The organism is Rhodococcus sp. ACPA4 (assembly GCF_002300185.1).
Taxonomy (GTDB): domain Bacteria; phylum Actinomycetota; class Actinomycetes; order Mycobacteriales; family Mycobacteriaceae; genus Rhodococcus_F; species Rhodococcus_F globerula.
This window is the reverse complement of the sequence record NZ_NSDY01000001.1, coordinates 864,228-1,094,913: the sequence shown is the minus strand read 5'-3', so window position 1 is coordinate 1,094,913 and position 230,686 is coordinate 864,228. Positions and strand designations below refer to the sequence as shown.

Here is a 230,686-nt window from a genome sequence, read left to right as displayed (position 1 = left end):
CCTCGGAAACGGTGCGCAGCGCGTCGACGTCGAGACCGGAGTCGGTCTCGTCGAGGATCGCGATCTTCGGCTTGAGCATGCCCAACTGAAGGATCTCGTGGCGCTTCTTCTCGCCGCCGGAGAAACCTTCGTTCACGGAACGCTCGATGAACGCGGGATCGATCTCGAGCTCGTTGAGAGCTTCCTTCACTTCCTTGACCCAGTGGCGAAGCTTGGGGGCTTCGCCGCGCACTGCGGTAGCTGCGGTGCGCAGGAAGTTGGACATGGAGACGCCGGGAACCTCGACGGGGTACTGCATCGCCAGGAACAGGCCGGCGCGAGCGCGCTCGTCGACGCTCATCTCGAGGACGTTCTCACCGTTGAGGGTGATGGAACCGGAAGTGACCTGGTACTTCGGGTGACCTGCGATGGCGTACGACAGCGTCGACTTGCCCGAGCCGTTGGGGCCCATGATCGCGTGCGTCTCACCGGAGCGGACCGTCAGGTCGACACCTTTGAGGATCTGGATGGGCTCGGCGTTGGCGTCGCTGTTGGCAACCTCGACGTGCAGGTCACGAACCTCGAGGACCGAGGTGGCCGGTGTGGTGCTGTTGTCACTGGTAGACATGAAATTCCTTCAAGATGAGAAGTATGAGGGCGGTCAGGAGCCGACTGCTGCGAGTTCGGCTTCGACTGCGGCTTCGAGGCGATCGCGCACCTCGGGAACAGCGATCTTGTTGATGATCTCGTGGAAGAACCCACGCACGACCAGACGGCGTGCCTGATCCTCCGGGATGCCGCGAGCGCGCAGGTAGAACAACTGCTCGTCGTCGAAACGACCTGTAGCGCTGGCGTGTCCGGCTCCGACGATCTCGCCGGTCTCGATCTCGAGGTTCGGCACCGAGTCGGCGCGTGCACCATCGGTGAGGACGAGGTTGCGGTTGAGTTCGAAGGTGTCGGTTCCCTCGGCTGCCGCACGAATCAGAACGTCGCCGATCCACACGGTGTGCGCATCAGGCTTGCTCGAATTCGGATCGCCCTGGAGTGCGCCCTTGTAGACCACGTTGGACTTGCAGTTGGGCTGGCTGTGATCCACGAGCAGACGCTGTTCCAAGTGCTGTCCGTCGTCAGCGAAGTACACACCGAGCAGTTCGGCGTCGCCACCTGGTCCGTCGTACTTCACCGTTGCCGAGAGACGAACGAGGTCGCCGCCAAGGCTGATCGCCGTGTGGCGAAGAACTGCATCGCGGCTGAGGCGAGCGTGATGCGACGTGACGTGCACGGCATCCTCGGCCCAATCCTGAACTGCGACGACGGTCAGGTGCGCACTGTCGCCGAGTACGAATTCGACGTTCTCCGCGAAGGTTCCGCTGCCGCGCTGATCGAGGACAACGGTCGCCTTCGCGAACTGAGCCAGACGAATCTGGGTGTGACCGTAGGCAACTGTGTCGGCGCCTGCGCCTGTCATCGTGACGACGACGGGCTTCTCGACCTCGATCTCGGCTCCGATCGAAATGACCGTCGCTGACTCGAAGCTCGAGTATGCCTGCGCTGCAATGCGATCGGCAGGGACGCCGGCCTTGCCGAGGCGCTCGTCGTCGCGGCCGACAGTCTCGACGGTGACATCGCTACCGGCCTCGACGTCGACCGTGATCTGAGCGTTGGCAACGGCACTGCCGTCGTGCAATCCGCGCAGACGACGCAGCGGGGTGAACCGCCAGATCTCGTCACGTCCGCCGGGAACCTCGAATGCATTGACGTCGAACGAGGAGAACTGCTCACCCTTGTTCGTGATGGGTGAGCCTGTGGCTGCACCCTTTACAGGAGCGGTCGGGTTCTCCCCGACTACAGCTCCGATGACACCGGTCTCTGGCGTGGTCACTAACCCACAGCCCCTTCCATCTGAAGTTCGATAAGGCGGTTGAGCTCGAGCGCGTACTCCATCGGGAGTTCCTTCGCGATGGGCTCGACGAATCCACGGACGATGGTGGCCATGGCCTCGTCCTCGGTCAGACCACGGCTCATCAGGTAGAAGAGCTGATCGTCGCTGACCTTGGAAACAGTGGCCTCGTGGCCCATCGTGACGTCGTCCTCGCGGATGTCGACGTACGGGTAAGTGTCGCTGCGGCTGATCTGGTCGACAAGCAGAGCGTCACACTTGACGGTCGACTTGGAACCGTGGGCACCCTTGTTGACCTGCACCAGACCGCGGTACGACGCGCGTCCACCGCCACGGGCGACGGACTTGCTGATGATGGTGGACGACGTGTGCGGAGCCAGGTGGAGCATCTTGGCGCCGGTGTCCTGGTGCTGTCCCTCGCCCGAGAATGCGACGGAGAGAACTTCACCGCGGGCGTACTCGCCCATCAGCCATACGGCCGGGTACTTCATGGTGACCTTGGAACCGATGTTGCCGTCGATCCACTCCATGGATCCGCCGGCTTCGACCTTGGTGCGCTTGGTGACCAGGTTGTAGACGTTGTTGGACCAGTTCTGGATGGTTGTGTAGCGGCAGTGGCCGCCCTTCTTCACGATGATCTCGACAACTGCCGAGTGCAGTGAATCGGACTTGTAGATCGGCGCGGTGCAACCTTCGACGTAGTGCACGGAGGCATTCTCGTCGACGATGATCAGGGTGCGCTCGAACTGACCCATGTTCTCGGTGTTGATGCGGAAGTACGCCTGCAGCGGGATGTCCACGTGGACTCCCGGCGGAACGTAGATGAACGAGCCACCGGACCACACCGCGGTGTTCAGCGCGGAGAACTTGTTGTCGCCGGCCGGGATGACCGATCCGAAGTACTCCTTGAACAGCTCCGGGTGCTGCTTGAGACCGGTGTCGGTGTCGAGGAAGATGACGCCCTGCTGCTCGAGATCCTCACGGATCGAGTGGTAGACGACCTCGGACTCGTACTGAGCGGCAACACCGGCAACGAGGCGCTGCTTCTCCGCCTCGGGGATGCCGAGCTTGTCGTACGTGTTCTTGATGTCCTCGGGCAGGTCTTCCCACGACTCGGCCTGCTTCTCGCTGGACCGGACGAAGTACTTGATGTTGTCGAAGTGGATACCTTCGAGGTCGCTGCCCCAGTTCGGCATCGGCTTCTTGTCGAAGGTGCGCAGAGCCTTGAGGCGGATGTCGAGCATCCACTCCGGCTCGCTCTTCTTCGCGGAAATATCCCGCACGACAGCCTCGGAGAGTCCGCGCTGTGCGCTGGCTCCGGCTACGTCGGAATCGGACCAGCCGTAGCCGTAGTGACCGAGGGAAGCGATGGCCTCTTCCTGCGAGAGCGGCTCGGTGCCTGCAGCTGCAGTGGTAGTCGCCTGGTCTGATGTGACGGTCATGCGAGCTCCTTCCGGAGTCTTGTTACTTGACGGCTGCTCCGCCGCGACGAGGGCTGAATTCGACGCGAGGAACATTTCTGACTGTGAAGAACTAGCGAAAAACTTTGGGAACTAGCGGATCGGGAGGTTTCATCTACTCCCGTTCGATACGAGGGGAACGTGTGTCGTGCAGGCGCAGTCACCGTTCGCGATGGTGGCCAAACGCTGAACGTGCGTGCCGAGCAGTTGCCGGAACGCTTCCTGTTCCGCGTCACACAGTTCCGGAAACTCCTCTGCCACATGGGAAACCGGGCAGTGGTGCTGGCAGATCTGCACGCCGTTACCCACCGGCCTGGTCGACGCGGCAAATCCGACGGCGCTGAAAGCGTCGGCGATGGCATCTGCCGTCTCCGCAACGGCGCCGAGGTCGGCGGGATCTGCCGGTTCGACATCTCCCACAATTGCCTGGACCCGCCGCTTGGCGAATTCCTCGATCGCGGCGTCTCCACCGATTTCGCGGAGTTGGCGCATTGCTGCCCCGGCAAGATCGTCGTACGCGTGACCGAGACGCCCACGTCCAGTGGCGGTGATCTGAAATTGCTTGGCCGGACGCCCGCGTCCACGCTGACGGAGCGACGACGCGGATGCGGCGCGGGCTTCACCGGACTCGATCAACGCGTCGAGGTGACGCCTGACACCGGCCGCACTCAAACCGAGTCGCGTGCCGATTTCGGAGGCTGTAATGGGCCCTTCTTCGAGGAGCAGTTTGACCACCGCTGCCCGAGTCTGGCCTTCGACACCCACCGCTACCGGCATTACGACAGGACTCTGCGAGGCAGCTGCAGTGGACTGACCTGCAGCTTCCTTGCTTTGAGTGCGAGTCGCATTTCTTTTCACAACACAAGTGTGACGGAATTCTTTTCGCAGGTCTACTAAGGGCAACCTGCATTACATTTGGGAATAGGCGGACTGCCCGCATTGTTCACAGTTGTCCGAGCCCTGCGCACGAGCCGCTAGGCTTCCTGGGTGCCGCAGACCCCCACGCAGAAGACGACCGCGCAGTCGACCCGCGCGATCCTGCTGGACAAGCCGAAACAACTTGTCCTCTCCACCCTCGGTGTCCGGCCGTTCGGATCCAAGCCCCGGCAATCCGTGATGGCGACGCTGCACGGCGACGAGGACGAGCGCCCCGGCCTGAACGAGAAGGAGACCGCTCAGCTTCGCGGAATCAGGCGTTTCGGCGCCACAGGCACCGTGTTGATGGCGGTTGGCGCACTCGGTGCGGGTGCGCAGCCTGTACTCCAGAATCCGACGGCCGGACTACGGGTGCTGAGTCTCCCCGGACGAATGCCGACTGTCTCGTTGACGATGACAATGACCGGAACTGTTCTGGTTGTCCTGGCGTGGCTCATGTTGGGCCGATTTGCCGTCGGTGATCTGCGAACTCGCGCCGGCGCGCCGCGCCGCATGAGCAGATCACAACTGGACCGCACGCTGTTGCTGTGGATTTTGCCGCTGACCGTCGCACCGCCGATGTTCAGTCGCGATGTGTATTCGTACCTGGCGCAGAGTGAGATCGCGGCACGCGGACTCGATCCGTATCTCATCGGCCCCAAAGCCGCGCTCGGCGTCGATCACGTGCTCACCAGAACTGTTCCGACGATCTGGCGTGACACCCCGGCACCGTACGGACCGTTCTTTCTGTGGCTTGGACGCGGCATCAGTTCGCTGACCGGCGACAACATCGTTGCCGGAATCTTCCTCCATCGCCTGCTCGTTCTGGTGGGCGTTGCGTTGATCGTGTGGGCACTGCCCCGCTTGGCCAAGCGGTGCGGTGTCTCCGCGGTCAGCTCCCTGTGGCTCGGCGCCGCCAATCCCCTCCTGCTGTTCCATCTGGTTGCCGGCATTCACAACGAAGCCCTGATGCTCGGTCTCATGCTCGCCGGAATCGAGGTGGCGCTGCGCGCGGTCGAAGGCGCCGGCCCGATCCGAGGTCGCTCGCTTGCTCTGTTGATAGCCGGCTCCGGCCTGATCGCGTTATCGGCGACCGTAAAGATCCCGTCCCTGCTTGCACTCGGTTTTGTCGGAATGGCGTTGGCCCGCCGGTGGGGCGGAACCTGGAAGTCCTTCTTCTCGGCGGCGCTGCTGCTCGCCGGCGTGACCGTTGTCGTGATCGGCGTCATCAGCGTCGCCAGTGGCTTGGGTATGGGTTGGATCAACACGCTCAACACCGCGACAGCCGTGCGAAGCTGGATGTCGATACCCACGCTTCTTGGCGTCGGGACCGGATTGGCCGGAGTGCTTCTCGGACTCGGCGACCACACGACGGCGATTCTCACCATCACCCGCCCGATCGCATATCTGGTCGCAGTGCTGATCACGGCCAGAATGATGGTCTCCGTCTACATGGGACGCCTCCATCCCGTCGGCGGGCTCGGAATCGCCCTCGGCGCGATCGTGCTGCTCTTCCCGGTTGTGCAACCGTGGTACCTGCTCTGGGCGATACTCCCGCTCGCAGCCTGGGCAACCGCTCCGATATTCCGCGTCCCTGCCGTGGTGTTCACGTCGATCGTGAGCGTCATGCTCATGTCGAACGGCGCCGAATACCTGCCGTTCATGATCGTCCAAGCGGTCGTCGCGACGATCATCACCGCTTTCGCGTTGATCTACCTCACCCGGAATTCCCTGCCCTGGCGTAGCGAGAAACCAGTAGCGGAAATCACGAAAACCAGACCAGTGGACGAAGGCAACTCTGCCGGGGCTTACGCTGATTCTCCGTGACCTCGAGTGCAACAAGATCGTCGACGCCTGCCGTGCGGATAGAAGGCGTCGTCAAATCGTTTGACGGTGTTCGTGCCGTCGACGGTATCGATCTCACCGTTGAAACCGCGCAGGTCGTTGCCCTTCTCGGCCCCAACGGCGCTGGTAAGACCACTACGGTCGAGATGTGTGAAGGCTTTGTCACCCCTGATTCCGGAACGGTCCGAGTACTCGGACTGGACCCGATCGCCGATTCCGGTGAAGTTCGTTCGCGGATCGGCGTCATGCTCCAAGGCGGCGGCGCGTACCCCGGCTCCAAAGCCGGCGAAATGCTCGACCTCGTGGCCTCGTACTCCGCTGATCCTCTCGATCCCACCTGGCTTCTGTCCAAGCTCGGATTGACCGACGCACGGCGAACTCCGTATCGACGGTTGTCCGGTGGCCAGCAACAACGCCTGTCGTTGGCCTGTGCACTGGTGAGCCGACCGGAACTTGTCTTCCTCGACGAACCGACTGCAGGCCTCGACGCCCAGGCCCGTCTCCTCGTGTGGGAGTTGATCGATGCATTGCGCCGCGACGGTGTCAGCATTCTCCTGACCACTCACCTCATGGACGAAGCTGAAGCACTGGCCGACGAACTGGTCATCATCGACCACGGCCGCATCGTCGCATCGGGCACTCCCGCCGAAGTCACCAGCAAGGGAGCCGAGGGTCAATTGCGACTGACCACGATGTCCGGACTGAGTGTCGATTCACTTGCACTGTCCCTCGCCGGGGAATTCCGAGTGAGCGAAGCCAATCCGGGGACATACTTGATCGAAGGCTCGATCGAACCGTCGACGGTGGCGACGGTGGCGACATGGTGTGCCGAACAAAATGTCCTGATCAATGACATTCGCGTCGATCAACGTAGTTTGGAAGACGTCTTCCTCGAATTGACGGGTCGTGATCTGCGGGGATGACGGGAAACAAGGTCGTGAACAAAGCCGTGTCGAATAGCCAGAACAATGCTTCGGCGAACAGCGCCCGGGACCGACGGTTGGCTGACAATCGCTTCGAGCCCGGTACGTTCTCCCCCGATCCTCGCCCCAACTCTGCGGCGAAGATGATGGCGGCTCAGACCAAGCTCGAATTGACGTTGTTGCTGCGCAACGGCGAGCAGTTACTGCTGACGATGCTGATTCCCATCACGCTGCTGATCGGACTGTCCCTCCTGCCCCTGGGCGATCTGGGGGATTCAAGGGTCAGCAAAGTATTGCCCGGCGTCATGATGGTGGCGGTGATGTCCACCGGATTCACCGGGCAGGCAATCGCAGTGGGCTTCGACCGCCGATACGGCGCACTCAAACGTCTTGGCGCTACACCACTTCCGCGGTGGGGAATCATCGCAGGCAAGAGCGCAGCCGTCATCATCGTCGTGGCATTGCAATCGGTCATACTCGGCCTGATCTCCCTCGCACTTGGTTGGCGCCCGACGCCGACGGAACTGGCGATCGGCGCGGTGGTCATCGCGCTGGGAACCGTTACCTTCACCGCACTCGGACTGCTCCTCGGCGGCACATTGCGTGCGGAAATCGTTCTGGCACTTGCCAATGTCCTGTGGTTTGTGATGGCAGGCATCGGCAGTGTCGGACTGATCAGCGAAGACATCCCCGCCGCCCTGCACACCTTGGTACGCCTGGTTCCGTCCGGCGCCTTGGCCCATGCACTCGACTCGGCCCTCGCGTCCTCGATGGACTGGTTCTCGATCGTCGTGCTGCTCGTCTGGGCTGTGATCGGCGGAGCCTGCGCCGCACGGTGGTTCAAATTCACGTGAGCATTTCGCGGAAGGCACTCCGGATAGCCGGCGCAACCAGTGCGCTGATGCTACTTGCTGCCGTTCCGTCAACCGCGTCGTTGCCGACTGCGGGCCCGCTGGCACCGGCCAATCCCTACCTCGGTCCGGTCGGCACAGCAACGATGCACGGCGACGCCGGTTCGTCCGACGTCACTCCCCTCCCAGGGCCGGGCATCGAACCTCACGAGGTCACCGCGTTTCCTCTGATGTCGGCGTGCCCGACAATCTTGCAAGGTTCCGACGGCCTGATCGTCTCTCTGTGCACCACGATGCTCGGTCAGATCCCGACCATTCACCTCATCGATCCCAAGGCCGAGGCGTCACCGTTCGGCCGATCCGTCGCGCAGTTGCCCCTGGCGAAGGGCAGCCTGCTCGGTGGCGTCTACGCATACCTCGACCACGAGAACCGACTGGTTGCCGTCGACGGCAATCGCCAACTCGTTCGCATCGCGCATGCTCAGAACCCCGACGGAACCTGGCGTCTGGAACTCTCCGAGGTCATCGACCTCTCTGGCGCCGTCGCGGCCGACGACAATGTCACCGGGCTGGCACCGGACTGGACCGGCAATGTCTGGTTCGCGACCGGCCACGGAACCGTCGGCGTTGTCGGCACCGATCGGATCGCTCATACGATCGACCTTCCCGAAGGCGAACAGGTTCAGAACAGTATTTCGACCTCGCCTACGGGAACGGCCGTCGCCACCACTCATGCGCTGTACCAACTGAGCCGCAAGGGCGACGATATTGCCGTCGATTGGCGTCAGCCTTACGACCGCGGCCCCGCAAGGAACCCTGGCCAGTTGAGTTGGGGAACAGGATCGACACCCACGTACTTCGGGCCGTCGACGGGCAGTGATTTTGTCACGATCGTCGACAACGCTCACCCGACCGTCAGCGTCCGGGTCTATCGGTCAGATACGGGTGCTGAAGTGTGCTCCCAACCCGTCCTGACCGCAGCCGGCAAGGACGGCTCACCGAGCGGCAGCGAGAACTCCCCCATTGCGATCGGCCACTCCATCTACGTAGCCGGCACCTACGGGTATCCGTATCCGACCACACCGGAAGGCGCCGGTCCTGCGGTTCCAGCCACCGCACCATTCAACGGCGGAATGACTCGGGTCGACATCGATCCGGTTGGCTGTCATGTTGTGTGGGACAACACGATTCGAAGCTCCGCAGTCCCGCATCTATCCACGGCTGACGACAACATCTACACAGTGACGCGCGACGGCTCAGCCGACACGACGCCACTCGACGGTTACTCCTTTGCCGTCATCGACTCGAAGGACGGAACGCAGATCGGGTCCACCACGATGCCCGCCACCGCGGTGCACGACACCCTGCAGATGTCGGCCCTCATCACCGCGTCCGGCGAGTACTTCCAGGGAACGATCTCCGGAATTGTGCGCGTTCGCGCGTACTGACTCAGGACACCGAAGACCCCTCCGCCGCGCTCGACACCTATCCCATTCACATCAGCAGGATTGAGCGCGTCGGCTTTGACAGCAGTTTCAAACCGGCTGGGATGCGAACGCGTCGGGCCGGTGGGCAATCACTGCACATGCATTTGTTCGTGTGCCAGGCTCAGACCATGGTCTGGTATCAGAGATTCATGCCGCCCGACGCCAAAGAGTTGGGTGCAATCGCACACGGTCCGATGCTGTTGGCCCAAGTGGAAGGCGTGACTGTGGGACTACGGTCGATTGTGGCCTACACATCGGGGCTTGAACTCGCAGTTGTCGTGGTAGCGAAAGGCGTTCACGCTGACGCGCTACGACGTCAATACGCAGCGCCGGCGATCACCGATCCTGAAACCGGCCGACGCCGACCCGGCGAGACGCATGGGAGACCTTTACGGTTGAGAGCTCTCGAGGACTCGGTGCTTCAACCCATTCGGCACAGAGATGGCCAGGGATACGAGAACTCCGAGATGCAGCAGCGCGAGTACCTATTTGAGCTGACGCCATTGCCTGACACAGAGGATCTACCCCTCCTCGCAGAGTGGCCAGAGATCGGTCTCGGACCTGTCACTACTCACCTGAAGCTGCCTCCACCCGCCGTACTGGCGGCAGCGATCATTCCACTGCCGTAGTCCCTGAGAGACCGGCGATTCGACCTGCTCCTCGACTGTCACAGGTCGGCGATGATCGAGATCCTCAGATCCGCCGCATCACCGAAACAACTTTGCCCAATATGGTTGCGTGGTCGCCGTCCATGACCTGGTATGCCGAGTTGCGGGGCTCGAGGTAGACGTGGCCGTTACGGCGTCGGAGCACCTTCACCGTGGCCTCACCGTCGATCATCGCGGCCACTATCTCGCCCGAATGGGCCTCGTCCTGACGGCGCACCACCACAACATCGCCATCGCAGATCGCGGCGTCCACCATCGACTCACCGCGCACTCGCAGCCCGAACACAGTTCCGGAGCCGACAAGTTCGCGCGGGAGTTCCAATACCTCGTCAGTGTGTTCTTCGGCGAGAATCGGTGCACCGGCCGCGATATCGCCGACCACCGGCACCTCGACACTGTTGTTCGACGAACCCCCCTTGATTCCGACCAGGAAGGGCCGGACGTCCAGTTGCCGAGCCATCGCCGTGCCCCGGCGGAGGAATCCCTTTTCCTCGAGGCTCTTGAGGTGTTTGGATACCGACGACGTCGACCGCAGACCTACCGCGTCCCCGATTTGCCGGGTGCTCGGCGTGGATCCGTTTGTGGTCACCCAGTCCCGAATTGTGGCGAGAATCTGCTGCTGGCGGAGCGGGAGGGTGGAGGCGTCGAGGCCACCGAACATGTCGAGTTCGTCGTAATGCGTCACTCGGAGAATCGTAGTGAGGGGTGCCGACAGTCTTCTGCAGTAGGGCGGGCTGCCCCGACGACAGGGGGCAGACGCGGAGCGGGCTGCCCCAACGACAGGGGGCAGACGCGGAGCGGGCTGCCCCAACGACACGCTGTAGTTGTTGGGGAACTACCATCGTTGGCGTGGTGAATCGTGTGTATGCCGGATTTTTGAGCTTGGTGGATCGCCTGCCTCTCCCCTCGCTGAAGACGCAGAAGATCATCGCGTTCATCGTGATCTTGACCCAGGGCGGTATTGCTGTCACAGGTGCGGTTGTGCGTGTGACTGCGTCGGGGCTGGGTTGCCCGACCTGGCCGCAGTGCTTCCCGGGCAGTTTTGTTCCGGTCGGCCATGGTGAGGTCGCGATCATCCATCAGGTTGTGGAGTTCGGAAACCGGCTGCTGACCTTTGTGGTTGTGATTGTCGCGGCTGCGATCGTCCTGGCTGTGACGCGTGCGCGTCGTCGCCGCGAGGTTCTGGTGTACGCGTGGATGATTCCGCTCGGCACGGTCATTCAGGCGATCATCGGCGGAATTACCGTCCTCACAGGGTTGCTGTGGTGGACGGTTGCTATTCACCTGGTTGCGTCGATGCTGATGGTGTGGATCGCGACGGTTATGTACGCGAAGATCGCCGAACCTGATGACGCAACCACGCTGATCGTGATGCCGAAGCCGCTGCGCTGGCTCGCGGCACTGAGTGGTGTGGCTCTTGCCGGAGTTCTGGTCGCGGGAACGCTCGTGACGGGTGCCGGCCCGCATGCCGGCGACAAGAGTCTTGACCGGACGGTTCCCCGCCTCGAAGTCGAGATCGTCACCCTGGTTCATCTGCATTCACAACTACTGGTCGGCTATCTGGCCTTGGTCGTCGGTTTGACGTTCGGCCTTTATGCGGTCGGAACATCCGCTGCCGTAAAGAAGCGCCTGCATGTTCTGCTGGTCCTGATTGTTGCCCAGGCGCTGATCGGCGTTGTTCAGTACTTCACCGATGTACCGCAGATCCTCGTGATCCTGCATGTCGCGGGTGCCGGTCTGTGCACGGCAGCAACGGCGGCGGTGTGGGCAGCCGGAAAGGTCAGACAAGACGTTCCGGCAGCATCCGCAGTAGCGGCCTGAAACCACCTGGCGGTCAGCGAACCATCCGCTCCCTTGCGGTGTCGCGTCGCTTCCCCACCGGCACGGACGTAGTGGCCTCAGCCAACCCCATGACGGGCATGTTCACGTAGACCGATTCGTGCTGCCCGCTTCCGACGCGGTATGTCTCGTGATAGACGCCCACATCGCCACTCTTGCCGACGCGCCGGTTGAATGCCCTCCAGGCCGGCAAATGTGGATCGTTCGGGTTCTTCGCGAACGCTTCGAGGTCGTCGAAGCTTCGCCAGTACTGGATCACGGTAATCGTGCGCCCACCCCAGGACATTCGTGCCCCGAGCATCCCCTTGTCCGGCGATCGCTGCAGTTCTCGAAGCATTCGAGGCATCGCAACAAACGCGCCGAACCACTTGTGGATCTTCCAGAGCTTGTTGAATCTCATGCCGATGATGAAAACCACAAACTGGCCGTCGACGTCCGCGGTATATCGGCCGTTCTGAACTTGATGTCGATTCATGAGAACCCTTCCATCGCAGCTTCATGTTGCCCATTACGGATAGTGACACTATCTATAATGGATAGTGCTACTATCCAAACGTGAAGTCAAGGGCAAATCTGTGAGGATCTCCGAGCTCAGCGCCCGAAGCGGAGTATCAATCGCTTCGATCAAGTACTACCTGCGTGAGGGCCTGCTCACCAGCGGTCAACAATCAGCCACCAATCAGGCCGACTACGGCGAGTACCACGCGAAGCGACTACGACTGATTCGTTCCCTGATCGACATCGGTGGTCTGTCGATATCGAAAGTTCGAGCCACGTTGGCTGCGATGGAAGACGAAACAGCCCCGATGCACGACGCATTCGGGGCGGTGATGCACGGACTCGACGAAATTCCGACCGGCGACCTGTCCGCCGATGTCATGGCGGCGTACGACGAGGTGCAGGTGTGGCTGAGGCACAGGAATTGGAAAATCGAGGATGACGCTCCAGCGGCGTACCGACTCGCGGAACTCGTCGCGACTCTGCGCCGGTTCGGCTTCCCGGCAGCGGTATCGGATTTCGACAATTCCGCGGACTTCGTCGAGAGAACAGCCGAAGCCGAAGTTCACTACGCTCGATCCATGCCGGATCGCACCGCTGCCGTCGAGACCATGCTCATCGGGACGGTGATCTACGAGCGAGCTCTAGTCGAAGTGCGGCGGCTTGCGCTCGAAGCTGCCAGTTTCCGACTTGATGAAACCAACTAGATAGACCAATTGCGGCGAAGTTCCTGCCATCAACTGCCGGAATTCGCCGCAATCAGTTTGTTCAGGCGCCGTTGCGGGCCTTCGGGAAGCGCGTCTGGTGGGCAACCCACCCGGCCATCTTCTTGAAGTGGCCGTCGGCCGGCGTGACGATGCTGGTCAGTTCACGTTCCCACTCGGCAACGGTGACGTTGTCGAAGGACGCGACGACGGCATTTGCCGTAGCAAGATCCTTGACCACCTGGTCACCGAGAATGCCGTCGGCACCCACGAGAGTGATGCGCACTCCAACAACGCCGACGGGCTGAATGACGGCGCTTGCGGTGCCGCCATGTTCGGCGACGAACTTGGTGATCGCTTTGACCGTCGACTTCGGAAGTTCCGGCGCGGTCGCGGACGGTGTGGCGTCCGACTTCTCGGTATCGGTGCTCATAGCTCGACAATACTGGTCGGTAGTCCGGCCGCAACATGAGGCATGGCCTGAGTTGACGCGACCTCAGGTGTAGAACAGACAAGATGCGAGCCATCTATGTTTCCGAGACCGGCGGACCAGACGTTCTCACGCTGTCCGAACAACCCGAGCCCACGATCGGTGCACACGATCTCCGTGTCCGCACTGAAGCCATCGGCATCAACTTCATCGACACGTACTTCCGAATGGGCATGTATGCACGCGATCTCCCCTACATCCCCGGCGACGAGGGAACCGGGATCGTCGAGGCAGTCGGCTCCGAGGTAACGGAGTTCACTGTCGGCGAGCGGGTGGCATGGGCGGCAGCAACCGCAAGCTACGCCGAAAAGGTGGCTGTCGCGTCCACTGTTGCAGTAAAAGTTCCCGACGGTGTCTCTGCGCCGGTTGCCGCGTCAGCACTCCTGCAAGGCATGACCGCGCATTACCTCTCCAAGTCCACGTACCCGATCCAGCCGGGTGACACGGTGCTTGTGCACGCCGGTGCCGGCGGCGTCGGATTGATCCTCACGCAGATGGCAGTGAGTCTCGGCGCCAAGGTCATCACAACGGTGTCGTCAGATGCCAAAGAGCAACTGTCCCGCGAGGCCGGTGCGTCGGAGGTTTTGCGATACGAGGACGACATCGCGGCCCGGGTACGTGAGTTGACCGGCGGTGAAGGTGTCGCTGTGGCCTACGACGGAGTGGGTGCAACGACGTTCGATGCAAGCCTGGCGTCGGTACGAATCCGCGGGACCGTCGCGTTGTTCGGGGCCGCAAGTGGCGCTGTGCCGCCGGTTGATCCGCAGCGGCTCAACAGCTCAGGTTCACTGTTCCTGACACGGCCGACGTTGGCTCATTACATTCGCACGCCGGAGGAGTTGCGGTGGCGGGCCGGCGACGTCTTCGACGCCATCGCTGCGGGCACCTTGAAGATTCGGGTGGGTGCGCAGTATCCGCTGGCAGATGCTGCCCAGGCTCATCGTGATCTGGAAGGCCGGGCAACTACGGGATCAATCGTGCTGATTCCGTAGGTTCGTGGCTGCAGGCGGTCAGCTGAACATTTCGCTGATCGTCTGCAGTCCCAGCACCGAGTCGATGGCTAGGCCCACGAACAACACGGACAGGTAGTTGTTGGACTGCAAGAACAGCTTGAGGGGCTTGACCTCTGCGCCGCCGCGGACTCCGCGGTACAGCTGGTGAGCGAGGAGCAGGAACCAGGCACCGGCCAGCAGAGCAACGATCGCGTAGACGAGACCGGCTGCGGGAACGAGAATCAGGCTGGTGACAACCATTGCCCAGCTGTAGAACAGGATCTGCTTGGTGACGTGCTCTTCGGTGGCGATGACCGGGAGCATCGGGACGCCGGCAGCCTTGTAGTCCTCTTTGTAACGCATCGCGAGAGCCCACGTGTGGGGCGGCGTCCAGAAGAAGATGATCAGGAACAGAACGAACGGTTCCCAGCTGAGCGAACCGGTAACAGCGGCCCAACCGACCAAGACGGGCATGCAGCCTGCGGCGCCGCCCCAGACGACGTTCTGCCACGTACGACGCTTGAGCACCATGGTGTAGATCAGGACGTAGAACGCGATGGTGATGACAACGAGGACACCAGCCAGCAGGTTGGCGCGCCACCACAGCCACGCGAACGACGCCAGTCCGAGCGCAAGACCGAAGACCAGCGCGTTGCGCGTCGGGACGGCTTCTCGGGCCAGCGGGCGCTTGGCAGTGCGCTTCATGACCTTGTCGATATCCGCGTCGACGACGCAGTTGAGGGAGTTCGCGCTCGCGGCGCCCATCCATCCACCGAACAAGGTGCTCAGCACCAACCACAGGTCGACATTTCCGCGATCAGCCATGAGCATCGCCGGAATTGTTGCCACCAGGAGCAATTCGATGACTCGCGGCTTCGTGAGCGCGATGTAAGCCAGAACCTTCCCCATTGCGCGACCCAGAACGGTGTTCTGATTGGTCGCCCGCGGGGCTGCTCCGGGGCTGCCGAAGCCATGTCCGCTCGGCTGTTGCCCTGTCCGCACGTTCTCTCCTTGCACCACGCGTTACCGCACTATCTCTTCACGACACACTGCTGACACTTTTCTGGACTATCGCATTTGCTACTACGGACGATGGTAGACCGCGGTCATCGTGGAACCGAATCGACCCGGACAGCCAGGACCATTAGGCTAGGTGACGCAGCGGAGGGACACCTCTCCCTCGCAATCCACGTACACAATGTCAGGAGACATCTGCCAGTGTCGATCACAGACGAGATCCACGTCCTCACACAGCCAGTCCACCCCTCGGACTGGACCGACCTGGACACGAAGGCTGTCGATACCGCCCGCGTGCTCGCCGCCGATGCGGTTCAGAAGGTCGGCAACGGCCACCCCGGAACCGCAATGAGCTTGGCGCCGTTGGCATATACCTTGTTCCAGCGTGTCATGCGCCACGATCCGTCGGATGCGGAATGGGTAGGGCGCGACCGCTTCGTCCTCTCCTGTGGCCACTCTTCTCTGACGCTGTACACGCAGCTCTACCTCTCGGGTTACGGCCTCGAACTGGCAGACCTCGAAGCTCTCCGCACGTGGGGTGCCCTCACACCGGGTCACCCGGAGTTCGGTCACACTGTCGGCGTCGAGATGACGACGGGTCCGCTGGGTCAGGGCCTCGCGTCCGCAGTCGGCATGGCAATGGCTGCTCGTCGTGAGCGTGGATTGTTCGATCCGGAAACCCCGGTCGGCTCCTCCCCCTTCGACCATCACATCTACGTGATCGCGTCCGACGGTGACATCGAGGAAGGCGTCACGTCCGAGGCGTCGTCGCTTGCGGGTGTCCAGGAACTGGGCAACCTCATCGTCTTCTACGACGACAACAAGATCTCCATCGAGCACGACACTACGATCGCTCTCGGCGAAGACGTCGGCAAGCGCTATGAGGCATACGGCTGGCACGTTCAGCATGTCGAGGGTGGCGAGAACGTCTCTGGCATTCTCGACGCAGTCGCTGCGGCCAAGGCCGTCGTCGATCGCCCGTCGATCATTCTTCTTCGCACGATCATCGGTTTCCCGGCTCCGAAGAAGATGAACACCGGCGACGTTCACGGCTCCGCTCTCGGTGCCGACGAAGTTGCAGCGGTCAAGGAAGCTCTCGGCTTCGATCCGGCCAAGTCGTTCGACGTCGACGCCGACGCATTGGCTCACGCCCGTGAGGTCGTCTCCCGCGGAGCCGACGCGCACAAGGCGTGGCAGGTCGAGTTCGACGCTTGGGCGTCGCGTGAGTCCGAGCGCAAGGAACTGTTCGACCGCTTGTTCGCCGGTGAGTTCCCCGCCGGTTGGGCCGACGCTCTCCCGACGTACGAGCCCGACGCCAAGGGCGTCGCAACTCGTAAGGCTTCCGGTTCGGCGCTCAACGCGCTCGGCCCGATCCTGCCCGAGCTGTGGGGCGGCTCCGCCGACCTCGCCGGCAGCAACAACACCACCATCAAGGGTGCAGACTCCTTCGGTCCGTACTCCATCTCCACCAACGACTGGAACGCAAAGCCGTACGGCCGCACGCTCCACTTCGGTATCCGTGAGCACGCGATGGGCTCGATTCTCAACGGCATCGCATTGCACGGCCCGACCCGCCCCTATGGCGGAACGTTCATGGTGTTCTCCGACTACATGCGTCCGGCTGTTCGACTCGCCGCTCTCATGAAGACGGCTGTCACCTACGTGTGGACCCACGACTCCATCGGACTCGGCGAAGACGGCCCGACGCACCAGCCGGTCGAGCACCTTGCTGCTCTGCGCGCCATCCCGAACCTGTCCGTTGTCCGTCCGGGTGACGCCAACGAGACGTCGTTTGCCTGGCAGGCAGCCCTCGAGCACAAGACGGGCCCGACCGCTCTGGCACTTACCCGCCAGGACGTCCCGGTTCTCGAAGGCACCAAGGAAAAGGCAGCTGAGGGCGTCAAGCGCGGTGCATACGTGCTCGCCGATGCCGCCAACGGTGCTCCCGAGGTCATTCTGCTGGCCACCGGTTCCGAACTGCACCTCGCCACCGAGGCTCGCGAAACCCTCGAAGCTCAGGGCGTCGCAACGCGTGTTGTGTCGGTTCCGTGCCTCGACTGGTTCCTCGAGCAGGATCAGGCATACCGCGACGAGGTCATTCCTCCGGCCGTGCGTGCCCGCGTATCCGTCGAAGCCGGTATCGCAATGCCGTGGTGGCGCATTCTCGGCGACGCCGGCCAGGCCGTCTCGCTCGAGCATTACGGCGCTTCCGCCGATTACAAGACTTTGTTCCGGGAGTTCGGCATCACCGCCGACGCGACTGTCGAAGCCGCGCAGCGCTCCCTCGCCGCTGTGAAGGGATGATCTCGATGACACAGAATGTGAACACCGAAAAGCTATCCGCCGCAGGCGTTTCCATCTGGCTTGACGATCTTTCGCGAGATCGCATCCAGTCCGGAAACCTGCAGAACCTGATCGACACCAAGTCCATCGTGGGTGTCACCACCAACCCGTCGATCTTCCAGGCAGCCCTGTCCAAGGGTTCGGACTACGACGCGCAGGTCCGCGAGTTGGCCCAGCGCGGCGCCGATGTCGACGCCACCATCACGGCGGTCACCACCGACGACGTGCGCGCAGCGTGCGACATCCTGGCTCCGCAGTTCGAGGCGTCGAACGGCGTCGACGGCCGCGTGTCCATCGAGGTTGATCCTCGCCTGGCACACGACACCGACGCGACTGTCGCGCAGGCCATCGAGCTGCACAAGATCGTCGATCGCCCGAACGTCCTCATCAAGATCCCCGCGACGCTGGCCGGCATTCCCGCCATCGCCAAGGTGATCGGTGAAGGCATCAGCGTCAACGTCACGTTGATTTTCTCGGTCGAGCGCTACGAAGCCGTCATGGGTGCGTACCTCGACGGTCTGGAGACCGCGAAGGCTGCGGGCCGCGACATCTCGTCCATCGAGTCGGTGGCGTCGTTCTTCGTTTCCCGCGTGGATTCCGAGATCGACAACCGCCTCACGGCGATCGGCACGCCGGAGGCTCTCGAGCTTCGCGGCAAGGCTGCACTCGCAAATGCTCGTCTGGCATACAACGCATACCAGCAGGTCTTCGAGGTGCAGCCGCGCTTCCAGGGACTCCTGGCTGACGGCGCCAAGGCCCAGCGTCCGCTGTGGGCGTCGACGGGCGTGAAGAACCCTGACTACCCGGACACGCTCTACGTCACGGAGTTGGTTGCACCCAACACGGTCAACACCATGCCGGAGAAGACGCTCGACGCACTTGCCGACCACGGTGAGATCACGGGCGACACCGTCTCGGGCACCGCCCAGGAGTCGCAGGCAGTGTTCGATCAGCTCGCAGCCGTCGGCATCGATCTCGCGGACGTGTTCAATGTCCTCGAGACCGAGGGTGTCGACAAGTTCGAGGTGTCGTGGAACGAGTTGCTCGACGCGACTGCCGAGCAGCTCCGCGCAGCAACCCAGAAGAGCTGAGCCTGTGAGCGATTCCGCGGCGGCATCAGATTGGGTCAACCCCCTCAGAGACAGCACGGACAAACGTCTTCCGCATATTGCCGGGCCTTGTGCCCTGGTGATTTTCGGGGTCACCGGTGACTTGGCGCGGCGCAAGCTGATGCCGGCCATCTACGACCTAGCCAACCGAGGGCTGCTGCCGCCCGGATTCGCTCTGGTCGGGTTCGCCCGGCGCGACTGGACTGACGCAGACTTCGCACAGGTAGTTCTGGACGCGGTCAAGGACGGTGCTCGCACCAAGTTCCGGCAGAGCGTGTGGGAGCGGCTGGCGGACGGCATCCGATTCGTCAAGGGCAACTTCGACGATTCCGAGGGCTTCACGAACCTGGCCGACACTTTGGCCACACTCGACACCGAGCGGGGAATCGGTGGAAATCACGGCTTCTACCTCGCGATCCCGCCGGATGATTTCCCGCAGGTTCTCGAGCAGTTGTCGTCGTCCGGGCTTGCCCAGGCAGAAGAAGGCCAGTGGCGACGCGTTGTCATCGAGAAGCCGTTCGGTCACGATCTCGAAAGTGCTCGTGAACTGAACGCTGTGGTCAACAAGGTGTTCCCCGAGGACACGGTCTTCCGTATCGACCACTACCTCGGCAAGGAAACGGTTCAGAACATCCTGGCTCTGCGTTTCGCGAACCAGCTGTTCGATCCGATCTGGAACGCGCACTACGTCGACCACGTTCAGATCACGATGGCCGAGGACATCGGTCTCGGTGGCCGCGCCGGATACTACGACGGGATCGGCGCCGCTCGCGACGTCATCCAGAACCACCTGTTGCAACTGCTGGCGTTCACCGCGATGGAAGAGCCCATCAGCTTCGAGCCGCTCAACCTGCAAGCCGAGAAGATCAAGGTCCTCTCCGCCACCAGGCTCGCCGAACCTCTCGACGAGACCACCGCCCGTGGCCAGTACACGGGCGGCTGGCAGGGTGGTCTCCCGGTTGTCGGGCTTCTCGAAGAGGACGGCTTCGCGGCTGATTCCATCACCGAGACGTATGCGGCCATCACGCTCGAGGTCGACACTCGACGTTGGGCCGGTGTGCCGTTCTATCTGCGCACCGGTAAGCGTCTGGGACGCAGGGTCACGGAGATCGCCGTGGTCTTCAAGCGGGCGCCGCACCTGCCGTTCGACAAGACCATGACCGATGATCTCGGCCAGAACGCATTGGTCATCCGGGTGCAGCCCGATGAAGGCGTCACCATGCGCTTCGGATCGAAGGTTCCGGGATCGAGCATGGAAGTGCGCGATGTCAACATGGACTTCTCGTACGGCCAGGCCTTCACCGAGTCTTCACCCGAAGCGTACGAGCGACTCATCCTCGATGTGCTGCTCGGCGAGCCCTCACTGTTCCCGGTGAACGCTGAAGTCGAATTGTCTTGGGAGATACTCGATCCCGTCCTCGAACATTGGGCTGCCGGCGGCAAACCGGACCCGTACGAGGCCGGTACCTGGGGACCGGAATCCGCCGACGAAATGTTGAACCGCACCGGACGCGAATGGAGGCGACCCTAGTGATTCTCGATTTGCCGTCAACCACCACGGTCCAGGTCAGCAAGAAACTGGTCGAGGTACGCAAGACCGGCGGCGCTGTCACGTTGGGTCGTGTGTTGACTCTTGTTGTCTGCACCCGCGACACCGGCAACGCCGAAGAAGCGATCGAGGCAGCCAACGAAGCAAGCCGCGAGCACCCGTGTCGCGTCATCGTGCTGCTGCGCGGCGACGAGCAAAGCGAACCACGCCTCGACGCTCAGATCCGCGTCGGCGGCGACGCCGGCGCCTCGGAAGTTGTGGTGCTACGTCTCTACGGTCCGCTGGCGGATCACGAGAGCAGTGTTGTCATCCCGTTCCTGCTCCCGGACACACCGGTAGTCGCGTGGTGGCCGCTCGAGGCTCCCGCGATTCCGGCCAAGGATCCGGTGGGCAAGCTCGCCGTCCGTCGTATCACCGACGCCACCGGCGCACCTGATCCGACGGCGACTATCAAGGGGCGACTCGCGTCGTACACCGCCGGAGACACCGATCTGGCGTGGAGCCGCGTCACGTACTGGCGCGCGCTGCTGGCGTCGGCACTCGATCTGCCGCCACACGAAAACGTCACATCTGCTGTGGTGTCCGGCCTGAAAACCGAACCCGCACTGGACATTCTGGCTGGCTGGTTGGCTGCGAAGACCGGAGTTCCGGTATACCGCCGCACCGGCGCACTGAATGTCGAGTTGAAGCTCGAGACGCGCAGCATCTCCATCAGCCGCCCGCAGGAGGGCACAACTGCAACGCTGATCCGGACGGGTCAGCCGGATGCACTTGTGTCCCTTGGTCGCCGGGAGACACGCGATTGCCTCGCCGAGGAACTACGTCGACTCGATCCTGACGAAATCTACGAAGAGGCACTGGCCGGCCTCGAGAAGGTGACATATGAGTGATGTTGTCGTAGAAAAGTTTTCGGACGCGGGCCAGTTGGTCGATGCGGCCGCCGCACGTTTGGTAGACACCATCGTCGAGGCTCAGAAGACTCGCGGCGTTGCGTCCATCGTTCTGACCGGCGGCGGAACCGGCATCGCACTGCTCGAAAAGTTGCGCAAAACTCCTGGTGATATCGACTGGGCGCAGATCGACCTGTACTGGGGCGACGAGCGTTTCCTCCCGGCCGGCGATCCGGAGCGTAACGAGGTTCAAGCGCGCGAGGCGCTACTCGATCATGTTCCGGTCGATCCGGATCGGGTACATCCGATGGCTGCGTCCGACGGCATCTACGAAGGCGATCCAGACGGCGCGGCAACAGCCTACGAGCAGTTGCTGGGCGCGCAGGCGCACGGCAAGCAGGTCCCCACATTCGACGTGCACCTGCTTGGCATGGGCGGCGAAGGACACATCAACTCTCTGTTCCCGCACACCGACGCGGTTCGTGAAGAGTCTCGTTTTGTGGTCGCGGTGACGGACTCCCCCAAGCCCCCGCCGGTCCGCATCACTCTGACTTTGCCCGCCGTTCAGCGCGCGAAGGAAGTGTGGCTGCTCATTTCCGGCGCAGCAAAGGCTGAAGCTGTTGCTGCTGCCGTTGGCGGCGCTGCAGCGGTCGACTGGCCATGTGCCGGCGCCACAGGATTGGTTGCCACCCGGTGGTTCCTCGATTCGGACGCTGCCTCGCAGTTGCCCTGATCTCAGATTCACTCCGGCCGGGAGTCGTCTTCGGGCGACTCCCGTGCCGGTGGAACTTCTGTGGCCACTCCCCCACGACGGCTGCTACGCACAATTGCTAGCCTGCTCGAATTTCTTCGTGCCACAACCGAACTCATCGGCGTGACACCGTTTCTCCACTCGGCACTCTGCCCGACACAACGATTCATGTTCCCCCCGGTCCATGTTCTTGAGCACTCATGAATTTTGACGCGCCCAGAGCGCTTTCGGTTCCTCCTGTGTTTCGAGGCCTTGAACGTGGCAGCGCCGGCGAGCAGAATCGGACAATGGCGTGGACACCTCAACGTGATGCCCTACGCGGGCGTGTAGCTGTTGTTGCCGGGGCAACGCGGGGCGCTGGACGCGGAATCGCCGCAGCATTAGGCGAGGCGGGCGCCACGGTTATCTGCACTGGTCGGAGCACGTCCACCGGCATCCTTCAGTCGGACTACCCGCGGAGCGAAACCATCGAGGAGACCGCCGCTCTGGTCACCGAATTGGGTGGCGTCGGAGTACCGATTGCCGTCGATCACCTCAAGAGCACTCGAGTTGCTGATCTCGCTGAGCAACTACGCACCGACTACGGACATATCGACGTCTTGGTCAACGACATCTGGGGCGCAGAGTTACTCAAGGGTGGACCGGCGGAGTGGAACACTCCGGTATGGGAACACGATCTGGACAAAGGCTTTCACATCTTGCGCCTGGCGATCGACACCCACATCACCACGTCGCATCATCTGCTGCCGCTCATGATCGATCGGCCAGGTGGACTGGTTGTCGAAATAACCGATGGCACTACCGAATACAACGCCTCGAACTATCGCATCTCAGTGTTCTACGACTTGGCAAAAGTGTCGGTGAACAGGCTCGCATATTCGCAGGGCCATGAACTTGGCCCGTTCGGATGTTCCGCCGTTGCCATTACTCCGGGTTTCCTGCGATCGGAGATGATGCTCGATAATTTTGGTGTCACAGAATCGAATTGGCGCGACGCACTACTGCCGAATCGGGATGGGCCGACTGCGCCACCTGATTTTGCTCATTCCGAGTCGCCGAGATTTGTCGGACGCGCAGTGGCCGCCCTTGCCGCTGATCCGAATCGTGCCCGATGGAATCAGCGATCTGTCAGTTCGGGTGAACTCGGAGCAGAGTACGGGTTCGCCGACATAGATGGTTCGAGGCCCAACTTCTGGCAGCCGAAGCCGGACTAATCGACGGCACGATGGTCGTCGCGCTTGTCCTCGACCTCACGCAATGACCACCCTTGAACAAAGCGCTTCGCGTTGACCAAATATGCACGAAGGTGGGTAGTCAATCTCGAGATTTCCCAAGGTTCCAGATTCGCCATACCTAATGGTCTCATTTCAGAACGCGTGGGTAGATCGGGGGCCTGACCCATCACTCCGGTTTGATGAACCGAGCTTCGACCGTCGGCGGAACTGGGATGAGGTGGACAATCCGTTCAGTGACCGGCAGCTCCCGGATGGCAGTGATCGCCTCCCACTTAAACGCGCCACACTCATTTGTCGGCAGGTCCGGAGCGAGCAGTCCCAGGCCTTGATCGTCGACGAGCCACACAATCGGAGGTGTCGGCTGGTCCACAAAGCAGGTGCGCATTTCCGGCGGTGTATCTGATGGAAGCCGGTAGCCGGCAATAACGGCGCCCATATCGCCCTCACGTCGTTCCTCGACCCACGACACTGAGTGCTCTACGACGCCAGCGCTCCAGTCACCCTCACAAGTGACCACTCGGACGGGCACAAAATCGGCCGGGATAGGTCGCGGTTCGGGTACCGGAGCAACCGTCTGCGGTAGGTCGGAGAATCCGAGAAGATTGCCGGCCAGGCAGGTTGGTTCCACCAGGCCAGGCACATTCACTCGCGACGTCGGTGGCGCAACGTCGTCCGCGTTGTTGCTCGGCGCACCACATCCCACTAACAAGGCGACGGTCGCAACGCCCAGCAATTCCCGTGAACACCGCATAAGGCACCATACTGCTCAATCGATTGTCGATTGCACAGTCGACAACGCTCGGTGACGATATGTTCGACACGTGACCACAGAAAGCCCCGAGACGATCGACCAGTACATCGCGTCCTTCCCGATCGATGTGCAACCTGTGCTCGAGAGCGTCCGTCAGACCATCCACAAAGCAGTTCCCGGCGCCGGCGAAACCATCAGCTACCAGATGCCGACCTTCACGGTCGACGGCAAAAGTCTGGTGCATTTTGCCGGATGGAAACACCACATTTCGATGTATCCACTCCCCGAGGGCGACGCCGAATTCGAGAAGGCAATCGACCCGTATCGATCAGCCAAAGCGACGGCGAAGTTTCCGTTGAACAAGCCGATCCCGCTCGACCTCGTCGCGAGGATTACCGAATTGCTCGCGGCCAGACACTAACCCGGTTTTCCGAAGGCTTCCAACATCCGCGCGCGAATTGTGCATCCGCGCGGTTGATCAACCGCGCGGATGCACAATCCCCCTGCGGCAGTGGCGGTATCGAAGGTTCAGCCCGCCGGAAGCCTTGTTGCATCCAAGGCGTTAGGCCGTCTATCGGACAGTCGCGATTCCGGCCAGGATGAGATCGATGCCGGCAAGAAATTGGTCGCGGTCGTCGTGATCACGCAACTGCGGTGTCACCTGACGTAAGAACGGGTACTCGGCTGAGTCGAGTTGTTCCCACCCTGAGGTGATTGTCGCGAGGAAGGCCGATCGATCCGTCTCGCGTGCGTGAAGGCGGGCCCCTGCGGCATACTGTCCGGCCAGGCCGAGGACATAGTTCACGAGTGCGGAAGCGCAGTCGAACTGCGCGGATTCGGGAACTCCGAGTTCTTGGAGTTGCCGGCCAACGCCTTCGAATATCTGCAGCACCGCGGACTGCCACGGCTCACGAGAGAGCTGGGTGCCGACCCACGGGTGTGCGTCGATCGCGTCGAAGACCTCGAGAACCGTAGTGCGGATGGTTTCCCGCGGCGTCGCCCCTGGGACGACGCCGGTCATAACACGTGTGATGACGTCGGTGGTCGTCGCTGCAAGCAGTTCGTTCTTGTTTGCAACGTGCCAGTAGATTGCGCCACTTCCGGTTGCCAGGCGAGACGCCAACGCGCGAAATGTCAGCGCGCCCTCGCCCTCGCTGTCGAGGATCTCGATCGCGGCCTCGACGATTCGCTCTTTCGACAGTGCATCCGTGCGTCGTTCGTTCCGCTGCGACGTTGTGTCCATCTGTCCATCTTGACATATCTGGAACACTGTTCCAAGATCGACAATGGAACAACGTTCCAATCTCATTGAAAGGAATTAAAACCATGACAACTCCAGTCACGATCATCGGAGCCGGACTCGGCGGCCTCACCCTCGCGCGTGTCCTCCACGTTCACGGCATCGCTGCAACGATCTACGAGTCGGAGCCCTCTGCCGAAGCCCGCACGCAGGGAGGTCAGCTCGACATCCACGAAAACAACGGGCAACTCGCGCTCGCGGCGGCCGGTCTCACCGACCAGTTCCGCGCGATCATCCACGAAGGTGGCGCGGCTTCACGGATACTCGACCAACACGGCACCGTGCTCCTCGACGAACCGGACGACGGCACCGGTGGACGGCCCGAGGTGCTTCGCGGGGATCTTCGCGAGATCCTGCTCGACTCACTACCTGACGGGACCATTGAGTGGGGACGGAAAGTGTCCAGTGCCGTTTCCCTCGGCGACGGCCGGCACGAACTCACCTTCGACGACGGCACAACCGTCACTACCGGCCTTCTCGTGGGCGCCGACGGCGCGTGGTCGAAGATTCGACCTCTACTCTCCGACGCCACACCCGAGTACGTGGGCACCGTATTCATCGAGACATACCTGCACGATGTTGACGAGCGACACCCCGCGACAGCCGACATAGTCGGCGGCGGCGCTCTGTATGCGCTCGCCCCAGGTAAGGGAATCACCGCGCACCGCGAGTCCGGCGGCGTCATTCACACGTACGTTCAACTGAACCGGCCCGCCGAGTGGATTGCGAGCATCGATTTCACCGACACCGCCACATCGATTGCTCGAGTCGCGGCCGAATTCGACGGGTGGGCACCAGAACTCACCGCGCTCATCACCGCGGGCGAAACCGCGCTGATCTCGCGTCCGATCCACGCTCTCCCAAATGATCACCGGTGGGACCACGTTCCGGGGGTGACGCTCCTCGGTGACGCGGCGCACCTGATGGCGCCGTCCGGCGAGGGAGCGAACTTGGCAATGTACGACGGCGCCGAACTCGGGAAGGCGATTGCAGCGCATCCAGACAATCTCGAAGAGGCACTTGCCGACTACGAAGCGGCGATGTTCTCCCGCAGCCAATCGGAAGCGGCGGACGCAGACGTGATCCTGGGACTCTGCCTTGGCGACCGCGCTCCGCTCTCACTCGTCGAGTTCTTCACCGCCCCACAGCCTGCGCATTCGTAACGCTTATCGGTCGTCGCATGTCACGCTTGTGAGACATATCCGTACCGGGTACGCGATATCGACATCGAGGGATGGTCACATGACATACGACAAAGCACTGGCAGACCGGATCCGCGATGCACTCGTGAGCGAGGACGACGTCAGTGAGGTGAAAATGTTCGGCGGCCTGAGTTACATGGTCAACGGACAATTGGCGGTCGCAGCGAACTCTAACGGCAACCTCTTGATCCGCTGCGCGCCGGAACGCGTCGACGAACTGCTGCTACACAAGGGCGCACACTGGCCTGACATGCGCGGAAAGCCGATGAGCAAAGGTTGGGTCGAGGTCGATCGCACTGGCACCAGTTCAACCGTGGAGTTCAACGCCTGGATCAAGGAAGCCCTGGATTTCGCGCACTCACAGTAGCCTCACACCTCTAATTGAACACGTTCAACTATGCCGCGTAGACTCAGTTTTGAACACGTTCAAAACTAGGAGACGTCATGAGTAGTCGCGGAACTGAGACGCGGGAAAAGCTTGTGGATACCGCCTTGCGACTCTTCCGCGACGAGGGCTTCCAGTCGACAACCATGCGCCGGATCGCAAGCGAGGCAGGCGTCTCTCTCGGAAATACCTACTACTACTTCGCCAGCAAGGACGAACTTGTCCATGAGCTGTATCTAGTCGTCCAGCGCGATCACCGCGATCGGGCGCTTCCACTGTTGCGCCAGGGCGGCTCACTCGCGGAGAACCTGAAGACAGTTCTGCATTCCGGACTCGATGTCATGACGCCCTATCACGACTTCGGCGGATCATTCCTGCAGAGTGCGTTACCTACCACCTCGCGATCCAGCCCGTTTTCGGTCGAGTCCACCGATGCCCGAGCAATGGCGATCGATCTGATGCGCGAGGCTCTGACTGCCTCCCACCAGCGGACACCGCCCTCATTGGAGAAACAGCTCCCCACACTTCTGTGGCTCACCTATATGGGTGTGACTCTGCACTGGGTCACCGATTCGTCGCCCGGACAAGCACGTACGCGTGCATTGGTCGACGGTCTCGCCCCAGTTGTCGCGAAAACCGTCAAGCTCGCCCGCCTACCAGTGGCCAGGAGCTTGGTCGGTGACGTCGCGAAATTGATGGCCAAAGTCACTGCGCGAGAAGAGGAGACCGTGCGATGAGCACCATGAATTGCGTCGTCATTTGCGGAGCGTCGGGCTATATCGGGCAGTACCTTCGTCGCTCGCTCGAAGCCAGTGGGATCAATGTTCGGACGATCGGGCGGAGCGACTCGAGTGATGCCACTTGGTCCGACAGACAAGGCGTCGTCGACGTTCTGGATGGAGCGGATCTGGTTGTCAATCTCGCCGGACGCTCGGTGAGCTGCCGCTACAACAAGCGCAACGCCGATGAGATCTTTTCCTCACGGGTGGAAACCACGGCGCAGCTTGGTCGCGCACTGGCCCGCACACCACAGCCGCCATCACTCTGGATAAATGCCAGCACCGGCACAATCTATCGAGACGCTCGTGATCGGCCGATGAACGAGAGGACCGGCGAGCTGGGAACAGGATTCTCGGTGGCTGTCGCGCGAGCTTGGGAGCAAGAGCTGTTCGAGGCACCGACAACCGTTCGCAAGGTGGCGCTTCGGATGTCGATCGTGCTCGGCGCCGGCGGCGGGGCGATTAATCCGTTCATCAATCTGGCCCGCGTCGGCTTCGGCGGAAGAATGGGCGACGGTCGGCAGATGTTCAGTTGGGTTCACGTCGACGACTTAGTTCGTTCCATCACCCACGTCTACGAGCACCACGCCATCTCCGGTCCGGTCAATGTCGCCTCGCCCGTTGCGGTGACCAACGACGTGTTGATGCGTGAGATGCGTGCATCCCTGGGTCGAGCGCGCGGGTTGCCGACGCCCGGCTGGATGCTGGAGTTCGGCGCACGCGTAATACACACCGAAGCCGAGCTAGTGCTCAAGAGCCGCTGGGTGGACCCGGGCGTGCTCGCCGATACCGGCTTCCAGTTCACGTTTCCGACGCTGAACTCGGCGCTGCACCAAATAGTTCAGGAGACTCCGCGAGGCTTGCTTCCCGTTGCTTTGGGCTGACAGTCCGGGCCAGGTCTGCACTCACGTTCAATTGAATATTGTCGAATCGGTCACAACACAGAGGGCGGTCCCTAGACTCCGAAGAAGCTAGACATGAGCAACAACGTTGTTAGAGAGAGTCGGTCCACCCAGTGACTATTCGGGTAAGTCAGCCGTATGAGCAGCAGCCGTTCGGGATTTCACCCCGGGTACCTCAAATGCCGATGCCTGCTCATTTCAGGCCGAATCTGATCGCAGCAGCGCTCTCGTGTGTCGGCATCATCATCGGCAGCATCGGTCCGTGGACGTCGTTCCTCGCGCTGGGTAGTTCCGGTATCGGCGAATGCGGCGTGATCACCCTGATCCTCGGGATCGGTGCAGCTTTCGCATTGACTCCGCTTCTTTCGAGGGGCGTCACACCGCAGGTGAAGAACCACTGCATTGGCCCCTTGGCGGGAATCGCAGTCTTGATCGTTGCCGTCGGCAACGCCGCCTGCATACTCCAACGCGGCACCGAGATCGCCGGAAAGATCATTGGACCGTCAGTGGGATGGGGGCTCTGGCTGGTCGTGATCTCCGCGCTAGTCCTGTCCATTACGTCATCGACGCTCGCGCAACTGATCAGAGCGCAGGCCACCACTTAGACCGTCGAGATTACGAGCGGCGTTTCAACCTGACGTTCCCGGCAACCGACCACGGAGCATCGGCGGCGTCATGAACGGACGTTGCGTTGACGCGCGGAATCTGCGCCGATCAAGAGTGTTATTACGGCAAGTACCCCGAAGCCCGCCGTCAGTGTCGCGACGGCTGCCACGCCCGCGACGATCAGCGGGCCGCCCGCGTCGCCGAGTTCACGTCCCAGTTCGGCCGCACCCATGGTTTGACCCATTCGCTCCTCGGGCGTCGATGCAGCAAGCGCGGCAAACCCCAGCGGTGTGATGATGCCGGTGCCAATGCCAACAGCAACTGCCGCGGCGAGAATCCCGACCAGTCCCGGAATCATGGCAAGCGCCAGACCGGCGGCGGTGACAACCAATCCCCATGCCACACCTCGTTCGACGGTGATTTTTCCCGCGTCGAGTGCTCGCCCTGCTCGCGGTTGCGCAAATGCCGCACACAACGCCAGTACTGACACGGCCGCACCTGTTGCTATCGGTCCAAGTCCGGCATCAACGCCGGCAACCGGGAGAAACCCCACACCGACCGACAGTGCGGCAGTGGCCGCCGCAAGAGCTGCGGTGGGACCGAGGAACTGACGATCACTCAGGCGACGAGCCAAATCAACCACGGTTTGCCTGGCCCGAGGTAGCGGCAGAAGCGCAGGTACCACGACCTTGGCCCAGATCGCGACAACCAGCGCGAGGACGGCCATGACTGCAAACAGGAGTGTGAGACCACCGATCCACACGATCACACCGCCCAGCAACGGGCCGAGGGTATAGCCGAGACTTTTGTAGAACCCGTAGGTTCCGAAAGCACTGCCGTGCTTGCCTTTTCGGGTCAATCGAGCCACCGAAGAACTTGCAGCGGGCGAGAATGCCGATGCTGCCGCACCTTGGCCGAGCCGCGCCAACCACAACCAATCCGTATCCGCGACAACAACAAACAGCAACGATGCTGCGGCAAACGCGACGAGCCCGCCGAGCAGGACCGGCTTGGCACCGATCCGATCTGCCAGCGTGCCGAACACAGGTTTGAGCAGGACTTCGGCGCCGTCGTACAGGGCCAGCAGTAGACCGAGATAGAGCAGCGAATTCGCCAGATCGTCGAGATCGAACACGAGGTTCGCCGCAACGGCATGGGCTCCGAATGCAGTCGTGAACCCGGCCGCGTACAGCGGCCACATCTGCCATCGCGCGCCTTCGACCTGGGCTTTGTTGTCACTCATGTGAGATCACCGTCGTCAATGCCTTCAGGAGAGTGCAGTGCGTTGATTACTCGCTCCGAGTAGTCCTCGAACCGCAGGGTGCACTGCTGGAGCGCCGCCGTTGCGCTTTCCGCATTCCTCGCGCCGAATACGTCGCGCGCCTTCAAATCTCGATGCCAGCGACGCAGCCTGTCCAGGCTCTGCTCTTCTTCCTCGAGTTCTGCGAGTGTAAATTTCTGGATCCGGATCTCCTTGTCGAGCTCGGCCTCGTATTTCGCACAGTCCGACAGGAATTCGGTCCAGTCTTCCTCGCGGGCCGCGGTGAACATCGCGGCGAATCGCGAGTTGTCTTCCTCGCTCGCACCCGTTGCGTTGAGGAAGACAATTTCACCGGACGCGCGGTCGACAAGTTCTTTCGCACGGTCGACGCCTGCCGCGAATGCCGGAACGTTCGGCACAGCCCAGGTGCCTTGCCCGATCGACAACGCACCCACTTTGCGCAGTTCTCGCCACACGGCAACACGGTGACGCGTCGGCTCGGCAGCAATCTTGATCAGGATTATCCGCCAACTCACGGATGACTCGGAATTCACACTGGAGAATGTATCACCCGTTACATCTCAAAGTGTGAAGCTCGTTTCCGTCCGCATCGCTCACTTACCTTCATCTGGGCTGCCAACACTGCTCTGAGTGGGTCTGTTTCGGTTCCGCCAGGATCGAATTGCAAAGACGGTCGACCCGACAACACCGACAACCCGGACCGACACCACTGTGAAGTACCACCGGTCGAGCCGTTCATTTTCGTACCATCAGGAGGTGCCTTGATGATCCGATTCCGCCTTACGGACTCGCAACCAGTTGGAAGATCTGGACGCCATGGCTGGTTCCCCTTGTGGAATGGTGGAATGCGGAGTGGTGGAACACCTGGCACTGACTCGCGGCGATCAATCAACGCACCAAAGCTAAAGTCCCAAAAGCTAAAGTCAATGTATGACAAGGCTTTCGGTAGCAAAGCGGCTGAGCATAGCGGCGCTGTTCACAACGGGCCTGGCTGGATGCGGCGCTCCCTCCGAACCATCACCGGAGAAGGTTGAAATCGGCACCGCCTACAGCTACACGATGTACACCCACTGCGGTGCGCGAGAGGCCAAGTTCGCCGGCGAATACTGGGAAGCGGTCAACACCGATGCTCGGCAAAATAACTCGCCCTCCGGTTGGGACGACCCGTACCAGAAGGGCACTATGACCCGGTTATCCGAAACCGCAGCTGTTTTCGAGGCTGACGGGAGAGAGAAGCGCTATCTATTACGACCGGGCGCCACAACTTTCCAACAAGTCTGCTCCTGATCGCACTCACGCAGCGCCGCGACGACGCATGGAGAATCCCGTATGCCCCCACGCCTAGGTTGGATCGGCGATTCGTTGCCCGATAGCGCGACATGGCTCGCGCCCTACCCGTACCCCGACGCAGGACCGACGGGTCACTGGCTAGCCGACCGCTACCCGCATGTTCTGCGAATCCTGCACCCGGCCTATATCCATGACGACGGCGAGCCGCGAGCGGTGACATGGTCCCAGGTCGCCACTGCCGTGGGCGCAGAGATGATTGTCGGGACGCAGTTTTCCGAGATCGTCGGAGCGTGGTTTCCCAATAGTGTCGGACGCCCGGATCCGTGCGCGACAATCGAGGGCATCTTCGACACTGAACCGGAAATGGGGTCACTGCCGCCAGAGCTGATCGATGTCGTCTACGACCACTTCGACGACGTGCAATCGGGACTGTTCTGGGATGGGTGGGGCGAGTTCCTCGACGAACCGATCCGCGGTTGTGCTCGCGTCTCGGATGGCCTGCAGGGGTGGAACTACCAGGTAGTCACGACAACCCGGTCCCCCGCACAACGCGCCACACGGACGCGCACCCCGAACTTTTGGTGGCCCGCGGACCAATCCTGGTGCGGCGCAACCGGGATCGACGACATGGACACGCTTGTCGTGTCCGCCGACCTCGCCCGGCTCGAATCCGTCCACGCGAACCCAGGTCTCGAAACACAGTTGTATTCACGCTGACAAAAACACTCACCATTGCATCTGCCAACCACGGTGGCGCACAGTGAAGTAGTGGAGAATTCACAGCATCGACACGCGGCACATCCGGAACGCACACCGGCTTACGGCGTCGTGATGATCATCGTGGCTCTGGCTGCGGCGATTGCCGTCAGTTTTGCCGGCCCGACATGGTTGCGAATTGCGGTGTACGTCTTGGCAGGTGCCGCGATTGCAGTCGGGTTCGTTTTTACGCTGCGAGACTACTCGAACTGAACTGCTCCCCGAATGTCAGAACTGAACTCGTCAGTCCGAGATTCGGGGAGCAGTTCACGCAGAACGATGGCTGCTATGCGGCGCTGCCCATGCTCGCTGAGTCGAAGCTGCCGAGCCCGGTGCTACCGAGACCGCTGCTCCCGACACCGCCCAGTGCGAGCGCATTGCTGCTGCCTGCGCTGAAAAGCTGGACAATTATGTTGATCACGACGGGGTCACCGGTGAGCGGAATTGTAGGCACAGGAAGACCTGCTTTCTGTTTCGCGGGTGGATACGAATGTGCGTGGGAGACAGTGAGGTCTGTCAAAGTCCGCCGACACTACTGAATTCAATGCTTCCGGCACTGCCGAACGAGACGATCGGGCCGGCACTTCCGAAACCGAGTGCGCTGGCAAGAGAGCCGAAGTCGATGACCAGGCTGCCCTGGGTGTACGGCGAGTTGATCACGATGATTCCTGTCTGCGACGTTACGGTGCGAGCGGGTAGATCGATCAGGGCACGGGCGTCGTGGGATCTTCGCCGCCGCCCGGGAGCGGAGCGTTATTGGTGAAGAGAAAGCTGCTGCCCGCGTTGAACATCTGCAGGACGGTGTTCATGACGACGGCCAAAGCGCCGGTCGTTGGTGAGGCGATCATGTATTACTCCTGGCCTAAGCGGGGTGGCGGTGTGGTCACCCCCTCAGATCGTGGGGGCGAGAAACGTGCCCCTGTGCGAAGGATCTCGCACAGGGGCACGAAATGCGTCCCTAGGCGACGCCGCCGCCGTTCGTCGAGCCAGTTCCGGTGCTGCCTGCGTTGAACAGCTGCAGGATCGTGTCGAAGAAGGCACCGAGGAGGGCGTTTTCCTGGCCGTTGATCATGTCTTTCCCCTTTTTCGTTACTGGTCTGCGCGGTGATTCGCGCCACATTTTTATATCCCGGTTGTCTACTGAAAAGTGGGGTCCAGCCATCAAAAGTGGGTTGTTACCAGTGAGTTATGTGAGGTTTCACAATTTCACTGGACGGATGTCCACGTCGGTGCTGACAAAGGTCAGTGCGATCATCGCCGCACGCAGTTTAAGCAGCTCAGAGGGCAAAGTCGGGTCCAATCCGGTGAGGTGTGCAATGCGCTTGATCCGGTTGTCGACAGTGTTCGTGTGCAGGCCCAACGCTGACGCGGTGCGCTGCCGGTGCTGGTCGTTCGACAAGTGCACGGACAGCGTCTGCAACAGTTCAGGGTTGCTGTCGAGCGGCCTGAGTAGGCCGATCAGGCTGTCGCGCGCCGGGCCGATCCGGGTCAATTGATACTCGAGCGCGAGGTCCTCCATCCGGTATGACTGCGCCGGCAGCCCGAGCCTCCGGACGAGGTGGACCAACTCGCGGGTGGTCGCCTGGGCCGCTGGGAGATCCTCGAGTGCGGCATTCTCGCCGACCGCCGTGATCTGCACCCCGATCTTGGCCGTCGCCTGACGCACAACTTGGCACACCAACCCCCAGTGTGGTGTGCCCTCGATGAGGACCAGGCCGCGTTGCGGCGCCGGGGCTTCGAGCAACTTGGCTCCGAAGTGGGCAGCGACCTTGGCTTGTGCCGCGGCGAGATCACGGTATGCCTGCAGGCGCTGATGCGCGCCGTCCCTGGCCCCCGGCCGGGGTTTCGGTAGGTTCACGAGGAGCCGCAGAACGAGATAGCGGGGTGCGAGCTCGATACCCAACTGCAACGCAAGATCAGTGGGATCGTCTCCATCCAACATGGCTTTGACGAGGGCGCCGGCGGAGCTCCCCTCGAGCTGGGCGCCGGCAGGGATCGCCGCCAGATAGCTGACCGAGATGAATGAATGAAGGCGCTGCGCGACTGTGAACAGGAGGTGGTTGAGCTCCTTGAGGTTGGCAGAGTCCTCGACGCCCGCTCTGCTGAGGATAAGGTTCCGAATGACGCTGATGGCCTCGTCTGTTACGGCAAGGATGGCACTGAGGGGGACGCCCTGGCGGGCCTGCCGGACGGTCAGGGTGTGAATACTGTCCAGGTCGCGGTCGGTCGGCAGCTTCCTGTGGTCCATGAGTTGGATCGCCAGTTGCAACCCCTGCGCGGTCACCGCAACCAAATCCTCCTGAACGGATTCCAGGTTGAGGGTTTTGAAGGTTGCGTTGGCGCGGGAGAAGTTCTTCACAAGTTCGGCCGCCAGCGGGACGAAGTCGCGGACCGCAGTGGAGGCGGGTTCGCCTCCGAGCATCAGCGGCCCCGAGGTATTCAACAGCGCAGTGGACATCGTAGACAAGCCTCCTCGAGACAAGAGTGTCGCGCGGCGCGATGGCCGGCGGCTCGACGCGTCAGGGAATGAGAAACCCGCCGCGGTGCCCGAATTGAGGACTTTAGCCGCTTGCGTCTGCCGTTCCCGATTACGTCAGGCGATGTGATGTCTACCACATGAACGGTCGTCCAATTGTCAAATGAGACAATTTGGATTTCTGGTCGGTCGGCATGACATGGTCACGCCGACCGACTACACCGGAGGCTCCCGGCGTGGGCAAAATGACCGCTATTTAGCCGCTGTTCCGCAGCGCCGTAGCCAGGCCGTTCATCGTCAGCTGAATACCGCGCCGGACCTGGTCACTCTCGTCACCTGATCGATATCGCCTGATCAACTCGACCTGCAAGTGATTGAGCGGTTCGAGATACGGGAAACGGTTGTGGACGGAACGTTCCAGGCCTGAATTATCAGCAAACAAATCGTCGTAGCCGGTGATCTCCTTGTACATCCGAACGGTTCGCGCATGCTCGTCGGTGATCATGCCGAAGACTCGATCACGCAGTTCTACGTCGGGAACCAATTCCGCGTAGCGGGCCGCCAAGCCCATGTCGGATTTCGACATCACCATCGCCATGTTCGAGAGCACCGTCCGGAAGAACGGCCACTTCTCGTACAAACGCGTCAGCGTCGCCAAACGCTCCGGTTTGCCGTCGATCCATCGTTCGAATGCCGCGCCTGTGCCGTACCAGCCTGGCAGCATGACACGTGACTGACTCCAGGACAACACCCACGGAATCGCACGCAGATCGGAGATCGCCTTGGTCTGCTTACGCGAGGCGGGTCGGCTACCGATGTTGAGTGCCCCGATTTCTGCAACCGGCGTCGACGCCTCGAAGTACTGGACGAATCCCGGTGTGTCATGGACCAATTCGCTGTACGCGGTACGCGCCAGGGCAGCAAGCTCATCCAGAACGGTGTACGCCGCCTCGGCGTCGCTTCCGAGCCCTTCGACGTCGAGCAACGTCGACTCCAACGTCGCAGCGATGAGCGTCTCGAGGTTGCGATGAGCCAACCGCGGCTCGGCGTATTTCGCTGCGATCACCTCACCCTGCTCGGTGATCCTCAGCGAACCTTCGACAGCTCCGGGAGGTTGCGCAAGAATTGCCTCGTAGCTGGGTCCACCACCACGCCCGACGGTTCCGCCGCGACCGTGGAAGAGCCGCAACCGGATTCCACTCTTCCGTGCGGCGTCGACCAGATCGAGTTCTGCGCGGTACAGCGCCCAATTGGCAGCCAGGTAGCCACCGTCCTTGTTGGAATCGGAGTACCCGAGCATCACTTCCTGGCTGTTGCCCCGGGACGTCACGATGGCTCGGTAAATCGGAATGTCGAGCGTGGCAAGCAATGTTGCCGCGCCGCCCTGCAAGTCCTCGATCGTCTCGAACAGCGGAACAATGCCGATGGGGCATGACGGCTCACCACCAACACCCGGATCGAGAACTCCCACCTCCTTGAGCAGGACCGCGGCCTCGAGCATGTCGCTCACGGAGCTGCACATGCTGATGATGTAGTTGGGAACAGCACCGGCGCCCAGAACTCGAACTGCCTTGGCACCGGCGTGCATGATCGCCAGTTCCTTGGTCGTCAGTTCGGAGAACTCCGCATCCGGCGACGTCAACGGCCGACGGGTGGTCAGTTCCGCCGAGAGCAGGTCCACTTTTTCCGATTCCGACAACGACGCATAGTCCGGGTGAACACCCGACCAGGCCAACAACTCGGCAACGACGCTCTCATGAACTTCGGAGTTCTGCCGCATGTCCAGACCCGAGAGGTGAAACCCGAACACCTCCACGGCTTCTCGCAAACGTTCGAGGCGATCATCGGCTATCACCGCGTCACCGTTGCGGCGCAGTGACGTGTCGATGACAGCTAGATCGTGCTGAAGTTGCGCGGGTTCGCGGTATGCCTCCAGCCCGGAGTCGCCGCCGTGCGCGGGCATCTCCCCCAAGATGGAAAGTCCTGTGGCGGTGAGGCGTCCACGGATTCCTCGGATTGCGCGACGGTAGGGTTCGTCCGCCCGGAACACCGAATCGTCACCCGAGGTCGATGCCAGAAGATCCAATTCCGGTGTCACCGTGACCAACCGCGCCGACATCGACAGCTCGCGCTCTAGATGTTCGAGTTCGGCGAGGTGATGCTCGATTGCCGTGGCCGCCGCTCGGGTCGTCGCGCGATGCACGATCTCCCCCGTCACATAGGGGTTTCCGTCGCGGTCACCGCCGATCCAGGAACCCGGACGCAAGATCGGCTCACGCAGGAGGTCTGCGTCGGGCCACCGGCTTCGAAGCGCCTTGCGCACTTCGGCGTTGATTTTGGGAATGACTTCGAACAGGGCTGCGTCGTAGTAACGCAATCCGACTTCGATCTCGTCCTGGATTCGTAGACGCGAGAGCCGGATCAGCGCGGTCTGCCAAAGAGTAAGAATCTGCCGACGCAAGTCCAGGTCGACGTCCGCGGTTTCCCCGACGCTCAACGCCGTGCGTTCGCGGTAGCGCATCAATTCGGTGATGCGAGACTGTGTCTCGAAGACTGTCCGTCGACGCGTTTCCGTCGGATGAGCTGTGATGACCGGTGAGACAAGGGCGCCGCGCAGTGCATCTTCGACAGTCGCGGAGTTGATGTCCGCACCGTCGAGTTTGCGGTAGGTAGCGGCCAGTGTGCTGTCACGCGGTGGTTCGCCGGCATTGATGTGAATGGCGCGCCGACGCTCACGGTGGATGTCCTCAGCCAGATTGGCGAGCAAGGCGAAGTGGCTGAACGCACGGATCACCGGGATAGCGTCTGCGGTGCTGACTCCAGCGAACAACGACACCAGTTCGGCGCGGTCAATTTCGGAACGGCGTACTCGGAACGATTCCACCCGGGCGCGTTCAACAAGATCGAATACGGTGTCGCCGGCCTGTTCGCGAACAATCTGCCCCAGGATCCCGCCGAGAAGCCGCATGTCCTCACGCAGTGGCTCGGTGGCCTCGCGTGGTGTTTCACGATGCTGATTCGAGACGAATTCGGTCATCGTTCAATTATCAACGGAAACGCAGAACCCCGCTCGATGGCGGGGTTCTGTGTGAAATACGTGATGGGAGGCGATCAGGCGAACTTGATCTCCAGGCCGATGCCGACGATCGAAATGACCCAGATCAGAGCGGTGAAAACAGTCAATCTGTCGAGGTTCTTCTCGACCACTGTCGATCCGGACAGGCTGGACTGGACACCGCCGCCGAACAGGCTCGACAGCCCGCCGCCCTTGGCCCGATGCAGCAGCACCAGCAGAATCAAGAGCAAGCTGGTGATGACCAGCAGGATATCCAAGAACAGTTCCATGTCTGTCTACGGCCACCAATCCAATAGGGACAACTACAACCGATAACACCATACAGGCGATCACAGCTAACCCGACCACATACCCGTGCGACAGGTTGTCTCGTTCGGTGGTACCGATCACAACGCCGAGTTTCCGGCCCGCTAGTTTCGAAGTGACGCGACGTTACCTTCGGAAGGCTTGTTCTGATGCACACCGACACCACTGGTCCCACAACACACGAGAGCACTCCGCGTCTCGCTTCCGTCCACAACTTCCGAGATGTCGCCGGAAACGGATACTCGACATCAAGCGGGACCACCATGCGGCGCGGTGTCTTCTACCGTGCCAACGTCCTCATCCCCACCGGGGCGGATCTGGCTGTTGTCGAATCGTTGGGCCTGACCGCCGTCTACGACGTTCGCTCCGAGGCCGAGGCTTCGGAAACCCCGGACACCATTCTCTCGGCAGCCAAGTACACACACATCCCGATCCTTCCGGGAACAATTCAGAACTCGGCTCTGGCAATCCGCACCGTCGACTCTGCGCAGGATTTCATGCGCGAACTCAATCGCAGTTTTGTGACCGACGACGCGACCCGCGCCGGGTTCTCCCAATTGCTTACCGCGCTCGCGACAACACCGGGACCCCAGTTGTTCCATTGCACCGCCGGAAAGGATCGCACGGGTTGGGCAGCAGCGTTGCTGCAGACTCTCGCAGGGGTTCCGCAGGAGACCATCGTCGACGATTATCTGCTCACCAACACCTACTCCGCGGCTTACGTCGACGCGGCTGCCGAGCGTATTGCTCAAACGGCTGCGATCGGTCGGGCCGACGTGGTCCGTGTCATGTTGACCGTCGAGGAGAGTTACCTCGGTGCAGCCTTCGAGCAGGTGGGCGCCAGCTACTCGTCAATTGAGAACTATCTGCACGACGGACTCGGCCTCACCGCCGACACCATCGACGCACTCGGCTCAAAACTGGTTGCCTGAGAATGCAAAAACAGTGGGCGCGTAACCATTTCGGTTACGCGCCCACTGTTCTTTTCAGATCACATGCTAGCTAGGCAGTGGCCCGCCCGCTGCAATCGCAGACAACGTGGCAAACTCGTCCGCCTTGAGTGACGCGCCGCCGACAAGAGCGCCGTCGACGTCGGCCTGGCCGACGATCTCTCCGACATTCTTGGCGCTGACGCTGCCGCCGTACAGGACTCGTACGCCTGCAGCCACGTCAGCGTCGGCGAGTTCGGCGACCGTGCCGCGAACCGCTGCGCACACTTCCTGAGCGTCCTCAGCAGAAGCGACTCGACCGGTGCCGATTGCCCAGACAGGCTCGTACGCGATGACGATCTTGGAGATCTCCTCCGCGCTCAAGCCGGCCAGAGAACCCTTGAGCTGCTCCACGTTGTAGGCGACGTGGTTGCCTGCTTCGCGAATCTCGAGGCCCTCACCGATGCACACAATCGGTGTGAGGTCGTTCTTCAAGGCAGCCTTGGTCTTGGCGAGGACAAGCTCGTTGGTCTCACCGTGCAGGGTGCGACGCTCCGAGTGTCCGACCACGACGTAGGTGCATCCGAGCTTGGCCAGCATGGAGCCGCTGATCTCGCCGGTGAATGCACCGCTGTCCTGAGCGGAGACGTCCTGCGCGCCGTACGTGAGCAGGAGCTTGTCGCCCTCGATCAGCGTCTGGACGCTACGGATGTCGGTGAACGGCGGGATAACCGTGACGTCCACTTTGTCGAAGTACTTCGCAGGCAAGGAGAACGCGATCTTCTGCACCAGGGCGATAGCCTCGAGGTGGTTCAGATTCATCTTCCAGTTGCCGGCGATCAACGGCTTACGTGCCATGTCGGATCAGCCTTCCAGTACTGCGATGCCGGGAAGCTCTTTACCCTCGAGGTATTCGAGGGAAGCGCCGCCGCCGGTGGAAATGTGCGAGAAGCCTTCGTCCGGGATTCCGAGCTGGCGGACAGCCGCAGCAGAGTCGCCGCCGCCGACGACGCTGAACGCGCCCTTGGCGGTTGCTTCGACGATTGCCTCCGCAACACCGCGGGTGCCGGCTTCGAACTTCGGGAACTCGAACACGCCCATCGGGCCGTTCCAGAACACCGTCTTGGCTCCGGTCAGGATCGCGGCAAAGCGCTTGACCGACTCCGGTCCGATGTCCAGACCCATCCAGCCGTCGGGAATCTTGTCGAACGGAACGATCTTCGACTCGGCATCAGCCGAGAAGGAGTCCGCGACAACAACATCCTGAGGGATGTGGATGACGTCCGCGTACCGGTCGAGGAGGCTCTTGCAGGTCTCGATCATGGACTCTTCGCACAGCGAATTGCCAACGGACACACCCTGAGCCGCGAGGAACGTGTAGAACATTCCGCCGCCGATCACCAGTGTGTCGACCTTGGGTGCCAGTGCCTCGATGACGGCCAGCTTGTCCGAGACCTTGGAGCCACCGAGCACCACTGCGTACGGACGCGCCGCGTCCTGCGTGAGCTTGGCGAGCACCTCGACCTCGGCGCCGACGAGGTAACCCGCGTAGTGCGGGAGCAGCTTCGCGACGTCGAAGACCGACGCCTGCTTGCGGTGAACAACACCGAATCCGTCGGAGACGAATGCGCCGTCATCACCGACCAGCTCGACGAGAGCTTTGGCGAGCTTGACCCGCTCGGCTTCGTCCTTGCTGGTCTCGCGAGGGTCGAAACGGATGTTCTCGAGCATCAGGACGTCACCGTCGGTGAGTCCTTCGGAACGAGCCAGCGCGTCCTGTCCCACGACGTCACCGGCGAGTTGCACGTTGCGACCGAGGATTTCGGCCAACTTCGCGGCAACCGGTGCGAGGGAGAACTTGGGATCGGGCTGACCGTCGGGGCGCCCGAGGTGCGCGGTCACGATGACCTTCGCTCCACCCTCGGCAAGTGCCCGCAAGGTGGGAGCGGACGCGACGATGCGGCCCGGGTCCGTGATTTCTCCGCCATCCAACGGGACGTTGAGGTCGGAACGCACCAGTACGGTGCGCCCCTCGACCCCAGCGTCCAGCAGATCCTTCAGCGTCTGAACTGCCACTGTTATCGAAACTCCGCTCAGAGTGACTTGGCGACGAGGCCGATGAGGTCGGCGAGGCGGTTGGAGTAGCCCCACTCGTTGTCGTACCAGGAAACGATCTTGACCTGGTCGTCGATGACCTTCGTCAGACCCGAGTCGAAGATCGACGAGTGCGGGTCGGTGACGATGTCCGACGAGACGATCGGTGCGTCGGTGTACTTGAGGATGCCCTTGAGGGGGCCCTCGGCTGCAGCCTTCATCGCGGCGTTGATCTCGTCAGCGGTAGCCGACTTCTTCAGGTTCGCGGTGAGGTCGGTGACCGAACCCGTGGGGATCGGCACGCGCAGTGCGTAACCGTCGAGCTTGCCGAGCAGCTGCGGGAGAACCAGGCCGATTGCCTTGGCAGCGCCCGTGCCGGTCGGAACGATGTTGAGAGCGGCTGCGCGGGCGCGACGGAGGTCGCTGTGCGGCGCATCCTGAAGGTTCTGATCCTGCGTGTACGCGTGGATCGTGGTCATCAGACCCTTGACGATGCCGAACTCGTCATCGAGGACCTTGGCGATGGGGCCGAGGCAGTTTGTGGTGCACGAGGCGTTGGAGATGATGTTCTGGCTGCCGTCGTACTTGTCGTCGTTGACGCCCATGACGATGGTGATGTCTTCACCCTTGGCCGGAGCCGAGATGATGACCTTCTTCGCGCCGGCTTCGAGGTGTCCCTTGGCCTTTGCTGCGTCGGTGAAGATGCCGGTGGACTCGACGACGACGTCGACGCCCAGCTCGCCCCAGGGAAGCTCGTTCAACGGGCCGCGGTGTGCGAGGGCCTTGATGCGCTGATCGCCGACGACGATCGTGTCGTCACCGTCGAGCGACACGTCGTACGGCAAGCGGCCGAGGATGGAGTCGTACTTCAGCAGGTGAGCGAGCGTCGCGTTGTCAGTCAGGTCGTTGACTGCCACGATCTCGATATCGGTGGTTCCGAGCGCCTTCTGCGCATCCACCGCCCTGAAGAAGTTACGTCCGATACGGCCGAAACCGTTTACGCCAACCCGGACAGTCACAATTCGCTCCTTTGACCATGATTCTGGTGTGCAACTTGACCCACGCAGTTCCGAATCCGTGTGTGCACGACGCGGACGTGGGGTTCATCGGTCGATGTGACCCTTACCCTAATGTGCTTGGCTCCAGAGTGCGCAGCCCACCCTGAAGACCCCGCCGGCGAGGGACCATCATCCCTCTTCGAGTAGCTCCGAGTTGACTGCGGATTCAGTGTCCGGAATGCCGGTTTCCTTCGCCTTGCGATCGGCCATCGACAGCAGACGCCGGATACGCCCCGCGACAGCGTCCTTCGTCATCGGCGGGTCAGCGAGCTGTCCCAACTCCTCGAGCGACGCCTGGCGATGTTCGACGCGCAGGGCACCTGCGGCAGCCAAATGATCCGGAACATCCTCACCGAGGATTTCCAGGGCCCGCTCGACACGCGCGGCGGCCGCCACGGCAGCCCGAGCCGAGCGTCGCAGGTTGGCGTCGTCGAAGTTCGCGAGCCGGTTGGCCGTTGCCCGCACTTCGCGGCGCATCCGACGCTCTTCCCAGACGAGGCGAGTGTCCTGAGCGCCCATCCGGGTCAGGAGGTCACCGATCGCCTCACCGTCGCGGATCACGACGCGATCCGTTCCACGCACTTCGCGGGCCTTCGCCGAGATCCCCAGACGGCGAGCAGCACCGACCAGCGCGAGTGCCGCTTCGGGCCCGGGGCAGCTCACTTCGAGCGCCGAGGACCGGCCTGGTTCGGTCAGGGAACCGTGTGCGAGAAATGCTCCGCGCCAAGCTGCTTCGGCGTCACCGACGCTTCCGCCGACAACCTGAGCCGGCAGGCCGCGGACCGGCCGGCCACGCAGATCGAGCAGCCCGGTCTGGCGTGCGAGGGCTTCGCCTTCCTTGGCAACGCGCACGATGTAGCGGGCTGATTTTCGCAGCCCACCCGCGCTCAACACGTGAACGTCGGCGCTGTAGGTGAAGAGATCGAAGATCTCGCGGCGTAGCCGACGCGCGGTGGATCCCAGATCCACCTCGGCCTCGACGACAACCCGGCCACCGACGATGTGGAGTCCGCCGGCAAATCGGAGCAGTGCGGAGACCTCAGCCTTTCGGCAGCTGACCTGAGTCACCACTAACCGGCTCAGTTCGTCCTTGACCTCCGCTGTCATTGCCACGAAGTGTTCTCCCTCTGTTCTGCTGTTGGATGATCGGTGCCGGCCCCATTGGCCGGTTCGAGAGTGCCTGTCCGCCCGGTCAGTTGGGCGAGGGCCTCGGCGAGTTTCACCGGATCGTGGATATGCGCCGAACCCGCCGCGGTATCGGCGACGTCCGCATATCGGACTTCGGCGTGAAATTGTTGCGCTGCCCGCGCCAGATGTTCACGTTCCCGTCCCGGCGGAACCGACGCAGAATCGACGACGACGTAGTCAACCCGGAAATCGGGCACATGCTGGGAGAGTACGTGCAGGTGACGCTCTGCCGAGAATCCGGCCGTCTCCCCAGGTTCCGGAGCAAGATTGAGAACGAGCACCTTTCGGGCTTCGGTGGACGAGAGAGCATCGACCAATTCCGGGACGAGCACGTGTGGGATGACACTGGAAAACCACGAGCCAGGTCCGAGCACCACGAGGTCAGCTCGTCCGATGGCAGCCACCGCGTCGGGACTCGCGGGCGGATTTGCCGGCAACAGCCGCACGCGTCGCACCTTTCCCGGCGTGGTCGCCACTGCAACCTGACCGCGGATACACCGGCTGACGCGAGGGTCTTCTTCCAAACCCTGAACGTCGGCTTCGATGTCGAGCGCGATCGGCGACATGGGCAGCACCCGCCCGCGCACCCGCAACAGTCGCGCCATCTCGTCGAGCGCCTGAACCGGGTCGCCGAGCACCTCGGTGAGGCCGGCCAGAATCAGGTTGCCCACCGAATGCCCGGCCAACGCGCCGACACCACCGAAACGGTGCTGGATGGTGCGCGTCCAGTCCCTGACATCGGGTTCGTCGGCAGCCAACGCCGCCAGCGCCATCCGAAGGTCACCAGGCGGGATCACACCGAGTTCGGCGCGCAAGCGACCGGACGAGCCGCCGTCGTCTGCGACAGTGACCACGGCAGTCACGTCGAAGGTGAGTCGGCGAACAGCTTGCAGCGTCGCAAACAGTCCGTGACCACCACCGAGAGCGACGACCGCGGGCCCCCGAAGATCCTGCCCCGTCGAACCGCTCATTCGCGGCCCAGATCTCGGTGCACGATGCTGACCGCGATGTCGGCCTCACTGCCCAACTTGCGTGCAAGAGCCTCGGACATGGCCACACTTCGATGTTTCCCACCGGTGCAACCCACAGCAATTGTCATGTAGCGCTTTCCTTCTCGACGATATCCGGCGATCGTCAGGTCGAGCAGATGCAGATAGGTGTCGAGGTAGTCTTCGGCGCCGTCCTGAGACAGGACGTAATCGCGAACGCCGGCCTCCTGGCCGGTGTGATCGCGGAGTTCGGGAATCCAATGCGGATTGGGCAGGAAACGCACGTCGCACACGAGATCCGCGTCGATGGGCAAACCGTATTTGAACCCGAACGACTGCACGGTGACCTTCATGGTTCGGTTCGCCTCGACCCCGAAAGCCGTTTCGATCTTCTGCCGCAATTGATGTGCCTTGAGCGCAGACGTGTCGATCACCAAGTCGGCGGCAGCCTTGACCACGGCCAACTGCCGACGCTCCGCGGCGATACCTTCTGCGAGTGTGCCATCGACGCCCTCGTTCTGAAGCGGGTGGCTACGGCGAACCTGCTCGAACCGCCTGATCAGAACGTCGTCGGACGCCTCCAGATAGAGGACACGCGTGTGGATCGGCGCGGCTTCCAATTCCATGAGGACCGAGCCGAGATCACCGGTGAACAGTCGAGACCGCACGTCGATCACCACGGCAAGTCGGTCAACCGGTGGATCAGACGTCAGGCTCAATCCGACCATTCGCGAGATCAATTCGGGCGGTAGGTTGTCCGCTACATACCAGCCGAGGTCTTCGAGAACCTTGGCTGCAGTACTCAGTCCGGCGCCGGACAATCCCGTGACCAAGAGAAAGTCCATGGTTCGGCTGTCGTTTGCGCTGTCTGTGGTCACTCGGCACTCTGCCCCGTCGTCGATATGGATGGTTCGCTCGACACGGAGTCCGGTAACTGCCGAACCAGCTGATCCGACATTTCGAACTCCACGTCCTGTTTATCATCCCCTACCCCGCCCGGCAGCGCTTCCGCTCGGTTGACGGTCTGTGCAGGTTCCCCGCCCAAAGCGTCGAGTACGGCCCGCGCCGTAGCGGCACCGATGCCGGGGACCTCCATGATTTCCTCGACGGTCGCGGTCTTGAGTTTTGCCACGGAACCAAAATGGGACACGAGCGCGGTTCGCCGGGTCTCCCCCAGTCCCTTGACCGAATCGAGCACCGACGCCGTCATGCGACGCGAGCGCTTGCTGCGGTGGAAGGTGATGGCAAAGCGGTGCGCTTCGTCGCGGATTCGTTGCAGCAAGTACAGCGATTCACTGGTCCGAGGCAGGATCACCGGATCCTCCTCGTTAGGCACCCACACTTCTTCGAGTCGTTTCGCGAGTCCGACGACGGCTACGTCGGTGACACCGAGCTCGTCGAGCACGGCGGCGGCGGCATTGACCTGCGGCGCACCACCGTCAACCACAAACAGATTGGGCGGATAGGCAAAGCGTCGTGGTCGACCGGTCTGAGGATCGATCGCCGCTTCCGGCGCCAGGTCGCCGCCGTCCGCGTCCATACCTGCGGCCGAATTGGCCAGGATTCCGAGGTCACGGTTGTGTCGGAGGAACCGTCGACGCGTGATCTCGGCGATGCTCGCGACGTCGTCCGAGTGCCCGTCGCCTGCAGCTTCCTTGATCGCGTAATGGCGGTAATCGGATTTGCGGGGCAAGCCGTCCTCGAACACGACGAGCGAGGCAACCACGTCGGTGCCCTGAACGTGACTGATGTCGACACACTCGATTCGCAGCGGCGCCGAGTCCAGATCGAGGGCTTCCTGGATACCTTGAAGCGCAGCCGATCGTGACGTGAAATCTCCCGCTCGCTTGAGTTTGTGTTGCGCCAGAGCTTCTTTCGCGTTGCGCTGCACGGTTTCGGCGAGATCCTTCTTGTCGCCGCGCTGCGGAACTCGCAGCTGAACCTGAGAACCACGAAGGGTGCTGAGCCACACCTGGATCTCAGCGGCGTTGGGAGGAAGTACCGGAACCAGCACCTCGCGAGGAACGGCGCTCGAACCCGATTCCGGGTCGCTCCCCGGTTCGAGGGATGCCTGCTCGCCGTAGAACTGGGTCAGGAACTGCTCGACCAGAATCGGGAGGTCGGAGTCTGCGTCGAGAGCTGCCCAGTCGATGGCGTCACCGGCCTTCTCCACTACCCAGCCGCGTTGACCCCGCACCCGACCGCCGCGCACGTGGAATACCTGGACCGCGGCCTCGAGGTCATCAGTCGCAAACGCGACGAGGTCGGCATCGGTGCCGTCGCCGAGCACGACGGCCTGCTTTTCGAGCGCCTTGCGGAGGGCTCCGATATCGTCGCGTAGTCGCGCCGCGGTCTCGAAATCGAGGTCATCGGACGCCTGCTGCATTTTCTTCTCGAGGTCACGCACCAACTTGTCTGTGCGCCCGGCGAGGAAGTCGCAGAAGTCCTCGACGATCTGCCGGTGTTCCTGGGGGCTGACACGGCCCACACACGGCGCAGAGCATTTGTCGATGTACCCGAGCAGACACGGTCTGCCGATCTGGTTGTGGCGCTTGAACACTCCGGCGGAACACGTGCGGGCCGGGAACACCCGAAGTAATAGGTCGAGTGTTTCTCGGATGGCCCACGCGTGCGAGTACGGACCGAAGTACCTGACACCCTTGCGCCGTGGACCGCGGTAGACGAACAGCCGCGGAAACTCTTCGTTCAGCGTGACCGCAAGAACGGGATACGTCTTGTCGTCGCGATAGCGAACATTGAACCGTGGATCGAACTCCTTGATCCAGTTGTATTCGAGTTGTAGCGCTTCGACTTCGGTGCTGACGACCGTCCACTCGACGCTGCCGGCCGTGGTCACCATCTGCCTGGTGCGGGGATGAAGCGTCGTGACGTCCGCGAAGTACGAGTTCAGACGCGAACGAAGGCTCTTGGCCTTGCCGACGTAGATGACCCGACCATGCGGATCACGAAATTTGTAGACGCCAGGCGCCACCGGGATTGTTCCGGTGGCGGGGCGATAAGTCGAAGGATCCGGCACAGTTCCACGTTAGTCGTCGCCACCGACCGATTCGGAAACACGCAGGTGGTGTCCGACGAATCGGCCTGGCGAACGTCAGTTGCTTTCGTGTGCTGCCGGGGCGTAGCGGTCAGCGATTTCGCGCAGCTTCACGACGGCGTCCACCGCGTATTCGCGGTCGTTGGACTGGATCGCCATGACCGGCATGTACTCGTCGTCCGGCAGTTCGATCCTGGCCCACGCGGCACCGTCAGGGAACGACAGGCCTTCGAACAGATCCCACTCGACGATCTTCTCGCCGAGAATGTTGCGAACCGCGATACCCCGTTGACCCGCTCGCACCCGAGGGCGGGTGAGCAGCAGAACACCACCGGCGAGAACACAGCCGATCGTGGCCATCGCAAGCTGATCGGCCGCGCGGAAGTACACGCCGGTCGATCCGCTTCGCAGCGAGACTGCCAGAGTGACGTGGACGATGACCAGGAGAGCCGCAACCCCGATCGCGTATCGCGTCGACTTGCGCGGTTTCGCGATCAGTTCCCAGTTGTCGTCAGGTGTGCTCATCGAAACGAATCCTCAGTCCATGGCTGTCGTAGGTGGCGCAAGGTGACCGCCGTGTCCAATGCTGCGGCACAGGCCTGCGCACCCTTGTCCTCGACACTACCGGGCAAACCGGAACGATCCAGGGCCTGCTGTTCGGTATCGGTGGTCAGGACGCCGTTGCCGACCGGTGTGCTCTCGTCGAGCGAGACCCGCGTCAGACCAGCTGTCACCGCGTCACAGACGTACTCGAAATGCGGTGTACCACCGCGAATGACCACACCGAGCGCAACAACGGCATCGTGCGTCCTGGCCAACGCCTGTGCAACGACGGGCAGTTCGATGGCGCCGGCGACGCGGATCAACGTCACATCTTTGATCTGCGCCTCTGCGGCCACCCGCTGAGCACCCGCGATCAGCGCTTCGGAAATTGTCGCGTGCCACTGCCCCGCAACGATCGCCAGTTTCAAGTCCTTCGCTTCGGCGATAGCCAGCTGGGGCTGTCCCTCACCGCTCATACCGCACCGTCCTGCTTGACGGCTTCCTGAGCGGCTTCGTACTCGTCGAGTCCGATCAAATCGTGGCCCATCCGGTCGCGCTTGGTGCGCAGGTACGTGAGGTTCTCGGCGTTGGCACGCAGCGGCATCGGAACCCGGTCGGTTATCTGCAGTCCGTAACCGTCCAGGCCGACACGCTTGGCCGGGTTGTTGGTCAGCAGACGCATCGACGAGATGCCCAGATCTACGAGGATCTGCGCGCCGATGCCGTAGTCACGGGCGTCAGCGGGGAGCCCGAGTTCGAGATTGGCGTCGACCGTGTCTGAGCCGGCGTCCTGCAACTGGTAAGCCTGCAGCTTGTGCATCAGGCCGATTCCACGACCCTCGTGTCCGCGCATGTACAGAACGACGCCGCGGCCTTCCTGCGCCACCATGTCCAGTGCGGCATCGAGCTGCGGACCACAATCGCAGCGCAGTGAGCCGAACACGTCACCGGTCAGGCACTCGGAGTGCACGCGCACGAGAACATCGCTGCCGTCACCGTCGGGGCCGGCGATGTCGCCGCGCACCAGCGCAACGTGTTCGACCTCGTCGTAGATGCTGGTGTAGCCGACTGCGGTGAACTCACCGTGACGCGTCGGGATACGGGCTTCGGCAATGCGGACGACGTGCTTTTCGTGCTTACGACGCCACGCGATGAGATCGGCAATCGAGATCAACGCCAGGTTGTGCTCGTCGGCGAACACGCGCAACTCGTCCGTCTGAGCCATTGCGCCTTCGTCCTTCTGACTGACGATTTCGCAGATGACACCGGCGGGACGAAGATCAGCCATACGAGCCAAATCGACTGCGGCTTCGGTATGTCCGGGACGACGGAGAACTCCGCCTTCCTTCGCCCGCAAGGGGACGACGTGGCCGGGACGAGTGAAATCGTTGGCACCGGAGTTGGGGTCGGCGAGCAGACGCATGGTCGCAGCGCGATCCGACGCCGAGATACCGGTGCCGATTCCCTCACGGGCGTCGACGGTCACCGTGTATGCAGTGCCGTGCTTGTCCTGATTGGTGGCGTACATCGGGGGCAGGCCCAGACGGTCGCAGTCGTTTCCGTCGAGCGGAACACAGAGATAACCGGACGTGTACCGAACCATGAACGCCACCAGTTCAGGAGTGGCTTTCTCTGCGGCGAAGATCAGGTCGCCCTCGTTCTCACGATCCTCGTCGTCCACAACGACAACAGCTTTACCTGCAGCGATATCTGCTACTGCGCGCTCGATACTGTCGAACCTGGTCACGTGCTCGCACTCCAAAGTCTTGACTACTAGTCATCATCGAAAACAACGAGTACATCCGATGTGGATGCACCGACAACCCTACTGGCCAAGCCTACTGACCAACCCTGTTACCAACCCTACGACCGTCCGTCAAGACCCGATCGAGGCGGTCCTACCTACCGGCAGCGTGCAACCGTTCGACGTATTTCGCGATCACGTCGACCTCGAGATTGACCGGTGTGCCGATCGTCGCGGTTCCGAGTGTCGTCAACTCCAGCGTCGTCGGAATGAGCGAGATCTCGAAGTACTCGAACCCACGCTCACCTCCCAGCGCCGACACCGTCAGGGACACACCGTCCACGGTGATCGAACCCTTCTCCACGACGTACCGCGAGATGGACTCGGGCAGCGAAATCCGCACGATCTCCCAGTTCTCGGACGGCGAACGGGAGATGACGTGGCCGGTACCGTCGACGTGGCCCTGCACGAGATGTCCACCGAGACGGCTGTTGAGTGCTGCTGCGCGCTCGAGATTGACGCGGCTGCCGACAGCCAAGCTCGCGAGGCTCGAACGGTTCAGCGTCTCCTGCATGACGTCTGCAGTGAAGGAACCGTCGTCGAGTACGTCGACAACCGTGAGGCAGACGCCGTTCACCGCGATGGAATCACCGTGACCGGCGTCGGAGGTGACCAACGGTCCGCGCACCGTGAAGCGCGCGGCGTCGACCAGTTCTTCCTTGGCGACAACTTCGCCGAGTTCTTCAACAATTCCAGTGAACACGCGTGCCTACTCCTCGTTCCCCGGAGCGGAATTCTCCGGAACCAGACTCAACAAAATATCGGGGCCAATCGTTACCGCGGACTCCAAGTGGAACCGGCGAGCATCGGCGATGGTGTGTACTCCCGCGTCGACCAGCGCCGACGCTCCCCCGCCGAGCAGGATCGGAGCGATGTACGCCTCGATGACGTCGACATACCCTGCGGCCAGGAATGCACCCGCCAGGCGTGGTCCGCCTTCGAGCAGCACGTCCGTATATTCGGTGAGCGCCTCGACAACCTCGTCGATACTCTCCGTATTCAAGATCAGCGTCGGAGCCGCGTCGTCGAGAATCCTTGCAGTCGAGGGTATTTCACGCTTCCCGACTACCACGCGCACCGGCTGATGGGCCGCGAGGTCCCCCGTCGGCTGACGCGCGGTCAACCAGGGATCGTCTGCAAAGACCGTGCCGGTACCCACCACGATTGCGTCGACCTGCGCCCGCTGGGCATGTACGCGTGCTCGAGCAGCCGGACCCGTGATCCATTGACTCGTGCCGTCTTCGGCAGCGCTGCGGCCGTCGAGGCTCGCCGCGTACTTCCACGTGATGTGCGGACGGCCGGTGCGCTGCTTGTGCAGCCAGGCGCGCAGCGGACCCGCTTCGACCTCAGCCGCTCGTAGTCCGGACGTGACCGAGATTCCGGCGCGCATCAGCGTCGCTGCACCACCGGACGCTTCAGGATTGGGGTCGCCGACGGCATAAACCACGGCCGCCACACCGGCGTCGATCAACGCCTGTGAACACGGCCCGGTCCGCCCCTGATGGTTGCAAGGTTCGAGCGTGACCACCGCCGTGCCGCCGCGCGCTGCCCGGCCGGCTTCGGTAAGAGCCACGATCTCCGCATGCGGACCACCTGGGGGCTGAGTCATGCCCACGCCCGCAATGGTTCCGTCGGCGCCCAGAATGACGGCGCCCACGGGCGGGTTGGGGCTGGTGAACCCGCGTGCGGAATCAGCAGCAGTCAACGCGATCTGCATTGCGGCGTCGAGATCAGAACTCGACACCGGAACAGCCTTTGCCATGTCGGTGTTCTCAGACCGACAGCGTCAGGTGCGGCGACGCGGATGCGGCCTGCGCACGAAGCTTGCGCACAGCTTCTCCGGGGTCACTCGCGCCGTACACAGCGCTACCGGCGACAAAGCAATCGATGCCCGCTTCTGCGGCCTGTTCGATCGTGTCCGCGTTGATGCCGCCGTCGATCTCGACAAGCAGTTTCAGCTCGCCCGAGTCGACGAGCTTACGAATCGTGCGGGCCTTCTCGAGGACCTGCGGCATGAAGGACTGCCCACCGAAGCCTGGCTCGACGCTCATGATCAGCAACGTGTCGAAATCTTTGAGGATTTCGAGGTAAGGCTCGATGTCGGTTCCTGGCTTGATGCTCAGACCTGCTTTGGAACCGGCAGCGCGAATGTCGCGGGCAACCGAACGCGGATCATCGGTGGCTTCGGCGTGGAACGTGACGTTGTATGCACCGGCCTCGGCATACGGCGGCGCCCAGCGCTCGGGGTTGTCGATCATCAGATGGCAGTCGAGCGGAATATCCGTTGCCTTGAGCAGGCTTTCGACCACCGGAAGACCCAGTGTCAGATTCGGAACGAAATGCGCGTCCATCACGTCGACGTGAAGCCAATCAGAACCGGCAACGGCGGCCGCTTCGTCGGCGAGGCGTGCAAAATCGGCGGACAGAATGGACGGTGCAATCATCGGGGAAGCCACGTGCCCGAGTTTAGCCGTGGCGTCTGCGCCCCTGTGCACGCCCGTCGGTGCGGTCGAAAATCTGTCAGTGCTTGACTGCGGCGCGAAGCTTGCGCACCTTCGACGGAGCCTTGATCCGCCATGCGTCCTCGAGCATTTCCGCCAACTGATCCTCCTCGATCAGTTCGAGGTGCACCAGGATCGAACCGTGCCCGTGGTAGTGATCCGTCGTGAAGAACGGCGCTTCCCCACTGGCGAGCAGCGCCTCTTTCTCGTCCAGACCACACATCACGACCAATGCGCCCTCGGCTTCGGTTCGCAAGCGCGCAAATGTCTTGCCTGCCACCTTGAGTGCCGGGGTGTTGTACGACGTCGATTCCTCCACTGACGGAAGCGCCGAAGCGAGTACGACAACCTGTTCCCACGTAACCATGGAGGGAACCATACGACTCCGGGGGCCGGAAGTCACCTCCCCACCCCTGTGCGCCGTTTTGGTCGGTCCCGCTACCAAAACGGCGCACAGCTACCTACGCCAGTGGTTTACGCAATGCCGCCATGAACATTGCATCCGTGCCATGGCGGTGCGGCCACAATTGAACCGAATTGCCGTCGCCGACGTCCGGCACACCGGGCACCAGCTCCTTGGTGTCGAGTTCGACGACGCCATGACGGCGGACCGCATCGGCAACAACGGCCAGCGTTTCCGACAAGTGCGGCGAGCACGTGGAGTACAGCACCACACCACCGGGACGCACCAATTCGATTGCCGCGGCGAGCAATTCACGCTGCAACTTCACCAGCGGGGCGACATCCGACGGTTGGCGACGCCACCGCGCTTCCGGACGCCGACGCAACGCGCCCAGTCCGGTGCACGGCGCGTCGACGAGGATGCGGTCGTAGCCGGGTTCGAGGCCAGACTCGCGGCCGTCCGCCACGTGTACGTCGACGGGTAGCTCACGGGTGGTCTTGCGGATCAGTTCCGCGCGGTGGGCGACGGGCTCGACGGCGTCGAGGCGCCCACCGTCGATTCCTGCCAGTGCTCCGAGAAGCGCTGCTTTGCCGCCGGGACCAGCGCAGAGATCGAGCCAGCGGCCACCGTCGTCACCGTCGATCGGTGCGAGAGTCAGGGCGCGAGCAACCAGCTGGCTGCCTTCGTCCTGCACACCGGCCAAGCCCTGACGCACCGCATCGAGCTGGCCAGGATCGCCGCCGTCGAGATGCACGGCGTACGGCGAATACGGGCCGATCTCGCCGCCGGTGACCAGCGCCAGCTCTTCGGCCGAGATTTCGCCGGGTCGCGCAACGAGGTGCACGGCGGGGCGGGCGTCGTCGGCAATCAGGACGTCTTCGAGTTCACCGGCCGCAGCACCGAGCGAATCGGCGAAGACCTGTGCGATCCACACCGGGTGCGCGTGCTCGAACGCGAGGTGCCCGATCGGGTCCTTCGGCGCCAGCAGTTCCACCCACTCGTCCTGAGTGCGTTCGGACACCCGGCGCAGTACCGCGTTGACGAATCCTGCTCGCCCCTGGCCGGATTCAGCGCGCGCGAGGTCGACGGACGTTGCGACGGCAGCGTGCGGCGCGACGCGCGTGCGCAGCAGTTGGTAAGAACCCAACCGCAGCACGTCGAGAAGGTTGCCGTCGATTTCCTCGATCGGACGACCCGACGCGTGCACGATCACAGCGTCGAGCAACCCCTGCGCGCGGGCAGCGCCGTACGCCAGTTCTGTTGCCAAGGCAGCATCGCGGGAGTCGAGTTTGCGATCGCGTAGCAATCCGGGCAGAACCAAGTTTGCGTAAGCGTCGCGCTCACGGACCGCGCGCAGCACGTCGAGGGCTGCGAGACGCGGCTGATCGAGTCCAGCCGTCGGATCGGGCCGCTTGGCCTGCTTCGGCTTGTTGTTTCGCGACCCGTTCCGCTTGTCGCCGGGGCCTTGGGCCTGGCGGGCTGGTCGTCGTGATTCGGTCATGCTGCTCGTACCTCCGCGTCGAGTCGGGCACCGCGTGCCCAGTCCCCTGCCGACATCAATTTCTTGCCCGGGGGCTGTATCTGCCCGAGTCGCACCGCCGTCGTAGCGGTACCGATGTACAGACCGTCCTTACGTACTGCGATCTCGCCGACTGCCAGTACGTCGTCAGTCACGGTGACCGGTCCGAGCTTGACCCGCAGGTCACCGATCATCGTCCACGCGCCCGGCGCAGGCGTGACCGCCCGAATGTGGCGGTCAACGGCCGCAGCGGGACGATCCCAGCGCACCCGGGCCGCGTCGACGGTCACCTTCGGCGCGTACGAGACTCCGTCGTCGGATTGGGGAACCGCCGTGATTGCACCGGCTTCGATTCCGTCGAGCACTGATTCGAGCAGGCCGGCGCCACCTTCGGCCAGTCGCCCCAGGAGATCGCCGGCAGTGTCGGTGTCGCGGATGCGTTCGGTCATCACGCCGTACACCGGTCCGGTGTCCATGCCCGCTTCGAGGCGGAAGGCGCTGGCACCGGTGACCTCGTCACCGGCGCTGATCGCTGCCTGTACCGGCGCAGCACCACGCCACGCGGGAAGCAGTGAGAAGTGCAGGTTCACCCAACCGAACTTCGGGATGTCGAGTACGTTCTGCGGCAACAGATTTCCGTAAGCGACAACGGGCGCGCAGTCCGGCTCGTAGCTTTTCAGCTCGGCCGCGAATTCGGGATCTGACGCCTTGGCGGGAGTCAACACCGGAATGCCGTGTTCGTCCGCGAGCATGCCGATGGGTGACCGGGTGACTTTCCGTCCGCGACCGGCGACGGCGTCAGGACGCGTCACCACGGCAACGACCTCGTGATTGGCCGACTCGATGAGTCGACGCAAGGACGGGACGGCAGGTTCCGGCGTTCCGGCGAATACAACGCGCATGTCAGCCCTCCCTATTCTCAGGGCTGCAGAGACTGTGATCAGCTCGCTGGCCGCTCGAACGTGGTGGACTGCAAGTCACGAAAGCGCTCCCGGATTTTGTACGAATGGAACCCCCAGTCTAGGGAGTGCTGAGCCCAGCTTGTACCGCGCGGCATATCGGTCGTGACTGTCGGCAACTTCTGGGGTCGTAATCGATTGCAGAAGTCAGGAATTTGCGTCGATCACCACTTGCGGAATATCGGTGCCGAGCGGGACGGCCGTACACGGTGCGTGCCGCTCGGCATCGGGATCGAGCGAGGTGCGGATGATGTCGATCACGTAGGGGTCGTACGGCATCCGGAAGTGCCCGGTCAGGTTCTGCGGGCACAGGTCCTGCAGGACGATGTTCTCAGCGCCGGAATCTCGCAGCGCGATGTTGCTCGACGGCTGGATCACTTCGTCGACCTGCGAGCCGATGGTGGTGTATCGCACCCCTGGCACGGTGTCGCCGCCGTTGTTGAGACTGCGCAGCAGATCCGATCCCTCCATCTGCTCGCGCACGGCAACCGAGAAAGTGTCCTCGACAAATTCTTCGCCGCCGGGTATTGCCCGTACGAGTGGCACGAGCCCGAACATCACACCGCCGTACGTCGGCGAGGCCAGCCCGATCCAGTGGTCGACAAACTGCGAACCACCAAGTTTGTTGGTGTAGTACCGAGTTACCGTGGCGCCCTGCGAGTACCCGATGACGTCGACGCGATCAGCGCCCGTCCTCGATCTCACCTGATCGACAAAGGCACTGAATTCGCTTGCGCTCGAGACGATGTCGCCGACGCCGAAAGTGTCTTCCTCGGGATCCCCGCCGTAGTTGAGAACAAAAACGCAATAGCCATCGGCAGCGAGGGCCGGCGCCACAGCCGCCCAGTCGGTGTACGCCTGAGTGTCCGTTCCATGTGCAAGCAACACCGGACGTGGATGCTCGGCCGTGGGCCTGCAGTCGAAATTATTGGACCCGGCCGGCGCCGAATCGGGGTGAGTCTCTGCATATGCGGTTGCCGCGTGACGGCTTATCTGTGCCGGTCCGACGTGTGTGGGAACGCTCGCCCCGGACTGCGCGCCGGCAACACTTGGTAGCGCCACCAGACAGGCGCTAGCCAACACCAATCCTGCAATTCTTGTTCTACCCGACATAGTTCAGCACTCCCGCCCCGATCCCGATCCACACCAAGGCCAATCATAAGTGCAGACGAACACGCATCCCTAGCTGGTCACTGCCGGCTTCCGGATGAAGAACGAACCTGCCACCGCGATCAGGGATATGACGCCACCCCACATGAATGCGGTGTGGATACCCGATTGCTGAGCAGCGATGTCAGTCGCACCATCGGCGAGTTGGGAGGCGGCTGTGTTCGACATGATCGTGACGAACAACGCGGTTCCCGCCGCACCGGCCAACTGCTGACCGGTATTGAAAATCGCACTGCCGTGGGAATACAACTCCGACGGGACCGATCCGAGCGACGACGTCATCAGCGGAGTCATCACCAATGCCAGACCCACCATCAGCATCGAATGGATGCCGACAACCATCGGCAAGCCGGTCTCCGTGTCGAGGAGCGTCATCAGCCACAACGCGGCGCTGACCACGACGACACCGGGGATGACCAGCGGGCGCGGACCGACGCGGTCGAAGACCCGACCGACGAACGGTGCCAGAATGCCCATGAGCAAACCACCGGGGAGAAGCAACAAACCGGTCTTCAACGTGTCGAGGCCGAGCACATTCTGCAGGTACAACGGCAGCAGAATCAGCGCACCGAACAGGGCCATCATGCTGATCGCCAACATGGCCAATCCGATGCTGAACGTCGGCGTGAGGAATGGCCGCATGTCCAGGAGGGCGCGCCCGTCCTCTTGCCGCGACAACTGACGCAGAACAAACACGACCAGCGCCACGACACCGACAACCAGCGGTACCCACACCGGCACGCCGGATCCCTCGGCGGAATGTCCGAGACTACCGAGTCCGTAGACGATGCCACCGAATGCCAACGCGGACAATACAACCGACAACCCGTCGAACGGTGCTGCGCCGGTAGTGGTGAGGTTCTTGACCAACGCGGAGCCGATGGCAAACGCAACCAGGGCGATCGGCAACACAAGCCAGAACATCCAGCGCCAGTCCAGCGATCGCAGGATCACACCGGAGAGTGTCGGACCGATCGCCGGAGCGACGGCGATCACGATGGAGATGACGCCCATCATGGCGCCGCGCTTATGAGCGGGAACAACACGCAGGACCGTGGTCATGAGGAGTGGAAGCATGATGGCGGTACCACCGGCTTGGATCACTCGACCCGCCAGAAGAAGTTCGAATCCGGGTGCGGACGCCGCGAGGAGCGTGCCGACGCTGAAGAGCGTCATCGCTGCTGCGAATACTTGCCGGAGAGTGAATCGCTGGAACAGGTAGCCCGTCGTCGGAATCACGACGGCCATGGTCAGCATGAATCCAGTGGTCAGCCACTGTGCTGTGCTGGCGGTGATATCCAGGTCCACCATCAAACGTGGCAGTGCCACGCTCATGATCGTCTCGTTGAGGATCATCACGAACGCTGCGACGACCAGCACGGTGATCAACAATTTGCTACCGCGGTCGAGGTCAACCGATTCCGGTTGGGCTTCCGTCTCTTGAATATGCATGCGCTACTGAGAACTCTCTGGTCTTAGAAGACAAATCAACTTATTTAACTGACAATATCAATCATCTTGAGAGTCACTGTCAAGTTGATTTCGGCTGGTAAGTTGAGCCGCATGGAGGACTGCGGATGACCACACACGACAGCGTCAAGGTCCCCGCGGCAAAACGCGCTCCCGACCTGCGGGAACGCCGCCGCCAGGAAACTCGCCTCGAGATATCCCGGGCCGCTCTGGAACTTTTCGAACTCCACGGCTCGTCGGCGACGACGGTTGACGAAATCGCGCGCCGCGCCGGAGTCTCGCCCAGCACATTTTTTCGATGCTTCGCCACCAAGGAAGACTCGGCCCTCAGCGTCGAGGTCGAGTTCGAGACGGAAATCGTCGAATGGCTCGATGCGATCCCTGCCGACGACGTGACTCTGACAGGGATGCAGGAAATCTACGGGAACATCATCGAGAGACTGGAGGCCTCTCCTGACAGGCGAGATCGAATACTGCGAGTTCGACGCCTCCTCGCATCCGACCCCCATCTGTGCGCATCGTCATTTGCCACAGAATCCATGGCACTGATCCAACTGACGGACCGAGTTGCCATCAAACTTGGCGGCGAGAATGCCCGCCCTTACGCTCGACTACTCGTCGAAAGTGCCGCGATGACAACACGTATCGCGGTCGATACCTGGGCAGAACGCCTGGACAACGGCGCCGAGGCTGATCTGGCACAGATTTACCGGAGCACGTGCGAAGATCTGCGACGCGCCGCAGCGAGCTGATCGACAGCGAGATCAGGCAGACGAAGTCGGGGAATCGACAGCGCGGGCCGGTCCCATGTTGCGCGAGAACATGATCCCGACAAGAAGGACCAATCCTGAAACTGCGATGAACCAACCAGTCCGGTGCAGACCAGCGTCGTCGATCTGATGACCGGCCGTTACCTGCAACACCACAACCGCAAGATTCGCGCCGATGAACGCGACTGTGCGGTAAACGCCGATCGCAGCACCAACTTCGTCCACGGTTGTCACCGCATTGATCAGGCTTTGATTGCCGATGTTGTTGAAACCGTTCGGTATACCAAGTACCGCGGCAACAAGGAGAAGCACCAAGACCGGTGCAGTCGAGCTTTCGACCGAAGCGATCAACACCCCGCCGACCAGCAGCGCACACGTACCGACAAACAGAGTGCGACGGGCGCCGTACCGCCGGTATGTGCGAGACCCGATCATGGTGGCCACCACGCTGACCCCCGCGACGGGCAGCATCGTCAAGCCGGCCTCGATCGGGCTCATCCCCCGCGCGTACTGCAGCCATTGCGGAATTCCGAAAAAGACGCAGTAGAAGCACGTGTACGTGAGCAATGTCCGACCCAGAGTGGCACTGAGCGCGCGGTTACGTGCCAGGGCCTCGACATCCAGAAACGGCTCCGGAGCGCGGTGCTCCCACCAGACAAAGAGACCGAGTCCCGTCACCGCAACGGGAAGCAGCCACCACGTCGGGTTCCCCGGCAACGAAACCAGCAGCACCATCGTCGACGTGATCGTCACGAGGAACAATCCGATTCCGACCACATCGAGAGCATGGAGCGCTTCCCGAACCGACACTCGCCCACCGCCGGCAAAGCCCACGTCAGCACGCATAACCACAACAGCACTGAGCACTACGACGGGAAGATTCACCCACAGGATCGATTGCCACCCGAAAGCCCCCACAAGGAGACCACCGACAGTGGGACCAAGAGCTGCAACGGACTGACTGCAGACAACCAACGTTGCAATCGCTGTACGCGGCTGGCGCCCGTAGCGCTCGGAGTAGCTGCGGACCATGGTCATCGCGTTGGGCATGTGGGCTGAAATGCCGAATCCGAGGATCACGTACGCACCGATCAACCAACCGACATTCGGGGCAAGCATCCCGACGCACGATCCGATGGCGACCAGGGCTAAGCCTCCGAGAAATACCCGACGAGCGCCCAGCAATGCACCGAGCCGACCCATCATGGGGGCACCAACAGCGGTCGTGATGTACATCGCGGAGATGATCCAGGAAACGCCGCCGTTCGAACCGAACTGAGCGGCGATACCAACAATTGCCACGGCAATCATCGACGAATTCAGCGGTTGCAGAATGCTGCCGGTCGCTGCCGCACCACTCACCCGGAACGGAACAGGCAAGGCCTTGGTATCTGCCTGGTCCTCGACGGCGGTCATGCGCGCATCACTGACTCCTGCGCCGGTGTTGTATCGGTCGACTCAGCCGCACGCCGCAGCAAACGTCCTGCGAGATAAAGCAACTCACGTTCGACGTCGGTGAACTCCTCCGTCAGCACGGACGTAAGCCATTCACTACGGGCGGCGCGGTCCACGTCCAGGGTCCTACGGCCGATGTCCGTGATCGAGATCAAACTCGCGCGAGCATCATGTGGATCGACGGTGCGCGTCACCATCCCCTTCTCCTCGAGGAGAAGCACAGTACGCGCAATGGTTTGCGGGACTACCCGCTCCAAATCGGCAAGCGCACGCGCACTCATCGCGCCCACCCGATCCAGATGCGCAAGTGCCTGCAGTTGGGTTGGAGTCAACAAATGCCCGGAACTCTTCGTCCGAATCCTTCGACTGAACAGCGCCACGTCTTCCCGCAGCCGGTCGGCACGTTCGTCCATGCGATTCTCCCTAGTCTCATTAGCCAGGGTAGCTGCTTATTTCTTCTAAGGTCTTGGATGTGAGCTGTCTCTATCGAAATTTTTTCAACAGACTATCTGTCAAATTTTGTGTTCAACAGACTATCTGTCAAATTTTGTGAGGTGACATGACGTTGCGAGCCACCCCTATGGACTCCGGTACGCACCCATCCAATTGTGGATCAACAAAACCTGCCAACTCATGGCCTACGGAACCTGGAACCAATACGAGGTTGTACGTCAGCACCCGGGTTTCGCCGAACTAGCCGGATTGATCGGGCAAGACCACCATTCCACCGCAAAAGGTTTCGCAATCGCCGACGTCGATCTCGACGAACTTTGGCACGTTGTGCTGCGTTGTGCGATCGAAATCAACAGGTCCGACGCTTAAGACAGCAAACCCGGGAGACCACGCAGGGGCTCCCGGGATTGCGACTAAATATTCAGTTGGTAGACCTGCTTACAGCAGCTCCGAAAATTACAGCAGCTCGGAGATTTCCTCGGCGATCTGCTCGGGGGTGACCGTCGACTCGAACCGGCGAACTACCGCTCCGTCACGATCGACGAGGAACTTCGTGAAGTTCCACTTCACTTCGTCGGTACCGATCGCCTCGGGGCGCGTCTTGCTGACATGCTCGAACAGGAATCCGATTTCGGGCCCGAATTCACCGGGTGCCTCGCTGCGGAGGTGCTCGTACAGCGGGTCCGCGTTGTCGCCGTTGACCTCGATCTTTGCGTACACCGGGAAGGTGACGTTGTAGGTCGTGCTGCAGAACTCCTGGATCTCAGCGTCCTGGCCAGGCTCCTGATCTCCGAACTGATTGCTCGGGAATCCGATGACCCGAAGGCCGCGGTCCTTGTTCTCCCGGTACAGGGCATCGAGGCCCTCGTACTGCGGTGTGAATCCACACTTGCTTGCCACGTTGACGACCAACAGAAGGTTGCCCTTGTACTGGCTCAGATCCTCGGTGGATCCGTCGGCAGCCTTGACGGCAAAGTCGTGGACACTCATGAACTCTCCTGATTATCGAAGTGATTATATTGCTACCCAAGGTAGTTCATGCTTCGCCGGCGATAGTGACCGGACACACCAACACGAGTGCCGCACTCAACTGTCGGTATCGGTGGACCCGTCGTCGGCAAGAACGCGATACAACGCTCGACGCGCTTCGATCAGAACATCGGCAGCGGCCTTGACCTGCGCTGGTGTACCCACTGCGGCGACCTGACCGGCAGCACCCATCAGTTGCCCGATCAGCTCACGCAGATCCTGCTCGGGAGCGCCGACGCTGTCGCGAACCTCGTCCCACGGTGCACCGAGATCCGCCCGGTGCTGCTCGACGTACGCGGCACCTTCCTCGGTGAGTTTTGCAGTCTTCCGTCCGGCGACCTTGTCGATGATCACGAGGCCTTCGTCTTCGAGTTGCGACAGTGCGGGGTAGATCGATCCCGGACTCGGCTTCCACACTCCGCCACTGCGTTCGACGATCTGTTGAATCAGTTCGTAGCCGTGCATCGGTTCTTCGGCAATGAGGAGCAGAACAGCCGCGCGAACGTCACCTCGACGCCCGCGCCCGCCGCGTCCGCGCCCACGTCCGAAGTGCGCGCCGGGACCGAACCCTGGGCCAGGTCCGCCGTCGGGCCCGAACCGCCCTCGACGATGCCCGCGCCCACGGTCGCCGTCGGGAAAATGCCTGTCCATCTTTGCTACCCTTCGCCGATATCGCTGATAGTTCGACGATATATCGCACAGATCGAAGGTGCAATGTCTCGAGCAGTAAAGGTGCAATGTCTCGAGCAGTAAAGGTGCAATGTCTCGAGCAGTATCAGCCCACCGTCGAGCGCAGTCCGTCTGCGAGTTTTTCCAGTGCGTCGATCTCGCGGATCCCTGGATCCATCTCTGCCCCGGACAATGTGACGTAGTTGCGGTTCCGCACAGCAGTCATCTGCGCGGTCACCGGATTCGATTCGAGAAAGGCGATTTTTGTTTCCAACGAATCACCGTCTACTCGCCGACGGTGAAGGTCACCGAGCACCAACACATCCGGGTCGCGGTCGGCTACCGCCTCCCAACTCACTTCCGGCCAGTCGTCGGACAGATCCGCAAATACGTTGACTGCGCCTGCCTCGTCGGCAAGAAGACCTGGGGCCGAACAACATCCGGCCATGTACGGAGCCTCGAGTCCGGAGAACCAGAAAGCGAGCGTTCTTCCCAAACCGGCAACACCGGCCGCCGCTTCCGATAGCCGCGACTGCAGTTCGGCAATCAACTCTGCGCCACGATCCTGCACGTCGAAGATCGCCGCAAGCTCACGAATCTCCCGGTATAGCGTGTCGATGGTCAGAGTCGCCGTACGCGAGACGTTCTCCCCCTCCACGACGGCATCGGTACAGACAGACGGCGACTGATACGTGGGAATTCCCAGTTCCGCGAATCGGGAGCGTTCCGCGACAACGGCGGAGGTGAAGGTGTGGGCACTCGCCGACGTCACCAGATCGGGTTCGGTGTCGAGTACCACTTCGAGCGATGCGTCATTGTCGGCCAGTCTCGGCACCAGGTCGTTCTGGGCCGCGAGAGGAGCGAGAACAGGATCGAACCAGGTGGAGGTGCCTACCATCCGGTCGCCGAGACCGAGCGAGAGCAAGATCTCCGTCGCACTCTGGTACAGCGACACGGCTCGTTGCGGCGCCGAATCGAATGTCACTGACACACCACAATTTTCGAGTGTCAACGGGTAGCTTGTAGGGCCCGCTGCATCAGCAGCAACGGTAGTCGGGGTCCCGGCGTCCGGCGCAGAAGCGCTGGAGCACCCGGTCAGTAGTGCGGTGGTGCAGAGCAATCCGGTCGCGGCAGTGAGTGCGCGCGTCAGTGGTGCGGTGAGCACGGAAAGTCGTCCTTCGATCAGGGGCTCGGTCGCGGAACCCGACATGTGGCAATCGCCATCTTCGATGTGGTGCCGGACGAGTATTCGGACTCGTGGGAAATCCCATCGCCGTTGCGCGTCAGTTCCGGATTCTCACCGGTATTCCCTCGTCAGACAGTGGTCAGTATAGGCAGCACACATCCGCAATCATGCAAAGCGCCAGGCCAACCGAGAAAATTCTCAGCCGATTCGACGCGGGTCAATCTGAATACGCACGGGCCCGGAGGATTTTCTGGCGCTCCGAGCAGCGCGAGCATGAGCTAGAGCGTCAGCCAGTGCCCGGCCGTCCTTACGCGGCACCCGAATCAGCAGACGCTCGGGAGCTACGCCCGCCTCGTCCTCACCGGAATACGGAAGCCTCTCCCCCGCAGGCAATTCCACAGGCCCGAGGAGAACCGCGCTCGCAGGCAGATCGGCAGAAGCGACCAATTCAGTAATCGCGGCGCTACCACCGTCGATGGCCGCCAGATGGACGGCAGGCGGAAAGCCGACCTCGTCGCGTTCGTCGAACTGACTGCGGGCGTGCCCAACCGGATCCCACCGGACCAAAGCCTGAACTGTCGGGATTCCCGAATCCGCGACTACTACTACCTCGCCACCGTCGGACAGTGGAATCACCAAGGCTGCGGCAGACATCCAGCGCCGCAGAGTCTCTTCCTCGGTGCGAAGATCTGCGCGCCCGAGCAATGCCCACCCGTCGAGCAACAAAGCAGCACCATAGCCCCCGGTCATCACCGGTTCCGCGCCGACGGTCGAGACCACCAGCGCCGGGCCCTGGGCAACTTCCTTGACCACATCGCCGCCACCGGACAGCACAACCTTCACCCCGGGGAACGCGCGACCGAGTTCCTCAGCTGTTCGGCCCGCCCCGACCACAACGGCACGCAACGCCTTGGCTCCACACGCATGGCATCGGTAGGCCGCGTCGGCGACGCCGCACCAGCGGCACTCGGGAATTCCGGCACCGTCGGGACCTGCTGCAGATGGCAACGCCAACGGTCCGTTGCAACGACGGCACCGCGCCGGTGCCCGGCACTTCCCGCACGCGAGTGTCGGAACGTACCCGCGACGCGGCACCTGCACCAACACGCCACGGCCGTCGGCCAATGCTCGCCTGGCCGCGGCAAAAGCGATCGCCGGCAACCGTGCTGCCCTCGCACCGGGGTCGCGGGCCAACGCGTGATCACTATCCGCCAATGCGGTGATCTTGGGTGAGCAGTGCCTGACCACATCCCGAGCGGCGACCAAATCGTGGGCCCACCCCGAATCGACGAGCACCTGAGACTCCGCAGTTCGGGAGAAACCGCCGATCACCACGGCGCACCCGGCCACATGCGCGCGCAATACCGCGGATTCACGGGCGTGCGGGTAGGGCGAGCGGGGCTCGGACAGATTGTCGTCGCCGTCGTCCCACACGACAACAAGGCCGGTGTCCGGCGTGGGGGCAAAAACGGAGCTTCGGGTGCCGACGACGATGCGGGAACTTCCGCGAAGCGCCGCAAGCCACCGCCGATAGCGCATAGCCGGGCCAAGTCCCGCTGAAAGTCCTACTACCGCTTCAGGTCCGGATACTTTCTCGCAGGCGGCAAGAACTCGATCGAGATCGCGCTGATCCGGAACGACGATGACCGCACTCTTGCCTGCCGACGCCACCGAACCGGCGAGTTCCGCCAACCGCAACGGCCAATCCTCACCGGGCAATGCCTGCCACACCGCTCGCGGAGCACGCAGTTCGCGGACAGCGGTGACAAACGCGTCGCCGTACTGATAGAGGTGCCAGCCTCGTTCGTCCAACGTAGGCGCGGCGATCTCGCCGCTCGGTTCCCACGGCTCGCCTTCCACCTTGGCGTGACGCGGCGGAACGGCTAGTCGAAGCACGTCGGCCCGGGTGCCTGCATAGCGTTCGGCAACGCGGTCGACCAGTTGCGCTATCTCGACGGTGAGAACTCGCTCGGCCGAAATGACACGTTCGAGCCACCCGAATTTGCCCTGATGATCGCTGGTCGCCTCGCGGGAGACGATGAAACCGTCGACCAGACGACCAGCAAAGCGGATGCGCACCCGTACACCAGGTTGCGCATCCGCTTCGAGTTCACGGGGAACGAGGTAGTCGAACTCTCGGTCGAGGTGGGCGAGCGGGAGCATCGGGAGCACCCGGGCAACCGGATCAACCTCTGCCGCTACTCTTTCCGCGCCCACCCGCGCCCCGTCTGTACGTCAGTTATCAGAGACCTGCTGCGCTGCGCAGCTTGTCCGCACGATCCGTGCTCTCCCACGGGAGATCGATGTCGGTGCGTCCGAAGTGACCGTACGCCGCAGTCTGTGCGTAGATCGGACGAAGCAGATCGAGATCGCGGATGATCGCTCCGGGCCGCAAGTCGAATACCTCGGTGATGGCCTGCTGGATCCGAGCCGGGTCGGTCTTCTCGGTACCGAACGTCTCGACGAACAAGCCGACGGGAGCAGCCTTGCCGATCGCGTAGGCAACCTGAACTTCGATGCGATCGGCGAGGCCGGCCGCAACGGCGTTCTTGGCAACCCAGCGCATTGCGTATGCCGCACTGCGGTCGACCTTTGACGGGTCCTTGCCGGAGAATGCGCCGCCGCCGTGGCGAGCCATTCCGCCGTAGGTGTCGACAATGATCTTGCGTCCGGTCAGGCCGGCGTCACCCATCGGGCCACCGAGCACGAACTTGCCCGTCGGGTTGACGAGCAGACGCACGTCGGAGGTGTCCAGATCAATGACATTGATGTCTGCGAGCACCGAGTTGAGCACCTTCTCGCGAAGGTCAGGGGTCAGCAGGTTGTCGAGGTCGATGTCTGCGGCGTGCTGGGTGGAGATGACGACGGTGTCGAGACGAACCGGCTTGTCACCGTCGTACTCGATGGTGACCTGAGTCTTGCCGTCCGGACGCAGGTATGGCAAGACGCCGCTCTTGCGAACCTCGGTCAGACGACGCGACAAGCGATGAGCCATCGCGATGGGAAGCGGCATCAGTTCCGGCGTATCAGTGGTGGCGTAGCCGAACATCAGGCCCTGATCGCCGGCGCCCTGACGGTCGATCTCGTCGTCGAGAGTTCCGTCGACCCGAGCTTCGTGCGAATGATCAACGCCCTGAGCAATTTCCGGGGACTGCGCACCGATCGCGACGTTGACACCGCACGAGTTGCCGTCGAAGCCCTTGGCGGAGCTGTCGTACCCGATCTCGAGAACGGTGTCGCGGACGATCTTGGGGATGTCGGCGTATGCCGTGGTCGTGACCTCACCGGCGACGTGAACCTGGCCAGTGGTGACGAGTGTCTCCACGGCGACGCGGGCACGCGGATCCTGCGCGAGGATCGCGTCGAGGATGGAGTCGCTGATCGCGTCACAGATCTTGTCCGGGTGCCCCTCGGTGACGGACTCGCTGGTGAATAGCCGACTGCCGGACTTGCTCACAGATCTCCCTCTCGACGCCTTGAGTTCATGACTACAGCTTATTGAAATAACACGACCACCGTGTGGTGGCCGTTTTGTCGCTTATTCAGGGTGTAGCTGCGCCGACGATATCCGTTGAACGCTCGGCGCAACACCCTTACGCTCACCCGAAACGGGTGAGAAGCCCCTCACCCCTCTACGGGAATAACGTAATGAGCGCATCCAGCACGCGGCTGGCCATCAACGCTTTCGAACCGTGTTCCAGTGCCGCCTCGGATCCGTCGGAGCCGAGAAGCCAACCGTCGTTGTGATCAACTTCGAATGCCTTGCCCTCGCCGACTGCGTTGACCACAAGGAGATCGCAGCCCTTACGAGCAAGTTTCGAACGGGCGTAACTCAGGACGTCACCGTGTGCGTCACCGGTCTCAGCCGCAAATCCGACGATGACGGTGTCCGCGGCAAGGTCACCGGCCCGACGCGATTCGACGAGGCCGGCAAGGATGTCCGCGTTACGCGTCAGGGGGATCGAGTCGGGCTCGTTTGCGCCCTTCTTGATCTTGCTTCCCTCCACCGTGGTGGGCCGGAAATCGGCGACGGCAGCGGCCATGATGATGCCGTCCTGCCCGGGGGCATGCTTCTCGACGGCCAATCGAAGATCTTCGGCGGTCTTGATGTGGACGACGTCGACAGCTGCTGGATCCGCTAGATCGGCCGTGTATCCGGCGATCAGCGTGACCTGTGCACCTCGCTGCGCAGCCAGGCGAGCCAGGGCGTATCCCTGCTTGCCCGAACTGCGGTTGCCGAGGAAACGAACAGGATCGAGCGGTTCGCGGGTACCACCGGCGGTGACCAGAACTCGACGACCTTCGAGGTCACGAGGCAAAGCGTCGCTGCGCTCGAGGAGCAACGACGCGAGGCCCACGATCTCGTCGGGTTCGGGCAAGCGACCAGCACCGGTGTCCTTGCCGGTCAATCGTCCTGATGCCGGTTCGATCACGTGGACTCCGCGCGAACGCAGGGTCGCGACGTTGGACACCGTTGCGGGGTGTTCCCACATTTCGGTGTGCATCGCCGGAGCGAAGACGACGGGACAACGAGCGGTCAACAATGTTGCGGTCAACAGATCGTCAGCTCGGCCCATGACGGCACGTGCCATCAGATCGGCCGTAGCCGGCGCGATGACAACAAGGTCCGCTTCCTGCCCGAGTCGGACATGCGGCACCTGCGGTACATCGGCGAAGACACCGGTGTGCACCGGATTGCCGGAGAGCGCCTCGAAAGTTGCTCTGCCGACAAATTCCAGTGCGGACTCGGTGGGAATCACGCGAACGTGGTGACCACTCTCGGTGAAGCTGCGGATGATCGCGCACGCTTTGTACGCCGCGATACCCCCGCCGACACCCACAACGATGCGTTTACGCGCCGTACCGGAAGTTTCCGCTACTCCCCCGGTGCCCGAAACCGATTCGGGAGCGGCAGACGACGTGCTCACTCGCCTTCGGTGTGCTCGAGCAGATCAGCGTGGATTTCGCGCAGCGCGATGGAAAGCGGCTTTTCCTGCAGGCCCGGCTCGACGAGGGGGCCGACGTACTCGAGGATGCCGTCACCGAGCTGGTTGTAGTAATCGTTGATCTGGCGAGCACGCTTGGCCGAGTAGATGACCAGGGCGTACTTCGAGGAGGTGCGTTCGAGCAACTCGTCGATCGGCGGGTTGGTGATGCCGAGCGGAGTGTCGTAGGCAGGCAGAGCGCCCTGGCTTGCGGCGGACGCGGCTGAAGTGCTGCTCACTCTTGTGTCTCCTGAATTAGATCTTGAATGAAGGCCTACATGAATCGATTTTATGCACCTGGATGGATGAAAATCAGTTCCCAACCAACAAGGATACCAACTCATCGCAAGCACGGCTTACATCCTCGTTCACGATGACCGTGTCGAACTCGTCCTGGGCGGCCAATTCGACTCGCGCCGTCTCCAAGCGCCTCGCGACGACCTCGTCGGATTCGGTGCCTCGCCCGGTGAGTCGCTGGACGAGAACGTCCCAACTCGGCGGAGCCATGAACACCAGGAGAGCTTCGGGTTTTGCCTTGCGTACCGCACGGGCTCCGGCCAGATCGACCTCGACCAGTACGGGTCGTCCTGCTTCGAGAGCTTCTTCGACGGGAGCCGCTGGTGTGCCCGATCGCTGCAGTCCGCCGTGAATGTCGGCCCATTCGAGGAGCTCACCGGAATCGATCATCCGCTGAAACTCGTCGCGAGTGGTGAAGCGGTAGTCCTTGCCGTCCACCTCACCAGGGCGAGGATCGCGGGTCGTTGCCGACACGCTGAACATCAACTCGGGCAACCGAGTCCTCAGTTCGCGGACCACACTCGACTTACCGACAGCCGAGGGGCCGGCTAGTACAACCAGCCGACCCCTCCGCACTGCAGTCTTGCTCTCTGACACAGCCTCAGCACTCATAAGAAACTGTTTTCGCAGCGCTCATCACTACTGTTGCGCCAGTTTTTCTCACGGTTCGACTCAGACCTCGAAGTCGAACTTGGTGAGCAGAGCCCGACGCTGACGATCACCGAGGCCGCGGATGCGACGGGTCGGAGCGATCTCCAGCTCGGTCATGATCTCCTGAGCCTTGACCTTGCCCACCTTCGGCAAAGCCTCGAGCAGTGCAGAAACCTTCATCTTGCCCAAGATTTCGTTGTCTTCGGCGTCCTTGAGGACCTCTTTAAGGTCGGTGCCGCCACGCTTCAGGCGCTCCTTGAGCTCAGCCCTGGCCTTGCGGGCAGCAGCTGCCTTCTCCAAAGCAGCAGCGCGCTGCTCATCAGTCAACTGGGGAAGGGCCACGGTTCCTCCGTCTCGTCGTGTGCAAATTTTGTCTATTCCACTGGATAACCAGCAGCGATAGCGACCGTACTCACGCCTGGCGCGAATTGCTAACCCACCCCCCGCGGTCCGGTGCAGATCACGGTGGGTTATGCGCTCTGAAACGTATCTCGAAATCGATGTGCACGACAGCGCTATCTCGACCGAAACAAAACAACATGGACGTTAATATGATTGCGAAAACTATTGTAACACAGGGCTTTTCGGTAAATCTACCGAATAGCACCCAAGGTTGCCCCAGGCGTCGGCCGCACCGCCACCAAACGTGCCCGGTGCCACAGTCAAATTTTTCGACGCAATTCGACGCGTTTGCGCGTGTCGCGAGCGAAACTCACGCAGAAAGCGAAGATTTCGGATCGCCGGCGCTCGCGTCGGCACCGGCATTTCGGTCCGCACCCGGTACGACCAACGCTACGAGGACAGCAAACGCAACCCAGAGTAAAGAATTCTCCAAGACAAAGCCGACAACCGGGACGTCGAGGTCTGCGCCGACGCGCGGCAACCGGAACAGCACCACTGCTGCAGTCAGTGCAACGGCGGCCAACGACCAGGCGGGAATCGTGCTCCTCCCCCGCGGCGGCGTCAAGAGCACGCCAACGGCTGGCACCAGCCACACGAAATGATGGGTCCACGCGATAGGTGTCACTACAGCGGCAAGCAGCGCGACCACGGTAAACGCCGCCAGATCCCCGCGTAAGCGCTGTACACGCCGAGTCGCAAGAATCCCCAGCCCGGCAAGAACAACACACGCAGCCAGCCACACAGGCCCCACCATGGCGTCGGGAAGCACCCGCAGCGCCATTCCACGGAGCGACTGATTTCCGAAGACCGCCGGGTCTCCCACGGCGACGCGTCCCGACAGCGATGCGATGTCACCGAAGTAGTCGAGGCTCGCTCGTGGCAGTATCGCGAAACCTACGGCGGTTGCTCCCGCGAAACCCGCAGCGCCGCCCGCAAAGGCCTTCCACTTCCCGGTGATGACGTAGTAGCCGAGGTAGACGATGGGCACGAGTTTGACAGCTCCGGCTATGCCGACCAGGACGCCCTCGGGCAGCCACTTCGGCCGCGCGAGGACGTCGATCAGGCACAGGAACGTCAGAAACAGTCCAACCTGCCCGTACCCGAGGTGATCCGAAATCGGCGACGCAATCGTCCACAGAATCAGGAATCCCACATAGACCGACAGCGGTCGCTTACGTGTGAGCGGCACTCCCCGGTAGCTCAGTACGATGATCGCGGCCAGCATCAGAAGACTGATGAAACTCCACGTCCACTGCATGAAACCCCAGGTGCCGATCGCCACCGGGACGGCAACGACGGCGGCAAACGGTGGATACGTGAACGGCAATCGGGCGTTGAACGAGCCGTCGTAGAGGTTTGTGCCATCCAAGACGGCCTGCCCGGCCGTCCGGTACACCGCGAGGTCGTCGCCGTGTACACCGGTCAGAGCCTGAAACGCGGTGGCCAACAACCCACACACCACAACAAGCACCCCGACGCGCCACCAGCGACGCGTCCACAATCCGTCCAATCCACTCACCGCAGGACGGTACCACCGCGATCCGACACCACTGGATACGTCGTGATCGCTCACGGATCAGTTCGCCAACGCTGCTTCGATCTCGTCCCGATCACGCCTGGCGGCCTCGCGGAGCGCCGATATAGACGGTCCGTACTTGAGAACACCGCGCGACGAGTTCGGCAGGAGCAACTCCGTCGAACCGGCAAAGATCTCGGCCAGATCGGCGGCTGTCGCACCTTGAGCGCCGAGTCCCGGAGCCAGGATCGGACCGTTGAAGTCGGTCAGGTCCAAGCCGTGATCGCGAGTAGCGCCCACGACCAGTCCCACGGTGTCGCGGCCGTCTGCGTTGGCAGCAACGGCGTCGTCGACAATCGACTGCGCCACCGACACACCACCAGCAGAGGATTGCTGCAATCCGCCGCCCTCGGGGTTGGACGTGCGCGCGAGCACGAAGATTCCGCGCGCATTCTCGCGGGCAAGGTCCAAGGCCGGAGCCAAGGCTCCGAACCCGAGGTACGGCGACACCGTCACCGAATCCGAGGTCAGCGGCGATTCACCGAGCCACGCCTGTGCATACGCATCCATGGTGGAACCGATGTCGCCGCGCTTGGCGTCAGCCACGACGAGCGTCCCGGCGTCGCGAAGAGCCGCGATCGTGCGTTCGAGCACGGCGAATCCTGCGCTGCCGTACGCCTCGAAAAAAGCAACCTGCGGCTTCACGAGTGCAACTTCACCGGTGAACGCTTCGACGCAGATGTCCGCGAACTTCGCCAAGCCGTCAGCGGAGCGGGGCAAGCCCCACGCGTCGAGAAGAGCTGGATGCGGGTCGATGCCCACACACAGCCGCCCCCGGTCCGCAGTCGCGGACCGAAGGCGCTGACCCCAACTGAGGGTCACGACTGTGCGGACGGTTGACGCAGTCCGGCGTGCAGTTCCTGCAAGGAGTGAACGCCGATGTCGCCGCGCAGAACAGCTTCGATGCCCTGAACGGCAGCCGAAGCGCCCTGCACTGTCGTGATGCACGGAATGTTCGACGCCACAGCGGCACTGCGGATCTCGTAGCCGTCGACGCGTGGGCCGGAGTTGCCGTACGGGGTGTTGATGATCATGGCGACCTCACCGCTGCGGATCTGGTCGACGATGGTCACAGCACCCTCAGGCACCTCTTCACCGGACTGCTTGTACACGTTGGTGCACTCGATACCGTTGCGGCGCAAGACCTCTGCGGTGCCGTCTGTCGCGAGGATCGTGAAGCCCAGGTCCGCAAGACGCTTGACGGGGAAGATCAGCGAACGCTTGTCCTTGTTGGCAACCGAGACGAATACGGCGCCTTCGGTGGGCAGCGATCCGTAGGCAGCGGTCTGCGACTTGGCGAAGGCAGTGCCGAAGTCGAAGTCGATGCCCATGACCTCGCCGGTGGACTTCATTTCCGGGCTCAGCAGGGTGTCGACACCGGTTCCGTCGGCGCGGCGGAACCGGTTGAACGGCAGTACTGCTTCCTTGACCGCGATCGGTGCGCCGGCCGGGGTGTTTCCGCCGTCGCCCTCTGCAGGCAGGATTCCGCTGACCCGCAGTTCGGCGATCGATTCGCCGAGCATGACGCGAGCACAGGCCTTGGCCAACTGCACAGCCGTCGCCTTGGAGACGAACGGGACGGTGCGGCTGGCGCGCGGGTTCGCCTCGAGGACGTAGAGGATGTCGTCCTTGAGTGCGTACTGCACGTTGAGTAGGCCCTTGACGCCGATTCCCTTGGCCAGAGCCTCGGTGGAGCGGCGAACGTTCTCGAGGTCTGCACGGCCCAGCGTGATGGGCGGCAGCGCACATGCCGAGTCACCGGAGTGGATGCCGGCTTCCTCGATGTGCTCCATGACGCCCGCGAGGTACACCTCGGTGCCGTCGCAGAGAGCGTCGACGTCGATCTCGACCGCATCTTCGAGGAAGCGGTCGACCAGCACGGGGCGGTCGTCGGAGATTTCCGTGGCCCGGGAGATGTAGTTGGCGAGTGAAGCCTCGTCGTACACGATCTCCATGCCGCGTCCACCGAGCACGTACGACGGACGCACCAGCACCGGGTAGCCGATGCCTGCCGCGATGTCGCGGGCGCCGTCGAACGTGGTGGCTGTACCGAACTTCGGTGCGGGCAGACCGGCTTCGGTCAGCACTCGACCGAACTCGCCGCGATCCTCGGCGAGGTCGATGGCAGCGGGGCTGGTTCCGACGATCGGAACGCCTGCAGCTTCGAGGCGCTTGGCCAACCCGAGCGGGGTCTGGCCACCGAGCTGGACGATGACGCCGGCAACGGTGCCCGACTGTGCTTCGGCGCGGTAGACCTCGAACACGTCCTCGAACGTGAGCGGCTCGAAGTACAGGCGATCAGCGGTGTCGTAGTCCGTCGAGACGGTCTCGGGGTTGCAGTTGACCATGACGGTCTCGTAGCCGGCCTCGGACAGAGTCTGCGCAGCGTGGACACACGAGTAGTCGAACTCGATGCCCTGACCGATGCGGTTGGGGCCTGATCCGAGGATCAGGACCTTGGGACGCTCGGTCTGCGGGGCGACCTCGGACTCGGCGTTGGGGTCGAGTTCGTACGTCGAGTAGTGGTACGGCGTCTTGGCTTCGAACTCTGCGGCGCACGTGTCGACGGTCTTGTAGACCGGGCGTACACCGAGCTCGTCACGCAGAGCGCGAACACCGTCCTCGCCGCCGAGTTCGGGGCGCAGGGCCGCGATCTGACGATCCGAAAGACCGTGATACTTGGCCTGACGCAACGCAATTTCATCGAAAGTTTCTGCAACGCGCAGCTTTTCACCGAGTTCGTGGATCTGCTGGAACTGATCGAGGAACCACGGGTCGATCTTCGTGGCGTCGAAGAGCTGCTCGATGGTGGCGCCGAGGGCAAATGCCTTCTCGATGCCGTACATGCGGCCGTCCTGCGGAACGCTGATATCGGCAAGCAGAGCTTCGAGGCTCTCGGTTTCAACCTCGGGGCCCGTCCAGTAACCCGCACGCTTGGTCTCGAGCGAGCGCATGACCTTGCCGAATGCCTCGGTGAAGTTGCGGCCGATGCTCATTGCCTCACCCACCGACTTCATCGTGGTGGTCAGAGTTCCGTCGGCGCCGGGGAACTTCTCGAACGCAAAGCGAGGAGCCTTGACGACGACGTAGTCGAGCGTCGGCTCGAAGCAGGCCGGGGTTTCCTTGGTGATGTCGTTGACGATCTCGTCGAGCGTGTATCCGATGGCCAGCTTGGCGGCCATCTTCGCGATCGGGTACCCGGTCGCTTTCGATGCCAGTGCCGACGAACGGGAGACGCGCGGGTTCATCTCGATGACAACCAGGCGGCCGTCGGCCGGGTCCATCGCGAACTGGATGTTGCAGCCGCCGGTGTCGACGCCCACCTCACGCAGGATGTCGATGGAGAGGTCGCGCATTGCCTGGTACTCGCGGTCGGTCAGCGTCATCGCCGGGGCGACCGTGACGCTGTCGCCGGTGTGGACACCAACCGGGTCGACGTTCTCGATGGAGCAGACGATCACGACGTTGTCGCGACTGTCACGCATGAGTTCGAGTTCGTATTCCTTCCAACCGAGGATGGATTCCTCGATCAGGACGTTGGCGGTCGGCGACGCAGCCAGACCGCCGCCGGCGATCCGGTTGAGATCGTCGACGTTGTACGCCATACCGGAACCGAGGCCGCCCATGGTGAAGGACGGGCGCACGACAACCGGGTAGCCGAGTTCGGCAACCGTGGCGTGTACTTCGTCCATCGTGTAGCACACAGCCGACTTCGCGGATTCGCCGCCGACCTTGGCAACGATGTCCTTGAACTTCTGGCGATCCTCGCCGCGCTGGATGGCGTCGAAATCGGCACCGATCAGCTCGACGTCGTACTTCTCGAGGATGCCCTGCTCGTGCAGCGCCACAGCGGCGTTGAGAGCAGTCTGACCGCCGAGCGTCGCGAGGACGGCGTCGATCTTGTTGCCCTGCAACGCTTCCTTGGCGATGACCTTCTCGAGGAACTCGGCCGTGATCGGCTCGACGTAGGTAGCGTCGGCGAACTCGGGGTCCGTCATGATGGTGGCCGGGTTGGAGTTGACCAGGCTGACGCGCAGGCCCTCCTCCTGGAGGACGCGGCAAGCCTGGGTGCCCGAGTAGTCGAACTCGCAGGCCTGACCGATGACGATCGGACCGGAGCCGATTACCAGGATGTGCTTGAGATCTGTACGGCGTGGCATTAGTTCTTGACTCCGGTTTCTTTCCGTGCGGAGAGCAGGCTGGTGAAGCGGTCGAAGAGATACGCGGCGTCGTGCGGGCCGGCTGCGGCTTCCGGGTGGTACTGCACCGAGAAGGCCGAATCGTCGAGCAGGCGAACACCTTCGACGGCTCCGTCATTGGCGCAGGTGTGGCTGACCACGGCGCGACCGAACGGGGTGTCGAATTCCTGGCCGGCTTCACCTTCGAGTGCGAAGCCGTGGTTCTGAGCGGTGATCGCGATGCGACCCGTCTGATGCTCGATCACCGGGATGTTGATGCCGCGGTGGCCGAACTTCATCTTGTACGTGCTCAGGCCGAGTGCGCGGCCCAGGATCTGGTTGCCGAAGCAGATACCGAACAGCGGCAAGCCCTGTCCGATGACCTCTTTCGTCAGGTGCACTGCGCCGTCGGCGGTGGCCGGGTCGCCCGGGCCGTTGGAGAGGAACACACCGTCGGCCTTGAGGTCGAGGATCTGCTCGAGGCTCGCGTTGGACGGCAGTACGTGGACGCGAATGCCGCGCTCGGCGAACATGCGGGGGGTGTTCGTCTTGATACCGAGGTCGATGGCGGCAACCGTGTACAGCGCCTCGCCGCCCTTCGGCTCGACGATGTAGCCGCTGGTCGTGCTGACCTCACCGGCAAGATCGGCGCCGAGCATGGTGGGCTGATCTTGAACCCGTCGGACCAACTCGTCGTCGGCGGCGATGGCTTCACCGGAGAAGATTCCGGCCTTCATCGAACCGCGAGTACGCAGGTGACGCACCAGGGCGCGAGTGTCGATACCGGCGATGCCGACAATCGACTGCTCTTCGAGCTTGGCCTGCAGCGAACCCGTCGCGCGCCAGCTCGAAGTCACCCGAGAGGGGTCACGAACGACGTATCCGGCAACCCAGATCTTCGCGCCGGCGCTGTCCCCGGTCGGTCCCACGGACTCGTCGTCCTCGTCGTTCCAGCCGGTGTTGCCGATCTGCGGCGCAGTGGAGACCACGATCTGGCGGTGGTAGCTGGGATCGGTGAGCGTTTCCTGGTAGCCGGTCATGCCGGTGCTGAACACCGCTTCGCCCAGCGTCTGTCCAACCGCGCCGAAGGTGGTTCCGCGGAACACCCGTCCGTCTTCGAGGACCAGTACTGCGGGGCTGCTGTCAAAGCCGCTCATGCGTTCTTTCCGTTCTGCTCGATGTCGCCAGAGCTTGCGTCTTCATTGTTGTTCGTCTTGTTCGAAGCAGTAACCGGCTTGACCCAGTCCGGGTACACCATTTTGTCGTCGCCGCGCACGCCCGTGTCGATCTCGGTTCCGCTCGGCAACTCCCAACGGATGACCAGGACCCCGTCCTTGCTCATGACCTTGCCTGCGAGACCGCTCTCGGTGCGGATCGCGCGGATCGACTTCTCGGGGATCCAGATAGCGGACGCCCCGTCACGCTCGACCAGGATGCCGTTGGAGTAGCGACTGATCTCGCAGGTCGCCCGGAATCCGAGATCTCCGACCGCAATGCGGTCCTGCCAGCTGGGCGCGATGGTGCTACCGACGTACAAGCCGGTGGTCGGCATGACCAGCAATTCGCCCAACGTCGCCGGCACCGAGGGCAGCTCGCCGATCTTGTCTTTCTGTCGTCGGGCGCGGCCACGCCAGCCGATGAACATCAAACCGATCATCGCGGCCCAGAAGACCACCAGACCGACAATCCACAGAACTCTTTCCATCTCCATGACGCCTACTCCTTGCTGCTCAGCAGCCGCGGCGATCCGTCGTGTGCAGTAACGCGGCCACGTAACAGTGTGGTCGTGACCCGAGCAGGCAATGTCATCGACTCATACGGAGTGTTATTCGCGACACTCGCCAGTGCCTTGCCGTGCACGGTCCATTCTGCGGAGGGATCGATCAACGTCAGGTTGGCCGGCTCCCCTACCTCGATGGGGCGGCCCTGATCGTCGAGGCCGACAATCGCTGCGGGACGCTCACTCATGACGCGAGCAACGCCGCGCCAGTCGAGCAGTCCGGGCTCGACCATTGTTTGCACGATGATCGAGAGCGCCGTCTCGAGGCCGAGCATGCCGGGGCGCGCAGCGGCGAACTCGCAGCACTTGTCCTGCTCGGCGTGCGGAGCGTGATCGGTGGCCACGCAGTCGATGATGCCCTCGGCCAGGCCCTTGCGCAGGGCAGCAACATCGCTGGCCTCACGAAGTGGCGGGTTGACCTTGTTGATGGCGTCGTACGTCTCGAGACGCGAATCGTCGAGCAGCAGGTGGTGCGGGGTGACCTCGGCAGTGATCGAAATACCCTGTCCGCGAGCCCACTTGACGAGTTCGACGGTTCCCGCTGTCGACGCGTGGCAGATGTGGACCCGGGCGCCGGCGTCACGGGCAAGGAGTGCGTCGCGGGCAACGATGGACTCTTCCGCGGCGCGGGGCCAGCCGGCCAATCCGAGGCGAGCGGCCGTCGGGCCCTCGTGGGCAACTGCGCCGACCGTCAAACGCGGCTCTTCGGCGTGCTGCGCGATGAGAACGCCCAGCGAGCTGGAGTATTCGAGCGCGCGGCGCATGATCAGCGGGTTGTCGACGCAATGACCGTCGTCGGAGAACATCTTGACCTTGCCGACACCGGCGGCCATGGTTGCCATCTCGGCGAGCTGCTTGCCTTCGAGGCCGACAGTGACAGCTCCGACGGGATGGACGTCGACGAGGCCGACTTCCTGGCCACGTCGCCACACGTGATCGGTGATGACCACGGAATCGGCGACAGGGCTGGTGTTCGCCATCGCGAAGACTGCGGTGTATCCACCCAGAGCGGCTGCCGCAGAACCTGTTTCGATGGTTTCCGTGTCTTCACGACCGGGTTCACGCAGATGCGTGTGCAGGTCGACAAATCCGGGAAGCAGGATCTGACCACTGCCGTCGATCACCTCGGATGCGGTGGCCGGATCCAGGTTCACGCCGATCTCGAGAATGACTCCGTCGCCGACACGGACGTCGACGGCTTCCCCTTCTCCGTAGATCAGTACGCCGCGGAGCAGGACACTCACCGGTGATTCTCCGTTCTGATTGCTTGTCACATCGCACCGTCCTCTGAACCGACCAGAAGCCGGAACAAGACAGCCATACGCATGTGCACACCATTGGTAACCTGCTGCAGCACAGCAGCTTTGGGGGAATCTGCGACGGCCGAGGCAATTTCCATGCCGCGCAGCATCGGGCCGGGGTGCAGGACCACCGCGTGATCGGCCAGCATTCCGAGACGCTTCTCGGACAGGCCGTAATTGATCGAGTACTCGCGCTGCGACGGGAAGAATCCGCCGTTCATGCGTTCGGCCTGGACCCGCAGCATCAGGACTGCATCGAGTCCGGGCAGTTCCGCGTCGAGTGAATGCGAGACGGTGACCGGCCACGTGTGTGCGCCGATCGGCAGCAGCGTCGGCGGGGCAACGAGGACAACCTCGGCGCCGAGCATCGACAGAAGCAACGCGTTGGAACGCGCGACACGACTGTGCAGGATGTCGCCGACAATGGCGATCCGCTTGCCCTCGACGTCGCCGAGACGTTGACGCAAGGTCAGAGCGTCGAGCAACGCCTGCGTGGGATGTTCGTGAGTGCCGTCGCCGGCGTTGATGACCGCGGGGCCACCGTCCGATGCGGTGCCGGTCCACTGGGCGATCTGATGAGCTGCGCCCGACGCGGGGTGACGAACGATCAGAGCGTCGGCGCCGGCAGCACGCAGTGTCATCGCGGTATCGCGCAGCGATTCACCCTTCGACACCGACGAGCTGGATGCACTGACGTTGATGACGTCGGCGCTCATCCACTTACCGGCCACCTCGAAGGACACCCGGGTGCGGGTGGAGTTCTCGAAGAACACCGTCATCACTGTGCGGCCACGAAGTGTCGGGAGCTTGTGAACTTCACGGCCCAGGAGTGCCTGCTCGAAGCGTTCGGCCTCGTCGAGAAGTTCGATCGCGGACTCTCGGTTGAGGTCTGCGATGGAGAGAAGGTGCTTCACGCGCTCTTACCTCCGGAAATGACCACAGCGTCCCGGCCGTCGTGTTCCTGAAGGAGTACCTTGACGTCCTCGGACCTCGCGGTGGGAACGTTCTTGCCGACGTAATCGGCGCGCAGCGGGAGTTCGCGGTGGCCGCGGTCGACCAGGACCGCAAGCTGCACCGCACGCGGGCGTCCCAGGTCACGAAGAGCGTCCAAGGCGGAGCGGACGGTACGGCCGGAGAACAGGACGTCGTCGACGAGTACGACCAACGCGTTGTCGACGCCACCTTCGGGAACGGAGGTCCGTTCGAGGGGGCGGTGCGGCTTGGTGCGGAGATCGTCACGGTAGAGCGTGATGTCGAGAGATCCGATGGGTGTACGCACACCGGAGAATTCTTCGATCTTGTCGCGAAGACGTGTCGCGATGGTGGTGCCCCTGGTGGGAATACCGATGAGGACGACGCGGGGCGCAGTACCTTCTGGTCCGTCGAGTGCCGTTTTCTCGATGATCTCGTGCGCGATTCGCGCGACGGTCCGGCCCACATCCTGGGCGGACAGCAATTCGCGGGTCTCGGCGTCACTGGCCTGCGTTGTATCTGGACCTGCAAGATCGGATGGGCGAGACCCTTCGGGCACGCTCATACAGCGACCTCCTTCTCCGCCTCACTGGACGGATCGTTAAAGGATGTCTGACGGTTCCCCACCCTATCAGCCGACAGACCTGAAACCCGCCGCGCGAGCCGTCGTCATGACGGGTTGTGTGCAGACACACAACCTAAGCTCGCACGGCGGGCGGTAGTACTGAAATACGCGGAACGGTAGAGCTACTCGGTACCCGAATCGGTGTCCTGCGCGCGCTGCGAAGTCGCCGCAGCGGCTGAACGAACCTGCGGAGCTACGAGGACAACCTGGCCGAGGATTCCGTTGACGAATCCGGGCGAGTCGTCCGTCGACAACTGCTTTGCCAATTCGACGGCCTCGTCCACGGCAACAACCGGCGGGACGTCCGTCGCGTGGAAGAGCTCCCACACGGCAATACGCAGAATCGCGCGGTCGACTGCGGGCAGACGCTCGAGCGTCCAGTCCTGCAGGTGCGACGAGATGACCTGATCGATCCGGTCGAGGTTCTCCGCAACTCCGGACACCAAGGTGACCGTGTACGGGGCAACGGGAGCTACTGCGTCGTCCTTGACGGACAGATCGGAACGCTCCGACGCCAGTTCTACCGGGTCGAGGTCACGTGCCTCGGCTTCGAAAAGGAAGTCGACAGCACGCTTGCGCGCCTTGTGGCGCGCACCGAGTTTCTTATGAGTGCCGGACACTTTAGGAATTCACACGCCCGAGGTAGTTACCGTCACGCGAATCGACCTTGAGCTTGTCACCGGTGTTGATGAACAGCGGCACGTTGATCTCGGCACCGGTCTCGAGGGTGGCAGGCTTGGTGCCACCGGTGGAGCGGTCGCCCTGCAGGCCCGGATCGGTGTGCTGAACGACAAGCTCGACCGTGACCGGGAGCTCGACGAAAAGCGGGACGTCCTCGTGAGTCGCAACCTGAACGGCCATGTTCTCGAGAAGGAAACGCGACTGCTCGCCGACGACAGTTTCGCTGATCGGAATCTGGTCGTAGGTGTCGCCGTCCATGAAGATGTAGTCGCTACCGTCGTGGTACAGGTAGGTCATGTCGCGGCGGTCGACCGTGGCGGTCTCGACCTTCACACCGGCGTTGAACGTCTTGTCCACTACCTTGCCCGAGAGCACGTTCTTGAGCTTGGTACGCACGAAGGCAGGGCCCTTGCCGGGCTTGACATGCTGGAACTCGATAATCGTCCACAGCTGGCCTTCGATCTGCAGAACCAGACCGTTCTTGAAATCACTGGTGGAAGCCACTTGCTTCGCGTCTCCTAGGGGGTCGGGAAACCGTCTCAGATGACGGTAAGGTCTTTTGCGGTCAGTGTGAGCAGCTCTGGCCCCTGCTCACGAACAACGAGCGTGTCCTCGATCCGTACGCCTCCGCGCCCGGAGAAGTACACGCCCGGCTCGACGGTCACCGCCGCGCCGGAAAGAAGTGTACCGGTGCCGAGCTTCCCGATTCCGGGAGCTTCGTGGATTTCCAGCCCCACACCGTGTCCGAGGCCGTGCAGGAACAACTCGCCGTACCCTGCGTCGTCGATCACCGAGCGTGCCGCAGCGTCGACGGCGGCACATTCTGCACCGGGAACCAGGGCCGCGCAGCCGGCCGCTTGGGACTTGGCAACCAGTTCGTAGACGTCCCGTTGCCAATCGGAAACAGTCTCCAGTACGTAGGTGCGAGTCATATCGGAGTGATACCCGCCGACCTGGGCGCCGAAGTCCAATTTCACGAAGTCGCCAGACGCCAATACCGCACCGGTGGGTCGGTGATGCGGAATCGCGGAGTTCGATCCGGCTGCCACGATCGTCTCGAAGGAGATTCCGTCGGCGCCGTTCTCGAACATGAGGTTTTCCAGTTCGCGGCCCACCTCGCGTTCGGTGCGACCCGGCCGCACTCCCCCGCGAGTGATCAACTGCGCCAACGCATCATCGGCTGCCGCACACGCGGCACGCAACAATCCGATCTCGTGCTCGTCCTTGACCATCCGTAGTTTCTCGACAAGCCCGCTCACCGGTTCGAACCGGACGGACGGCGCCGACTCCGTCCAGGATCGGTGCTCGGCAAACGTCGCGACGTGCGCCTCGAAAGCCAGGACGTCGCCCGAGAAGGTTCCGATCAAATGCGCTGCGCTCGAACGATCGATTTCGGCCCGCAGATCCGGCACCTGCTCGGCAACTTGCGTGACGTAACGACCGTCCGTGCAGATTACTGTCGTATCCTCGTCGCCATCAGCACCTCGAGCGCTCACCACCAGCGCGGCGTTCGATCCGGTGAACCCCGTGAGGTAGCGGATGTTCAGAAGGTCTGTGACGAGAATCGCGTCGAGTTCGCGCTCAACCAGAAGCGTACGGAGGGCATCGCGGCGGGACCGATGATCAACTGACATGACTCGAACCTACCCGCTCGTCGCGGTCTCCCTCTCAATCCGAAACGCGCGGTTACAGCAATAATTGTGGGTTAGGCCACAAGTGGAATCTGTTCTAGTTAGGCTGTAGGTATGAACGCGTGGTTAGTACGTGGCCTCGGCATGGCCCTGATACATGTTGTGTTTCGCGCATTGCTCGGTATGGCGATCGCTCAGTGGCCACTCCAGGGCTCCACCCTGCGATGGCTCTCCCTGTTCATCGTCATCGCACTTGCTGCGATCTGGGGCGGAATCGACGGGATCCGTGATCGTCGCCAGTTCCCCGAGCCGGACGACGGTGCAGACCTCCTGATGCTGTGGCTCAAAGCCGCCGTTGTCGGTGGCTTCGTCGCCGGCGCAGCCAGCTGGCTCCTGAGCCTCGTCCCGGCCCTCGAACTGACCCAACAGGGTCTGTTCTTCGAAATCACCGCCGGTGCGGCCTTCACGATTCTGCTCATCTTCGTTCCCGCGATGGTCGCCGTTACCGTCGGCCGGTTCTTCACGAGCCGTGAGCAGCGCAAGCACGGCACGGCCCCGCAAACTCCGTCGCATGAGCGCCACCATGAACCTGTCCCCGTCAGCGAGGGCTACGACTCCCCCACAACCCAGCACGCGTACAGCGGCGCTGCCATGACGGTCGAGGAATCCGACGCCGACACAACCGTCTTTCCCGCCATCGACCTGGGCAAGCGCGAACAGTAGCGTCCACGACTGAGGGCTCCGAGGAAATCATCCTCGGAGCCCTCAGTCGTGTGTGGGTTTCTTGTGTCTACGTACTTCAACCGCGCTCGGCGAGGAACCTGATCGCCAGTGGGTATCCGGCAACACCCAATCCGACGATCACGCCGGCCGCGATAGGACTGAGGAGAGAATTGTGCCGAAACTCCTCGCGCGCATGAACATTCGAGATGTGAACCTCGACCAGACCGGCGGTGAGCTCGACGCACGCATCACGCAATACGACCGAGGTATGAGTCAATCCGCCGGCGTTGAGAATTACCGGTTCGCCGGCATCCGCCGCGTCGTGAATCCAGCCGAGCAGGTCGCCTTCGTGATCGCTCTGACGAACAACCACCTCGACGCCCAATTCCTTACCGGTCGCGACACACAGTTCGACCAGATCGTCGTGCGTGGTCGCGCCGTACACCTCCGGCTGACGCTTACCGAGGCGGCCGAGATTCGGTCCGTTGACGACGTTGATTTTCACAGGCGAACCGTTCCGCCGGATGCCCTGGGCGGGCGGGCAATAGCCGAGTACGCCGCAACCAGCAGCGACGGATCCGGGCCTTCGAGCCTGCCGGGCTTGGCCAAGCCGTCGAGAACAACGAACCGCAGCAGTCCGGCACGGTTCTTCTTGTCGGTCTGCATTCCGGCAAGCAACTGAGAAAAGGCATCGTCGTCGTACGACGTCGGGAGCCCCACCAATTCGAGGATCGACTTGTGCCGATCGGCTGTCGCGTCGTCGAGGCGCCCGGCCAGGCGACCCAATTCGGCAGCGAACACCAGGCCTACCGACACAGCGGCGCCGTGACGCCACTTGTACTGCTCACGACGCTCGATCGCGTGCGCCAGAGTGTGTCCGTAATTGAGGATTTCGCGCAGATCCGACTCGCGAAGATCGGCTGCGACAACCTTGGCCTTGACCTCGACGGAACGTCGAATCAGTTCGGGCAGAACAGTTCCCGACGGATCCAGTGCAGCCTTCGGGTCTGCCTCGATCAGGTCCAGGATGACAGGGTCGGAAATGAAGCCCGTCTTGATGACCTCTGCCAAACCGGCGACGATCTCGTTATGCGGCACCGTCTCGAGAGTCGCGAGATCGATGAACACCGCGCCCGGTTCGTGGAACGCACCGACGAGGTTCTTGCCGGCTTCGGTGTTGATGCCCGTCTTGCCGCCCACTGCCGCGTCGACCATCGCCAGCAATGTGGTCGGAACGTGCACAACCTTGACGCCGCGCATCCATGTTGCTGCCACAAAACCGGTGAGGTCTGTCGCGGCGCCGCCGCCGAGGCTCATGATCGCGTCGCTGCGGGTCAGGCCGATACGTCCCAACACGTCCCAGCAGAAGCCGGCCACAGCCAGATCCTTGCCGTCCTCGGCGTCCGGGATCTCGATGCGATGCGCGTCGATTCCCTTCTCCGCCAATGCGCCGCGCACGGCCTCAGCGGTTTCCGCGAGCGGTGGCTGATGGAAAATCGCGACGGTCCGCGTGCCCTCCAACTCGGCGACGATGTCGCCGAGCAGACCGCGCCCGATCACAACCGGGTAAGGACTTGCGGTCTTCACCTCTACAACTACGGGTTCGGTCACTGCTCCACTGCTCCGCTCCGGTTGATCATTTGTCTTCAAGTTTGGATACCAACTGCGCGACGACGCGCGACGGACTCCGACCGTCGGTGCGTATCCGGATGGTGGCGGCGCGCCGGTACAACGGACGCCGACGCCGCATCAATTCCTGATATTTCACCTTGGGATCGCCGCCCGCCAGAAGCGGTCGGTGATTGTTGGCACCTGTCCGGCGCAGCCCTTCGGCAACACTGATCTCGAGATAGATCACGGTGTGACCGTCGAGCAATGCGCGCGTGCGCTCCGACAAGATCGCACCGCCACCGAGCGAGACAATGCCGTCCGTGCTGGCCAACGCTTCCCGAACCACATCTTCCTCGATCTCACGAAAGCGTGGCTCGCCGTCGTGCGTGAAGATGTCGGGAATCGTCCGTCCGGTCGTCTTTTCGATCTCGGCGTCAGTGTCAACCAGGTCGAGTTCCAACGCCTGCGCGATACGACGGCCGATGGTCGACTTACCAGCGCCGGGTGGCCCGATAAGTACAGCTTTCGGTTTCATCGTGGCAGGACCTTCCGCTCGGACGCTCTCAGCGAGGCGGTCGGGCTGCGATACCGTCGGCGTAGCGCCGGTAGTTCGCTGTGGTCTCGGCAATGGAATCACCGCCGAACTTTTCGAGTGCGGCTTGAGCGACAACAAGCGCAACCATGGATTCCGCAACGACACCGGCAGCCGGAACCGCGCAGACGTCACTGCGCTGATGGATGGCAACTGCCTCTTCACCGCTTTCCATGTCGACCGTCGCCAATGCGCGCGGCACCGTTGAGATCGGCTTCATCGCGGCGCGAACCCGCAATGCCTCGCCGTTGGTCATGCCGCCTTCGATACCGCCTGCGCGGTTGGTGGAACGGACAATGCCGTCCGGGCCGGGGCGGATCTCGTCGTGAGCTTCGCTGCCGCGGCGACGCGCGGTCTCGAAACCGTCGCCAACCTCGACTCCCTTGATGGCCTGAATTCCCATGAGGGCAGCAGCAAGTCGCGCGTCGAGACGCTCGGCGCCGCTGACAAACGTTCCGATACCGACAGGCAGGCCGTGAATGACAACCTCGACGACGCCACCGAGGGTGTCGCCGTCCTTCTTAGCCGCTTCGATTTCGGCGATCATCGACTCTTCGGCGGCCTTGTCGAAAGCGCGGACCGGGCTCGCGTCGATCGCGTCCAGATCCTTGCCCTCAGGAACCGGTCCGACATAGGGCTCGGATGCACCGATGGAGATGACGTGCGAGACAACATCGACGCCGAACACCTGACGCAGGAAAGAGCGAGCCACGGTTCCGGCAGCAACACGGGCAGCGGTCTCACGAGCACTCGCACGCTCGAGAATGGGACGGGCGTCATTGAAGCCGTACTTGAGCATGCCGCTGTAATCGGCGTGGCCGGGACGCGGACGCGTCAACGGTGCATTACGGGCCTGATCGGCGAGCAGATCCGGATCGACCGGGTCGGCGGACATGATGGTTTCCCACTTCGGCCACTCGGTGTTGCCGATTTCGATGGCAACGGGGCCACCGAGCGTAAAGCCGTGGCGGACACCACCGATGATGGTGACCTTGTCGGCCTCGAACTTCATCCGCGCGCCACGGCCATAGCCGAGTCGACGACGGGCAAGTTCGGACGAGATGGCCTCAGAGGTCACTTCGACCCCCGCAACCATGCCCTCGAGCATCGCGACGAGGGCGGGACCATGGGATTCTCCAGCAGTTATCCAACGCAGCACGACGACTATCTTTCCACGTCGCGGACTGTGGTTGTGACAGTGGTCCTTCGACCTCTGCCCGATTGCTCGATGTCACACCGGAAGGGGCGTTGAGTGTGTGACGTCCTCCAAGTCTCCTCGAACGCAGTTGAAGGGTTGACGGCCCCTCCGACGGGTCGCCACGAACATCGGGTGCCAGCCCCATCCACCACGACACCTCGAACGTAAACGTAAAGGCACGGTCCCGGAACGTCCCCGCGGGGACGCCCTGAAATCCACAAGCGCATCCCGCGCGTATCGGCGCGGGTGATCGCTCAGATACCGCTTACTCCGTAGCGAAAGGTCAAAGCAACAAGGGTGGCTCCCGCCCGGTGATCCGGCGGTGATCCTCGTTCTCGGTGCCCGTGGGCCAAACTTGGAGAAGAAACCGCTCCTCGGTCGGAGGATCGCCGTCGTCTCGATGCTCACCCAAAGCATTTCCCCGGTTCACCTCGTGAGCGCGCACACGGTAAAAACCCGCGCCAGTCGGAGTAACCGATTCTTCAAAGGTGCCAGGCGATGAGGCCACAAAGGGGTAATAAGTGCCGGCCGCTGCGCGTGTATACGCGCTCAGTGCCCGGAACCCAATCTCTTCCACTGTTTCCCAGTTACCCGTTGCGAGATCGCGTGGCTCGCTATCGAGTACCTGAACTGTCAGATGGACCCTGCCACGCATGACGCCTGTGGTGACTGTGACGATGCCCGGGGCCGCGATGACCAGATCGAATCCTTCCGGGGAATCCGGCGGTGGCAGGTAGTCGTCGACGTCCTCGGCGGATGTGACATCCAACCCGACCGGTGGGTCATCGACTAAGCAGATCGATCGATACTCCGCCATGACCCAGCCGCTCATTTCATCCATCCGCCGAGAACTCCTCAACTGGGGTTGATGTCGACTGATCCTGTGAACGCGCGATATCAGGGACGGTACCCGTTTACATACGGTCCCGGAACGTCCCCGCGGGGACGTTCCGGGGAAACGCTGCACCTGTCCTTCCCACCTTCCGGCTAATTCAGACCCACAGCCGGATGCTCCAACCGCACCACAGAGGTCTACGGTTTCGCCAGACAAATGGCGTCCGATGGCCCAGCGGAACACATGAAGTCATCCTCCCCGACGCGGTACGGCTCTCACTTACTGCACCGGAGCAGTTTCCCCAACAGCTGGATCCGAGCCCAACTCGATGATGACCTCGTCGTCGAAGAACACGAGTTCTTGGACAAGCTCCTCGACCAACTCAGCACAGCCGACAATTAGGTCAGTAGTTGTCCTAGCTGCCTCGTAACGTGGTTTCCAGAAGCGACCAGGGCGCCCTCTACAGAAAAGAGCAGAAAATGGCCTCTGTGCAGAAAGAGATCGTTATCGATGCTGACCCTGCAGACGTGTGGGCGGTTATCAGCGACTTCGCTGACGGGCCCGTTCGGATGGCGCCGGGATTCGTGATCAACAGCAAACTCGAAGAGCCCGAAATCAGGATCGCCACTTTCGCAGACGGAACCGTCGTGCGTGAACGGCGCATCGCGCTCGACGACCAATCGCGCCGACTCGCCTACTCCGTCATCGGTGGCACCATGGCGCCGACACACGACAACGCGTCGATGCAAGTCTTCCCCCACAGCGACGGGCGCAGCCGATTCGTGTGGATCCACGACGTACAACCGGATGACCTCGCCACTGCGATGGGCGCCGCAATGGAACACGGCCTGGGCATCTTCAAACAGACAATGGAGGCCATCCGATAAGCCTCGAGTTCTCTTGTCCCACATCGAAGCACCTCACATCCCGATATCAACAGAAAGCGACATGTCGGACACGATCCGTCGATAGGCTCGGCTCGACAACTGAACAAGACAAGAGAGGTACTCCATGGGATCCCTTAACGACTGGCTACTCAACAGCGACAGCCCACTGGTGGGAATTGTCGGCGGCATCCTCCTGACGATCGCGATGCTCTCCGGCGGCTCGGGCATGTAATCCACCACCGCGCCCCGGAAATCCGAGGCGCGGTGACCGGGGTTGAAAGATCCCGTCACCCAATACCGGGTTCAGGGACCCCGCACGACGGTTCGAGGCTGAAACAGGCCGAAAAAGCATGACCAGAGCCACAAAAGCCATCGCTCTGTGTCGCACTTCACTTTCGTATCTCACCCATCGGGAAGTCGCATTCGACATTGTCCGATCGCTGATTATCTACGGCTCTCAGTGCAACTGCCCAGGCAGTGCCGCCTGTGAACTGCTGTGCCGTCTGCAAAAGGAGAACCTCGAAGTGAAGCCCAACAAGACCACGAAGCTGGTTGTGGCGCTTGCCGCCACCGCCGCTCTGGTGTCCGCCTGTTCCGGTGCTCGTGGCGACGACCCGTCAGCGACGTCGAACGGTGCATCCGTTGCGACGGCCGACGTTGCGTCGAAGAGTTCCGATGCCAAGTTCGGAACCCTTGCCTCGCCGTGCGGCGACGGAGATGCGAAGGGCGCGACAGATCAAGGTGTCAGCGACACCGAGATCAAGATCGGCTTCGGCGACGACCGCGGCTACGTGAAATCCCCAGGCCTCAACAAGGAGATGAGTGACGCCGTCAGCGCGCTCATCTCGTGGTGCAACGATCAGGGCGGCATCAACGGCCGCAAGGTTGTCGGCACCGACTACGACGCGGCGATGACGCAGGCCAACTCGGTCATGCAGGAAGCCTGCGCCAGCCAGTTCATGTTGGTCGGTCACGGATTTGCAATGGACCAGACAGCAGAGCAGACCCGTGTGGCCTGCAACATGGTTGCCGTTCCCGGATTCACGGTGTCACCGGACGCAACCAATGGTCCGATGTCATTCCAGGGTGTGCCGATGCCCGTCGACTACTCCAATGCGGCAGCATGGTTCCAGATGGCCGAGATGCACCCGGACCTGCTGAACGACTTCGACGTCGTCAACAGCACGATGCCGGCAATCATCAACTCCACCACCAAGACACGCGCGATGGCCGCGGCTGCGGGCTTCAAGCTCAAGGACTGCGGCGTGACCCTGAACTACGAGGGCGAATCCAGCTACGTGCCGTTTGCCGAGAAGTTCAAGGAATGTGGCGTCAAGGGTATCTGGACCTCGCGTTCGGCCAGCCCGGCCGAGCTGAACTTCGTCAAGTCTCTCGATCAGGTCGGTATGGACCCGATCTTCTTCGGTGAGGCCACCTGGTACGGCGAGGCTGTTTCGGCCTGGAACAAGGACACCGGACTGCTCGACAACCTGAACGCAGACATGATTTTCCAGATGCTCGAGAATGCCGACAAGGTTCCGGCTGTGAAGCAGTACTCCGACCTGGTATCCGCAGGTGGCGGCAAGACGGCACTCCTCGGTATGCAGGCTGCATCGTCGTTCCTGCTCTGGGCCACCGCGGCGGATGAGTGCGGCAGCGACCTGACGCGCCAGTGCATGGTCAACGAACTGTCGTCGATCCACGACTGGGACGGCGGCGGATTGCACGCTGTTACCGATCCGGGCAAGAACATGCCGGCTACCTGCGGCCTGATGACAGCGCTGAAGGGCGCCGAATACTCGCAGGTATTCCCGGCGACAGCCGGCGAATTCAAGTGCGACCCCAAGTACCTCATCGCCAACGACAAGAGCATCTGGGGCACCGATCTGGATGCCGATCGAATCTCCACGAAGTACCTCAACGCGAACGTGATCAAGCCGCAGGCCTAATTCGCAGGACGCCGGTGGCGCTCATCGAGTGCCACCGGCGGTCATATGTGACGATCGGCAAACGATCCGGCGCAGCACTGGCTGATCGACCATGTCAGCGGCTTCCTACAGGTAGCGTCCCCACGACGATCCGTCGTATTTGCCCGGATCGAGACCTGGGACGAAAGGTACGGAGTATGTCCACCCTTCGCGATGCACGGTTGACCGGTGACGAAGTCATCAATACCTCGTTCGGCACAATCGAACTCAAGCACACATTCCCGACCGACGCGTCCGCCGAATTACTCTTCGACCAACTAGATGTACAGCGCGCCGCCCAGGCCTATCTGTGGGCGCTTCCGCTCGTCGGGTTCGTCACCTGGCGCGACCGCGCAGCAAAAACGTTTGGCGCCAACAACTTCGGCGACTTCGTCGTGTACGAGACTTTACGGGAGAAGCGAGGGATCGTCACTGCAAACCTCACCACGCCGTACATCATCAATTTCAGCACTCTCGCTGACGGACCGGTTCTCATCGACTACCCCGCCGGCCCAACCGCGGGCGGCGTCCTGGACTTCTGGCAGCGACCAGTGGTCGATCTCGGCCTGACCGGGCCTGACCAAGGCAAGGGTGGCGGCTACGTCATCCTCGGCCCGAACGACGATGCCGCACCGTTCGAGGACTCCGGGCGATATGTGGCACGTTCGGCGACAGTCAATATCTTTATTGCGTTCCGGGTGCTCACCCAGGACGCGGACGTGATGGCCTCGTCAAAACGAGGCCTCGCTCTCGCGCGCGTCGGTTCCGCGCCCACACCCGTGAACTTCATCGAAGGGGTCGATACCGAATGGAGCGCAACACCATCGCGCGGCCTCGGCTATTGGGAGGACCTCGCGACGGTATTGGGTGAAGAACCTGTCCGAGAAGTCGACAAAGCCCTGATGGCGATGCTCGAGCCCCTGGGTATCGTCAAAGGCGAATCGTTTGCACCTGATGAGCGCCAGCAGCGGCTTCTCCTCGAGGGCGCCGCGCTCGGCGAGTTGCTGGTCCGCACCATGCAGGTCAACCCGCGGCACACGACCCCCTACTGGGCAGGAACGAGCTGGTACAAACTCATCGACTTCGAGATCGAACAGGAGACCGACACAATTCTGCAACTCGATCAGCGCGCCACACTGTTCTACGAGGCAGTCACGACCACCAAGGGCATGGTTCACCCAACTCCCGGTGTCGGGCAGGTCTACCTGACCTCGAAGCGGGACAGCGAGGGTCGCCTGGTGCGCGCCGACCGGACCTATCGCCTGCACGTGCCCGCCGACGTACCCGTCGCACAGTTCTGGTCTCTCACTCTCTACAGCGAGAACACACGTCGGCCGTATGAGAACGGCGGCAATGACATTCGCAGTGTCAGCCTGGACAGCCGGGACGAGATGTTGGACTTCAACGAAGATGGCAGCATCGACCTCTACATCGGTCCGTCGGCACCCGAAACAGCCGACAACAACTGGATGAAGACGGTTGCCGAGGACGGCTGGTTCGTCTACTTCCGCATGTACGCGGCCACCGAGCCCTTCTTCGACAAATCCTGGTCACTCCCAGACTTCGACGAAATCCGGTAACACTGTCGCCGCTCAGGAAGCGACCAGATCGTCGATCTGGTTGATCGCCAACGAGGCGCCTTCAACGACACCCATGTCAAGCACCTGCTGCAACGCCTCGGCGGACTCGTAGGTGCTCACGTAAGTCGCGCGCGTGCCACCGTCGTGCTCGGTGAAAGTGAAGACGTTCTTCGAAACCGGCAACTCGGGATTCTTGTTGAAATCCTCGTCGGCAAAGCCGTCGTCGAACGAGAAGCTCGTCGGTTCGTCGGTAGCCGTAATCTGCCAATATCCTGCATACTTCTCACCGTCCGGGCCTGTCATGAAGTAGGTCGTGCGACCTCCCGGCGCGAGGTTGTGCTCCACCACGGTCGCCGGGTAAGTCGGTGGGCCCCACACCTTCTCCAACTGGCGTGGGTCGGCGTAGACCTGCCAGATACGTTCCACCGGCGCGGCGAATTCCGCGACAATTGTCAGCGTTCGGGTGTCTATGTCCTGCTGGACGTCCGTCACAGGCATGGTTCAGCCCTCCTTGGGCGAGTCGAGTGCGATAAGTTCGTCAATACGTCCGATGCGGCCGCGCCACACTTGCTCCAACTCGGTGAGCATGGCCGCCACCGACCGCAACGCCGTCACGTCGCCGCTGGCGAGATGCTCTCGACCGCTGCGTCGCTTGGTGATGAGGCCGGCCTTCTCCAACACGGCGACATGCTTCTGCACCGCAGCGAAGCTCATGTCGTACTTCGCAGCGAGCGCAGAAACCGAGTGCTCCCCGGCCAGCACACGGCGCATGATGTCCCGCCGCGTCCGGTCTGACAGCGCACGGAACAGTGCGTCCGCGCGGTCCTCGTCATCTCCGTTCACACCACCAACGTACAACCAACTGGTTGTAGATGTCGACCCCTGGCCACGCCCATAGGCTCACCCGGGATTACCGTCAGGGCGCGACGATGCAACCGGGCCCGAACGGCACACCCGGGTTCACCGTCACCGTGTCGATCGGTCCACCTGCCGACGTCTGGTATGCCATCAGAGAATGCTCGCCAGGGGCAGTAGGAGTCCACAAAGTAAACGCATGACCGAGAATCACCGGAGATAGGTAATAGGGATTGATCGTGTCCCAGATAAGTTCCTGCGGAAAGAACGTCGACGCACGGTTGAAGTCGACAATGGAAACGCCAGGCTCCGAGGAAGCGGCCGTCTTCGCCACCACCAGGTACGTGCACCCGGCGCCATACGGGATTGTCGGGCCGCCACCGAGTCCAGGAACTACCGTGACGTCGACGACCTCGGCTGAAGCAGTCGGGGCAAACCACGCGGCGACCGCTGCGCAAACAACCACGGCAAGCGAGGAAACTCGGGTAGCACGGGAAGCCCTCATACCAAAAGGTCGGTTTAATGCGCCGGAGTGTTACTGCGCACCGAAGCCGACTCGCCCGCGAAGTCGTCGTGCGATGCACCACGTCACCACAATTCAAGGCGCGCAACTGAACTGGACTTCATCACATGGTCCGTCAAACCCTCGAGGTTGAGGGTCAGGCCGGAGCGTCGCGCGCGCGCTCAACGACCCAGGCAGCAATCTGAGCTCGTGAGGTAAAGCCGAGTTTGACGAGAATATGCTCGACATGCCCCTGAGCGGTTCGCTGCGAAATCACGAGTTGGGCGGCAATCGCCTTGTTGGTCAGCCCTTGGGCCACAAGGCGGGCAACCTGCCGTTCGCGTTTTGTCAGGACGGCGTCCACGGAGGTCGTTGCAACCGGCGACTGCTCTCGGAGGGCGTAAGCGACCGCGTCGCTGAAACTCAGAGCCCTCCCCTTGCGGTGATCCGTCTCGAACGCTCGCTTCCCCAGCGCACGACGGGCAAGCTGCTCACACTGCTCATGGTGAGCAAGGAGTTGGAGGTACAGGACGGTGGAGCTACCCACTGCCCGCCGCAACGACTCGGCGGCTCCCAATAGGACGGCAGCGCGCGCTGCTTCGCGCCGCTCGCTCGCGATCCACGCCAGTGCCTCGAGGTCAGCGGCAGCTATGAGCGGGTCATCAACCAGCCACGTCAGCCGAAGGCCCTGCTCCAAGAGCCGAGCGGCACGTGCGCCGTCGCCCTGTCGCCACACGGCGACTCCGGTTGCCCACAACGAGTACGACCGATACACAGATTCCCGACGCGACTCGGTTATCGCGAGCACCTGTTCATGGCAGGCCGTGGCCCAAGTCGCGTCGCCCTGCAATTCGAAGGTCCATCCCAGCGCCTGCAGGACCGCAATGCCTACTCGCGATACCTCGGCTCGAGCGTCGTACCACTCGCGGGCGTCGCTCAGCCGTGCTCGTGCCGTGGACAGATCACCGCCGTAGAGCGCCAGCATTCCGCCTGCCGCAGCGATGAGCGCGTCCGTCGCGGGGTCTGCTAGTTGTTCAGCCAACGCCAGTCCCTCGTCGACCAGCGCGTTCCCCACCGGCAAATCGCCTTGCATGCCGGCGAGCAGAGCATTGGCGTACAGGGCTCTGATTCGTTCCAGGGCCGGAACGCGCGACTGGTCAGCCAGCACGCGGTCGAGCCAGTGCCGTCCTTCACTGTGGCGACCGCGCGAAACCCAGAAAGGGAATAGGGCGACCGCAATTCGCACCTCGGCCACGATCCCGTCGTCACCAGATTCAGTCGCACTGAACTCCATTGCCTCACGCAGGTTCGGTTGCTCTCGGTCCAGTCGCTCGATCAGTTCCAACTGCCGCGGACCGATCCAGTCGGCCTCCGCATCCAGCACCATCTTCAGGTACCAGTCACGATGACGGCGCCGCAACGCCGTGTACTCATCGGCCGGCCCGATCTTCTCCCTACCGTAGGCACGTAACGTCTCGAGAATCCTGTACCTCACCACTTCCCCGACCTGCTCACGCGCAAGGATGGATTTGTCGATCAGGGAAGTCACTGTGTCGATCACTTCTGCCGAATCCCGATCTTCTGCGCAGATTTCTTGTACGGCGTCGAGTTCGAAGCTGCCCGCGAACACTGACAGGCGCGCCCACAGCCGTTGTTCCTGCGCGGTGCACAGCTCGTAACTCCAGTCGATCGACAGCCGCAACGTCTGCTGGCGTGGTGGCACACCGCGGGGACCGCGAGTCAGTAACGAGTACCGGTCGGTCAGCCGCTCCACAATCTGGTCGATCGACATTGCCCGCAGTCGTGCTGCCGCCAGCTCGATCGACAGTGGCAAGCCGTCGAGATGATGGCAGATCCTGGCCACCGCGACTCTATTGTCTTCGGTGAGTTCGAATCCCGGCACTGCTGCGGCCGCCCGATCCTCGAACAAGCTCACCGCATCGAAGCGGGCCATCGCCCGCAGGGAAGGATTGCCCTCCCAGGAAGGAACCGTCAACGGTGGAACCTGGAGCACCGATTCCCCGCCGATACTGAGCGGCTCGCGACTCGTGGCCAATATTCGTAGATCCGAGCAGGTGCGCAGCAACGTGCCGACCAGCGCGGCGGCCTCGTCGACCACCTGCTCGCAATTGTCCAGTACCAGTAGGAGATTCCGCGAGGCGAGAAACTCCACCAGTACGTCTTCGAGCGGGCGCGCAGACGGATTTCGTACTCCCAACGCGGTGGCCACCACGTCCACCAGCAACGACCCGTCGCGCAACTCGCCAAGCTCGACCAGACACATTCCATCACTGAATCCGCCGCGCATTTCCGCTGCCACGTGCAACGCGAGACGTGTCTTACCCACGCCGCCTATTCCGGTCAAGGTCAACAAACGCGAGACCGACAGCCTCGCCCTGGTCTCGATCAACTCACGGCGACGCCCGACGAAACTAGTGAGCTCGAGAGGTAACTCTCCGGTCGAACTCCGCACGGCCCGCCCCGCGTGGTTATGCGGTCGAGCCGACGAAAACTCTCCGCTGATCGAAGGTGCGTGAGGCGAATCCCCTTCTTGCCGTGGATGATCCGGTCCAGACAACAAAGCCATGTCGTCAACAGCAAAGCCCTTGGCGACCTGGACCTGTCGCAGTTCGTCGCCGAAACTCGCAGCAGATGCGGGGCGTTCTTGCGAATCGCGGGACATCGCCCGCTCGATGACCGCGCTCACGTCCTCATCGATGCCTTGCTCACGCAGATTCGGGACGGGCTCTGTGGTGATCCGAAGAAACTGCGCCACCACTTGCTCGCCGCTGCGACGTTCGAAAGCGGCATGACCGGTGACGGCGCAGAACAAGGTGGCGCCGAGACCGTAGATGTCGGAGGCAGCGCTCGGTGGGTCACCTCCGAGCACTTCGGGGGCAGTGAACGCCGGAGATCCGGTGACCGTGCCGGTGGTGGTCTTGAATCCTCCCGAGATGTGGGCGATGCCGAAGTCGGTGAGCGCCGGCTCGCCGTAATCGGTGAGCAGGATGTTTGCGGGTTTGACGTCGCGGTGGATGATGCCATGGCGGTGTGCGCTCTCGAGAGCACCGGCCATCTTCACGCCGAGGCGAAGCGCCTCGGCTGGTTCGAGCGGGCCATCGCGGCGAATTCGGGTTTCCAACGAGTCACGCGGGTGGTAGAGCATCACAATGTAGGGGCGATTTCTTTCGGTAACGCCCGCCTCCAGCACTCCCACGATGTTCGGGTGCCCCGTCAGGCGTCCCATCGCCCGCTGTTCACGAACGAAGCGCGCCTGCACTTCGTCATCGAGGTCGGCGGTGAGGACCTTCACGGCCACACTACGGTCGAGCGAGGACTGCACGCATCGGTAGACCACACCGAACCCGCCGCGCCCGATCTCCTGCGCCTCGTCGAATCCGGCCGCGCTCAACTCCTCGGTAATCGTCGGGACCGCGGCACGTTGAGCGGCACGTTGAGTCGCGAGCGGATCGGAGTCGGCCATCGGGTCGTCCATCTCACCACACCGCCCTCGCGACTTCGGTCAGGGAGAAGGCGCACGACGCTTGCACTCATCTCGAAATGACTTACCTAGGATATGCCCGACGGGCGCGACGATGTCCTATTGCTTACGGGCCTCACCTAGCAATCCAGCCACGTTCAAACGACACTCTCAGCTCGAAAGTCGGTGAAACCGAGGTCTTTGTTCACACCGTGCCGGACATTGTCGCCGTCGAATTGATATGTGTGAAAACCTTGGGCGTGGAGCATCCCGGCGCCGAGCGTGGCGTCGGCCAATCGGTCCATCAAGATGAAGCTGCCCATGTCCCGGTTCGCAGAGTGCGTGCAGCAGCGGACGTTTCGATTCACCGGCACCTCTGCCGGTTCGAGGACCCCCACCCGTCGCGGGCCTTCACGATCAGCGAGCTCGCGCAGCACCTCGGAAGTCGACCCGTTACGTGTCGACAGACCAGATCCCGATGATCCGAACTTCATGCTCCGGTCCCCTCAAAAACGCTGCAGGCGAACTGCTGCCGTACTTGCACCAGGCGTGGGTCACGAGCGATTCCAGCCGCGCGAGGAGAGCGCTGTAGTCAACCACGTAGGCGTGTGGTCCCATGTGGAACTCGAAGTCCGCCCGCATCAGAGTGATCAATGCCAATGACGGGAAGGAAGAAGTTGCGCGGGCCACCTGCCTGACTTGGTCAGGCGCGCCACTTCTTCATGGAAGATCTCTCCGATCTTGATCCCGAACCCGCGCGGCACTTTCAACTGTGCTGTTGCGGCCATGCCCAGCTTGTGACTCAGTGTCGGTTCACATATCGGCGCCCACCGCACTCGCCCGGCTTCGATCTCGATACCGCACGCAGATAGCGGTAGGACGCCGTAAGCAAGACCCGCTTCGATGAGATCCTTCGCGACTTGAAGTGAGTCGGTCGCAAATCGAGAGCTGAACTTAACGTCAAGCCGCAGAGCTGTGTTCTCGAGGGTATTGCCTATGCCAGTTCGAGAGCTGGGCAGTACCAGTGGAAAGCCCGCGAGTTCAGCGAACTTGATTGCACGATTCGGTTGTAAACCCGACGCCTGCCCACCGACGAGGACAAGATCCTCAACCAGAAGGTCGCTGTAGAACAGGCGCTCGTCCGGCACCGAATTGATAATCGCACTGTCGAGAGTATCTTTGAGCAACTCTTCGACAAGTTTGTCTGTAGGCGCAACTGTCACAAAGAAATTCACGTTCGGGAATGTCGCAGACAGGCTCCCCAGCAGTGGGGCGGCCAAGATGCCCGCAGCCGTCTCCGGCAGTCCGAGACGGTAGCCTCGCTCGACTCGTGCCAAGGGAGACCCGGCGTATTGGATCGCGAGTTCTAATTGGCGCAATGGTGCGGAAGTGCTCGCACGCAACCGTTCGCCCTCTTCGGTCAACTGCATCCCGCGAGCGGTCCGGACAAAGAGTGTCACACCGAGATCATCTTCGAGACGACGCACCTGACGGCTCAATGCCGGCTGAGCGATCCCGAGCACGCTCGCGGCACGAGTCATCGAGCCTTCGTCGGCGATACACAGAAAGTATTTGAGTCGATGCGTGTCCATGGTCGATCCAATTCTGCCAGCCATAGCAGTTTGATATGACTCAATGCCTGAAATCGGTATTGGCATTGAATGTGACTGCTGTCATAGCCTCGCTACAACGGAGTCCCAACGGAATGTATTCGGCTTCCACCACCGAAACGATGAGAGGAGACCTCAATGGAGGGACTGGAGCGGGACTGGTCCGATGTCATGGGTTTCGATCGGTTGCCCACCCATATTGTCGGGAAACGCGTGACCGAACTAATGGACCTGACCGGCAAGAAGGCGATTGTGATCGGCGCCGGTGGCGATGGTTTGGGTCAGGCCGTCGCAAATCGCCTTGCCGGACTCGGTGCAGATATCGCACTGGTCGGCCGGACTTTCGAGAAAGTGGAGCGGCGGGCGAAGGAGATCGAACAGCGATGGGGTGTGAACACCGTGCCGATCGCTGCTGACATGTCGGATTGGGATCAGGTTCATCGGGCGGTAAGGGATAGTCATGCCGCACTCGGCGGACTCGACATCATGGTCAACAACCCCGTCATGGTTGTTGCCGGCCCCTTCGAACAACATACGAAGGAAGATATCGACCACACGATGCTGGGCAGCCTGACAATGATGATGTATGGCGCGCACGCAGCGCTTGAATATCTGCTGCCGCAAGGATCGGGCAAGATCATCAACATCGGGGCCGTCGGAGGGCGAATGCAGCACCGCGGTCTGGTTGTCTACAACGCCGCTAAAGCCGGCGTGATCGGGTTTACCCGTAACCTCGCGCATGAAATGGCGCCTCGCGGTGTCAACGTGTTGGGTGTAGCTCCGGGCATCATGATCAAACCAGACATGAGGGAGTACCTCCTCGATCCTCAGAACGACAGGGAGCGCGCTGCACGTGGCGCCATCGTGGAGGCGATAGACAATTACGTGCAACTCGGCAGGGTAGGTCTGCCCGAGGAGATTGCCAACATGGTTGCGTACTTGGCTACGGAAGCTGCCGATTACATGTGCGGCCAGACCATTGATGTGGCCGGCGGGCAGTTCATGAACTGAGTCGCGCTCGTGCGGCCCCAAAGCCGGCATGCAAACCCTATCTCAAATTGATTGCACACCAACACTTTCGAATGAAATCATATCGCTGCCAGCGGTCTTCGCGGTGTTGATTCAAATGTCTCGAGCGGTTGACTCGACTCCGGACGCAGGTCCCGCATCAAGCGACAACTGTCGTCGGACCGTCACAACCCCATTCAACTGACAACTCAATGGAGAGGTCATTCATGTCTCTCATCAACGACATGCTGGACACCGCCGTTACACAAACCGGTCTCAACGATTTCGGTGACGACTCGTTCCGGGAAGGCCTCGACATCCTCCTCACCGCTCTCCGCGATGAAGCGAAGTTGAATGCCGTGGGTGAATCGTTCTTGCGCGACCGCATCATCTTGCACCTGACGCAGCGACTTCAGGTCGAGGACTGGTATCGGCGCCACCCAGAGATTGACGATGGTTCCATCAAAGCTCCACTGATTGGTATCGGCCTGCCTCGCACCGGATCAACAGCACTGTCGCTGCTGTTGGCTCAAGATCCCTCGGTGCGTTACATCAAGCGGTGGGAATCGTCACAACCGTGTCCACCTCCGTCAACGGTGCATGGGGTCGACCCGCGCATCCCGCCGGACCTGGGCGAGATGGTCGGTTCGAGGCATCATGTCCCCGTCGACACTCACGGGCCGATGGAGTGTCATGATCTGATGGCGCTGGACTTCAAGTCGCATATGTTCCATTCATTCGCTCAGATACCTTCCTATTCAACGTGGTTGATCGAAAAGGCAGACCTCACTCCGACATACGAGTATCAACGTCGAGTAATGAAGCTTCTTCAATGGGGCGAGCCGACCCGACATTGGCGGCTCAAATGTCCGTCGCACGTGATGTCACTCGAGCACCTCGATCGAGCTTTTCCCGATGCACGATACGTCATGACACATCGTGATCCGACCGATGTCATTCTCTCCGTGGCTGACCTGTTCGCCGACATCATCGCGGCGTTCACCGACGATGTCGACAAGCACTACATAGGCCAACTCAACGTCGAACATTTGTCACTGGGTATGGAACGAACATTGAAATTCCGCGCCGACGGTGCTGATGAACGGTTCTACGACATCGACTTTCGCGCCATGCAAGCCGATCCCATTGGTCAGGTCGAAGGCCTGTACGGATGGCTGAGAGAGCCGGTCAGCGCGCAGTTCGAAGATCAGATGCGTCAGTGGTGGACACGGGCCGCCGCTGAGCGTGAGCCCAGCATGCGCGCAGAACCGGCGGAATACGGGATCGATTTCGACCAGGTACGGCCACTGTTCACGCAGTACATGGACAGCGCCCACCGTTGGACCAATCGTCAAACCACTGAACAGTAAGGAAGATTGATGTCTGTAGATCTGACCGGCGGTATCGATCGCTCACGTGAGTACGTCTTTTCCGAACGCCCCGAGGATCCGGAGATGCGGGACTCGGTGAGTTTCTGGGTGCTCGACGATCGCGGCGAAGTTGGGCTGCCACGCATCGGGATCGAGGCCATCTCCAAGAACTGGGATGCGCACGACATCCAGGTCAATATTGCTTTTCCGGATGGACGAGTATTCCGGTTGCGCGAAACTGCCCCATCTGTGCCGGCCGCCGGTGTCGATGGACAGCCTACGGTGTTGGGCGCCGGTGGATTAGAGTTCCGCTGCCTCGAGCCGTTCGATACCTGGACGATGACATACGACGGGAAAGCAGTCCAGACCTCCTCTTCGGACCTGGTAGACGGCAACACGGATGGCCCACTGGTCAATGTCAGCTTCCACGTCGAAGCGAAAATGGCCGTTCCACCGTGGGTGCAGGGAGCGCTGCTCAGCGAGGCAAGTGCTCAGCTGACATCGTCGGTAGAAGGCGGCCTCATGGGCGGCCCCCGCTACGAACAGTTGTTCCGCGCTACCGGTCGCGTGGCAGTAGATGACGGCGAGGAGCACCGTTTCACCGGAACCGGTCTGCGGATCCGCCGCCAAGGCATCCGCAAGCTCGAGGGATTTTGGGGGCACTGCTGGCAGTCGGCAGTATTTCCCAGCGGTCGCGCGTTCGGCTACATCGCGTATCCGCCACGCGACGACGGACAACCCACTTTCAACGAAGGCTACATCTTCAATGGTGAAGGCAAACTGATCCCGGCGCGAGTCGTGCAGGCTCCGTGGCTGACTCGGTTGAGGCCGGCAGGCGAGGACGTCTCGCTTGTCCTCGAGACTGCTGACGAGACATTCAGCATCGAGGGCGAAACGATGTTCGGCGCACACGACGTTCATCACAACGACAAGACGTATTCGGCGCAAGGACTCCAAACCAATTTCCCGTCGGTACACCAGGCCGGGGTGCGCTACAGGTGGGACGGCGAGCAAGCCTACGGAATGCTCGAACGCTCCAACCCTCTGAACAAAATCTCCGTGGACTGACTCCGCGCCGCTGTCGAGCTCTGGTCGCCGAGATCTCGAATTTCACTCGGCTGAGCCACTGTCAGTGTGACCGCTGCCGGCCGTACCCGCTTCGAATAGTGCGACACCGCTGAATATATCGACGGTCAAGCGAAGGCCAAACTGCACCCTCTCACGCAAGCAACCCGGCGGTGACAGCGGCGAGGTCACTAGGCACTCGCCAGTGACCAGACGACTGCGCCACGAAAGACACTCTGTCCGTTACGTATACACGATCTCACCCATCTGTCTGGGAATACTCCACGAGAAGGCAAGCCCATATGAAACAACTGACACATCTCGAGCGCCTAGAGGCGGAAAGCATTCAGATATTCCGAGAGTCGGTGTCCGAGAGCGAAAATCCGGTGATGTTGTACTCGGTCGGCAAGGACAGCGCGGTGATGCTTCATCTGGCGATGAAAGCATTTCATCCCTCGAAACTGCCGTTTCCCTTGCTTCATGTCGATACAACCTGGAAGTTCCGGGCCATGTACAAGTTTCGCGACACGATCACAGAAAAGCTCGGCGTTGATCTGATCGTTTACAAGAACCCCGAGTGTGTCGAGAAGGGCATCAATCCGTTCGATCACGGCTCCGCCACTCACACCGACATGTGGAAAACGGAGGGGCTCAAGCAGGCGATCGACCTCCACGGCTTCGACCTGGCCTTCGGAGGTGCCCGCCGAGACGAAGAAAAGTCTCGCGCCAAGGAGCGAGTGTTCTCGATTCGCACTGCCCAACATCGGTGGGATCCGAAACAACAGCGCCCCGAACTGTGGAGTCTCTTCAACGCGCGCAAGGCGCCGGGTGAGAGTGTCCGGGTCTTCCCCTTATCGAACTGGACCGAACTGGACATCTGGCAGTACATCCACCGGGAAGACATTCCTATTGTCCCGCTGTACTTTTCATCTCCACATCCAGTCGTCGAGCGCGACGGAACACTCATCATGGTCGACGACGATCGAATGCCCCTGTCGCCGGGAGAGGTACCGGTGACCAAGAACGTCCGGTTCCGAACGCTCGGCTGTTACCCACTCACCGGTGCTGTCGAGAGCAACGCGTCGACGCTCACCGAAATCATTCAGGAAATGCTCCTTACAACGAGCTCGGAACGGCAAGGTCGTGTGATCGACCACGATGCGAGCGGATCCATGGAGCGTAAGAAGCAGGAAGGCTACTTCTGATGGCGCACTCAGTCAACGACCTTGTCGCAAACGGCATCGACACGTATCTCCAACTGCACGAGTCCAAAACGATGCTGCGGTTCATCACGTGCGGCAGCGTCGACGATGGCAAGAGCACACTCATCGGGCGGCTCCTGTACGACTCGAAACTTGTTTTCGCAGACCAACTTGCAGCCCTCGAGAACGACTCGAGGAAGGTGGGCACCCAGGGAGACGAACTCGACTTCGCGCTGCTGCTCGACGGGCTGACCGCCGAACGGGAACAAGGCATCACGATCGACGTCGCCTACCGTTATTTCTCGACCGAGCGCCGCAAATTTATCGTGGCCGACACTCCGGGTCACGAGCAGTACACCCGGAACATGGTGACCGGTGCATCGATGGCAGGCGTTGCCGTGATCCTCGTCGACGCGCGGAAAGGAATCCTGACCCAGACCCGACGGCACGGCTACCTCGTGTCGCTACTCGGCATACGAAATGTCGTTCTCGCGGTCAACAAGCTCGATCTCGTCGACTTCTCCCAAGAAGTATTCGACGATATCGAAACGCAGTACCGGGCCTTTGCGACGGAGGTCGGTCTCGACGACATCGTCTGCATTCCGATGTCCGCCCTGCGTGGTGACAACATCACGGAATGCAGCCCGAACACCCCCTGGTACTCGGGACCGTCCCTGATGGAACATCTCGAAACAGTCGAGATCGCCGATGACATTCAGACGCGCCCTTTCCGCCTACCCGTGCAGTGGGTCAACCGGCCTAATCTCGACTTTCGCGGTTTCGCCGGTCAGATAGTGGGCGGCACAGTGAATTCGGGCGATCGTATTCGCATCCTTCCCTCGGGCGCAGAAAGCACCGTCGCCCGGATTCACACAGCCGACGGCGACCTCGATCAAGCGGTCGCAGGCCAATCCGTCACTATTGTTCTCGCCGACGAAGTCGACGTGAGCAGGGGCGACGTAATAGCTGCAGCCTCGTCTCCACCAGCCGTGTCGGATCAGTTCGAGTGTCACCTCGTCTGGATGAGCGAGGAGCCGATGCTTCCCGGCCGGCAATACCTGATGAAGATCGGGACCCGTACCGTCGGCGCGAGTGCAGCTCAGCCCAAGTACAAGGTCAATGTCAACACTCTCGAGCAGACAGCTACACGCACTCTCGAACTGAACGAGATCGGAGTGTGCAATCTCAACCTCGACCGACAGATTCCATTCGACCCGTACACCGAGAACCGGGAAATGGGTGGCTTCATCCTGATCGATCGTTTCACCAACGCGACAGTGGCAGCAGGGATGCTCCACTTCGCGCTGAGGCGAGCCGACAACGTCCACTGGCAGGCCGTCGAGGTGAATCAGCAGGCCCGTGCTCGACTGAAAGGCCAACGCGCGGCGCTTGTCTGGTTCACCGGCTTGTCCGGTGCAGGAAAGTCGACCATCGCCAACCTTGTGGAACAGCGACTATTCGACCTCGGCTTTCACACGTATCTCCTCGACGGTGACAACGTCAGGCACGGACTGAACAAAGATCTCGGTTTCACCGATGCCGACCGTGTGGAGAACATCCGCCGCATCGCGGAAGTCTCCCGGTTGATGGTCGATGCTGGAACCATCGTCCTGGCGTCGTTTATCTCTCCCTTCCACGCGGAACGTCAGTTGGCACGTGATCTGATCGGCGATGGCGATTTCGTCGAGGTCCACGTTGACGCGTCTCTCGAGGTGGTGGAGGCCCGAGACCGAAAGGGACTGTACGCGAAGGCAAGGCGGGGCGAACTGTTGCACTTCACCGGGATCGACTCACCGTACGAACCGCCTGAGGCACCGGATATTCGACTTGACGCAAGTGGCGATATCTCAGCCGAGGCATCGGCTGAGCTCGTAGTTGCCCATCTGCGCGCGGCGGGCATCCTTGCACCGGAAATGGATGTGTGAACTTTCATGGACGATCACACACTCGCCGCAACGCTGGCTGCAGAAGCCGGCGAATTGTTGCTCGAGATCCGCGCCGAAGGTGGCGCGGTGGGAGACAAACGAGCCAACGAACTCCTGCTTCGCAGGTTGGCGGAACTGCGTCCTGATGACGCAGTGCTGTCAGAAGAAAGCGCGGACAATCCGATTCGACTCGAACGTGATCGCGTCTGGATCATCGACCCCCTCGACGGAACACGGGAATACGGCGAGCCCCCACGAAGCGACTGGGCGGTGCATGTCGCGCTCGCCGTCAACGGGAGGGCATCGGTCGGAGCCGTGGCACTGCCCGGGGCTGATCTTGTGTTGCACACAGGAGATCCGCGCGGTGTTCCGCCCGCACGGACGCGGCCACTGCGCCTTGCGGTCTCCCGGACCCGCCCGCCGGCATGTGTCGATCACCTCGCCGAGCACTTGGGCTCGACCCTGGTTCCGATGGGTTCGGCCGGAGCCAAGGCGATGGCGGTGCTGCGGGGCGAGGTGGACATCTACGCGCACTCCGGCGGTCAGTACGAGTGGGACTCCTGCGCACCGGCCGCCGTCGCCGCAGCATCGGGCTTGCACGTCTCTCGACTCGACGGCGCACCGTTGCGGTACAACATGCCCGATCCTTACCTGCCGGACTTGCTTATCTGCCGTGCAGAAGTGGCCGAGATGGTACTCGAAGTGCTACGTAGTCAAACGATTTCAGACGTCCGACCATAATCTGGCGCATACCAGCTTGCCATTCGAGGGCTCCCGAGGTTCACCAACAGATGTCAGAGGCAATGATGGCTCGATCCAGATCCTTCCTGACCGCAACAGTCGCTGCGACCATTTCCGCCACGCTCATCCTGAGTGGATGTAGTGGCTCAGCCTCCGATACCGGTGACCGGAACGCAACCACTGCTGGCGAGCCGGTGCTCGGTGGCATCGCTCGCATCTTGCAACCGGCTGAGCCTCGGTCGCTCGATCCGGCGGCACTGACCAACAGTTGGGCACACCAGCCCGTGATCGGCAATGCCCTGTACGGGACACTGATGATCAACGACACCGTCACCCTCGAGATCGAATACACGATGGCCACGGACTTCTCCACCACCGACGACGGAACCAATTTTGTCTTGACGCTGCAACCAGGCTTGACGTTCACTGACGGCAACCCGCTCGACGCCGCAGCGGTCAAGTTCAATTGGGACCGCCTACGCGACCCTGCCCTGGGATCGACCTCGATCCGCCAGGCCGCACAGGTCACCTCGACCGAGGTCGTCGATGCAACCACACTGAAGGTCGCGCTTGTGTCCGCCAATCCGAACTTCGCCCAGGGGCTGATCAACACCGGCATGAACTGGATCGCCTCCCCGACCGCCTGACAGAAGGGACAAGGCGAGTTCGACAAGGCACCGATCGGTGCGGGCCCGTTCACCCTGGCCAAGTGGACCCGCCAGGACACGATCGAACTCGAGAAGAACCCGCGGTACTGGGATGTGCCGAAGCCTTATCTCGACGGCATCACGATTCGAATGCCGGCCGATAGTACTCAACGGGTCAACACGATCACGACCGACGGTGCGGACCTGTCTTCGGAAGCTAGTTGGATGACCTTGTCCAAGGCCGAGGAGGCGGGGTTCTCGACCGAGGTCGTGCCGACTGGGGGTGGACAGTTCATAGCAATGAATATTCGCCGGGCGCCTATCAACGACGAACGGGCCCGTCAGGCAGTCGTTCTGGCTGCCGACACCGACGCTCTCAACTCGTCCGTCTATAGCGGCAAAGGCCAAATCGCACAGACACTGTTCCCTGAGTCCTCACCGTTTTACACGGACATCTCGTTGCACACTCAAAACAAGGAGAAGGCACAGAAACTGTTCGACGAGTTGGCCGCGGAAGGTAAGCCGGTCACTTTCACCTTTCTGTCCTACCCGACCACGGAGAGCAAGTCGCTCGGCGAGAGCCTGCAGGCGCAGCTGAGCGCATTCAAGAACGTTCAGGTCCAGGTCGAGGTCGCGGACTATGCCGCCGTCACAGCACGAGCAGGTTCTCGCGACTTCGACACGATGATCTCGACCGCCGTCATCGCTGACCCTGACTACGCATTGTGGACCGCATTCCACGGCCTGTCCCCCGGTAACTTCACCGGCATCAACGACCCGGAACTCAATGCCGCACTTGACGCCGGTCGCACCAGTACGACAGTAGAAGGACGCAAGACAGCGTACGAAACCGTGCAGGATCGACTCGTCGCTCTGACTCCGGTCCTGTGGACCATCCGACCCGCACCTTCGGTCATGGCGGGCAAGAACCTGCGTGGTATCGAGATGTACGCCTTGGGTTCACCACTGCCCGAGGAGCTTTGGTTGCAGAAATAGCCAACCATCGGCCACCGCATGACTGACGTTCTTGTTCCCAACGCAGCACACATGCACTCCGATTGGCACTACACCGCGATAAACGGTCTGTACGCGTCGTGTTCATCGACGACATCACGAGCCTTGACGGCCTGGAACCCTACCTCGGGTTCGGCGAGTCGCAATCGACGCGGACTTGGCCAACCGACGACCGAGATGCCGAATGCGGTCGACACGCACCGGCTGCTCGGAGCCGGTGATACTGAGAGAGAGCAGAACTCGGCCGATCGGATCGAAGATCGGTGCGGCAAGGGCTTTGAATGCAATCTCATCCGAGTCCGACAGCTCATCGAACGAGATGAGAACCTCGTCGACCTTCTGGAGCATCTCGGCGAGGTTCTGCTCCGCATCGTTGTCCGTCGGCTCACTCCGCAGCCGTTGAAATGCACCAGTCACGTCCGGAGAGGGTATCGCGGGCATGACGCTGAAGCCCCGTGTGCGCACCTCCAGGAGGAAGCTGCGGTAGCGCTCGGAACGGTCGGGAGTGACGTCGCCGCGTTCGAGCCACGCAGAGACGTCGTCGTCCCAGGCCACGAACACGGCGCCGATCGGTGCGAGCAGCGGTGAGCGGTCGCCGACGTAGGCGATGCTCGAGGTGAGTGGCTCCGGGCCGCGACGGGCGAGGAAGATGACGTCTGTGCCAGCGATACCGGAGAGCCCGACCTCGACATCGAGCTCGAGCGACAAGACCTCGGCCTGTTCAATTGCCGCTTCGATCGCCGGGTGTTGTTCGAGCGCAGCGAACCCAGTTGCCGCCAGCGCAGGCCCCAGCACGTAGGTGCGATGAACGGGGTCGCGGATGAGGAACCCGGAATCACACAGCACGGCCAGCGTGGCGTGGGCCGAGGCGATATTCATTCCGAGATGCTGCGCGAGCTCGCTGATCGTGAAACCCCGCGACGGGTGGGCAGTGAGGAACGAAACGATATTCACAGCACGGACGGACGCGGGTGCAGCTCGGGCCATGCGGTAAACATATCGGACGTCTACCTCGAAAACCATTTTTCAGTGAAAATGATTTTGTTATAACAAGGTCGGCATTAGACCCAGCGCGCTTGCCGAAGCACTCCCGCAGTTTGCGTCAATATAGCGGCCTGGCGAACCCACACTCGACCTTCATGTCCGCTCTTCGAGGTCCGCGTCGTGAGCCGCCGCCTCACCTCGGTCCAGACCGGTCAGTTCATCGATCTCCGCGGGCTCGAGCGCGAAACCGAATACATCCAGGTTCTGCGCTTGCCGTTTCGGATCCACTGATCTCGGCACCGCGACGATGTCTTGCTGCACATGCCAGCGCAGCGCGATCTGAGCTGGTGTCCTGCCGTACTTTTCGGCCAGAGCGACAACGATGGGTTCGCGCAGAAGGGTGCCGTCACTACCGAGCGGGCTCCAGGCCCCAGTCACGATTCCGTGGCGCGCGTGACACTCACGCGTCTGCAGCCGCGCCAGCGTGGTGTTGAGTTGAATCTGATTGACCGCCGGTACCTGCCCAGTCTCCGAGATGAGACGTTCGAGGTGCGCGGGTTTGAAGTTGGATACGCCTACCGACCGGATCAACCCCTCGTCAACGAGATCGAGCATGGCCGTATAGGTTTCGACGTAACGGCCCAGGCGAGGCCGCGGCCAGTGAATGAGGTACAAATCAAGATACTCGAGGTCGAGCTCCGTAAGTGACCGCTCGAGCCCGCCCCGAACGTCCCTCGAATCCTCGTCTTTACCCTGGATTTTCGACGTGACGAACATTTCCGACCGCGCAACACCGCTGCGATTGACGGCCGCGCCGACTGCCTTCTCGTTGCTGTACGCGGCGGCGGTGTCGAGGTGGCGGTAGCCAACCTCGATCCCCGACGCGACGGCACGCTCGGCGTCGGCACCGGTCAGTGGCCAGGTGCCCAGTCCGATTCGAGGGAGAACGGCCCCGGAGTTCAGGGTGATAGTGCTAGGGGTCAAAGTCATGGGGAGCTTTCCGCATTCGGCGACATAGGTGTGTGGATAGGGTCGGATATCAATCAGATACTCTTCAGGATGTCTCGTCGCGGCGCCCTGAGTTGGCGGACACAGACGAGCGCAATACGGTGCCGGGAACGCCAAGTCCGGGCGGACCGATGGCACGGAAGATCAACACCCCACGTCGACGGCCGAGTGTGTCTATCCGGTTGGGCAGGTCGGGCGGCACTGCGGGCCCGATGCGAATGCGAATACGCCCATCGGGGTCCGGTGCGGCACTGAGGTCGTGGACTCCGGCGCCGGGCAGCGCTTCGAGCCAGTGGCTGTACGCGTGCAACGACCAATAGCCGGTCAGGCCGGAGGGCGCGAGAGCCTCCAGCCATTCGCCTTCGCCGAGTTCGTAGTATCCGAAGAAATACTCGGTATCGGCATCGCCGCGAGCAGCCTCGGCAATGCTCGGGTGGGGAGGTGCGAAGCGATTGGGCGTCGTACTGATCAGTCGCGCCCATTCGATGTACTGGCGGACGGTGCGAAGCGTTCGTTGTGCGGCCTGTTCCAGAGCGCCGGCGGAACCCCCCGCCTGGAGTCCGTGATCGGAGTGCCCTGCGCCACCCGTGAGGGTCAGGCTGACCGGCCGACCCTCAGGACTGCGATGCAGAGTGCGCACCAGCAGGACTCGGCAATCGGGTTGGATCGGCAGGCGTCCGTTGCCCTTAGCGCCCGCCACCAGATCGAGCGCGAAGCACCCGTCCGGACCCAGTTGTGCGGGTTCGAAGCTCGCCTGGCCCGCCGCCAGGAGCGCTCCGCCCACGCCGATCGAATAGAGGCCAACCGCCACCCGCTCCGAGTCGTGCAAGCGGCCTTCCAATCGGTAGCGCCGCGCCGGATCAATAGGGGCACTGCACAGTAGATAATCGGGATTGGGCCCGCCCATGGTGGGCACCGACCGCGTCAGACCCCCGGCGGTCAGTTGGTGGCGGAGAAAGTTGTCAGTGAGACTACTGGTCACAACGCGGGCCAGGCAGCCTTCACTCTCGACACCGGTGACCGAATCGGGTGCGGCGGCAGACAACTCGGATCGAGCCATCGCTACGGCAGCATCGAGTGCCATCCACCCTGCCTGGCCGTCAGACATTCGAGCGATCCGTTCCCAGTCCGACCTGCTCACGTGGAATACCGAATCGACACATATACCTGCCGAACTGCTCCGCCACCATGTCACCGTCTAGACCGAAATCCTCCAGGGCATAGGGATTGGAGCCACGTGAGCCCTTCGGATTTCTCGAGTACCAGTCGGCCACTGCCTCGCGTACCGCCGGTGGAGAATCGAGATCGAGTGCGCTATGCACCTCCGCCATCACTGTGATTGGGTCGTCGACCAAACGGTAGTAGTCGACATGCGTCGCCCGCGTGCCATCAGGAGAATCGCTGAACGTCATGATCCGGTCGACGTGACGCTGGATGAAGTCGAGCATTTGTCGGCCGACAAGATGTGGGTCGACCGGAGAGTTCGAACGGGACTCACGGAGTTTGAGGGTCATCTTCGAGATGGAAGCCAGAATTTGTACCGGATCCCGATGGGTGATCACGAAGCGCGCGTCCGGATAGACCTCGAGGATTGCATCCGTCGCGATGACATGGTTCGGATGTTTAAGGGCCCAGCGGGGCCGCGGGGTGCGCCATTGCAGGAGCTGCAATTGCCTCTTGTGCACGCGGTATGCCGGGGTGAGATCCGTTGACATCAGGTAATCGAAGTACTCCGGCACGTTCATGAGATTGTGAAAACCGGCCGACGAGTAGCTCTGTTCGAGGAAGGCGTGACATTCCTCGGGCCCGTCGGCATCCGAGAGGTGCATTGCATCGAACCCCGCAATTCGGTGTGTCTTGCGTCGTTCGGCTTCGGCCGCCTTGCGGCGACGTACGGACCCCGGATCAGCACCGGGGGGCGGTGAGGGCTCGCTGACCTCCCATGTACGGATGAGGCGGAACCTCTCGTCCCGGTCGAACAGATACTGGAAGAACGTTGTACCCGAACGGGGCAGGCCGCACAGGAACACCGGATCCGCGATGACTTCATCGGCGATCTCGGGATGCTTGCCCAGCCATTTGAGACCCTCCAGCCGGTCGGCCGTCCTGGCCACCAGCGAGCTACCGACAGAGGCCTCGGACCCGAACGTCAGGTCGGCGGTCGCGTTGATTGCCGCCACCAGGTGATCGAGATTGGGGCTCAGCAAATCGGCCTCGGGGTCCGAAATCCCAACGCGCGTTTCCGCTTCGGTTGTGATGGCACCGGCATTCAGCATCTACATTCCCCTCGTTGGCCAATTGAGAACTCGAATTGTGAACTACACAAACGTTATTGACAGGTAGAAGCGAAGGCGGAAAATGATTGCGCAGCGCGCGGGCGAGTGACGCTCCGCATACGTAAGCCTGTCACGAGTGATGAATGCAACCATATTGACGTAATACTAGAATTGCAATAGCAAAATTCAGATACGCAGTTCGAGGCCGGATTGACCAGACATAGCACTCGAGAAGAATCGGCTGTTTGCTGAGCATCGATGACGACCTGCAGGACTCCTAGGTCACCTCCGACATCGGCGACTGTACTTCTCACGACGGCCACGTCCTTGTCGAGAAAATGGCTGACAGCGCTGGTGAATGCCGAGACCGACCCTCTCGCAGCAATATTCCCCATGACATGACAGGCAGCGGATCCATAGGGCAACGCTTTCAGCAGTGTCGCTTCGTTGATACCGAGCTGCCGTCCGAGGTCGGCCGCTTCGGCGAGCAACCCGATCTGCGCCGCGAACAATGCATTGTTGACCAGCTTCACACGCTGCCCTGCGCCCACCGGGCCAACATGGAGCACCGGATCGCCATAGCTCCGCAAAACTGGACTGACTCGCGCTACTGCGTCATCGGCCCCTCCCACAAACAGGGTTAATCGGCCGTCCGCAATATCGTGTGGTCCGCCACAGACCGCAGCATCGAGCACATCGATGCCAAGGAACTCGACCCTGGCGGCGATGGCCTCGACCGTGTGTGGACTACCCGTGGTGTGTACGACCAAGACGGATCCCCGCGGCATCCCGGTCAGAAGTGTGCCGTCGAGACAGATCTCCCGAACTTGCTCGTCGGTGTACACGCACATGACAACCACGCCGGCGCCCTCACCGATCTCGGCGATACCGGAGACAGCAATTGCAATAGATACGAGGGCATCGGGGTGAGTTACTCACTCGAGAGGCAGCGCTCGTGCTCCTCCCCCACGGATCCGCCGCAGCAGAATCTTCGTGGACGCACTTTCGTTGGGTGCGGCCGGTGAACTCATCGCGGGTTCGACGATTCAACGCCCGTCGAGAGCGCCTGGCGGTTCGCGGGCCTGGTAACGGATAGCGCGAAGCAATCAGCGGTTGTATCGCACCCCCGCGATGGCGCCGCCGTCGACGAGCAAGTCCGTGCCGCTAATGAAACTCGCGGTGGGGCCGAGCAGAAATGCGACTGCGTCAGCGATGTCGTCGGGCGTACCGACGCGTCGTGTGGCAGACCCGGCAACCATGGCACGCATCCCTGCTCCACTGTCACCGGCGAGTTCCGCCTGCCCCATCGGGGTCGAGATGACACCGGGGCTGATCGAATTGATGCGTGCACCCCGCGCACCCCAGGACGCACTCGCTGCCTGCACGCGGAAGTGGTTGCCGCGCTTGGCCAGGCTGTAACTGCGCCCGGGATCAGCATCGGCATCGACAAACGGAAGGTCGAGCAGATCACCCGATGATGTCGTCGCCAGTGCCCGCTCCTGCTCCGCATCAAGTGGCGCGGCAAAGTATCCGGCCATACTCGATATGACTACGCCCGCTCCACCCGAGGCGATGACACGCCCGAATTCCTCCAGCACCAACGCAACACCCAGTAGGTCGACGTTCAAGACGGCTGATGTCGATGCATGAACCGGCGACACACCCGCAGTGTGGACAACATCGGTGACCGCTCCAAGATCGGCTGCGGCGCCTGCGAGTGCAGCCACCGACGGGCCGGACGAGACGTCGACTTGCTGAGTAACCACGTTATGACCCTCGCCGGTCAATTGCGCTGCAACAGATTTCAATACAGCCTCGTTGAAGTCAGCGAGCAGCACGGTCTTTCCGGCTCCCTGCCGGCGAGCGATTGCTTGCCCCATCCCACCAACACCGATTACTACCAACACATTCGAACCCACGACAGCCTCCTTTTGATCAGGACTATTCAGTTACTTCGTGATCCACAACTCTTCAGGCAACTGTGATCCAATTCCATACAGTTCGATGCCGTGCACGTTCTTTCCTGTGACCACCGACGTTGCCGCTCGCACGTACCAGAGTCCGGGTGTCAGAGCGACGATCCGTTTCTGCACGATCTCGTACGCCTCCTTACGCTCGTCCACCGATTCGGCTATGCGACCGGCGTAGAGTGCGTCGTTGAGTTCCGGGTCGTTGATACCTGTGAGATTGCGCTGCGAACTGCCGTGAAAGTTGGACCACAGCTCTGCGTCCGGATCCTGAATCATCGCCCCTGTGGCAATCATGTCGTAGTCGTGCGAGCCGTAAATAGCCAGGCCTGCAGCAAAGTCGACGACATCAACCTTGACATCGACATTGTCGAAGGCGCTTAGTTGGGCCTGCAATCCTTCCGCCCCAGCCTTGTTCTCCACTGTCGAAAAAGATGTGTAGGTGAAGGACACCGGCTTACCCTCCGCGGCCAGCTCGTCGAACAGTTTCTGTGCTTGTTCCTTGTCTGTCTTCTTCAGCGGGATATCCGCGTGGAACGGTGATGTCTCCGGGAACAGCGTCTCCGGAACCTGCCCTTTGCCGTCGTTGACGGCGAGATCCAAGGCATCGAGATCCGTTGCCAGTGCGACCGCTCGGCGCGCACGCTCGTCGTTGAACGGGGCTCGCCGGAAATTCATTGCCATGTATTGACCGCCGCCCGTCGGCGCCGTCGTGACGGGGAATCCGGCAGCTCTTGCCATCGCCAGGTTTCGCCAACTGATTTCCGAGGTCAAGTCGGCACCACCGGTCATTACCGTGTTGGTTCGCTGGCTGCTGTCGTTCGCTGTGCGGAGAACAATGTTGTCCAAGTATGGTTTTGGAGAATCCCAGTAGGTGGGGTTCTTCGCAAATTCCATTCTGTCCTGACGCGACCACGCTGTCAGAATGAATGGACCGGCACCGATCGGGGCCGCATCGAACGCAGTCTGCCCCCTCTGAAGTGCTGTCGGGGACGCAATCCAGTTCATCGCGTTTGTCATCAACGTCTGCGCAAAGTGCGGGTTAGGCGCATCCATCCGCACAGTCAAGGTCGTGGAATCGGCGACCTCCGTCGCATTGACCTGGGCCGCCATGGCGAGCGAACTCGATCCCAACGCAGGATCTGCCAACCGATCCCAGTTGAACTTCACGGCCGCGGCATCGAGTGGTGTTCCGTCCGAAAACTGTAAGCCCGGACGGAGTTTCAGAGTGAACGTGCTTCCACCGTCGGTGGTGGTGAAGTCCTCGGCCAGCTTGTACTCGATGTCGAAAGACTCGACATCGTTGCTCATCAGGGTTCCGTACAACGCATTCCCCATGAATGCGTGATTCGCCCAGTTGTTCGTCAGCCCTGCCGGGTCGAGAGTCCGCGGCTCATTGACCTGGATAACACGTGCGTCGCCGCCCGGCACAGGCTCTCCAACGGTGGATAACTCGCCCTGGCTGTCGGCACCGGAGCTGCTACAAGCGGTCAGCACGAGTGCCGTCGAACAGGCAGCGGCGAGTGCCGCGGTCAGGAAGCGGGTGCGTCGAATCATCATCGACCTCTCTGGTGTAGTCAGAGCAAGGGAAACTTATCGGGCCGCAGTCGAGCGCGTCCAGGGCGCCACGGGCGTGGAGAGACCACGATCCGGCGACGTCATGTCGACCCGCAATCGCGTCAACTCCATACGCTTGATCTGCCATCGGCCGTCGATATCGAGCTCATACTCTTCGTGATAATGTCCCCAGCCTTTGAGCGACAGCCCGCGGTGAACATCTTCGACCCAGTCGTACATGGCCCAGATGCCCGTCGCCGTTCCGTCGCAACTCACAACAATTTCGGGAGTGTGCCCCTGGTGCACAGTGATTGCCGACGCCAGGCTGCGTGATATGTACTCGACGAACTCGTCAGCGCCGACGATTGTCGGTGTTCGGTAGCTTCCCGCGGGGCTGATGACCGACGACGGACTGTCGGCAGCTGATGTCTGCAACAATTGCCGGACGCTCTCATGCGATTGCTCGTCGACGAAAAACTGCAGGTTGTCGGCAAATAGCGAACGAAAATCGTCCCATTGCTTTGTGTCCAGGGTGCGAAAGTAGCGCGCCTTCAGGCTCATCAACTCGAGGATGTCTTCGGATGCAGTAATGGCTGTGCCTTTCCTTGTGCACTTGCTCGCGGTCGATTTCCGCAAAGCTCTAACGCAGAAGGGAACCTGGCCGCACCAAGCCGCGCGGACGAACCACGCCGAGTTCGAGATGCGTGATCACTCCCGGTGGCGCATCGCAGACATCGGGGATGGCGTTGGCGCCGATGTATCCGGTCCACGGCAGAGCGCCGCTGTCATCTTGGTCGTTGTTGATGCCACCTCGGGAAATGTTCAGTTCCAGTCCCGGATCGCCCTCGATGACCACGCGGTACCCGGTGTCGTCCCCGCAATCCCACCGAGGCTCGATGGCATCACCCATGATCCAGAAACCGTGGAAGGTGATCAGTGGCGCACCGTCGGCCCACGCGGTCCATTCGTAATGCTGCCCGGCTACTGTTCCAGCCTCGACGAGACCCCCGGGGTAGGCGATGTCCGCTGTGGCGGTGGCCAATTCCAGTGTTGTTGTGATGTCGGTGATCGTCGCGCCGAGGGTGTGGGCGATCATTTCCATCGACTGTGCGTAGATGTGATGGGTGTCTGCCGAACGACTCGGGTTGGCAAGAACATCGTCGGGTGCGCGCCCGAACCCCATGGCTGGGATGTAATTGGATGGGTACGCGAGAAAGTTGACGGTCTCGTACACATGAATGCGGTCGATCCGGCTCATCAGACGAATCAAGGTCAGCGGCAACAGATCACTCATGTAGCCCGGATGCAGACCGGACCCGTGAAATGAGGTGCCACCTTCTTGGCCGGCTGCCTCGATCGTGTCGAGGTACTCACGGGTGCGCTCAGTCCGGAAGAATGGGCCCAGCGGGGTGACCACGTTCTTGCCGGACCGCAGCAACCGACAGACCATCTCGAGGTCCGGGAGCGTCCCCTGTGGCGCAAAATGCACACAGTCTGCGTCCAGAGCGACAATGGCATTGACGTCGTCCGTTGCGATCACACCGGTGTCGGGCAGACCTGCGAGCTCACCGGCATCCTTGCCGACTTTGTTGGGGTTGGTGACCAATACACCGACCAGCTCGAACGCCGAGTTCTCGACGAAATGGCGAATCGACTGGCGGCCGACCTTTCCTGTGGCCCATTGGATCACGCGGTAGGTAGGCGCTGCCTGCGAGGTCGTCATCGGGCTCCTATGCGTGTCGGGTCACTCAACGTAGCACGACACAAGATCACCCCTCTTGAAAATGAGAATGACACTCCGCTGTCGATCACGTCGGGGGTCACTATCTCGAACGTGCGCAATCCGCTGGCGAGGCCGAGCATGAGCGTGACAACGAGTCGGGACCGCACCTCTGCCCCCGAATCGTCGCCGATGGCGGCAGCGATTCTCGGAACGAACCCAGCCGTCATCTTCTCCCGTGCCGCCGCGCGGTCGGGAGCTTCCTGAAGGATGAATGGTGCGATCGCCCAGTACTCGAATTCTCCCGCGTCACGCCGTTCGACCAGAGCGCGCCCCTGCCCCGAGCTGATCGATCACGGAAAGATCAGTAGCGCAACCTATCCGGATGACCCGACAGTAAAGGGCCACGCCTCTGAAGGATTATTGCGGCGGACGTAGTTCACCGAGCTGCCCTGTCATGGCTGCCAGACCCACTCCGAGAAGCCCGATGGCCATGAATCCGCAGATCAATGCAAGTACGCCGACGATCAGGAACTGAGCGACCAACCCGCGCGAACGCGTCGTGCCGAGCGGCCCCAACTCACCCCGACAGAATCCTTGTGCCGGAGCCGAATACTCGACTGCCCGAGCCGTTCCGGGAGGAATGATCGCAGCGCAGCGTCCGATCGTTGATTTCAGCGATCTCAGCCTGCGTTCATTGACATACACGTCGATCGACAGTGGCTCCGCATCCGAAAATGCCACTCTGTGTGCACCCCACGGCAGTGCTTCGGCCCTGCCGTTGATCGTGACAATCGGATGATACGAGGCGCCCCACAACAGCGCGAGCTTCGCCCGCTTCAGCACGATCAGAACGGTCCCCGGATCCGATCCGACGCTGGAATACGACTCGATCTCACTCACGTCGGCATTCCATCCTGTAGTCCAGCCATCTATCGGCCCAATGTACCGGTGCCACGACCGTCATCGAAATCGCGCAGCACCCGCTTGTCTGCACCATCAAGCACCACTAGGGCGCGACCGACGATCTGAGTACGACCGGCGACAATGGGGGCTGAAGAACGTCCTCCATTGCGTCGAGCGGCACCGGTTCGTCAACGAGAGTTGCCCACGGATATTTCTCACTCGTCGCTGCGAGGAACGCGACAGCCTGACCGAGATGCCGCGGTTCGTAATTGTGCACACCAGTGATGGTCAGCCACCGACGAACAACATCCTCCGGGTCCACTGCAACGGCAGGGCCCGGGCTGACTGATCCGGCGAGTACAAGACGACCTCCGAGGTCGAGGCGTTGCAGGGCGGCGTTCACTGCAGCCGGGGCACCGGAGAAGTCAATTGCAATGTCAGTGAGCAACCGATCATCGCCGTCGGAAGCACCGAACTGATGAGATTGACTTTGCCGCAACGGATTCGGATCGACCATCTGCACTACGGCACCGGCCTCGGTTGCAGCAGCGGCAGCCGTGACACCAAGCATCCCAGCCCCGTAGATCAGCACTCGTTTGTCAGTGAGATCCCCCGCCGCTTCGAGCGCTGCCATCACGGTCGCGGTTGCACACGCTGCCGGTGCGGCCACCGCGTCGGGCAATGAATCGGGAACCAGCGAGATCGCGGTCCCGCTCGGCAGAACGATATGTGCGGCGTACGACCCACTCAATGTCCATGGCCCTAGCGCTGATTCGTGCCCAACCTTGCGCACGTTCACGCATTTGGCAGTGAAACCCTTGGCGCAGCGTGGGCAGCGATGGCACGGGACCGTCACCGACCACACGACTCGGTCACCGACAGCGAGTGGGCGCACGCACTCCCCCACCACCTCAGGGTTTGCCCGACCTCCGATGGCGACCACTCGCCCGACGGCTTCGTGCCCGAGAATCGACGGGCATGGCGCGTCACGCCGCCCGGACACGGTATGGAGATCGCTGCCGCAGACCGTAGCGAGGCTGACACGGACGAGGACATCCCCCGGACCCAGTTCGGGAATCTCCAGTTCCCGGATGTCGACGCCATCGCGTGTCCATACGGCTGCCCGCGTCAAACGAGGAGTGATCTGATCCATCCGGAAATCCTTTCCACGATGTAGACGATGACAAAAATGACGATGACGATCGCGCCGGCAATCTCGAAGTTCAGAGTGCGAATCGACTCGAACAGCAGAAATCCGACGCCGCCGGCACCGACGATGCCCAAGACGGTCGACGTGCGGATGTTGACGTCGAGTAGATACAGACTGGATCCGACGATCGAAGGAATAGATTGTGGCAGAACAGCACTGAAGATTCGATTCCACCAACCGCCACCCACCGAGGTGACTGCGTCGAGCGGCCCCGGGTCGATCTCCTCGACAGCGTCGGCAACAAGTTTGCCCAGAAATCCCACCGAGCCGATCGCCAGGGCGCACGTACCCGCCACCGGGCCAAGCCCGACGGCCGCAACGAACACGACGGCGAGAATGAGTTCGGGTACGGCACGCACCACGACGATCCACGCCCTCGCGAGCCAATAAAGTACAGGATGCGGCGTCGCATTGGCAGCAGCGAGGATTCCGACCGGGATCGAAAGTCCGACGCCGATAGCCGTGGATACGACGCCGATCGCAACAGTCTGGACGGTGGCGTCGAGCAGTTCGGCACCGAGCGAGGAGAAATCGGGCGGCACCATGCGCCCGAAGACCTCCACGGAAGGCCCAACCCACGTCAACAGCGCTCGGGGGTCGATCTCGAGTACGACAAACGAGGCGATGCAGGACGCGATCAGCAACGTCGAAGCACCGATACGCATCGCTCGATCACGGCGGGGTCCACCGATCGACGGGACAAGAAGCGTGCGCCGTACAGTGATCGCAACCAATTCCATCGCGGCGATGATGGCCAGAATGACGAGCACGATCCCCAGGGCGCGCGGGTAGATCAGCCCCCGCAACGCATCTTGTAGCGCAAACCCGATTCCGCCGGCACCGACAAATCCGAGAACCACCGACATGCGCAGGTTGATGTCGATGCGGTAGACGAACGCGCCGATCCAAGCGGGAACAACCTGGGGTACAACAGCATTGATCATTTCACGCAAGTATCCGGCGCCGGTGGCTCGGATCGCTTCCCGCGGTCCGCTGTCGGTTTGCTCGATGGCATCGGCAAACAACTTGCCGAGCATGCCGATCGAATGCAGCGCCAGCGCAAGAATCCCGGGGAGGACACCGATCCCCAGTGCTCGGACGAACAGCACTGCGAACAGTAGGTCGGGCATGGCCCGACAGAACGTGATGACGGCCCGCGCGACGCTGTACACCCACGGATGCGGAGTCGTATTGCGCGCAGCGAGGAAAGCCAAGGGAATGGAAGCGATCGCGGCCAGGACAGTACCAAGCACGGCCATCAGCAGCGTGTCGAAGGCGAGCGAGACGATACGCCCGGTGTCGTCCACGCGGGGCGGGAGCATGCGTCCGAGTAGGCGCTGAACATCTTCGAGGCCGTCGATCAGTGTCGCGGGTGCAAAGTTGATGTACTGCGCCGACAGAAGCGTCGCAACCACTGCAGCCACACTCAACGCGGGTAGTAGCCAACGTCTATTTCGCGTAACTGTCTGCGGGGAATCAGTTTTCGGTGGTGGTTGACCGAGCGTGGTGGTCACGTCGATCCCACAACCGACAGCGCGTCACGCTCGGGTGCGAGGCGTTGATAGATCGGCATGACATCCTCGCGTAACAGCCCGCTCGCCGGACGATCGAGAACTACTTCTCCATCGCGAAGGCCGACGAGCCGGTGTGCCCAGCCCAGCGCGAGGTCGACCTGATGGAGCGTGCACACGACGGTCAGCTGTTCCTCGGTGCACACCCGCTGCAGCAGATCCATGACAACACCGGCGTTCTCCGGGTCGAGCGAGGCCACCGGTTCGTCGGCGAGCACGATGCTCGGCCGCTGCATCAGGGTGCGCGCGATGGCCACGCGCTGTTGCTGTCCGCCGGAGAGGGTATCGGCGCGGCGCTCGGCCAGATCTGCGAGTCCAACCCGGTCGAGGCAGTTGAGAGCCTCGATGCGCATCGACTTCGGATACGTCAGCGTCCCGTAGCGCGGGATGCGCAGTCGTCCGAGACCTCCGACGAGAACATTCTCGAGACAGCTGAGGCGTCCGACGAGATTGAAATGCTGGAAGATGAATCCGATGTTCTTGCGCAGTTCCCGCACGTCACGCGCCGGAGCTGAGTCGATGCGGGTGCCCAGCGCGGTAACGCTGCCAGAGGTGATCGGATGGAGTCCGTTGATGCAGCGCAGCAGCGTGGACTTGCCGGAGCCCGAAAGACCGAGCAGCACGAGCATTTCACTGCGGTGCACGTCGAGGTTGACGTTCTGGAGTGCGGTGGTGGAACCGAAGGTCTTCGTGACGTCGCGTGCGCTGATGACTATGTCGTTCGGGGGTGTCGGCATGATCAGCCTTGGCACTTCTGCGAACCGGTGACCTCGCATACGTGGCGGACGCCGTCGTAATCGCTGTCCTGTGCCGGTACGACGCCCCAGGCGCGCTCGTCGGTGATGCGGCATTCGTCGGTGCAGATGCCGTCAGCCTGGAAGGCCGCGGAGTTCATACCTTCACTGAAGACCGCCTTCAGCTTCGCGATCGCGTCGGCACCGAGTTCGTCGTTGGCAGCGAACAACGATCCTGCGATCATCTCCGACTTCCAGACAGTCTTGAGCTCACCTGGCTTCAGCTCACCGTTGTCGATCATGGTCTTGTCGACCATCGTGTCGAATGCAAAACCGGCGTCGCAGTCCCCGCTCTTGACTGCGAGCGCCGACGCGTCATGTCCGCCCGCGTAGATGGGGGTGACTGCGGCGGAGATGTCTGCTTCCGAACCGGAGGCGATGACACCTTCTTCGATTAGTCCGGCCGTGGGGTAAAGAAATCCGGATGTCGAACTAGGATCGACGAAGCAGACCTTTTTGCCTGCATAGTCGGTGAGACTATTGACGGACTTGTTGTCCGAGCGAGTGATTGCGTAGGACTGGTATCCGGGAGGAGTTCCTTCGTTCTTCACGACGGCCCCGAGGGGCGTCATCTGTGCGCCGTTGATACCGGCGACGACATAGGCGAAGGGTCCGAAGAACGCGAGGTCGACGTTGCCGGCGATGAGACCTTCGACCACGCCCGCGTAATCGGATGCCTGGACGAATTCGACTTTCGCCCCGGTCTCGCGTTCCAGTCGTTCGATCACCGGGTCGTAGCTGGATTTGAGGTCGGTGGAGTTTTCAGCCGGAATTGCGGCCAGTGTCAGGGTTTTCGGGAATCCCTGTTCAGTTGTGGTTTCAGCACCTGAGCTGGAACAACCGGCAGCGACAAGTGCGGCGGTGGAAAGAAGGGCCGCAGCAATGCTGGCGCGGCGAAGAGTGCGGATACTCATGTCGTGGTCCGTTCGGTCGAGTGAAGGCAGGGAAGATAAGGCATCAGTCGAGTTCAGGGCTGAGCGAATTCGGGGCTAGCGAATTCAGCGAAGTACGAGGCTCGGGAGATCGGTGATGCTGTCGAGGATGTGGGTCGCGCCGGCATCGATCAGAACCTCACTCCGGTGGGCGCCGGTGCGGACGCCGGCGACGACGGACGCACCTGCGCGTCGACCCGATCGGATATCGCTCGCGGTGTCACCGACCACGGCGACAGCCGCCATGTCACTGACTCTGCACTGCAGTGCAGCAGCAAGCACGAGATCCGGATGCGGACGCCCTCGGAACGAATCCCCCGGCGCCAGATAAGCATCAGCGACAGTGCCCCACTCCAAAGCGTCCAGAATTCGATGCTGCGTGGCCGGCGAAAAGCCGGTCGTCAACACCACTGCAACGCCGGCCTCCCGGAGTTGTGTGATGGCGTCGGCAGCCCCGGGCACTGAGGTCACACCGCCGCCGATTCGCGCGTCGTACGCCGCTTCGAAAGCGTGATTGGCGGCTTGGGCGCGGTCTTCTGCGCCGAAGAGTGCTCGAAAGACTTCGATTTTGGACTGACCCATCGTTTCGAGGACGTAGCGGCGAGCGTCGTCGCGGTCTGCGCCGGACTCGGCGAGACCCACCGCAGTGGCCGCGGCATCAAAGGCGTCGATGACGAGACCGTCGTCGGCGACGGTGGTGCCGGCCATGTCCATCACAACCAGTTCAATGGCAGGTCCAACTAGGGCAGTTTCGCTAAGCGCTTGTGTCGCGGTCGAATTCGTCATGACCCATACGATGCATGTTGGTATAGACCAAGGCGAATCCGTTGCGTGAACTGATAATGAACTAACAGTGACATCTTGGTCTAGACCAAGAAATGGTAGTGTCTGACGCATGGCGGTCGACGCAGAACCTCGGATGCTAAAGCACCAGATCGTGCGCAAGAATCTCGACGCGCTTCTCGACGACCTGTCACCAGGAGACTCATTTCCCTCCGAACGAGATCTCGCCGAGAGATACGACGTGTCTCGGGAAACCCTGCGTCAAGCGATGCGTGAATTGCTCGTTGCCGGCCGCATCGAGCGGCGCGGTCGAACAACCGTTGTCGCAGACCCTAAAGTCGTTCTGCCACTTGCTATCGGCTCCTACACCGAAGCCGCGCGCAACAAGGGCATGACCGCTACCCGAATTCTGGTCGGATGGTCCGTCGACGGCGCTGACGACAATCTCGCGGATCTCCTGCACATTGAAACGGGTGACGCGGTCGTACAACTCGAGCGAGTGTTCACGACCGACAACGTCCGAGTCGGACTGGAAACAACCCGCATCGCCGCCCACCGAATTCCCGGCCTCATGGAGACCTTCGACTACAGAGATTCTCTCTACGCCGAACTACGCACACGCGGAATACAATTCGATCGCGTCGTCGACAGCATCGAGACCGTACTGCCCGACGCCCGAGAAGTATCACTGCTCAACGTCGACCCGCGGACCCCGATGTTCCTCCTCAACCGAGTGTCCTACGACATCGATGGTGTTCCGATCGAACAGAGACGATCCCTCTACCGTGGTGACCGCATGACCTTCACTGCAGTCATGCACGCGTAAACACACGCGCAATCAATCGTCGCCGACTAAAGTTCTGGTCATGGAGCGAAGCAGCGACGCTGCTCAAACCCGCAGTGGCGGTAACCGCCGCTCGCGGTTTGACGTGTTCGTCGAACATGCAGAGTTGCGAGTCAGTCAGGCACCGTTCTTCTTCCTGTGTGTCGCCATCGTGGTGGCCTGGTTTATCAGCTTGCCGTGGTGGACGGATCTCAAGACCTGGCAGGTTGCCATTCATACAGTCGCGAGTGTTTTCACACTGCTGTTGGTAGTGCTGCTCGAGAATGCCGGCCGCCGCGCGAGCGAAGCGTCGCAAGAAAAGCTCAACGTCATCGCCGAGGCACTGGCAGCAATGCTGGATTCATCCGCATTCGATGATCCCGAGCTCCGAACTGCCGCCAAACGACTCCGGGAAGCTGTTGGACTCGAAGAACGCCACTGAAATGTGACTGTCCATTTCGCCCGAACCGTCGCGACGAGTCCGAATTTGCGGTTCTATGGACGTGCATGCTCGTTCGTCAGATTTTCCATCGCTGTGGCAATGGAGAAGACGTGAAGGAAGTGCACAGTGGTCGAACACATCGGTAGCAGCGCCGAGGACATCCTGCTCCGCGGCGGGCGCTTCTTCACTCCTGGGAAATTCTCGGACGACCTTCGCACCGTGAACCGCACGGGCGGCCGCGAAGGCGATATCTTCTACCGCGATCGTTGGAGCCACGACAAAGTGGTGCGCTCTACGCACGGGGTCAACTGCACCGGGTCGTGTTCGTGGAAGATTTATGTCAAAGACGGCATCATCACCTGGGAAACGCAGGAGACCGACTATCCGACAGTAGGGCCGGACCGCCCCGAGTACGAACCGCGCGGCTGCCCACGCGGTGCCGCGTTCTCCTGGTACACGTACTCGCCCACGAGGGTCCGCTACCCCTACGCACGTGGTGTTCTCGTCGAAATGTACCGCGAGGCACTCGCCCGACTCGGTGATCCCGTAGATGCGTGGGCCAACATTCAAGCCGATCCGGAACGTCGGCGAAAGTACCAGCAGGCCAGGGGAAAAGGTGGCCTGGTCCGGGTCACGTGGGGCGAGGCCACCGAGATGATCGCCGCGGCACACGTGCACACCATCAAGAAGTACGGGCCCGACCGCGTTGCGGGGTTCTCCCCCATTCCGGCGATGTCGATGGTGTCGTTCGCGGCGGGATCGAGGTTCATCGAACTCATCGGCGGCGTCATGACGTCCTTCTACGACTGGTATGCGGACCTCCCGGTGGCGTCACCTCAAGTGTTCGGTGACCAGACAGACGTGCCCGAGTCCGGGGATTGGTGGGACGCGTCGTATCTGTTGATGTGGGGATCCAACGTCCCGGTCACCCGCACCCCAGACGCTCATTGGATGGCCGAGGTTCGGTACCGCGGAACCAAGGTTGTCGCTATCAGCCCCGATTACGCGGACAACACCAAGTTCGCCGACGAGTGGATGCCGTGCGCCGCCGGCACCGACGGAGCCATGGCGATGGCGATGGGCCATGTCGTCCTGTCGGAGTTCTTCGTGAAGCAGCGTGAGCCGTTCTTCGACGACTACGTGCGGCAATTCACCGACCTTCCGTTCCTCGTCACGATCGAGGAACGCGACGGCCGACTTGTCGCCGGCAAGAACCTGACCGCCGCCGATCTGGGTGAGACCAGTGAAAATGCCGCGTTCAAGCCGGTTGTGCTCGACCGCACCACAGATGAGGTGGTTATACCGAACGGCTCTCTCGGTTTCCGCTTCGGCGACGAAGGTGTCGGAAAGTGGAATCTCGACCTCGGCGACATCGTTCCTGCTCTGAGCGTCGACACCGATTGGGGTGAAACTGCAGAAATACATCTTCCGCGCTTCGACACACCGGATGGTCACGGCAAAACCATGGTCCGGGGTGTACCGGTGCGCCGTGTGGGTGATCGACTGGTGTGCACTGTCTTCGATCTGATGCTCGCCCAGTACGGGGTGCAGCGCGACGGAATGCCGGGGCAGTGGCCGTCCGGCTTCGACGACCCGGCTGAGCCATACACCCCCGCGTGGCAGGAATCGATAACCGGCGTCAGCGCCGCGCAAGTGATTCGCATAGCGCGTGAATTTGCCACCAACGCAGTCGAATCGGGTGGCCGATCGATGATCATCATGGGTGCGGGTATTTGTCAGTGGTTCCACGGCGATGCCACCTATCGAGCAGTTCTCAGCCTCCTGCTGCTCACCGGGTCGATGGGACGCAACGGCGGCGGGTGGGCGCACTACGTCGGCCAGGAAAAATGCAGACCCGTCACAGGTTGGGCGACAGTGGCAATGGGGACGGATTGGCTCCGGCCACCGCGTCAGATGGCCGGAACTTCCTACTGGTATGTCCACACCGACCAGTGGCGCTACGACGGTTACCAAGCTGATGCACTCTCCAGCCCCGTTGGCCGAGGTAATTTCAGTGGCCGACACACGATGGACGTGATGACATCGGCCGTGTCGATGGGATGGACACCTTTCTATCCCCAGTTCGATCGATCGAGCCTCGATCTGGCTGACGAGGCAGATGCACACGAATGTGATGTCGCTGAGCACGTTGCCAACCAATTATCGTCGGGTGCACTCAAACTCGCTGTCACCGATCCCGACAATCCCCAGAACTGGCCGCGAGTGCTGAGCGTATGGCGTGCAAATCTACTCGGGTCGTCGAGCAAGGGAAACGAATACTTCCTTCGCCACCTACTCGGCACGGACTCGAACCTGCAGGCCGAGCCGACGCCGGAGAACCTGCGCCCCAATGACATAACGTGGACCGACGACATCCCCGAGGGGAAACTCGATCTGTTGATGTCGATCGACTTTCGGATGACGTCCACAACTTTGCTTTCCGACGTGGTGCTGCCTGCGGCAACGTGGTACGAGAAACACGACCTGTCGAGCACGGACATGCATCCGTTCCTTCACGCATTCTCCCCCGCTATCGACCCGCCGTGGGAAACCCGCTCGGATTTCGACGCTTTCGGCGCGGTTGCCAAGGCATTCAGCGTGCTGGCGGAAAAGCATCTCGGAAAACGCCGGGACGTCGTGATGGGAACACTGCAACACGACACACCCGGCGCTTTGGCCTACGCCTCGGGTAGAGAACAAGATTGGCACTCGCAAGGAAAGACACCCGTCCCGGGCAAGACGATGGGTCCCCTCGTCGTCGTCGAACGCGACTATCCCGCCGTCGCGGAGCAGTGGGCTGCACTGGGCCCGCTGGTCGAGAAGGCCGGCCTCACCACCAAGGGCGTCACGACACATCCGAAGCGTGAGGTGGAAGAACTCGCCGCCAAACACGGGGTCTTCGATTCGGGTGCTGCCGCAGGTAGACCGGCACTCGATACTGCCGAAAAGATGGCTGAGGCAATCCTCGCGCTGTCCGGAACTTCGAACGGCAGGCTCGCAGTACAAGGGTTCGCCGAACTGGAGAAACGAACCGGAAGACCACTGACACATTTGGCGTCGGGCAGTGAGGAACGCCGAATCACCTTCGCGGACACACAGGCTCGACCTGTCCCGGTGATCACCAGCCCGGAATGGTCAGGCAGCGAAACCGGTGGCCGACGCTACGCGCCGTTCACCGTCAACATCGAGGAGCTCAAACCCTTCCACACGCTCACCGGTCGAATGCACTTCTACCTCGATCACGACTGGATCGAGGAACTGGGCGAACAACTACCGATCTACCGCCCACCACTCGACATGGCAAGCCTGTTCGGCGAACCTGCTCTCGGAGATCGCAATGGCGGAATCGGTCTCAGCGTCCGCTATCTGACGCCTCATTCGAAATGGTCGATCCACTCCGAGTACCAGGACAACCTGTTCATGCTCTCCCTCTCGAGGGGCGGGCCGACGATGTGGATGAGCCCCGGCGACGCCGCCAAAATAAAGGTATCGGACAACGATTGGGTCGAAGCCGTCAACCGTAACGGTGTCGTCGTGTGCAGGGCGATCGTGTCGCATCGAATGCCGGACGGCGTGGTCTTCGTTTATCACGCCCAGGAACGCACCATCGACGTGCCGCTCACGGAGACAACGGGAAAGCGTGGCGGCATCCATAATTCGTTGACCAGACTGTTGATCAAACCTTCCCACCTTGCCGGCGGCTATGCCCAAACGTCATTTGCCTTCAACTATCTCGGGCCCACCGGAAACCAACGCGACGAAGTAACCGTGGTGCGTCGTCGCTCGCAGGAGGTGACGTACTGATGCGAGTCATGGCGCAACTGGCGATGGTGATGAATCTCGACAAGTGCATCGGCTGTCACACCTGTTCCGTGACGTGTAAGCAGGCGTGGACCAACCGATCAGGTACCGAGTACGTGTGGTTCAACAATGTGGAAACCCGTCCGGGCCAGGGTTATCCGCGCACGTACGAGGACCAGGAGAAGTGGAATGGCGGGTGGGTTCGCGACAAGAACGGCCGACTTCGCCTGCGTGATGGTGGCCGATTGAAGAAGCTCTCGCGCATCTTCGCGAATCCGAAGATGCCGTCCATTCAGGACTACTACGAACCCTGGACCTACGACTACGAGAATCTCACCCAGGCTCCCCTCGGGGAGCATATGCCGGTAGCCGCGCCGCGAAGCCTCATCAGCGGTGAACCCATGAAGGTGGAATGGTCCGCCAACTGGGACGACGACCTGGCCGGCTCACCCGAAATCGTTCCCGACGACCCGATTCTGAAAAAGATCAGCACGGAGGTCAAACTCCAACTCGAAGACACGTTCATGTTCTACCTGCCGCGTATCTGCGAGCACTGCCTCAATCCGTCGTGTGTTGCGTCCTGCCCGTCGGGTGCGATGTACAAGCGGTCCGAGGACGGGATCGTGCTCGTCGACCAGGACAAGTGCCGCGGCTGGCGCATGTGCGTGTCCGGATGCCCGTACAAGAAGGTGTATTTCAACCACAAGACCGGTAAAGCCGAGAAATGCACGTTCTGTTATCCCCGCGTCGAAGTGGGCTTGCCGACGGTGTGCGCGGAGACCTGCGTCGGCCGTCTGCGATACATCGGCCTCATCTTCTACGACGTGGACAAGGTTCTCGCGGCCGCGACAGTTCCGGATGACAAAGACCTGTACGAGGCGCAACTCGACGTGCTACTTGATCCGAATGATCCCGAGGTCGTCGAAGGTGCTCGCGCAGAGGGCATCTCGGACGAATGGATCGAAGCAGCGCAGAAATCTCCCATCCACGCACTGATCAAGGACTATCGCGTCGCGCTGCCGCTTCATCCGGAGTTCCGCACCATGCCGATGGTCTGGTACGTCCCGCCCCTCTCCCCCGTCGTCGACGCCGTGAGCCGCGACGGTCATGACGGTGAAGACGTCGGAAATCTTTTCGGGGCTCTGGACTCGTTGCGCATTCCGATCGAATATCTCGCCGGCCTTTTCTCCGCAGGCGACACCGATGTGATCGACGGAGTTCTGCGACGGCTGGCTGCTATGCGGTCGTACATGCGCGACATCAACCTAGGACGCGAACCGCAGCCGCATATACCCGAGGCCGTGGGAATGACCGAGGAAAGCATGTACGAGATGTATCGCCTCCTTGCCTTGGCGAAGTACGACGAGCGGTACATCATTCCCACCGCCTACGCCGTTGACGGACACAAGCTCGAAGAGAGCGCCACCGAGTGTTCTCTCGATTTCGACGGCGGACCGGGCATGCACGAGTCCGGCCCGTTCGGCGAAGCCAGTGGCGGTCCGGTCCCGGTGGCAGTCGAGACTTTTCACGCGCTACGCGAGCGTCAAACCACTGGCGAAATGTCCGCCAACTCGACCAACCCGTCCCGGGTCAACCTTCTGAACTGGGATGGCAAAGGTTCGCCGAGCGGACTCTTTCCTGATCGAGGCGAGAACCAATGATCAGCTTCGGCCGACGTCGGCGCAGCGCCGGGCAGGACCGCTTGGTGTGGCACGCTGCCGGTTTGTTGTTGGCATACCCCGACAGTGGACAAGGCGAAAGGCTCGCGGTTGTCGGGGACATTCTCGGGCATCTCCCGTCAGCTCCCCGAGAGCAACTCACTCTCACTCACCGCTTTCTTTGCGACAGCCAGGAATTCACAGCGGCGGCGCAGTACGTCGAGACATTCGATCTGAAACGGCGCAGCACGCTGTACCTCACGTACTGGACGGCAGGTGACACCCGCAATCGCGGGCGTGAAATCCTCGCCATCGCCGACGCCTATCGCGCGGCCGGAGTTGATCCGCCGAAAAGCGAGTCGGCAGACCACCTGACTGTCGTCCTCGAATTCGCTGCTCTCGTCGACCCGGATACCGGCGCGAAGCTGCTTTCGGCGCATCGCGTTCCATTGGACATGATCCGATCGTCACTGACCGACGTGGACTCGCCGTACGCTCCAGTTCTCAGGGCAGTGTGCAACACACTGCCCCCAGCTTCCGACAACGACATGCGTCGCGCCCAGCAGCTCGCCGCCTCGGGGCCACCCGCCGAATCTGTCGGACTCCCACTCTTCACCCTGACCGTCCCACCCCGCCGCGAAGGAGTGACGTGAGATGTCTGTCGGTGAAATCTACTGGGACATAGTGCCGTACGTCGTGTTGGCAATCTTCATGAGCGGCACATGGTGGCGTTATCGCTACGACAAATTCGGCTGGACGACGCGGTCGTCGCAACTGTACGAGCATCGATTGTTGAGAATTGGCAGCCCCCTGTTCCATTTCGGCATTCTGGTGGTCATCATCGGACATGTCATCGGCCTGGTGATCCCGCAATCCTGGACCGACGCAATCGGGGTAAGCGACCACATCTATCACCTGCAGGCCCTCGTTCTCGGTTCGATCGCGGGCCTGGCAACCTTGGTCGGCGCCGGGATCCTGGTGTATCGCAGGCGGACCCGGGGACCGGTGTTCATGGCCACGACCTGGAACGACAAGCTGATGTACGTCGTACTGATCGCCGCAATCGTCGCTGGTCTCGCCACGACAGTGCTGGGATCCGGAGCGTTCGGCGAAGAATCCAACTACCGGACGACGGTCTCCCCGTGGTTCCGATCCATCTGGATCTTCCAGCCCCGTGGTGATCTCATGGCACAGGCGTCACTCGACTTCCACATTCACGTCACGATCGCGATGGTGTTGTTTGCACTGTGGCCGTTCACGCGCCTGGTACACGTATTCAGCGCGCCGGTCGCATACCTGTTTCGGCCGTACATCGTCTACCGCAGTCGCGACGACGCCCGGAAGGGCGAACCCGTCGGCTCACGCCCCCACCGTCGGGGTTGGTGAACTCACAGTCCACAATCGCCACACAGATGCGATCAGCAGAACTACGCACAGGACTACTGCCGGCCACACCAGAATTTCGCCAACTATCTTCAACCACGGGGTCGACGCCGTCCCCGCAACGGTTAACGACGCCGCCGACGTCATCCCCATCGGGAAAGCCGTCGACCAACGTCTGACGTCGTATTCCAGTCGAGGCCAGATCAATTCGCATATAAACAACACGCCGTAACAGCCGAGCACGAGAATCATGAGCACGATGCTCAATCGTTGAAACGACAGGTGTAGCGTTTCCGACCAGCCCACGACGGGCGCTGCCGCTGTGAGTTTTCCGGCCGCGAGCGTCGAGATTGCCAGGGCGCCGCCGAACACCCAGTGATCACCGGCCCCGACTCGGAGCTGATTGAACGAGAACCGTACGAGCACCAACACGTAGAACCCCAGGCCGAGCACAAACGCAGCCGCCGACGGAAGCGCAATCCAGTGCGCCGTAGTCGTGGCAGCGAGCGTCGCACCGAGTACGGCCAAACCCTGCGTTGCGACGCACAGCAGAAAGTGCACGCCGACGGTTGGCGAGGTCCAGTGTCGAATTACCGCCGGTATGAGCACGATCCACGCCACCAGCGCAATCGCGAGCGCGACATAACCGACCGAGTCCCAGTCGAGCAGTACAACCCGAGTACCCAACACGGTTGTCGCGGCCACTCCCGTGAGAGCCGGCGGAGTGTCGGCCTCGTCGATCCACCGAGCGCGATTGTCAACCAACCGCGATACGAACACGACAGCCAGAACAAGCCAGATTGCTGTGCCGATCCCCAGCCATGCCAGCGAAAAGACCTCGAATCCCACCAGGTGCAAGGCCACCGACACTATTCCCGAAGACATCGCGGCTGCTCCCGCACCGGGAGGAATTACCTCGAGCGTGCGGTTGGCTGTCGATCTCGCGCGATGATCGCCGGTCACATCCTCAATGATGAGCGATGATGCCGTGTATGTCCTGATTTCGACTCCACATACTTCCCCGACAGCATGCACCCAGATTTCTCACGGCGAACGTCCAGAGCAGTCACAGCGAACATGCAGGTATCGCAAATACTTTTGGCTCCATGATGATCCGACGCTCTCCGAGTACTTCCTCAGCCAGTCCTGGTCGCCGCCGCATTGCCTTCGTGTCCGTCCTGCTGGCCGGCGGGCTGCTTCTGGGCGGGTGCACCGCCGAGACAGCCGGTACCAACTCGGCAACGTCGGCGTCCACGTCGACGGTGTCGTCCACTGTCGCGTCTGCGAACTCGACTGACTCGACGACCACAGCCGAAACGATCACCGACACCGCAGCAGCGACCGAAGCATTTCTGCAGACATTGTCAGCCGAGCAGCGCGAGGCGGTTCTCTACGCCTACGACGACGAAACCAAAACGACGTCGTGGTCGAACTTTCCGGTGACGTTCGTCGATCGAGCGGGACTCAATATCTCCGAACTGACCGATGAGCAACGAGCGGCCGCCATGAAGGTACTCGAAGCACTGCTGAGCGAGGCAGGTTACGACACCGTCACCGGCATCATGGGCGGCGACGAATATCTGCACGAGAACAGTACGTCGACGGAAGATTCTCTCGGTCAGTACTACATCGCATTCTTCGGCGATCCGTCGAACACGGATGCGTGGGCAGTTCAGTTCGGCGGACACCACCTCGGCATCAACGCAACGCTCGACGGCTCCGCCGACTCCATCACGTTCGCACCGACTCACCTGGGCATACAGCCCGCCGTCTACACCGATGCCGACGGCAACGAGGTTCAGCCGTTCGATGGTATCTACACGAGCGCGTTCGCCTTCTACGACAGCTTGTCCGATGAGCAGAGGGCTCAGTTGTATCAGGGCGAGACCGTAGCGAATATGGTGTGCGCGCCGGGCAGTACTTGTGACTACCCGACTGGCACAGGGCTTTCCGGTTCAGACCTGACGGACGAGCAGAAGCAGTTGCTGCTCGGCGTGATCGCGAACTGGGTTGGCCTTGCAGACGAGGAGACCACTGCGGACGCGCTCGCGAAGATCGAGGCGAGCCTCGACGAAACGTACGTGAACTGGTCCGGTGCAACCGAGTACGACATGACGCAGGGCGATGGCATCTACTTCCAGATCTCCGGACCGGATGTCTACGTCGAGTTTGCCGCGCAGCAGGGATCTGCCGGCGCGGACGTCGAAGGCGTGAATACCTCAGGTTGGGGCCACGTTCACACCATCTACCGAGACCCGAGTAACGACTACGCCGGAAGTGTTGTCCAGCAGGAAGCTACGGGTATGGGCGGTGGCGCGGGCGCACCCGGCAGTGGCGGCGCACCAGGTACAGGTGGGCCCGGTAGCACGCCCCCGAACGGCAGCTAGGTCCAGGAGCCAGAAAGGTGAGCCTCCTCAGTCGGTGCCCGATTCACGGACGAGATCAGCCGATGAACCGCCATGTAACAGGAATCCTTCCGTCCGAAAGATTACCCAACCTCTTGAACGCGGCTGGTGAAAGATCAAGATCACCGGCAGCGCAGCCTGGACAGGTATCTACGATGGTGACAGTTACCGATCTCGGCCCGCTCGAGGCCAGAATTTGTTTTCCGCACAACGCTCTGGTCCAGATCCTTGCGGATATCGCAACCACGTAGTCGGTATCTGCTGACATACCGCCGCAACTACCGAGACCGGCATGAAAGTACGTCGCATCGCCACTGTGTGTTGTCGCGTCGTCGGTTGTATCGCCTGCACTACCCGCACTACCTGTGGAGGCGCCTCCCAGTAGGTCGAACATTGTGGGCTGCGCCTCCGCGACAGAGGTTCCCGCCAATACAGCAGCGGACGCCGTCACCGCGACGGCCACGGATACCGCAATTCGTCGCACCGAACATCGGGACAAAGCGACCTCCTGTTTTCAATCGAGAAATCGGACATTTCCGATGTTGGGCGACGGTACGGCCGGCCGGTACTCCCGCTGGGTAGGCTCGCCGGACATTCCGACTGGGTTCGGTAATAGTGACGATGGTCCCGGGCGTCAATGCGCTCCTGTCACTGCCTAAGGCAGCGACAGCTCGTGAATCGACGGTCCGCACATAAGCAGATGAGCCTCACCCGGGCCACCCGTTCAGGTGGTCCCAGGTCGAGGCCATTTCGGCGAAGGCCCGGCCCGCGGCCGTGCGATAGGCACCCTTCCGTCGGAGCAGGGCCACCGTACGCGTAGGCAATGCCGGTGACAGCGGAATCGAGGACAGGCCCCGTTGTTCGAGGGTGATCGCGTCAGGCAGCACCGTCGCGAGACTGCCGCGGCGGACGATCTCCACGATCGCGCCGATCGAGCTGACCTCGATAGCCGTCCGAGGTGTGATGTCCTGATGCTTGAAGTACCGATCGATGTGAAGCCGCGTCGCGAAATCACTGCTGAGCAACACCAGCGCCTGATCCTCCAGTGTCTTCGCAGGCAGTGGTTTCGACCGACCGGCATGCGAATGCTTTACACCGACAACGAGACTGAGAGTTTCGACAAACAGCGACTCGCTCTCGATCTCCTCCGAGCGCACGTCCGCAAACGCAATGCCGACGTCGAGTCCGTCGCGTGCCAACTCCGCCTCGATTCGGTCCTGAGTCATCTCCTGAACGGTGACGGCAATGCCTGGGTGGCGCGTCGTGAATCGGTCCATCAACGGACCCACCAGGTAGGCCGCGAAGGTGGGCGTCGTCGCCAGCCTCAGCGAGCCGCGACTGAGGTCCTGGACATCGTGGATCGCGCGCTCGGCGGCATCCAGATCCTGCAAAGCTCGCCGCGCGTAATGCAGGAAAGCCTCGCCGGCGTCGGTGGTTCGCACCGTCCGCCCGGACCGGTCCAGCAACTGCACCCGCAGAGCGGATTCGAGCTGCTTGATCTGCTGGGACAGAGTCGGCTGCGACACATGCAGCGACTCCGCCGCCCGGGTGAAGTTTCCATGTTCGGCGACCGCAAGCAGATAACGGATATGACGTAGCTCCATAACTAGAACTATAGGCACTGTCTATCGAGGTAATGACTAACAAGTCTTGGACACTATCGACCATCGAGGTCATCCTTGAGTCATCACCATTGCAAGGAGGCAACATGCACGACATCATCAACGGCTTTATGACATTCCAGAAGGACGCCTTTCAGAAACGCTCCGGACTTTTCAAGGAACTCGCGACGACTCAGAACCCGCAGGCCCTGTTCGTCAGCTGCTCTGACAGCCGAGTGGTCCCGGAACTGGTAACCCAACGCGAACCCGGCGATCTGTTCGTCATCCGCAACGCCGGCAACATCGTCCCGTCGTACGGGCCGGAACCGGGCGGCGTATCCGCCACCGTCGAGTACGCGGTCGCAGTTCTCGGTGTCACCGACATCGTGATCCTCGGCCACTCCGATTGCGGCGCGATGACGGCGATCTCCACCGGCAAGCCCCTCGACGAGATGCCGGCCGTCGCGCACTGGCTCCAGCACGCAGATTCCGCGAGGGTCGTCAACGCCGCCCGCACGCACGGCTCGGCAGCCGAGAAACTGAACGCACTGGTCCACGAGAACGTCATCGCCCAGTTGACCAACCTCGCAACCCACCCCTCGGTCGCTCTCGCACTCGAACAAGGTCGACTGAACCTGCACGGCTGGGTCTACGACATCGAAACCGGCTCGATCGAAGCCCTCGACGGCGGCACCCGCCGGTTCGTCTCGCTCGTCGAACACCCCCAGACCTGCGCCGCGGCAACAATGCCCGGCGTCCCCGCCTGATCCCCCACCCAAAATAGAGAAGGAAATCATTATGATTCAGTCACAGTTCACCCAAGGACCCCGCGAAGAACTCGCCGCAGCCGTCATCGACGCCAAGGCCCGAAAAGACCTGTCCTGGCAGGAACTGACCGACGGCACGGGGCTGAGTGTGGCCTTTGTAACCGCAGCCCTCCTCGGTCAGCATGCACTTCCCGCCGACGCCGCGAAGGTCGTCGCGGACAAGCTCAGTCTGGACGAGGACGCGGTGCGATTGCTACAGACCATCCCTCTGCGCGGTTCCATCCCCGGCGGCGTGCCCACCGACCCGACCATCTACCGCTTCTACGAGATGCTTCAGGTCTACGGCACCACCCTCAAGGCATTGGTGCACGAGCAGTTCGGCGACGGCATTATCAGTGCAATCAACTTCAAGCTCGACATCAAGAAGGTTGCCGATCCGGATGGCGGCGAGCGCGCGGTCATCACGCTCGACGGCAAGTACCTGCCGACCAAGCCCTTCTAGCTTCGGCGTGACGGCGGCCTTGCTCCCGAGGCCGCCGCCCCTGAACACCTTCCTGAAACACACTGTCAGACAAGGACTGTCATGGACCCTATTCAACGAACCATCGATATCGCGAATGCCAATGTCGCCGAGGGCGGCCGGCCCTTCGCCACCGTCATCGCCCGCGACGGTGAGATCCTTGCCGAAAGCCCCAACCTGGTGGCCCAGACGAACGACCCGACAGCGCACGCGGAGATCCTCGCGATCCGTGCCGCCTGCACCGCACTGGGCACCGAGCATTTGACCGGGTGCACCATCTATGTGCTCGCGCATCCCTGCCCGATGTGCCTCGGTTCGCTCTATTACTGCAGTCCGGACCGGGTCGTATTCCTCACGCAACGCACCGACTACGAACCGTATTACGTCGACGACCGCAAGTACTTCGAACTGAGCACCTTCTACGGAGAATTCGCCAAGGACCCGGGTGAGCGCCGACTACCGATGGACTACCAACCCCACGACGGCGCAATCGAGGTCTACCGCGCCTGGCAGGAGCGGAACTACTCCACTACCTAGTTCCAGTTGTCGATCTTGACGTCGCGGGGATCCGGTGCGCCAGTGCCGGTTTCGACCTTCGACTTCAGGCTCATCAGGAAGAGCGCCCACTTGGTGCTGCAATGGTGCAGAAACTCCACCGGCTCCTTCCACCCTTCATGCGCGAAGAGGACGACGGTGAAATCGCCGTCGCGAGGAGGTCCCACACCACGCGGGTCCCGATCCATTCTTCCGGCCCTGCGGTCACCTCCCACAGCACTCGTTTATCGGGCTGGAGTTCTACCACTTTCATATCAATCCGGCCTTCACCGAAGCGGAATTGAAGCGTGCCTCCGATATTCGGATCTCCGTCCGTATCGCTGGTCCACCAGCCGGCCAGACCGTCAACCGTCGTCAACGCTGCGTAGACATCGCCGACAGAGGACGACTTGATCCCAACCCTGTGCAGAATGTCGACCATCGCGGGTTCCTCCTTCTTCTCATTTCCGGTTGTTATGTTCGATTGCTTCCGCAATCCGTTTGATGCGCTGCAACCGGGCATCCCACGACGAACCGACTGCATTCAGCTGCGCTACGGCGCGGGCGAGTTGCGCGGCATCGACCCGGTAGAGCCTCTCTCGGCCGGCGGGCGTCACATGTACCAAACCAACGCGGTCGAGAGCGCCGAGGTGTTTCGCGACAGCTTGACGGGTTACGGGTAGCTGATCACTCAGAGTGGTCGCCGTCCCCTCCCCATTTGCCAACAGCAAGTCGAGCATTCGTCGGCGTGTGGGGTCCCCGATCGCTGTCCAGAGGTCGTCGTCGATAAGGCTCATCCGCTCGCACCCAGTCGGGCTGCGCACTCGACAAGCCGCGGCAGGTGCCGGTTCCACCCCTCGACGTGAGAGTTGTACTGCTCCTCGAGAACTGCGACCTCCCAGCCCATTTCACGGAACCCGGTTTCCGTCATACGCAGCGTCGTGCCCTCTCCCGAGGGCACCAGCTCAAATGTCACCAACAGACTGTTCATTGGGGGCACCCCGTCATCGGACAAGTGAGCCCATCGGAATGAAAACAATCGGGGTGGCGCAGCGTCGACCACCTCGATCCGGGCAACATGACCGTCAGGCGAGGTCCGCTCTCCCCACACGAGTTCGCCGACAGAGCCCGGAACCGGTTCCAGGTCGACAACCTCGTCGGACCACCACTCCTTCAAATGCTCAGGACTGCTGATGACCTCGTAAACCACGTCGGGTGCGGCTTCGACGTAGATCGACCGCTCGATTTGTCCGTACTCCATACCGGCACCTCTTCTGCAACCTTTGGTTGCATATCAGAATACCCAGCTGAAGTCGCATACGCAACCAATCATTGCGCTTCGCGAAGTCGCTACCCCGGACCGTCGTCCGATGTAACGACTTCGCAACGCCTATACCGAAATTCAGGACGCCGCGACTCCACAGTTTCCGCATGTCCTGTGGCGCACCGGAGTAATGTCGGCACTGTCAGATCAACATGCAACCGTGCGACGCCGCCTCATTTCAACGGCGACGGCAAGGGCGTCTGCCCCGCGTCGGGGGAGCGGAAGTGACACAACTCCTGAACGCGGCAAGCGTGTCTCACCGGCAAAAGATCGCACACGGCAGGCAGCGTTCACCATCGCCTGACTGATTCTTCCAGTGAAAGGGTTTTCGATGACAACAGAACATCAACAACACTCGGAACATGAACACAGCCATGGTGAAGGGTGCGGCCACGTCGCCGTTCCGCACGGTGACCATGTCGATTACGCGCACGACGGGCACCTACATCGTCCCCACGGCGATCATGTCGACGAATGTGAGACGTCGGAGCACGTCGTACACGAAGGCCATGATCACGTCCACGGCGAAGGGTGTGGCCACGTCGCCGTTCCGCACGGCGATCACACGGACTACGTCCACGATGGCCATCGACACGCCGCACATGGTGAGCACTACGACGAACACTGACCGCCACGCTGGACACGTTCGCACGGGACTGGCGCACTCACCACATTCCATAAGGTCAATCGTTTCCGATTCGGCTGACACGAAAGGCTTTTCAATCTTCATCCCAGCCCCGACTGGCATCTCCTGCGGTAACCGGTACTTTGGTCAGCCTTCTGAAAACCGTTGACAGTTGACCAATCGCGACTTCTCAGTCCCCGCTCGTCCACGACAGCACATCGACCCCAGTGGCCCCTGTCGGTACCCGATGCAAAGATCTGCCCATGACATCCGAAGCGTCCGTCTCGTCTGAGAATTGCACCAGGTCGAAGGCTAGTCCCATGCGTAGGTGCATCATGATCGTCGGACTGCTGTGGGGCGCAGCGATGCTGACCGGTTCCGCGACTTTGTCCACATCGTTCGCAGTCCGCGATGGACAGCCTTCCGAGTATTGGATAGTCACCGCTATGACGGTCATCTCGGTACTGACACTCGGTGCTGTTGTGGTGTTCTCCGAAAACAAGTGGGTTCGACGATCATCAGTGGCAGCGCTCGGACTGCTCGGAGCACTCGGCGCAATCGCCAACTTCTTGTTACTCGAGTCGCCAGCCGCTTCTTCCACTCCATCTCTCCCCGATGTCATTCGTTGGATGATCTTCGGAACAATCGCACTCGCTGGTCCGGCGACAGCCCACGCGGTGTCGATCGTCTACCGTGCCGCCAACGAATTCTCCGACCGAAACGACACCATCCTCTCCGAAGTCGCACTCGCCCGGTGATCCACTGACTTTCGTTACACCGGTAGCCCAACAGATACGCACCCTGCCGTGCGCTCATCCAAGATGAACCAGCATTGATTAGTGAATGCCTCGACTCTTGGCCGCCCTAACCAGCGTGTTTGCGAAAGATCCGCGTATCGCACGATCACCTGAGAACGCCGACGCCGAACCGTTTGCGAGTTTCGGGTTGCGAAGGGGTCAATTCCCAGACACCGCGGACACGCACTCTCACGACGATTGACAATAACGAGTGATCATTCGGCCATCGCCGTCATCCGCGCGTGGTTATTCGATGTACCCGGATTCGGGGTCGATCATGCCGAGGAAGTTTCTGATCGACCTGCGGTGATCGTCAATCGTCGACAGGTACGGCTCGGCGTCCGGAACCTCGCCATCCGGAACATCGAAACCCGGAACACCGGCCACCTGGGCTGGGCCACCACCGAACCCGTAGTTCTTGTTCGGTCCGGATTCCCAGGTGTAATCCTCACTGCCATTTTCGCGCACCGTGACGGCGAAAACCTCGCCCTCGACGATGAGAGTGAAGGGACTGTCTTCAGCTTGCGGGCGGTAGCCGTCTGCCCACTCGTTGGTGTTCACGCACCGACGCTCTCACGAATGAACGAGAGGAGCAGCGCGAATGGTAACGAAGGAATCGGAAAACCCGAACCACTCAAACATAGATTTCAAGGTTACTGGTCGAGGCGGATCACTGACGAGCATCGTCTGATTTACACAAAATCGCCGACGACCAGGTCCGAATCGCTGCGTGCCGCTACCACTACGGACGCTGAACACGCTCACCCGATCGTCCAGGCAAGTAGCGCGGCGCCGCACATCGACGGCCCATGAGGGACCTGCGACCGCCGCGCCAGCAGAACGGCCACCACTAATGTGATCACCGGAGCCAGAAAAGCGGATAGCAGCCAGACCTGGGCACCACCCAACCCCGTGATCGCACCCAGCGGAAGTGCCAGCTTCACATCACCTGCGCCCAGGGAGCGTGCCGAAATCAGGTGCAGCACAAGGTGGATTCCCGAGAGCATTACCGATCCCATCAGCGCTGCCCAGAGCGTTCCCGCAAACAAGGCGCCGACGATAACGACACCATAGGCGGGCACAGTGAAAGTGTTCGGCAACCGCCGCACAGACACATCGACAAGTGACACGGCCACACACCACCACACGAACGCCAGGCCCGAAACAAGCTGTAGTGCAGATGAAGTCGCTACACCGACAAGCAACCAGCCCACCGCGACGCACAATTCAGGCACACCGCAACGGACTGAAATCCCGGCATACAGGTTTCGGCGCAACCAATCGTCAGCAAGAAAACGCGCACCAAAACCGCCAACAGCACCCGCAGTTGCCAACCCCACCAACATCCACATGGCATTGAGCATGAGCCGACCGTCGACCGGCCGCAGCCTACGAAATCGTGCTGTGCACTACGGCGGCACTGTGGATAAAGCTAAGTGGTCATCGCCAGAAGTTCGTCGGGGGTCACGCGGCATCCCGGAGTGTGGCGTCGTGCTCAAGGCGCTGCAAGTGTCTATACAGGTGGCCGCAGGTGTAGCTCCATTGGAACGGCGTGGCTGTGGCGTTGTAGCGCTCCGTTTCTTGTCACCAGACCCCAAGCGTTACCGAACGATCGGTATGCGGCAATGTAGTGCGTTCGACAGTCTGGAGATTGTCGCCCGGCTACCGAGGCGGATGGTTTGTTGGCGTCGGAAACGTACGTGTCGGGGCGTGTCGGTAGGTTGTCGGGAGGTTTGTCGGGAGGTTTCGGAAACGGGGAGTGGTTGTGGCTGATGACGTTTGGACCAGTCTGTTTGAGGACATCCAACTGGTGCTGTACCCGGACTGGGATGAAAACGAGACGCTGATTTCGCCGACGGATGGCGACAGCCTTCAACTGCGCGACACGTTGACCGGGCAACGGATCCTGTTCCGAGAAGATGACAAAGGACTTGATATCAGGGTGACGGTGCCCGATGAACCGGTGACGGCTGCCCGATTACGGGCGGTGATCCAGTCGCAGCGGACCACCTTGTTTTCCCAGGTCCGTGACCGTGAGTCCGGTCGTTGGGTGCCACGCGACCAGCCGTTGTGGAAGTCTGTCGAAATCCATATCGGCCGCGATCACGACGTCGAACACGAGGGCCAGCGTGTCGAGGAGTATGCGCGGGAGTGGAGAACGGGATGGCGCCACAATGCCGACGACCAACGATACGAGATCGCCGCTGCAATCGTCGCGGTGTTGCGCGACGGATTAGGTACGACTCCTGACCGGCTCCGCGTCAGCTCTTACAACGACTTCGGCCCCACCCCCACACAGCGGGTGGGCGAGGTCGCTTCCGACCGTCCGACGTTGTCCGGCCTTCCGGCACGGTGCTCAGGGTGGGACGAGTTCGTCACGCGGTTCGAGTGGGTTCTGGCCACTTTGCCGTGGCTGGGCAATGTCATCCTGGATGCCCCTCAAAAAGGATCGAACAACCAGGTTGACGTACAGTTCTACAACTCCGGTGGTGACATCGACAGCGAGTGTGGTTTCGGGGATGCTGCAAGATCGGACCTGAAGGAAATCAACCGGCTGATGAGCGTTCTCGGGTGGCAGTGGACGCCCGATCACCACGGGGCTGTCGACGCGCCGATCTGGCTGGGCCCGCCGACCGGAAGGGACACGACGCATCCCACCATGCACGAACTGGCCGTTCGGACAATGGTGACCTTGCGCGACGTCGCTGGAGTGGCACATCCCAACGAGCTTGCTTTCACGGCATTCTCGAATGCCCAGGGCGTCGACGACATGTCGTACGTGGGTGCGGAACTCGGTATCGCCCCGGCCTGAGGACCAGGTACCCACCTTCACCGATAACCGCGGGACTGCAATCGGCACATCTACCTGACGGCCGAAGACGTAGACCGACTATCGACCGAGGCAGACCGTCACGGGCACGGGCTCCTTGTGCTGGTGCTCGCCTACTGTGGCTGCCGCTGGAGTGAGGCCATCGCACTGCGAGTCCGCGATATGAACTTCACCCGGGCGCGACTGACGGTCTCCGACACCGAGGTTCAGTTGGGCAGCAAGCACTACAGCGGGACCACCAAGGGCAAGACGGTCCGGTGAGGTCGCGGTACCGAAATTCGTCCTCGACGGACTCAAAGAGTGCTCTACCTCGCCGACCCCACCGCCTGGAAACCACCCCCGACGAACTTCTGACCAGGACCACTAAGCGATAGCGGCAGCCATCGCCTCACGTGGTGCGGGCTTACCCGTGAACTGCTCAACCTGCCCGAAGGCCTGATTGAGCAACATCGCCAGGCCACCGATCACGGTGCCACCGGCGGCCTCGACGGCCGAGGCCAGCGGCGTCGGCCAGGGGTTGTAAATCGCGTCGAGGACAAAAGGTGCCTTACCCAGTTCCGCGGCAAAGGGTGCCGCCGCATCAGCGGGAACGGTGCTGACCAGAACTGCCGAATCGGCACAGATTCCGCCGAGACGAGGATCATCGAAGGCAACAAGATCAATGTCCAAGCCAACCGCAGCGCCGCATTCTATGGCGCCCGATGCACGACCCGGATCGCGGGCGACGACAGTCACGTTGCGAACACCCATATCCGCCAAGGCAACCAGCGACGGCCGAGCCGTTCCGCCGGCCCCGACCACCACGGCGGGGGCACCGGTGAGATCACCGACACCGCCGGCGATCAACGCACCGCTGACACCGTCCACATCGGTGCAGTCAGCCCGCCATCCACCGTCGATGCGCACCAACGTGTTTGCCGACCCGATGACAACGGCGCGCGCGGTGCGCTCCGACGCGTATTCGAGGGCTGCGATCTTGCCCGGCATCGTGACCGACAGCCCAACCCATTCGGGCCCGAGCCCGTCGACAAGCGCGGGCAACTGCTCCCCCGTGCATTCGATCCGCTCGTAGGTCCAGTCGGTCAGACCCAAGGCCTCGTACGCCGCGAGATGTAGCAACGGGGACTTCGAATGCTGAATGGGGCTGCCGAGAACTGCTGCCTTGCGTGCGGTTGAGGTGCTACCGACCACTGTCGAGAATCCCGCTTTCCTGCGCTAGAACGATGTTGGCGAGGTGCTCGTCGTAACTGTGGGTGAAGAGCGTTTCGCCTTGCATGTTGATGGTGACGAAGTACAGCCAGTCTCCGAGGGCCGGGGATTCGACTGCCTGAAGCGCTTCGATGCTCGGTGACGCAATCGGGGTTGCGGGCAATCCCGGCATTGCGTAGGTGTTCCACGGCGTCACCCGCGCGCGATCATCATCCGTCGTCGCAACTTCGGTGGTGTCGAGCGAGTAGTTGACAGTGGAGTCGAACTGCAACGGCTGATCTACGGCCAAGCGGTTGACGATCACGCGGGCGACCTTCGACATGTCGTCGGGCAGAGCCTCACGCTCGACCAGCGACGCCGCGACCAACAGTTGGTACGGCGAGAGTCCGACGCCGGATCCGGCTGTCAGAATGCCGGTGCTTTCGTACTTCTCGGCGCTGCCTTGGACTAGTGTCCGCAGGATTTCCGTCGGCGTTCCGGTGGGATCGAAATCCCAACTACTGGCCGCAATGAGGCCTTCGAGTTGACGGTCTTTGTCCGGCACACCCTGCACGGACGACATCGCCCACGAGGGAACGCCCAACGCAGCGAGATCGGAAGACGCTCCCGCAGTATTCAATTCGTCGGCCGTCACACAAGTCTGTGCACTGGCTGATCCGACGCAGCTGGCTTCCTCGATGAGGTTGTAGATGCCCTTCTTGAGAGCACCGGTCTGCGCGTCACTGCTGTCGTGGAGTTGACGCCCTGCGGCAACGACGACCAGGCCGACACGAGATTCAGGAGCGACCAGGGTGTCCAGAGCGTCTGCTGCACTGCTTTGTACAGGTACCTGGTAGAAACCGGGCTGAACTTTCTGGATCTCCGCCGAGTTACTCACGGCCGCGTTGTAGAACGCCGCCGAACTGGCAACCACGTCCTTCTCGGCAAGCGTGGCACCGATCTCCGAGGCAGTTTCACCCGGAAGGATCTGGATCACGACGGGCGCCCCGCCCGGCCCGGCGTAGTCGGCCGCCGCTTGAGTGCGGTTCATGTACCACGTCGCACCGTAGGCACCCACGCCCAGAACCGCGATCACCAAGACGAGGAGCGCGAGGACACCGACCTTCTTGCCACGCTTGGCTCGCTTGGACTGCGCTTCGCGTTGTTTGCGCGCCTCAGCTCTGGACATGTGCGGCGGCTCGATGGTCTGTGGCAGCGCACGCATGACCATGGTCTCGTCGTTGTCGAAATCGAATGAACCGGTGGGCCGGCCGGAGCCGCCCTCATCCCACCGCCCGCTCACCGATCGGACTCCGACACAGGCGTGTCCCCCGACGACTCCCCTGGTTTCACTGCTCTACTCCGCTCGTCCAGCCAGCCTTGCAGGATCTCCACTGCCGCAGCCTGATCGATCATCGGACGCTGACCGCGAGCTTTGACTCCACTTTCGCGGAGGTTGCGCGCAGCCGTGACCGTCGTCAGTCGCTCGTCGGACAGTCTCACCGGGATCGGTTCGACGGCCCGCTGCAGTCGTTTTGCGAATGCAGTGGCGATGCCGGCGGCTTTGCCTTGCTCGCCGCGCAGCGTCTGTGGCAGTCCGACGATAACCTCCACGGCCTCGTATTCGGACACGATGTCGATAATCCGCCGGATATCCGGCGCGTCGGGTCCACGTTCCTTCGAGCGAGGCACAGTCTCGACCGGTGTCGCAAGAATCCCGTCGGGGTCGCTGGACGCAACCCCGATCCGGACACTGCCAACATCGATCGCGACGCGGCGTCCGCGGCCAGGGTCGTCGACGCCGGGGCGATCGGGACCCTGCACAGCCGCTGCCACCGTTAGCTGCCGCCCGCCAGTTCTGCGACCCGGTCCCGGATCGCATCGAGCGCCGCCGGGATTCCGGAGGCGTCGGAACCCGACCCCTGAGCCATGTCGGGCTTTCCGCCGCCTCGACCACCGATCTTCGGTCCGAACGAGCCGACGAGGTCGCCTGCCTTCACGCCGAGCGCCTGCGCAGCCTTACTGGTGGCAACCACGAAGGGCACCTTGCCGTCGGTGTCGCCGAGCAATGCGACCACTGCGGGCTCCGAGCCCAGGCGACCCTTGATGTCGGTGACGAGCGTGCGCAGGTCGTTGGCTCCGACGCCGGCGGGTGCAGGTTCTGCGATCACGAGCACACTGCCGATGCGCTTGGCCTTGTCGACGAACTCACCGGCTGCAGCCAGAACAGCCTTGGCCTTGGTCTGCTCCAGTTCCTTCTCGGCCACCTTGAGACGCTCGACAAGCGCTTCGACGCGAGCCGGAACCTCTTCGGACGGAACCTTGAGCGATGCGGACAGTCCGGCCAGAAGCGCGCGCTCCTTGGCCAGATAACGGTAGGAATCCAAACCGACGTACGCCTCGACACGGCGGATGCCGGAGCCGACGGACTGCTCACCGAGCAGAGTGACCTGACCGATCTGAGCGGAACTTCCGACGTGCGTGCCGCCGCAGAGTTCCATCGAGAACGGGCCGCCGATTTCGACGACGCGAACCTCGTCGCCGTAGTTCTCACCGAAGAGTGCCATGGCACCCATCGACTTGGCCTTGTCGAGGTCCGTCACAAACGTGTTGACCGCGAAGTTGGACGCGACAGCCTCGTTGGTGACAACTTCGATGTCCTGCTTCTGGGACTCGGAAAGCGCACCCTGCCAAGAGAAGTCGAAGCGGAGGTAGCCGGGCTTGTTGAGTGAGCCGGCCTGAACGGCGTTGGGGCCGAGCACCTGACGCAGCGCTGCGTGCACCATGTGGGTACCGGAGTGTCCCTGGGTTGCACCCTTACGCCATTCGGCGTCGACATGTGCGAGAACGATGTCGCCTTCGGTGATCTCGCCCTTCTGGACGGTGACCTTGTGCGTCCAGACCTTCTTGGCGATCTTCTGAACGTCGTTGACCTTGGCTTCGAGTCCCGGCGCCGTGAGCGATCCGATGTCGGCGATCTGTCCACCGGACTCTGCGTAGAGCGGGCTGCGGTCAAGGATGACCTCAACCGACTGCCCCGCCTTGGCGACCGGCACACGAACGCCGTCGACGATGAGCGCGAGGACATGAGCTTCGGAGACCAGTTCGTTGAAGCCGGTGAACTCGGTGGGACCGCGATCGAGCAGTTCCTTGTAGACCGTGAGGTCGGCATGCGCGTGCTTACGAGCCTGAGCGTCGTCCTTGGCGCGCTTGCGCTGCTCGGCCATGAGGGTGCGGAAGCCGTCTTCGTCGACGGTGAGACCGGCCTCGGACGCCATCTCGAGTGTCAGGTCGATCGGGAAGCCGTAGGTGTCGTGCAAGGCAAATGCCTGGTCGCCGGCAATGACCGACTTTCCGGACGACTTGACCGTCTCGGCAGCGTTCTCGAACAAGGCCGATCCTGATGCCAGAGTCTTGAGGAACGCTGTTTCCTCACCGACGGCAACATTCTCGATGCGCGTGAAGTCGGTTTCGAGAACCGGGTACGACGGAGCCATGGTGTCGCGGACGACGATCATGAACTCGCGCATGGTGGGCTGCTCGCTGCCGAGCAGTTTGGCCGAGCGCACGATGCGGCGAAGCAACCGGCGTAGCACGTAGCCGCGGCCGTAGTTGCCGGGATTGACGCCGTCCGCAATCAGCATCGCGGCGGTGCGGGCGTGGTCGGCGATGACGCGGAAACGAACATCGGACGTGTGATCGGTGCCGTACACGCTGCCGGTCAGCTCAGCGGCCTTCTCGATGACGGGACGGAGAAGGTCTGTCTCGTAGACGTTTTCGACGCCCTGCAAGAGGAAGGCAACACGCTCGACGCCCATGCCGGTATCGATGTTCTTCTTCGGCAGGGGTCCGAGGATCGGGTAGTCACCCTTCGTGGTGCCTTCGCCGCGCTCGTTCTGCATGAACACGAGGTTCCAGATCTCGATGTAGCGATCCTCGTCGGCTTCCGGGCCGCCCTCTACGCCATACTCGGCGCCGCGGTCGTAGAAGATTTCCGAGCAGGGCCCACACGGTCCGGGGATGCCCATCGACCAGTAGTTGTCTTTCATGCCGCGGCGCTGAATGCGCTCTTCCGGCACGCCGACCTCGTCGCGCCAGATCGCAAATGCTTCGTCGTCATCGTGAAAGACAGTGGCCCACAGGCGCGTCGGGTCGATGCCGTAGCCGCCGTCGTCAACCGAACCGGTCAGCAGCGCCCAGGCGTGCGAGATGGCTTCCTTCTTGAAGTAGTCACCGAAGGAGAAATTGCCGGCCATCTGGAAGAACGTGTTGTGGCGGGTGGTGATGCCCACCTCTTCGATGTCCAAGGTGCGAACACACTTCTGCACAGACGTCGCACGCGAGTATGGCGGCGTCTGCTGGCCGAGGAAGAACGGCACGAAGGGAACCATGCCGGCGTTGACGAACAGAAGGTTCGGATCGTCGAGAATCAGCGACGCGCTGGGCACCTCAGTGTGGCCGGCCTTGACGAAGTGGTCGAGGAATCGCCTGCGGATCTCGTGGGTTTGCACTAACCGGTCCTTACCTTCATGAGCGTCGAACTGTCGTTGTCCAGCCTAGCGTGCAGGGACCTTACAGCTTTAACCCCGCACGATTACAGCTTCAACCCCGCACGATTCGACGCAATTTTCCCACTCGATCGGCGATCTCCCGCTCATTTCCGTGGCCAGTCGGCTTGTAATAGTCGACACCGACCAGTTCGTCCGGTGGATATTGCTGCCGTAGAACGCCGTCGCGGGTGTCGTGTGGGTACTTGTATCCGACCGCGTTTCCCAATTTCTCAGCCCCCTTGTAATGACCGTCACGTAGATGCGGCGGCACGAGACCTGACTTTCCGGCAGCCACATCGGCCATGGCCGCACCCAGCGCTTCGATGACGGCACCCGATTTCGGCGCGGTCGCGAGATGGATCGTGGCCTGGGCAAGCGCGAGACGTGCCTCCGGCATTCCGATCAACTGCACGGCCTGAGCAGCAGCCATCGCCGTCTGCAATGCCATCGGATCGGCCATCCCGATGTCTTCGCTGGCGTGAACCACCAGTCGCCTCGCAATGAATCGCGGGTCCTCCCCCGCAGTCAGCATGCGCGCAAGGTAATGCAGCGCCGCGTCTACGTCGGAACCTCGAATGCTCTTGATGAATGCGCTGATGACGTCGTAGTGCTGGTCGCCGTCACGGTCGTACCGAACGGCGGCTTTGTCGACACTGGCCTCCACGGTCGCGAGATCGACTTCGACGGGTCCGGGTTGGCCGCCAGCGGTGTCGAGCGCAGCGCCTGCTGCTGCCTCGAGAGCAGTGAGCGCACGGCGGGCGTCACCGGACGCCAGCCGCACCAGATGTTCCATCGCGTCGTCGGCAATGGTGACTGAGCCACCGAACCCACGCTCGTCGATCACTGCCCGCTCGAGAAGCTCCTGAACATCGGCTGCGGTGAGCGCCTGCAATTGCAGAACCAGCGAACGGGACAGCAACGCCGACACCACGGAGAACGACGGATTCTCGGTGGTAGCGCCCACCAACAGGACGATCCGATTCTCGACAGCGGCCAACAACGCATCCTGCTGGGTTTTCGAGAATCGGTGTACCTCGTCGATGAACAGGACGGTCTGCTCGCCGTTCAGGAGCCGTCGCCTAGCCAGTTCGATCACACCGCGAACCTCTTTGACACCGGCCGACAGTGCAGACAGCGCCTCGAAACGCCGACCGGTCGCGCCGGAAATCAACGACGCCAGTGTGGTCTTGCCGGTACCAGGAGGCCCGTACAGAAGTACCGATGCGGCACCGGATCCCTCGACCATTCGCCGCAGCGGCGCACCGGGCCCGAGTAGGTGCTGCTGGCCGACAACCTCACCAAGAGTGCGCGGGCGCATGCGGACAGCCAGCGGAGCACCCGGCGGCAACGAGGACAAGGCGCGCTCGGCTACCGAGACGACATCGGGTTCATCGACGTTCTCGGATTCTTCCGGAGTTGCCTCGAACAGGCCGTCATCCGCCACCACGCTGTCTTCAGCTTGCCAATCGCTCACAAAACGACGCTACTAGAAGGTACCGACGCGTCGAAGTCCCAACTGGAAAGCACGGTCGTGCCGAATTGGATAGCGTGTCGCCATGAGCACTTCTGAGATCGCCACCGTTCTCGCGTGGCATGACGCACTCAACAGCCAAGACATCGACACGCTCCTGCAGTTGTCGAGCGACGATATCGAGGTGGGTGGAGCCGACGGGGCAACGCAAGGATTAGCAGCACTGAGCGAGTGGGCGTCGAACGCCGGTTTGACGCTTGTTCCCGGCAAGATGTACGTCCACCACGGAGTTGTCGTTGTCGAGCAGACTGCGACGTGGGCCGCAGAACCCGGCAAGACCGCCACCATTGCGTCGGCGTTCCGGGTGGTCGAGGACCAGGTCACGTCTACCTTCCGGCATCCCGATCTCGCGACGGCGCTGGCGGCAACGGATCTGTCCGAGGCGGACGCTCTCGCCGACAACTGAGCTTTCGACATGCAAAAGCGCCCGTGCTCCGGCACGGGCGCTTTATCGGTTCGTGAGTGCGTTACTCAGCGTGTGCGTGGAGTGCAGCGACAACCTCGTTCGCGTGGTCATGCACAGCGACGTTGCCTGCGAGTTCGGCTGATCGCGCCAACCGTGCCCAACGGCGCAGCAACGCATCCGAACGCGGAATCGACAGATGGTGCTCGCGCACTGCGGCTATCCGCGAATGATCATTCGGCAGGAACATGTAGGTGCTCAGCCATACCCAGATGAGTTGAGCCTCGACCAGACCTCGACCCAATTCGGCTTCGTCGGCAAGCGCCGGCCACAAGCCCACCACTTCCGAACGCCACGCGTCGACCATCGCCGACGCGCGTTCCTCGGTCAGGTCGACGTTGCACAGGCATCCCGGGAACGACACGAGTGCGTACGTGATGTCGAGAAGCGCGTCTCGGTATCCACCCCACTCGTAGTCGAGGAATCGAACACCTTCGCCGTTGACGATGATGTTGTCCGGACACAGATCGGATGGACTGAAGGCGCGGAATCGCCCACCGCTGAACAGATTCTGCGCGTGGTGAACCTGTTCGAGAATATTCGGATCGACAACAACACCCAGTGTGTCCGCCAACATCGACGGCACGTCGGTGATGACGCGCGCCACCTGATCAGCCACTTCGTCGGAACTGTGGACAACCTCGGCACGTCGAAGCAGGGCTGTGAAATCTTCTTCACGTCCTACGGTGGCGGCGTGCATGCGACCCATTGCCTGGGCCATTGCCATCAGGGTATTCGTGACGGTGTCTGCGTCGCTGTCCTGGAAAAGAACGCTGATCGCGGTGGCGTCACCGAGGTCGCTGAGCACGAGGAGCCTGGCGTCCAAGTCGTATGCCAGCAGTTCCGCGCCGGGACGGGCGTCCTTGGCCAATGCGTTGGCGAATTGGTACGACACGGCTTCACGCAGGAACGCGGTATCAGGATCGAACACGTGGATTGCCTCAGCGGGCGGGGTAACGCCGTTCTTGACACCCAGATAGGGATCACGGACCTGCTTGATCACCAATGTGCGAGGTAGGGAAAACGGGTTTTCGGCAACTCGAACGCGCAGCACGATGGTGCGTCCACTGCCACCCAGATCCGTGGGATCCACGAGGGTAACGGGTGCTCCGGTGCGGCGCGTGAGCAACTGCTCGGCAGCTGCCACGACTTCGGATACGGGGTCTGCCAGTAATACGGTCATCACTGATCAACTTACCCGTAAGTTACTGGAATCATGCGTCTTCGCTCTCTACTGTCAGCGCGCTTTCTCGTCGCCGATCAAACCTGAAATGCCTTTCAGCGCTGCAGCAAACTCTTCATCGGCTCGGGTCTTGAACCACAATACGAGTGTGCAAGCGGTGACAATTCCCAGCATGTTGACGGCGAGCTGAAGCGACGACAGCCCGGCGATACGCCATTCACCGTTAGCCGCAGCAACTACTGCGAAACCGGCCGCCGGGACTGTAGTCACTGATATGAACACGCCGACCAGTGCGGCGGATTTCGCCGATATCAAGGCCAACATGCCCGCAGAACCGGCCAGGAGGGCGACAACAAACGAGATCGGTCCCACTTTGTAGATGAAGTCGACTTGATGCAGTGATTCGAGGGTGGTGACGTCCATCCAGTCGAAGAACTTCACCACAAAGGTGGCGAGCAGAGTGATACCCATCGCCACCGGGAACGCGACGACCAACGCAAGAATCGAACGTCTACGTAGCTTTCGATCACGTCGAACCAGGGCAACCGAGAGCGCGGCCAGCGGGCCGAATTCCGGCCCCACAACCATCGCTCCGACGATGGTGACCGGTGAATCCGTGACTACACCGATTGCGGCCAGGAGGCAGGCGATAGTCAGGAAAGCGACAAACAATCCATTGAGAGTCGATTCCTCCCGAGTCCGGGACAACAGTTCTTCCCAGACCACTGTCTCGGCGCCGTCACCAGGTGCATCGTGTTCTGCTTTGCGTGCCGCGGCCGACAACACTGTCTCCACCGGAACCAGCGTCACCGCGCCGTGCTCGGGGATTCCGAGATCCTGCATCGCGACTATGACGTCGTTCGCAGACTCGCGGGCAACATCGGCCTGCACGACATCGCCGCGCGGATCGATGGCAATGCCACGCGACACCACAATGTGGGTAGCCCCGCATTCCGCCTCGAGCGCACCGAGAACTTCCTCGGTGCGCTCGGGCGGGCAGATCACCCTCAGGTGCAGCATGGCGATCTGGGGTCGGTTCTACTTGCCGTCTGCGGTGTCGCCACCGGCAGCGTCAGCCTTCTTCTCCGGCTTCGCATCGACGCCGGATTCCTTACGCTGCTGCGCCGTGATCGGGGTAGGTGCATCCGTGAGCGGATCGACACCGCCACCCGACTTCGGGAACGCGATGACCTCACGAATGGAATCCATGCCGGCGAGGAGCGCGGTGATGCGGTCCCAACCGAAGGCGATTCCGCCGTGCGGGGGTGCGCCGAAGGCAAAGGCGTCGAGCAGGAAGCCGAACTTGTCCTGCGCCTCTTCCTCGGAAATACCCATCACCTTGAACACTCGTTCCTGAATGTCCTTGCGGTGGATACGGATACTGCCGCCGCCGATTTCGTTGCCGTTGCAGACGATGTCGTAGGCGTAGGCGAGAGCGGTTCCGGGATCGGTGTCGAACGTGTCGAAGAACTCGGGCTTGGGCGAGGTGAACGCGTGGTGCACCGCGGTCCACGCCGAGTGGCCGAGAGCAACGTCACCGGACGCGGTGGCGTCGGCGGCCGGCTCGAACATGGGAGCGTCGACGATCCAGACGAAGGCCCAGGCCTTGGGGTCGATGAGATCCTTCTTGCGGGCGATCTCGCCGCGGGCAGCACCGAGAAGCGCGCGCATCGGCTTGGTTGCACCCGCCGCGAAGAAGATGCAGTCACCTGGCTGTGCGCCGACGTGAGCGGCCAGACCCTCGCGCTCGGCGTCGGTGAGGTTCTTGGCAACCGGTCCGCCGAGCGTTCCGTCTTCGCCGACCAGCACGTAGGCAAGTCCCTTGGCGCCGCGCTGCTTGGCCCATTCCTGCCACGCGTCGAGCTGCTTACGCGGCTGGCTTGCGCCACCCGGCATGACAACAGCGCCGACGTACTCGGCCTGGAATACGCGGAACGTGGTGTCCTTGAAGAACTTCATGCACTCGACGAGTTCGATGTCGAAACGCAGGTCGGGCTTGTCGCTGCCGTAACGACGCATCGACTCGTTGTAGGTCATGCGCGCGATCGGCGTCTTGATCTCGTGGCCGACGAGCTTCCACAACGCGGTCAGGACTTCCTCGGCCAACAGCATGACGTCGTCCTGGTTGACGAACGCCATCTCGATGTCGAGCTGAGTGAACTCCGGCTGGCGATCGGCGCGGAAATCCTCATCGCGGTAGCAGCGCGCGATCTGGTAGTAGCGCTCGATGCCACCCACCATGAGGAGCTGCTTGAAGAGCTGGGGGCTCTGCGGCAGAGCGTAGAAGCTACCGGGCTGCAAACGCGCCGGAACCAGGAAGTCGCGGGCACCTTCAGGGGTGGAACGCGTGAGTGTCGGGGTCTCGACCTCGACGAACTGGTGGTGCGCGAGGACGCCACGCGCAGCGGCATTCACCTTGGAGCGCAAGCGAATTGCGTGTCCGGGTCCTTCACGACGCAGGTCGAGGTAGCGGTACTTCAGACGCGCTTCCTCGCCGACCTGATCGTCGAGCTGGAACGGCAGCGGAGCACTCTCGTTGAGCACCTCGAGCTCGGTGGCGTTGACCTCGATTGCGCCGGTGGGGATCTCGAAGTTCTGGTTTCCCTCGGGGCGGACCTCGACGACACCGGTCACGCGAACGCAGTATTCCGCGCGCAGACGGTGCGCCTGCTCGGCGACGTCACCTGCCCGGAAAACTACCTGCGAAACACCGGATGCATCACGGAGATCGATGAAGATCACTCCGCCGTGATCACGACGCCTGGCTACCCAACCGGTGAGCGTTACGGTCTGCCCTGCCTGCTCGGGTCGCAATGAACCGGCGAGATGTGTGCGCAGCACGGGATTCCTTTCGAACAACTTCAATAACCGACGACCGACTACTTTGCCTGCGATCCTACGGAGCGAACAGCCCAGACCGGAAACGCGCACCCGCCTCGCATGCGAAGCTATCCACCAGAAGTGACGGCAAGCACTTGTTCACGACAGCAGAAAGCGGACATAGATGACCTTCAACGAGGGGGCCCGCGGTGAAGCGGGACGCGTTCAGGTTCAAGGCGGCGGGGGCGGTAGCCGGGGCAGCAAGGTGGCAATCGGCGGCGGCGCCGGTGGCATCATCGTGCTCATTCTTGCCCTTCTGTTCGGCGGAGATCCCGGTTCGCTACTGGGAACGTCCACCGAAACATCGAGTTCCTCGAGCGAACTCAGTTCGGTCGACGACTGCACCGGTACCGATGCCAACAACGACGTGAACTGCCGCGTCACACTTACCGTCGGTAGCCTCGACGACGTCTGGGAAGAACAACTGATCAAACAAACTGGGACGGCGTACGTACGCCCGGCAGTGCGATTGTTCAGCGGATCGGTCAATACGGGTTGCGGTCAGGCAACCAGCGAAGTCGGTCCGTTCTACTGCCCGGCCGATCAGACCGCGTACTTCGACACAAGCTTCTTCCAATTGCTGGTCGACCGATTCGGATCAAGCGCCGGCCCCTTGGCGCAGGAGTACGTCGTTGCCCATGAATTCGGTCACCACATCCAGAATCAACTCGGGGATATCAGCCGCGCGCAGGCCGACCCGCAGGGCGCAGAGTCAGGCGCGGTGCGCACCGAACTGCAGGCAGACTGCTACGCCGGCGTGTGGGCACATTACGCCGACACCATCCCCGACGAAGCGACCGGCCAACCATTCCTGAAGACGCTGTCGCAGAACGATATCCGCGATGCACTGTCGGCCGCATCGTCGGTCGGCGATGACCGGATCCAACAGTCGACCAGCGGGCGGGTCAACCCCGAAGGCTGGACTCACGGTTCATCCCAACAGCGGCAGTTGTGGTTTGCAGCCGGATACAAGACCGGCCAGGTAGCTGCCTGCGACACCTACTCGGCGCGTGATTTGAACAATCCCGCGGCGCTGAGCAAGTAGAGCTTGCCCAACAACCATCCCACCGACAAATTATTTTGTCTTGACAAGTAATTCTGTCGGTGGGATGGTTTTCTCATGTTGGAAGTCGCAGTCATCGACAAACCTGCTGCCGCGGAAGCGTCACTCGACCCGGTTCGGCAGCAAATCCTCGCCGCGCTTGTGAACCCGTCGTCGGCTGCTGCGCTGGCACCCCTCGTCGGACTGACCCGCCAAAAGGTCAACTACCACCTGCGAACCCTGGAAGAACACGGGCTCGTTCATCTCGTCGAAGAACGCAAACGCGGAAACATGACCGAACGAGTCATGCAGGCAAGTGCCGCGTCGTACGTCATCTCCCCCGCCGCGATGTCCGCGCTGGCTCCGGATCCACGGAAGTTCCCAGACCAACTCTCGGCGCGATGGCTCGTCGCGGTGGCAGCGCGGGTCGTCCGAGAGGTCGGCGAGTTGATCGCCGGAGCAACCGCCGCCGGAAAGCCCCTCGCTTCCTATGCCATCGACAGTGACATCACATTCGCGACAGCCTCCGACCGAGCGGACTTCGCCCGCGAACTCGGCGAGGCAGTCAACGGACTGGTTGCCAAATACCACGACGGCAACACCGCGAACGGCCGCCCGCACCGCCTCGTCGTAGCGCTTCACCCAAGCCTGAAACCGTCCACACACTCACCCGAATCGGAGAACTAGCCATGTCGAAGAAGTTCGAAATCCGCCGCGAAGTTGTTGTACCCGGAACCCCGGAGCAGATCTGGGCCGCCATCTCCGCCGAGACTGCCGGATGGATGTTCCCATCGCCTCTCGAGATTCCGGCCGACGGCTCGCGCCCCGACAGTTCCGTCATCGCTACCTGGGAACCGCCCACCGAACTCGGCATCCACATGGACGGCCCCGATGGCTGGTTCAATCACCTCGAATACCTCGTGGAAGCCCGCGACAACAGCACGGCCGTCGTGCGCTACGTCCATGCCGGCGTCTTTGCCGACGACTGGGACAACCAGTACGACGGGGCAAGCAAGCACACAGACTTCTACCTCCACAGCCTTGGCCAGTACGTGCGCTACTTCGCCGGGCAGAGCGCCACCTACGTGAGCGCCGAAGGTCCGGAAGCATCCGGCACACCCGCAGCGATGGCAACTCTGCGCAGCGCACTCGGAATCGGATCCGACACCGCCGTCGACGACACCGTGACTTTCGACGTTCCCGGCTTCGGCACGATCACTGCTGTGGTCGACTACCTCAACGACTGGTTTGTCGGACTGCGTACCGACGACGCGCTACTTCGGTTCTACGGCCGAAATGCCTTCGGCGGCAATGTCGATGTGGCACACCACCTGTTTGCAGCAGGCGCTGACGGCGAAGCAGCCAGCGCAGGCTGGAAAGGCTGGTTGGACGGCGTCTATGCCTAAGCGCGATATGCAGAGAAGCGCCCTGTGGTCTGCTGTCGAAACCGAGCGCACCGCTCTGCTCGGTGAGCTTGTCGGTCTGAATCAGGCACAGTGGAATCAGCAGTCGTTGTGCGGGCGGTGGACTGTCGAGGACGTCGTCGCGCATCTCACAGCGGCTGCGAGCGTCGGTGCACTTCGTTGGCTTGTCAGTGTCCTGGGCACACGGTTCGACTTCGACCTACACAACGACCGGCGCCTCGCCGAGTACCGAGGCGCGACCCCGGACGAGACCCTCGATCGGTTCCGACGGGTGATCACCAGCAGAACCTCGGCGCCAGGGCCCACTGTGGCGTGGCTCGGCGAGGTGGTAGTCCACGCCCAGGACATCCGGCGTCCGCTCGGTCTCTCGTACATTCCAGCCGTCGAGACGCTCACCGAAGTTGCTCGTTTCTACGCTCGACGGGACTTCACTGTGCCCAGTCGCAGCACGATCAAAGGTCTTCGCGTCGAAGCGACCGACGGGCCATTCTCGACTGGAGACGGTCCACTCGTCAGCGGCACGACCTTGGCTCTCACCATGGCCATGGCTGGTCGGCGCGTGTACTGCGACGATCTCACCGGGCCCGGTGCTGCGACGATGCGAGAGCGTTGCACAACCTGACGGCCCTCCAGCAATTCCTGGGCGGGTCAGATTCCGGTCTGTGCGGTCACCCGTCCCGTGTCGATCGCTGTCATAAGTGCGGCATGATCACGAGCATTTCGTTTGGTGTACGCCGCTGCAAACTCACTGATCGCGAGATCGAATTCCGTTCCCTCGCCAAGATATTCGGCAATCGCAATGCGGTCGCCCGAACGAGCGTGTGCATAGGCCAGAACCCGCGCGCATAAGCGGCCGTACGCTTCCATGCCTTCGGGTTTCATGCCTTCGATCACCGCTGAGCCCTTGCCGTCGCGAAGTTGACGGATGTAGAAGTCATGCTCGAGCTCGTCCGGACCTGGCCCTCGCTCCCAACCGAGAAAGATATCGCTGCTGGCCTGCATCAGCCGCTGACCATTCACCACCCGCTCCCCCTCATTGCGGAATATCGGGCCGTTCACATAGCCGGACAACACCGACGGCAACGCCTGCTTCACCTGCAGGATCAGTGGATCATCGGCGTCGCGTCCCTTCATCAAGATCATCCAGGCTCTCGTGCCGACACTGCCGACGCCGACCACCTTGCGCGCGATGTGCATCATCTCGAAGCTCTGTAGCAGCACGCGGCGATCCCACTGAAGGGTGCTGCGGTACGAACGAATTCGTCCGTGGAGCACCTCCTCGACATCCTCGAGATCCCGCCCGTCGTATAGCTCCTCGACCGGCACGATCAACGGTGGATCACTGATGAATCGCCTTCTGCCATCGACAATCTCGGTGAATTTCGACGCGGCTTGAACGCTGTCCCGTCGGCGTGCCTTATCGAGAGTGGAACGCGCCCGTTCAAGCATTCGTTTCTTGATCTGAATACTCAGTTCTTCGAGGCCGTCCTCTGGTTCGATGTGCGAATACCACACCGCGAGGTTTCCCAGTTCCGCCTGGCGAAGCATCGTTTCCCGATATTCGGCCGCACAACCAACAGTTATCTTCCTTCGTTCCTTACCCGAATAGCCGTTGTCCTTACCCGCTATCGCCAAACTCGCAGCCAAGCGTTTGACGTCCCATTCGAATGGACCTGGGTAGGTCTCGTCGAAATCGTTGATATCGAATGCAAGTTTGCGCTCCGGCGTGGCGTAGACCCCGAAATTACTCAGATGCGCATCTCCGCACAGTTGGGTATTCATGTCGGAATTGCGATTGCGTGAAAGGTCGTCGCACATAACCAGGGCCGCGCCACGAAAGAACGAGAAACGCGACGCAGACATGCGGCCGTAACGAATCGGCACCAATTCAGGCACCCGCGCTTCGGCCTGAGATTCCAGGAGTGAAATCGGGTCGCGGTCGCTGTCGGCAAGTTCGGCCAGCATCGCGAGCGGCGTATCTCGGCGAGCCTGCCGACCATCTTCCCTCCGCTCGTCAACGGTGGGGTGCTGCGCAGGAACTGCCTTGTCAGCTGGCGCAACCTTGTCAACCGGTACTGCAGTCATCTGCCCGACCTTTCAGTCCTCGGTGGGCCTGCGGAGTCGACGGCCCTTGCTACGGCTGCGAGGCGTCGGACGTCGCGTCCCCACCTGATCCGCGTGCTGCGCGGGCCAGCAATTGGGGACTCGACACCAACGCCTTGCGCCATGGAAGTACCCCGTCGATCTCAATCTGAATCGACAGGCTCAGAACGGTTCGAATCAAGACGATCATTCCGAGTACTGCAGCATCTGTCAGAGAAGGCGACGACGTCACGGTTTTGACTAGATCTGCGGCAACCAGAATCTCCAGTCCGAGAAGAATGACGGCGCCGAGGGTTTCGCGGAGAGTCTTGAACGCGGCACTACCGTTGCGAGTACGGAACCACGACCGGCCGGCAATGCCAAAGGCGAATACAAACCCGAAAACCATCGCGACAACACCGAGTACTTCGAACAATTCGGTGACCCACTCGAAGAACTTCACGGTGTCCATGGTGTTGATTCTCGAGGTATATCGCTCAGAAGTCGAGCAAGCGCGCCGGTTCTCTCCAACCCACCACCAGATCGTGTGCTGTAATTGGCCGGTGACGACTTTCGTACAGCTCTGGTGGCCGCATTCACTGCGGCCTTGAACTGTGCACTTTCCGGCCGCCTCGCGCGCGGCCGACGATCGTTGCCTACATCTATCCCGGTTGACGCAGTGAGGTGCCCCCTACTGTGAGGACCACACATGACCTTTGAAAATGACAACCGCGTCGACGGGATCGGCAAGATGCTGATCAGTTCTCGTTCGCTTGCCGAATACCAGGCGATGTTCGCCCTCACCGACGATGACCTGTCCGTGCGAATCCTCGACTGCCCCAGCGGCGCCGCGGATTTCACCAGTGCGGTGAGCAACCTCGGCGGCAACGTAACTGCATGCGATGCAGCCTATTTCGGAAACAGCCCCGACAATCTCGCTACTATTGCCACATCGGAGACGGAGCGAGGCAATCGATATGTCCGCGCCCACGCAGAAGAGTACGAGTGGACTTTCTTCGCTGATCCCGATGAACACCAACATGTCAGGCAGCACGCCGCCCACCAGTTCGCAGCTCATATTCGCCAACACCCCGGTCACTACATCCCAGGTCGGTTGCCCGCACTGCCTTTCCCTGACGACGCCTTCGATCTGGTACTCAGCTCTCATCTGTTGTTCAGCTACGCCGACAGCCTCGACCACGCCTTCCACCTCGACGCGATTACCGAATTGATGCGCGTCACCTCAGGAGAGCTGCGCATCTTTCCGTTGGTGGCGATTGGATCGGCGGAGCCGTACTCACAACTTGTCGAGCTGCTGTCCGAACTGCGAGCTCGCGGCATCGCCGGCCGTAACGTCGAGGTCGACTACGAATTCCAAAAAGGCGCCAACCACATGCTGGTATGCCATCACGAATCGTGATCCGGCACAATAAATCTGGTACTTACATCAATTTTCTCGGCCTGGTCGACAGAGGCTTCAGCGCGAATTTCGATTGACGCGCGAATTCCTGGAGATCCCGTACGATCTGTCAGTGACCAATACAACTCCCGAAAAGTCGGGTTTCTGGAGCCGCCCCACCCTGTGGAAGCTGCTGTTGATAGTCGTCGTCTATCTAGCTTTCTACCTCGCAGTTGGACAGGTGATCTCGCGCGTTTTCTCCGATCAGATCGATAGCGACAACGTGGTCGCAAGCGCCTCGAGCATCATTTTCGGCCTCGCATTGCCTATCGCGATCGGTGCTGTCGCGCTGCTGATATTCATAGTGAAGCTGGGCTGGCTACGCAGTATTTTCGGCCCGCAACCTATACGTGGCCGCGGCTGGATGTGGATCGGCCCGATTCTCGTAGCCGCCGCCATTGCAGCGCACCTGACCGGAACCGACTGGAGCGCGTGGTCAGCCGGCGAGATCATCTCGCTACTTGCCCTCGGGGTGTGCGTTGGCATTGCCGAGGAACTCCTCACCCGCGGTATTGCGGTGAAAATGTTGCGTGACGCCGGCCATGGCGAACGCTTCGTCGCGGTCGTGTCGTCGCTGCTGTTCGCGCTGATGCACACGGTCAACTTCATCTCCGGGATGGAAGTGTCAACCGTTCTGGCGACCGTCGTCTACACGTTCGGTTTCGGGATGTGCATGTATCTGACTATGCGCGTGACGGGCACAATCTGGGCCGCGATCGTGTTGCATGGCCTCACCGACCCCACAACGATCCTCTCGACGGGCGGACTCGACACCTCCGTGACTGGAGCCAGCGGCGCCACCGTCGTCGCCACGTTCATCACAATCCTGCTGGTCCTCTTCGCCGTCGTCGCTATCTTCTTCGTCCGAGGGCGAGTCAGCCAAGAACAGCCCGCGAACGCGACAAGCTGACAGCTCCTCGTTTCGCCGATCCTGAATGTGGTGAAGCCGCCGGACACCGTAAGGTGCCGGCGGCTTCGTCATATTCGGGAAGGAGGGCGACCATTCGGCGCCACCCGTACTCGTAGCGGTGAAACTACCTCCCTCAGCCGAAGATTCGCTCGATGTCATCGAGGCGTAACTGAACGCGCGCGGAGAGTAACCAGAACCCCAGAGGTTGTCACCTGACGCCTGGACGAATGAGGACAGCGAACCAGGCCGAATTCTGTTGCGAATACAACACACGTCATCCACAACACACGTCGTCGTCGTATTCTGATTCTGTTGCAGCACCGTCTTCACTGCATGATGGTTTTTGCCTTCAGCGCCCGGAACTCGTCCTCGTTGATCGCGCCGGCATCGAGAAGGCCCTTGGCGGCTGTGATCTGATCAGCCGAAGATTGTCCAGCGACCTCGCGCACGTACGCGCCTTGTGCCTGCATCTGCTTTTGCGCTGCGGCAATCGAGCGCTGAGTCATACCGTCATTCCGGACGATCACATAGATCATCGCCGACAGGAAGGGCACGACAAAGAGGAAAACGATCCAGATCGCCTTGAACCAGCCTGACATCTCATGATCTCGGAACAGATCCGTGATGATCGAGAACAACACGCTCAAGTAGGCGACAAATGCGAGACAGACAAACATGAACCAGAAAAACTCCCAGAAGCCTTCCATTTTCGCCAACTCCGTACTGTCGGTGTTTCCGGATAGGAAGTCAGGTCACGACCTATGACGTCCTACTTGTGAATCAACTGTTGCCACTGCGCCGGTAACCGCCCGTTAGCCGACCGGCACTCGGCATCTCCCGAAATGCATTATCTCCGTTGGTAATACGTACCGAGAATTCGTACCGATAATACGTACCACAGATGAATGACAGAGGTACTACATAGCGGGTACTACATAGCGATCTCGGACGCAGCGCGGGCAATGTCACTTCGCGCCGCCTTTTCAACGAGGAGCGGGACGAATGCTCGTATCCGTCCTCTTTTGAATCGTGCGTGAATCATCCGCACGCTTCGTTCGATATCTGCGGGTGAGACGGTCGGATAGCGGGTGATCAGCCGTGCAATCACCTGTTCGACCTGGAGCAACTCTTCGTCGCCGGTCATCGGCTAATCGTCTGTCCGGTAGCCCGCTGCCGTCAAGACTCGAAATAGATTCGAAAGCATCACGATTCGGGATTCGATCAAGCCAGGAATAACTTTGCCAATCACGGGGCATACACAAGCAAAGGGTGTGTTTGATCAAGAACGTCCTGCGTGGAAGCACTGTCCGGAATATGGGTGTCGAGGAGCGAGCGTGGGAAAGAAGTCGAAGCACAAGAAACACAAGAACTCTGAGCTCGAAGCTCCCCGAGTTGCCGGCGTGGAACCCTCCTCAGCCGTGACAGAAAAGCCGATGAAGTACAAGGAATACCGCCGTGATCTCAAGCCTGTTCACGCAGAACTCGTCGCATTGCAGGAGTGGGTCAAATCCTCCGGCGCCAAGGTCTGCATCGTGTTCGAGGGCCGTGACACTGCAGGAAAAGGTGGGGTGATCAAAGCGATCACCGAGCGAGTGAGCCCTCGTGTCTTCCGCGTTGTTGCCCTCCCGGCCCCGACTGAACGGGAAAAATCCCAGATGTACATCCAACGGTATGTGCCGCATCTACCCGCAGCCGGCGAGATCGTCATCTTCGATCGCAGTTGGTACAACCGTGCCGGAGTCGAACGGGTCATGGGCTACTGCACCAACGAGCAAGCACACGAATTCCTCCAGCTCATCCCGACAGTCGAACGCGCAATTGTGGAATCCGGGGTAATTCTGTTGAAGTACTGGCTTGAGGTGAGTGAGGAACAGCAAATGCTGCGCCTGCAGAGCCGGATCGACGACCCGCGGAAAATCTGGAAGTTGTCGGGCCTCGATCTGAAGTCGTACAGCCATTGGTACGACTATTCACGGGCCCGCGACGAGATGTTCCGCTATACCGACACCGGATGGGCGCCTTGGTATGTCGCGGTCAACGACGACAAGAAGCGCGGCCGGCTCAACATCATCAGCCACATCCTGAGTCAGATTCCGTACGAACCTTTGGAACATCCCGATATCAAACTGCCACACCGACAACGCCCCGACGGATACAAGACACCCCGGCAACCGCTGCACTGGATTCCTACCCCCTACTGAAAATCCTGCCCAGGGAAAGGACGTGCGGCACATGAGCCCCACGGAAGCCGCGCCGCAGAATCGAGCGCACACAGACCCGGCCGAGAACACGCCCTGGCATGCCCAGAGTGCCGAATCCGTCCTCGCAGCACTGACTTCTGATCAGGAGTCGGGACTGAGTGCCGAGGACGTGGTGGACCGTCGACGTCAGCACGGGCCCAACGAAATTGCGTCGACGCCACCACCGTCGATGTGGTCGATAGCGCTGGCGCAGTTGAGGGACCCGATGAATCTGATGCTTGTCGCGGTAGCTGTGGTCAGCATCGTCATCGGCGAAATCCCTACGGCCATCGTCGTTGCGGTACTCGTCGTACTCAACATCGTGCTCGGCACCCGGCAGGAGGTGAAGGCCCGCGCCAGCGTGGACGCACTGGCGAAGATGCAGACGCCCCAAGCACGGGTGATCCGCGATGGGACTCTGATCCAGCTCGACGCTACTGAGTTGGTGCCTGGCGATATCGTCGAACTCGAAGCGGGCGATATCGTCGCCGCCGACGGACGCCTTCTCACCTCCACCACCTTGGAAACTCAAGAAGCAGCGTTGACCGGTGAAAGCGCACCCATCCCGAAGGATCCGAAGACGCTGGGCAGCACAGACATTCCCCTGGGTGACCGAAGCAACCTGGTGTTCCAGAACACCTCGGTCACCCGCGGTACCGCCACCATGGTGGTCACCGAAACCGGGATGCACACCCAGATAGGGCAGATCGCGTCGATGTTGTCGGCAGTTGCACCCGGCAAATCGCCGTTGCAACGCGAACTCGACTCGCTCACCAAACTGCTCGGGATCATCGCGTGGGGCGCAGTGACAATCATCGTGGTTATCGGCGTGATCCGTGGCCAAGATCTGACAACGCTTCTCCTGCTGGGTATTGCCATGGGAGTTTCCGCAATCCCGACCGGCCTTCCCACTTTCGTCCAGGCCATGTTGGCGTATGGAGCTCGTCAACTGGCCGACGCGAAGGCCGTCGTGAAAAACCTCACCGACGTCGAGACACTCGGCGCGACGAGCGCCATCAACTCGGATAAGACCGGCACACTGACGATGAATCAGATGACCGTACGGTCGTTGTACGTCCACGGCCGGTGGTACATCGTCGAGGGCGAGGGTTACGCCAAGAGCGGCAGAATCACGCAGGTCGCGGGTGAGGCGCCGCCGGACTTCACGCTGCTTGCCTACGGTCTGTGCCTGGACAGCGACGCCACAGTCTCCGATGCCGGCGAAGTTGTGGGCGACCCCACCGAGGCAGCGCTTGTTGTTCTCGCGGCAAAGATCGGCGTCGACGCCCCACTCACCAGAAAGACGTACCCGCGGGTCGCGACGGTTCCCTTCGACTCGGCATACAAGTTCATGGCGACGTTCCATCATCTCCAGGTGGACGGCGGCAACCAATTCGTGGAACTGGTCAAGGGCGGTCCGGACGTGGTCCTGGCTCGGTGCGGGGCAGCGTTCCTGCCCGGCCGCCGACCTGTACCGATCGACGAGGTCCGCGAAGAACTGACTGCCGCGAACCGGGCTATGTCCGAGAAGGGTCTCCGGGTGCTGGCGTTTGCCGTTCGACGACTCGACGGGCAGGAATCAGCCGTTGGGGCTGACCCCATGTCGTTTGTCGAGGACCTCACGTTTGTCGGCATGGCCGGCATCATCGATCCCCTTCGCGCGGAAGCGATCGAGTCGGTGCGCACTGCCCACACGGCGGGCATCCATGTCCGCATGATCACCGGCGATCACGCGATCACCGCGTCGGCGATCGGAGCCGAACTCGGACTGGGACCAGGGGCGATCGGCGGCGGCGAACTTCAGGCCATGACCGACGAGGAGCTGTCGGACGCAATGCCGAACCTGCATGTCTTCGGCCGCGTCACCCCGCAGGACAAACTGCGTCTGGTCGACATCATGCAGAAAAACGGTGCGGTTGTCGCGATGACGGGTGATGCCGTCAACGACGCCGCCGCACTGAAGAAATCCGACATCGGCGTCGCCATGGGGTCAGGCAGCGAAGTGACAAAACAGGCGGGCAAGATGGTGCTCACCGACGACAACTTCGGGACCCTCATCACCGCAATCAGCTTGGGACGCAATATCTACGGCAAGATCGTGTCCTACATTCGCTACCAGATGTCGAAATTGTTCTCGCTGGTTCTGCTCTTCCTGGCCGCGAGCATCTTCAATATCAACGAAGGTGTTGCGCTCACCCCGCTGATGGTGCTGTTCCAGCACTTCTTCATCACCCTGTTCCCCGTTGCGGTCATCATGCTCGACCCGCCGCCGCCGGACCTGATGAAGAAACCACCCCGTGACCCCAAGACGCCGATAGCCAACCGACGGGCGGTCATACAGTGGCTGGCTTACGGCATCCTGCAGTTTGCCGTCACACTTGCCGCAATGCTGCTAGCCCCAGGCGAGATGAGTACCACCGAGGCAAATATTCCCATGACCATGGCGTTTGTGGTGCTGTCGTTGGGCTCCATCTTCGCCGGCCTGACCATGCGCCGCGATCCGGAATCCGGCCTCATTCCACCGGTGCTCGGCGCGCTCAAGATCTTGGCTATCCCGACCGTCGTCACGGTCTTCGCCGTCGAGGCCGGAGTACTCCAGGATCTCCTCATGACCACCTCATTGACGGGTAGCCAGTGGCTCGCCTGCCTCGGGTGGTCGCTGATCATTCCGATCGTCGTGGAGTTGGACAAGGCATTCCGACGCCGACGCCTCCTGAAGTCGCACACCATTGTCTCCCCCACCGCTGCGGTAGCCCCACAGCGCGCTCACGCGCAATGATGCACACTCGTCGTACCCACTCCGGGCGACCGATTCAACGGATTTCTGAGCTTTGTGGCTGCGACGGGAAGGATTCGCGATATGTCGTGGACAAAGGGGCTGGGTCGGCTGCCTGGGATCGCAACGGCCCGGGGGTATCACCGCGAATGGCTGCGTACGGACATCACCGCCGGACTTGTCCTCACAGCCCTGCTGATACCCGCGGGCATGGGGTATGCCGAAGCTGCAGGCCTCCCGGCATACGCCGGCCTGTACGCCACCATCGTGCCGCTCCTCGCGTACGCACTCGTCGGGCCGTCGAAAATCCTTGTCCTGGGGCCAGACTCGTCGCTCGCGCCACTTATCGCCGCCGCGATCCTGCCACTGGCGATCGTCGGCGATGAAGACAACGCACTTGCCCTGGCCGGCGTCCTGGCCATCCTCGTCGGGCTCATCCTCCTGATCGGGGGGTTCCTGCGCCTCGGTTTTGTCACCGAACTGCTCTCGAAACCCATCCGACTCGGCTACCTCAATGCCATTGCGCTAGTCGTTGTTATCGGTCAGATTCCCAAACTGCTGGGGTTCTCCGTTGACGCGTCCGGTCTGCTCGGCGAAATAGGTGAGATCGGAAAGTCCGTGGCAGGCGGGGATATCGACCCCGTTGCTGCCGCGGTCGGAATCGGGTCGCTTGCTGTCATCGTCGCGTTCCGACTCTGGGTCCCCGTTGTCCCCGGAGTCCTGGTGGCCGTCGTCGGCGCAATCATTTTGTCCGCCGCGGCCGGCCTCACGGATGACATCGGAATGGTCGGTGCTCTCCCTGAAGGTCTCCCTCTGCCCTCCGTAGGAGGCGTCAGCTGGCAGGACGTCGGGCACCTGATCGGACCTGCGGCCGGTATCGCTCTGATCGCATTTGCCGACACCGGCGTTCTCTCCCGGACCTTTGCCGCCCGGCACGGTGAAGACGTGAACGGCAGCACCGAAATGAAGGCAATCGGCGTCGCCAATGTGGCAGGCGGACTGTTCGGCGGGTTCCCCATCTCGGCGAGCGGCTCACGAACACCTGTAGCCGAACAAAGCGGCGCCCATACACAATTGGCAGGTGTTGTCGGCGCGCTCGCCGTGCTGGTCTTTGTCCTCGTCGCCCCAGGCCTCACCGCGTACCTACCCGATGCAACACTCGCAGCCGTGGTCATCGTCGCGGCCTGCGCGCTGATCGACGTGGGTGGAATGGTCCGGATGTGGCGCATGAGCACCGTGGAGTTCGGCCTCGCTGTCGCAGCCTTCCTCGGCGTTGCACTTGTCGGAGTACTCCAGGGCATTCTCGTGGCGATCGGCCTGTCGTTTGTCGCGGTGGTAGCGCAAGTCTGGCAGCCACATCGCACCGAACTCGTGGAGATCGCACACCTACAGGGATTTCACGACGTCGAACGACATCCAGATGGACAGCGCATTCCCGGCCTGGTGCTGGTGCGCTTCGACGCTCCCCTCTTCTTCGCAAACGGTGAGATCTTCGACGAGTACGTACGCTCCGTAGTCGCCGATGCGCCGGCGCCCGTCGAATGGGTAGTCATTGCAGCAGAGCCGATTACCGGCCTCGATACCACCGCAGTCGACGAGTTGGTCGACCTCGACACCTACCTCGAAGGCAAAGGGATCCGGCTGGCGTTTGCCGAGATGAAGGGGCCGATCAAAGACAAACTCATCAGATTCGGCGTCGGCGACCGATTCGACGCGACGCATTTCTTCCCGACCATCGAAGCTGCCGTCAACGAATTCCGCAGCCGAAGTGGGAACTCCAACCACTCGACCGACCACTGATCCCGGGAGCGCGAGACATGGATTCTTTCTGGACGGTCTTCTGGCTCGGCGTCATCTCTCTCGCGCTGCTGTCTTACCTGGTACTGCTGTTCGAGATCAGCGCCGATCTGTTCCGTGACCGTCAGACATCGGGGTGGATGCGCGCACTCTGGGTGTGTTTCCTGCTCCTCGTGCCCTTCGTGTCGGGGCTGGTGTACGTGATCGTGAAAAGTGACGGCATGGCCGAGCGATCCCGAATTGCGAGCGGAGCACCCCGGAGTTGACGGGGTTCGTCAGACCTTCTTGACGACGCTCGACTTCAGCTGCATCGGGCCGATACCGTCAACCTTGCAGTCGATGTCGTGATCACCGATCCCCTTGACCAGACGGATGTTTCGCACCTTCGTGCCGGATTTGATGCCGGTGGGGCTGCCCTTGACCTTCAGTGTCTTGATAACCGTCACGGTGTCGCCGTCGGTGAGTACGTTTCCGACGGCGTCCTTGATGACGCCATCTTCTTCGGCGGCCGAGTCTTCCGTCGACCACTCGTGTGCACATTCGGGGCACACCATGAGCGCACCCATCTCGTAGGTGAACTCACTGGAACATTCAGGGCAAGGCGGCAAGGTGTCTTCCACGCGATCAGCCTATCCGCCGCCCCGTCTGTCCGACTTTTGCACTTCATAACCAGCGATTGGGAAATATTTTGCACTCGATGAAAGTTTGCACTCTGTGCAATTATTGAAGGCATGGGTAGCGAAACACTAGGCCTTCGAGAACGTAAGCGAATTGCGACACGCGAACTGATCGAACGCACCGCCGTCGAACTCGTGCTGGAACTGGGTTACGACGAAGTGACCGTGGAACGAATCTGCGAAGCCTGCGATCTGTCCACCCGCACATTCTTCAACTACTTCCCTACCAAGGACGCCGCGATTGGCGGAATCGCGATAGTCGTCCCGCCCACAGAGGTGATCTCCGAACTACTCGACGCCCACCCGAATGACCCACTCCACGGAGCGCTGGCCGTCTTCGCCGAAGCGATGAAGATCATGGACGAACGACCCGATCTCCTCGTCCACCGACGCCAATTGTTCGAGCGACACCCGACCTTGCTCCAACAGCATCTGGCCACGTTCCACGAACTCGAGGACACGCTCACCCGGATGCTCACGGAGGAACTACTCGAACGACCAACCCATGGTCGACTACCCGCCGATATGGCGGCGGCCGATGAGGCCACCGCCACCGTGATCATCGCCGGAGCCTCGATGCGATATGTGTTTCGTGCCTGGCAGAAAAGCGAAAGAGATCGTCCGCGAGCCGAACTCGTGGATCCCGCATTGACGTTGATGGCCCACATCCTGCGGTCCGCCCACTAGCTCGTCTACCGCTCTCGTCACCAAGGAGCCCTATGTCCACTCGAGAAGCTGCACCCACAAGCGCAGACGAACCCGACACCACGTCGGACAAAAGATCCATCATCCTGGTGTTCGTCGGCCTGATGATCACGATGCTTCTGGCATCCCTCGACCAGATGATCTTCAGCACGGCGTTGCCCACCATCGTCGGCGAACTGAACGGCGTCAACCACATGGTGTGGGTGACAACGGCATACATCCTGGCGTCGACGATCATGATGCCGGTCTACGGAAAAATGGGCGATCTGATCGGCCGCAAAGGGCTGTTCATCGGTGCGATCAGCATTTTCATCGTCGGTTCTGTGATCGGCGGTTTGTCCCACGACATGACCACGCTCATCGCCGGCCGGGCAGTTCAGGGACTCGGCGGCGGCGGTCTTATTCTGCTGTCGCAGGCCATCATCGCCGACGTTGTTCCGGCCCGGCAGCGCGGCCGCTACATGGGCGCGATGGGCGGCGTTTTTGCCCTCGCGTCGGTCGCGGGCCCACTCCTGGGCGGTTGGTTCACCGAAGGCATCGGTTGGCGGTGGGCGTTCTGGATCAACGTCCCGTTGGGTCTGCTCGCGATAGCCAGTGCGTCGGCCTTCCTGCATCTACCCAAGCCCAAGCTTGGCAAGCCGTCCATCGACTACCCCGGCATGATCCTGGTTGCAATCTCGGCAACCTGCTTGATCCTGTTCACGACGTGGGGCGGCAACACTTACGACTGGGATTCGGCCGTCATCATCGGGCTGATCATCGGCAGCATCGTCAGCGCAATTGCCTTTGTCATGGTCGAGCGACGAGCAACCGAACCTGTCATTCCCATGCACCTGTTCTCGGAGCGCAACTTCGTACTGACCACCACCGCCGGACTGATCATCGGCATCGCGATGTTCGGCGCCCTCGCCTACCTTCCTACCTACATTCAGATGGTGACCGGCAAGAACGCCACCGAAGCCGGCTTGATGATGATTCCGATGATGGCGGGACTGCTGGTGTCCTCGATCGGTTCCGGGCAGATCGTCAGCAAGACCGGGCGCTACAAGGCCTTTCCGATCGTCGGCACGTCCATCGTCGCCGTCTCTTTGGTCTTACTTTCCAGGCTGACTCCGTCGACCTCACTTGTCGTATTCGGAATCTATATCGCGATCATGGGTGTCGGTCTCGGTCTGGTCATGCAAATCCTGATCCTGATCGTTCAAAACACCTTCCCCGCAGCCGAAGTCGGCACCGCAACAGCGTCGAACAACTTCTTTCGCCAGATCGGCGCCTCATTGGGTAGCGCGATCGTCGGCAGCCTCTTCGCATCCCGGTTGTCGAATCTGCTCGCGGAGCGGTTGCCAGCCGGCGGCGGCGGTGTCGGCGGTGAAGAGAACTCGTTGACTCCGGGAATCCTCTGGAAATTGCCGGATCAAATCCGCGAAATCATCGTAGGCGCCTACAACGACGCGCTCGCCCCGATCTTCATGTACCTCGTTCCGCTGGTAGTCGCAGCGGTGATCCTCCTGCTCTTCGTCAAGGAGAAGCCGCTGGCCACCACTATCGACCGCTCGGCAGCGCCGATCGAGTAGAAACCGATTGTTCGCTATTGTGGCGTGATGTCAGCAGACAAGAATCCGACCAGATCCACGTTTGTGGTTCTGGTCGGATTCTGCGCTGTGCTGGCAATTGTCATCGTCGGCGGATTCTGGTGGGTCACGCGTAGCAACGACGCGCTTGCCGGCGAAACACTCGACGCCTTCCCCACCCTCGACCGCAGCACACTCAGTCAGTCACAGAGTGAACTACTAGCGACACTCGAGAAGGAATGGGAATCCGGTGCACCCGGCACCACGTATGCCGAAGGTGTCGAAGAATCCTGGTGCGCTGACTTTGTCAGCTGGAATATGAACAAAATCGGCATGCCGTATTCGAACCCCAATTCCGGTTCGTGGCGAATCCCCGGCGTCTACACATTGCAGGAGTACTACGAATCCGTCGGAACATTTGTGCCGCTCGGTCAGGACTATCGACTGAAGACCGGCGACACGATTCTGTACGACGATTCCAGCCCCTTCGGGCAGCACGTCAACGTCGTGCTCCGCAATGACGCCGGCATTGTCACCACCGTCGGCGGCAACGAGAACAATTCAGTGATGCTTCACCGGTTCAACCCTGATGATGTCGCCGGCATCGTGGGGTTCGGGTCGTTCTGACGGCCAACTCCCTTCTCGTAGATGTTGCGATGTGAGTGGAGGGTTGGTGACATGGTCAGTTTCTGGTGTGCGTTGGGTCGATCGAACTTCGGAAATTTATTCGGTAAATTACGTGTTTCCGTCGCCCACTGACTATTTGCCTTTGCGAATGAAACTTTCCGCCAAAGGGAATTCGCCAATCTGATCTAGCTGAACCTGGCCGCTCTTCCCACAAAACGGAAGGGCTGGCAGATGCTCTGCCAACCCTTCCGACGATGTGACTGCAAGCGAGACGACTCCCCTGACTCGGAGCTACTACGCGCTGTCTACACCTGGAGATTCACGTCCGCTCAGCTCACGAAGTGCGTGAGACTGCGGTGCTCAGCGCGTTGGTGATTCGATCCGCACCCCACGGGAGCGAGATCGGGGACGGGAAGCCCAGTGCGTTCGGCACTCCGGAGTTGCGGGCAATCGACACAACCGAACCGCGCTGGACCGCAGACAAATTCCGCCACTGCTCGTTGTCGCGCATGTAGTCGATGTCCCCCGCTGGTGAGATGACAACCGCGATGTCGGTGTCGAGTTGGGCGACATACTCGTAGCTGATCACTCCTCGCCCGTCAGCATCGGTCGGCACTGTCTGCGCCCAGTCGGTCAGTTGGAAACCCAAGTCCTTCATGAGCATTCCGATACCGCGATCCTCACCGGCGAGGATGTACAGCTGCCCGTTCAGATCTCCGATCACCGCATTGAAATTCACGCCCTCGAATTCTGGGTGCGCTGCGCGGACGGCAGCCAGGTCGGCTTCGGCCGATCCGACGGCGACCTGCGCTTCGTCCTCCCTACCGAGCGCCTTGCCGATCTTGCGCGTCGAGTCCTGCCACGGTTCCACGTTTGCCTGTTCGTCGAAATGCACGACCGGGGCAATGCTCGAAAGCTGCTCATAGGCACGCTCATTGAGACTCCATTGCCCTGTTGCAACGATGACGTCGGGATCAAGGGCCACAATTTGTTCGACGTACGACTGCGGGTCACCCTCGAAGAGCAGTGTCGGAATCTCCTTGTCACCGGCGGACAACAGCGCGTCGACGCCACCACCGGGGTTCGGCGGCAACACCTGATACCCCATGTCGGCCAATGCATCGACCTGCCAAGGCCACGCCCCGACGCCGTTTGTCGAGACGAGAATGTTCGTATCGGTGGGCAGTGCAATGGGTGCGACACCCATCGAGATCACCATGTCCGCGTCCTGCGGCGACAACGGGAGCACCCGCTCGGCGCCGAGTGGTACCTGGGCTTCACCGAATTTGCCGGTGACGGTGACTGTTTCCCCCTCGGCAGTGTCGAGGGAGTTCCCGCCGCACGAGGTCAGGAGAAGTGCGAGGGCAACAAATGCGGCGGAGAGTGCGCGCTTCACAGCGGGTGTCCATTCGGTCCGCCGGGATTACCCGGGACGGTGCACGTGGCCATAGCGCGATGTGCCAAGAAACAAAGACTGTCGTTACTCAATTTCCACTGCCCGTCGATCCAATACCATTTGAGGGTCGCTTGTCCCGGTGCAGAGCCGGGCAACGAGGTCACGAGCTGGGCGCGCGCCACCTCGTCGGTCACCGTGACCGGGTCCGTGAGATCCCAGCGATAGATTCCGGCCGCGATGTTCAGGGCGCTTCCCACAGCGCGCACGGTGGGTACGCCGGCTGCGCCGCCTTCGAGCGCGGAAGCGACCTCCGCGTCACTTGTCGCCGAGTTGAGTCCGCGCTGGAGTTGACTGTTCAGTTCGGCGACGTCCGGCGTCGACGGCCCCTCGGGTGCCGATGCAACCGCCGGCGCGGCACTCGCCGCCGGAGCGCTGGGCGAGGCAGGTGCTGCGCCCGCTGCCGGGGCGCTGACCGCGGCCGACGCTGCAGGTGCGGGGGCGGCCACCGGAGCCGGAACCTGAGGTTCGAGCACCGTGACGCCGTCGTTGGCCGCAGCGGCGGTCGAGCCCGCGGTGCCGGCCCCCGCCGGAGAAGCCATGGTCACGACCACTTGACGTTCCTGGTCGCCGAGGTTCATACCAAACAGAACGAGTCCGGGGATCGCAATCCCCACAACCATTGCCGCACACGTGGACACCGCGACTGTCGGCCAATGAACGCCGCGGCGCGGCGCGGCGGTTTGTGGATGGCGACCGACGTCCTCGTCTCTCGACTCATCGAGGTCGTAGTCCGTCTGAATGCTCATCGCGTCGTCTCCGTTAGGCGCTCGGGTCTTCCTGATGGCCCAATTCGTTGAGGCCGTTGCGTGGTGAGTGGGTTCTCACCATCACGTCAGGATTTAGGTTAGCGTAGGCTAACACTCGCATAACGGTCGACCGTACACAGGCCCGCAAGCAAGGGATTGAGTGATCCCCTGCGAACGCTCAATTCACAGAGTCAGCCGCCGTTCGGCGGGTGCCCATCGACGCTGCCGGCGCTCCCCCGCCGCCCATGCCGGAAGCTTCCTGCTGCGTAACACTGTTGGCATAGTCATTGGTGGGGTCTCGGTAGATGGTGTGGATGTGACCCCAACCCGCGGTTGTGTATCCCGCGACGTCGGCCAGGCCCACCCAGTTCGCAATCACGTCGAGCAGAAGTTGATTCCGTTCCTCCGTCAGGTCAGAGCCCGCAATACCCGTTCCCGTGGGTAATCACAGGTACTTCCCGGAGCACACACCTTGGTGGATACGCTCTCGCCCTGATAGAGCTGAGCTTGCTGCTCTTCGGTCAAGCTGCCGTAGAACGCGAATGCGGTCTCGTAGGTGGTTGCGAATGGTTGTACCTCGGTGCGTCGGGGCGAACGCAATGCAGTCAGCCGAGCCATCCAGCGTTGCGTTGATACCAAGGTGATGGCCACCGAATTGAAGCTCCCATGTGCCCGAGTCCGACGGGTCACCGAAGAACGCGATGTAGTACTGGCCCAATGATTCCTCGGTCGAATTGCTGTTCTCGTGCAGGAACTCGGTGCCGCCCATGATGCCGGTGACGGTCTCGTACCCTTCATCACTGAGGAGAGCTTCGAGCACCTTCAATGCCGCCGCCTGCTGCTCGTCGGTCAACTCGGAGATGTTGAGCCCGGCGCGGTCGACGAACGTCACCGGGAAGTTCGACCGCTCAACGCGTATGTCTGCAGCGCGTAAGGCCGCAGACTTCGCACGGTTGGCGAAGAACGGAACTTCCGTCGGCGGCTCCCATGACTGCGCAAGTTGCGCAGCGGTACTCCATCACGAATTCGGCTGTCACAGTACGGGTTTTTCGATCTGTTCACGAAGGATATCGGCGTGACCTGCGTGCCTGGCGAACTCTTGGATCATGGCAAGCAGTGTCCATCGCATGCTGACTTTTCCCTCGCGCGGGTTGTCCATGGTGTCGTCAAGGTCGAAGCCGGACACGATCTCCCGCGATCGTTGGCTTGCGCGCTCGAACTCGGCGATGACATCAGCAAGCAACTCGTCGTCGGCGACAGCGAAGGTGCCCTCGTCGCGGCGCGAGTACCCATCGCATTCGGATTCATCGAGTCCTGCCCAAATCCGTTGAAACCAGATCCGTTCCGCGGCAGCGGCATGCTTGATCAACGAGATCGGAGTTGTCAGCGAGGCGACGAGCCGTCGGCGGGAGTCAGCCTCAGACAGGCCTCGTACAGTCTCGATCAGTGCCTCGCGATTCTGGTCGAGCATGTTCTCGATGATCGACCGTTCCGTGCCGATCCTAATTATGTTGATGGACATAAGCTTTCACTCGATTCTGTCGTAGGTTGGTCAGGGTTGGATGCCGCTCATCGGCTAGGCCGGGTAAGGCAGGGATCCGATTCGGGATTGGCGCGACTCTCGGGAGCGGGGAAACGAGCAGAGAAAGAGCATGCAATCCGCTTGCCGTCAGGGAGTATGTGCTCGAGAGTTCGGGCATCTGATCGGATACGTTCTGCGTACGCGCCGATATACGCTCAGAGTATGTCACGCAACGTGGTATTCGATCCGACCGATCGCGAGATGTTCGATACCCAGCGACAGCGCTTCGACTGGAGCCTACTGCAAAACGGCAACGTATACCGATATGACACTGTGTTTCAACTCGACAGCGCTTGCACCCGCCTCACCGATCTCGGGTACCTGGTACACCGCGTCGACGCCCATTTGTGGACGAACGTCGAGGATATGCACACCGCCTTCGCGAAGACCATGTCCTTCCCCTCCTACTACGGACGGAATCTTGACGCGTTCGCCGACGTGCTCTCCGACGTCGCCAGTTTCGCCTACGGAAGCGATCCCACCAGCTTGGGCACCGTTCTCGCGATCTCCGGCTACGACACTTTCGCGCGCATAGACCGGCGGACCGCCACCTCAGTCTTAGACATCTTCTCGGCCCAAGCACGTTTAGCGGCTCTCTACGCGCATCCGATGCTGTGCCTAGTCGAATCCACCGTCACCGACTATGCCGCGGTCGGCGGTCAACAGGTATCCGTGGGCAGCGTCTGGGATGTCGAACCGGATCCGCCGGCGCCGTTCCATCACGGCGACCTTGTCGAGCAGGTGTTGCAGATCTACGCGGACGAAGCGAGTGCTTCCAAGTATTTCGCTGCGCTGAATCAGGCTCTTGCCGACACACTCGACGCTCACGGGCGCTGGCAAATCCTCAATCCCGTGCTGGCCTCCGAGCGCGTCGCGACCCTTCACGCCGAGAATCGGCCAGAACCACCGCCTACGGGAACTCAGTTGTGGGAGATATTAATTGGCCTCCGTGGTGCCGGGGACCACACCGTCCTCGGCGACCAACTCGTGCACGACCTCTCGAAGTCCGGACTTCACTTCGATCAGCTGATCACAAAATTTTACTCAGCCGAAACGAAGGAACTAAAGCAAGCTCTCACTTACTACCCAAGCCTACAAAACTCAGATGACTGAGAGAGGAACACGCCCTGGTGTTCGAGGGTTCGGAAGGTATGCGCGTCTTCGGTTGTCGCTGAATGGTCGATTCGGCCGCTAACGTCACCTCGTGGATCACACTCAGTCAGTGGAGAACTCGGCATCACCGAAACAGGCCGGCCTCCACCGCGTTGGCTGGGTAAACACATTCGTCGCAGCAGCAGCTTCGTCACTGTACGTTGCGGTGAAATGCAATTTCTCATGGCCGAAACCTGCCGACAGCGCGATCGCGATTGCCGGCGCCGTCAGCTTCTGGGTTCTCACGGCACTGATCGCCCTCGCTCTACTCGGCGTGACGATCGTTCGGGGACGTCGGTGGTCGTGGTCGATTGTCGCAATTCCGGTACTCGTGGCGTGCGCCATCATGGTCGCGGCAGTCGGTCGTCCGCACTTCGACAAGTACAGAACTCAGTTCGAAGACGTTGCGCAACAACTTCTTCAGGAGCCGCGCGACCCTGACAGCGACGGATACCGTCGTGATCTACGAATCGCCGATTCGATATCTCCTACGCCAATGTGAGTAGCCGAGGCCACGTATACTTCCACGATGCCCGCGACGGGCTCGACTTCATGGACAACCCCGGTTGGGTGTACGCCCCAAACGGCGTTTCCGAGAAGATTGCGAGGCAACTCCGCTTGGAAAGCATCGATGGAGGCCGGTATCGCTTCCCGAACATAGTCGTCGGCGACTACTGATTTCGATCTATGAAAGTGACGCGAGTGCTGGGATCTCGCGCTGCAGAATCCGCAGCCTTCCGTGAATTGCGCTGAAAGACAATGCAATCGGCGCTTTGCTCACGCAGAGCGCCATCGGGATCGCTAGGTCGGCACCGTTAGGCAAACAATTCCACATCGAAGACAGCGCCTCGGTGGCGATGGCATCGGTACCGGTTCGTGCGAAGCCCTCACGTCGGAAGACTTTCAGGGCGGCGTCGGTAACGGCCTGCCTGCACATTGCATCGCATGTCGGCAACACAGCAGACCGAAGGAGTATTCAACATTCGTAAGTAGAGCGACGGCGCTATGTTTCATCCAGTGAGGATAAATCGCCGTTGACTGGTGGATGTGCAGAATTCGAGACTTGCGAAATTCCGGGGACGATGAAAAGCTAACTGTTACTTCAAGACCCATATCCTGGCCATGTAACCCCGCTTGACGGGCGGGTCGCGCACCGAGGTGTGGAGCGGGCACCTCGAGGGAGACGACCGCCCGCGCTTGGGAATGGACCTTGCTCCAGCATCTGAAATCGCTCGATGTCGGCGGTATTCCACCATCCAGTCATTTGTTGAGCGCTACTTGTCCGTTAGTAGCGCGACTGGTTGATAGTTTCGGTCGGCGTTTCCGTTGCCGACACGAAAGGTTATTTTTCTTGCCATTCAAAGACATTCAGTAGTAGCGGTTTGGGTCCTTGGGCGTGTACGGGGCAACGGTTACCGCGTCGATCCGAGGGTCGGCGATGAGCAGTTCAATCGCTTCTGTGGGTCCACCGATCACTGCGAAGTCAGGATCGACATCGTTTGCAACACACCATGCATGATCCGCCGGCCATATGAAGGCAGGATCCGCGTCGGACGCACCCCTCGGGTCAAACTGGACATCGTGGCCCCAGTCATCCCAATCCGTCAATGCACCGCGGAACAGCCAGTAATCACGGTTGGGAATCTTCACTATAGGAATGTCATCGCCGATGACTTCACATCCCCAGCCGTCCCACAAGCAGAAATAGCAGTTATCCGGCGTGGAGGTGTAGCCGGATAGTAATTCCAGGACGGTTGCGAACTGCCCGGGGTTCTCCACATACCAACTTTCCGCAAAACCCAGATCCGTTGTCTGCTGGCCCTCGGAAGGAATGTCGGGAAGGAATCGGAGCCTTGCATATGCCGGAAATCCGACCGGCCCCTTGGCCGACAGCTGGTACCACGGCATATCCTGCCCGACTAACCAATCGGATGCCGACACATCTGTGCATACGCTCAGGCTCATCCGCTCATTATCCCTGACAAATAGTCGGCCATTCACCCCCGAATACAAAGGCACGCACCGACGCTGAACGGCTCCCGTTCCGCAATCTTGGACGCCCGAAACCCGCGCTCAGTTCGTGCTGTGAGATTCGGTGGTGTATTCGCGACTGCCTCCGGCGCCAATTCGACGCCGCTGTGAACGTCAGAAATGGCGAGTCTTGGCATCACCTGTTCGCGACTCGGTCGGAGTAATGAGGTGCCCGGTTGCGCGTGCTGCGAGGAGGAGTCCGACCAAGGTCAGTCCTGCCGCTCGACTACCTCGGTAGCTGAGCCGATCCGAGCACATCCTCTGTAGTGAGGACTGCGATACATCCGGCCAGGACTGCTTCGCCGTTTCACTCGAGCCGGAAGTTGTCACTCTCAGCTCCTTTTCCGGCACCGGGTTGATCACGGAACCGCAGTCCACCATGCGCGACCCGACACTGTCTACCGAGGCGGAAAGGGGTGCAAGTACCGCTGCTCCGCTCGTGACTAGCGCCAAGGCGGCAAAACACGCGCACGTGAAACCGAACAGAACCGAAGACTTACTGCGCCGAACCTTTCTCCACCAGAAGTAGGTGAGCGCGACCCCGGCAACTACGAACAGCAGACCAGTCCACCAGTCGAAGAATCCGAGCAGGATATACACGAACACCAGGATGAGCGTCCAGAATGCTGCACTGAGCCATTTCGTCGGCGATCGGTTGTCTCGCTGTTCTTCGGTTGCCATCGTGTCATTCTCACCGACTCGTAGCCGTTTCATCGAGAGATGCGATCTAATCTGCCGGGAGCCTCGAGTCCCTCTATCGGCTTCGCAAACGAAACTCCGCCTGCCGCCGCTGGACTCAGCACCCACCGAATCCCCGAAGACGAGTTCAGGTCGCCCACTGTCGGTTTCCCTGGATGCAGTTGCTGTTGCAAAGCCCAGACACCAGCGTCGTCAAGGGCGCCGCGATCGATCTGACATACCCAGTCGAAATCTATTGTAGACCAAGCAATCTGACATCCGTGGGTCTAAATCCTCGACTGCCGGTCCCAGCGCGGTCGCCGGCCGAGCCAACCTGCCATGTCACGAGATCGGCGGAGAGTGCTGTACTGGGGCAAGGATTCGACGGATCGCCGCAGCGGAGCTAGGCCTGAGAGCGGAGACTACCGGTTTCAGGTTCCGTGCCGTTCAGTTGCTGGCGCACCGTGGTTGCGATGAGGGCGAGCGCAGCGCCGAGAGCACGCTGCTGCGCCCCACTGAGGGGGTCGAAGACCAACTCTCGCACTCTTTCGACGTGGCCGGGCGCGCTGTCGACAACCTTCTGGCGCCCGGCCTCGGTCAGCGTCGCAAGTGTGTAGCGCCCGTTATCCGGGTCTGGTCGGCGAGTGACCCACTGGCGCTGCTCGAAACGGACCATCAGCTTCGACATTCGGGGCTGACTACTGTCGCACTGCGCAGCCAGGTCACTGAGTCGCATCGTCAGGTCGGCGGCCATCGACAGGCGCGCGAGGACGCTGTACTCGAAGTTCGATGTCTCGGCGTCCTTCTCCAATTGCCGATCGAGCAACGTCGGCAGTGCGATGACAACGGTAAGCAGGTCCTGCCACACCGCTTGCTGGTCTTCGTCAAGCCATCGCGGCGAAGTCGTCATGGTGCCAAAGCGTACATCCTTCCCAGCCATTTGACTTGCCTAGGCAAGTCAGTCATCGTGTTCTTACTTGCCTAGGCAAGTCAGGTGGTCGCAGCTAGGTACTCGTCGAGTGCCTTTCACCGAAAGCTGGCCGCGCGGCCCAACAGCCCAGCCGGGCAGACCCTGCTGGACCCGACAACCACACACGAGGAGAGTCCATGAAAGCGATTCGTTACCACAAGTTCGGCGACACCAAGGTTCTGCAAGAAGAGGAAGTGGCACGTCCAGCACCCAGTCTCGGCCAGGTGCTGGTTAAGGTCGCCGCCACGTCGTTCAACCCGGTAGACGACCACATCCGCTTAGGGGTGCTCGCAGAAGCCATTCCCACCACATTGCCGATCACGCCTGGTCTGGACGTTGCGGGCACCGTCGTCGAGCTGGGCGCGGAGGTCAGCCGACTGCAGGTCGACGATCGCGTCGTCGGCATGTTTCCCCTGGACCAGCACGGCGGCGCGGCAGAGTACGCGGTGATCGCGGCCGATCTCCTCGCCGCGGCGCCCAGAGCTGTGACCTTGACCGATGCCGCAGCCCTTCCACTCGCCGGCCTCGCCGCCCGGCAGGCCGCCATCGAACTGGCCGACATCCAGAAAGGGCAGAGCGTGCTCGTCAACGGAGCCGGTGGCGCGGTGGGAAGCCTCGTCGTCCAGCTTGCGGTCGACGCCGGCGCTACCGTAACCGCCGTCGACGGACCACAGCACGCCGTTCGTCTACACGGTTACGGCGCCACGAAGGTCGTCGGCCCGCTGGACCTAGATGCGGGTCCTGCCGCCATAGGCGGGCCTTTCGACGTGGTCGTCAATCACGTGCGTTTGGATGCGGACGGACTTGCGAAGCTAACCCCGTTCGTTGCCGACGGCGGTATCGCGGTCAGCTCCGCCGGGGCCGTACCCGCCGACGACGAGCGCTCGGTGCGAACCTCGAGCGTATGGGTGACGCCCAACGGCTCCCACCTGGCAGACATGGTGTCCCGCCTCGACGAGGGCCGCCTCGAACTCACCGTTGTCGATCACCGGCCACTGCAGCAGCTACGAGCCGTCCACGAAGAAGCCGCGAGCGGCAAGCTCATTGGCAAAACCGTCATCACGATCGACTAGACCACGCTGACGCCCCTCGCAGAATATCGAGAGGGGCGTCATGCACCCGGTGGATCCCAGTCACGGCGGCCCAGAATTTCCGCAAGTTGAGCAACGACAGCAACTTATCAATGACACTGTCCCGCAACATATCCTACGTACTACTGTACTCGCATATCGAAACTCGTCTTATTTCTCGGTCCTTCTGCTCAACTGCCCGACGACGCATCCCCGGATCGACCGAGGTGCGCAGCTGCGCCAGATGTTCAAATACTGAGGGCGGACATGATCTCGCCGAATGCACCTTCACGCCCCGGCAAGATGACCTTCTGAAACAGCGTCAGCACGCACTCGTCGATGTCGTCCGTCGCGGACAAACTCTTGCGCGACACCTCAATTGCACGAAGTCCACGCGCACGCACGTACCGAGCCAGCTCGATTCCGTCGCGCCGCGCTGCTGCCTTACGACCTGAGGAATGTTCGAACCGGTAGTGGCGCCCAGCGACCGCAACTTCGCAGAGTTTGTTCCTGCGCCGCATCCCATGACGCTTCTCGTCCGAGACACTCACAGCCGTGCCGTCCGGGAATCGTAAGGTCGCGGGCGTACCCTTGGTCAGCGCGGGGCCGAATCGATCGATCCGTTCGGCCAGCGTCTCCCGCTTCAACCTGCCGAAATGCGCGATGAATTCGTCGCCTTCCGCTGGAAAGAGTTCGGCGCGCACTATTCCGGCAGGATCGAATATCGCGACGGACGAGAGGTCTGCCGCGATACGCACAGACCATCCTGTCTCGGTGGGACTCTTCCAATTCATGATCCGCAGTATCCCACCGCGGCAGTGGCCAGACGGACATCACGGGTGCCACCGGCTCGCGGGTCTGATCATGGTTCAGTAGTGGACGCATGAAGATGGAATGTCGCGCCCTTCTCGAGTTCGTCCGCGGTGAAATCCGGTGACGTGAAACTCCCCGCGTAGGGCGCTGAACTGCTCACCGTGAGTGAGTAGTTGCGTTGATTCGCGGGGATGGCGTCGAAGCGCGCCACATACGTGCAGGTACCGGTTCCGTCGGGATTCTGTTCCACGGAGTTGACTTCCAGCACAGACCTTGTCGATGCGGCGCCGCTTCCTCCATCAACGAATATCGTGTCGTTCGGCGCGACCGGGATTGTTCCGACGATGCACTGTCCGGAATCCGGATCGGCTCGTTCAGCGTCCCCGATGACGGTCACCACGGCGGTAAAGGTTTTCGGATCATCTGTATTGGACACACAACCGGTCAGCGCCATTGTCCCGATCGACAGCAATACTGCAGCGTGTCTGCCCCTTCGCCCCATGGACTCACAGTAGACCGACACGAGCGGATGGAAGGTTGATGTCCGAGAAAGTCTGAAAATCAGGGCACAGGCGGAAAATTAACGACTGCCCCGTCGAGCGGCAACTGGTCGGTGCGGTCGCCCTCGTTCGGTCCCTTGACGAGAGCGCCGGTAGCTGCCGATCCGACAAACGTGAAGCTGTCGATCTCGTAGGGCACATTGTCGCCGGACAGCGGTACCGCTGCCCGTGACACATGGAAGTGCAGATGCGCTTCTGAGGTGTTGCCCGAGTTGCCGAGGTTCCCGATCACCTGACCCGTGGTCACCAGATCCCCTACATTCACAGTCGCCGACATCGGTTTCAGGTGGGCATAGAACGCATAGTTTCCGTTGCCGATGTCGATGATGACGTAGTTGCCACCCAATTGATCGAACGGCATGTCCTTCGGAACTTGTTGCGGCATTTGATCCTGCTCGCCCGAGACGACAGCCACGACGGTGCCGTCGGCCACCGCCAGCAGAGGCGCGCCGTAGGCGAAGTAGTCCTCATTTTTCGATCCGCCACCACGAGACCTGCTGAGCGGGACTGCATCCGGGTCGATCCTCAGCCAGTCGACGGCAAATCGCTCGGTGCCGTTGATCCTGCCACCGACCGCCATCATCCCGGCGCGATGTTGCGAGAGCCCGCAGCAACCGTCCCCGACCACCCAACTGTCGCCGGCTAATGGAGGACCGATAACCACCGGCAAGTCTGTGCTGGTCATGACTGTTCCACCGAACTGCGTGACGTTATCGGGATATCGCGCAGCACTGGCAGCGTCCTCCGGCGTTGCTTGGCCGAACGTCGCAGTCAGTCGATGGGTCACCACAGACGGAACATCGTCGGGGCTCTCGTATTCGTCGTCGAGCACCATCAGCACAGTGCGCCCCACCGGGATCTCGGTGAACGGCGTCCAGGAAAAGTTCCCTACCAGAATCGAACGCGCAGATACTTGGCCCTGATCGAGGGTCGATACGACGGTCCCGTCCGGTCCCCCGGCCAGCGTTTCGATCTTTGTGATGGTCGCGGGCCGCGGTGAGAAGTTCAGCACTTCGATCTCGTAGGCCACGTGCAGCATTCCGTCGGTCCCGGTGACAGGGATCGGATTCGGCCCGAGCGCCGAGATCACCAACGGCGACGTGACGTCGGTTTCAGTCGGATAGCCGCGCGGGATCCCCCCTCGGCTGTCGATGGTCGACGTCGTGAGCACGGTCGGTCCGGTGGTGTCGATCGACGATGAACACCCGGCGATGACGAGGGTCATTACTGCGGCGGCGATTGCCCACCCTGCCAAAGGGCTGTGTGAAGTCGTCATGCGAACTCCAGAGCAGGCCCCTGCCCAGTGCGTCGGCCCAGTTGTTTCGAGCCTAGGCACGAAAGACCCTCTTTGTCCTGATTTTGTGGATCAGGACAAAGAGGGTCAAATCCTCGTGATCAGGCGCCTACGTACGACGAGAGATGCTGGCCGGTCAGGGTTGAGCGATCGGCGACAAGATCGCTCGGCGTGCCCTCGAACACGATCCGTCCACCGTCGTGACCGGCACCGGGACCAAGATCGATAATCCAGTCTGCATGTGCCATGACCGCTTGGTGATGCTCGATGACGATAACCGACTTCCCGGAGTCGACGAGTCGATCCAGTAGTCCGAGCAGCTGCTCGACGTCAGCCAAGTGAAGGCCTGTGGTCGGCTCGTCGAGGACGTACACGCCGCCCTTTTCGGCCAGGTGCGTAGCAAGCTTGATGCGCTGACGTTCACCGCCCGACAGCGTCGTGAGTGGCTGGCCGATGGTGAGGTAGCCGAGCCCCACATCCACGAGTCGCACCAGAATCTTGTGTGCGGCCAAGGTTTTAGCCTCACCGTCACCGAAGAACTCTTCAGCCTCGGCGGCCGACATCGCTAGAACCTCGCTGATGTCCTTCCCTCCGAATTTGTACTCCAGGACATCGGCCTGGAACCGCTTTCCCTCGCACTCCTCGCACACCGTCGCAACGCCGGCCATCATCGCCAGATCGCTGTAGATGACGCCGTTGCCGTTGCATGTAGGGCAGGCACCTTCAGAGTTGGCGCTGAACAGCGCCGGCTTCACACCGTTGGCCTTCGCAAATGCCTTGCGGATGGGATCGAGCAGACCGGTGTACGTTGCCGGGTTACTCCGACGCGAACCGCGGATCGCGCCCTGATCGATCGACACCACGCCCTCCCGCTTCGCGAGCGAGCCATGGATCAACGAACTCTTTCCGGACCCGGCCACGCCGGTCACCACAACCAGCACACCGAGTGGCACATCAACGTCGACGTTCTGCAAGTTGTGGGAGATTGCGCCACGGATTTCCATTGCGCCCGTTGACTTTCGCACGCTCGCTTTGAGTGCAGCTCGGTCGTCGAAATGACGTCCCGTGACCGTGTCACTGGCCCGCAAGCCGTCAACGGTGCCCTCGAAGCAGACAGTTCCGCCCGCGGCGCCTGCGCCGGGGCCGAGATCGACGATGTGATCGCCGATAACGATCGTCTCCGGCTTGTGCTCGACGACAAGCACCGTATTTCCCTTGTCACGCAACTGCAGCAGAAGGTCGTTCATGCGCGCGATGTCGTGGGGATGAAGGCCCGTCGTGGGTTCGTCGAACACGTACGTGATGTCGGTGAGCGAGGACCCTAGATGGCGAATCATCTTGGTGCGCTGAGCTTCACCACCGGACAGTGTCCCGGACGGCCGGTCAAGGCTCAGATAGCCCAGTCCGATCTCCACGAACGAGTCGAGCGTTTCACCGAGCGTCGTCAACAAGGGCGCCACTGACGGTTCTTTCAAACCGCCGACCCACTCCGCGAGATCGCTGATCTGCATCGCACACGCATCAGCGATGTTGATGCCTTTGATCTTCGACGATCGCGCACCCTCACTCAGCCGTGTGCCATCGCACTCGGGGCATGTGGTGAACGTGATTGCCCGCTCAACGAACGCCCGAATGTGCGGCTGCATCGCGTCGACATCCTTGGACAGGAACGACTTCTGGATCTGCGGAATCAGTCCTGTGTACGTCAGGTTGATTCCTTCGACCTTGATCTTCGTCGGTTCTTTGTAGAGCAGGTCGTTCAGTTCCTTCTTGGTGTACTTCTTGATCGGCTTGTCGGGATCGAAGTAGCCGCATCCCCGGTAAATCCGGCCGTACCAACCGTCCATGCTGTAGCCGGGAACAGTGATCGCACTATCGTTGAGCGACTTGGTGTCGTCGTACAGCGCTGTCAGGTCGAAATCGTTGACCGAGCCGCGCCCCTCACAACGCGGACACATTCCACCGGTGATGCTGAAGGTCCGCCGTTCCTTCGTCTGACGGCCACCGCGCTCCACGGTGAGCGCACCCGCACCGGAGGCTGACGCGACATTGAACGAAAATGCCTGGGGCGAACCGATATGCGGCTTACCGAGACGACTGAAGAGAATACGAAGCATCGCGTTGGCGTCGGTGGCAGTACCTACCGTCGAGCGAGGGTCGACGCCCATCCGTTGCTGATCGACGATGATCGCCGTGGTCAAACCGTCGAGCACGTCGACGTCCGGCCGCGCCAGAGTCGGCATGAACCCCTGAACGAAGGCGCTGTACGTCTCATTGATCATCCGCTGCGACTCCGCGGCGATGGTGCTGAACACCAATGAGCTCTTGCCCGAACCCGAGACACCGGTGAAGACCGTCAGCCTGCGCTTGGGAATTTCGACGCTGATGTCCTGGAGGTTGTTCACGCGCGCGCCCTGCACGCGGATCAGGTCGTGGGTGTCCGCAACATGTAGCTCTCGCTCCGCCATTTCAGCCGTGCTCATCATGTCTCCATCTCTCAGGTGAGGGCCACCCACACAGTGTCGCCCTGTGTGGGTGGCCGCGGTTCTCTTCAGTTGACTCAGCGGAGCTCTTGGATGCGGATCAAGTTGCCTGCTGGGTCGCGGACGGCGCAGTCCCGAACACCGTACGGTTGCTCGGTCGGCTCCTGGACGACGTCGATGTCGCCGGCCTGCAGCCGCTCGAAAGTACCGTCGAGATCCTTGGTGGCCAACAGAATACCGGCATAGGTGCCCTTGGCCATCATTTCGACGATGGTGCGACGCTCCTCGTCGGTGATACCCGGATCGACGGCCGGGGGATGCAACACGATCGACGTGTTGGGCTGGTCGGGCGGGCCGACGGTTATCCAGCGCATCCCGTCGTAGCCGACGTCGAGGCGGACCTCGAAACCGAGCAAGTCGCGGTAGAAGGAAAGGGCGGCCTCCGGGTCGTCCTGCGGAAGGAAACTCGATGCAATGGTGATGTCCATGAATGTCACGCTATCTGCGGCTGGCGGCCGGCGCTTCTCGATTCCTGATCGGTCTTGTCACCTGTTTCGACACGCAGGACGGCATGCCCTCGGTCACGCCGGCAGCCTCGTCTCGATAGACGCTCGGTGGAACGCCGACCAACTCGGTGAAACGAGTGCTGAAGGTACCGAGCGATGAACAGCCAACGGCAAAACAAACCTCGGTGACACTCAGATCACCGCGACGCAGCAGCGCCATGGCGCGCTCGATGCGTCGTGTCATCAGATAGGAATACGGCGGCTCGCCGTACGCCAGCCTGAACTGGCGACTGAGGTGCCCGGCCGACATGTTCACTCCGCGGGCAAGCGCCTCCACGTCCAGGGGTTGCGCGTACTCCCGGTCGATCCGGTCACGAACACGCCGAAGAAGCGCGAGGTCGCGCAGTTGTTGCGTGGTCGCGGGTCTACTTGTCACAGGTTCGATCGTGCCATGTCCGAGCACGTTCTCGCCGATTTCCGCGGGGAAGCGAACAATGATTTGGTCAAGCTGACACGGCTTCCGGCACGCTGAAACGTGTGCTCACTGTTTGCAAACTGTGTTAGCTCCGAGGCACCTACGACCGCAACATGGCCACAAACGCAGCAATGTTCGTGACCACGCGATCGGCCTTCTCCTGCTCGGTGAGATTTTCCTGATACCGGTTGCCTGCCGACGGCCGCCGCTTGTTGCGCGCATACAGCGGACAGGCCAGGTCAGTGCACATATAGGTGCCGATTGTGTCGCCGCGTCGGCCGGCCTCACCGATCTTGGCGGCGGTCAGCAGTGATACTCCCCCGCTGCCGTGCGTCGTGAGGCAAATCGTGCACATTTGCGCGCGACCTGATTTGCCGGTTTGGTATCGGAGGGCGATGCCGACTAACTCGTCGCCCTGCGGGATCACCAGATATCCCCGCCCGGGCATGGTCGGATCGTTCCAACCGAAGAAATCCAGGTCTTCCCATGGGCGCTTCTCGAGATCCCGTGGCACCGGCAATCGTTTTGCGTCGCCTTTCGAACAATTCACGAACGACGCGCGAATTTCGCGTTCGGTGAGCGGCAGCACGGTGGAACTCCATTTCGACAGTTGAATCAAGCCGAACCGACGCTACTCACGATCGTTACCTCGCGCAACGTATTTTCCGGGCTACGCGATCTAATCCGTCTCGAGGTCGACCACCAAGAAATCCTCCCGGCGTGGCCCCCACTCCCGGTCTGTTAGTTGATAGGAACGCAGTCCCTGCGGCGGGTGCGCCAACTCGTAGAACTGTTCGGTCCCGGAAACGAACTGCATCGATGCCCACCCCCAGCGCGAACCGTGCGGTTGCCGCGGATCAGGCTGCATATCCGAAACGATGGACACGAGTCGAAGTCCACGAACAACTCCTGTAGCAACGGCGTCCGCGTCGAAATCCTGCCAGGCCTGCGACGCATTCGAATTCTTCCGCATCGTGCCCGCACGTAGATGCAGCGCACCGGATACCTCGATCTGCGACGGAATCGGTAGATCAGCGTTAAACGTGAACTGTAGATTGCCCGCACCGCCGATCGAAGGTTGTTGTACCACATCAATATCCGGGTCTGCAGTCAACCGCCGCACCATCGGATTCGAACTTCGGCGAACCTCCGCGACACACGACCAGGTCGGCTCCAACGCAGCCCACCTCCGCGGACTGTCAGGGTTCCACGACAATCCCCAACGGATGGTTTCTCCCAGCCTCGGCGGCACAAACCGCCGAAACCGTAACCAGTCGATCACCACCGGAGTGTTCATGCCTGACCGTACCAAGCAGCGCTCTCAGAAAAGCGTCAATGCCGCTCCGGCACCGACCAATTCGCGTTCAACCCGTGGACCCTCGAGCTCACGATGCTGCGACGGTCCCGCCAATCCATGACGCTCCACCAGCGGTTCGACGCGCTTCTTGAGCCAACTCTTGTACTCGGGCGTGACGTAGGCACCGCGCCCGTAAAGTTCGCGATACCGGCGAATCAGCGCGGGATGCTCTTGCGCCAGCCAGTTCAGGAACCATCCGCGCGTACTGCCACGAAGGTGCATCGGAAAGACCGTCACGCCGGTGGCACCGGCGTCGGCCAGTGCGGCAAACAGTTCGTCGAGGTGCTGGCTCGAATCTGTGAGGAACGGGATGACCGGCGCGACCATCACGTTGCACGAGAATCCGGCGTCGGTGATTGCCCGGATCATCTCCAGTCGAGCGCGCGGCGATGGTGTGCCAGGTTCGATCTGCTTCTGTAAGACGGGATCGTTGATCGCCAGCGACACTCCGATGCCGACATCGACCTGGGTGGCAGCCATTTTGAGCAACGGCAGATCTCGGCGCAGCAAAGTCCCTTTCGTAAGGATCGAAAAGGGCGTACCGGATTCTGTCATCGCTCGAATGATGCCGGGCATCAATCGGTATCGGCCTTCGGCCCGCTGATACGGATCGGTGTTGGTGCCCAGCGCTACGGGCTCACGCTTCCATGACTTTCGCGCTAATTCCTTGCGCAGAACCGCCGCAACGTTGGTCTTCACGACAACTTGCGAATCAAAGTCCCGGCCGGCGTCGAGGTCGAGGTACTCATGGCTCGGACGCGCGAAGCAGTACCGGCACGCATGGGAACAACCGCGAAACGCATTGACGGTGTAGTTGAATGGCAACGTCGATGCTTCCGGCATCTTGTTGAGCGCACTCTTACAGAGCACTTCATGGAACGTGATGCCCTCGAACTCAGGCGTCTGCACCGAGCGGACCAACCCGGCTCGCTCGAGCCCGGGCAACGCTCCGTCGTCTGCATCCAATGCCTGACCCGACCACCTCATAACCCCAAGTCGAACACTTGTTCTATGCTATGTCAAGATGAACCGTGGAAGCGACCCGTGCTTCACCACGGTCGATCAGTTGTTGGCAGAATCAACGCCATGTCCAACAGAATCAACATCTCGTCCGGTTCCGAATGGGAACCGAAGATCGGTTACTCCCGCGCCGTCCGCATCGGCAATCAGGTTGCGGTTTCAGGCACCACCGCCCCCGGCGAAACCCTGAACGATCAGACCCGTGCCGCCCTCGACACCATCAAGGCCGCACTCGAAGAAGCCGGCGCTTCGCTCGGCGATGTCATCCGCACCCGCATGTACCTGCGCGACATGTCGCAGTGGGAGCAGGCCGCACTCGCTCACGGTGAAGTATTCGGCGACATCCGTCCGGCTACGACAATCCTCGAGGTCAGCTCGTTGATCGACCCCGCTCTACTTATCGAGATCGAAGCCGACGCAGTTCTGAGCTGACTGCAGTGCTGAGCTGACTGCAGTTCTGAGCTGATTGCCAACCCGGCAATCATGAATCGGTTCAACTACTGTGAGCCGATGAAATCGAGCCGAATCGTGACCACAGCGATCGCACTGAGTTTCACATTCGCTCTACTCTTGCCCGGATCCGTAGCTGCGGATCCGGGCAAGAAGCTATCCATAGCCTGCGGAACTCCACTGACTGCCGGCGAGGTCGAAAGAATTGCGTACCTCAGCGACGTATCGACGCTGCACGGAGAAGGCCTCGAACGCTTGGAGTCCGCAGTCGAGCGGCATCACCAAATCACCACAATCCTTGTATCACATCATGATTGGCGCGGACTCTTCTCGATCGGTCTCGATGCCGTCGAACATGAGGCGGTCATGCCCCTACAGCGCGATCCGGCCGCATTCACCAACAGATCCTGGGCACATTCGGTCAGTTACGAACTATTGCGCCGCTACCTGACCAATATCCACGCCGAATTCACCGGCGCTCCTACCGATCCCGCATGGAGCAACTACTTCTTGTTGACGCGCCAATGCGATATCAGTCCCGCACGCGTCGCCATGGCTGGCTACAACGCACACCTCACAGTCGATCTCGCCTACACCGTGGCCACCGCTACCACCCAGCCCGTCGATATCCCCGATTTCTACAAGATCGTCGATTCCATCGCGACAAAAGGCGGTTCGATAGTTTCCGACACCAAAGCCGAATACGGCGCCGACTTGGGCCCACTGTGGCGGTTCTACTTCGTCGGTGAGGGGCTCGATCGGCTGACCGGAAACTCCGAACCGTCCCAGCTTCTGCTCAGGGCCGCCGACAGTGGATACAACACGATCACGTTGACCAACGGTTTTGCACTACAGAACCCGCATACGAAGGCCGGCACCGAACAGGAGATCGACGCACTGTGGCGCACTACCGACGTCGCGCTCGACGCGCTCGCACGCCTTGGCGGCCTGTGACGCCGCGACCGACATGACGATCAATCGGACATGCCTGCGACAATGGAGCCATGACGGGCTACACCGCGCGAATCTCGGTACCGAACCCAGCCATGCGTGCGGTACGAGATCTGTTGCGGGGACCGGCAATTGTATGTTCCGGGGAATCCTCCATCCGCGATGCCGCTGCACTGATGACCGAAGCCGGGCGTCGAGCCGTCGTAATTCCCACAGATGCAAGCACTTACGGAATCTTCACGGAGGGCGATCTGCGCAGCCGAGTTGTTGTCGGAGGAATCGACAGCGCTCGCCCGGTCTCCACGGTGATGACGCCGTCTGCCGTGACGGTGGATCCTGATCGACTCGGAGCCGACGCTGTCACAGACATGCTCGAACACGGATTGCGCCACCTTCCCGTCGTCACGGCGTCCGGCGAGCTTCTCGGTGTGCTCGAACTGAGCGACCTTCTGACGTCGGCAACAAATCAGGGCTTCGAACTTCGCGCCGCCCTTGCGACTGCCAAGACCGACGTCGAACTTATTGCCACAGCCCGAGCTGTACCTGAGCTGGTCACCGGCCTGGTCGACGCACGGGTCTCACCCATCGACATCAGCGGCACACTGTCGGTCTTGATCGACGTGACGGTTCGGCGCGCAATCGAACTGGTGGTGGGCGGCGACGAACGCCCGGACTTTGCCTGGCTGTCACTCGGCAGCGCGGCCCGGCGCGAGGCTCTGCCGTCGTCGGACATCGACAGCGCGTTGGTGTGGGGTGGAGAGTCGCACCGCGAAGGTGCGGATGCGGCGCAGCGGATCCACGAGATTCTCGACCGGTGTGGATTCCCTCGCGACGCGCAGAACGCGGTCGCAACTCAGGCACGATTCGCACGTACGCTCCCGCAGTGGCGCCGCGCCTTACGCAAGTGGGTAGCCAATCCCTATCAGGACCAGGCACTCGTCATGCTGTCGATGCTGGCAGACGCCCGCGTTGTTGCCGGAGATCCTGCCCTCGATCCGAGGCCCGAAGCCTTGGATCAGTTACGCCTCAACCCGGCCGTCATGCGACTACTACTTCGAGAAGCCGTGGGCGAGAAGGCAAAACTACATTCGTTGCGGGACGTGGTGACACGCCGTACCGGTACTGTCAACCTGAAATCCACAGCTGTGCAACCGATCGTGAATATCGCACGCTGGGCCGGCACGTCCGTAGGCGCACGTACGAGCACCACCGTCGAACGCCTGAAGGTTGCTTCCGACACCGGTTTCCTCCCCGCCGACGACACGCGGGTGCTCATCGAGTCTTTCGAGGTTCTCCAGCAGATCCGAGTCCGTCACCAGACGGATCAGTTTGCCGCCGGCATGATGCCCACCGACGAGATCGTGGTCGCGGACCTCACTCCGCTCTCGCGCAGCCTGCTCGGCAATGCGGTGAGAGAAGTAGCCGGGGTGCAACGCCGACTCGAGTACGAGGCATCAGCATCCGCGCTACCGGATATCGAACCCTAGATACATCCGAACTGCACAAACGCCGAATGTGTCCGGAGCGCAATCGCTCCGGACACATTCAGAAGTGTTCAACCACAAGGGTGGTTAGACGGACAGGCTCTGTCCGGGGAAGATCAGGTTGATGTTTGCGACCTGACCTGCAAGAGCGTCGAGCGAGATGCCGTGAGCTGAAGCGATCGAAGACAAGGTGTCGCCGACCTGGATCACGTAGTTGCCGCCGGTAGTGGCAACAGGAGCGGATTCGACGCTGGCCTCAGCCGTGACGGGTGCAGAAGCCTCCTGGTAGGTGGCTGCGGTGGTTCCGCCGGTCAGGTACTGGCCGCACACGGGCCATGCGCCGACGCCCTGGCCTTCGAGAACGTTCTCGGCGACGCGGACCTGCTCGGACTGGCTTGCGTTGGCAGCGTTGCCCGATCCGCCGTATGCCTCCCACGTGCTCTGCGTGAACTGCAGGCCGCCGTAGAAGCCGTTTCCGGTGTTGGCTGCCCAGTTTCCGGAGGACTCACAGTTCGCGACTCCGGACCAGTCGTGGCCGGCTGCGGAGGCGGTGCCGGTGCTCATCGCGAGCGGGATGGCTACTACTGCGCCGGCTGTTGCAACTGCGCCGAGGGCGCGCTTGAAAGTAATGCTGGTCATCAGGTAAATCCTCTCCGCTACCGCGGACGACATCGGACCTGGCACATGTGTGCCGTATCGAACGACTCGCCTGTTTCACTCCTGCCCCGCGAAGGTTTGGGGAGTACCGGACCCGCGGGGCAGAAGCACGCAGTTGCGGGCCGGTGTTTGTCCGGCTGTTTCGGACTGCCAACGACGCTAGGCGATGGTCACGGAAAGGTCACGGGGCAATTTTTTGGCACGCCCGTATCATTAGCCCGCCCGAAATCGGCAGAAAATTGCAGGTCGGAGGTTTGATTCGAGCTTCAACCATACCGATCGTTATCCGTCCGTTACGTGACGACCATCACAGACTTTTTGTGACTCGCCGCACGGAAATCACGGCCTTGTTATCAAATTTGTGCATCGAGAACCGTCGCCAGGTCCTTCATCCACACCAAGAACTCTTCCGGATCACTGAACGCAACCCCGTCGACTGCGGCAACTTCCGGCGCGATGTCGACGCCGCCGACTACCAATGCGTCGCCGCCGAGCGCCAACACGGCCGCAAATGCCGGCAAGTCACCCCGGTCGTCACCCGCGTATGCCACCGCATCGACGCCAGCGGCCCGGATCGCCCGCTGCAATCCCGTCCCCTTGTCCTCGTCTACAGGAGCGCGCAACTCCTCGACGAGCTTGCCCGGCTCGCGGCGCAGCCCGGTCTTCGCTGCGACCTCACGCACCACATGCTCCACGAACGCCGCAGCGGCAACTCTCTCGCGTGCCTGCCGCCAATGCACAGCGACGGCAAGCCCCTTTCCCTCGACGTGAATCCCTGGGACGCCTGCGGCATCAATCATTCGCCGCAGTTCGGCCTCTGCCTCCGCAACCGCCGGCTGCCACTGCGCTACGGCCGGCAACACTCGAATTTCCCCGTCAACCCACGTCTCGACTCCGTACGAGCCCATGAGGACAACATTCTCGCCGGGCACCCGCTCACGAAGGAAAGAGACGGGACGACCGGAAAGCAAGCCCACCATTGCGAGATGACGTGACAGCGCGTCGAGTACCTCGGCGGCGCCCGGCAAGAGAGCGCTCGCGGCCGGATCGTCGACTATCGGAGCGAGAACCCCGTCGAAGTCCATCACCAATCCGGAACGGGTGGGATCGGACGCAAGTCGGGCAATAACGTCCGAAGCAGTTTTCATGGGTTCAGTCTCTCAAAGGTGTCGGCACACACGAACATGCACTCGACCAATTCATTCCGTTAGAGTCCTGCGAAGACGCTTACCAACTACGGGGGTAATGATGAGCGAGCTTTCTGTCGTCACCGACGACATCCGCGCGTATGGCACTACAGCAGCAGAATCTGCCGGTCAGGTTACCCACGCCGCGGTAATGGATCTGAACGCCAACCTCGCAGCCGTAGCACCGGCAGTCGGGCCCGTCGGACTCGAGTTCCTCGAAGCCTTCGCGCGTGCACAGGCGACGCACACCAAAGACGTTGCGGCACTTGCCGCGTACTATGCCGGAACTTCTGCGACGGCCGGTGCGGCCGCGAGCACATACGACGGCACCGACCAGGCGGGCGCCGCCGACCTCCGACGTACCGCTGCCACCAACGGGGACCTTGCATGAGCACTCCTGACGACCCTACGACGGTTCTCGAGTTTCTCCAGGGCAGTGCGCTTGCACCCGTTCTCGGCCTGGAACTGCCCGAGCCCGTCGAGAACTCGGCGATTCCTGATTTCCTCATAGCGCCGCCCACGCCGGAACTCCCGCAGGGCGCCGCCGATCTGATCATGCAAGGAATTTCACTGCCGTCCCTGCCCGGCGTGGACCAACTGTTCACACCGCTGATCCAGCTTGCGCAGAGCCTCGGTTCGGGGGTCTTCAGTGGTGTTGATCCGGTCAACGTCCTCAGTTCGGCCAGTGCACTCATCGACAAGGCAGCCGGACTGTCCACACAGGGGCTTTCCTCAGTGAGCCAAACATGGAGCGGCGCAGGTAACCAGGCCGCTACACAGATCAACGAGGTAGCTCAACGCAGCGGATCAGAGCTCAGCGATCGCGGGAATGCAATCTCCCAAACCACTGCTGCAGCGGCGGAATCCGTGCAGCGTGGCAACGCTCAATTGGCGACCATCGCACAATCATTTGCCTCGGCAGTGGTAGCGGCAGCGCCGATAGCGTTGACCCCGCCCGGGCAGGCCGTGCTGCTCGCGGCAGCGGCAGAACACATGCAGGCGGCCATCGCAGCAGTAAATGCGACCCGCTCGGAAATGCTCGCACACACTGCCACGATGAACTCCCTTGCCGGTTCGATCCCGGTTCCGGCACCACCAGTCAGCGATGCACTCGCTGCAGCTGCACCGCTCGCCCAACAAGCATCAGAGCTGATGGACGGCGCTACCGGTGGAGCCACACAATTACAGTCCGCCACCGGTGGTTCAGCAGCCGGCGCCACACCATCCGGACCGGCGCAGACCAGCGCAGCGCACGCCGCAGCGGCATTGAACTCGGGCGTCGACAAACTCTGGGGCACTGGAAATCCGTTCGCCGCTTCGGGCGCAGGCGTCTCACACCAACTCGGAAGTGCGGGTGGTGCAATCGGGCCCGCAGCCACCACGCGCGCGGGCAGCGGAACGTTCGGAGCCTCCTCAGGTGGCGGTGGCATCGTCGGACCTTCAGGAATTGCAGCGCTACAACCCCTTTCGTCGACCAGCCAATCCCCTACCCCCTTTGCGCCGTCGGGAACTGCTGGTGGTGCAGTGACCGGCACGAGTCCAGGAGGCGCCATGATGGGTGGTGGAGCAGGAGCGATGGGTGGTGCCCGGGGGCAACAGGACAGTTCGAGGACCACACCGGGTTACCTGATCGAGGTATCGGACAACAACGCTGTCATCGGGGATCTCCCCATGGTCACTCCCGCGGTGATCGGATCAGAAGATCCCGACCAGGCATTGTTCACCGGGCTCTGAGACAACCCACACACTCGACGGGTACGTGCACACTACGTTCGAGAGACGTTGAGCCAGCGGGTGACTGGAGTCGATTTTGTCCGATATGAGTAACACTGGCGAATGTGTGGGCGATTGAATCCGTGAATGGTCGTCCAAACGAGAGCAGGAGTGTGCATATGGGTTCCATCGACATTCTCAATTGGCTTCACGAGGGAGCAAGTGCCGGAGACCCCATCAGGGGTCCGCTTTACGTAGTGGCGTTCATCGCGATCGGACTGGTCAGCGTACTGAGCGGCGGAGCCGTGATCTAGGCGTACCTGGCAGTTGATCGTCGGTGTGAGAAATTTGGGGTCACGAGCGTCGGGGGTCGAGGTCCACACGGTCAGCCTTGGTATCAGTCAGTCTTCGACGTACTCGACTGATAGACCTCCCCCTGACGCATTCCTTCGCAGCGAAGACGGCGATCGCCAACGCCGCAATCTGATCTGGGACCAGCCGGACAGGCTGTTGAGCACAAGGCCTACCAGCAGGACAGTCGAGAGATACGTAAAGCGAAGTGTCTGCTTCGAATCCGCAACTGCCAACGCCGAGCCGAGTTCGCGGTGCGTCGACCGACACGTACGAAGCCAACGCGAAAGCGAAGATACTGCGCCATCAGCAATATCCGTCAGTATCAGTATCAACGAGACCGATCGCATCCTCGAGAGCGCGCCCGATCCGTGGATCAGTAGGTTCATATCCACCTAGGCCTGGCTTGTAATTACCATAGTCAGACCCTAGGGTTCTGACTATAGAAAGCACAAGTCAGATGTCAGCCGAACTACGGGAGCCCTCGATATGACTGTCACCACCACGACATCGCACAGCGCCACTTTCGAGGCGAGCTGGAAGAGTTTCGACGGAATCCATGGTGGCCTCCTCGTCGCGAGCATGATCCGAGCAGCAGTCGACGCCACCGGCGCCTCGCCTGCCGCGGTCAGCGCGCACCTCGATCGGCCGGTCCCACCCGGCGTAGCCGCCCTGACAGTCGATGACGTGCATGGCGGCCGTACCGTCAGTTGCCGGGTCGCACTTGCCGATTCCGCTACCGCGCTCGTTCGTCTCGCGCGCGATGTCGGCCACACAGTCCGGACGACCTCATCAGTGGAACCGGCCTCTGACGACCCGTCGACTCTGCCACGCCTCGAGATACCGATCGACTTCGTACCGTTCTCACAGCATCTCGACATTCGCCCGATCAACGCCGCCCGACCGTTTGCAGGTGGCGACTCCCCCGAGTTCGATGTCTGGATTCGCTTGCTCGACAATCTCGATTTCACGACGACAGAGCGCTCTGCAGTCCTACTCGACGCATTGCCGCCCGGGCTTTTTGCGACCCTGACGATGCCTGTTGCAATTCCCACCGTCGAGTTCAGCGCACATTTTGCTCCCACCACACCGTCGGATTCACCGTGGCACCGCCTGCGCCATCGCACCGTGTGGGCAACAGACACGCTGTGCGTCGACGAGACCGAATTATTCACCGCAACAGGCGAACTCGCGGCCCAGGCGAGACAGCTGCGTCGGATACTGAACTGAGAGCCGGACCTGACCGACTTCGGCGCAACACTGCTCTGATTGACCTGGTTTTGCTACGAGCCGTCCTCGAACTGGTACCACGGGCCGCCGACATTGATGAGCGAGAGCAAAAATCGCGTGCCACCGGGTAGCTTCACCAGCCATGCCAGCTTGGCCGCGACGATAACCAACAAATCCGGTGCGGCGACAACAACGATTCGTGTCGTACGCCAGGTACGGAAAGGCCAACATGCGAAGTACGGGCCGAGCAGAACAAACATTGCAACCACGGCGCCCACTGGAACGACGTATCGGTGAGGGTCTCGTCACGAAAGGTGTAGTGCTGGGTAAACAGCGGAAATCACCTAACCTACGCGACACTCGGAAGCGATGGAAACCAATTCGGGAGCCTGGCAGATCAGTAACCCAGCGACCCAACTTCTCCAATCCGAGAGCTCGGACTCGCCTTGCCACGACTGCAGTCCGGGTGAAGGATGGGCGCGACACCTAATTTCCCGCCTGCTGGAGGGCACCGTAATGAATCTCGTTCGCCGACTGGCCATCTGCTCGTCCGTAGTGATCGGTTCGGCTCTGGCGCCGGTAGCCGCGGCCTCCGCTGCAGTCACCGTTCCGTTCCAGATCGATCCGGCTCCGTACGGGAACCCGAATGGCAGCTTCGACGCACCCGCGGTCCGCTGTGTGGCCGTGGTCGGCGAACAAGCGGGCACGCTGAGGATCACCGGAGGCAAAGAAGGCCGGTGGGGGTGCCTGCTCTCGTCGGAAGTGCGCTGGTTGAACTTGTCGACCGGGACGTCCGGAACCGCCCGACTGTCTGACGGACTGCACGGATACCCGGCCGAAGCGACCCTGCAGACCGGCACCGGGCAAATCGCAGTCGCGGTTCTATCTACGGCCGGAACGATTACCCCTGGTGTCGCAACCTTTTTCGTTCCGTAGGTGATCGCCACACTCTGAGCCGCCGGACCCCGATATCCAACGGGCGCAGATTTACAGCCATGCACCTCAACGATTCCGCAGACGGGTCTCGCGGCCTGAAATAGAGATGTCCCCCGCGGGTTGCGGTCCAGCGCTTTTCGAGCGCTGGACGCTAGTCTGCTCGGCAAACTCTTCAATTCAGATCGTTATCGCAATTCACAGGACCGATGGACGGACTCGGGCGCTTTGCCGGCCCGTTGCTTGTCGTCCGAGCCGGGCGCAGACCGCGTCTATTCCACGTCGTGCGAGACCGGCCGGATCGCCAGGCCTTTCCATGAGCGTCCTTAACAGTTCCCGCTCGAAGTTCGCGTGGTTCCACAAGCCGCTGTCAGCGGTCGGGCCGGGATGCTCGACGTAGGTGACGGTAAACGGTGTGGTCATGGTGTCCACAATGCACAGGCAACAGAGAGGAACTCGTCGCCACGGGCGTAGCCGTCATCTTCGAGTAGGTCTACGAGTGCATGGTTGAGCGCCACAGCGCATCTCTGAACACCTGCATCTCTGACCACCCAAAGATTGGCAGCATGGGTGTATCCGGTCTACCTGAGATAGGATCACTCATAGTTCCTCGTCAAGCCGCGGCAACGAACTGTCTTCATCAGCCATTGCAATATTGCAACGGCCACGCCTAGACAGGTAGGACAGCCATGCCCCTTACGAAGAAATTCTCGGAAAAGTACAACGACGCACTGATCGCATTGGCCACCGCTACCCATCGCCCCGCCAACGTGGTCAACCTTGCCGGTGACTACGCCATCCGCGTCGACCTCGAATACAACCGCTACGTCCTGGCAACCAACACCGGCCGGGGCCTCTCGGACGAGCCCGATACAAGTGGATCCTGGACGGTTCGTGTCTTTCAAACCAACATCGCGTCGATACCGGACACACTGCTCGGCGAGGCTGCAGACCCATGGCTCGTAGACGCGTTCGATTCCGCACTCACCCGCCTCGAAGCCGACGGTAACAAGATTGTCGCGGACGCAGACTTCGGTGACATGGCACGGCCTGATGCAACCGCATCAACCGCATCAACCGATGTCATGGCACCAGCTCAAGCCGGGTCGTCAGTCGTGTCGCTCAGCTGAGAGATCGCGGCCAGAATCGAATTCTCGGCTTCCAGCAAGAAATCGTTCGATTCCAACGAGCGTGATTCCGTCATCGATCACCTCAGTGCTGGGCCCATGTCGGTGTGGGCATCGAGTTGCCTTCATGGTTCCAAAACTTCTGAACCGATAAGCGGCACTTTGCCATTCAACGGGCACTTGCCATTCAACGGGCACTTCTCCGTGAGACTGCCGTCCGGTCGGGCGAAATCGGGAAACACACCCGCCCGGACACGCTATGGAGACCCCGACGGTCGATCCGCTCTCGAAGCCATCGAACAACGTTCGAGCGATAACCCCTCAGAGATTTGGACCTGCGAGGATTTGGACCTGCGAACCCGGCCTAGGATCAGCGAGATATGGCGTTAGCCGCAAAAACCGGCCAGCGTGTTGTTTCGGCCACCCGCACAGCCGATATCCACGGTCAACTCTTCTGATACGGGATGCCCGAATATCTTGGCGGCGATTCCTAGCGCGGGTTCCGGCGTGTTCACGGTGGAACTGCCCGAGGCAATGTCGCCGCTATGAGCGAACGCGATGTCGATCGCCGTCATCGCGTTCGCGAGGTGAAGGGATGTACGAGCGCCCGTCTAAGCATCCACGTTCTTTAAATCTACATCGGCCAACACAGATAATTCGCACGCCCGAAAGAGCAACAACTTAGGCGAGACATTTCCCGTAAAGACTGATGCGCGCCCTGAACAGCTGAAATGCAGGAAACTCTGGAGGTCAGCCAGTGCCGACTGGGCCAAATCTACACCCAAAGATATAGATTTTATGGTCACAGATGTTAAGGTCGCGTGACAACCCATTACGATCAGCCGATTACGATGAGGAGCTTCACCGTGACTTTCGAACGTCAACCGCCCTCACTGCGCGGCGTGTACGGGATCTCGGTGATGTCGGAGTTGTCCGGCATCGGACCGCAGACCTTAAGGCTCTACGACCGAAGAGGGTTGTTGACCCCGACGCGCACCGATGGCGGAACCCGCCGCTACAGCGAAGCGGATCTGACCACGCTACGTCGCATTAGCGAATTGATCGCCAACGGAGTGAACATAGTCGGAATCGGATTGATCCTCTCACTCGAGGCCGAGAACGCAACTCTTGCAACGCGGATCAATCAGATGCACTAATCGGCCGCCGCGCAGCTTTGATTGTCGAGACCGGCGACATCAGCTGGGAGTGACGTCGCGGGGCTGCTGATACTCCCGAAGTCAACATCGGCAACAACTTGTTGCCGAGAGCCTCACGGTGATGGAGGGCAGAATCGAAAGCGTCGACGAGCCTTTGGTGTGTCGCTTCGGCGAGACGTTGATCCGATACGCCGTCGATTTCGGCCTGAAAGAATCGAACCAGCGGGGCCGAACTAGGCGCACTCCCTGCCTGATGGGGGCGCCGGCCACGCATCCATCAGGCAGAGAGCAGCGAAACTGCTCTGCCACAACATTTCCCAGCGAAACACTTCCCATATTCTGCGTTACTCGTTACCAACCGGAACCTCGCGGAGGACCACCCTTTCCGCCAACTCGAGCACGGACACGTTCATCTCCTGCGAGAGCGTTCGAAGCATCTGAAACGCCGCTATGGCATCGACGTCGAAACGTTCCATGAGCATGCCCTTGGCTTGACCGATCAGATCACGTGAGGCCAGCGCACTGCGAAACTGCTCACCGCGACGTGCACTCGAAAGCGCAATGGCCGCATGGGTAGCCAGATTGATCGCCTGCTCTTCCGTTTCGGCGTCGAACCCGCCGGCATTGTCCGAGAACAGGTTCAATGCGCCGAGTTCGTCGCCATCGGTATAAAGCTGGATCGACAACACAGACCGAACCGGAGTCTGCTCCCGCACCGCAGTCATAAACGCGGGCCACCGCGGATCCGAAATTACGTCGACTATCCGCACCGTCTGACGAGACCAGATCGCATCGAAACACGGCCCCTCACCGTGCTCGTGCTGCAATTCGTCGAACCGCGTCGGCACTCTACCGGTCGCTGCAGCCGACTCGAAATGCTCAGGACGATGTCCAGGACGATGGCGGCGCACCAAGGTGATGCCCGCATGATCGACACCATGGAGCAGTTTCACCGCAGCCTCGGCGACCTCCTCGAGCACCTCCGACGGTGCCATAACACCACCGGTAAGCGTTCCGTGCACCGTCCGCGCCACCTGCGAAATCCGCCCATAAACATCCAGAACCGACTTCTCCGATGTCTCCACTGCCATTCTTCCTTCCACCCGCAGTGTCACCATAAAAATCATCTACGCGCAGGTCGGAGCGCCGACTCCCGACCGGGATCGAAGAATACTCGAACTCCCAGCCCACTCCATCATCCGGTCCGACGAACTGCCGGCACATAGTGAGCCCGCCACATATGGCGATCGACGAATGCCACCGGTGCCGGGCACCCGAGAACACACCGCCGCGAGTCTTACCGCACAGTCGAGCGTCTCACCCAGTATCGGCCGCGCCGGATCCCGCAGCCTTGTCGATCGCCCATATCGACTCCGAAGGACCGCACATCCGACTGCACTAACTCGCCACAGAGGAGAATCCCGGCCCCTGGCACCGCTCACCTCTCACAGTCGATGTGTCAACTACAGCGAGTGGCGTCGACATTCGGCTACCGCCGACAATCAATGCCGAACCTATGACTGCGCAAGCGATTACGCAGCGACTACGTTCCCAATTGCGAGTGTTTTTCACCAGATAACGTTCGGCTGTATCGGTGAGCCGGAAACATCTAACCCGCCGTGGAAATTGGGGTCCACCGCCAGCTCCGCAGCAGACTCTTCCTACTCAGTGAAACTGTCGGATAATCCATTGCGCAACACGTTTCTCGCCCCAATCTCGATGTGCACTGCACGACCGGCAGGGCATCAAGCAGCACCGTTCCAATGTCACTGCAGACGTTTCAGGCACAATCTGTGACCCGGAGCTCCACAATCGACAGCAATAAATCTATCCCGTGAGACACAGATTTCACGGAAGGGGAAGGCGAAGTTTTGCCCCCCAAATGCGACATAAACAAGCATTTCATCTGGCAACGGCCCAAAAACTGGTGATGCAAACCACGTTTTCGCCTCCAGTTTCGCCCGTCCGGGCTTGCCAATTATCTACTTCTCCTGGTATAGATTTAGAGCGCCTGAAACTGCACATACTGCCGCTACTGCACACTTGGCTTCAGGAGGACGATGACAGCGATCGACATCCAGTCCGCTCGGCCCGGCGGGATCAAACACCGGAAGTTCAACCGTGAACACCGGGAGCTCGAGTTCCGGATCGCCCCGATGTTCGGGGACCCCGTGACGAAGGAATTGGCCGCAAGCATCGGCTGAACAGACAGAGACGATCTTTGGCGATGATGCCGCAACCGCACGCACACATTCGCGCGAACAGTTCGACATCTCAAGAGAGGAAGACGTATGTCCGATTCACGATACTGGGACTGAGCACTGACGACGGCGCGAACGTGGCTGCAGTGCTGCAGAAACGGCTGAGCGCATACAACCATCCACACCTCACCGAAGACTTACTCATCAGCCAAGAGTCAGCCGACAAAGCGCGCCAAGACTGAACCCGCCGTTGTACGGCGTTCAGCCGGATAGCTACCGGCGATAAGTGAGGAGAACTCCGGAACCGTGACGCAACGCGAACATCGCATCTTCCAACGGCAGCAACGCTTGTTGCCGGGTTCGATCATGGCAGAACATCGCTCGGCGCCGCAGCGATCGCTTCCTTCTAACAGAACGACATCAATGGAGGAATTCACACAATGAGCGCAATAACCAAAGCAATGTACAAACCGCTTTCCCTCGCAACGAGCGTGATTGGTGGAATCGCCGCTGGAGCGGTGTTTCAACAGATCTGGAAGCGCGTCGGGCATGACGAAAAAGCCCCCGACCCGCAAGATCTCAACAGATCGAGCAAAGAAGTCCTGATCGCGGCGGCGCTCCAGGGAGCAGTTTTCGCCGTCGTGAAAGCAGCAGTGGACCGAGCTGGCGCAAAAAGCTACCGAGCTCTCACTCACGAGGACCCGATGTGAACTTCAGCCACTTCGCGCATGAGACACGTCGAGCATCGTCGCATCTCGAATAACTGAATGCCAGGCGCGAAACATGGACGGCAGCAACGATAGTCGATTCCCCTCGGCCGACGAGCCGAGATGAACCCTGGAGGTACTTTGACCGACAAGCAAGCACGTACAGGCGAGGGTCCACCCGACGACATCGAGACTGTCCACACAGATCCCAGCAGCGAAAACGCAGCCGGGGACGTGCAATCGGATCCTTCCGGCGGCGAAACCTGGTCCGACGAGGGCGGCGCCACCACACAAGGACCTGCAACCGATCCACACTCGCGATAGAGCGGACCAGAGGCGATACCCGCACCGCAGGAAGGTTTTCTTGAACAAGCTACCGCACCGTACCCGACGTGCGTGATGATCAGAAATAGGCAGCGTTCGCGGATTCCAACGATATTCGCTGATCCACAAAACATCACTGGCCCGTACCACTGGGCTGAACAGCAACACGCATCGCTGACGGAGTGAAATGCGGGCGAGCCAAAATTTCCGCGATTGATCCATTCGTCGAGGTTCACCCCGTACCGGCACTTCATCGGGAACGGAACAAGCCCTACCGCAAAGTTCGCTCCCGCGCTCTCTCCACGACACATATTTCTGACAAGTTTCTGACAGAGAATCGAGGAGTCATCGTGTCCAAAAAAATCTCTAAAAAGAGCCCTCCGATCTCCGGAGCGCCCGGCCAGGCGACTCCGCCGCTGGAGGAACCGGTCAAGCCACGCATTCCGTTGCCCCCGAAGGCCGATCAACGCGCCCCACAACTTCGCACGGCAACAGCCGAAGTCGTCGACGGCCCTGACTACGCGCGTGGACAGCAGGGTGAATATCTGACCACCGCACAGGGCGCCCGCCTTTACGACACAGACCACTCTCTCAAAGCCGGGGAACGCGGCCCAACTCTGCTCCAGGACCACCACTTACGGGAAAAGATCACCCACTTCGATCACGAGCGGATCCCCGAGCGCGTCGTTCACGCCCGCGGCACCGGCGCCCACGGAGTGTTCCGCGCCTTCGGTGCCGCTGAAAAAGTGACTAAAGCAGGCTTCCTCCGCAGAGGAGTCGAAACCCCCGTATTCGTTCGCTTCTCCACAGTGCTCGGCTCACGCGGCTCGGCAGACGCAGTCCGAGACACTCGCGGCTTCGCCACCAAGTTCTACACTGCCGAAGGAACATTCGACCTGGTCGGCAACAACATCCCGGTCTTCTTCATCCAAGACGGAATCAAATTCCCCGACATCATCCATGCCGCGAAACCACATCCCGACCGCGAGATCCCGCAAGCACAGAGCGCACACGACACATTCTGGGATTTCGTCTCCCTCCACACCGAAGCCACCGCGCACACCCTCTGGAACATGTCCGACCGCGGTATCCCACGTTCCTATCGGATGATGGAAGGATTCGGCGTTCACACCTTCCGTCTTCTCAACGACGACGGAGAAACCTCGCTCGTGAAGTTCCACTGGAAGCCCCGCCTGGGCGTGCACTCGGTGGTATGGGAAGAAGCACAACTGATCAACGGATTCGATCCCGACTTCCACCGCCGCGATCTCGCCGACGCCATCGAAGCCGGTGCGTACCCGGAATGGGAACTGGGCATCCAAATCTTCCCCGACACCCCCGAGCAGATGTTCGAGGGCATCGACCTCCTCGATCCCACCAAATTCGTTCCTGAAGAACTGGCCCCGGTGCAACCGATCGGGGTGATGACGCTCAACGCGAACCCGACCAATTTCTTCGCCGAAACCGAACAGATCGCCTTCCACCCAGGGCACCTCGTGCCCGGTATCGACGTCACCGACGACCCGCTACTACAGGCCCGCCTGTTCTCCTACCTGGACACCCAGATCAGCCGGCTGGGTGGACCCAACTTCGGTCAGATCCCGATCAACCGCCCACACGCACCGGTCAACGACATGTTCCGGGACGGAATGCACCAAAGCGCAGTACATTCCGGTGTCGCCCCCTACAAGCCGAACTCCCTCGACGGCGGTTGTCCCTTCATGGCCGGCGCAGAAGTCGGCGCATTCGTCGAAGTACCGGTAGCGCTCGAGGCCGGTACAAAACTTCGCGGCGCGCCAGCCACTTTTGACGACCATTACTCGCAGGCGCGTCTGTTTTACAGCAGTCTCACTGTCATCGAACAAGACCATGTGGCACAGGCGTACACCTTTGAACTAGGAAAGTGCTACGAACAAACGATCAAGGAACGAGCCCTCGGTGTGATCGCCAACATCGATCCCGACCTGTGCGCGAAGGTCGCCGCGGGCCTTGGCCTCCCGGCCCCGCAGCCGTCCGTCCCGTTCGACGACGCACCGATGCCTAGCTCTGCCCTGTCCCAGATCGGTGCGCAGTGGCCGGTCACCGGCCGGGTGATCGGCATCGTCGCCGATGAGAACTCCGATCTCGCCGCGGTCACCGCAGCGGTGTCAGCTATAGCGGCCGACGCAATGGTGCCATTGGTGATCGGCCCCCACGGCGGTGAATTGGTCTCGGACTCGGTCACTGTCCCCGTCTCGCGCACCTTCGACACCGCACGATCGATCGAATTCGACGCTCTCCTGCTCGCCGGGGCACCGGCAGACCCACGCCTGGACACTCTCCTCTCGGAAATGTTCCGCCATGGCAAGGCCATCGGCGCATGGAATGACGCGACGGAACTTCTCGAAACCGCAGAACTCACTGCGGCGGACGGCGTCGTGACCGGCGAGGACAGCGTATCGGTACTTGAACAAGTGGTCACACTGCTCAAGTCGCATCGAGTATGGAGCCGACTCTGACAAGTTGTCAGTGAGCGGCTCCCGGTGCGGCCGAAATCGGCAGTCACGCTGCACCGCCGAGGAAGATCAGTTCTGTAACTGCAGAGGAGCCATTCTCCGTCGTTCTTCTTCGTACATGGGGATGGTTCCCCATGTAAACCCATAGCCCTGGAGACTCCAGGGCACGTGACGAGCCACTGATGGCCCGGCCGATTTTGTTTGCACTTCAGTCGTTTAGGGCAGGCGAACGGCGACAACATTCCAGCGAGAAGAGGTCGATCAACGTGCGCGCAGTTACATGGCAAGGTAAGCGGAAGATCAGCGTCGAAACAGTTCCCGATCCCACCATCGTCGAACCCACCGACGCCATCATCAAAGTCACCACCACAAACATCTGTGGATCCGACCTACACCTGTACGAGACCTTGGGCGCGTTCATGAACCCGGGGGACATCCTCGGTCACGAGCCCATCGGGATTGTCGAGGAGATCGGATCCGACATCACTGATCTCGAAGTCGGTGACCGTGTCGTCATCCCCTTCCAAATTTCATGCGGCAACTGCTTCATGTGCAACTCCAGCTTGTACACGCAGTGCGAAACGACGCAGGTCCGTGACCAAGGCACCGGCGCGGCATTGTTCGGATTCTCCGAACTTTACGGCTCGGTACCAGGCGGACAAGCTGAGTACTTGCGGGTCCCACAAGCGCAGTTCACTCATATCAAAGTGCCTGAAGGACCTGACGATTCACGCTTCGTGTACCTTTCCGACGTGCTGCCGACGGCCTGGCAATCGGTTGAGTACGCCGCAGTGCCACCGGGTGGTTCCGTGACGATCCTCGGCCTCGGACCGATCGGAGATATGGCCGCTCGCATTGCTCAACACAAAGGGTTTCGAGTCATCGGCGTCGACCGGGTACCCGAACGCCTCGCACGCCTGGAAAAGCGCGGCGTTGAAACACTCAACCTCGACGACTACGGCGACAAGATCGGCGACGCCGTCCGCGCTCTCACCGACGGCCGCGGAACGGATTCCGTGATCGACGCTGTCGGCATGGAGGCTCACGGGTCGCCAATCGCGAAGCTCGCGCAGCAATTCATCGGACTACTTCCCGACGCGATTGCCGCACCGGCAATGCGCACCGCCGGTCTCGACCGTTTAGGCGCGTTGTATTCGGCAATTGACATCGTCCGACGCGGCGGAACGATCTCGGTGATCGGCGTGTACGGCGGAACGATCGACCCACTTCCTCTGATGACTTTGTTCGACAAGCAGATTCAACTGCGAATGGGCCAAGCCAACGTCAAGAAGTGGGTCAACGACATCATTCCGCTCCTGACGGACGACGACCCCCTCGGAGTCGACACCTTCGCAACCCACCAACTGCCATTGGAACAGGCACCGCACGCGTACGAGATCTTTCAGAAAAAGCAGGATGGAGCAGTCAAGATTCAACTGAAGCCTCACCTGTAGCAACCTGCGAGCACCTGCTCGGCTTCGCATGTCACGCAGTAGGTGGTCGCACAGTCTGGAAACGCCCCACCTCGCAGACTCACGCGGTGGGGCGTTTCCGGCCACAATCGATCAAAAGCTCCCCCACCGGCATCCGACGCCAGAATTTCACCCGAACACGGGCGGTCCGCGGTTCTTTCAATCCCGCACCGACCGCGTATCGACGGAGCTTCTTACCGAACCGCACAACCACCGCTCACGGACGCGGTCGACATAACGACGAAAATCCTTGTGTCCGAGGAAAACAAGATCGTTGCAGACGCAGACTTCCAGCAAATCGCGTGTTCAATCAAGCAAGGCTGTCGGCAGATTCACTCAACTGAGCAATCCGCGCCGCAAGCACCGAATTCTCCGCCTCGAGCGAAAGAATCAACCGCACACCAACCAAATTGACCCCGTCATCGACCAACCCGGTAATACGACGCAAAGTCTCCAAATCTGACTCGCTGTATCGACGCGTTCCACCACCAGTGCGAGTAGGCGTCAACAACCCCCGCCGCTCGTACAAACGCAACGTCTGAGGCCCGACTCCGGATAGCTCCGACATCACCGAGATCCCGTAAACACCGCGCAGTGAATGCGACTGAGACTCCAACGCCACTGCGCACCTCCTCACGGATACCTGGGCACTACGCCGATTTTAGCATCCGACATTAAAGAATCTCGACCAGCAGATACAGATTCCTTGCAGCCAGAGAGATAAATCATCCACGCTTCCGCCTTATCCACCTCGGCAAGCAGATTCGGCTACCAGAGGGAGAACTAACATCGAGAAATCGTAACCGACATCACGCCATTGTTGATGGACGCACCTCTCGTTTCCCAACAGATCAGGGCAATTTGCACTGCAAGAGACTGTCCCGGATCGGTGATTCGCCCCGGACGCTCAGACAGTGCAGAAGCTCCGCTCAATTTCCGTCACAAATCAAATTCCGCGGCCGGAGCTAATGATTAACTGTAAGTTCGGGGCAACTCACAAGTCGAGTACCGCTGAAATTTTCAGTAGTGAGACAGCAGAACAGTGAGACAGCAGAACAGTGAGACAGCAGAACCTAGACTCCGCAACCCCTTGCCGGCAATCACCCAACTAAACGGTCGACCCAACTGACCGAGCGGCGCGGCAGACACGCAAGCGATCATCTCCAACCTCGACCAAAGCCAAAACCTGCCTCGAAGCGGAACTCCGAGCGTCTATGTCGTCGGTCGACGAGGTGCTCGACGCGAACCGGCGACCGCGCGACCATCTCGCGACAATAACCCCCCAATGTCCACGCGAAGTTGAGAGTGCCAGGCACGAGGCCATCAGCGTCAGTAGTCAACCCGCGCTGTAGTGCTCGATTGCCGTCGCGGCAAAAACAGAGCATCCAACGATTGTGAACTCGAGTTCGTCTGCGTCGCCATCCGCCAAGAGATCCACCAGAACCGCCTGGTCCGTGACAACCAATTCTTCGCTCCTGCTGTGGTCCACCACATGAGAGACGATCAATGCAGATTGGCCGTTCGGCGCTTCGATAACTACCACTACCGGCTCGCGCAGTATTCCATCGCTCCGTTGCAGGACTACGCGAGTGCATTCCTTGCCGCAAGTGCGTACGCGACCTCAGCACGCATTTCGCGCCGAGAATGCCGGCCGTCGAACAACTCGAATCTGGAGCCAGATGACCGTCGTACAGGTTTTCCACCACGGTGATCAACGACTACCGACAACCGGGCTTGACCTTGACACAGTGACAAGCACTCAAATGGTCGACGAAGGAGGTGGTTGTCGTGAACACAACCAATAACGGTGGGTCGAATACTCACCTCGTCGACGCGCTAGCTGCGACCGACTCGTCGGACCGGCTTCGGGCTGCACTCGCTGTAGGTACCCGGGGTGATCCGGGCTTGATGGAAGCCCTTGTCGATCGATGCGCTGTTGAACCGGATTTCTTTGTCCGCGACATGCTTACCTGGGCATTGTGCCGACTCCCCGCCGAAGTGACAGTGCCGAGACTGATCGGCGAGCTCGAATCCGACTCCGTCCAGGCTCGCAGCCAGGCGCTGCACACCCTGTCCAAGATCGGGGACCCTGTGTCCTGGCCTGCCGTGATAGCACTGCTGCATGACGACCACGACGAGGTCGCGCGCAGCGCCTGGCGGGCGGCCGTGGCACTCGTACGACCAGGCGACGAGGCCGCGCTTGCGGCTGATCTGGCCACTGAACTCGGACGAGGCGACACGGACATGCACCTCAGCCTCAGCCGAGCGCTGGTGAGTCTCGGAGATTCCGTCCTACCGATCCTCGACGCGGCTGCGACGAGTCCTGATCCAAAGGTTCGCGCACATGCAGTTGCAACTAAGCGGCTTTACTTGGATCCCGACAGTGGCTTCACCCTCGCAATGGAATTGGCGCAGCGTGTAGCGATCGTCGGGCCGCACACGTAGAGAACAGGAGTAAAGATGTTGATCGGCGAAGTCTCGCGGCAGTCCGGTGTCAGTACGCGAATGTTGCGTCACTACGACGCCTTGGGCCTGGTGGAGCCCACCGGCCGCACGTCCGGCGGCTACCGCGAGTACTCAGCCGACGACATCCGCCGGCTCTTCCATGTCGAGAGCCTGAGGACGCTCGGGCTCTCGTTGGACGAAACCAGACGCGCCCTGGACGACCCCGATTTTGCTCCCGCCGATCTGGTGGGTGATCTCATCAAACACACGCGCCAGCGCATCGCTGCCGAACAGGAACTGCTCACGAAACTCGAACGCGTCGACGCCACGGCACCGTCGGAGTGGGAGGACGTTTTACGAATGGTCACCCTGTTGCGTGCGCTCGAGTCGGAGTTTGCTGCCCGCCGTCAACAAGCAATCCTGAATCAGGAGGGCAATGCGTCGTTGCCCATCGACGCATTGGTCGAGGCAGCATTGACGGAAGACGATCTCAATGTCGCCGGCGCGCTCCAGTGGTCGTTGGCCAGGGCCGCCGGTCAGGGAGTCACAAATCTCGCCGTCGGCCTCCAGTCTCAGGAGGTCGACGTCCGACGCCGCGCCGTTGCCGCAATTGCAGCCGTACACACCTCGGAGGCAACCACACATCTGAGACAAGCACTCGAGGATTCCGACGCCACCGTCCGCTCACGCGCGGCTCTCGCTCTCGGCGCTCGGGGAAGCGTCGACGCGATCCCTGCCCTCCTCGAAATGGTCTTGACAGGCCAGCTCGACGTCGAGGCTGCCGAAGTTCTCGGCGTCTTGACGGACGTCTCGCCATCACCCGACACGATCGTCGATCAGATGCAGACCACACTCGACAGCATCGCCGACGCACCGACTCGGTTGCGAATTACTCAGGCGCTTGCGGAGATTCCCGGTCCATCGGCACACGGAGCTCTCGCCCGGCTGACCCAGGACAACGATCGAACGATCGCGGCCACTGCGGCTTCGATTTTATCCACCCACGAGCGCAGGCATAGACAGCGTTAACCGCTAGTTGCCGAGATGCGGTTAAAACAAAGCCCCACAACATATTCCTGGCCCAAAGCACGTTTATCCAGGTTATTCCGGGGAACCGGCCGGCTCCCGCGTGCCACCTGCGTTAGCGTGGGACTGCGAAGAACGTCTTCGAGACACCTCTTCAGAGATACGAGGTCACCACGGTGACAAAGTCGCTGGCAGATGACCCAACCGCGGACAATGTCTCACGACGCGCCGGCTACGAACCCGAACTGAAGCGAACTCTGAACTCATTCCAGATGTTCGCGATCTCGTTTGCGTTCATCTCCGTGGTAATCGGCATCTTCGGAACCTTCGATTCCGTCCTTGCCAACGCAGGACCAGTCGGAATCTGGTTGTGGGTCGTGGCAGTATGCGGGCAAATCCTGGTGGCGTTGGTTTACGCGCAATTCGCAGCCCGCATTCCGCTCAGCGGGTCTTCCTACCAATGGGCGTCGCGGCTGGCGAACCCCAAAGTGGGCTGGGTATTCGGCTGGCTGGCAGTCTGGGCGTTGGCGATCGGTGTGAGCGCAATCGACAATGCGCTTGCCAGTCAGTGCCTCATGCCCCTGCTCAACATGGAACCGAACGAGGACACGGCACGAGTAATCACCGTAGTCATTCTGCTGATTCAGACTGTGCTCGCCATTGCCTCGACACGGATTGTCGCACTGGTTAACTCAGCCGCTGTAGGTGTCGAATTGGCGATTGTTGTGGTGCTCGGCATTGCGCTGATCGTTGCTGTGGTGGTGACGGGAAACGGCACAGCCGACAACCTCACATCGCGTGGTATCACCGAAGGCGCTCCCGATTACTTTGCCGTCGGCGGCGGGGTGATGGCTGCGATGATTCTGGGTTTTGCCACGCTCCAGGGATTCGACGCCGCAGCGAACATGGCTGAAGAGGCCAGAGACCCGTTTCGAAGTGTCCCCCGCGCAATCGTCGGATCGGTAGTGGCAGCCGGGATTCTGGGAATGTTCTTCCTGATCGCGCTGACCGTCGCCATCGACGATATCCCCCAGATAACCGAAAGCGGCTCACCCGTTGCGGCGATCATGCGAGATCAACTTGGTCCCGTGGTGGAGCGAATATTGTTGGTAGCGATATCATTAGCGTTCTTTGCCGCCGGACTGGTCGTGATGACTGGAGTGTCACGAATAATTTTTGCGATGTCACGCGATGCACGCTTCCCTGCGCACCGACTGATGCGGCGAGTCAACCCTCGTACCAAGACACCGATCCCGGCGACGATACTGGTTCTTGTCATCGGCGTCGTCTTGATGATCGCACTACCAGGTGCCGCATTGCTCGAATTGATCCTGGCATCAACGATCATTCCGTTCCTCCTCTACGGCATGACGATCGTCCTCTATCTGGCCGTACGCAGGCGACTCGATCACAAGCCGGGCGCGTTCGACCTCGGTCGCTTCGAGTTGCCGATCGCGATTGCCGCGCTCGTGTGGATACTGTTCAGCTTGTTCGTACTGATTGCGTCGGGAACCTTGACCCCGGTATTGGTGGTGGCCGGCTTGATCACAATAGGAGCGATGTACTTCTGCTATCTGCTCAAATTGAAACCCGAGACACTGAACAACGAGCCTGGACTCGAGGATGCTTTCGAAAACTAGTTGAACCGGCGCATGCGTGTGGGCCTCGCATCGTCTTAGCTGGTGATGCGAAGCTTGGGCGCGGTATCTATTTCCGGCGCAGCCGGATTCAGTCTCGGTGGACTGGGCCCTGGCGGGTGGTGGAGCGTCGGCGTCGTTGTTTCGGGTCAATCGCGGCCGGTGGGATGAACCACGGTTTATGATCATCGCCCATTTTGATTTCCCAGATACCGCGAAACCCACTGGTGCTGTGGATCAGTCGGTGGTGGCTACGGCAGAGGAGGGTGAGATTGTCCATCACCGTCAGACCGCCCACTGACCACGGTTTTATGTGGTGGGCGTCGCACCAAGCCGGAACCGCATCACAGTTCGGGAAGGCGCAGCCTTTGTCCCGAGCGATCAGCGCAGTCCGCTGCTCGGGTGTGACGAGGCGTTTGTGCGGCGTCGCATCGAGCGGTGCACCGTTGCCGTCCATCAACACGGTGGAGAGCATGCAATCGCAGGCGAGCATCCGGGTCAGGCTCACACTCAGCGGACCCATCCACGGCATGTACCCGACATCAAGATCCTCGACCTCAGGCTCGTCGCCATCGACTGCACTGCCGTAGAACTCGCCATCATCCGATGCGGTTTCGCTGCGCATGGTCGCGCATTCGCGATGCTCGGCAAGATCTTTCGCGGTGATATGCACATTCACGTGCGGACGCTGGCCCCTGTCAACACCGGTCATGGCATTGTCGAGATACCGGCGAATCAATTCCGTGAAGGCGTCGGCGGTGCGTTTGGCAGCCGACCGCTGATCCGGGGTCCCGTCAGCAGCCGGTTTCGGCATCGACAAACCCGACAGAGCCGACAACAACATTTCACCAGTGAGTGCATCGAAATCACCCTTGATCGCCACCCGACCGTTGAGCGTCGGAGCAATCCGCAAGACATTGAGATCATCATCCTCACCGGGCGGGGTCTCATCGGATTCGAAAATCCGCTCCAAAACCGCAATCGCATACCGCAGCTTGATAGTGGTCGCCTCCACCCCGGATGCCGCAGCCAACAGAGTCTTCATACAGGACGGTAACGCCCTGTCCGGCATACCTTTTGGTGGAGATTCACAGAACGAGGCGATCATTGCCGCATGATCGAGCGAGAGATCACCGGCCTCGAACTGCGCAGCAATATCCGGGAACCCCCGCAAAGCGGCACCGAGGGCAGCGATCTTGTTACCGGCCGCGTTCTGCAGCATCGTATTCGCCGCCAACCAGCGACCAACACCGCGGTAGCACAGCACCTGCTCGTCCGAATTGAGTGCCAACTCATCCACTGCGGCAACCCGAATCGCTTCCAACCGAAGAATCTCCGCAGACGCACAGACGGCAACGTCCCGAACCTCAGCCGGTCGCAATCGCCACAACCTGCCCCGCACACCCACAGCCGAACCGGCAACAACATCCCCCACCGAAACAAAATCGCTAACCGTAGTCATCAAGGCCTCCCCACCCGTGACCCCAATTATACTCGAACAACCATTCGATTCAAGAGGCATTTCGGACAGGTTCCAAAAATATTCACTCGAGAGTCATTGATGCACAGCAATATTCGACAAGGAGGCTGCTACTGCGACTTGGCTTGTTACCCCGAAATGACCGAAAGCAATTGAGATTCTGTCACGTTGTCGCCGCCGCAGCATCCTGCTCGTCGAAGCCGTCGAACATGTCTACCAACCCCTGCGGCGAATTCTCACTGAAGAGAATTTCGAGGCTCTCGGCAGATTCGGCAGCAGCCTTAGCTGCTCGCGGAAATAGCTCTGCTTCATAGGCCGCGAGCGCAGATTCGACGTCACCGGAGTGTTCGCTGACTGCCAGGGCGAGCAACGCACCGTCGTACATCGCAAGATTCGCGCCTTCTCCTGCGAATGGGGACATCACGTGCGCGGCGTCGCCAAGGAGGGTGACGCCGGGGACGCGCTTCCAGGAATGATCTATAGGGAGGGCGACGATGCGGCGCGGAGTCAAGCCGGTGTCGGCACGGGCAATCAAGTCACGAAGGGAGTTGTCCCATCCGTCGAGCAATCGGAGAATCGCACTCGTTGCCGCGGGAACATCAGTGAAATCGATAGTGTCAATCCAGTTCTCATCGGCACGGACACCCAAGTAACTGTGCAGACTCCCATCACTTTCGCGGTGGCCCAGGATTCCGATGTTTCCGCGGAATGCAAAAAGCATGCCGCCGCCCATGACCGCAGCCGCCGAGGGGTGACGTTCATCGGCGTCGAGCAGGTCCGCTTCGATGAAGGAGATCCCGCTGTACGTCGGCCAGGCGTCGGAGACGAGCGGCCGGACTTTCGACCAGGCGCCGTCGGCACCGATGAGGAGGTCGGTAGTGATGCTCCCACCGTCCGCAAAGGAAACCTCGTGGCGACCGGCAACGCCCTCGACCTGACTGATTCGGGTGACTTTGTGCCCCCAATGAATAGCCTCGTCGGGTAGAGAATCTATGAGCATGTCGCGGAGGTGGCCGCGGTCTACCTCGGGTCGCGAGAGAGTGCCGCCATCAGCCTCTTCCCGAAGGATTGTTCCGGCGTGATCGAGTATGCGCATTGCTTCGCCACCAGGGTGAATCAACGCGCAGAAGGGTTCCCACAAACCGGCGGCGCGTATGGCCTTCTGGCCGTTGTGGTCGTGGATATCGAGCATGCCGCCTTGCACTCGGGTGCTGCGGCTGGGCTCGAGTTCGAACACAGCCGACGTGATGCCGTGAACATGGAGGACGCGGGCAGCGATGAGGCCACCGAGCCCCCCACCGATGATCGCGATGGGGTAGTGAGTAGTCATGGTTCTCCTCGAAAAGTAGTTTCAGTCAGGGCGATTCGTGGTGTGTGAGTGATGTCGGAGTGGCCGCGATACCGGCAATGAGCGCTCGTATCGACCACGTCATGCGCTCGGTGGGCGCGCCGGCGAGAATCGCATCGGCATGCTCGGCGATGCTGGGAAGTTCCTTGGGGTCGGCAGTTCGAACCGCGCGCACAAGGCCTTCCCACGCGGCCTCGTCATCAACGGATGCGTCGATGTCGCTCGGACTGGGAGTGCTGTGCTCGGCGGCGGCCGCGGTGGCATTCTGGAGAAGCAGATCAGCACCCCAAGCCGCACGCGCAGGATCAACCCCGCCGTCGATCAACAGCCCGAGCACCCGATCGAATATCCGGAGCGAATTCGGGCCAGACGGACGAAGCACGAGTGCCGATCTCGCCAAACCGGGGAACGCGAACAGAACGTCCGCGTAGTCGCGCAGTAGCGCCACCAGCCGATCTTGCCAGTCTCCGTCCGGTGCCACATCCAGCGTCCGAACGAGTTCGTCGAGGACGCCGCCATGCAGTTCGGCAGTGTTCGCGACATAGACGTACAACGCGGAAGGACCTGTGTCGAGCGCTTGCGCGACACGACGCATGGTTGCCTTCTCGAGCCCCTCGGCGCGCACGATCTCGATAGTTGCGGCGATGATCCCCTCGCGAGAAAGCGCGGGTTTTGCCGGCCGTTCACGGCGACTGCGGTTGGGAGTTGGCATACCGAAACTCTACACGAACATGTTCGTTACGAACATGTTCGTTACGAACATGTTCGTCGGATCTCTTCCTTTGGAAGCGTCGCAGTTTCTCCACCACGCAGTACGCTCCCGCAGCACAAATGAGCCCCCGCAGCATTGATCAGGCGCGCGGGGGCACAATCAGCGCGCGACGCGGCGGAACCACACCGAGCGCTGCGACAGCAAACGGCTCCGCTGATTTGGGCCCGAGTCCGGTTCAGGCAAACCCGAGTTCGCGCACCGCGTTTCGTTCTTGTTCCAGCTCGTTCACCGAAATATCGATGCGAGCGCGCGAGAATTCGTCGATCAACAGCCCCTGAACGATGCTGTACTCGCCACCGGCACACGTGACGGGGAACGACGAGATCAAGCCCTCGGGAACGCCGTACGAACCATCCGACGGAACCGCCATCGACACCCAGTCCCCCTCGGCCGTTCCGCCGACCCAGTCGCGGACGTGATCGATCGACGCACTTGCCGCACTCGCCGCTGACGACGATCCACGGGCCGCGATAATCGCCGTACCCCGCACCTGCACCGTCGGGATGAAATCGTTCTCTACCCACTCGCGGTCATTGATCACGTCGAGCGCCGGCTTGCCCGCGACCGTCGCGTGAGACAGGTCCGGGTACTGGCTCGCGGAGTGATTACCCCAGATCGACACCCTACGAACCGACGCTGCCGCCGCACCGGTCTTCTTGACCACCTGCGCAATGGCGCGATTGTGATCGAGCCTGGTCAAAGCTGTGAAGCGTACGTTCGGAACATCAGGAGCGTTGTTCATCGCGATCAGCGCATTGGTGTTGGCGGGGTTGCCCACCACCAGCAGCTTCACGTCGGAGGCCGCATTGTTGTTGATCGCTTTGCCGTGTGCAGTGAAGATCGCGCCGTTGGCACTGAGCAGATCGGCGCGCTCCATGCCCTTGCTGCGCGGTCGAGCGCCCACCAACATCCCGACGTTTGCGCCGGAGAACGCAACGTCGGGATTGTCGGTGATGTCGATGGAGTCCAGCAACGGGAATGCGCCGTCTTCGAGTTCCATCGCCACCCCCTCGGCAGAGGACACGGCAGAAGGAATTTCGAGCAGTCGCAAGCGAACCGGAACATCGGGTCCGAGCATGTCACCTGCAGCGATCCGGAAAAGTAATCCGTAGGCGATCTGACCCGACGCTCCGGTCACCGTGACGGTTACTGGCGAAACACTCATTGCCGACTCCTCCACTTGCCGTTCTGCTTTCACTTCTGCGAACGACTTCCACGCTAGTCCAGCAAACCCGCCACTTCGTGGTCCGTGAGTGTGGTTCTCGGCACTCTTCCCGTTGCGCTCACCAGCTCCACTGCCCGGTACAGTGGCCGCTCCGCCAAACCGGCACCGCGCGCTTCCGCGCGCAGTTGCTCGATCAGTACCGACGACAAGGCTGCTGCCGGCACCAACTCGCTCGATGCCAAGGCGTCGGCCAGCTTGCGGAGCGCAAGGATTTCCAGCTCGCGCCCTCCCCCTGCGGTGTAGAGAGCAAGGGGAATTCGCACGCTGGATCGCGCGTCGGTCAACTTCATACTGACTTCGCTGATCCGCCCCGTGCGCACCATGAGCTCGGCGGTGACCACCTCCGCCGCGTCGACCTCACCGGTGCGGAAACCCGCCTGCGCCCGAATCTTCTTGCCGTACAACGTGATGTGTCGACGCAAGGTCATCAAGATCGCAAGCGACGTCGGAACGGCGATGATGAAGCCGACCAGCAGCGCCACCGTCGTCGAGGCAAAGACGCTCACGACCAGGCCGACCACAACACCGAGCACAATCACCGCGACGGCAATCCGCTTGAGTCTCGGCGCAATCAGCGCGATCGGGACAAGATCAAGCGAAACCGGTTCTACGTCACGAGACAACGAGAGTCCCGAGCCTGTCGACGATTTCATCGAGCGCAACCGACTCCTGCTCACCCGTCGCGAGGTGCTTGAGGACAACAACACCTTCTTCGAGTTCACGCTCACCCAGGACAAGCGCAAAGGCCGCACCGGACTTGTCGGCAGCCTTCATCGACCCCTTGACGCCACGGTTTCCGTAGGCCAGATCGACACGAATGCCATTGCCACGCAACTGATGTGCAATGGCAACCAACTTACCCTTCGCTTCGGATCCCATCGGCACGCCGAACACATCGACGCGCGCCGGCGGAGCGACGGACTTGCCCTCAGCTTCGAGTGCCAGCACCGTGCGGTCGACACCGATACCAAAACCGATGCCGGACAACGGCTGTCCACCCAACTGCTCCATCAGACCGTCGTATCGACCGCCGCCGCCGATACCGGACTGCGCGCCCAGACCGTCGTGGACGAACTCGAACGTCGTCTTCGTGTAGTAGTCGAGGCCACGGACCATGCGCGGATTGACGACGTACGGAACGCCCAACGCGTCGAGGTGGCTCAGGACCTCGTCGAAGTGCGCCTTGCAGCTGTCCGACAAGTGATCGAGCATGAGCGGCGCATCTGCCGTCATTGCGCGGACATCGGGGCGCTTGTCATCGAGGACGCGCAGCGGATTGATCTCGGCGCGGCGACGGGTTTCTTCGTCGAGAGGCAGCGCAAAGAGGAACTTCTGCAGCAGTTCACGGTACTGCGGACGGCAGGTGTCGTCGCCGAGCGAGGTGATCTCGAGACGGAAGCCGTCGAGTCCCAACGAACGGAACCCGGCGTCGGCAATGGCGATGACCTCGGCATCGAGCGCCGGATCGTCGATACCGATGGCCTCGACGCCCACCTGCTGCAGCTGACGGTAGCGACCCGCCTGCGGACGCTCGTAGCGGAAGAACGGGCCCGCGTAGCTGACCTTGACGGGAAGTGTGCCACGGTCGAGGTTGTGCTCGATCACGGCGCGCATGACTCCGGCCGTGCCCTCGGGGCGCAGAGTCACGGAACGATCGCCGCGATCGGCGAACGTGTACATCTCTTTGCTGACGACGTCGGTCGACTCGCCAACGCCGCGGGCGAACAGTGCGGTGTCCTCGAAGATCGGCAATTCGATGTGGCCGTATCCGGCCAGACGTGCGGCGCGCGTCAATCCGTCACGGACGGCAACAAATTCGGCGGATTGCGGCGGAACGTAATCCGGGACGCCCTTGGGTGCAGAGAAGGTGCTGGCTTTACTCACGAGTGGTTACTTTTCCTTATTTCTGTCCGCTGAGTCCAACGAGAAACGGATTGGAGCTTCTTTCGGCGCCGATCGAACTGTTGTCGCCGTGCCCGGGGAGGATGACTGTCGCGTCGTCGAGAATCAGAAGTTTCTTCGCGACGGAATCGAGCAATTGTTCATGGTTGCCACCGGGAAGGTCACTTCGCCCGATCGAGCCCTGGAACAGGGTGTCGCCTGTGAAAGCCAGATCGACCGGACCTTCTGCAGTACCCGCCTGGGTGCGGAAGACAACAGATCCCTGCGTATGGCCCGGCGTGTGATCGACCGAAAAGGACATTCCGGCGAGCTCGAACGAGTCCCCGTCGGATAATTCGATGACCTCGTCCGGTTCGACGAAGGACATGTCCTTGATGAAGTCCTTCATCGTCGGACCGATTCCCCGGGCAGGGTCGGTGAGCATGTAGCGATCATCCGGGTGAATGTAGGCCGGCGCCGAGTACCGCTCGCAGACCTCACGCGCAGACCACATGTGATCGAGATGCCCGTGCGTCAGCAGCACGGCCGTCACCGACATGTCCTTGGAGTCGAGAAACTCGAACAGCGGCTCAGCAGCGTCCTGACCCGGATCGATCACCACACACTCGCAGGCATCGTCCTGAGCGAGTATGTAGCAGTTGGTCTGGAACATCCCGGCCGGAAAACCAGTCACGAGCACTTGAGGTAACTCCTCTTCGAAGGGCGAATCAGGCAACACGGTGTCACGTACAGCCTAAAGCTGCTGCCCCGCCAGTAAGTTCTCAGGTTGCAGTGGGAGACTTTCCGACAACTGAAGTTATACCGACCAGACGCAGTTCCACCCGTGAATATGGAGGACTCCAGCAGTGCCGAGTAACGAGCAGCGCCGCCAGGCGGCAAAACGCAAGCTCGAGCGCCAGCTCGAACGCCGCGCCGAGCGGGCGCGCAAGCGCAAGCAAATGACAATCGTCTACACGGCTGCTGGTGTCGTCGTGGCTGTTGCCGTCGTCGCCGGGATCGTCCTGCTCACCCGAGGTGACGACAGCAGCACCGAGAACACCGCTGACGACGCCACATCGACGTCTGAGCAGACGGCCGGCGCCATGCCTGCCGGTTTGCTCACGCCCTTGGCAGAGACCGTCTCGTGCGCTTACCCGACTGACGCTGCGCCGGCATCCAAGCCGAACAACCCGCCACGCGCGGACGGCATCCCCACCACTGCGCCGGACGCGACGCCGAGCATCAGCATGGAAACGTCGCAGGGAAATATCGGCCTCGTCCTCGACGGAATGAAATCGCCGTGCACGGTCAACAACTTTGTGAGCCTCGCGGGTCAGAACTACTTCGACGCCACGACATGCCATCGCCTGACGACGAGCCCCTCATTGCAGGTCTTGCAGTGCGGCGACCCGTCGGGCACCGGTAGCGGCGGACCCGGTTACCGCTTCGACAACGAGTACCCGACCACTGCTTTCGACGCGGCAGACCCGGCCGCTCAGATGCCGGTGACGTACAGCCGCGGAACGATCGCGATGGCCAACGCCGGGGCCGGCACAAACGGCAGCCAGTTCTTCCTCGTCTACGGCGATTCACAGCTCCCGCCTGACTACACCGTATTCGGCACGATCGACGAGACCGGGCTTGCGACGCTCGACAAGATCGCGGCGGGTGGCAGCACGCCCGAGGGCGACGGCACGCCGAACCTCACCACCGATATCAAGACTGTAAGGATCGACTGATGAAACGCACGTCCCTTCTGATCGCGGCCGTCGGCGCCACCGCCCTCGTTCTCGCCGGATGTTCCAGTAACGACTCCACGACCGATTCGGCGTCGTCGAGCACTCAGGCGAGCGCGAAGTCGACCACGAAGTCAGCGCCCCTGGACATGTCGCAGTTCGAGCAGTTGCCCGCCGTTCCGGCGCCTGCTGGTGCCACGGTCGACTGCACCTATGCCCCGGCGGCGGGTGCAGCCAAGACGGTTGACACGCCGACTTCCACCGGCGTCCCCGCCGAGGGCACCGTAAACGTCCAGTTGACCACCACCGCCGGACCGATCGGTATGGAACTCAACCGCACCGCCGCCCCGTGCACCGTCAACAGCATGGTCAGCCTGGTCGAGCAGAAGTACTTCGACGACACCCCGTGCCATCGCCTCGTCACCAGCCCGGGCCTGCAGATCCTCCAGTGCGGAGATCCTTCGGGCCAGGGCACGGGCGGACCGGGATTCGGCTTTGCCAACGAGTACCCGACCACCGTGTACGCCGAGAACGATCCGGCGCTGTCGTTGCCGGTCGTCTACCCGCGCGGCACTCTGGCTATGGCTCATTCATCACAGCCGGACAGCAACGGTAGCCAGTTCTTCCTCGTATACGACGATTCACTCCTCCCGCCCGACTACACCGTTTTCGGGACCATCGACGAGGCCGGTCTTGCAACCATCGAGAAGATCGCCGCCGACGGTGACGACGGAAGCATGGGAGCCACCGGCGGCGGTGCCCCGAACACCCCGATCACCATCGAAACAGCAGTAGTCGCCTGATCTGACAGCACAGAAAGGGGCGATACGAGAGATTCCTCTCGTATCGCCCTTTTCTGTTTTGTATCACCGACAAAGCGGGATCATCACTGCATGAGGATTCTGATCGCAACAGCGAGCAAGCACGGATCGACTGCCGAAATCGGTGAGCAGTTAGGCCGCGCGATTACTTCGGGGTTACGGGCACGGAATATCGAGCCTCAGGTCGATGTCAAGAAAGCCCACGACGTCGACACGGTCGAAGGCTATGACGCCGTCGTTCTCGGCAGCGCGATCTACCTCGGGAAATGGCTCAAGGATGCGACCCGTCTGGTGGATCGCGATCTCGATGCCCTGCAGAAGCGTCCGGTGTGGTTGTTCTCCAGCGGCCCAATCACCCCTGGTGACAATGCCGACAATCTCAAGTGGATCAACACCCCCTGGGCCGTTGAGCACCACATGTTCGGCGGCAAACTCGATCCGTCGGTGCTCTCGTTCACCGAGCGCATTGCGACCAGAGCGGCAAAAGCGACCGAGGGCGATTTCCGATCGCCGGACGACATCGCCGCTTGGGCCGACAGCATCTGCTCGACCCTCGCCGCCCACCCGGATCGGTGAAGGTCGAAGGACACACGTGACCGCCGTAGATCTGTACTGGCTTCCGCTCGGCGCTGGCGGACATGTGGTGCGCTTCAACGGCATTGTCTACGAACGGTTGAGCGCCTGGTTCACTCATCGAACACCGGTGCCGCTTTACCATTGCGCGCTGCGAATCACAGTGCCGCCCAACGTCTATTCGATCGAGATGACTCCGGTGTGGCAGCACAAGGAACCCGATCGCGGTGTTGTCGCGGAAGGTCCGGTCGGCGCGCACTGGGCCGGTAGATCGAAGTACTTCCGGTACGAAGTGCACTGTTGGCGGAACGGAACGGTCGACGATATCGAGGAAGCTGTCGAGAGTCCGCTGCGTCTATCGGCGGATTCGGCAGTTGCCGAGCAGATCCTCGACGAGATTCGAACGGTTCCCACCTTCGTCTGGGGACGGGATGCCGTCGGCGTAGGTGACATGTGGAACTCGAATTCCGTTGTGGCCTGGGTCTTGACCCGATGCGGCGTCGATCTTTCCGGAATCGAGCCACCGCACGGCGGGCGGGCTCCCGGCTGGCACGCCGGAATCGCTGCAGCGGCAAGACCTTCCAGGCGCACGTAAGCGACTGGCGCCGAGCAGGGAATCTGCTCGGCGCCAGTCGGTGTGAGAGAACTACGACGCCGACGTCACTCGATACACGTCGTACACGCCTTCCACATTGCGGACCACGTTGAGAACGTGGCCCAGATGCTTCGGGTCACCCATCTCGAAGGTGAACTTGCTGATGGCAACTCGATCACCGGACGTGTTGACCGACGCAGACAAGATGTTGACCTTCTCGTCTGCCAACGCCTTGGTCACATCGGAAAGCAAGCGGTGACGATCGAGCGCCTCGATCTGGATCGCGACCAGGAACACCGACGACGCGGACGGTGCCCACTCGACGTCGATGATCCGTTCGGACTGGTCGTGCAGCGAATTGGCGTTGGTGCAATCCGTGCGGTGAACACTGACCGCGCCGCCACGCGTGACGAAGCCCAGAATGGAATCGCCAGGCACCGGTGTGCAGCACTTGGCAAGCTTTGCCACCGTGCCCGGAGCACCGGGAACCAGGATGCCGGAGTCGCCGGTACTGCGAGTACGCACCGGCATGTTCGACGGTGTCGACCGTTCGGCCAGTTCCTCCTCGACTGCGCCGACGCCGCCGAGATGAGCCACCAGACGCTGTACGACGTGGTGCGCACTGACCTGGCTCTCACCCACCGCGGTGTACAACGCCGAGACGTCCGGGTACCGAAGCTCGTTCGCGATCGTGCTCATCGACTCGGCATTCATCAAGCGCTGCAACGGAAGTCCGACGCGTCGTACTTCCTTGGCGATTTGATCCTTACCGGATTCGAGAGCTTCCTCGCGTCGTTCCTTCGCGAACCACTGACGAATCTTTGCCTTGGCCCGCGGGGAGACGACAAACGACTGCCAGTCACGGCTGGGGCCTGCGGTGGCCGCCTTCGACGTGAAGACTTCCACCACCTCGCCGTTGTCGAGCTTGCGCTCGAGGGCGACCAGACGTCCGTTGACGCGGGCACCGATACAGCGGTGGCCCACCTCGGTGTGCACGGCATAGGCAAAGTCGACCGGCGTCGAACCTGCAGGCAAGGTCACCACGTCACCCTTGGGGGTGAAGACGAAGATCTCCTTGACGGCAAGGTCGTAGCGCAGCGACTCGAGGAACTCCCCCGGGTCGGCCGCTTCACGCTGCCAGTCGAGTAGCTGGCGCATCCACGCCATGTCGTCGACCTCGGCGATGTCGCCGGCGTGCTTGCCCTTGGTCTCCTTGTACCGCCAGTGCGCGGCGATACCGAACTCGGCCGTCCGGTGCATGTCCTGCGTACGGATCTGGACCTCGAGGGGCTTGCCCTCCGGACCCACGACCGTGGTGTGCAGCGACTGATACACGCCGTACCGCGGTTGCGCGATGTAGTCCTTGAACCGCCCCGCCATCGGCTGCCACAGTGAATGCACAACACCGACTGCCGCGTAACAGTCACGGACCTCGTCACACAGAATGCGGACGCCGACCAGGTCATGGATGTCGTCGAAGTCGCGGCCCTTGACGATCATCTTCTGATAGATCGACCAGTAGTGCTTTGGTCGTCCTTCAACCACCGCATTGATCCGCGACGCGAACAGCGTGGAGTTGATCTCGGCCCGCACCTTCGCCAGGTAGGTGTCCCGCGACGGCGCGCGATCGGCAACCAGACGCACGATCTCGTCGTACTTCTTGGGGTGCAGGATCGCGAACGACAAGTCTTCGAGTTCCCACTTGACTGTCGCCATTCCAAGCCGATGAGCAAGGGGTGCAATAACTTCGAGAGTTTCGCGAGCCTTGCGTGCCTGCTTCTCCGGCGGCAGGAAGCGCATGGTCCGCATGTTGTGCAGGCGGTCGGCAACCTTGATGACCAGCACCCGAGGATCACGCGCCATCGCGATGATCATCTTGCGGATGGTCTCGCCCTCGGCGGCGGTGCCCAGGACAACCTTGTCGAGTTTGGTGACGCCGTCGACCAAGTGCGCAACTTCGTCGCCGAAATCGCGCGTCAATTCTTCGAGCGAGTAACCGGTGTCCTCAACGGTGTCGTGAAGCAATGCGGCCACCAGTGTGGTGGTGTCCATCCCCAACTCGGCGAGGATGCTCGCGACAGCCAGCGGGTGCGTGATGTAGGGATCGCCGGACTTACGACGCTGACTGGAGTGTCGTTCCTCCGCGACGTCGTACGCGCGCTGGAGAAGCGCCAGATCGGCCTTCGGGTACAGCTCACGATGCAAACTGACCAGCGGCTCGAGAACCGGGCGGATAGTGGCATTACGCTGCCCCGTGATGCGCCGAGCAAGGCGAGCTCGAACGCGGCGAGACGCCGACGCCGGTACGGCTGCACTCTGACCGATCCGATTGCCTGCTGTTTGCGACGAAGCGGAACTGTCGTCCGGAGCACCGGACTTCGATGGTGTCGTATCCGGAGCCGGGTTGGTACCCGATTCCTGCGACACTGCACCCGAGTTCTGTGATCGATCAAGATTCGACGTCATGTCGCCACCTCCTACCACCGAGTTGGTTAGACAACCGCCCTGTAACGGGAAATTGCCCTGGAGGTCTACCAGACCCCCAGGAGCCAACTTTAGTACTCAGACCTTGACCAGGGACGTCAGCGGGTACTTTACGAACCGATCACGGCCCCTGAGTTCTTCGATCTCGAGCACCACGGCCACCGCGACGACGGTGGCGCCGGCCAGTTCCACCAACTGCACGGCTGCTTCCAATGTCCCTCCGGTAGCCAGAACGTCGTCGATGACCAGAACATTCCGTCCGGTGAGATCGAACCCGTTTGCCGGAATCTCGAGCGTCGACGACCCGTATTCGAGGCTGTACGAACGTGAGAGAACAGGTGGCGGCAGTTTGCCCACCTTGCGCACCGCAACCACACCGGCGCCCATTCGAGCGGCAGCACCGGCTCCGAGCAGGAAACCACGCGCGTCGACGGCCGCAATCGTGTCCACATCGGGCGCACATGCAATCAAACCGTCGAGAACAGCACTGAAACCTTCGGCGTCCGCGAACACCGGCGTCAGGTCTGCAAAACGCACACCCGGACCTGGGAAATTGTCGGCCCACCGCGTCAACCGGACTACGGCATCCGACGCGGCCAGATGCACTGCCTTCAATTCGTCTGACGTCATCCTTGTCCCACCCACACTGATTTCATTCGAAATCGTCATCTACGCAATACCCATCTGTCCATGTTCCAGCCGCTGGCCGATCGAGTCGGATTGGCCACCACGGCACTCATTCCTTGAGCGACGGCAACAGTTCGCACCTGATTGAACAGAGGAATAGTAGGCACCTGCGTCCAGAGGATGTTCTCCGCCTCCACCGACAGTCCCAATTGCGCAGCTATTGCAGGATCGGTGTCCAACTGGTCGATAATCTGATCGACCCGCGCATTTCCGTATTCACCGAAATTCGAGGAGTTACCCGACCGTAGTGCGCCGCGCGCGTCGATCATGTCCGCCATGCCCGCCGCACCCGCTTGACCGGCGGTGCCGGCCAGGACCGCGTCGACGCCACCCGTGCGCAGTGCGTCCGGTGTGAAATCCGGGGAGCTGACGTCCTCGATCGTGACTCCGGCAGGTTCGCACGCCGCCTTCACGTCGGCCACGATCTGGGACCGCACCGGATCCGGAGCCAGGTACCCGACACGCACGGTCAACGCATCCAATCCGGCCTCGGACAACGAGACCTTGGTGGCTGCGACGTCCGCTGCGCTGTATCGATTACCGTCGGTCGCCGCGGCATCGCTGTACACCAACGAATCGGGGACTACGAGACGCGAATCCACCGTTCCGGATCCGACGCCGACCGCCGGCGCGTCTGGCGTGCTTCCGTACTGATCGAACAGCGTCGACCGAGGCACACAATGCCCGAATGCCCGCCGGGCTGCTTCGTCGCCCAGAACCCCCGACGTCGACAAGATGAATTGCTCGATGGACCTCGACGGGATTTGCTCGCTGGTGAAACCGGAGAGCGCGCTGAGGTCCCCGGCCGAACCGGAACCGACGTCGATCACTTCGATCGATTGGTCGACAGCATCCTTGGTGAGGTCCACTCCACGGGGCCAGACCACGATGCGGTCAGTGGCCGGTGCATTGCCCCACCACCGCTCGTTGGCGACCAGCACCAGCCCACCGTCTTCGGTGTAGTCCTCGACTCGGTACGGGCCCGAGGACGGCAATACCGACGTATCCAACTGACCGGGCGTCATGTTCCACCCGGTGTTCCAGAAATCGGCGATCTTCGTCAGTGCCTCGGTGTCATCCGAATTCACGGCCGACACCAGGTCTGGCACGCCGGCGCGTTGCATCGCGATGTGCGACGGCATCAGTGCCGTCGCCCCGAACAGGGAACGCCACTCGGTGAACGCGCGGCCGGGTTTGAACACGACGGTCGCGTCTTTTGCACCGGGCTGGCACTGCACCCGGTCGATATCGGAGTACCCCAACGTGTTGGCTACATCGAACATCGGTACGTCCGCGCCGTCGACGGTTTTCGTGAATCGGCCACTCGATGCGGCCCACGTGAGAACCAGGTCGTCGCAGGTCAGCGGAACACCATCGGAGTACACGGACGAGGGATTGAGCGTGTACGACACGGTCAGAGCCTCACCAGGCAACTGCGCCGCGGTACCGATGTCTGTGTCCGATACCGGAGCGCCGACCGGCCCGGTGAAGGTGAAGCCAGGCAGCACCCGACTGAGCGCCGCCATCGTTCCTGAGACGGCCCCGGCCGTCGTGTTGCCGTTGTACGTGGTGATCGTGTTGTCGATTGCGTATCCGATGGACGGAGCCTGCTCGGTGTCGTCCTCCGAGCAGGCCGCCAACGAACCTGTGACCACCGCGGTGGCAGCAACAAACGACAGTGAGCGAACTACTGCTCGCCTCGCTTGGAGCATGATCAGTGAGCCTTCTTTTTCCGCTTTCCGGTCGGCCGAGCGCCAGGCGCGGGAGCAACTGCGGCACGTTGCGTTACCGATGCTCCGGCACCGACAGACTCTGCGGTCTTGGCACCGAGACCCTTTTCGGTAAGCGTAGCCCGGCGAGCGAGAACCTTGCGGGTGTGAACGGCCACAGGTCCCCATCGTTCCTTCATCGACACGAGGAGCGGGGTCGCGAAGAAGATCGACGAGTAGGCGCCAACGACGATGCCGACCAACTGGACGAGGGCCAGGTCCTTGAGCGTTCCGACGCCGAGCATCCACACCGCGACCACCATCAGGGCAATCACGGGCAACACACTGATGACCGTTGTGTTGATCGAGCGCATGAGCGTCTGGTTGACGGCGAGGTTCGCCTGTTCACCGTACGTGCGACGCGTCAGATGCAGGATGCCTCTCGTGTTCTCCTCCACCTTGTCGAACACGACGACGGTGTCGTACAGCGAGAAACCGAGAATGGTGAGCAGACCGATCACCGTCGCAGGTGTGACTTCGAATCCGACGAGCGCGTAGATACCCGCGGTCACGATGATGTCGAAGAACAGCGCGATGATCGCGGCTACCGCCATGTCTCTCTCGAAACGAATCGCGATATAGATACTCACGATGACCAGGAAGACGATCAGCGCGAGCAGAGCCTTCTTGGTGATCTGGCCACCCCACGTCTCGCTCACATCGGCAAAGCTGATGGCATCGCGGGACGGATTACCGTTTCTGTCCTCGGGCTGGAATTCGTCGAATAGTGCATTCTGGAGCGTCACGATCTGCTGCGCATCGAGCGTTTCCGAGCGAATCTGCACGGTAGCACTCGAACCCGAACCCACCGTCTGCACGCTGACCGGTTCGAAACCGAGTGCTTCGGAGTACACAGTTTCGACCTGCGATGTCTCGACGCCGTCTCCGGCCGGGAACTGGATGCGCGATCCGCCCTCGAAATCGATACCGAACGTGAAACCGCGGATCAGCATTGCCAGCAGTGCGATCGCTACCAACGCGCCGGTCAGGCCGTAGTAGAACCGACGCTTGCCGACTACCTCGAATGCGCCGGTGCCGGTGTACAGACGCGACAGCAGACTATGTTTCGGCATCGAGGCCTGGTCGACCCCGGAATCTGCTGTTACGGAACGTGCTTCGCGGTCCGCCGAGGAATTTTCGGCAGAGTTGTTGTTGGACTCACTCATGCTCGTGTCTCCTTAGCCGACGCAGCGGCGGCAACCTTACGTTCGCGGGCTACCTCTTGGACTGCTCCCAATCCGTTGACGCTGGGCTTGGACCAGAACGCCGAACGGGAAGCCAGATGAACCAGAGGCCACGTCACGAGGAAGACAACTACGACGTCGAGGATGGTGGTCAGGCCGAGGGTGAACGCAAATCCGCGCACCTGGCCCACCGCCAGTAGGTACAGAACGGCGGCCGCGATGAAGCTCACGGCGTTGCCCGAGAGGATGGTGCGGCGGGCACGGGCCCAACCACGGGGTACTGCGGAACGGAAGCTGCGGCCCTCTCGCATCTCGTCCTTGATGCGTTCGAAGAATACGACAAACGAGTCGGCTGTCATACCGATACCGATGATCA

Annotated in this window: 229 protein-coding genes and 5 pseudogenes (2 of these 234 only partly in view); 90 read left to right on the top strand and 144 right to left on the bottom strand. The window is 61.5% G+C overall.

All coding sequences use genetic code 11. From position 1 onward, the window contains the following. The 4 genes from sufC to CJ178_RS05145 form a co-directional block, all read right to left on the bottom strand. A protein-coding gene (gene sufC, locus CJ178_RS05160) for a Fe-S cluster assembly ATPase SufC (RefSeq protein ID WP_033232100.1) crosses the window boundary here: on the bottom strand, window positions 1-607 show its 5' portion. It extends 209 nt beyond the left edge of the window; 607 of the gene's 816 nt are visible here — the first part of the coding sequence; it begins with the start codon at window positions 605-607; the stop codon falls past the left edge of the window. A gap of 33 nt (window positions 608-640) precedes the next feature. After that, window positions 641-1,861 carry a Fe-S cluster assembly protein SufD gene (sufD, locus tag CJ178_RS05155; protein WP_045067704.1) on the bottom strand — a complete coding sequence of 407 codons (1,221 nt, stop codon included), beginning with the start codon at window positions 1,859-1,861 and terminating at the stop codon, window positions 641-643. Then, window positions 1,861-3,321, bottom strand: a complete 1,461-nt coding sequence (gene sufB / locus CJ178_RS05150; RefSeq protein WP_033232102.1) for a Fe-S cluster assembly protein SufB — start codon at window positions 3,319-3,321, stop codon at window positions 1,861-1,863. Before sufB ends, sufD begins: the two co-directional genes overlap by 1 nt. Window positions 3,322-3,450: 129 nt before the next feature. Beyond that, a complete protein-coding gene (locus CJ178_RS05145; protein WP_080711642.1) occupies window positions 3,451-4,116 on the bottom strand; it encodes a helix-turn-helix transcriptional regulator in 666 nt (221 codons plus the stop codon). Between the two features lie 210 nt (window positions 4,117-4,326). Here CJ178_RS05145 and mptB point away from each other — a divergent pair, with 210 nt between their 5' ends. From mptB to CJ178_RS05120, 5 genes are all read left to right on the top strand, one after another. Further along, window positions 4,327-6,081: a polyprenol phosphomannose-dependent alpha 1,6 mannosyltransferase MptB gene (gene mptB, locus CJ178_RS05140; RefSeq protein WP_045067703.1), complete on the top strand. Its 1,755-nt coding sequence runs from the start codon at window positions 4,327-4,329 to the stop codon at window positions 6,079-6,081. Then, complete coding sequence (locus tag CJ178_RS05135) at window positions 6,078-7,022, top strand: ABC transporter ATP-binding protein (protein WP_045067702.1); 945 nt, start codon at window positions 6,078-6,080, stop codon at window positions 7,020-7,022. Before mptB ends, CJ178_RS05135 begins: the two co-directional genes overlap by 4 nt. Continuing rightward, window positions 7,019-7,876 (top strand): ABC transporter permease, encoded by an 858-nt coding sequence (locus CJ178_RS05130; RefSeq protein ID WP_095886277.1) that lies wholly within the window; start codon window positions 7,019-7,021, stop codon window positions 7,874-7,876. Before CJ178_RS05135 ends, CJ178_RS05130 begins: the two co-directional genes overlap by 4 nt. Window positions 7,877-7,923: 47 nt before the next feature. Then, window positions 7,924-9,321, top strand: a complete 1,398-nt coding sequence (locus CJ178_RS05125) for a hypothetical protein (protein WP_373557469.1) — start codon at window positions 7,924-7,926, stop codon at window positions 9,319-9,321. 167 nt (window positions 9,322-9,488) lie between these two features. Continuing rightward, a complete protein-coding gene (locus tag CJ178_RS05120) occupies window positions 9,489-9,989 on the top strand; it encodes a hypothetical protein (protein WP_143547497.1) in 501 nt (166 codons plus the stop codon). A gap of 64 nt (window positions 9,990-10,053) precedes the next feature. Here the strand turns inward: CJ178_RS05120 and lexA are convergent, their stop codons facing one another. Further along, on the bottom strand, window positions 10,054-10,713 hold the full coding sequence (gene lexA, locus CJ178_RS05115; protein ID WP_033232108.1) for a transcriptional repressor LexA: 660 nt from the start codon (window positions 10,711-10,713) through the stop codon (window positions 10,054-10,056). A gap of 164 nt (window positions 10,714-10,877) precedes the next feature. Between lexA and CJ178_RS05110 the strand changes: the two genes are divergently transcribed. Next, window positions 10,878-11,849: a COX15/CtaA family protein gene (locus CJ178_RS05110; RefSeq protein WP_172935494.1), complete on the top strand. Its 972-nt coding sequence runs from the start codon at window positions 10,878-10,880 to the stop codon at window positions 11,847-11,849. Between the two features lie 13 nt (window positions 11,850-11,862). Here the strand turns inward: CJ178_RS05110 and CJ178_RS05105 are convergent, their stop codons facing one another. Further along, window positions 11,863-12,342 carry a DUF4188 domain-containing protein gene (locus CJ178_RS05105; protein WP_045067700.1) on the bottom strand — a complete coding sequence of 160 codons (480 nt, stop codon included), beginning with the start codon at window positions 12,340-12,342 and terminating at the stop codon, window positions 11,863-11,865. A gap of 100 nt (window positions 12,343-12,442) precedes the next feature. Here CJ178_RS05105 and CJ178_RS05100 point away from each other — a divergent pair, with 100 nt between their 5' ends. Further along, window positions 12,443-13,072 carry a MerR family transcriptional regulator gene (locus CJ178_RS05100; RefSeq protein ID WP_095886274.1) on the top strand — a complete coding sequence of 210 codons (630 nt, stop codon included), beginning with the start codon at window positions 12,443-12,445 and terminating at the stop codon, window positions 13,070-13,072. Between the two features lie 61 nt (window positions 13,073-13,133). On the opposite strand, the gene CJ178_RS05095 is transcribed toward CJ178_RS05100, so the two are convergent. Continuing rightward, window positions 13,134-13,502: a hypothetical protein gene (locus CJ178_RS05095; protein ID WP_033232110.1), complete on the bottom strand. Its 369-nt coding sequence runs from the start codon at window positions 13,500-13,502 to the stop codon at window positions 13,134-13,136. A gap of 83 nt (window positions 13,503-13,585) precedes the next feature. Here CJ178_RS05095 and CJ178_RS05090 point away from each other — a divergent pair, with 83 nt between their 5' ends. After that, entirely contained in the window at window positions 13,586-14,551 is a 966-nt protein-coding gene (locus tag CJ178_RS05090; protein WP_095886273.1) for a quinone oxidoreductase family protein, read from the top strand. An 18-nt stretch (window positions 14,552-14,569) separates the two neighbouring features. Here the strand turns inward: CJ178_RS05090 and CJ178_RS05085 are convergent, their stop codons facing one another. Continuing rightward, window positions 14,570-15,553 (bottom strand): heme o synthase, encoded by a 984-nt coding sequence (locus CJ178_RS05085; RefSeq protein ID WP_045068066.1) that lies wholly within the window; start codon window positions 15,551-15,553, stop codon window positions 14,570-14,572. A gap of 216 nt (window positions 15,554-15,769) precedes the next feature. On the opposite strand from CJ178_RS05085, the gene tkt reads away from it, so the two are divergent. The 6 genes from tkt to CJ178_RS05055 all read left to right on the top strand — a co-directional run bounded on the left by tkt (window position 15,770) and on the right by CJ178_RS05055 (window position 23,424). Further along, window positions 15,770-17,872: a transketolase gene (gene tkt, locus CJ178_RS05080; protein ID WP_095886272.1), complete on the top strand. Its 2,103-nt coding sequence runs from the start codon at window positions 15,770-15,772 to the stop codon at window positions 17,870-17,872. 5 nt (window positions 17,873-17,877) lie between these two features. Continuing rightward, a complete protein-coding gene (gene tal, locus CJ178_RS05075) occupies window positions 17,878-19,002 on the top strand; it encodes a transaldolase (RefSeq protein WP_045068064.1) in 1,125 nt (374 codons plus the stop codon). 4 nt (window positions 19,003-19,006) lie between these two features. After that, complete coding sequence (zwf, locus tag CJ178_RS05070; protein ID WP_033232114.1) at window positions 19,007-20,551, top strand: glucose-6-phosphate dehydrogenase; 1,545 nt, start codon at window positions 19,007-19,009, stop codon at window positions 20,549-20,551. Beyond that, window positions 20,551-21,459: a glucose-6-phosphate dehydrogenase assembly protein OpcA gene (gene opcA, locus CJ178_RS05065; protein ID WP_092808104.1), complete on the top strand. Its 909-nt coding sequence runs from the start codon at window positions 20,551-20,553 to the stop codon at window positions 21,457-21,459. Before zwf ends, opcA begins: the two co-directional genes overlap by 1 nt. Further along, a complete protein-coding gene (gene pgl / locus CJ178_RS05060) occupies window positions 21,452-22,192 on the top strand; it encodes a 6-phosphogluconolactonase (RefSeq protein WP_095886271.1) in 741 nt (246 codons plus the stop codon). Before opcA ends, pgl begins: the two co-directional genes overlap by 8 nt. Before the next feature lie 305 nt (window positions 22,193-22,497). Then, window positions 22,498-23,424, top strand: coding sequence for an SDR family oxidoreductase (locus CJ178_RS05055; RefSeq protein WP_095886270.1), 927 nt, complete (start codon window positions 22,498-22,500; stop codon window positions 23,422-23,424). Here the strand turns inward: CJ178_RS05055 and CJ178_RS32685 are convergent. Together CJ178_RS32685 and CJ178_RS05050 are read right to left on the bottom strand one after the other, a co-directional pair. Further along, entirely contained in the window at window positions 23,421-23,561 is a 141-nt protein-coding gene (locus CJ178_RS32685; RefSeq protein ID WP_155276677.1) for a hypothetical protein, read from the bottom strand. The two genes, CJ178_RS05055 and CJ178_RS32685, sit on opposite strands and share 4 nt — an antisense overlap. 50 nt (window positions 23,562-23,611) lie before the next feature. After that, window positions 23,612-24,196: a hypothetical protein gene (locus CJ178_RS05050; RefSeq protein ID WP_095886269.1), complete on the bottom strand. Its 585-nt coding sequence runs from the start codon at window positions 24,194-24,196 to the stop codon at window positions 23,612-23,614. A gap of 70 nt (window positions 24,197-24,266) precedes the next feature. On the opposite strand from CJ178_RS05050, the gene CJ178_RS05045 reads away from it, so the two are divergent. Continuing rightward, window positions 24,267-24,617, top strand: coding sequence for an iron chaperone (locus CJ178_RS05045; RefSeq protein WP_095886268.1), 351 nt, complete (start codon window positions 24,267-24,269; stop codon window positions 24,615-24,617). Window positions 24,618-24,767: 150 nt separating this feature from the next. Here CJ178_RS05045 and CJ178_RS05040 read toward each other — a convergent pair whose 3' ends face one another. Next, entirely contained in the window at window positions 24,768-25,439 is a 672-nt protein-coding gene (locus CJ178_RS05040; protein WP_095886267.1) for a TetR/AcrR family transcriptional regulator, read from the bottom strand. Between the two features lie 83 nt (window positions 25,440-25,522). On the opposite strand from CJ178_RS05040, the gene CJ178_RS05035 reads away from it, so the two are divergent. From CJ178_RS05035 to CJ178_RS05015, 5 genes are all read left to right on the top strand, one after another. Next, on the top strand, window positions 25,523-26,659 hold the full coding sequence (locus tag CJ178_RS05035) for an FAD-dependent oxidoreductase (RefSeq protein ID WP_095886266.1): 1,137 nt from the start codon (window positions 25,523-25,525) through the stop codon (window positions 26,657-26,659). Between the two features lie 79 nt (window positions 26,660-26,738). Continuing rightward, window positions 26,739-27,065: a TfoX/Sxy family protein gene (locus CJ178_RS05030; RefSeq protein WP_095886265.1), complete on the top strand. Its 327-nt coding sequence runs from the start codon at window positions 26,739-26,741 to the stop codon at window positions 27,063-27,065. 77 nt (window positions 27,066-27,142) lie between these two features. Next, the gene (locus CJ178_RS05025) at window positions 27,143-27,820 is read left to right on the top strand and encodes a TetR family transcriptional regulator (protein WP_095886264.1); all 678 of its coding nucleotides are present in this window, start codon (window positions 27,143-27,145) and stop codon (window positions 27,818-27,820) included. Then, on the top strand, window positions 27,817-28,746 hold the full coding sequence (locus CJ178_RS05020; RefSeq protein WP_257013006.1) for a TIGR01777 family oxidoreductase: 930 nt from the start codon (window positions 27,817-27,819) through the stop codon (window positions 28,744-28,746). The genes CJ178_RS05025 and CJ178_RS05020 overlap by 4 nt, the downstream gene beginning before the upstream one ends. Before the next feature lie 203 nt (window positions 28,747-28,949). After that, entirely contained in the window at window positions 28,950-29,369 is a 420-nt protein-coding gene (locus CJ178_RS05015) for a hypothetical protein (protein ID WP_257013005.1), read from the top strand. A 68-nt stretch (window positions 29,370-29,437) separates the two neighbouring features. On the opposite strand, the gene CJ178_RS05010 is transcribed toward CJ178_RS05015, so the two are convergent. Both CJ178_RS05010 and CJ178_RS05005 read right to left on the bottom strand, forming a co-directional pair. After that, window positions 29,438-30,613, bottom strand: coding sequence for an MFS transporter (locus CJ178_RS05010; protein WP_257013004.1), 1,176 nt, complete (start codon window positions 30,611-30,613; stop codon window positions 29,438-29,440). Further along, window positions 30,610-31,185: a Chromate resistance protein ChrB gene (locus CJ178_RS05005; RefSeq protein ID WP_051730339.1), complete on the bottom strand. Its 576-nt coding sequence runs from the start codon at window positions 31,183-31,185 to the stop codon at window positions 30,610-30,612. Before CJ178_RS05005 ends, CJ178_RS05010 begins: the two co-directional genes overlap by 4 nt. Window positions 31,186-31,582: 397 nt before the next feature. Between CJ178_RS05005 and CJ178_RS05000 the strand changes: the two genes are divergently transcribed. Genes CJ178_RS05000 through CJ178_RS04990 form a run of 3 tightly spaced genes read left to right on the top strand, consistent with a single transcriptional unit; the run spans window position 31,583 to window position 32,911 of the window. Then, a complete protein-coding gene (locus tag CJ178_RS05000) occupies window positions 31,583-31,939 on the top strand; it encodes a hypothetical protein (protein ID WP_095886262.1) in 357 nt (118 codons plus the stop codon). 42 nt (window positions 31,940-31,981) lie between these two features. Continuing rightward, complete coding sequence (locus CJ178_RS04995; RefSeq protein WP_095886261.1) at window positions 31,982-32,659, top strand: hypothetical protein; 678 nt, start codon at window positions 31,982-31,984, stop codon at window positions 32,657-32,659. Between the two features lie 51 nt (window positions 32,660-32,710). Then, entirely contained in the window at window positions 32,711-32,911 is a 201-nt protein-coding gene (locus tag CJ178_RS04990) for a hypothetical protein (protein ID WP_033232250.1), read from the top strand. A gap of 73 nt (window positions 32,912-32,984) precedes the next feature. Here the strand turns inward: CJ178_RS04990 and CJ178_RS32680 are convergent, their stop codons facing one another. From CJ178_RS32680 to secG, 6 genes are all read right to left on the bottom strand, one after another. Continuing rightward, window positions 32,985-33,152 carry a hypothetical protein gene (locus CJ178_RS32680; RefSeq protein WP_165826287.1) on the bottom strand — a complete coding sequence of 56 codons (168 nt, stop codon included), beginning with the start codon at window positions 33,150-33,152 and terminating at the stop codon, window positions 32,985-32,987. Between the two features lie 62 nt (window positions 33,153-33,214). Further along, entirely contained in the window at window positions 33,215-33,358 is a 144-nt protein-coding gene (locus tag CJ178_RS32675; protein ID WP_165826289.1) for a hypothetical protein, read from the bottom strand. A gap of 44 nt (window positions 33,359-33,402) precedes the next feature. Beyond that, entirely contained in the window at window positions 33,403-33,546 is a 144-nt protein-coding gene (locus tag CJ178_RS32670; protein WP_165826291.1) for a hypothetical protein, read from the bottom strand. A gap of 350 nt (window positions 33,547-33,896) precedes the next feature. Beyond that, a complete protein-coding gene (locus CJ178_RS04985) occupies window positions 33,897-35,156 on the bottom strand; it encodes a PucR family transcriptional regulator (protein ID WP_095886259.1) in 1,260 nt (419 codons plus the stop codon). Between the two features lie 274 nt (window positions 35,157-35,430). After that, entirely contained in the window at window positions 35,431-38,211 is a 2,781-nt protein-coding gene (gene ppc, locus CJ178_RS04980; protein WP_095886258.1) for a phosphoenolpyruvate carboxylase, read from the bottom strand. Window positions 38,212-38,285: 74 nt separating this feature from the next. Next, on the bottom strand, window positions 38,286-38,519 hold the full coding sequence (gene secG, locus CJ178_RS04975; protein ID WP_033232127.1) for a preprotein translocase subunit SecG: 234 nt from the start codon (window positions 38,517-38,519) through the stop codon (window positions 38,286-38,288). Between the two features lie 186 nt (window positions 38,520-38,705). Here secG and CJ178_RS04970 point away from each other — a divergent pair, with 186 nt between their 5' ends. Further along, window positions 38,706-39,488, top strand: coding sequence for a tyrosine-protein phosphatase (locus tag CJ178_RS04970; RefSeq protein WP_033232128.1), 783 nt, complete (start codon window positions 38,706-38,708; stop codon window positions 39,486-39,488). Between the two features lie 66 nt (window positions 39,489-39,554). On the opposite strand, the gene tpiA is transcribed toward CJ178_RS04970, so the two are convergent. From tpiA to CJ178_RS04880, 18 genes are all read right to left on the bottom strand, one after another. Beyond that, window positions 39,555-40,343, bottom strand: a complete 789-nt coding sequence (gene tpiA, locus CJ178_RS04965) for a triose-phosphate isomerase (RefSeq protein ID WP_095886257.1) — start codon at window positions 40,341-40,343, stop codon at window positions 39,555-39,557. 6 nt (window positions 40,344-40,349) lie between these two features. After that, window positions 40,350-41,561, bottom strand: coding sequence for a phosphoglycerate kinase (locus CJ178_RS04960; RefSeq protein ID WP_033232130.1), 1,212 nt, complete (start codon window positions 41,559-41,561; stop codon window positions 40,350-40,352). A 17-nt stretch (window positions 41,562-41,578) separates the two neighbouring features. Next, the gene (gap, locus tag CJ178_RS04955) at window positions 41,579-42,598 is read right to left on the bottom strand and encodes a type I glyceraldehyde-3-phosphate dehydrogenase (protein ID WP_033232131.1); all 1,020 of its coding nucleotides are present in this window, start codon (window positions 42,596-42,598) and stop codon (window positions 41,579-41,581) included. 168 nt (window positions 42,599-42,766) lie between these two features. Continuing rightward, complete coding sequence (whiA, locus tag CJ178_RS04950; RefSeq protein WP_172935629.1) at window positions 42,767-43,744, bottom strand: DNA-binding protein WhiA; 978 nt, start codon at window positions 43,742-43,744, stop codon at window positions 42,767-42,769. Further along, window positions 43,741-44,796 carry a gluconeogenesis factor YvcK family protein gene (locus CJ178_RS04945; RefSeq protein ID WP_095886256.1) on the bottom strand — a complete coding sequence of 352 codons (1,056 nt, stop codon included), beginning with the start codon at window positions 44,794-44,796 and terminating at the stop codon, window positions 43,741-43,743. The genes whiA and CJ178_RS04945 overlap by 4 nt, the downstream gene beginning before the upstream one ends. Beyond that, window positions 44,793-45,692, bottom strand: a complete 900-nt coding sequence (gene rapZ / locus CJ178_RS04940; RefSeq protein WP_172935485.1) for an RNase adapter RapZ — start codon at window positions 45,690-45,692, stop codon at window positions 44,793-44,795. The genes CJ178_RS04945 and rapZ overlap by 4 nt, the downstream gene beginning before the upstream one ends. Continuing rightward, complete coding sequence (gene uvrC, locus CJ178_RS04935; protein ID WP_095886255.1) at window positions 45,689-47,851, bottom strand: excinuclease ABC subunit UvrC; 2,163 nt, start codon at window positions 47,849-47,851, stop codon at window positions 45,689-45,691. Before uvrC ends, rapZ begins: the two co-directional genes overlap by 4 nt. A 75-nt stretch (window positions 47,852-47,926) precedes the next feature. Next, window positions 47,927-48,394 (bottom strand): PH domain-containing protein, encoded by a 468-nt coding sequence (locus CJ178_RS04930; RefSeq protein ID WP_033232135.1) that lies wholly within the window; start codon window positions 48,392-48,394, stop codon window positions 47,927-47,929. Then, window positions 48,391-48,888 (bottom strand): 6,7-dimethyl-8-ribityllumazine synthase, encoded by a 498-nt coding sequence (gene ribH / locus CJ178_RS04925; RefSeq protein WP_045067685.1) that lies wholly within the window; start codon window positions 48,886-48,888, stop codon window positions 48,391-48,393. Before ribH ends, CJ178_RS04930 begins: the two co-directional genes overlap by 4 nt. Beyond that, on the bottom strand, window positions 48,885-50,159 hold the full coding sequence (locus CJ178_RS04920) for a bifunctional 3,4-dihydroxy-2-butanone-4-phosphate synthase/GTP cyclohydrolase II (RefSeq protein ID WP_033232137.1): 1,275 nt from the start codon (window positions 50,157-50,159) through the stop codon (window positions 48,885-48,887). Before CJ178_RS04920 ends, ribH begins: the two co-directional genes overlap by 4 nt. 151 nt (window positions 50,160-50,310) lie before the next feature. After that, the gene (locus tag CJ178_RS04915; RefSeq protein ID WP_033232138.1) at window positions 50,311-50,919 is read right to left on the bottom strand and encodes a riboflavin synthase; all 609 of its coding nucleotides are present in this window, start codon (window positions 50,917-50,919) and stop codon (window positions 50,311-50,313) included. A 6-nt stretch (window positions 50,920-50,925) separates the two neighbouring features. Continuing rightward, a complete protein-coding gene (gene ribD, locus CJ178_RS04910) occupies window positions 50,926-51,978 on the bottom strand; it encodes a bifunctional diaminohydroxyphosphoribosylaminopyrimidine deaminase/5-amino-6-(5-phosphoribosylamino)uracil reductase RibD (RefSeq protein ID WP_033232139.1) in 1,053 nt (350 codons plus the stop codon). 10 nt (window positions 51,979-51,988) lie between these two features. Further along, window positions 51,989-52,672: a ribulose-phosphate 3-epimerase gene (gene rpe / locus CJ178_RS04905; RefSeq protein WP_033232252.1), complete on the bottom strand. Its 684-nt coding sequence runs from the start codon at window positions 52,670-52,672 to the stop codon at window positions 51,989-51,991. Window positions 52,673-52,736: 64 nt separating this feature from the next. Continuing rightward, window positions 52,737-53,084, bottom strand: coding sequence for an MmcQ/YjbR family DNA-binding protein (locus CJ178_RS04900; protein ID WP_033232253.1), 348 nt, complete (start codon window positions 53,082-53,084; stop codon window positions 52,737-52,739). A 94-nt stretch (window positions 53,085-53,178) separates the two neighbouring features. Further along, window positions 53,179-54,621, bottom strand: a complete 1,443-nt coding sequence (locus CJ178_RS04895; RefSeq protein ID WP_095886254.1) for an RsmB/NOP family class I SAM-dependent RNA methyltransferase — start codon at window positions 54,619-54,621, stop codon at window positions 53,179-53,181. Further along, window positions 54,618-55,541 carry a methionyl-tRNA formyltransferase gene (gene fmt, locus CJ178_RS04890; protein WP_095886253.1) on the bottom strand — a complete coding sequence of 308 codons (924 nt, stop codon included), beginning with the start codon at window positions 55,539-55,541 and terminating at the stop codon, window positions 54,618-54,620. Before fmt ends, CJ178_RS04895 begins: the two co-directional genes overlap by 4 nt. A gap of 204 nt (window positions 55,542-55,745) precedes the next feature. Continuing rightward, window positions 55,746-56,711 (bottom strand): esterase/lipase family protein, encoded by a 966-nt coding sequence (locus CJ178_RS04885; RefSeq protein WP_095886252.1) that lies wholly within the window; start codon window positions 56,709-56,711, stop codon window positions 55,746-55,748. A gap of 69 nt (window positions 56,712-56,780) precedes the next feature. Beyond that, entirely contained in the window at window positions 56,781-58,220 is a 1,440-nt protein-coding gene (locus CJ178_RS04880) for an MDR family MFS transporter (RefSeq protein WP_033232143.1), read from the bottom strand. Window positions 58,221-58,345: 125 nt separating this feature from the next. On the opposite strand from CJ178_RS04880, the gene CJ178_RS04875 reads away from it, so the two are divergent. Further along, entirely contained in the window at window positions 58,346-58,990 is a 645-nt protein-coding gene (locus tag CJ178_RS04875) for a TetR/AcrR family transcriptional regulator (RefSeq protein ID WP_051730342.1), read from the top strand. A gap of 12 nt (window positions 58,991-59,002) precedes the next feature. Here CJ178_RS04875 and CJ178_RS04870 read toward each other — a convergent pair whose 3' ends face one another. The 22 genes from CJ178_RS04870 to CJ178_RS04760 form a co-directional block, all read right to left on the bottom strand. Then, window positions 59,003-60,424 carry an MFS transporter gene (locus tag CJ178_RS04870; RefSeq protein ID WP_033232144.1) on the bottom strand — a complete coding sequence of 474 codons (1,422 nt, stop codon included), beginning with the start codon at window positions 60,422-60,424 and terminating at the stop codon, window positions 59,003-59,005. After that, window positions 60,421-60,876 (bottom strand): MarR family winged helix-turn-helix transcriptional regulator, encoded by a 456-nt coding sequence (locus CJ178_RS04865; RefSeq protein WP_033232145.1) that lies wholly within the window; start codon window positions 60,874-60,876, stop codon window positions 60,421-60,423. Before CJ178_RS04865 ends, CJ178_RS04870 begins: the two co-directional genes overlap by 4 nt. A gap of 496 nt (window positions 60,877-61,372) precedes the next feature. Continuing rightward, window positions 61,373-61,906: a glutathione peroxidase gene (locus CJ178_RS04855; protein WP_033232146.1), complete on the bottom strand. Its 534-nt coding sequence runs from the start codon at window positions 61,904-61,906 to the stop codon at window positions 61,373-61,375. Between the two features lie 96 nt (window positions 61,907-62,002). Beyond that, a complete protein-coding gene (locus tag CJ178_RS04850) occupies window positions 62,003-62,596 on the bottom strand; it encodes a PadR family transcriptional regulator (protein WP_045067677.1) in 594 nt (197 codons plus the stop codon). A 124-nt stretch (window positions 62,597-62,720) separates the two neighbouring features. Then, the gene (locus tag CJ178_RS04845; protein ID WP_095886251.1) at window positions 62,721-63,824 is read right to left on the bottom strand and encodes an ABC transporter substrate-binding protein; all 1,104 of its coding nucleotides are present in this window, start codon (window positions 63,822-63,824) and stop codon (window positions 62,721-62,723) included. A gap of 174 nt (window positions 63,825-63,998) precedes the next feature. Continuing rightward, entirely contained in the window at window positions 63,999-66,017 is a 2,019-nt protein-coding gene (locus tag CJ178_RS04840) for a primosomal protein N' (RefSeq protein ID WP_179300719.1), read from the bottom strand. 25 nt (window positions 66,018-66,042) lie between these two features. Continuing rightward, on the bottom strand, window positions 66,043-67,257 hold the full coding sequence (gene metK, locus CJ178_RS04835; protein ID WP_033232149.1) for a methionine adenosyltransferase: 1,215 nt from the start codon (window positions 67,255-67,257) through the stop codon (window positions 66,043-66,045). A 175-nt stretch (window positions 67,258-67,432) separates the two neighbouring features. Continuing rightward, on the bottom strand, window positions 67,433-68,728 hold the full coding sequence (gene coaBC, locus CJ178_RS04830; RefSeq protein ID WP_033232150.1) for a bifunctional phosphopantothenoylcysteine decarboxylase/phosphopantothenate--cysteine ligase CoaBC: 1,296 nt from the start codon (window positions 68,726-68,728) through the stop codon (window positions 67,433-67,435). Further along, window positions 68,725-69,024 carry a DNA-directed RNA polymerase subunit omega gene (rpoZ, locus tag CJ178_RS04825; RefSeq protein WP_033232151.1) on the bottom strand — a complete coding sequence of 100 codons (300 nt, stop codon included), beginning with the start codon at window positions 69,022-69,024 and terminating at the stop codon, window positions 68,725-68,727. Before rpoZ ends, coaBC begins: the two co-directional genes overlap by 4 nt. 73 nt (window positions 69,025-69,097) lie before the next feature. Then, complete coding sequence (gene gmk, locus CJ178_RS04820; protein ID WP_033232152.1) at window positions 69,098-69,694, bottom strand: guanylate kinase; 597 nt, start codon at window positions 69,692-69,694, stop codon at window positions 69,098-69,100. Window positions 69,695-69,754: 60 nt separating this feature from the next. Next, the gene (mihF, locus tag CJ178_RS04815; RefSeq protein WP_033232153.1) at window positions 69,755-70,075 is read right to left on the bottom strand and encodes an integration host factor, actinobacterial type; all 321 of its coding nucleotides are present in this window, start codon (window positions 70,073-70,075) and stop codon (window positions 69,755-69,757) included. Between the two features lie 370 nt (window positions 70,076-70,445). Then, entirely contained in the window at window positions 70,446-71,654 is a 1,209-nt protein-coding gene (locus tag CJ178_RS04810; protein ID WP_257013003.1) for a glycosyltransferase 87 family protein, read from the bottom strand. A gap of 57 nt (window positions 71,655-71,711) precedes the next feature. Then, window positions 71,712-72,533, bottom strand: coding sequence for an orotidine-5'-phosphate decarboxylase (gene pyrF, locus CJ178_RS04805; RefSeq protein WP_095886248.1), 822 nt, complete (start codon window positions 72,531-72,533; stop codon window positions 71,712-71,714). Continuing rightward, a complete protein-coding gene (carB, locus tag CJ178_RS04800) occupies window positions 72,530-75,871 on the bottom strand; it encodes a carbamoyl-phosphate synthase large subunit (protein WP_033232156.1) in 3,342 nt (1,113 codons plus the stop codon). The genes pyrF and carB overlap by 4 nt, the downstream gene beginning before the upstream one ends. Further along, window positions 75,871-77,046, bottom strand: a complete 1,176-nt coding sequence (gene carA, locus CJ178_RS04795; RefSeq protein ID WP_033232157.1) for a glutamine-hydrolyzing carbamoyl-phosphate synthase small subunit — start codon at window positions 77,044-77,046, stop codon at window positions 75,871-75,873. The genes carB and carA overlap by 1 nt, the downstream gene beginning before the upstream one ends. Further along, on the bottom strand, window positions 77,043-77,594 hold the full coding sequence (locus CJ178_RS04790) for a PH-like domain-containing protein (RefSeq protein WP_095887838.1): 552 nt from the start codon (window positions 77,592-77,594) through the stop codon (window positions 77,043-77,045). The genes carA and CJ178_RS04790 overlap by 4 nt, the downstream gene beginning before the upstream one ends. Before the next feature lie 11 nt (window positions 77,595-77,605). Next, window positions 77,606-78,943, bottom strand: coding sequence for a dihydroorotase (locus tag CJ178_RS04785; protein ID WP_095886247.1), 1,338 nt, complete (start codon window positions 78,941-78,943; stop codon window positions 77,606-77,608). Further along, window positions 78,940-79,884, bottom strand: a complete 945-nt coding sequence (locus CJ178_RS04780) for an aspartate carbamoyltransferase catalytic subunit (RefSeq protein ID WP_095886246.1) — start codon at window positions 79,882-79,884, stop codon at window positions 78,940-78,942. Before CJ178_RS04780 ends, CJ178_RS04785 begins: the two co-directional genes overlap by 4 nt. Next, window positions 79,881-80,507 (bottom strand): bifunctional pyr operon transcriptional regulator/uracil phosphoribosyltransferase PyrR, encoded by a 627-nt coding sequence (gene pyrR / locus CJ178_RS04775; RefSeq protein WP_033232160.1) that lies wholly within the window; start codon window positions 80,505-80,507, stop codon window positions 79,881-79,883. The genes CJ178_RS04780 and pyrR overlap by 4 nt, the downstream gene beginning before the upstream one ends. 182 nt (window positions 80,508-80,689) lie before the next feature. Next, window positions 80,690-81,187 carry a transcription antitermination factor NusB gene (gene nusB, locus CJ178_RS04770; protein WP_045067672.1) on the bottom strand — a complete coding sequence of 166 codons (498 nt, stop codon included), beginning with the start codon at window positions 81,185-81,187 and terminating at the stop codon, window positions 80,690-80,692. A 1-nt stretch (window position 81,188) separates the two neighbouring features. Then, on the bottom strand, window positions 81,189-81,752 hold the full coding sequence (efp, locus tag CJ178_RS04765; RefSeq protein WP_033232162.1) for an elongation factor P: 564 nt from the start codon (window positions 81,750-81,752) through the stop codon (window positions 81,189-81,191). 35 nt (window positions 81,753-81,787) lie between these two features. Continuing rightward, window positions 81,788-82,882, bottom strand: a complete 1,095-nt coding sequence (locus tag CJ178_RS04760) for a M24 family metallopeptidase (protein ID WP_095886245.1) — start codon at window positions 82,880-82,882, stop codon at window positions 81,788-81,790. Window positions 82,883-82,993: 111 nt separating this feature from the next. Between CJ178_RS04760 and CJ178_RS04755 the strand changes: the two genes are divergently transcribed. Further along, a complete protein-coding gene (locus CJ178_RS04755; RefSeq protein ID WP_033232164.1) occupies window positions 82,994-83,602 on the top strand; it encodes a B-4DMT family transporter in 609 nt (202 codons plus the stop codon). A 76-nt stretch (window positions 83,603-83,678) separates the two neighbouring features. Here CJ178_RS04755 and aroQ read toward each other — a convergent pair whose 3' ends face one another. From aroQ to CJ178_RS04730, 5 genes are all read right to left on the bottom strand, one after another. Continuing rightward, complete coding sequence (gene aroQ, locus CJ178_RS04750; protein ID WP_033232165.1) at window positions 83,679-84,107, bottom strand: type II 3-dehydroquinate dehydratase; 429 nt, start codon at window positions 84,105-84,107, stop codon at window positions 83,679-83,681. Further along, the gene (gene aroB, locus CJ178_RS04745) at window positions 84,104-85,213 is read right to left on the bottom strand and encodes a 3-dehydroquinate synthase (protein ID WP_033232166.1); all 1,110 of its coding nucleotides are present in this window, start codon (window positions 85,211-85,213) and stop codon (window positions 84,104-84,106) included. Before aroB ends, aroQ begins: the two co-directional genes overlap by 4 nt. Before the next feature lie 25 nt (window positions 85,214-85,238). Further along, window positions 85,239-85,748: a shikimate kinase gene (locus CJ178_RS04740; protein WP_033232167.1), complete on the bottom strand. Its 510-nt coding sequence runs from the start codon at window positions 85,746-85,748 to the stop codon at window positions 85,239-85,241. Between the two features lie 28 nt (window positions 85,749-85,776). Next, window positions 85,777-86,964 (bottom strand): chorismate synthase, encoded by a 1,188-nt coding sequence (gene aroC, locus CJ178_RS04735; RefSeq protein WP_095886244.1) that lies wholly within the window; start codon window positions 86,962-86,964, stop codon window positions 85,777-85,779. Window positions 86,965-87,286: 322 nt separating this feature from the next. Further along, window positions 87,287-87,844, bottom strand: a complete 558-nt coding sequence (locus tag CJ178_RS04730; RefSeq protein WP_095886243.1) for a hypothetical protein — start codon at window positions 87,842-87,844, stop codon at window positions 87,287-87,289. A gap of 473 nt (window positions 87,845-88,317) precedes the next feature. Between CJ178_RS04730 and CJ178_RS04725 the strand changes: the two genes are divergently transcribed. The 3 genes from CJ178_RS04725 (at window position 88,318) to CJ178_RS04715 (ending at window position 92,272) form a co-directional block, all read left to right on the top strand. Then, complete coding sequence (locus tag CJ178_RS04725) at window positions 88,318-88,725, top strand: SRPBCC family protein (RefSeq protein WP_095886242.1); 408 nt, start codon at window positions 88,318-88,320, stop codon at window positions 88,723-88,725. A gap of 524 nt (window positions 88,726-89,249) precedes the next feature. Next, the gene (locus CJ178_RS04720; protein WP_095887837.1) at window positions 89,250-90,674 is read left to right on the top strand and encodes an ABC transporter substrate-binding protein; all 1,425 of its coding nucleotides are present in this window, start codon (window positions 89,250-89,252) and stop codon (window positions 90,672-90,674) included. Between the two features lie 176 nt (window positions 90,675-90,850). Next, window positions 90,851-92,272: a DUF1214 domain-containing protein gene (locus CJ178_RS04715; protein WP_218833716.1), complete on the top strand. Its 1,422-nt coding sequence runs from the start codon at window positions 90,851-90,853 to the stop codon at window positions 92,270-92,272. Between the two features lie 12 nt (window positions 92,273-92,284). Here CJ178_RS04715 and CJ178_RS04710 read toward each other — a convergent pair whose 3' ends face one another. From CJ178_RS04710 to CJ178_RS04685, 6 genes are all read right to left on the bottom strand, one after another. Continuing rightward, entirely contained in the window at window positions 92,285-92,770 is a 486-nt protein-coding gene (locus CJ178_RS04710) for an SRPBCC family protein (protein ID WP_095886240.1), read from the bottom strand. 3 nt (window positions 92,771-92,773) lie between these two features. After that, window positions 92,774-93,115 carry an ArsR/SmtB family transcription factor gene (locus tag CJ178_RS04705; RefSeq protein ID WP_095886239.1) on the bottom strand — a complete coding sequence of 114 codons (342 nt, stop codon included), beginning with the start codon at window positions 93,113-93,115 and terminating at the stop codon, window positions 92,774-92,776. 73 nt (window positions 93,116-93,188) lie between these two features. After that, complete coding sequence (locus CJ178_RS04700; protein WP_095886238.1) at window positions 93,189-93,632, bottom strand: hypothetical protein; 444 nt, start codon at window positions 93,630-93,632, stop codon at window positions 93,189-93,191. A 154-nt stretch (window positions 93,633-93,786) separates the two neighbouring features. After that, complete coding sequence (locus CJ178_RS04695) at window positions 93,787-97,113, bottom strand: protein kinase domain-containing protein (RefSeq protein ID WP_095887836.1); 3,327 nt, start codon at window positions 97,111-97,113, stop codon at window positions 93,787-93,789. Between the two features lie 155 nt (window positions 97,114-97,268). Beyond that, window positions 97,269-97,604: an adenylyl-sulfate kinase gene (locus CJ178_RS33045; protein WP_095886237.1), complete on the bottom strand. Its 336-nt coding sequence runs from the start codon at window positions 97,602-97,604 to the stop codon at window positions 97,269-97,271. Between the two features lie 156 nt (window positions 97,605-97,760). Further along, window positions 97,761-98,702 carry a LysR family transcriptional regulator gene (locus CJ178_RS04685; protein WP_095886236.1) on the bottom strand — a complete coding sequence of 314 codons (942 nt, stop codon included), beginning with the start codon at window positions 98,700-98,702 and terminating at the stop codon, window positions 97,761-97,763. Window positions 98,703-98,858: 156 nt separating this feature from the next. On the opposite strand from CJ178_RS04685, the gene CJ178_RS04680 reads away from it, so the two are divergent. The 7 genes and pseudogenes from CJ178_RS04680 (at window position 98,859) to CJ178_RS04650 (ending at window position 107,674) form a co-directional block, all read left to right on the top strand. Then, on the top strand, window positions 98,859-99,731 hold the full coding sequence (locus CJ178_RS04680; RefSeq protein ID WP_095886235.1) for an SDR family NAD(P)-dependent oxidoreductase: 873 nt from the start codon (window positions 98,859-98,861) through the stop codon (window positions 99,729-99,731). Between the two features lie 224 nt (window positions 99,732-99,955). Beyond that, a complete protein-coding gene (locus CJ178_RS04675; RefSeq protein ID WP_095886234.1) occupies window positions 99,956-101,098 on the top strand; it encodes a sulfotransferase family protein in 1,143 nt (380 codons plus the stop codon). Window positions 101,099-101,107: 9 nt separating this feature from the next. Further along, window positions 101,108-102,166 carry a hypothetical protein gene (locus CJ178_RS04670; protein WP_095886233.1) on the top strand — a complete coding sequence of 353 codons (1,059 nt, stop codon included), beginning with the start codon at window positions 101,108-101,110 and terminating at the stop codon, window positions 102,164-102,166. A 233-nt stretch (window positions 102,167-102,399) separates the two neighbouring features. Further along, window positions 102,400-103,368 carry a sulfate adenylyltransferase subunit CysD gene (gene cysD / locus CJ178_RS04665; protein ID WP_257013346.1) on the top strand — a complete coding sequence of 323 codons (969 nt, stop codon included), beginning with the start codon at window positions 102,400-102,402 and terminating at the stop codon, window positions 103,366-103,368. Continuing rightward, window positions 103,368-105,290, top strand: coding sequence for a sulfate adenylyltransferase subunit CysN (gene cysN / locus CJ178_RS04660; protein WP_095886231.1), 1,923 nt, complete (start codon window positions 103,368-103,370; stop codon window positions 105,288-105,290). Before cysD ends, cysN begins: the two co-directional genes overlap by 1 nt. A 6-nt stretch (window positions 105,291-105,296) precedes the next feature. Next, window positions 105,297-106,031, top strand: a complete 735-nt coding sequence (locus tag CJ178_RS04655; protein WP_095886230.1) for a 3'(2'),5'-bisphosphate nucleotidase CysQ — start codon at window positions 105,297-105,299, stop codon at window positions 106,029-106,031. A 50-nt stretch (window positions 106,032-106,081) separates the two neighbouring features. Next, window positions 106,082-107,674, top strand: a pseudogene (locus CJ178_RS04650) (ABC transporter substrate-binding protein). Window positions 107,675-107,788: 114 nt separating this feature from the next. Here the strand turns inward: CJ178_RS04650 and CJ178_RS04645 are convergent. The 16 genes and pseudogenes from CJ178_RS04645 to CJ178_RS04570 form a co-directional block, all read right to left on the bottom strand. Further along, complete coding sequence (locus CJ178_RS04645; RefSeq protein WP_095886229.1) at window positions 107,789-108,679, bottom strand: IclR family transcriptional regulator; 891 nt, start codon at window positions 108,677-108,679, stop codon at window positions 107,789-107,791. 150 nt (window positions 108,680-108,829) lie between these two features. Continuing rightward, entirely contained in the window at window positions 108,830-109,666 is an 837-nt protein-coding gene (locus tag CJ178_RS04640) for an aldo/keto reductase (RefSeq protein ID WP_095886228.1), read from the bottom strand. 64 nt (window positions 109,667-109,730) lie between these two features. Then, window positions 109,731-110,792 (bottom strand): hypothetical protein, encoded by a 1,062-nt coding sequence (locus CJ178_RS04635; RefSeq protein WP_143547496.1) that lies wholly within the window; start codon window positions 110,790-110,792, stop codon window positions 109,731-109,733. Continuing rightward, window positions 110,785-111,960 (bottom strand): sulfotransferase family protein, encoded by a 1,176-nt coding sequence (locus CJ178_RS04630; protein ID WP_095886226.1) that lies wholly within the window; start codon window positions 111,958-111,960, stop codon window positions 110,785-110,787. The genes CJ178_RS04635 and CJ178_RS04630 overlap by 8 nt, the downstream gene beginning before the upstream one ends. Window positions 111,961-112,199: 239 nt before the next feature. Beyond that, window positions 112,200-112,865: pseudogene (locus CJ178_RS04625) on the bottom strand (NAD(P)-dependent oxidoreductase); the annotation flags it as partial. 201 nt (window positions 112,866-113,066) lie between these two features. Continuing rightward, window positions 113,067-113,879 carry an SDR family oxidoreductase gene (locus CJ178_RS04620; RefSeq protein WP_095886225.1) on the bottom strand — a complete coding sequence of 271 codons (813 nt, stop codon included), beginning with the start codon at window positions 113,877-113,879 and terminating at the stop codon, window positions 113,067-113,069. Window positions 113,880-113,909: 30 nt separating this feature from the next. After that, a complete protein-coding gene (locus tag CJ178_RS04615; RefSeq protein WP_095886224.1) occupies window positions 113,910-115,484 on the bottom strand; it encodes an ABC transporter substrate-binding protein in 1,575 nt (524 codons plus the stop codon). Between the two features lie 36 nt (window positions 115,485-115,520). After that, on the bottom strand, window positions 115,521-116,120 hold the full coding sequence (locus tag CJ178_RS04610) for a nuclear transport factor 2 family protein (RefSeq protein WP_257013002.1): 600 nt from the start codon (window positions 116,118-116,120) through the stop codon (window positions 115,521-115,523). Window positions 116,121-116,124: 4 nt separating this feature from the next. Beyond that, window positions 116,125-117,207 carry an NAD(P)H-dependent amine dehydrogenase family protein gene (locus CJ178_RS04605; RefSeq protein WP_095886222.1) on the bottom strand — a complete coding sequence of 361 codons (1,083 nt, stop codon included), beginning with the start codon at window positions 117,205-117,207 and terminating at the stop codon, window positions 116,125-116,127. Further along, window positions 117,204-117,530: a TetR/AcrR family transcriptional regulator gene (locus CJ178_RS33695; protein ID WP_373557468.1), complete on the bottom strand. Its 327-nt coding sequence runs from the start codon at window positions 117,528-117,530 to the stop codon at window positions 117,204-117,206. The genes CJ178_RS04605 and CJ178_RS33695 overlap by 4 nt, the downstream gene beginning before the upstream one ends. A gap of 94 nt (window positions 117,531-117,624) precedes the next feature. Next, a complete protein-coding gene (locus CJ178_RS04595; RefSeq protein WP_092808122.1) occupies window positions 117,625-118,107 on the bottom strand; it encodes a hypothetical protein in 483 nt (160 codons plus the stop codon). Between the two features lie 106 nt (window positions 118,108-118,213). Then, the gene (locus CJ178_RS04590) at window positions 118,214-119,263 is read right to left on the bottom strand and encodes a zinc-binding dehydrogenase (protein WP_095886220.1); all 1,050 of its coding nucleotides are present in this window, start codon (window positions 119,261-119,263) and stop codon (window positions 118,214-118,216) included. Continuing rightward, window positions 119,239-120,834 carry a phosphonate ABC transporter, permease protein PhnE gene (gene phnE, locus CJ178_RS04585; protein WP_095886219.1) on the bottom strand — a complete coding sequence of 532 codons (1,596 nt, stop codon included), beginning with the start codon at window positions 120,832-120,834 and terminating at the stop codon, window positions 119,239-119,241. The genes CJ178_RS04590 and phnE overlap by 25 nt, the downstream gene beginning before the upstream one ends. Then, complete coding sequence (phnC, locus tag CJ178_RS04580; RefSeq protein WP_095886218.1) at window positions 120,831-121,628, bottom strand: phosphonate ABC transporter ATP-binding protein; 798 nt, start codon at window positions 121,626-121,628, stop codon at window positions 120,831-120,833. Before phnC ends, phnE begins: the two co-directional genes overlap by 4 nt. A gap of 2 nt (window positions 121,629-121,630) precedes the next feature. Continuing rightward, on the bottom strand, window positions 121,631-122,599 hold the full coding sequence (locus CJ178_RS04575; protein WP_095886217.1) for a phosphate/phosphite/phosphonate ABC transporter substrate-binding protein: 969 nt from the start codon (window positions 122,597-122,599) through the stop codon (window positions 121,631-121,633). Window positions 122,600-122,683: 84 nt separating this feature from the next. After that, window positions 122,684-123,403, bottom strand: coding sequence for a phosphonatase-like hydrolase (locus tag CJ178_RS04570; protein ID WP_095886216.1), 720 nt, complete (start codon window positions 123,401-123,403; stop codon window positions 122,684-122,686). Between the two features lie 109 nt (window positions 123,404-123,512). Between CJ178_RS04570 and CJ178_RS04565 the strand changes: the two genes are divergently transcribed. The 6 genes from CJ178_RS04565 to narI all read left to right on the top strand — a co-directional run bounded on the left by CJ178_RS04565 (window position 123,513) and on the right by narI (window position 131,510). Then, window positions 123,513-124,226: a GntR family transcriptional regulator gene (locus CJ178_RS04565; RefSeq protein WP_179300718.1), complete on the top strand. Its 714-nt coding sequence runs from the start codon at window positions 123,513-123,515 to the stop codon at window positions 124,224-124,226. Window positions 124,227-124,266: 40 nt separating this feature from the next. Beyond that, window positions 124,267-124,665, top strand: coding sequence for a low affinity iron permease family protein (locus tag CJ178_RS04560; protein ID WP_033236203.1), 399 nt, complete (start codon window positions 124,267-124,269; stop codon window positions 124,663-124,665). 126 nt (window positions 124,666-124,791) lie between these two features. Continuing rightward, on the top strand, window positions 124,792-128,469 hold the full coding sequence (locus CJ178_RS04555; RefSeq protein ID WP_095886215.1) for a nitrate reductase subunit alpha: 3,678 nt from the start codon (window positions 124,792-124,794) through the stop codon (window positions 128,467-128,469). Then, on the top strand, window positions 128,469-130,127 hold the full coding sequence (narH, locus tag CJ178_RS04550; RefSeq protein ID WP_095886214.1) for a nitrate reductase subunit beta: 1,659 nt from the start codon (window positions 128,469-128,471) through the stop codon (window positions 130,125-130,127). The genes CJ178_RS04555 and narH overlap by 1 nt, the downstream gene beginning before the upstream one ends. Then, window positions 130,124-130,777: a nitrate reductase molybdenum cofactor assembly chaperone gene (narJ, locus tag CJ178_RS04545; RefSeq protein ID WP_033236200.1), complete on the top strand. Its 654-nt coding sequence runs from the start codon at window positions 130,124-130,126 to the stop codon at window positions 130,775-130,777. The genes narH and narJ overlap by 4 nt, the downstream gene beginning before the upstream one ends. Window position 130,778: 1 nt before the next feature. After that, window positions 130,779-131,510, top strand: coding sequence for a respiratory nitrate reductase subunit gamma (gene narI / locus CJ178_RS04540; protein ID WP_033236199.1), 732 nt, complete (start codon window positions 130,779-130,781; stop codon window positions 131,508-131,510). On the opposite strand, the gene CJ178_RS04535 is transcribed toward narI, so the two are convergent. Continuing rightward, window positions 131,484-132,470, bottom strand: a complete 987-nt coding sequence (locus CJ178_RS04535; protein ID WP_233363757.1) for a tellurite resistance/C4-dicarboxylate transporter family protein — start codon at window positions 132,468-132,470, stop codon at window positions 131,484-131,486. The genes narI and CJ178_RS04535 overlap by 27 nt on opposite strands. A gap of 143 nt (window positions 132,471-132,613) precedes the next feature. Between CJ178_RS04535 and CJ178_RS04530 the strand changes: the two genes are divergently transcribed. Next, window positions 132,614-133,894 carry a DUF3500 domain-containing protein gene (locus CJ178_RS04530; protein WP_095886213.1) on the top strand — a complete coding sequence of 427 codons (1,281 nt, stop codon included), beginning with the start codon at window positions 132,614-132,616 and terminating at the stop codon, window positions 133,892-133,894. A 55-nt stretch (window positions 133,895-133,949) separates the two neighbouring features. On the opposite strand, the gene CJ178_RS33690 is transcribed toward CJ178_RS04530, so the two are convergent. Both CJ178_RS33690 and cynR read right to left on the bottom strand, forming a co-directional pair. Next, window positions 133,950-134,180: an RlpA-like double-psi beta-barrel domain-containing protein gene (locus tag CJ178_RS33690; RefSeq protein ID WP_372472230.1), complete on the bottom strand. Its 231-nt coding sequence runs from the start codon at window positions 134,178-134,180 to the stop codon at window positions 133,950-133,952. Window positions 134,181-134,619: 439 nt separating this feature from the next. Continuing rightward, the gene (gene cynR, locus CJ178_RS04520) at window positions 134,620-135,516 is read right to left on the bottom strand and encodes a transcriptional regulator CynR (RefSeq protein ID WP_033236198.1); all 897 of its coding nucleotides are present in this window, start codon (window positions 135,514-135,516) and stop codon (window positions 134,620-134,622) included. Window positions 135,517-135,620: 104 nt separating this feature from the next. Between cynR and CJ178_RS04515 the strand changes: the two genes are divergently transcribed. The 3 genes from CJ178_RS04515 (at window position 135,621) to CJ178_RS04505 (ending at window position 137,337) form a co-directional block, all read left to right on the top strand. Then, entirely contained in the window at window positions 135,621-136,280 is a 660-nt protein-coding gene (locus tag CJ178_RS04515) for a carbonic anhydrase (protein WP_095887833.1), read from the top strand. 31 nt (window positions 136,281-136,311) lie between these two features. Further along, complete coding sequence (cynS, locus tag CJ178_RS04510) at window positions 136,312-136,782, top strand: cyanase (protein ID WP_095886212.1); 471 nt, start codon at window positions 136,312-136,314, stop codon at window positions 136,780-136,782. Between the two features lie 81 nt (window positions 136,783-136,863). Next, a complete protein-coding gene (locus CJ178_RS04505; protein WP_095886211.1) occupies window positions 136,864-137,337 on the top strand; it encodes a nucleoside deaminase in 474 nt (157 codons plus the stop codon). Here CJ178_RS04505 and CJ178_RS33190 read toward each other — a convergent pair. From CJ178_RS33190 to CJ178_RS04490, 3 genes are all read right to left on the bottom strand, one after another. Beyond that, window positions 137,334-137,543 carry a hypothetical protein gene (locus CJ178_RS33190; protein WP_257013001.1) on the bottom strand — a complete coding sequence of 70 codons (210 nt, stop codon included), beginning with the start codon at window positions 137,541-137,543 and terminating at the stop codon, window positions 137,334-137,336. The two genes, CJ178_RS04505 and CJ178_RS33190, sit on opposite strands and share 4 nt — an antisense overlap. A 252-nt stretch (window positions 137,544-137,795) precedes the next feature. Then, window positions 137,796-138,131, bottom strand: a complete 336-nt coding sequence (locus CJ178_RS04495) for an ArsR/SmtB family transcription factor (protein ID WP_033236194.1) — start codon at window positions 138,129-138,131, stop codon at window positions 137,796-137,798. Next, window positions 138,128-138,595 (bottom strand): SRPBCC domain-containing protein, encoded by a 468-nt coding sequence (locus tag CJ178_RS04490; RefSeq protein ID WP_095886210.1) that lies wholly within the window; start codon window positions 138,593-138,595, stop codon window positions 138,128-138,130. Before CJ178_RS04490 ends, CJ178_RS04495 begins: the two co-directional genes overlap by 4 nt. A gap of 394 nt (window positions 138,596-138,989) precedes the next feature. Here CJ178_RS04490 and CJ178_RS33185 point away from each other — a divergent pair, with 394 nt between their 5' ends. Then, window positions 138,990-139,286, top strand: a complete 297-nt coding sequence (locus CJ178_RS33185) for a hypothetical protein (RefSeq protein ID WP_072782512.1) — start codon at window positions 138,990-138,992, stop codon at window positions 139,284-139,286. Window positions 139,287-139,618: 332 nt separating this feature from the next. Further along, window positions 139,619-140,041: a hypothetical protein gene (locus CJ178_RS04480; RefSeq protein WP_095886209.1), complete on the top strand. Its 423-nt coding sequence runs from the start codon at window positions 139,619-139,621 to the stop codon at window positions 140,039-140,041. Between the two features lie 285 nt (window positions 140,042-140,326). On the opposite strand, the gene CJ178_RS04475 is transcribed toward CJ178_RS04480, so the two are convergent. Then, a complete protein-coding gene (locus CJ178_RS04475; RefSeq protein WP_033236189.1) occupies window positions 140,327-140,641 on the bottom strand; it encodes a hypothetical protein in 315 nt (104 codons plus the stop codon). Window positions 140,642-140,680: 39 nt separating this feature from the next. Between CJ178_RS04475 and CJ178_RS04470 the strand changes: the two are divergent. Then, window positions 140,681-140,835, top strand: a pseudogene (locus tag CJ178_RS04470) (Txe/YoeB family addiction module toxin); the annotation flags it as partial. A gap of 6 nt (window positions 140,836-140,841) precedes the next feature. On the opposite strand, the gene CJ178_RS04465 reads toward CJ178_RS04470, so the two are convergent. Continuing rightward, on the bottom strand, window positions 140,842-141,444 hold the full coding sequence (locus CJ178_RS04465) for a prepilin peptidase (protein WP_242484366.1): 603 nt from the start codon (window positions 141,442-141,444) through the stop codon (window positions 140,842-140,844). A gap of 401 nt (window positions 141,445-141,845) precedes the next feature. On the opposite strand from CJ178_RS04465, the gene CJ178_RS04460 reads away from it, so the two are divergent. Next, complete coding sequence (locus CJ178_RS04460) at window positions 141,846-142,892, top strand: TY-Chap domain-containing protein (RefSeq protein WP_143547495.1); 1,047 nt, start codon at window positions 141,846-141,848, stop codon at window positions 142,890-142,892. 381 nt (window positions 142,893-143,273) lie between these two features. On the opposite strand, the gene CJ178_RS04450 is transcribed toward CJ178_RS04460, so the two are convergent. The 5 genes from CJ178_RS04450 to CJ178_RS04430 all read right to left on the bottom strand — a co-directional run bounded on the left by CJ178_RS04450 (window position 143,274) and on the right by CJ178_RS04430 (window position 150,122). Beyond that, window positions 143,274-144,101, bottom strand: coding sequence for a shikimate dehydrogenase (locus CJ178_RS04450; protein ID WP_033236186.1), 828 nt, complete (start codon window positions 144,099-144,101; stop codon window positions 143,274-143,276). Next, window positions 144,091-145,401, bottom strand: a complete 1,311-nt coding sequence (locus tag CJ178_RS04445; RefSeq protein ID WP_095886207.1) for an endolytic transglycosylase MltG — start codon at window positions 145,399-145,401, stop codon at window positions 144,091-144,093. Before CJ178_RS04445 ends, CJ178_RS04450 begins: the two co-directional genes overlap by 11 nt. Beyond that, complete coding sequence (gene ruvX / locus CJ178_RS04440) at window positions 145,398-145,934, bottom strand: Holliday junction resolvase RuvX (RefSeq protein WP_033236184.1); 537 nt, start codon at window positions 145,932-145,934, stop codon at window positions 145,398-145,400. Before ruvX ends, CJ178_RS04445 begins: the two co-directional genes overlap by 4 nt. A 2-nt stretch (window positions 145,935-145,936) precedes the next feature. Further along, window positions 145,937-148,609: an alanine--tRNA ligase gene (gene alaS / locus CJ178_RS04435; RefSeq protein ID WP_033236183.1), complete on the bottom strand. Its 2,673-nt coding sequence runs from the start codon at window positions 148,607-148,609 to the stop codon at window positions 145,937-145,939. A gap of 91 nt (window positions 148,610-148,700) precedes the next feature. Further along, window positions 148,701-150,122 (bottom strand): replication-associated recombination protein A, encoded by a 1,422-nt coding sequence (locus tag CJ178_RS04430; RefSeq protein WP_095886206.1) that lies wholly within the window; start codon window positions 150,120-150,122, stop codon window positions 148,701-148,703. Window positions 150,123-150,204: 82 nt separating this feature from the next. Here CJ178_RS04430 and CJ178_RS04425 point away from each other — a divergent pair, with 82 nt between their 5' ends. Further along, window positions 150,205-150,585, top strand: a complete 381-nt coding sequence (locus CJ178_RS04425) for a nuclear transport factor 2 family protein (RefSeq protein WP_033236181.1) — start codon at window positions 150,205-150,207, stop codon at window positions 150,583-150,585. A 61-nt stretch (window positions 150,586-150,646) separates the two neighbouring features. On the opposite strand, the gene CJ178_RS04420 is transcribed toward CJ178_RS04425, so the two are convergent. From CJ178_RS04420 to aspS, 3 genes are read right to left on the bottom strand one after another with little or no spacing between them, the layout of a single operon-like run. Beyond that, window positions 150,647-151,825 (bottom strand): kinase, encoded by a 1,179-nt coding sequence (locus CJ178_RS04420; protein WP_095886205.1) that lies wholly within the window; start codon window positions 151,823-151,825, stop codon window positions 150,647-150,649. Window positions 151,826-151,879: 54 nt separating this feature from the next. Further along, window positions 151,880-152,845, bottom strand: coding sequence for a DUF389 domain-containing protein (locus tag CJ178_RS04415; protein ID WP_033236179.1), 966 nt, complete (start codon window positions 152,843-152,845; stop codon window positions 151,880-151,882). A gap of 18 nt (window positions 152,846-152,863) precedes the next feature. Next, a complete protein-coding gene (gene aspS / locus CJ178_RS04410) occupies window positions 152,864-154,666 on the bottom strand; it encodes an aspartate--tRNA ligase (protein WP_033236178.1) in 1,803 nt (600 codons plus the stop codon). Window positions 154,667-154,829: 163 nt separating this feature from the next. On the opposite strand from aspS, the gene ypfJ reads away from it, so the two are divergent. From ypfJ to CJ178_RS04390, 4 genes are all read left to right on the top strand, one after another. Then, window positions 154,830-155,750, top strand: a complete 921-nt coding sequence (ypfJ, locus tag CJ178_RS04405) for a KPN_02809 family neutral zinc metallopeptidase (protein WP_095886204.1) — start codon at window positions 154,830-154,832, stop codon at window positions 155,748-155,750. Between the two features lie 75 nt (window positions 155,751-155,825). Beyond that, window positions 155,826-156,434 (top strand): winged helix-turn-helix domain-containing protein, encoded by a 609-nt coding sequence (locus CJ178_RS04400; protein ID WP_095886203.1) that lies wholly within the window; start codon window positions 155,826-155,828, stop codon window positions 156,432-156,434. Between the two features lie 2 nt (window positions 156,435-156,436). Beyond that, window positions 156,437-157,153, top strand: a complete 717-nt coding sequence (locus CJ178_RS04395; RefSeq protein ID WP_095886202.1) for an ATPase — start codon at window positions 156,437-156,439, stop codon at window positions 157,151-157,153. After that, the gene (locus tag CJ178_RS04390) at window positions 157,146-157,793 is read left to right on the top strand and encodes a maleylpyruvate isomerase family mycothiol-dependent enzyme (RefSeq protein WP_095886201.1); all 648 of its coding nucleotides are present in this window, start codon (window positions 157,146-157,148) and stop codon (window positions 157,791-157,793) included. The genes CJ178_RS04395 and CJ178_RS04390 overlap by 8 nt, the downstream gene beginning before the upstream one ends. Window positions 157,794-157,819: 26 nt before the next feature. Here CJ178_RS04390 and CJ178_RS04385 read toward each other — a convergent pair whose 3' ends face one another. Next, the gene (locus CJ178_RS04385) at window positions 157,820-159,256 is read right to left on the bottom strand and encodes a DUF2252 domain-containing protein (protein ID WP_095886200.1); all 1,437 of its coding nucleotides are present in this window, start codon (window positions 159,254-159,256) and stop codon (window positions 157,820-157,822) included. A 49-nt stretch (window positions 159,257-159,305) separates the two neighbouring features. After that, a complete protein-coding gene (locus tag CJ178_RS04380; protein ID WP_033236173.1) occupies window positions 159,306-159,725 on the bottom strand; it encodes a DUF1622 domain-containing protein in 420 nt (139 codons plus the stop codon). A gap of 237 nt (window positions 159,726-159,962) precedes the next feature. On the opposite strand from CJ178_RS04380, the gene CJ178_RS04375 reads away from it, so the two are divergent. After that, window positions 159,963-160,673: a hypothetical protein gene (locus CJ178_RS04375; protein ID WP_033236172.1), complete on the top strand. Its 711-nt coding sequence runs from the start codon at window positions 159,963-159,965 to the stop codon at window positions 160,671-160,673. 112 nt (window positions 160,674-160,785) lie between these two features. Continuing rightward, window positions 160,786-161,622, top strand: a complete 837-nt coding sequence (locus tag CJ178_RS04370; RefSeq protein WP_033236259.1) for a CPBP family intramembrane glutamic endopeptidase — start codon at window positions 160,786-160,788, stop codon at window positions 161,620-161,622. A 326-nt stretch (window positions 161,623-161,948) separates the two neighbouring features. Here the strand turns inward: CJ178_RS04370 and CJ178_RS04365 are convergent, their stop codons facing one another. Both CJ178_RS04365 and CJ178_RS04360 read right to left on the bottom strand, forming a co-directional pair. Then, entirely contained in the window at window positions 161,949-162,329 is a 381-nt protein-coding gene (locus CJ178_RS04365) for an SHOCT domain-containing protein (RefSeq protein ID WP_033236171.1), read from the bottom strand. A 224-nt stretch (window positions 162,330-162,553) separates the two neighbouring features. Beyond that, window positions 162,554-162,766 (bottom strand): three-helix bundle dimerization domain-containing protein, encoded by a 213-nt coding sequence (locus tag CJ178_RS04360; RefSeq protein WP_033236170.1) that lies wholly within the window; start codon window positions 162,764-162,766, stop codon window positions 162,554-162,556. Between the two features lie 190 nt (window positions 162,767-162,956). Between CJ178_RS04360 and ppk2 the strand changes: the two genes are divergently transcribed. From ppk2 to CJ178_RS04340, 4 genes are all read left to right on the top strand, one after another. Further along, window positions 162,957-163,823 (top strand): polyphosphate kinase 2, encoded by an 867-nt coding sequence (gene ppk2, locus CJ178_RS04355; RefSeq protein WP_095886199.1) that lies wholly within the window; start codon window positions 162,957-162,959, stop codon window positions 163,821-163,823. A gap of 31 nt (window positions 163,824-163,854) precedes the next feature. Then, window positions 163,855-166,641, top strand: a complete 2,787-nt coding sequence (locus CJ178_RS04350) for a cation-translocating P-type ATPase (RefSeq protein WP_033236168.1) — start codon at window positions 163,855-163,857, stop codon at window positions 166,639-166,641. An 81-nt stretch (window positions 166,642-166,722) separates the two neighbouring features. Next, window positions 166,723-168,438, top strand: a complete 1,716-nt coding sequence (locus CJ178_RS04345; protein WP_045067567.1) for a SulP family inorganic anion transporter — start codon at window positions 166,723-166,725, stop codon at window positions 168,436-168,438. Between the two features lie 17 nt (window positions 168,439-168,455). Beyond that, window positions 168,456-168,701, top strand: a complete 246-nt coding sequence (locus tag CJ178_RS04340) for a PLDc N-terminal domain-containing protein (RefSeq protein WP_033236166.1) — start codon at window positions 168,456-168,458, stop codon at window positions 168,699-168,701. A gap of 9 nt (window positions 168,702-168,710) precedes the next feature. On the opposite strand, the gene CJ178_RS04335 is transcribed toward CJ178_RS04340, so the two are convergent. Beyond that, window positions 168,711-169,055, bottom strand: a complete 345-nt coding sequence (locus CJ178_RS04335) for a zinc ribbon domain-containing protein YjdM (RefSeq protein ID WP_045067564.1) — start codon at window positions 169,053-169,055, stop codon at window positions 168,711-168,713. A gap of 111 nt (window positions 169,056-169,166) precedes the next feature. On the opposite strand from CJ178_RS04335, the gene CJ178_RS04330 reads away from it, so the two are divergent. The 3 genes from CJ178_RS04330 to CJ178_RS04320 are packed head-to-tail and all read left to right on the top strand — an operon-like array spanning window position 169,167 to window position 172,015. Further along, on the top strand, window positions 169,167-169,799 hold the full coding sequence (locus tag CJ178_RS04330) for a TetR/AcrR family transcriptional regulator (protein ID WP_033236164.1): 633 nt from the start codon (window positions 169,167-169,169) through the stop codon (window positions 169,797-169,799). Window positions 169,800-169,831: 32 nt separating this feature from the next. After that, window positions 169,832-171,391 (top strand): MDR family MFS transporter, encoded by a 1,560-nt coding sequence (locus CJ178_RS04325; protein ID WP_095886198.1) that lies wholly within the window; start codon window positions 169,832-169,834, stop codon window positions 171,389-171,391. A gap of 27 nt (window positions 171,392-171,418) precedes the next feature. Beyond that, window positions 171,419-172,015 carry a CHAP domain-containing protein gene (locus tag CJ178_RS04320; protein ID WP_095886197.1) on the top strand — a complete coding sequence of 199 codons (597 nt, stop codon included), beginning with the start codon at window positions 171,419-171,421 and terminating at the stop codon, window positions 172,013-172,015. A gap of 334 nt (window positions 172,016-172,349) precedes the next feature. On the opposite strand, the gene CJ178_RS04315 is transcribed toward CJ178_RS04320, so the two are convergent. From CJ178_RS04315 to CJ178_RS04300, 4 genes and pseudogenes are all read right to left on the bottom strand, one after another. Continuing rightward, window positions 172,350-173,411 (bottom strand): ABC transporter substrate-binding protein, encoded by a 1,062-nt coding sequence (locus CJ178_RS04315; protein ID WP_095886196.1) that lies wholly within the window; start codon window positions 173,409-173,411, stop codon window positions 172,350-172,352. Then, entirely contained in the window at window positions 173,408-174,217 is an 810-nt protein-coding gene (locus tag CJ178_RS04310; RefSeq protein WP_095886195.1) for a hypothetical protein, read from the bottom strand. The genes CJ178_RS04315 and CJ178_RS04310 overlap by 4 nt, the downstream gene beginning before the upstream one ends. 178 nt (window positions 174,218-174,395) lie before the next feature. Continuing rightward, a pseudogene (locus tag CJ178_RS04305) lies at window positions 174,396-175,139 on the bottom strand (DUF3500 domain-containing protein); the annotation flags it as partial. 111 nt (window positions 175,140-175,250) lie between these two features. Continuing rightward, window positions 175,251-175,739: a DinB family protein gene (locus tag CJ178_RS04300; RefSeq protein ID WP_095886194.1), complete on the bottom strand. Its 489-nt coding sequence runs from the start codon at window positions 175,737-175,739 to the stop codon at window positions 175,251-175,253. 234 nt (window positions 175,740-175,973) lie between these two features. Here CJ178_RS04300 and CJ178_RS04295 point away from each other — a divergent pair, with 234 nt between their 5' ends. The 3 genes from CJ178_RS04295 (at window position 175,974) to CJ178_RS33175 (ending at window position 177,629) form a co-directional block, all read left to right on the top strand. Further along, on the top strand, window positions 175,974-176,912 hold the full coding sequence (locus CJ178_RS04295) for a barstar family protein (RefSeq protein WP_257013000.1): 939 nt from the start codon (window positions 175,974-175,976) through the stop codon (window positions 176,910-176,912). Window positions 176,913-177,003: 91 nt separating this feature from the next. Further along, complete coding sequence (locus CJ178_RS04290; protein WP_257012999.1) at window positions 177,004-177,453, top strand: hypothetical protein; 450 nt, start codon at window positions 177,004-177,006, stop codon at window positions 177,451-177,453. Beyond that, window positions 177,450-177,629 (top strand): hypothetical protein, encoded by a 180-nt coding sequence (locus CJ178_RS33175; RefSeq protein ID WP_257012998.1) that lies wholly within the window; start codon window positions 177,450-177,452, stop codon window positions 177,627-177,629. Before CJ178_RS04290 ends, CJ178_RS33175 begins: the two co-directional genes overlap by 4 nt. 690 nt (window positions 177,630-178,319) lie before the next feature. On the opposite strand, the gene CJ178_RS04280 is transcribed toward CJ178_RS33175, so the two are convergent. The 3 genes from CJ178_RS04280 to CJ178_RS04270 all read right to left on the bottom strand — a co-directional run bounded on the left by CJ178_RS04280 (window position 178,320) and on the right by CJ178_RS04270 (window position 180,570). Further along, the gene (locus CJ178_RS04280) at window positions 178,320-178,916 is read right to left on the bottom strand and encodes a hypothetical protein (RefSeq protein ID WP_095886191.1); all 597 of its coding nucleotides are present in this window, start codon (window positions 178,914-178,916) and stop codon (window positions 178,320-178,322) included. A gap of 180 nt (window positions 178,917-179,096) precedes the next feature. Next, window positions 179,097-179,663 carry a hypothetical protein gene (locus CJ178_RS04275; protein WP_095886190.1) on the bottom strand — a complete coding sequence of 189 codons (567 nt, stop codon included), beginning with the start codon at window positions 179,661-179,663 and terminating at the stop codon, window positions 179,097-179,099. Window positions 179,664-180,063: 400 nt separating this feature from the next. Beyond that, entirely contained in the window at window positions 180,064-180,570 is a 507-nt protein-coding gene (locus tag CJ178_RS04270) for a MarR family winged helix-turn-helix transcriptional regulator (RefSeq protein WP_095886189.1), read from the bottom strand. Between the two features lie 197 nt (window positions 180,571-180,767). Between CJ178_RS04270 and CJ178_RS04265 the strand changes: the two genes are divergently transcribed. Further along, window positions 180,768-181,703 (top strand): NADP-dependent oxidoreductase, encoded by a 936-nt coding sequence (locus CJ178_RS04265; protein ID WP_095886188.1) that lies wholly within the window; start codon window positions 180,768-180,770, stop codon window positions 181,701-181,703. Between the two features lie 245 nt (window positions 181,704-181,948). Here the strand turns inward: CJ178_RS04265 and CJ178_RS04260 are convergent, their stop codons facing one another. The 9 genes from CJ178_RS04260 to CJ178_RS04220 all read right to left on the bottom strand — a co-directional run bounded on the left by CJ178_RS04260 (window position 181,949) and on the right by CJ178_RS04220 (window position 190,175). Next, the gene (locus CJ178_RS04260; protein WP_095886187.1) at window positions 181,949-182,494 is read right to left on the bottom strand and encodes a hypothetical protein; all 546 of its coding nucleotides are present in this window, start codon (window positions 182,492-182,494) and stop codon (window positions 181,949-181,951) included. 68 nt (window positions 182,495-182,562) lie between these two features. Then, window positions 182,563-183,015, bottom strand: coding sequence for a hypothetical protein (locus tag CJ178_RS04255; RefSeq protein WP_095886186.1), 453 nt, complete (start codon window positions 183,013-183,015; stop codon window positions 182,563-182,565). Window positions 183,016-183,074: 59 nt separating this feature from the next. After that, window positions 183,075-184,349 (bottom strand): M23 family metallopeptidase, encoded by a 1,275-nt coding sequence (locus CJ178_RS04250; protein WP_257012997.1) that lies wholly within the window; start codon window positions 184,347-184,349, stop codon window positions 183,075-183,077. Window positions 184,350-184,468: 119 nt separating this feature from the next. After that, entirely contained in the window at window positions 184,469-186,850 is a 2,382-nt protein-coding gene (locus CJ178_RS04245; protein WP_179300716.1) for an ATP-binding cassette domain-containing protein, read from the bottom strand. Between the two features lie 77 nt (window positions 186,851-186,927). Further along, window positions 186,928-187,338, bottom strand: coding sequence for a VOC family protein (locus CJ178_RS04240; protein ID WP_033236256.1), 411 nt, complete (start codon window positions 187,336-187,338; stop codon window positions 186,928-186,930). A gap of 10 nt (window positions 187,339-187,348) precedes the next feature. After that, the gene (locus CJ178_RS04235) at window positions 187,349-187,792 is read right to left on the bottom strand and encodes a helix-turn-helix transcriptional regulator (protein ID WP_179300715.1); all 444 of its coding nucleotides are present in this window, start codon (window positions 187,790-187,792) and stop codon (window positions 187,349-187,351) included. A gap of 139 nt (window positions 187,793-187,931) precedes the next feature. After that, a complete protein-coding gene (locus tag CJ178_RS04230; protein WP_092808172.1) occupies window positions 187,932-188,420 on the bottom strand; it encodes an FBP domain-containing protein in 489 nt (162 codons plus the stop codon). Between the two features lie 90 nt (window positions 188,421-188,510). Then, window positions 188,511-189,128 (bottom strand): hypothetical protein, encoded by a 618-nt coding sequence (locus tag CJ178_RS04225; RefSeq protein ID WP_095886183.1) that lies wholly within the window; start codon window positions 189,126-189,128, stop codon window positions 188,511-188,513. A gap of 24 nt (window positions 189,129-189,152) precedes the next feature. Further along, window positions 189,153-190,175 carry an Rv2578c family radical SAM protein gene (locus CJ178_RS04220; RefSeq protein WP_045067555.1) on the bottom strand — a complete coding sequence of 341 codons (1,023 nt, stop codon included), beginning with the start codon at window positions 190,173-190,175 and terminating at the stop codon, window positions 189,153-189,155. Window positions 190,176-190,274: 99 nt separating this feature from the next. Here CJ178_RS04220 and CJ178_RS04215 point away from each other — a divergent pair, with 99 nt between their 5' ends. The 3 genes from CJ178_RS04215 (at window position 190,275) to CJ178_RS04205 (ending at window position 193,096) form a co-directional block, all read left to right on the top strand. Continuing rightward, window positions 190,275-190,640 carry a RidA family protein gene (locus CJ178_RS04215; RefSeq protein WP_033236255.1) on the top strand — a complete coding sequence of 122 codons (366 nt, stop codon included), beginning with the start codon at window positions 190,275-190,277 and terminating at the stop codon, window positions 190,638-190,640. Between the two features lie 78 nt (window positions 190,641-190,718). Continuing rightward, on the top strand, window positions 190,719-191,612 hold the full coding sequence (locus CJ178_RS04210; protein ID WP_095886182.1) for a DUF5995 family protein: 894 nt from the start codon (window positions 190,719-190,721) through the stop codon (window positions 191,610-191,612). Window positions 191,613-191,662: 50 nt separating this feature from the next. Beyond that, window positions 191,663-193,096: a putative nucleotidyltransferase substrate binding domain-containing protein gene (locus CJ178_RS04205; RefSeq protein ID WP_242484364.1), complete on the top strand. Its 1,434-nt coding sequence runs from the start codon at window positions 191,663-191,665 to the stop codon at window positions 193,094-193,096. A gap of 84 nt (window positions 193,097-193,180) precedes the next feature. On the opposite strand, the gene CJ178_RS04200 is transcribed toward CJ178_RS04205, so the two are convergent. Together CJ178_RS04200 and otsB are read right to left on the bottom strand one after the other, a co-directional pair. Beyond that, window positions 193,181-193,732 carry a LysM peptidoglycan-binding domain-containing protein gene (locus CJ178_RS04200; RefSeq protein ID WP_033236152.1) on the bottom strand — a complete coding sequence of 184 codons (552 nt, stop codon included), beginning with the start codon at window positions 193,730-193,732 and terminating at the stop codon, window positions 193,181-193,183. A 371-nt stretch (window positions 193,733-194,103) separates the two neighbouring features. Continuing rightward, window positions 194,104-194,898, bottom strand: a complete 795-nt coding sequence (gene otsB / locus CJ178_RS04195) for a trehalose-phosphatase (RefSeq protein ID WP_033236151.1) — start codon at window positions 194,896-194,898, stop codon at window positions 194,104-194,106. 100 nt (window positions 194,899-194,998) lie between these two features. Between otsB and CJ178_RS04190 the strand changes: the two genes are divergently transcribed. The 3 genes from CJ178_RS04190 to CJ178_RS33170 all read left to right on the top strand — a co-directional run bounded on the left by CJ178_RS04190 (window position 194,999) and on the right by CJ178_RS33170 (window position 196,964). Continuing rightward, window positions 194,999-195,328: a type VII secretion target gene (locus CJ178_RS04190; protein WP_257012996.1), complete on the top strand. Its 330-nt coding sequence runs from the start codon at window positions 194,999-195,001 to the stop codon at window positions 195,326-195,328. Beyond that, window positions 195,325-196,671 carry a hypothetical protein gene (locus CJ178_RS04185; protein ID WP_257012995.1) on the top strand — a complete coding sequence of 449 codons (1,347 nt, stop codon included), beginning with the start codon at window positions 195,325-195,327 and terminating at the stop codon, window positions 196,669-196,671. Before CJ178_RS04190 ends, CJ178_RS04185 begins: the two co-directional genes overlap by 4 nt. A 158-nt stretch (window positions 196,672-196,829) precedes the next feature. After that, entirely contained in the window at window positions 196,830-196,964 is a 135-nt protein-coding gene (locus CJ178_RS33170) for a hypothetical protein (RefSeq protein WP_255285223.1), read from the top strand. Window positions 196,965-197,004: 40 nt separating this feature from the next. On the opposite strand, the pseudogene CJ178_RS33165 reads toward CJ178_RS33170, so the two are convergent. Continuing rightward, a pseudogene (locus CJ178_RS33165) lies at window positions 197,005-197,267 on the bottom strand (hypothetical protein); the annotation flags it as partial. Window positions 197,268-197,490: 223 nt separating this feature from the next. Here CJ178_RS33165 and CJ178_RS04175 point away from each other — a divergent pair. After that, on the top strand, window positions 197,491-198,231 hold the full coding sequence (locus CJ178_RS04175) for a thioesterase family protein (RefSeq protein ID WP_045067551.1): 741 nt from the start codon (window positions 197,491-197,493) through the stop codon (window positions 198,229-198,231). Between the two features lie 53 nt (window positions 198,232-198,284). Here CJ178_RS04175 and CJ178_RS04170 read toward each other — a convergent pair whose 3' ends face one another. After that, window positions 198,285-198,500 (bottom strand): hypothetical protein, encoded by a 216-nt coding sequence (locus CJ178_RS04170; protein WP_143547494.1) that lies wholly within the window; start codon window positions 198,498-198,500, stop codon window positions 198,285-198,287. Window positions 198,501-198,747: 247 nt separating this feature from the next. Between CJ178_RS04170 and CJ178_RS04165 the strand changes: the two genes are divergently transcribed. Then, window positions 198,748-199,167, top strand: coding sequence for a hypothetical protein (locus CJ178_RS04165; RefSeq protein ID WP_033236147.1), 420 nt, complete (start codon window positions 198,748-198,750; stop codon window positions 199,165-199,167). Window positions 199,168-199,362: 195 nt separating this feature from the next. Here the strand turns inward: CJ178_RS04165 and CJ178_RS32425 are convergent, their stop codons facing one another. Further along, window positions 199,363-199,587, bottom strand: coding sequence for a hypothetical protein (locus CJ178_RS32425; RefSeq protein ID WP_143547493.1), 225 nt, complete (start codon window positions 199,585-199,587; stop codon window positions 199,363-199,365). A gap of 266 nt (window positions 199,588-199,853) precedes the next feature. Between CJ178_RS32425 and CJ178_RS04160 the strand changes: the two genes are divergently transcribed. Beyond that, on the top strand, window positions 199,854-200,294 hold the full coding sequence (locus CJ178_RS04160) for a hypothetical protein (RefSeq protein WP_257012994.1): 441 nt from the start codon (window positions 199,854-199,856) through the stop codon (window positions 200,292-200,294). A gap of 383 nt (window positions 200,295-200,677) precedes the next feature. Here CJ178_RS04160 and CJ178_RS04155 read toward each other — a convergent pair whose 3' ends face one another. Next, on the bottom strand, window positions 200,678-200,866 hold the full coding sequence (locus CJ178_RS04155; RefSeq protein WP_095886179.1) for a hypothetical protein: 189 nt from the start codon (window positions 200,864-200,866) through the stop codon (window positions 200,678-200,680). 291 nt (window positions 200,867-201,157) lie between these two features. Here CJ178_RS04155 and CJ178_RS04150 point away from each other — a divergent pair, with 291 nt between their 5' ends. After that, the gene (locus CJ178_RS04150) at window positions 201,158-201,448 is read left to right on the top strand and encodes a MerR family transcriptional regulator (protein ID WP_095887828.1); all 291 of its coding nucleotides are present in this window, start codon (window positions 201,158-201,160) and stop codon (window positions 201,446-201,448) included. Between the two features lie 344 nt (window positions 201,449-201,792). On the opposite strand, the gene CJ178_RS04145 is transcribed toward CJ178_RS04150, so the two are convergent. Then, entirely contained in the window at window positions 201,793-202,539 is a 747-nt protein-coding gene (locus CJ178_RS04145; RefSeq protein ID WP_095887827.1) for a GAF and ANTAR domain-containing protein, read from the bottom strand. 969 nt (window positions 202,540-203,508) lie between these two features. Between CJ178_RS04145 and CJ178_RS32655 the strand changes: the two genes are divergently transcribed. The 5 genes from CJ178_RS32655 to CJ178_RS04120 all read left to right on the top strand — a co-directional run bounded on the left by CJ178_RS32655 (window position 203,509) and on the right by CJ178_RS04120 (window position 208,629). After that, window positions 203,509-203,652, top strand: coding sequence for a hypothetical protein (locus tag CJ178_RS32655; RefSeq protein ID WP_172935428.1), 144 nt, complete (start codon window positions 203,509-203,511; stop codon window positions 203,650-203,652). 437 nt (window positions 203,653-204,089) lie between these two features. Further along, window positions 204,090-204,359, top strand: a complete 270-nt coding sequence (locus CJ178_RS04135) for a DUF4235 domain-containing protein (RefSeq protein WP_033236141.1) — start codon at window positions 204,090-204,092, stop codon at window positions 204,357-204,359. A gap of 138 nt (window positions 204,360-204,497) precedes the next feature. Beyond that, window positions 204,498-204,680: a hypothetical protein gene (locus tag CJ178_RS04130; protein WP_141485870.1), complete on the top strand. Its 183-nt coding sequence runs from the start codon at window positions 204,498-204,500 to the stop codon at window positions 204,678-204,680. A gap of 362 nt (window positions 204,681-205,042) precedes the next feature. After that, the gene (locus CJ178_RS04125; protein ID WP_095887826.1) at window positions 205,043-207,178 is read left to right on the top strand and encodes a catalase; all 2,136 of its coding nucleotides are present in this window, start codon (window positions 205,043-205,045) and stop codon (window positions 207,176-207,178) included. A gap of 263 nt (window positions 207,179-207,441) precedes the next feature. Then, window positions 207,442-208,629: a zinc-dependent alcohol dehydrogenase gene (locus tag CJ178_RS04120; protein WP_095886177.1), complete on the top strand. Its 1,188-nt coding sequence runs from the start codon at window positions 207,442-207,444 to the stop codon at window positions 208,627-208,629. Window positions 208,630-208,957: 328 nt separating this feature from the next. Here the strand turns inward: CJ178_RS04120 and CJ178_RS04115 are convergent, their stop codons facing one another. After that, window positions 208,958-209,269, bottom strand: a complete 312-nt coding sequence (locus CJ178_RS04115; protein ID WP_033234653.1) for a MerR family transcriptional regulator — start codon at window positions 209,267-209,269, stop codon at window positions 208,958-208,960. A 714-nt stretch (window positions 209,270-209,983) separates the two neighbouring features. After that, on the bottom strand, window positions 209,984-210,139 hold the full coding sequence (locus CJ178_RS32650) for a hypothetical protein (protein WP_179300714.1): 156 nt from the start codon (window positions 210,137-210,139) through the stop codon (window positions 209,984-209,986). Window positions 210,140-210,426: 287 nt separating this feature from the next. Between CJ178_RS32650 and CJ178_RS04105 the strand changes: the two genes are divergently transcribed. The 3 genes from CJ178_RS04105 (at window position 210,427) to CJ178_RS04095 (ending at window position 213,758) form a co-directional block, all read left to right on the top strand. Then, window positions 210,427-211,092: a HEAT repeat domain-containing protein gene (locus CJ178_RS04105; RefSeq protein WP_095886175.1), complete on the top strand. Its 666-nt coding sequence runs from the start codon at window positions 210,427-210,429 to the stop codon at window positions 211,090-211,092. Between the two features lie 15 nt (window positions 211,093-211,107). Next, on the top strand, window positions 211,108-212,121 hold the full coding sequence (locus CJ178_RS04100; RefSeq protein WP_095886174.1) for a HEAT repeat domain-containing protein: 1,014 nt from the start codon (window positions 211,108-211,110) through the stop codon (window positions 212,119-212,121). 173 nt (window positions 212,122-212,294) lie between these two features. After that, entirely contained in the window at window positions 212,295-213,758 is a 1,464-nt protein-coding gene (locus CJ178_RS04095) for an APC family permease (RefSeq protein ID WP_257012993.1), read from the top strand. An 88-nt stretch (window positions 213,759-213,846) separates the two neighbouring features. On the opposite strand, the gene CJ178_RS04090 is transcribed toward CJ178_RS04095, so the two are convergent. The 7 genes from CJ178_RS04090 to CJ178_RS04060 all read right to left on the bottom strand — a co-directional run bounded on the left by CJ178_RS04090 (window position 213,847) and on the right by CJ178_RS04060 (window position 221,161). Further along, window positions 213,847-215,217 (bottom strand): HNH endonuclease signature motif containing protein, encoded by a 1,371-nt coding sequence (locus tag CJ178_RS04090; RefSeq protein WP_095886173.1) that lies wholly within the window; start codon window positions 215,215-215,217, stop codon window positions 213,847-213,849. Between the two features lie 181 nt (window positions 215,218-215,398). Then, window positions 215,399-216,565, bottom strand: a complete 1,167-nt coding sequence (locus CJ178_RS04085) for an FAD-dependent oxidoreductase (protein WP_095886172.1) — start codon at window positions 216,563-216,565, stop codon at window positions 215,399-215,401. A 25-nt stretch (window positions 216,566-216,590) separates the two neighbouring features. Beyond that, window positions 216,591-217,295: a TetR/AcrR family transcriptional regulator gene (locus CJ178_RS04080; RefSeq protein WP_095886171.1), complete on the bottom strand. Its 705-nt coding sequence runs from the start codon at window positions 217,293-217,295 to the stop codon at window positions 216,591-216,593. A gap of 235 nt (window positions 217,296-217,530) precedes the next feature. Then, entirely contained in the window at window positions 217,531-218,520 is a 990-nt protein-coding gene (locus CJ178_RS04075) for a malate dehydrogenase (protein WP_095887824.1), read from the bottom strand. Between the two features lie 53 nt (window positions 218,521-218,573). Then, window positions 218,574-219,233 (bottom strand): hypothetical protein, encoded by a 660-nt coding sequence (locus CJ178_RS04070; protein ID WP_372472392.1) that lies wholly within the window; start codon window positions 219,231-219,233, stop codon window positions 218,574-218,576. Continuing rightward, entirely contained in the window at window positions 219,193-220,464 is a 1,272-nt protein-coding gene (gene hisS, locus CJ178_RS04065; RefSeq protein WP_095886170.1) for a histidine--tRNA ligase, read from the bottom strand. The genes CJ178_RS04070 and hisS overlap by 41 nt, the downstream gene beginning before the upstream one ends. A 16-nt stretch (window positions 220,465-220,480) precedes the next feature. Continuing rightward, window positions 220,481-221,161 (bottom strand): MBL fold metallo-hydrolase, encoded by a 681-nt coding sequence (locus CJ178_RS04060; RefSeq protein WP_095886169.1) that lies wholly within the window; start codon window positions 221,159-221,161, stop codon window positions 220,481-220,483. 166 nt (window positions 221,162-221,327) lie between these two features. Between CJ178_RS04060 and CJ178_RS04055 the strand changes: the two genes are divergently transcribed. The 4 genes from CJ178_RS04055 (at window position 221,328) to CJ178_RS04040 (ending at window position 224,186) form a co-directional block, all read left to right on the top strand. Further along, a complete protein-coding gene (locus CJ178_RS04055; RefSeq protein ID WP_095886168.1) occupies window positions 221,328-222,200 on the top strand; it encodes a peptidylprolyl isomerase in 873 nt (290 codons plus the stop codon). Further along, on the top strand, window positions 222,200-223,000 hold the full coding sequence (locus CJ178_RS04050; RefSeq protein ID WP_045067528.1) for a peptidylprolyl isomerase: 801 nt from the start codon (window positions 222,200-222,202) through the stop codon (window positions 222,998-223,000). Before CJ178_RS04055 ends, CJ178_RS04050 begins: the two co-directional genes overlap by 1 nt. A gap of 90 nt (window positions 223,001-223,090) precedes the next feature. Next, a complete protein-coding gene (locus tag CJ178_RS04045) occupies window positions 223,091-223,594 on the top strand; it encodes a flavodoxin domain-containing protein (RefSeq protein ID WP_052683524.1) in 504 nt (167 codons plus the stop codon). Between the two features lie 16 nt (window positions 223,595-223,610). Beyond that, complete coding sequence (locus CJ178_RS04040; RefSeq protein ID WP_095886167.1) at window positions 223,611-224,186, top strand: hypothetical protein; 576 nt, start codon at window positions 223,611-223,613, stop codon at window positions 224,184-224,186. 51 nt (window positions 224,187-224,237) lie between these two features. Here the strand turns inward: CJ178_RS04040 and CJ178_RS04035 are convergent, their stop codons facing one another. The 5 genes from CJ178_RS04035 to secD form a co-directional block, all read right to left on the bottom strand. Beyond that, entirely contained in the window at window positions 224,238-226,652 is a 2,415-nt protein-coding gene (locus CJ178_RS04035) for a RelA/SpoT family protein (RefSeq protein ID WP_095886166.1), read from the bottom strand. Between the two features lie 96 nt (window positions 226,653-226,748). After that, window positions 226,749-227,300: an adenine phosphoribosyltransferase gene (locus tag CJ178_RS04030; protein ID WP_045067526.1), complete on the bottom strand. Its 552-nt coding sequence runs from the start codon at window positions 227,298-227,300 to the stop codon at window positions 226,749-226,751. A gap of 35 nt (window positions 227,301-227,335) precedes the next feature. Next, entirely contained in the window at window positions 227,336-229,069 is a 1,734-nt protein-coding gene (locus CJ178_RS04025) for an ABC transporter substrate-binding protein (RefSeq protein WP_095886165.1), read from the bottom strand. Window positions 229,070-229,071: 2 nt separating this feature from the next. Then, window positions 229,072-230,292: a protein translocase subunit SecF gene (secF, locus tag CJ178_RS04020; RefSeq protein WP_095886164.1), complete on the bottom strand. Its 1,221-nt coding sequence runs from the start codon at window positions 230,290-230,292 to the stop codon at window positions 229,072-229,074. Beyond that, on the bottom strand, window positions 230,289-230,686 hold the 3' end of the coding sequence (gene secD, locus CJ178_RS04015) for a protein translocase subunit SecD (protein WP_095886163.1). The gene runs 1,348 nt beyond the window's last position; the window shows 398 of its 1,746 coding nt (coding positions 1,349-1,746); the start codon falls outside the window, past its right edge; it ends in the stop codon at window positions 230,289-230,291. The genes secF and secD overlap by 4 nt, the downstream gene beginning before the upstream one ends.

Excerpts from the sequence above, each read along its gene's own strand:
- CJ178_RS05055 (WP_095886270.1), top strand. The coding sequence starts at position 22,498 with ATGGCGTGGACACCTCAACGTGATGCCCTACGCGGGCGTGTAGCTGTT.
- narH (WP_095886214.1), top strand. The coding sequence starts at position 128,469 with ATGCGAGTCATGGCGCAACTGGCGATGGTGATGAATCTCGACAAGTGC.
- CJ178_RS04245 (WP_179300716.1), bottom strand. The coding sequence starts at position 186,850 with ATGAGCACGGCTGAAATGGCGGAGCGAGAGCTACATGTTGCGGACACC.
- CJ178_RS04050 (WP_045067528.1), top strand. The coding sequence starts at position 222,200 with ATGAAACGCACGTCCCTTCTGATCGCGGCCGTCGGCGCCACCGCCCTC.
- CJ178_RS04425 (WP_033236181.1), top strand. The coding sequence starts at position 150,205 with ATGAGCACTTCTGAGATCGCCACCGTTCTCGCGTGGCATGACGCACTC.
- CJ178_RS04740 (WP_033232167.1), bottom strand. The coding sequence starts at position 85,748 with ATGAAACCGAAAGCTGTACTTATCGGGCCACCCGGCGCTGGTAAGTCG.
- CJ178_RS04725 (WP_095886242.1), top strand. The coding sequence starts at position 88,318 with ATGGCCTCTGTGCAGAAAGAGATCGTTATCGATGCTGACCCTGCAGAC.
- CJ178_RS04035 (WP_095886166.1), bottom strand. The coding sequence starts at position 226,652 with ATGACGTCGAATCTTGATCGATCACAGAACTCGGGTGCAGTGTCGCAG.
- CJ178_RS04030 (WP_045067526.1), bottom strand. The coding sequence starts at position 227,300 with ATGACGTCAGACGAATTGAAGGCAGTGCATCTGGCCGCGTCGGATGCC.
- CJ178_RS04325 (WP_095886198.1), top strand. The coding sequence starts at position 169,832 with ATGTCCACTCGAGAAGCTGCACCCACAAGCGCAGACGAACCCGACACC.
- CJ178_RS04730 (WP_095886243.1), bottom strand. The coding sequence starts at position 87,844 with ATGGATGAAATGAGCGGCTGGGTCATGGCGGAGTATCGATCGATCTGC.
- CJ178_RS04155 (WP_095886179.1), bottom strand. The coding sequence starts at position 200,866 with ATGACGGCGATCGACATCGCGTTCGCTCATAGCGGCGACATTGCCTCG.
- CJ178_RS04900 (WP_033232253.1), bottom strand. The coding sequence starts at position 53,084 with ATGGTTACGTGGGAACAGGTTGTCGTACTCGCTTCGGCGCTTCCGTCA.
- CJ178_RS04695 (WP_095887836.1), bottom strand. The coding sequence starts at position 97,113 with ATGGCCGACTCCGATCCGCTCGCGACTCAACGTGCCGCTCAACGTGCC.
- CJ178_RS04185 (WP_257012995.1), top strand. The coding sequence starts at position 195,325 with ATGAGCACTCCTGACGACCCTACGACGGTTCTCGAGTTTCTCCAGGGC.
- CJ178_RS04885 (WP_095886252.1), bottom strand. The coding sequence starts at position 56,711 with ATGTCGGGTAGAACAAGAATTGCAGGATTGGTGTTGGCTAGCGCCTGT.
- CJ178_RS05000 (WP_095886262.1), top strand. The coding sequence starts at position 31,583 with ATGACAAGGCTTTCGGTAGCAAAGCGGCTGAGCATAGCGGCGCTGTTC.
- CJ178_RS04175 (WP_045067551.1), top strand. The coding sequence starts at position 197,491 with ATGACTGTCACCACCACGACATCGCACAGCGCCACTTTCGAGGCGAGC.
- CJ178_RS04250 (WP_257012997.1), bottom strand. The coding sequence starts at position 184,349 with ATGACGACTTCACACAGCCCTTTGGCAGGGTGGGCAATCGCCGCCGCA.
- CJ178_RS04205 (WP_242484364.1), top strand. The coding sequence starts at position 191,663 with ATGACGGGCTACACCGCGCGAATCTCGGTACCGAACCCAGCCATGCGT.
- CJ178_RS04200 (WP_033236152.1), bottom strand. The coding sequence starts at position 193,732 with ATGACCAGCATTACTTTCAAGCGCGCCCTCGGCGCAGTTGCAACAGCC.
- tal (WP_045068064.1), top strand. The coding sequence starts at position 17,878 with ATGACACAGAATGTGAACACCGAAAAGCTATCCGCCGCAGGCGTTTCC.
- CJ178_RS04400 (WP_095886203.1), top strand. The coding sequence starts at position 155,826 with ATGTTGGAAGTCGCAGTCATCGACAAACCTGCTGCCGCGGAAGCGTCA.
- CJ178_RS04340 (WP_033236166.1), top strand. The coding sequence starts at position 168,456 with ATGGATTCTTTCTGGACGGTCTTCTGGCTCGGCGTCATCTCTCTCGCG.
- CJ178_RS04710 (WP_095886240.1), bottom strand. The coding sequence starts at position 92,770 with ATGCCTGTGACGGACGTCCAGCAGGACATAGACACCCGAACGCTGACA.
- CJ178_RS04265 (WP_095886188.1), top strand. The coding sequence starts at position 180,768 with ATGAAAGCGATTCGTTACCACAAGTTCGGCGACACCAAGGTTCTGCAA.
- CJ178_RS04210 (WP_095886182.1), top strand. The coding sequence starts at position 190,719 with ATGAAATCGAGCCGAATCGTGACCACAGCGATCGCACTGAGTTTCACA.
- CJ178_RS04645 (WP_095886229.1), bottom strand. The coding sequence starts at position 108,679 with ATGGCCCGAGCTGCACCCGCGTCCGTCCGTGCTGTGAATATCGTTTCG.
- CJ178_RS04715 (WP_218833716.1), top strand. The coding sequence starts at position 90,851 with ATGTCCACCCTTCGCGATGCACGGTTGACCGGTGACGAAGTCATCAAT.
- CJ178_RS05025 (WP_095886264.1), top strand. The coding sequence starts at position 27,143 with ATGAGTAGTCGCGGAACTGAGACGCGGGAAAAGCTTGTGGATACCGCC.
- CJ178_RS04630 (WP_095886226.1), bottom strand. The coding sequence starts at position 111,960 with ATGCTGAATGCCGGTGCCATCACAACCGAAGCGGAAACGCGCGTTGGG.
- CJ178_RS04590 (WP_095886220.1), bottom strand. The coding sequence starts at position 119,263 with ATGGATCAGATCACTCCTCGTTTGACGCGGGCAGCCGTATGGACACGC.
- CJ178_RS04680 (WP_095886235.1), top strand. The coding sequence starts at position 98,859 with ATGGAGGGACTGGAGCGGGACTGGTCCGATGTCATGGGTTTCGATCGG.
- CJ178_RS04380 (WP_033236173.1), bottom strand. The coding sequence starts at position 159,725 with ATGGACACCGTGAAGTTCTTCGAGTGGGTCACCGAATTGTTCGAAGTA.
- CJ178_RS04570 (WP_095886216.1), bottom strand. The coding sequence starts at position 123,403 with ATGACGAATTCGACCGCGACACAAGCGCTTAGCGAAACTGCCCTAGTT.
- CJ178_RS04165 (WP_033236147.1), top strand. The coding sequence starts at position 198,748 with ATGAATCTCGTTCGCCGACTGGCCATCTGCTCGTCCGTAGTGATCGGT.
- CJ178_RS04845 (WP_095886251.1), bottom strand. The coding sequence starts at position 63,824 with ATGTCGGGTTCCGCGACCGAGCCCCTGATCGAAGGACGACTTTCCGTG.
- CJ178_RS04945 (WP_095886256.1), bottom strand. The coding sequence starts at position 44,796 with ATGAGCGGTTCGACGGGGCAGGATCTTCGGGGGCCCGCGGTCGTCGCT.
- CJ178_RS04145 (WP_095887827.1), bottom strand. The coding sequence starts at position 202,539 with ATGGCAGTGGAGACATCGGAGAAGTCGGTTCTGGATGTTTATGGGCGG.
- CJ178_RS04855 (WP_033232146.1), bottom strand. The coding sequence starts at position 61,906 with ATGAGTGTCCACGACTTTGCCGTCAAGGCTGCCGACGGATCCACCGAG.
- CJ178_RS04875 (WP_051730342.1), top strand. The coding sequence starts at position 58,346 with ATGACCACACACGACAGCGTCAAGGTCCCCGCGGCAAAACGCGCTCCC.
- CJ178_RS04365 (WP_033236171.1), bottom strand. The coding sequence starts at position 162,329 with ATGGAAGGCTTCTGGGAGTTTTTCTGGTTCATGTTTGTCTGTCTCGCA.
- CJ178_RS04870 (WP_033232144.1), bottom strand. The coding sequence starts at position 60,424 with ATGACCGCCGTCGAGGACCAGGCAGATACCAAGGCCTTGCCTGTTCCG.
- CJ178_RS04255 (WP_095886186.1), bottom strand. The coding sequence starts at position 183,015 with ATGGGGCGAAGGGGCAGACACGCTGCAGTATTGCTGTCGATCGGGACA.
- CJ178_RS05050 (WP_095886269.1), bottom strand. The coding sequence starts at position 24,196 with ATGCGGTGTTCACGGGAATTGCTGGGCGTTGCGACCGTCGCCTTGTTA.
- CJ178_RS04360 (WP_033236170.1), bottom strand. The coding sequence starts at position 162,766 with ATGACCGGCGACGAAGAGTTGCTCCAGGTCGAACAGGTGATTGCACGG.
- CJ178_RS04215 (WP_033236255.1), top strand. The coding sequence starts at position 190,275 with ATGTCCAACAGAATCAACATCTCGTCCGGTTCCGAATGGGAACCGAAG.
- CJ178_RS04565 (WP_179300718.1), top strand. The coding sequence starts at position 123,513 with ATGGCGGTCGACGCAGAACCTCGGATGCTAAAGCACCAGATCGTGCGC.
- phnC (WP_095886218.1), bottom strand. The coding sequence starts at position 121,628 with ATGCCGACACCCCCGAACGACATAGTCATCAGCGCACGCGACGTCACG.
- CJ178_RS04755 (WP_033232164.1), top strand. The coding sequence starts at position 82,994 with ATGAACGCGTGGTTAGTACGTGGCCTCGGCATGGCCCTGATACATGTT.
- ppc (WP_095886258.1), bottom strand. The coding sequence starts at position 38,211 with ATGACCGAATTCGTCTCGAATCAGCATCGTGAAACACCACGCGAGGCC.
- secF (WP_095886164.1), bottom strand. The coding sequence starts at position 230,292 with ATGAGTGAGTCCAACAACAACTCTGCCGAAAATTCCTCGGCGGACCGC.
- CJ178_RS04700 (WP_095886238.1), bottom strand. The coding sequence starts at position 93,632 with ATGAGGGCTTCCCGTGCTACCCGAGTTTCCTCGCTTGCCGTGGTTGTT.
- secG (WP_033232127.1), bottom strand. The coding sequence starts at position 38,519 with ATGGAACTGTTCTTGGATATCCTGCTGGTCATCACCAGCTTGCTCTTG.
- CJ178_RS04160 (WP_257012994.1), top strand. The coding sequence starts at position 199,854 with ATGCCCCTTACGAAGAAATTCTCGGAAAAGTACAACGACGCACTGATC.
- CJ178_RS05040 (WP_095886267.1), bottom strand. The coding sequence starts at position 25,439 with ATGGACACAACGTCGCAGCGGAACGAACGACGCACGGATGCACTGTCG.
- CJ178_RS05010 (WP_257013004.1), bottom strand. The coding sequence starts at position 30,613 with ATGAGTGACAACAAAGCCCAGGTCGAAGGCGCGCGATGGCAGATGTGG.
- CJ178_RS04240 (WP_033236256.1), bottom strand. The coding sequence starts at position 187,338 with ATGGACATCACCATTGCATCGAGTTTCCTTCCGCAGGACGACCCGGAG.
- CJ178_RS04685 (WP_095886236.1), bottom strand. The coding sequence starts at position 98,702 with ATGGACACGCATCGACTCAAATACTTTCTGTGTATCGCCGACGAAGGC.
- CJ178_RS05030 (WP_095886265.1), top strand. The coding sequence starts at position 26,739 with ATGACATACGACAAAGCACTGGCAGACCGGATCCGCGATGCACTCGTG.
- CJ178_RS04575 (WP_095886217.1), bottom strand. The coding sequence starts at position 122,599 with ATGAGTATCCGCACTCTTCGCCGCGCCAGCATTGCTGCGGCCCTTCTT.
- CJ178_RS33170 (WP_255285223.1), top strand. The coding sequence starts at position 196,830 with ATGGGTTCCATCGACATTCTCAATTGGCTTCACGAGGGAGCAAGTGCC.
- CJ178_RS04310 (WP_095886195.1), bottom strand. The coding sequence starts at position 174,217 with ATGAGCATTCAGACGGACTACGACCTCGATGAGTCGAGAGACGAGGAC.
- CJ178_RS05035 (WP_095886266.1), top strand. The coding sequence starts at position 25,523 with ATGACAACTCCAGTCACGATCATCGGAGCCGGACTCGGCGGCCTCACC.
- CJ178_RS05015 (WP_257013005.1), top strand. The coding sequence starts at position 28,950 with ATGCCTGCTCATTTCAGGCCGAATCTGATCGCAGCAGCGCTCTCGTGT.
- CJ178_RS04415 (WP_033236179.1), bottom strand. The coding sequence starts at position 152,845 with ATGCTGCACCTGAGGGTGATCTGCCCGCCCGAGCGCACCGAGGAAGTT.
- cynR (WP_033236198.1), bottom strand. The coding sequence starts at position 135,516 with ATGGAGCTACGTCATATCCGTTATCTGCTTGCGGTCGCCGAACATGGA.
- CJ178_RS04100 (WP_095886174.1), top strand. The coding sequence starts at position 211,108 with ATGTTGATCGGCGAAGTCTCGCGGCAGTCCGGTGTCAGTACGCGAATG.
- CJ178_RS04220 (WP_045067555.1), bottom strand. The coding sequence starts at position 190,175 with ATGAGGTGGTCGGGTCAGGCATTGGATGCAGACGACGGAGCGTTGCCC.
- CJ178_RS33690 (WP_372472230.1), bottom strand. The coding sequence starts at position 134,180 with ATGTCAGCAGATACCGACTACGTGGTTGCGATATCCGCAAGGATCTGG.
- CJ178_RS33185 (WP_072782512.1), top strand. The coding sequence starts at position 138,990 with ATGACAACAGAACATCAACAACACTCGGAACATGAACACAGCCATGGT.
- CJ178_RS04670 (WP_095886233.1), top strand. The coding sequence starts at position 101,108 with ATGTCTGTAGATCTGACCGGCGGTATCGATCGCTCACGTGAGTACGTC.
- CJ178_RS04045 (WP_052683524.1), top strand. The coding sequence starts at position 223,091 with ATGAGGATTCTGATCGCAACAGCGAGCAAGCACGGATCGACTGCCGAA.
- sufB (WP_033232102.1), bottom strand. The coding sequence starts at position 3,321 with ATGACCGTCACATCAGACCAGGCGACTACCACTGCAGCTGCAGGCACC.
- CJ178_RS04605 (WP_095886222.1), bottom strand. The coding sequence starts at position 117,207 with ATGACGACCTCGCAGGCAGCGCCTACCTACCGCGTGATCCAATGGGCC.
- CJ178_RS05095 (WP_033232110.1), bottom strand. The coding sequence starts at position 13,502 with ATGAGCACCGATACCGAGAAGTCGGACGCCACACCGTCCGCGACCGCG.
- CJ178_RS04025 (WP_095886165.1), bottom strand. The coding sequence starts at position 229,069 with ATGCTCCAAGCGAGGCGAGCAGTAGTTCGCTCACTGTCGTTTGTTGCT.
- CJ178_RS33190 (WP_257013001.1), bottom strand. The coding sequence starts at position 137,543 with ATGGATCGGGACCCGCGTGGTGTGGGACCTCCTCGCGACGGCGATTTC.
- CJ178_RS04260 (WP_095886187.1), bottom strand. The coding sequence starts at position 182,494 with ATGAATTGGAAGAGTCCCACCGAGACAGGATGGTCTGTGCGTATCGCG.
- CJ178_RS04090 (WP_095886173.1), bottom strand. The coding sequence starts at position 215,217 with ATGACTACGGTTAGCGATTTTGTTTCGGTGGGGGATGTTGTTGCCGGT.
- CJ178_RS04530 (WP_095886213.1), top strand. The coding sequence starts at position 132,614 with ATGATGATCCGACGCTCTCCGAGTACTTCCTCAGCCAGTCCTGGTCGC.
- CJ178_RS04070 (WP_372472392.1), bottom strand. The coding sequence starts at position 219,233 with ATGAAATCGTCGACAGGCTCGGGACTCTCGTTGTCTCGTGACGTAGAA.
- CJ178_RS32670 (WP_165826291.1), bottom strand. The coding sequence starts at position 33,546 with ATGATCGCCTCACCAACGACCGGCGCTTTGGCCGTCGTCATGAACACC.
- CJ178_RS04865 (WP_033232145.1), bottom strand. The coding sequence starts at position 60,876 with ATGGACGAACGTGCCGACCGGCTGCGGGAAGACGTGGCGCTGTTCAGT.
- CJ178_RS04075 (WP_095887824.1), bottom strand. The coding sequence starts at position 218,520 with ATGAGTGTTTCGCCAGTAACCGTCACGGTGACCGGAGCGTCGGGTCAG.
- CJ178_RS04270 (WP_095886189.1), bottom strand. The coding sequence starts at position 180,570 with ATGACGACTTCGCCGCGATGGCTTGACGAAGACCAGCAAGCGGTGTGG.
- CJ178_RS04850 (WP_045067677.1), bottom strand. The coding sequence starts at position 62,596 with ATGGACAGGCATTTTCCCGACGGCGACCGTGGGCGCGGGCATCGTCGA.
- CJ178_RS05130 (WP_095886277.1), top strand. The coding sequence starts at position 7,019 with ATGACGGGAAACAAGGTCGTGAACAAAGCCGTGTCGAATAGCCAGAAC.
- CJ178_RS04790 (WP_095887838.1), bottom strand. The coding sequence starts at position 77,594 with ATGGAAAGAGTTCTGTGGATTGTCGGTCTGGTGGTCTTCTGGGCCGCG.
- CJ178_RS05020 (WP_257013006.1), top strand. The coding sequence starts at position 27,817 with ATGAGCACCATGAATTGCGTCGTCATTTGCGGAGCGTCGGGCTATATC.
- pgl (WP_095886271.1), top strand. The coding sequence starts at position 21,452 with ATGAGTGATGTTGTCGTAGAAAAGTTTTCGGACGCGGGCCAGTTGGTC.
- CJ178_RS04345 (WP_045067567.1), top strand. The coding sequence starts at position 166,723 with ATGTCGTGGACAAAGGGGCTGGGTCGGCTGCCTGGGATCGCAACGGCC.
- CJ178_RS05090 (WP_095886273.1), top strand. The coding sequence starts at position 13,586 with ATGCGAGCCATCTATGTTTCCGAGACCGGCGGACCAGACGTTCTCACG.
- CJ178_RS04760 (WP_095886245.1), bottom strand. The coding sequence starts at position 82,882 with ATGTCAGTTGATCATCGGTCCCGCCGCGATGCCCTCCGTACGCTTCTG.
- CJ178_RS04385 (WP_095886200.1), bottom strand. The coding sequence starts at position 159,256 with ATGACTGCAGTACCGGTTGACAAGGTTGCGCCAGCTGACAAGGCAGTT.
- narI (WP_033236199.1), top strand. The coding sequence starts at position 130,779 with ATGTCTGTCGGTGAAATCTACTGGGACATAGTGCCGTACGTCGTGTTG.
- CJ178_RS04280 (WP_095886191.1), bottom strand. The coding sequence starts at position 178,916 with ATGAGCCTGAGCGTATGCACAGATGTGTCGGCATCCGATTGGTTAGTC.
- ribD (WP_033232139.1), bottom strand. The coding sequence starts at position 51,978 with ATGGCAAAGGCTGTTCCGGTGTCGAGTTCTGATCTCGACGCCGCAATG.
- CJ178_RS04490 (WP_095886210.1), bottom strand. The coding sequence starts at position 138,595 with ATGGAGTACGGACAAATCGAGCGGTCGATCTACGTCGAAGCCGCACCC.
- CJ178_RS04995 (WP_095886261.1), top strand. The coding sequence starts at position 31,982 with ATGCCCCCACGCCTAGGTTGGATCGGCGATTCGTTGCCCGATAGCGCG.
- CJ178_RS04480 (WP_095886209.1), top strand. The coding sequence starts at position 139,619 with ATGATCGTCGGACTGCTGTGGGGCGCAGCGATGCTGACCGGTTCCGCG.
- CJ178_RS04895 (WP_095886254.1), bottom strand. The coding sequence starts at position 54,621 with ATGACCGAATCACGACGACCAGCCCGCCAGGCCCAAGGCCCCGGCGAC.
- CJ178_RS04080 (WP_095886171.1), bottom strand. The coding sequence starts at position 217,295 with ATGCCAACTCCCAACCGCAGTCGCCGTGAACGGCCGGCAAAACCCGCG.
- CJ178_RS04640 (WP_095886228.1), bottom strand. The coding sequence starts at position 109,666 with ATGACTTTGACCCCTAGCACTATCACCCTGAACTCCGGGGCCGTTCTC.
- CJ178_RS04190 (WP_257012996.1), top strand. The coding sequence starts at position 194,999 with ATGAGCGAGCTTTCTGTCGTCACCGACGACATCCGCGCGTATGGCACT.
- CJ178_RS04970 (WP_033232128.1), top strand. The coding sequence starts at position 38,706 with ATGCACACCGACACCACTGGTCCCACAACACACGAGAGCACTCCGCGT.
- CJ178_RS04880 (WP_033232143.1), bottom strand. The coding sequence starts at position 58,220 with ATGCATATTCAAGAGACGGAAGCCCAACCGGAATCGGTTGACCTCGAC.
- CJ178_RS04615 (WP_095886224.1), bottom strand. The coding sequence starts at position 115,484 with ATGATTCGACGCACCCGCTTCCTGACCGCGGCACTCGCCGCTGCCTGT.
- CJ178_RS04350 (WP_033236168.1), top strand. The coding sequence starts at position 163,855 with ATGAGCCCCACGGAAGCCGCGCCGCAGAATCGAGCGCACACAGACCCG.
- CJ178_RS04395 (WP_095886202.1), top strand. The coding sequence starts at position 156,437 with ATGTCGAAGAAGTTCGAAATCCGCCGCGAAGTTGTTGTACCCGGAACC.
- CJ178_RS04275 (WP_095886190.1), bottom strand. The coding sequence starts at position 179,663 with ATGGCAACCGAAGAACAGCGAGACAACCGATCGCCGACGAAATGGCTC.
- otsB (WP_033236151.1), bottom strand. The coding sequence starts at position 194,898 with ATGAAAACTGCTTCGGACGTTATTGCCCGACTTGCGTCCGATCCCACC.
- CJ178_RS32655 (WP_172935428.1), top strand. The coding sequence starts at position 203,509 with ATGACAGCGATCGACATCCAGTCCGCTCGGCCCGGCGGGATCAAACAC.
- CJ178_RS04465 (WP_242484366.1), bottom strand. The coding sequence starts at position 141,444 with ATGCTCAATGCCATGTGGATGTTGGTGGGGTTGGCAACTGCGGGTGCT.
- CJ178_RS04635 (WP_143547496.1), bottom strand. The coding sequence starts at position 110,792 with ATGTCTGACGGCCAGGCAGGGTGGATGGCACTCGATGCTGCCGTAGCG.
- CJ178_RS04330 (WP_033236164.1), top strand. The coding sequence starts at position 169,167 with ATGGGTAGCGAAACACTAGGCCTTCGAGAACGTAAGCGAATTGCGACA.
- CJ178_RS05105 (WP_045067700.1), bottom strand. The coding sequence starts at position 12,342 with ATGAATCGACATCAAGTTCAGAACGGCCGATATACCGCGGACGTCGAC.
- CJ178_RS04675 (WP_095886234.1), top strand. The coding sequence starts at position 99,956 with ATGTCTCTCATCAACGACATGCTGGACACCGCCGTTACACAAACCGGT.
- cysN (WP_095886231.1), top strand. The coding sequence starts at position 103,368 with ATGGCGCACTCAGTCAACGACCTTGTCGCAAACGGCATCGACACGTAT.
- CJ178_RS04300 (WP_095886194.1), bottom strand. The coding sequence starts at position 175,739 with ATGTCCATCAACATAATTAGGATCGGCACGGAACGGTCGATCATCGAG.
- CJ178_RS04135 (WP_033236141.1), top strand. The coding sequence starts at position 204,090 with ATGAGCGCAATAACCAAAGCAATGTACAAACCGCTTTCCCTCGCAACG.
- cynS (WP_095886212.1), top strand. The coding sequence starts at position 136,312 with ATGATTCAGTCACAGTTCACCCAAGGACCCCGCGAAGAACTCGCCGCA.
- CJ178_RS04505 (WP_095886211.1), top strand. The coding sequence starts at position 136,864 with ATGGACCCTATTCAACGAACCATCGATATCGCGAATGCCAATGTCGCC.
- CJ178_RS32425 (WP_143547493.1), bottom strand. The coding sequence starts at position 199,587 with ATGACCACACCGTTTACCGTCACCTACGTCGAGCATCCCGGCCCGACC.
- CJ178_RS05145 (WP_080711642.1), bottom strand. The coding sequence starts at position 4,116 with ATGCCGGTAGCGGTGGGTGTCGAAGGCCAGACTCGGGCAGCGGTGGTC.
- CJ178_RS04420 (WP_095886205.1), bottom strand. The coding sequence starts at position 151,825 with ATGACCGTATTACTGGCAGACCCCGTATCCGAAGTCGTGGCAGCTGCC.
- fmt (WP_095886253.1), bottom strand. The coding sequence starts at position 55,541 with ATGCGCGTTGTATTCGCCGGAACGCCGGAACCTGCCGTCCCGTCCTTG.
- carB (WP_033232156.1), bottom strand. The coding sequence starts at position 75,871 with ATGCCACGCCGTACAGATCTCAAGCACATCCTGGTAATCGGCTCCGGT.
- narJ (WP_033236200.1), top strand. The coding sequence starts at position 130,124 with ATGATCAGCTTCGGCCGACGTCGGCGCAGCGCCGGGCAGGACCGCTTG.
- CJ178_RS04985 (WP_095886259.1), bottom strand. The coding sequence starts at position 35,156 with ATGTCCACTGCGCTGTTGAATACCTCGGGGCCGCTGATGCTCGGAGGC.
- pyrR (WP_033232160.1), bottom strand. The coding sequence starts at position 80,507 with ATGAGCGTGCCCGAAGGGTCTCGCCCATCCGATCTTGCAGGTCCAGAT.
- ypfJ (WP_095886204.1), top strand. The coding sequence starts at position 154,830 with ATGACCTTCAACGAGGGGGCCCGCGGTGAAGCGGGACGCGTTCAGGTT.
- CJ178_RS33045 (WP_095886237.1), bottom strand. The coding sequence starts at position 97,604 with ATGAAGTTCGGATCATCGGGATCTGGTCTGTCGACACGTAACGGGTCG.
- CJ178_RS32685 (WP_155276677.1), bottom strand. The coding sequence starts at position 23,561 with ATGGCGAATCTGGAACCTTGGGAAATCTCGAGATTGACTACCCACCTT.
- CJ178_RS04320 (WP_095886197.1), top strand. The coding sequence starts at position 171,419 with ATGTCAGCAGACAAGAATCCGACCAGATCCACGTTTGTGGTTCTGGTC.
- CJ178_RS04375 (WP_033236172.1), top strand. The coding sequence starts at position 159,963 with ATGACCTTTGAAAATGACAACCGCGTCGACGGGATCGGCAAGATGCTG.
- carA (WP_033232157.1), bottom strand. The coding sequence starts at position 77,046 with ATGAGCGGCTTTGACAGCAGCCCCGCAGTACTGGTCCTCGAAGACGGA.
- CJ178_RS04495 (WP_033236194.1), bottom strand. The coding sequence starts at position 138,131 with ATGAGCCTTATCGACGACGACCTCTGGACAGCGATCGGGGACCCCACA.
- ribH (WP_045067685.1), bottom strand. The coding sequence starts at position 48,888 with ATGAGCGGTGAGGGACAGCCCCAGCTGGCTATCGCCGAAGCGAAGGAC.
- tpiA (WP_095886257.1), bottom strand. The coding sequence starts at position 40,343 with ATGGCACGTAAGCCGTTGATCGCCGGCAACTGGAAGATGAATCTGAAC.
- CJ178_RS04930 (WP_033232135.1), bottom strand. The coding sequence starts at position 48,394 with ATGAGCACACCTGACGACAACTGGGAACTGATCGCGAAACCGCGCAAG.
- CJ178_RS04515 (WP_095887833.1), top strand. The coding sequence starts at position 135,621 with ATGCACGACATCATCAACGGCTTTATGACATTCCAGAAGGACGCCTTT.
- CJ178_RS04390 (WP_095886201.1), top strand. The coding sequence starts at position 157,146 with ATGCCTAAGCGCGATATGCAGAGAAGCGCCCTGTGGTCTGCTGTCGAA.
- CJ178_RS04085 (WP_095886172.1), bottom strand. The coding sequence starts at position 216,565 with ATGACTACTCACTACCCCATCGCGATCATCGGTGGGGGGCTCGGTGGC.
- gmk (WP_033232152.1), bottom strand. The coding sequence starts at position 69,694 with ATGAGTGCTGAGGCTGTGTCAGAGAGCAAGACTGCAGTGCGGAGGGGT.
- CJ178_RS05125 (WP_373557469.1), top strand. The coding sequence starts at position 7,924 with ATGCTACTTGCTGCCGTTCCGTCAACCGCGTCGTTGCCGACTGCGGGC.
- CJ178_RS04655 (WP_095886230.1), top strand. The coding sequence starts at position 105,297 with ATGGACGATCACACACTCGCCGCAACGCTGGCTGCAGAAGCCGGCGAA.
- CJ178_RS05120 (WP_143547497.1), top strand. The coding sequence starts at position 9,489 with ATGGTCTGGTATCAGAGATTCATGCCGCCCGACGCCAAAGAGTTGGGT.
- CJ178_RS04560 (WP_033236203.1), top strand. The coding sequence starts at position 124,267 with ATGGAGCGAAGCAGCGACGCTGCTCAAACCCGCAGTGGCGGTAACCGC.
- CJ178_RS04225 (WP_095886183.1), bottom strand. The coding sequence starts at position 189,128 with ATGAACACTCCGGTGGTGATCGACTGGTTACGGTTTCGGCGGTTTGTG.
- whiA (WP_172935629.1), bottom strand. The coding sequence starts at position 43,744 with ATGACAGCGGAGGTCAAGGACGAACTGAGCCGGTTAGTGGTGACTCAG.